Genomic DNA, 230686 nt, shown 5'->3' on the forward strand with positions numbered 1-230686 from the left:
GCGATCCAATTCAGCATTCTGCTCGCCCTGGCGAGACGATCGATCTGATCTCCGTTCACTCTGGCGACAGACCCGCTTTCACCACCGCCAGCAGCTCTTCCTTTCGCTCCGGGTGGCAACCGATCAAATAAGGCTCGGCAGACATTCCGACGAACGGCTCGCCAGCAAACGTGATCACCGCGCCGCCCGCCTCTTGGAGCAACAGCAGCCCCGCGTACAGATCATCGCCTTCCGAGTTGTACAGCACAACACCGTCGAGATCCCCGCGCGCCATCATGCACCAGACCAGCGTCGGCGCCCAGACGCGCAGCACCCGCTTGCTGACCAGATCGAGGTGGTGCTTCAGTCGCATCGCCCGCTGCTCCTTCTGAACGCCGTGGCCCTGAATCCAGCCCACCGTGAGCTTGCCCCGCTTCTGCGACTTGATGCGGAGCGGCTGGCCGTTGCAGGTCGCCCCCTTGCCGCGCTCCGCCACGTACAGCTTCTCTTGAACCGAATCGTAGATCACGCCGAGCACCGCTTCCTTTTTATAGAGGAGGGTGATCGCCACCGCATACAGCGGCAAGCCGATCGCATAGTTGTTGGTGCCATCCAGCGGATCGACCAGCCAGAGATAGTCGCCTTCGACACCCGACCACCCCGTCTCTTCACTCCGAATCTGATGGTCGGGAAACGATTCGCGTATCCGCGCTAAAATCACATCTTCTGCCAGTCGATCCACCTCGGTGACAAGATCACCATGCTCATCCTTCTCGGTGATCGAAAAAGCTCCATCAAATCGCTCCTTGGCCAATCTCCCTGCCGCAATCGCCGCCAGGGTCGCCACTTCCTTCGCCTGCGCAAGAATCGCTTGCATGCTCCCGCCTCCTCTCTCAGTCCTCCTCATTTTAGCGATCAACGTTCAAATCGTCCAATCGAATCTAGCTAATATTCATTCACCACTATGTTTAAATACGCGAAGATAATTTTTTATTATTCCAAAGAAGGGTTCCTGTAGCATTCTGTCGAATTTTGACAATGAACTATATCGAACATCTAGTCTTCGATTTAAAAAAGTCGTCCTGTTTCTGAGGTGAGGCGCGTTGAACGAAGTAAAAGATCTCCTGCTCAATCTGCTCATCATCATCGTGCCCTTGTTTTTGTACCAAACGTTTTGGATCGACAAACCGGGCGGCACGTTGATCGCATCCCGCAATCGTATCGCCATCAGCATCTTGGCCGCAATTTCGGCGCTTGGCTGCATGGCTTTTCCTGTTTTCTTTCTGCCTGGCTACGTCTATGATCTGCGGCTCGTCCCCCTGTTGATGGGCATCTTCTACGGGGGCGTTCGGGCGAGTCTGATCGTCATCGTCGTCGTCTACCTCTATCGCTGGTATCTGGGTGGCGTCGGCTTTTCGGTCGTCGCTCTGCTCTATCCGCTCGCCATCGGCATCGCCTATCTGTTCGAAGCGAAGTTCAGCAGATGGGATCGCCGCCGCAAGATGTACGCAGGCTCGGCGCTCGCCCTGTTTTCCTCCCTGCTGATCAACATCGTCGTGCTCTATCTGATCGACGGGCCGCCCTTGAGCAATCCGCACCTGCCGTTTATCGTTTCCTTCGTCATCCTGCACGGCATCGCGATGTGGATTGCGATCTACCTGATCGAAAACATGCGCGACAAAGCTGCCCTGCGCTTTGAGATTCAACAGTCGGAAAAACTGCGCATCATCGGTCAGCTCGCCGCCTCGATCGCCCACGAGGTGCGCAACCCGCTGACCGTCGTGCGCGGCTTTTTGCAGTTGTTGCAATCTGATCAGATCCCCGAGGAGAAGCGCCGCATGTTTCTCAAGCTCGGCATCGAAGAGCTGGATCGCTCCGAGACGATCATCTCCAACTATCTCGCCTTTGCCCGTCCGCAGTCGCAGCGCATCGAAGCGATCGACGCCGCCGAGCGGGTCGAGCACGCAGCTGGCATCATCTCCTCCTACGCCACCCTGCGCAATGTGGAGATCGCGCATCAAGCGCGGCCGGGGCTGTTGATCGAAGGTGATCCTGAACAGCTGTCACAAGTGCTGATGAACCTGCTGAAAAACGGGATCGAAGCGATGCAGTCTGGCGGCGTGCTGACCATCTCCGCCATCGACGAAGGCAACCTCGTCCTGATCGAGATCACCGACACTGGCATCGGCATGTCGCCCGAAGAGACTGCGCGGCTCGGCAACCCCTTTTTCTCGACCAAAGAGGGCGGCACTGGGCTGGGCATCATGGTCACCTATCAGCTGATCCAGAGCATGAACGGCAGCATCGACGTCCACAGCGAAAAAGGAAAAGGCACTCGATTCACAATCAAGCTTCCACGTAAATATGACTAATTTCAGGCAGGAGATGCGGTACATTTGTCGAAAGGTTGTTCCTCAGTAAGAGAGGTGAACAACTTTGGGCGGCATCCAAGAGCTCTTGCTAAACCTGCTTTTCATCTTGCTTCCGATCTTCGTCTACCAGACGTTCTGGGGGGACAAAGAGACGGAGATGCCCAAGCGCAACCTGATTGCGATCGGCTTTCTCGCCGTCTCCTCCACGCTGCTCTGCATGACATTTCCAGTCACGCTGGTCCCCGGCTTCTCGCTCGACCTGAGGCTTGTACCGCTCTTGCTCGGCACGCTGTACGGTGGATGGCGCGTCAGCTTGTTCGTCCTGTTGTCGCTGTTCAGCTATCGAATCTTTCAAGGATCGCTCGGCATCGGCTTTCTGCTGATGATGCTCTACTTGCCGCCGATCATCGCGGTGGCGGTCGCCAGCGAGCGTCGCTATTTTCAGCTCTCCCGATTGGGCAAAACGATGTTCGCCATGTCGCTCTGCATGCTGATGCTGATCCCGACAAGCTTGAGCATCCTCTATCGGGCGGACGTGACCGCCTGGCAAAACCCGATTCTGCCCTTTCTCGGCTTCTTCTCGCTGAGCAACCTGTTTGCCGTCTTGATCGGGATCTATCTGATCGAGAACATCCGCGAGAAGGCGCTGATGCGGCTTGAAGCGCAGCGCAATGAAAAGCTGTACGTGCTCGGCGAGCTCGCAGCGGCGATCGCCCACGAGATTCGCAACCCGATGACTGTGGTGCGCGGCTTTTTGCAGCTGTTGCAAGAGCAGCACATCTCGCCGGAGAAGCAGAAAAAATTTATGCAGTTGAGCATCGACGAGCTGGATCGTTCGGAGCTGATCATCTCCAACTATCTCGCCTTTGCCAAACCGCAGATCGACAAGCCGGAGCGGATCGACGTCGGTCAGCGCATCCATTCGGTGGCAGACATCATCTCCTCCTTTGCCATCCTGCGCAGCGTGACTGTCGAACATCAGAGCGAGCATGACCTGATCATCGCAGGCGATCCAGAAAAGCTATCGCAGGCGCTGATGAACCTGTTCAAAAATGGCATCGAGGCGATGACGCAAGGCGGCACGTTGCAGATCCATGCGCACAAGCGCGGTCACTCGGTACAGATCGAGGTGATCGATACGGGTGTCGGCATGTCGGCGGCAGAACTCACGCGGCTGGGCAACCCGTACTACTCGACCAAAGAGATGGGCACAGGGCTCGGGCTGATGGTCACCTATCGGCTGATCCATTCGATGAACGGACAAGTTGGCGTAAAAAGTGAAAAAGGAAAGGGCACGCGCTTCACGCTGACCTTTCCGCTCCTCGATAAAAACGCTCTTCCCGATTGAGGGAAGAGCGTTCGTTTTACATCGGCAGAATCTGTTTGCTTTAGAGCCAGGCGAGCACCGCGATGTTCGCGCCTAGCAGCACGACCAGATAGATCGCATCGCGCCGCCCGAGGGCGACCTGATGATAGAACGTGCGATTCCTCGACCCGTCAAATCCTCGCGCTTCTAGGGCGACCGCCACCCGTTCCGCCTTGCGAATCCCTTGTGCCAACAGCGGGATCGTGTAGCGGAGAAACCCTTGCACCTTCCCGCGCAACCCAGGCATGCGCACGACGCCGCGCACGCGGTGAGCCGCTTTGATCTGGGCAAACTCCTCTTTGAACAACGGCAAGAAGCGAAAGCCGGTCAGCAGTGCATAGGCGAGCTTCGGCGGAAGCTTGCACTGTTGCATCAGGCTGAGGATGAACTGCGTGATGTCGGTGGTCGCGGTGAAGAGAAACCCGTAGCAGACGAACACCATCATCCGCAGGCCGATGTTCAACCCGTTTTGCAACCCTTCTTCCGTAAAGCGAATCCAGCCCCACTCCCACCAGACGGTCTCGCCCGCCCCATAGGCGGCGAGCATCCAAGTGGTCGATAGGAAGATGATCAGGAAGGGGGAGACGCGGACGAGAAACGTCTTCAGCGACACTTTGGCGATCGTCAGCGTGATCAGCACCGGAATCGCCAACAGGTAGAGCGTGGTCAGCGGATCACGGGAGAAGACGATCAAGATCATGCAGATCAGGTGCAAGAACAGCTTGACCGAAGGATTGACGCGCCCGACGAAGCTATCGTTTTCAGACACAGACGATCTCCTCCTTCCGCTCCTTGCAGCGGCGTTGATACTCGTGTGCGAGCGGCTCGGTCAGCGAAGCGCGCTTGAGCAGATCGGGACGCGAGAACAGCTCGTGCGCCGTTCCATCGAAGAGCAGCCCCTGCTCTGCGAACACGAGCACCCGCGATGCGGTGCTCGCGACCAGTTCGACATCGTGTGTCGCCATCATCACCGTCGTGCCCGCCGCATTTCGCTCGCGGATGCGTTCGACCAGCTCGCGGGTCGTCGCCGCATCCTGACCGAATGTCGGCTCGTCGAGCAAGAGCAGCTCCTGATTCTTCAGCAGCATCCCCGCGACGCTCAAGCGACGCTTTTGCCCCTGGGACAGGGTGAACGGGTTCTTTTGCGCCACCGCTTGCAGGTGAAAGTCTGCCAGCAGTCGCTCCGTCTCCCGCTCGACCCGCTCCTTCGGCCAGCGCGCCAACCTGCCGCCGAACGCCACCTCGTCAAACACCGTGTCGGCGATAAACTGGTGCTCCGGATTTTGAAAGACAAACCCGATGCAGTCATACAGCGCGTCCGATTTGTACTTCCCAAGCTCGATGCCTTTTAGCAGCACCTGCCCGCTCTTCGCCGGCAACAGGCCGCCGACCATCTTCAAAAACGTGCTTTTTCCCGCTCCGTTCGGCCCCATGATCGCCACCCATTCGCCCGGCTGAACGCTCACGTTCACATCCGACCAGACCGCTTGCCCATTTCGATAGCACAGCTCTGCATCGCGCACCTGCAACAGCGGTTCCCGCCCGCTGTGCTGGCCCGCATCGGACGGGCTGACCGGAGCTTTCGTCGCAGGCTCCGCACCCAAGAGCTCAGCCTGTATCCTCGCCCCTTCCACATCGCCCGCCTCGCGATTCCCCGCTCGCCACTGTCGCTCCAAGCGCTGCGACAGCTCGTGCTGCGGGTCGTCGAGCAGCTCTCGCCACGTCACCGGCCACATCCGCGGCGTCCAGATGCCGTAGCGTTTGATCGCCTCCTGATGATCGCGCAGCACCTGCTCCGGCTTGCCCGACCCTTGCAAAGCGCCGTCGGGACCGAACAGAAACACCCGGTCGATCCACTCCATCACGCTCTCCAGCTTGTGTTCGATCATCACGAGCGTCTTCTCGCCCCGCAGGCGGGCGATGTCCTGCAACACCTGTCCCGTGTTTTCCGGGTCGAGCTGTGCGGTCGGCTCGTCAAAAAACAGCACATCAGGCTCAAGCGCCAACAGGCAGGCGAGCGCCAATCGCTGTTTCAGCCCGCCGGACAGCTCAGCGATCCGCTTGTCGAGCGGCAGATCCAACCTTACCTGTCGCATCAGCCGCTCGATCTGTTCGCGCATCTGCGCAGGCGGAACTTGCCGATTTTCCAGGGAGAAGGCGATCTCATCCTCGACGGTCAGCATGCAAAACTGCGCATCAGGGTCTTGAAACATCACGCCGACGCGGTCGGGGCGGTACACCTCCCCTTTCATCCACGCTTCGATCGAGCGGGGGATGATGCCGGAGAGCACCTGCGCGAGCGTGCTTTTGCCACAGCCGCTCGGCCCGAGCAGCAGCACCGACTCTTTTTCAGCAATCCGGATCGAAATATCTTGCAGCGCGGGGGTATCGCGGTCAAAAAATTGTACAGACACCCTCTCACAGCCGAGAAAGGGTGTCTTATCTGTCAGATTCAACATGTTAGAAGGGGTTCTCCATCTTTTGACGGATGATCGCGTAGTTGTTCAAAACCCCCGTTTTTGCCAGCAGATCGACGATGATCTTCGCCAAGAGACCGCCGAGGATCGCGCCGGAGATCGTGCGCATCGCAATCTTTGCGATCATCGGCCCGGTCGCAAGCTCCGCCAAGCCGCCGGTCAGCCCCTCGAACAGCAGGCTGGCAGCCGCAGCAGCCGCCCCGCCGAGCAGCATCGTGCTCACGTTAAACTTCTGGTAGCGGAACAGCGCGAAGATCAGCTCGGTCGCAACGCCCTGCGCCAAGCCATAGAGCAGGACTTGCAAGCCCCACGGGCTGCCCATAAACAGCTCGCCCGAAGCGGCAGCCATCTCGGCGATCAGCGCCACGCCCGGCTTTCGGACAATATAGGCGGCCAAAGGGCCTGCGATGAACCAGGTGCCGTAGATGATCTCACCACCGCCAGGGAATACCCCGTCCAGCAGGTAGTACAGGGGCGCCCAGGCGATGTAGATAAACCCGCAAAGCACAGCAAGGATGACCGTAATCATGATTTCTCTGAAATTGACGACATAACTATTCTTCATGTCCCATTTTCCTCCTCGAACAAAGCGACAATCGCATAAAAAAAACTTCTCCCGAAAACCGGCAGAAGATGCGTACACGATCGTTCAATGCCGTCACTTCCTCACGCCGGTATTACCCAGGATCGAGTGAAAGGGTTAGCACGTTCGTGCTTCTCAGCCATCATTGGCACCCCTAGCAACTGCGCTTCATTCAGTTTTGACTTCCTCACCCATTGTAGTGGAAGGACGAGCTTCTTGTAAAGCTGGATTCTCGTTCCTCCTCCTATTTTCTTTCTTCCAGATAGCGTCGCAACCAGTGCTCGGCGATCTTCGAGACGAACGCCTCCTCCCCGTCGACGTGCAGGACAGGGATTTTATCCCAATATTTTGCATACACCGCCTCATCGCAGGTGATGTCAAACTCCTCCACCTGCAGCGGGTAGGTCGCCCCCACTCGCGCGAGGATCGGCTTCACCTTATCGCACAGCGTGCAGCCTTCTTTTGTAAACAGCGTAATTCGAAACTGTCTCATTCGATCTTCCGACTCCTTCGATCTCTCTTAGGGATACTTTACCATTCATTTGCTCATGCTACCAATAGATCGTCCAGCTGTGATGATCAAAACTTTTTCCGCGATCATCAGCCCGCTGCTGAAGCCGATCTGCAAGCATGCTGTACATCTATCAAAGGAGCGTTCCGATGCGTCTATTGCTGATCGCGGGGATCATTCTGCTCCCGCTGGTGCTCTTTGCCCTGCGCAACGCGCGCATCGCCAGGCTGTTCGATCTGTTGGCTGCCGTCGCTGCGCTGCTCTTTTTGATCACCTCTGGACTTAGCGTTTTGGAGATCAAGCAGATGAACACCGAGTTCACCACGCACATCCATCAGATCTTCAACAATCTGATCTTCCTATCCGCCGCGGGCTACATCGGCATCTACAGCGTCTACCGCCTGCTGGGGTGCACCTTTCCCGCCCGACAAGAAAACGAGCCTTCCCGTTGATCGGGAAAGCTCGTTTTTCATACTTCTGCCCCTTTGGTCGCAGCGCTTGGGCTCTCCGCTTTGCGCAGGCGACGCATCGAGAGCAGCAAGGTGGCCAACGCGGTGGCCAACCCGCCATAGATGAAGATGTCCCGCACGGAGAACCACGTTTCCACCACGCCAGCCAGCGCCATCGATCCGACCGTTCCCGCCATGAAAACGGTGTTGTAAAACCCGAGCACGCGCCCCATGTACGCCTGCTCCGCCTCCGTCTGGATGATCGTCGCCGCCGAGATCATCGCCATGACGGAGAACATCCCGATCATCACCAGCGTCAACCATTCTGTGTAGAAGGAGTTGGTCGTGCCGAGCACGGCGATAAAAATCGCGTCGACCAGGATGCCCACGCGCACGATCAGCAGCAGATCCAGCTTTTTGCAGAGGTTGAGCGTGGCCGCTCCGGCTGCCAGCCCGACTCCGATGCCCGCCTCCAGCCAGCCGAACTGCAAATCGCTCACCTTGATGATGTCCTTCGAAAAGACGACGAGCAACACGTTGAACATGCCGCTGGTGATCATCGCGGTGAACATGATCGCCGTCGCATTCATCACGCGCGGCAGCCTCACCATGTAGCGCGCCCCTTCGCCTAGCTCTTTCCAGAATTGCCTGTCCTTTTTCGCCCCGGTGTTCTTCGATAGTTGCTTGGCCGAGACGGACAGCAGGGTCAGCGTTGTCGCCGAGTATAGGAAGGTTGCCGAATCGACGATAAATGCGGCGGTGTACGACCAGAGACCGATGACGATCCCTGCCAGCACCGGGCCTGCGATCGCCATCGCCTGCATCGCAGTCTGAATCTTTGCGTTATAGCCGAGCAGCTGGTCTTTCGGGAACAGCTGCGGCACCAGCCCGCTCTGCGAGGTCGAGGAGACAAAACCGACCATCGCCGTCACAAAAGTCAGCGTGTAGATCCAATACACGTGCGGCAAAAACGGGATGGAGAGCACCACGCCTGCTCGGATCAGCTCACAGGTGATCGCCAGCTTGCGCTTGTCCAAGCGGTCGATCCACACGCCCAGAAACGGGCCGAGCAGTATCATCGGTAAATAGGAGGCGACCATCACCTGTCCGACGCTGAGCGCCGATCCTGTCTTCGCATAGATCATCAAGGATAGCGCCAAGAAATGAAACGTATCGCCCAGTTTGGAGATGGAACGTCCCGTCATCATCAGCCAAAAGTTGCGTTGTAATTCTGTCATCAACCGTTGCCCCTATTGCATTTATTATCAGAACCTTATAGTAGTATGGGATATAATAACACACCTGTCAACCTTATCAAGAAATTCTTTCGCACAACTGCAAATTATTCTGTTGCACCAGAAAGATCTTCGTATTATAATTTTCGGTAAAGAAAAAAGTTTTCCCTCACGAAACTTTTTTGAGGGTATCTAAAAGTCTGATGTCACCAACCTATCTCCTCGGAAATAGAATGAAAGTGCCATCTTTTTTTCAGCCAAAATGTTTCCCTAAGGAAACATTTATCCTTCATAGATGATGAACGTCGGGAAAGGTAGGGTTTGAACATGGAGACAATTCCACTGACTCAGCTTGCGATCGGAGAGCGGGCAAGGGTGATCTCGCTGCTCGCCACCGGTCAGCAGAGACGGCGCATGCTCGACCTCGGGCTGGTTCCGCAAGCGATGATCGAGGCGCTTCGCAAGAGCCCTGCTGGCGACCCGGTCGCCTATCGCATTCGCGGCGCGGTGATCGCCTTGCGCCGGGAGGAAGCGTCGCTCGTCACGGTCGCGCGCATCTGAACAATCCGTTTGGCAAAAGGGGGTATGCAACATGTCATCAACCGGATCACCTCGTGAGGCGCACGTTGCCCACATCGAAAGGTTCGGCATTCAACTGCAGACGCCAGACGATCTGATCATCGGGCTGGCCGGCAATCCAAACACCGGAAAGAGCACCGTCTTTAACGCCTTGACCGGATTGAACCAGCACACCGGCAACTGGGCGGGCAAGACGGTCGGCAGCGCGATCGGCCATTTTCACCATCAGCAGCGCTCCTTCACCATCGTCGACCTGCCTGGCACCTACTCGCTGCTGTCCCAATCGGCAGACGAACAGGTCGCGCGCGACTTTGTCTGCTTCGGCAATCCGCACGTGACGCTCGTCGTCACCGATGCGACCAACTTGGAGCGCAACTTGAATCTCGCTCTGCAGGTGATGGAGGTGACCGATCGCGTTGTCGTGGCTGTCAACCTGATGGACGAAGCGAAGCGAAAAGGCATCCGCATCGACATCGACAAGCTTCAGGCGGAGCTCGGAGTGCCGGTGATGCCGATCGCAGCTCGCAGCGGAACTGGGCTTGCCGAACTGAAAGAGATGCTGTTGCAGGTGGCGATCGGAGCGGTCAACCCGACGCCCAAGCCGCTCACCTATTCGGAAGAGGTCGAGCGGACGGTCGCCGCGCTGCTCCCGCAAGTCGAACCGCTGGTGGCGGGCGTCCTCCGTCCGCGCTGGGTGGCGCTGCGCCTGATCGACGGCGATGATTCGGTGCTCGCCGCGCTTGTGCGGTATACGGAAGAGCGCCCAACTGTCATCCAAACTGGCAAGGTGGTGGTTCCCTCATGACCTCTGGACAAAATCAACAGCTCAAAAAGCTGATGGAAGACGTGCAGCAACAGGATACGGCGCACCTGCGCGATCAGATGGTCAGCGACATCTATTCGCGCACAGAATCGATCGTCGCAAGCGCGGTGCTTCTGCCGATGCACGAAGAGCAGATCGACTTCGACCGTCGGCTCGACAACGTGCTGACCTCAAGATGGCTCGGGTTCCCCCTGATGCTCCTGTTGCTCGGCACCGTCTTCTATATCACGATCGCAGGCGCCAATGTCCCATCCGGCCTGTTGGCCGACTTTTTCTTCTGGATCGAAGGCTATCTGACCTCTTTCTTTCTCTGGTTGGGCACACCTGCCTGGGTGCATGGCGTGCTGATCGAAGGGCTGTATCGCGGCACCGCCTGGGTGGTTTCGGTGATGTTGCCGCCGATGGCGATCTTCTTCCCCGTGTTCGCGATCCTCGAAGATTTCGGATATCTGCCGCGCGTGGCGTTCAACTTGGATCGCTTTTTCAAGAAGGCGGGCGCGCACGGCAAACAGGCGCTGACGATGAGCATGGGATTCGGATGTAACGCAGCGGGCGTGACCGCATGCCGCATCATCGAGTCGCCTCGCGAGCGGATGATCGCGATCATCACGAACAACTTCGTGCCCTGCAACGGGCGCTTCCCGACGCTGATCACGCTGGCCACCTTATTTATGGGCGGGGCGGTCGGGCTCGCCTACGGCAGTCTGGCGGCGACCGCCATCGTCGTCTGCTTGGTCTTGGTCGGCCTGGTGACCACCCTTTCTGTCTCCTGGCTGCTGTCCAAAACGATGTTGCGAGGGGTTCCATCCCATTTCACCCTGGAGTTGCCCCCCTATCGCAAGCCGCAATTTGGCCGCCTGCTGATCCGTTCGGTCTATGACCGCACCGCCTTTGTGCTCAAGCGAGCGGTGATCGTCGCAGCACCTGCTGGCGTGGTCACATGGATTCTCGCCAACATCCAGATCGGAGATGTGAGCATCTTGCAGCATGCCGCCCTGTTCCTCGATCCGTTCGCACGATCGATCGGGCTGGACGGCTACATCCTGATGGCGTTCATCCTCGGACTGCCGGCCAACGAGATCGTCTTGCCGATCTTGATCATGAGCTACCTGTCGACAGGCGCGATGACCGAGCTCGACTCGATGGTCGATCTGAAAAACCTGTTCCTCTCCTACGGCTGGACGTGGCTGACCGCACTTTGCATGATGCTCTTCTCACTGCTGCACTACCCGTGCGGCACGACGATGTGGACGATCGCCAAAGAGACGAAGAGCACCAAATGGACGCTGGTCGCCATCCTGCTGCCGACGTCGATCGCGCTCGGCGTCTGCTTCCTCGTCGCACAGACGGTGCGCTTCTTCGGCTGGGTGTGACCGCTCGCAAAGAGACCCTTCATCAGCAAGGGTCTTCTTTGCGTCGGTTCACCCTCTGTCAGCTCGACCACGCTTTTGCTGATGACCTCGCCGCATCGAGCGCGGGCGAGACACTGTGCTGAGCGCGGGCGATCAGATGCGCTCCCGCCGCTTGAGCAGCTTGTGGATGCGCTTGAGCTGGATCAGCTCGCGAACTTGTGATTTGATCACCTTCATGATCGTCTCCTCGCTCATCTGGGCGATCGTCGCTTCCCCGTGATGGCGAACGGTCGCGGCGAGCAGGTTGTTGAGGAAGTCGCAATAGTCCTCGACCGAGTGTTCAAACGCTAAGTGTTCGGACAGTTCCACCGCGTATTGTCGCAGTTCTTTTTGCAGGCGTTCCAAGATTTGACCCTCCCTTTTTTGCACGATCCGATGTAGAAATGGACATTATAGAGTACAATGTAGCTATGACAAAGGAGGTTTTGTCACAGTGAGAACTGTTCAACATACATCATCGGCAGACGTGTTGGCCAAGGCGGACGAGATCGCGGCGCTCCTGATCTCTTCGGAGGAGATGCAGCGCTTTCGGCAAGCGGAGGAGAAGATCACCCATCACGGCGATGCGCAAGCGCTGTTGTTTGTCGTCAAGGCGAAGCGCAACCAATACTCGCAGCTCTCCCTGCGCCACGGGTTTGAACACCCGGCGGTGATCAAGGCGAAGCAGGAATACGACAGCGTCCTGCAGCAGATCGCCCAGATCCCCTTGATCGATGAGCTGCAGACCGCGCAGGAAGACTTGAACGATGTGGTGCAGGGCATCCTGCACACGCTCGTGTCGTCTGTCGCCAACATGCTCCCGCTGGAAAAGGGAGAAGAGCCCGGCGGTGCGGCGAGCGGCGGTTGTGGCAACTGCTCCTCCGGCGGCTGTGGACGCCACTGATGATGTGCAAAGCGAAAGCCAGCAGAACCTGCTGGCTTTTTTCTTTGGCTACTGGGCTCGTCTGTACCAGGCGTCTCCGCCCCACTCCTCCGCCTTCCACGGCAGAGTCTCCGGGGTGGCCAAGTGCATGATCTCCTTCCAGAACTCCAGCCGCTCCAGCTCCGACATCGGCTGGAAGCTCTCGGCGATCGCGAGGTTCTTCTCCAACTGCTCCATCGTCTCCATGCCGACGATCGACGTCGAGATCGGAAGCGACAGCGTGTAGCGAAGCGCTTGCTCATACCAGGGGCCGAGCTTTCCGAGCGCGAACACTTTCATGCCGATGATCGCCATACCCTTTTCAAGCGCGAGCGGCACAAACTCGTGGGCGAACGAGTAGATGTGATGATCGAGCGCCGAGAGCGCGACCAACGCGCTGTCAAATTCGTAGCGGCGAATCGCTTCCACCAGCACCTGAGGGTTGGTGTGCCCAGAGATCGAAAGCTTTTTGACGATGCCCTGCTCCTGCGCCTCGCGCAGCGCCTGCAGCGCTCCCCCCTGGGCGAAGCAGGCGTCCAGCTCTTCGATCGTCCTGATGTTGTGCAGGCGCCACTCTTCCACATGATCGGTCTGCAACCGCTTTAAGCTGCCTTCTAGGAGGCGCCAAGAGCCGTCCCGTGTGCGATCGCTCGTCTTGGTGGCGATCATCACCTCGTCGCGACGCCCTTTTAGCGCGAGCCCGAGGCGGGTTTCGGACTGGCCGTCCGAATAGCTCGGCGCCGTGTCAAAATAGGTGATGCCGCGGTCGATCGCCCGGTTGACGATCTGGATCGCCTCCTGCTCGGAGCAATTGTGCTCATCGACGATGCGTTGTGCGCCGAAGCTGAGCAGCGGGACCTGCCAGCCAGTTCGTCCAAACGGTTGTTGTATCATGCGTCCTCACATCCTTTTCCGTCTATCATCCAGTAGTTAGCATTTCTCTCTCCTCAGCAGGATTCCCTTTTTTCCAAGAAAAAGAAGCCCTTTCGTGAGGAAAGAGCTCGATGTGCCTGCGCTATACTTCCGGAATCAATTCGGAGGAAAGCTTCGGCTCGCCTTTGGCTAGGCCGACAATATAGAGCGTATAGGTCACACCCGCATCGAAGCGCATCTTCGGCAGGCGAAGGACGACATCCTTCTTCCCGGCCAGCCGCAGCTGCAGGTCGCGCCGTCCAGGGGTCACCTGCAAGTAGGGTGATTTCTCTTTATAGATCAGGTGGCTGATCAGCACTTTGCCCGACGGCAAGGTGATATCGACCGCTGGGGTGTTCGGGGAGAGGTGCACGATCTTCAGGCGAGCGAAGCCCGGTTTCGTCTTGCTCGGTTCATCCTGGAAGACGAGCGGGCGGATCTCCCTTTGCATCCCGGCGATGGCGAGCGTATACGTTTGGCCCTGCCCGGCGGTCAGATTGGAGTCGATCAGCGCCCCCACCTGCTTGCCATACGGAAAGACCTGCACGCGATGCCGGCCTGGCGCGATGCGGATATAGTCGCTGATCCCTTGAAACCTGATATCTTCCGCCACCTTTTTCCGATCGATGTAAACGTCCACACCTGGCGTGTTTGGCGATGCGTGGAAAAAGCGGACGCGCGCACCTGTGGGCTGACCGACAGGCTTGACGACAGGGATCGCTTCTGGCGGAGCGAACTCGGCAGGAGGCGCATTCGGCCCTGTCGGCTGATCGAGCGGGATGGGAACCGCATCGGTGATCACACCGCTCTGGGGGATCTGCTGCTCGATCTCCCCCTTAAACTGAGCGTTCATCTGTTCCAACGCTTTATCGAGCATCTCCTGCATCTGCTCTTGCGTGGTGGGACGCGCGAGCAGCGAGCGGACATCTTCCTGTTGTGCCTGAAGCAGCTTGCACGCTTCCTGCATAAATTCATACTGATTCTGCTGGCTCTGCTGTACCAGATCGACCAGCTTCTCAATTTCCCGAGCCAACGGCTCATACGGAGCAAATTGCCGTTCCTCTCTGTTCAAAACCCCAAACCTCCTCGAAAGGGCGTTATCGGTACTTCCCGACTTCCCTTCCAAAGTATTAACCGATCTGGGCATTGGTTCATAAAATGGGCGAAAACTCCCCTACAACAGCGGAGAGAGCAACCGTGCTCCCGACTCTTTTAACCGCTCGGGAAGCGGCCTGTTCCGAAAGCTCGCCAGCTCCACCTGCAAGCTGTTCTGCAAATCCTGTTCAAAATCACCCTCCAACCGTCTGGCAAACTCCCGACTGTAAAAAAATGCGCCGATCTCGAAGTTCAGCAGGAAGCTCCGAATATCAAAATTTGCCGATCCGAGCACGGCGATCTCATCATCGACCAACAGCACTTTGGCGTGCATGATTCCCTTTTGGTATTGATAGATCTTCACGCCCGCATCCAACATTTCGGAGAAGTAGGATCGTGAAGCCCAATAGGTCAGCTTGTATTCGGGCACCCCTTGCACGATCAGCCGCACATCGACACCGCTGAGCGCAGCCGTCTTCAGCGCCATGATGATGCTGTCATCCGGAATAAAGTAGGCGGTCTCCAGAAAGATTCGCCGCTCCGCCGTCGCACAGGCGGCAAAAAACATCTGGCGAATCGACTCGAACTCCGCATCTGGGCCGCTGGGCACGATCTGCACCAACATGTTCCCCACCCGCTCCGCGCGCGGATAATATTTCGCCGCGGTGATCTTTTCTCGCGTCACAAAAAACCAGTCGTTCAAAAAAGTCCGCTGCATCACCTGCACGCTGTCTCCGCGCACCAAGAGATGCGTGTCCCGCCAGTATCCCAGCTTCGGATCGCGGGACAGATACTCATCCCCGATGTTCATGCCGCCGAGCAGTCCGACCTTCCCGTCGACCACCACGATCTTGCGGTGATTGCGAAAGTTTAACCGATTGGAGAGGAACGGAAACCGGACGGGGAAAAACACAGCTACCTTGATCCCCACATCCCGCATCTCTTGAAAAAAGGAACTTTTGGTTCCATGCGAACCGAGCCCGTCGACCATCACTCTGACCTCGACACCCTCCGCCCGTTTGCGCATCAACAGCTGCTGCGTATCTTTTCCGATCTGATCATCCTTGAAGATGTAGTACATCAGGTGAATGTGATCGGTCGCCTTTTCCAACTCCTTAAACAGCGCATCGAACTTCTGCTGTCCATCTGTGAGCACCTGAAAGTTGTTGTTGTTCGTCACCGGAGACTTCGCGTTGTTCAGCAGCAGGCGCACCAGCCGTTGTTTCTGCTCGACATCGTATCCGAACAGCACCTCGTCTGCGCTCAACTGCTGCAGTTGGCGTTGTACGATCGACTCCAGTCGATCCCCCTCCAGGTGTTTATGCTTAAACAATCTTCGCTTTCTCACGCTGCTTCCCAGCACGAGGTAGAGCAAAAAGCCGAGCAGAGGCAGCAGCATCAGCACGATCAACCAGGCGACCGTCTTGCTCGGATTGCGATTTTCTAAAAAGACGAGCGTCCCGAACAACCCTAACTGCACCAGCCCCAAACAGATAATCACGATGATCCAGATGACTGTCCTCACCACCCCTGTCGTTCCCGATCTTTCTAGTATGCACAAAAAAAGCACCTCCATGTTCGGAGGTGCAACAATTGCACAAAACGCTCAAAACGCTCGCTCACACGAAGACGTCGATCTTCTGACCCGCGACCGAGTGGCTCCGATCCTTTGCCACCGATGCGGTGACGATCGTCTCCTTGATCGCGTGAACCACCACTTTTGACCCGTTTGTCAGCGTCGAATGATAGGCATAATCATGTTGCACATACTTGACCGGATGCCGTTGCATCGCCGGTTGGTGGGAAGATCCCCCAATCCCCTCTACCATCAGCTCTCCCCCTGTTCCCTCATTCAGAATTTTATCAAAATTTTAACACATTCAAAAGGGAGTGTTCAACTCATTTTTACAGGTGAAGAGACTGCCCGCTCTGTGCGCTGGCGCTCTCGCCTTGCTCGCCACCAGCCGTTCCACCTCATTCCGAAATAGCACATCGCACTGGCGAGCAGAATGCCAGCGATCACATCGATCGCATAGTGGTAGCGCAGATAGACGGTCGAGATCAAGATCGAGACGACCAGCGGCGCATAGACCCACAGGAGCTTGCGGTAGAACTTCCCGACATAGAACAGCATCACGCAGGAAATCGCGGTGTGCAAGGAGGGAAACACATCCCGCGGGACGCTCAAGTCTTCCTGGATCACGACCGAGTTTTGCAACGACGTGAGCGCCCCACCGCCCAGATCGACCGTAAACACATGTTGCAGCGCATAGAGCGGCCCGACAGCCGGTACCAGCGTGTAACAGAAATAGCCGAGATAAAAACAGAACAGCACGCTGGTCACGTAGGAGGTGACCGCCGTTTTCGACTTGAGCATCATCAGCAACAGGGTGAGAAAGATCATCGGAAACCAGATCATGTAGACAAAGCTAAAGAAATCGGTCGCCAACGGATGGATCCACTGTTGCATCCACAGGACAGGTTGTTCGCCAAAAATCCAGCTGTCGATCGCCATCAGCCAGCCGTCTCGATCGACCGGGGAGAACAGCGGAATGTAAAAGTTGAGCGCCCGATAGATGATCAACAGCACGCAGAACGGCAAGAAGATCCGCACGCCATTCCACGTCTGCATCAGTCCCCAGCCGATGCTGCGATGCTTCCACCAGCCGAAGCTGACCAAGAACAGCAAAGCGGCCAAGATCGCCTTGGGAATGAAGTCCGAATAGATGTTCCAAATCCAGATCACCGGCTGATAGTGCCAGCCCGCCTGCCCTTGTAACGCGTCAACATCATCCCCATAGGCAAAAAACAGCGACAGGGCGATCAGGGAGACCACGATGCCCACCAACTCGTATAGTTCGAGCTTTTTCAGCCCGCGCACGATGCGTTTCAACCCGTTCCCCCTCTTCTATTGCAACACCGTCAGCTTCTGCTCGACACCGAGCTCGCGCAGGCGCATCTCGACGAGCGATTGCACCCGCGTGTCCAGCTCCTCATAATATTGATGCTTAGGCAAAGCTAACAGCTCAAGCGTTTCATCATATTTCGCCCAGATCATCCAGTCCAGATCGTGCAGCGACTTCTGACCTTCGATCAGTGAAAAGCGAAGGGTCGCATGCTCGACCGAGCGCTCCTCCTCCTCTTCGCGCTCGTGCAGCAGCTCGACCTCCACCGCGAGCCCTTCTGACAGCAGCTCTGTCGAATAGCTGGCCGCCACATCCTGTGCGATCAGCAACACCTCGCGCTCGATCGCTGCGAGCTCCTCGCTTGCGACCTCCTCGCACCCGATCACATCGTAAGCGTTCAGCTTCGGGATGCCGAGCGAGCTGAGCGCAGACTGGATCGACTGGCGGAACTGCCCGTATACTTGCTCAACATGTCCGATCGGTCGCAGCGCAAACATCACATGCCCGCGAAACACCGAGTAGCCGAAACAGTCTTTCCACTCGATGCGCATCTGGAAAGCTCCTTGTGACAGCAAGCCATAGCGCGGGGCTACCATCGTCACGCCGTGGCGGTCGAACAGCACGATCTCCACGTTTCGCGTCGCGCTTCGCTGATAGAGCGGCCAGAGCGCGGCGATCAGCAACAGCCCACCCAGCATGCCGATCACCAAGCGCTCGCCATCGCTAAAATTGTGCAAGCTCCCCGCTGCGATCAGGCGGACGACCGCCCAAATGCTGACGCCGATCGCAAGCGGCACCAGCCATCTTTTGACTTTGCCGCCCGACTCTTTCGGCTGGTGCCGCACATCGATGCGCATGAGCACCTCGTGCTCATGCTGATGGCGGCGCACCAAATAGGCCCGCAGCGGAACATTCAACCCGTACAAGCACATCCAGGTGAGGTAGACGATCAGAAATCCGGCTATCATGATACGACCACCTCTTTCGCCGCCTCCGCATCGCGGTGCGTCCTCTTCATCCACTCCTGCAAGCGATCGATCAGCTCCTGCCCGCTCAGACCGAGCAGATAGCCGACGCTCCCGGTCGAATGCCACAGCAAAAACGAGCTGGCAGCCACCCGCTCCGACGAGTCGGTATCGAGCAGGTTCAACTGGAGCCACGAACGCGCTTGCTCCTCGAACAAACGATCGCCCGGCATGTTGCGCATGACGCCAAACTCAGGGCGCAGGCTCATCCGCTCCAGCTCCTCGTGGAACAGGTCGAGCAGGTCCCAGCCGAGATCGTTGATCTCATCTTCCATCGCATAAAAGCGCTCCTCATCGACCTGCGCCACCCACAGCCTATCGGTCAGTTCCAGCCGCTCGACGCCAAGTTCGGACAAAGCGCTCTTGATGCGCTCATAGTCGGCCGCCAGATACTCCACCTGAACATACGAGCCGCCCTCCTGATAAAACTGCACAAAGCTGCCGTCGATCTTATAGCCGGTCACCTGCTGCCACGCAGTAAAGTGTCCTTTCGCCTGACGCCACAGCGGTCGCCCCAAGTTCTCGGGAAACAGCCAGACCCCTTTTTCGGTAAAAAAGAATCCTTGCTGCTTTTGAAACTGGCGACGTCGATGATACAGGCTGATCATTCCGCCGATATATCCAAAACATCCGATCACCGCGAGCACATCCGTTGCCGAAACTGCCAACAGGAACACAAAAGCGAGCGACAGCAGAACAAAGTTCCAATCGTTCTTGCCGACCTGATAGCCGGATAGCTCTGTGTTCACATCTCCAGCAAGCACCACGCGCTCCGCGATGAAGACTTTTTGCTTCTGACGACTGCGCAGGGTCGGCGACAGACCAAATGCCACCGTGCCTGCCAAATATCCAAGAACGCCCGCCGTGAGAAGCGCCTTCCAGATTGCCAAAATATCGGTCACCTGTCAGACCACCTCTTCTTTCAACCTTGCAAACTAACAAACTTAGACTATAAGTATAACAGAAGACAAATGCGAACCGACTACTAATTTCCTGCCAGCGATGGCAAAAGAAAAAGGTCGCCTCGACGGGCGACCTTTTTGCTAAACGACAAGATTTTCCCCGATGTCCGCCTCGCGCTTGAACAGGCGCGCATAGACACCGTCTTGCCCGAGCAGCTCTTCGTGCTTGCCCTGTTCGACCACGCGGCCGCTTTCTAAGACGATGATGCGATCTGCAGTCAGGACGGTGGACAGGCGATGGGCGATGACCAGCACCGTCTGCTCCCGTCGCCGTCTGGTGATCGCTTCGTTGATCAGCACTTCGGTGATCGGGTCGAGCGCCGAGCTCGCCTCATCGAGCACCAGAATCGGCGCATCGGCGACCAGCGCACGCGCCAAGGAAAGGCGCTGCTTTTGCCCGCCGGAGAGCAGATTGCCCCGCTCGCCGACCGGCGAGTTCAGCCCGTCGGGCAGGCTGTCGTAAAACTCTTGCAGGCCGCTGTCGTAGATCGCTTGCCGCAAAAGCTCATCGCTCGCATCCACTCGACCGAGCCGCAAGTTGTCTGCCAGCGTGCCATTGCGCAGTTGAACATCTTGCGACACCACTGCGATCTGTTTGCGCAACCAGCGCGCATCCAGCTCTGCAATCGGCTTGCCGTCGAGCAGGATCTGACCAGACTCCGGCTCATACAGGCGCAAGAGCAGATCGACCACCGTCGATTTTCCTGAGCCGCTCGCCCCGACCAGCGCCACCGCTTCCCCGCGCTTGAAGGTGAACGACACGTCGTGCAGAACGCGATCCGCTTTGCCCGGATAGCCAAACGCCACCCCTTCGACGACCACCTCACCCTCAACGTCAGCAAGCGTCTGCTTGCGCTCCGTTTCGGCAATCGACGTCTCCTCAGCAAGCAAGATCTCCGAGCGGTCGAGAGCCGGGCCGGTGCGCTTGACCGACAGCCAGTAGCGCAGCATGCGCTGCAGTTGGTTGGCCGCAGCCCCGACCAAAGTTGCTGCCGTCAACATCTCACCTTGCTTCAGCTGATCATCCCAGATCAACCACGCCGAGATCAGATAGACCACGCCGACCGCGACGCCGTTAAACGAGCCGATCACCACAAAGGACTGCATCCGCGCCTTGAGCTCGCGATGGCTCTCGCGGATAAACTCCTTGCGAATCTCCGCGACGGAGCGGATCTCCGATTCGGCGACGCCGAGCACGCGCGAGAGATGAATCCCGGTGACCGACTCGCGCAGTCGCTCCAGATAGCGAGACGCTTCCCGCCGCGCATTGGCAGACGCTGTCCTCGTTCTTTTTCCGACCAGGTTGGACGTGTAGTAGAAGATGACGCCGAGCACAAGGCTGGTGACCATCAGCAGGGGGTTGATCCACGCCAGCACGGCCGAATAGATCACCACCCCTTGAACGGAAGCCATCAGCGAAGACCCTTCCCACGCCAGGAAGTCGTGCAACGTCACCGGATCATCAGATACGCGAGCGAGCAGTTCACCCGTCCGATTGCGATGATAGAAGCTGAACGGCAGAAATTGCAGATGGCGAAACAGCTTCAGCTTCTGACGGATCGTCACCCCTTTGGCGACATAGTGACAGAAATACTCGTCGATGACCATGAACAGCAGGTCGAGCACCGCCGCCACCAGCAGAAGGATCGCTAAGCCCCAGAGCAGGTCGCTTCTGCCTTGATCTGGCAAGATCGTATCGACCAACCACGCCATCGCCAGCGCCGGAATCAGCTCACCGCAGACCTGGCTGATCGCGATCACAAACGAGTCGGCCGCCACCCACTTGCTATAGGGTCGCAAAAAGGATAGCACTCGCCTGCCATCGCCCTGCTTTCGAACAGCAGTCTGACTCATACGACCCCCTCCTTTTCCAATTCGCTGTACTGCGCCATGTACAGGCGATAATAATGCCCTTGCAGTTTCAACAGCTCTTCATGCGTGCCGCGCTCCGCCACCACGCCGTGGTCGAGCACGAGGATTTCATCCGCATCGCGCACGGTGACCAGCCGATGCGCGATCGTGATCGTCGTGCGCCCGGGCATCAGCTGCTCCAACGCCCCTTGCACGCGCTCTTCCGTCTCCCCGTCGAGTGAAGAGGTCGCCTCATCGAAGATCAGCACCGGCGGTCGGCGCAAGATCGCCCTTGCCAGCGCCACCCGTTGGCGCTGACCGCCCGACAGCTTGAGACCGCGCTCGCCGACAATCGTCTCGTATCCCTCTTCCAGCCCGTCGATCAGCTCGGTCAGGCCGGAAGCTTCCACCGCCGCATCGAGCTGTTCCTGTGTGGCATCAGGTCGCGAGTAGAGCAAGTTTTGCCGCAGCGTGCTGTTGAGCAAAAACGTCTCCTGCGACACCACGCCCACCTGCTGGCGGAACGAGTTGCGGTCATGCGTGTTCAGATCTTTCCCGTCCACTGCGACCTGCCCCTGATCGGCCGTATACAGCCCGAGCAACAGCTGAATCAGGGTGCTCTTTCCGCCGCCCGATGCGCCGACGATCCCGATGTGCTGACCGGCAGCCATCGAGAGCGACACCCCGCGCAGAACTGGCTCCTCCGTTCCCGGATAGGTGAACCAGATGTTTTCCATCGTCAGATCGCCCCGCACCTCGCCGACCGCAGGCAGCCCTTCCGCCTGTTCTTCGGGGAGATCAAAATATTCATAAATTCGATACAAAGCGGGGATCGCTTGCTGAATCATCAGCGCGTTTTCGGCAAGCGAGCGAATCGGCATAAACATCGCCGGAATGAATCCGATACAGGCGACGAGCGAGCCGACCGACAGCTCTCCGTTCCAAACCGCGTAGCCCCCGACCAGCATCACCACGCCCGGCGTGATGATCTGCATCATGTTCCCCAGCCGCCAGTTCACCTTGGAGATCAGCGCCGCATTGATCGCAAACTTTCGCCACGCCTCCGCTTTTTTCGCCTGCGTCTCATATTCGCGATCTTCTGTCACAAACGAGCGCACCAAGCGGAACGATTCGATGCTCTCCTGCAAGTGCGCATACATATCGGCCAGCATGTCGCGCTGGACAGCGCTCAGCTTCCGCACCTTGCGCCCGAGCAAGAAGGACGGTCCGAGATAGATCGCAAAGACGACAACCATCACCACCGCCGCCGGCCAGAAGATGGCGATGACCGCCACAAACGCTGCGATCGCGCCGAGCAGTTGCTGCAAAAAGCGCGGGATGACCGTCGAGTTCAAATTCTGAATCGCTTCCACATCATGGGTCAGCCGAAAGAGGATGTCCCCGCGCGATGTGGTGGCAAACATCGACATCGGCGCCCGATGCAGTTTGCGAAAGGCGAGCAATTGCATGTCGGTGATGATGTCGAGACCGATCTTCACCTGTACAAACTCTTGCAAAGATTCAAACAACACTTTGCCTAAAAAAGCGAAAAACACGGCGGCGACCAACCAGCCGATCATGTCGGTCAGCTGTAGCGGCAACACTTGGTCGACCAGCTTGCCAAGCAGGATCGGCGGCACCGTCGCGAATGCGCCTCCGAGGGCTGACAACAGCAGCACGATCAACAGCCGCCCCCAGTAAGGTCGAAACAGGCCAACGGTCTGCTTAAACAACCACATGAAGATCCCTCCAGTAAAAGATTTCCTTCCAATATACTTCCGTTTTTCACAGTTGGGAAGAGCTATAATAAAAATCCGATTATTCAGTTTCTTGTGAATGCTTATTCTTACATAAGAAATCGCTTACATCGATCACCATACACTCTTATTGAAATGACAGCTCTTTTACAACCCCTCTTGTCTCTTGTCTCTTGCCTCTTGCCTCTTGCCTCTTGCCTGCTCTCCCTTCTGCCGCCACTCGTGCGTGCGGATGCCCTCCGCTTCGACGCGCTCCGATGAAAAAAACGCCCCTCCCGAGATGCGGAAGAGGCGTTTTTGACGTTGCGCGATTTACTTCTTTTGCGTAAAGGAGGAAGTGTACTTGAAAAGCAAGCAGAGCAAGGCCACGAATATGAATGCACCCATCGCAAATCCGAGCAAACCCATTCTTCTTACCTCCTTTTGTTACTTGACCAGTTCCATGATCCGAGTACCGCACCACTCTGCGAACTCGCCCACGCTGATCATGTCGGTGATAACCAGCGTCAGAACGCCGGTGATGACAGTGTACAGGAAGACAGACATCGCAGCCGGAACCAGACGGTTCAGCGCTTTGATGTTGCGCTCACTGATGTATTTCCCGATGAACATCATAAATGTGATGCAGACGAGAGCCAAGCAAAGTTGCAAGAGGTAGATTCCCATATGGGTCGTCCATGCGTGCGCGCCTTGCTCGTGAACATACACCATCAGCCAGATTTGCATCACAGCGTATGCGGTGATCGCAAGGGTAGCAAGAATCATCATGACGTTGAACTTGCCCATTGCATTCGAGCGGAAGAAGTTACCTGCAAGCAAGAGGATAAAGCCTGCCACGAGCAGGATAATCGTCGTGATCGCTGGAAGATCCGCATTCGGACCGAAGTCTACCGTAAACTTATCGGGCGCCCAACCGCGCAGGTACACGTTTGCAGCTACGAAAGTTGCGAAAAAGAACGTGAAAGAGATCAGGCTCAGCCAAGTGGCGAAAACGCCGTTGTCTTTAATGCCTGTGCCTTCGCGATGCGGCACCCAATCCGGAGCGTGATGTGCAGACATCTTCGTTCCTCCTTTTCTTCAAGATAACACGTGCGGTTTGCGAATGACGAGACTCACCAATGCACGTACGGTTCTAAGATCAGCACGATGTTCAACACCGTGAGATAGATCAGCGAGAAAATAAATGAGATGCGCGCCCACTTGATCGTGTCTTTGGCCATGAAGCCGACGACCGACCAGATCAACCACCCGAAGCCGAGAACCAGCGAGGTGATCAGATAGAGGTAGCCGACATTCGGAACCAAGTACATCAAGAACGAGATCGGGAGCATGCCCGCTACGTAGCGGATCATGTGACGCTTGGTCACATCGAACCCTTTTACGACGGGAAGCAATGGAATGCCCGCTTTTCCATAATCATCCGCTCGGCGAATCGCCAGCGCCAAGAAGTGCGGCGGCTGCCAGAGGAACATCCACAGGAAGAGCATCCATGCGCCAAAATCCAAGCTGTTGCTAAACGCCGTCCAGCCCATCACGATCGGCACAGCACCGGAGATGCCGCCCCAGACGGTAGATGTGGTGGAAGTGCGCTTGAGCCACATCGTGTAGATCACGACATAATCGAAAAGTCCGATCAAACCGAGGAATGCTGTCAGCGGATTGACGAGAAACGTCAGAATCAGCGTGCCCGCTACCGCGAACCCCACGCCCAGCCAGAGAACGTGAGTTGCGTTCAGGCGGCCGCTCGGCAACGCGCGCTTCGCTGTGCGCTCCATGTTTTTGTCAAGATCGCGGTCGATGTAGTTGTTCAGGCAGGTACCGGCCATGATGACAAACGCGGTACCGATCAATGTGTAAAAGATCAGATCGCCAGCGGCGAGACCGTTCGATGCGATCCAAAGACCTGCGAAGACGGTCATCATGTTGGCAAAGGTGATCCCGATTTTCGTTACGGTGACAAAGTCACGCCAAGTGCCGGTCGGAGATTCCGACAAGGGACCTGGCTCCATGACCGGATTCGAAACCCGCGAAGCGGTCGTAGAAGATTCCACAGTCTGTTCCAAGAGTATACCCCTCCCTGCAGTGGTACTAATATCTCATCGAGTGAAGATGACCAGAAGGAGACGGAACGACCAAGACCCGCTTCCCGTCTCAAATGCCGAACAGGAATCAATTATGATTTGCAAGGCATAGGTCAGCAAGCGGGGAATGCGCTGGGTCGGCTCACCTCTGGAGTCATCATCGGGACATGTGCGACGACAAAGTCAAACGGACAGTTGATCACAGTGACTTCCCCTTCCGCGAGCTGCCAGTATTCCACCGCTTGCGAAGCCTGTTTGCGTTACGCGTTAGGCAGTGACGCCATCATCGTCGAGCGATTTGTCACCTTTTTTCTCACCGAATTGGTAAGGGTCGGAAGTGACGACCGGCATCGCTTCGAAGTTAAATTCGGTCGGCGGCGAAGAAGCGTGCGTCCACTCAAGCGTTTGAGCGCCAAACGGGTTTTGAACCGCTTTTTCGCCTTTGAACAGCGAGTACGCCAGGTTCGCGATCAGCAGCAGCGACGCGATCCCGATCACGAAGGAACCAGCGGTCGCCACTTGGTTCAGCAAGGTCAGGTCCGGCTGATAGAAGAACACGCGGCGCGGCATCCCTTGCATACCGATGATGTGCATCGGGAAGAAGGTCAGGTTGGTACCGATGAAGTAGAGCCAGAATGCAAACTGACCAAACTTCTCTTTGTACATGCGGCCGGTCACTTTCGGGAACCAGAAGAACATACCCGCCATGATCGCAGTCATAGAACCACCGAACAGCACGTAGTGGAAGTGAGCGACAACGAAGTAGGTGTCATGCAAGTGAAGGTCGACCGGAACAGCACCCAGCATGATCCCGCCGAGACCACCGATGGTGAACAGGCCGAGGAAGCCCAGGGACACGAACAGCATCGGGGTGGTGAACTTGATCTGACCGCCCCATAGCGTGGCCAGCCAGTTGAAGATCTTGATCGATGTCGGAACCGCGATGATCATCGAGGTGATCATGAACGGAATCCCTTCGGTCATCTGCATGCCTGCGACGAACATGTGGTGGGCCCAGACCAAGAAGCCGAGCAGACCGATCATGATCGAAGAGTAGGCGATCGCTTTGTAACCGAAGATCGGTTTACGTGCAAATACAGGCAGGATTTCGGATACGATACCCATTGCCGGGATGATCATAACGTATACGGCCGGGTGAGAGTAGAACCAGAACAGATGCTGGTACAGCATCGGGTCCCCGCCCGCAGCGACGTTGTAGTAGACCGTGCCAAAGTGACGGTCGAGGAGCAGTGTGGTCACTGCACCCGCCAGCGCCGGCGTACCGAACAGCTGGATGAACGAGGTGACCAAGTTCCCCCACACGAACAGCGGCAGACGGTTCCAAGTCATACCCTCAGTGCGCATGTTCCATGTGGTGACGATAAAGTTGATCGCAGCCAAGATCGAGGACAGACCCAAGATATGAACGGCCGTGACCCAGAAGTCGAGGCCCGCACCTTGAGATTCGATCGAATATGGCGGATACGCTGTCCAGCCTACATCCGGAACTGCGCCAACAAAGAAGCTGAGGAACAGCACGAGACCGCCCAGCAGGAACAGCCAGAAAGACAGAGCGTTCATTCGTGGGAACGCCATATCGTGCGCACCGATCATGATCGGCACGAGATAGTTACCGAATGCACCGGTAAGCATCGGAATGATCCACAGGAAGATCATGATGGTACCGTGCACGGTAAACGCTTGGTTAAATTGTTGCGGCTCAAGAATCTGCGTATCAGGCAGAGCGAGCTGCGTGCGAATCAAGATCGCCGCTAGACCGCCAAAGAAGAAGAAGACAATCGAGGTGAGGGCGTACATAATCCCGATCTTCTTGTGGTCAACGGTTAAGATCCAATCGCGGAAGAAAGACTTGCGTGCAACATCTCCCGTCGCTGCCAACGATTCCACCCCCATCTTGCATCAAAATAAATTACTGAAGCGTTTTGATATAATCGACTACATTTTTCAGCGCTTCCTGTTCCAGCTGGAACGGAGGCATCATACCCGATTGGAAACCTTCCGGCACTTTAGCGTCCGGCGTGGTGATCGCTTCTTCTAGGTATTTCTCGTCAACCTTGACTTCTTGTCCGTTGACGATCTGCGTTTTGCCAAAGAGGCCTTTCCAGGTCGGACCTGCCGACTTGCCGCCGTCGATCGTATGGCAAGAGGTACAGCCGTTCGACTGGATGACATATTGAGCGTCCGTCTTTGGACGGGTCAGCTCTGCGTCAACCCATGCCTTGAACTCGTTCGCCGGCATGATCTGCATGTCTGCCAGCATCAAGGAGTGCTGGTTGCCGCAATACTCGGCGCAGACGACGCGCTTCTCGTACATGCCATCTTTCTTCTCAAAGTCTTCCGCCTTGACCCAGTAGCGGGTCTCACGGCCCGGCACAGCATCCTGCTTGACGCGGAACTCCGGAATCCAGAATGAGTGGATGACATCCTTCGAGTAGATCTTGAACAGGACGTTCTCGCCTTGCGGAATGCGCAGGTCGTTAAAGGACTTCGCACCGTTCGGGTACTCGAACTCCCACGCCCACTTCATCCCGGTGACTTTGATTTCATACACATCTGTTGGCGTCTCTTGGAGTTGGTAAACCATACCGGTCGAGTAGATCCCGATACCCACCAAGATCAGCGCGGGAATCAACGTCCAGATGACTTCCGCCTTCGTACTTCCGTCAATCGCCAAACCTTGCTTATCCGGATGCTTTCTTCTGTACCGAATAAGGAAGATAATCAAGAGCGCTTCTACCACGACGAACACAACGAGGGAAATCCAGAAGATCAACCCAAACAGACCGTCGATATTCTTCGCCGTCTCTGTCAGAGCCTCTGGCAGAAAATAGTTACTTGCTCCCACTTGTCCTCCTCCTATCTGAGATATTTCGATAAGTGCTGCGGAAGAAGCTTTGCGCTCTCCCTGTTTTCACGCCACGAGAAATAGACCGTTCGACGTGTTCAGACAGCATTCTACTTCTCGATTATACTAGTTCTTCTCGCATTCATGTTCGCTTTTAATCCCCCATTTTGGTCATTTTCTTGACAAAACTGTGACCGACCGCACTGAATCTTCGTTTTTTGACCAAACAGCGCAAATCTCGGGGGAAAAGGCTAGATTCATACAGGAAAAACCGAGCGAAAATCTATGATTTTGCGAACGCCGTTTCCACAGACTCAACTCTCCTATTACACCAAAAAGACCCCTCGCAAACAAGGGGTCTTTTTGGCTTATTTATTTTCGTCGCGATTTCGCGGAGGCAGCTGGCCGAAATACTGGTAGAGGTCGCATTCGATCCGGCCGTTGTACAGCTTGCGCTTCTTGTCGGCGCGCTTGCCGTACAGCTTCTCAAACGATTTGTTCGAGGTGAGGATGAACGCCGACCACGTGTCAAGCCCTTGGCAGATCTTGCCGAGGTCTTGGTACATCTCCTCCACCTCGCGCCGCTCCCCGATCCGCTCTCCGTAGGGCGGGTTGCCGATCAGCACGCCATACTTCGACTCAATCTTCAGCTGCTTGACCGGGAGGTTTTTCAGGCGGATGCCGTCCGACACTTTCGCCTGGCGGATATGGTAGTTGGCGAGCGACAGCACTTCCGGGTCGATGTCGGAGCCGATGATCTCCAGCGGCAGATCGAACTTGGCGAGATCTTTCGCCTCTTCTCGCGCCTTGTCCCACAGCCGCTGCGGCACAGACGGCCACTGCATCGCCGAAAAGTCGCGGTAGAGGCCGGGCGCGATGTTTCTCCCGAGCAGCGCCGCTTCGATCGGGATCGTCCCCGAACCGCAGAACGGGTCGATCAGCGGGCGATCCGGCTTCCAGCGCGTCAGATCGAGCATCGCCGCTGCCAGCGTCTCCTTCAGCGGCGCCTGTGCGCTCAGCGTGCGGTAGCCGCGCTTGTGCAGACCGGCCCCTGACGTGTCCAGCGTGATCGTCGCAATATCTTTGAGCAGGGCGACCTGAATGCGAAAGAGCGGGCCATCCTCGGCAAACCATTCGATGCCGTACGCCTCTTTCATCTTCTCGACGACCGCCTTTTTCACGATGCTCTGACAGGCTGGCACCGAGGACAGCTGCGACTTCTGCGATTTTCCGTCCACCGGAAACTCCGCATTTTTGGGCATCCAGTTCTGCCACTCGATCGCCTTGACGCCCTGAAAGAGCTCCTCAAACGAGGTCGCCTTGTATTCGGCCAGCTTGACCTGCACGCGGTCGGCGCTTCTCAGCCAGAGGTTGGCGCGGGCGATCGCCAGCTCATCCCCTTGAAATTCGACACGACCGTTTTCGACCACCACATCCGAATAGCCGAGATTTTTTACCTCGCGAGCCACGATCGCTTCCAGCCCCATCGGAGCGGTGGCGATCAGCGTAAATTTTGCCATATGTATTCCTCTTCCATCTCAAAATGTGTTGCACGCCCTCGCTCCGACGAATACCCATATAGGGTGTAGATCGACAAAAGGAGGATGGACGGTGCACAAAAAGCTACAGCCAAAACCGTTGCCGCCAAAAACTCTGACGCTAAAGGGCATCTCCCCGCGCACGATCCAAGAGCATTACAAGCTGTATCAAGGCTATGTGAACAAGGCGAACGAAACGCGCGAAAAGCTCCGCGCGCTCGACGTTTCGAAAGGAAACGCCACCTACAGCGACGTTCGGGCGCTGAAGCGCGGCGAAAGCTATGCGCTCGACGGGGTCAAGCTGCATGAGCTCTATTTCGAACAGCTGACCGGCGCTGGCGGTGCGCCAAGCGGCGACTTGCAAAAGGACATTCTGAAGACCTGGGGAAGCTACGAGCGCTTCGCAGCGGAGTTGAAAGGTGCTGGACTTTCTGCGCGCGGCTGGGCGATCCTCGCCTACGATACCGACCAAAAGGAGCTGTTCATCTACATCACAGACGATCAGCACGATGGACATGTGGTTCAAGCGATCCCGCTCCTGCCGATGGACGTCTTTGAGCATGCGTATTATATCGACTATGGAACCAAGCGCGACGATTACATCCAGACCTTCCTGAACAACATCGACTGGTCGATCATCAACAAGCGCTTTGCGCGGGCGCGCCGTGAAACCTCTCGCTTTGCGATCTTCGGAACGAGGTGAGCGCCGCTCACTCCATCGAGAAGATCAGCTGGCCTTCCTTGTCATAAAACCCTTCGCCATCCACCTGCAGATGACCGTCTGTCGCTTCGAGCAGCGTTTCGAGCAACGACTCGACCAGCTCCCATCCCTGCTCCGTAATATCATCGGGAATCATGCAGGCCACGATCTGTTCGGTCTCTGCCAAAAGGGCTTCGATCGCCTCTTTGCCCGCTCCGGCAAGCCCTGCTAGATCCGCTTGAAACTCTGCGATCTCTTCGCTCAGCTCTCCGCCTTCGTCGCCTTTTACCGAGCGATCGATCATCAGCGACATCTTGTGCGCATCATAGGCGAGATGATACTGTCGCCAGTTCGGGTCGGAGAAGCGCTCATCCTCTTGGTCGGGAAAGGTTTGAAAATCGTATCCTGCCGCCTTGAGGCTCTTCGTCAGCTCGACCAGCGCAGGCGCCTCGCTCGTTTTGGTCATCACGCGTAAAAAATGGGCCATGGTGAAACTCCTTCAAGTATAGTCTCTTTGCTAGTATTGCCTAAACCTTGAAAAAAGACCAGCGCATCTCCTGAAAACTGCGCTGGTCTTTTTTCGTTTACCGATCGCCTGCGATCTCTGTGCTGCCCTCCGCTCGCCTATACAGCCAGCTTCAAACCGTTCTCGATCAGCTCTTGCATGCCTTCGCTCGTCTGCGCGAGCTTGTTCAGCTGCTCCTTGATGCGCTCCTGCAGATCGGAAGATACGCCCTGTGCGGCGAGCAGTTCGAGGACTTCCACGCGCAGCAACCAGTCGTTCAGGTAGGAAGCGTCAAGCGCATCGACGACGCTCTTGGCGACATCCTGCAGCTCTGCCGCCTCCGCATTCGATTCGCGCAGATTGCGAACCGTCTGGTAGAGGTCGAACAGCTTTTGCTCCTCGGCGGTCACCTCATGGCGCTTGGTGTTCAACTCCGACTTTTTAAAGGTGGAAGATGCCCAAGCTGCCCGGTCAGCAGCGCCCGCGTAGACGGAGCTGATCGCCGCGCCGACCGCCATGTCGAACGTGCCCCACTCCGCTTGGAACAGAACGCTCTCGCCATAGGTGACGGTGCAAGCGTCAAAGCCGATCAGAATGACTTTGCCGCCTTCGCGCAGGATGTACTTCACTTCGCCAGACACTTTGACACCCGATGCGAATTCGAGCTCGGTGGCCTGACCGATCTTGAGACCGGCGCTGTCCAGATCAGCATCGCTGAAGTCTTCCAGCGCAAGCGAGCTGCCTTTGATCGCCCCGATCGGCGAGCCAAACCCTTCGCCGTGGTATTCGAGGTCATGCCCTGGCAACATCTTGTTGTCGATCGCGAGCATGGTCGGGCCAGTCGTCTTCAGGTAGACCGCCTCACCTTGCCCGTCGTACTCCAGATGGGTGAACGTCCCGCTGACCTGCAGACCGGACGAGTAGACCGCGGTCGCCAAGTTGTCGGAGCGAAGCGCTTTTTTCAAGGAGACGGTGCCGCCCACCTGGTAAGCCATCGTCTTGGCGAACTGCTTGACCGCCTCTGTCAGCTGCTCAAAATTGTCGCAGACGAACAGCTGCGGCTGCGGCTCGGTGATGTTGTAATCGGTCGTGCAGCAAGCGGTGAGATCGAACGGAAGCTTCTGCACATGCGGACGGTACAGCGCACGGCTCTCCCCCATCGACGAGAGCAGCCCCGCTCCGTAGATCTTCGGATCGTCGACCGAGCCGATCAGCCCGTATTCGACCGTCCACCAGTACAGCTTGGAGATGTCGCCCGCCTCGGACGATTCGGTGACAGCCGCCTCCGCCCGCTTCAGGGTCTCCTCCGCTTCCAGCACTTGTTCCGCAGTCGCGCGGGGATCTTCCTTGACGATCGAGAGCAGGCGGATCGCCTCGTAGAGATCGTGATCCTCTTTGGAAGCGAGCGCTTTCGCTCCCACCTCGCCAAAGAACTGCAAAAACTCAGCATAGCCCGGATCGTGCAGCATCGGGGCATGGCCGGCCGACTCGTGGATGATGTCTGGTGCCGGCGTGTAGGCGATGTGATCCAGCGTGCGGATGTCGCCTGCGATCGGGAGCAGCCGGTGCGCCTGGAAGTCAAAGAAGGCGACCGGCGGAATAAAGCCGTCGATCGCAACAGCGCCCCACCCCATCTTCGACAGTTCTACATTCATCTCTTCGATGTTCGGCACGCATTCGGTCGACATGCCGGTCACGCGCAGACCGTCCTCATAAGAGCCGTACCCTTTTTCGGAGAGAAATGCGTTGTTTTGACGCAACACATAGCGCCAGACCGCATGGTCGATCGGCGTATATTTTTCGTAGCGTTGCTCCACGCAAAATTGCTTGAGGTGCGGCGGAGCAGATAGTAATTTATTGGTTGTTGTTGAGCTGTTCATCAGAGAAGACCCCCTTCGAGATCATGATTCCTATCTATTACTCTACCATACAGATGCAAATATTCGAAACATTATTCGCGATGATTTCAGCGTATATTGATATTACAAATTTCAAATATACACGAATTTGTCAAATATGTCGAGGCGAGCTGCTCGTTTGGATCATTCCGGCTTATGGTATACTAACTGAGAATGTTCGGTTCGCACGTACATATTGAAGGAGTTGTATTGGAGATGAGCCAAAACGAAGCATTGCTGACGCTCGAAGGTTGGTTTGCCCTGCATGATTTCCGCAAAATGGATTGGGACGCTTGGAAGGCGGCCAGCGAGGAAGATCGTCAAGCGGCAACTGACGAACTGCTCGCTCTGATCCAGAAGTGGAACGCGACAGAAGATGCGAAAGAAGGCAGCACTGCCCTCTATTCGATCCTCGGCCATAAAGCGGACATGGTGTTTATGTTCCTGCGTCCATCCCTGGAAGAGCTGAACGAGATCGAAAACGAATTTAACAAGACGAGCTTCGCCGACTTTACGTACCAAGACTATTCGTACGTCTCCGTCGTCGAGCTTTCCAACTATGTGAACAGCCCGGATGCTGATCCTTACCAAGATCCGCAAGTTCGCGCGCGCCTGTATCCGGCACTGCCGAAGTCGAAGCACATCTGCTTCTACCCGATGAACAAAAAGCGCTCTGGCGAAGACAACTGGTACATGCTGACCATGGAGCAACGCCGCGAGATGATGCGCTCCCACGGCATGATCGGCCGCAAATATGCGGGCAAGATCAAGCAGATCATCACAGGTTCTGCCGGCTTAGACGACTGGGAGTGGGGCGTGACCCTCTTCTCCGACGACGCCCTGCAGTTCAAACATATCGTCTACGAAATGCGCTTCGATGAAGTGTCCGCCCGCTTCGGCGAGTTTGGCAACTTCCTCGTCGGGAACATCTTGGATGGCGAAGGATTCCGCAAGTTGCTGAGCGTGTAGGTGGATTTTGGAAAGTGGAGATTTGAGCAAATCGTATTCAGCCTGAATACTGTCAATACTGTTTGACGAAGCTAGCGCTTCGATAGTAGTTAATGCCCCCCCCCCCTCAAAGGCACAATTACTTCGCCCTCTTTAAAGCAGATGCGGTGCATCTACTTTAAAGAGGGTTATTTTTATGAACATCTCCTTCCAGAAAAGCATGCACCCTCCTAAGGAGGAGACAGAACTATAGACGCGCTTGAAAAATCAAGCTTACTGTTGTGACAACGGCGAGTAGCTTGACAGTTTTCCGTTTCGAATTTCTACTTGTACATCACATTGAGCTGCTACCTCTGGATCATGCGTTGCAATCACGATGGTCAAACCTTCTTCGTTTTTTAATTCGCAAATCAATTCTAAGATCGAATCCCGAGTTTGAATATCAAGGTTACCAGTTGGTTCATCGCACAAGAGGATCTTTGGAGCATGAATGAGTGCACGGGCGATAGCAACCCTTTGTTGTTCTCCCCCCGATAGTTCAGATGGAAGATGATGTATCCGGTCTTCCAATCCAACACGGTCGAGTAGTTCCTTCGCAGTAGTTTCTAATTGTGATGCGCTTTTAACGGGAATTTGCGGTACGCACACATTGTATAAAGCACTAAATTGTGGTAAAAGGTAGAAATGTTGAAATACGTACCCAACCAGGTTTCGCCGCAGATTGTCCCTACTCGTGGAAGACAAATCATGACTGTTCAGACGAATCGTACCAGAAGTTGGAACATCTACTAGCCCTAATAGATGTAACAATGTCGTCTTGCCAGAACCTGATGGACCAAGCAATGCTACCATCTGGCCCTCCTCGATCGCTAGGGAAATATTATTTAGAACGGAAATTGTTCTCTGTCCGCTGGTATATGTTTTGGTGAGATTTTCAACCTCGATCATCATCCTTTTCATGTGGAAACCTCCTTCTATACAACTTTCGATGTGAATTTATTGATCAATCGTGAGGAGACATACATCAGCAAAACAATAACCAAAAGCAGTATGCCACCTTGCGTAAGCACTGGCACTGGAAATTGCTCATAAAAAAGCCTGAAGGATAGCCAACCGATTCCAACCGCAGTAACAACTCCAATTCCTAAAAGTAAAAACAACTCGCCTAGGATCAAGATTGAAACATGTTTCTTCTCCCAACCGATAATTCTTAAAATGTACACTTCTTGTCTTCGTTTCCATAGGAGCGAACGGGTCGCCTCCCATACCCCGTAACAGGTCATCGATAAAGCCGAAATGACGACCACCCATTGGTACACATTGGCCACCGCATTGACTTCCATTCCTAGGAAAGTCGTTCCGACGTGATTTTGCTGAGCAAGGGTCATATTGAGCGTGAAGATTGCTACAGTACCTGAACTAAGTATCAGGAAGACTGTCCACACATTGTATGGGAGTTGGCTCATCAAATTCCCTAAGATCATGGTAAACATAGATCGAGGTTTTATATTGCTGTGCTTTTGTCCCCCTTCTTGCCCCAAACGAAGTTTATGATTGAGCAATCTTGAGATCAAAACCCATGCTGTCAGTAGCTGTAACAGAACCATGAGAATTTGAATCAAGATCGTGAATCCCCAAAATTCACCTATTCCCGACCAATCCTTAAATAAGAACGATATTACCAATGCTGGTATTAAGGCAACCCCGACTTTTGTACACCATTCAAGAAAGACCAACTTCTGAATCTCCTGCTTCTTCCATCCAATCATTCTTAGGAGATTAAATTCCTTTTGCCGAACCAAAAATTGTGTTTGCGTATGCACCACTGTGTACACAATCACGATGATAAAGAGTGCTATTGTAATCCAAATTGAAAGTTGGTTTACAGCATTTACGATCAAGGTTGCAATTCCCAATGTCGTCCAAGTTTCTTCGACATCCCCTAATGCAGGATAGTTACTGACCTCAGGTATCTCAACCAATACATGTTGTTTTGATGCTCCCGCAACTATGTCGGTATGCAAACCTGTGATTCGCTGTATTTCTTTTGAAATTTGGAAAATTTTTGACTCTGCAACTGAGTCGTATATTTCAATATCACTTACTCGGACTCGAATCGCATCGATAGGTTTATCACCTTTAAGGAAGACTGCAGCTTCAAGATTAGTAAGCGCAGACGCAGGTACCGGCAAAAAAGTATTAGGAGAAGTACCCGAAGTGATAGCTTGATCGGACCAATTCACAGGTGAAAATGAATAAATTCCAAGCGGACTTGGATTCAAATTTTTCGCAGTTATTTGGGATGCTTGGTAAGTTCCTATGATGTTTGGCTTGAACATCAATTCACCAGGTAATTTAGCGTCATCCTTCCCCTTTTGAATAAGTTCACGGTAGTACGTTTTTCTATCTTTGACAAATGGATTCAACGTGTACTTATCCACTTGATCAGATTTAGTGTATTTCAGTCGATCTGTGATGAAGTATGAGGAGGTTTTGAGAAAAAAATTAACTCCATTTGTCTTCCTTGAAATTTCACCATTCTTCGAAACAGCAATAAATGCTGTTTGAAAGGGCTGAACCTTGCCTAGATTCCATTCCTGAGTTTGACTTGGCTTTTCAATCAGAACGTCAGGAAGTAATGATCCCATCATTTCTGTACTTTGTAATCCAGATAGTCTTTTGCTGAGTTCCTTTGGTGCGATTGAGGAGATACGAGTCTCAACATGAGCTTTTAACTCAGGTGAAAGACTCTCATTCACAAGCAAAGGAAGTTGGAGTAGATTCGAACCATCTGCCTCCTTACCATATGGGAGATTTTTTGGTAGAGGGGGTAACTTGTAGTTCTCGTATGCTAAGAGTGCCTTCTCTTCTTCAGGATCGACACCAACAAGAAGATTGTAGGTTTGCGGAAGAGAAAATCCTACTTTTTTGATCGTTTCGTTTGGTCCAACTTCCATCCCCATTGATCGACTCGCATAAAAGGAAGGTCGTTCATTCGGTAGCGTGAGGAGTTGAGTCGTATCGATATCGTTATTTGAGAGGGGTAACCCATTTTCCTTAAAAATTTTTATTGTTGTAAGAGCAGGTGAGTCCCACAATGAACTTGGAAGTTCCACCTCAACACTCCCGGTATCATTTGTAAAAAAGCCCAATACGGAAACAGGCGCTGCAATCTCAACTCCACTAATTTGTTTAATCTTTTCGTTATCTTCAAGCGATATTCCGCCCATTCCTCCTGTTAAATAATTCTCCTCCACCTTCGCATCCGATTTTTCCTCGATGTTTTGAGATTGGTCAGGACGAACCAAGATATCGTAGCTACCTCTTGCAAATGAAGCGATCGATTGATCAGTAGTCATCTTTGTTGTTTGCAAACTGCTCACTGAAACGGGGATAGATGCAAGCAACAAGGCAAGCAAAATGATCGATGTTAAAAAGGTCCGTGATGACTTTTTGGCTGACTTTAGAATATAGCTTAGCATTGTTCGTCTCTCCGTTCTTTGCTAGAAGCAGAGGGAGAAGCTGCGCCTCTCCCCCATGCCATCTATAGTTTACCAATTTTTAACATACACATTGCTTGAGTCCCAACTGGTCAGTCCGCCGCTTGATGTTTTCAACTGAACGTTGTAAGTACCGAAAGTGGCATATAACCAACGCCATGTATTGCTTTTGTTGTATCCACTATACCCACTTGAGCTGCCGTCACCCCAATAAATTGTACTTCCAAAAAAACCATTTCCCCCATCCCAATTGCCTGTACCATCCAAATACAATTGATTGAAATATGGTTGATTAGTTGTAAGACTGTTCGTTACGTAGTCACCACCTAACGGTTGGACGATTGAGTTCTCATTCCCATCCTTCAAAATTGCTGAGTTCTCCGCAAAAGCCATCTCACTACTTGTCAATGCGATTGCCATACCTAAAACAGAAGCTAGAACATTTGCTTTCTTCACTTGGTCATCACTCCTAAATTATGGATGTGATGGAAATGTACCATTTTTGAGAATATTTGTCAATTATTCCATTTTATATTTCTTCGCTTTTTATTCTACTACATTATATACAAAAATGGATAATTTGGTAACTGCTATTAATGAAATGAAAAAAATATCGGATGGATTATCTGACCACATCGTTAGCAAAGTTTTATTGTTGTGGATCGTTTCTCTGATTTTTGTCATGATAATCTCACAGTATATTAAATAGCACGGAGACGATGAATCGTAGGAAACTCCGGATCCAACATCCCATCGTCATCGACATAAGCTTTCTCACCGAAAAAAGGCTGCAAATAATAGACTGCTGTTTCTACTCGTTACGAGATCCATTTCCCTGTCAGATCTATTTCGGCGGGCATTGCCAACTTTCGGACAACATGGGACGATAGAAACATATCATTATGCTTAAAAGTCGACTGCAGATCATAGTTCGAAATCCTTCACGCTCTGTTCTCATCCTTTCGTTCGACTTACTCTTCGCGATCATCGAAGTCGCTAAATCGCAATTGATCTCTACTCTCAAGGAGGTTGCAAAATTGGACGCCCAACGCATCGCTTTTCATCAGTTCGGAGACCCGCAGCACGTTTTGCGACTGGAAACGAAAACGGTTCAGCCGCCGCTCGATGGAGAAGTTCTGGTTCGCATGAAAGCGCGACCGATCAACCCGTCTGACCTGCTCCCCATTCGCGGCGCCTATTCCCATCGCACTTCCTTGCCGGCAATCCCCGGTTTTGAAGGGGTCGGAATCGTCGAAGAAGTCGGCCCTTCCGTATCGCGCGATCTGATCGGCAAGCGCGTCCTCCCTCTGCGCGGGGAAGGCACTTGGCAAGACTATGTGAAAACATCTGCCAACCTTGCCGTTCCCATCCCTGACGAGCTCGACGATTACATCGCAGCCCAGCTCTACATCAACCCGATGACCGCATGGCTTGCTTGCACCGAAGTGCTGCGCTTGCGACCTGACGATGTTTTGTTTGTCAACGCTTGTGGCTCTTCGATCGGTCGCCTCTTCGCACAGCTCTCCAACATGATCGGCTTTCGACTGATTGCGGTCACTCGCAATCACGCGTATACGGAAGAACTGCTGCAACTCGGCGCTTCCCATGTGATCAACACGGCAGAGACAGACTTGCGGCAAACCGCTTTGGAGCTGACAAACGGACTTGGTGCACATGCTGCGATCGATTCGATCGGCGGGGCTGATGGCACAGATCTCGCTTTTTGCCTGCGCCCAGGTGGAACTTTTTTAACCATCGGTCTGCTCTCCGGCATCCCTGTCGATTGGGCGGCAGTAGCGAAAAAAGCAAAAGCACAAGCGCGGCTCTTTCATCTGCGACATTGGAATCAGCAAGTATCTGTCCAGAAGTGGCACGAGACTTTTGATCAATTGATCTTCTTGATTACCGAAGGAAAATTACGCCTGATGAAACCTGCCGCTCATTATGATCTGTCCGCCGTACATGAAGCGATTCGCATTGCTGAATCACCGACGAGAAACGGTGGAAAAGTTTTTCTGACCAGCTAGGAGAACCACTTTTATATAACTTTGCATCGAGGGGCGCTACGAGCTGTGCGTGGTGCCCTCGCTCTTCTGACAAAAAAGCGTTCCTCCCCCTCACCTCGTCCTTCATAACAAAAAGCGTTCCTCTCCCTCGCCTCGTCCTTACTAACAAATAGCATCCCTCCCACAGCTTCTCGAAAAAATCAGCGATGCACACTGATCGCCATACACAAACACCACAAACATCCCCCACGCCCCTTTTCCACACTCGACTCGCTGTGGACATTCTCAAAACGCGCGATCGAACGACGATCTGATTGGTTGAAGCAAAAGTGATCGGATAAATAACTTTATAATAATTTATAAATAATCAAACAGAGGATTTACTGATCATTTCACCGAATCTCTAACATCGAAACAATAAATGTAATGAGAGGAGGTGAATGTGTGAAACATCTAGGAAGTGGAAAACAACACGAATTTGATGCCTTTCTAAACTCGCAGGGGGCACAAAGTCAGAAACAGGATCTGCTGGAAGACTCGCTGCTGGAGAGCGGTGGCTCAGACTGGGAATGTTACGAGGTCGATCCTTCGTATGGCGATCCGCAAGGGGATTGTGTCGCATCGAACGGCCAGCAAGGCGTTTGGCGAGTGATGTATTGCACCTGGAGAATGCCGGATGGTTCGACCAAGGTCAAGCGCAGCGCTTGGTGCAGCAAGCTGTACGATGTGTAAAAGGGACTTGTTCCGTCCTTAAAAGTCTGAAAATTCAACCACAATAATCTAGGAGGTTTCTCATGTCTGCACCGTATGAAACGACGCTAACAGAAGCGATGAAGTTGGCGCGCGAAGAGTTGGCCGCGCTCTCCGAGCTCTCCCGTTGGATCACCAACGTTTTGACAGATCGCGAACAAGTTGCTGTCTATACACAAAACTTGCGCTCGCTTCCCGTGCGCGGAAAACTGCGCTTCAACGTCAGCGAAGTGGACGACGATGCGATCGTTCGCTTTGAAGGCATGTCGATGCGCGTCGGTCTCAACCAGCGGAAAACTCAAGAGTGTACGATCGGCTTCAGAGGAAATAACGCGATCGTCCTCGTGGTTGAAAACGGTGGGCGCTTCAATTGGCACGTCAAAATCAATGTTGACGCCTATGACCCAGAAGGTCGGCTGATTCAACAAGGGTTTATCAACTGGGAAGATGGCGGCAATGACAACCTTTGGCCGGACAGAAGGCGTGTCTACATCTTCAAGTTCCAGACGGTCTAAACGAGCGCATCACCCAGTTGCGCATCCACGGAGCGGAGTTCCAAACAGCAGAGCAATTCTCCAGCAATCGTCCCTTTTTTCCGATCATCAGCTCCGTTTCCTCGACCCCGCTTCTCTGCTGAAGCGGGGTTCTCTTTTTCTCAGCGTTCGCCCCTCTGTTGTTGCCGCTTCCCCGTTGTGCTATGGTGTGAGCAAGCTGTGCAGAATGAGCGATCTCCATCGTCAAAATTGAGATCAGCACATCGCCAACCGTGATCATGCGGAGGCAACACCTGTGAAAGGAAGGGCGCTCATGTATCGCAAACTATCTGCCCAAGAGCTCGTGCAAGCAAAGTCTGCGCTCGATCTCGAACAAGATTTTATCCTCTACAACAGCCTTCAGCTGCGGGAAGCGCGCAGCTTTTGCCTCGGAGACTACCGAGGAGAGGAACGACAAGCGTTCGCCTGTTATCTGAGCGGGCTTCCCTTTCACGCCTTTTCGATCCACTTGGAGCCAAGCAGGCAAGATCTGGAGCGGAAATACCAAGCGAGCGAGCTTCTGCAGAGCGTTTGCTCCAACTTGCGACTGCAGGAGAGCAGCGAATCGGTCGGCTATCTGACGCTCCCCGAGGAAAAGGCGGCACAGATCGAGCTGGACGGAGTGCAATCGGTGCGAACGATGCTGCTGATGAAGCTGACCGATCCCAGCAAGCTCCTGCCAGCTCAAGGTTCCCGCTTGCTGAAAGAGCACGATTGGGCGGCTGTCGATGAGTTCGTCAACCGTGTCGACATGATCTCCTTTCGCAAAGAGGAGCTGACCGAGTTCCCCCATCTCGGGCTGTTTTGGCAAGATCGGCTGGTCTCGATCGCCGGATTTCACATCTTCGAAGACGCTTATGCGGAGATTGGAAATATCGGAACACTCCCCGATCATCAGGGCAAGGGATTTGGCAAGCGCATCACCTCCGACATCTGCCGCTACGGTCTGGAAAAAACATCCGAACTCTATCTGTTCGTCTTTTCCGAAAACAGCCCCGCCTTGCGAATCTATCAATCGTTAGGATTTCAAACGGTAGGGCGGTATAGCTTTATCCAATTTTCCTTCTGAACGATCGGATCCCCCACCCCTTCGACAAACGAACAGCCACCTCGCGCCGAGGTGGCTGTTCTGTCGGTCAAGCGCAAACATCTGCAAGCTTGCGCCGACCGCTCATTATCGATTTCCGTTTATGCGCTACCCCCGCGAGCACCTGTGCAAAAAGCTCACTCGGTCAACTGCAGGAACTCTTCCAGATCGCCCGTCATGATCTGGAGCGCATCCAGCCAAAACGCCTCTTGGGTCAGATCGACCCCGAGATGTTTGGCCGCCAGATCTTCCACCTTCATCCGACCTGTGTCGCGCAACAGCGCGATATACTTCGCTTCGAACGCCGCTCCCTCGCGCAGAGCCATCGCATAGATGCCTGCGGAGAACAGCGCGCCGAACGCGTAGGGATAATTGTAGAACGAGTTGACCGTGTCATAATAGTGCCCGTGGAACGACCACTGGATCGGCACATAGCCGGTGAACGAGTTGGCAAACGCACGCTGTTGCGCTTGCAGCATCAGCTCGTTCAAGCGCTCCACGCTGACCAAGCCCTGTGCCCGCTCCTCGTAGAAGCTCTTTTCGAACAGAAAGCCCATGTAGGTGAACATGCAGTACAGCACCGCATTGTCCAGCTTGCTGCCGAGCAGGGCGATCCGCTCTTCACGGTCGTCCACCTTTTGGAGCAGCGCATCCATCACCAAGCGCTCCGCAAATGTTGAAGCTGTCTCCGCCGTCGACTTCGAATAGAGCTGGGCCAGCCGGGGCAGGTCTTTGATCGCAGAGAAATGGAAGGCATGACCGAGCTCGTGAGCAATCAGACAGGCCACATCGGACAGCCGACCGTGGAACGTCCCGAGAATGCGAGATTCCTTCGTCACCGGGAAGGAGGCGCAAAAACCGACCGGAGCTTTGACTGCAGACTGCTGCCAGTCGATCCAGCCCTCTTCGAAAGCGCGGCGGGCGAGCTCTGCCATCTTCGGCGAGACGGTGGCGAACTGCTCGACGATGATCTCCGCTCCCTCTTCCCACGACATGGTGCGCGCCCCTTTGCCGATCGGGGCGTACAGATCGACGAAATGCAAGGATTCCACGCCGATCACCTTTCCTCTGCGCTCCAGATAGGCAGCGAGCCGCCCGAAGATCTTTTCCACCGCCCCCCACATCGTGGTCAGCGTCGCTTCAGATAGACGATTTTGCAAAAGCGACTCGTGCAGGAACGAGTCCCACCCGCGCGCCTTATAGGTCTGCAGGCGATACCCGCCGAGCGCGTTCAACGCCTGGGCGCACAGTTCCGCCTCGCCTGCCATCACCTCTGTCGACTGCTGAAACGCCCGCCGGCGCACGTCCGCATCTGCCGAGATGAAAAACTGGCCGATCGTCGACAGCGAGTGCTCTTCGAGCTTGCCATCCTTTTCAAAGGGGATTCGCACGCGAGCGATCACCTTTTCGAAAAATCGCTCCCACGCCTTCAAACCGTCGACACCCAGCGAGGCGATCAGCGTTTCCTCCGATTCGGACAGCATCTCCTGCACGCGGTTGCGACGCTCCTCCAGCCCAAATTGAACCTCAGCGACCGACTTGAGCGCGACCAGCTTCTGCCACAGCTCATCGGAGAAGCTGGCGATCTGCGCATCGAAGCGGATCAGCGCCGATTCCAGCTGTGCGCCGAGCTGCGCCACGCGATCCTCGATGCTCGCCGCCCCCTCATCTTTCGTGTTCACCGAAGAGATGCAGATGCTGTACTCTGAGACCTCCTCCAGCCGCCCCGAAAGATCGTTCACCTGCTCGACGATCTTTTCCCAGCGGTGGAGGTCTGCCTCCGACTGCGGCACTTCGACCGCTCCTAGCTCCGATTGAAACGAGCTGATGTCAGCTTCCAAGCGATCTAGAAAAACGGCCAGCTCCTCCGATCGACTCCCACCTGCAAAGATGTTTTCCAAGTTCCACGATTTCGGCAATTCTTGTTGCAGTTTCATCATCTTCATCCCTCTTTCTCTGGTTAGAGTAACGAGTTGAGCTGCTGGAGCAGTTCGCCCGCTTTGCCGGAGAGAACCAAGTCGAACCGCTCATCCTGTTCGGTCCGCTCAAGGTTGAGCATCACCACTCGCCCTGGGGTCATCGAGGGGAGCTGCGCGACCGGATACACCTGCAAGCTCGTGCCGACCACCACGGTCAACTCCGCGCTTCGCAAGTCGGTCAGCGCTTGGCTCCATGCGCCCTCCGGCAGCGTTTCGCCAAAGAGCACAACGCCAGGCCGCAGTCGCCCCGCACAGGCCGGACAAGCCTGACCTGTCAGAAATGACTCGACATCCGCCTGCCGTTCACAGCTGTGACAGCGCACCTTGCGAATCGAGCCGTGCAGCTCATGCACCCTTTGTTGGTTCGCCTGCTGATGGAAACCGTCCACATTCTGTGTCGCCACCCCCTGCAGCAGCCCGCGGTGCGGCTTGCTGTCGGCAAGGGCGCGAATGCGCGCCGAGTAGAACTGATGGAACAGCGGATAATCTGCCTCCAACGCCTCGACACTCGCGACGGTGCGCGGGTCGATGTTGTGCCACCAGCCGCTCGGCGAGCGGAAATCTGGCAGGCCGCTCTCCGTCGACATCCCAGCGCCGGTCAGCGCTACTGTGTAGCGCGACTCCTTGATCCAGCGAGCTAACGTCAAGAGATCGCTCATCGTTTATCGATCCTTCCACTCGGACGCCAGCATCGAGTACATCTGGTGGTCGAGAAAGCGATCGTGCATCCACTCGCTCTGGCGAACCACACCTTCCTTCGTAAATCCGAGCCGCTCCGGGATCGCTTGGCTCTTCAGATTGCTCGTCGCCACGCGAATCTCGACGCGGTTCAAGCCGTATTCGTAAATCGCCTGATCGACCAGCGCTCGCGTCGCGGCGCTCATCAGGCCGAGCCCGGTAAACTCTTTGCCCAGCCAGTAGCCGATCGATGTCATGCGGTTGTTCCAATCGATCTTGTGATAGCCGATCGCGCCTGCGAACTCCCCGCGATAGAAGATTCCATAGTGGGTGCCCTGATTGCTCGCAAACTGATCGCGCGCGATCTGGATAAACGCCAGCGCATCATCTGCAGACTTGTACAGATCGACAAACATCAGCCATTCGCGAAGATGCTCGCGGTTGCGGTCGACCAGCTCGTAGATCGCCTCCGCATGTCGCACCTCCAGCATTCGCAACTCCGCACCTTCGAACAAAACGTGTTTTAACATCTTCCTGTCCTCGTCTTCCCCTAAATTTTTCAAATATTGTACCACAAAACTGCCCGTTCTGATCATCAATAGGTGCGTATCGGTTGCCGACCTGTCCATATTCGCATTTACTGTACTACAAAATGCATGGAGGGGGTGACGTTGCAATGTACGGTACCTTCGGTGCTTACACCCGTTGGGCGGTCGTCTTCCTGATCATCTTTGTGCTGTTCATCCTGCTCGTTCCTTATTGCTAGTTTCTCTGAGATGAATCGGTCGGCGCGACGCCAAAAAAGGATTGCTCGATCTGAGCAATCCCTTTTTGCATGTCCGCTTTGCATGTCTGCTTCCGCTTTGCATATCCGCTTTGCATATCCGCTTTGCATATCCGCTCGGGTGGACTTTTCAAGCGTAGCGCCAACTGCCCGTTTCGTTCGTCTGCAGCAGCCCTGTCGAACGCTCCGTCCGTCTGGCCAGCTGCAGTGCCGCTTCTGCCACCTCAAAGGCGGCGTAAGGCTGGCGAATCTCCTCAATCCGCTCGATCATCTGCGCTCGATCGCTCTCCGCAGTCAGCAGATGGCGCACCAGATCGGCGCCCTCTTCAGCTGAGCTCGCCCTGCGCGCCACCCCATATGCTGACATCAGCTCCCCATTGCGATGCTCTTGGCCGGGAATCGCCGAGCAGAGCACCATCGGCAGGCGCATCACCAGCGCCTCCGCCACGGTCATCCCGCCCGGCTTGGTCACCAGCAGGTCGCTTCTGGCCATCAGCGACTGCACCTGTTGCGAATATCCGCGAATCTTCACGTTGGGCAATCCGCCAAACCGCCCCTTCAGCTCACGGCGCAGCGTCTGGTTGAAGCCGCAGACCACCGTCAGATCGTCTGTCAACCCTCCGTCCACCAGCTCCTCCACCATGCGGAGGACGCCAAGCCCCAGCCCTCCGCCCATCAACAGCACCTGTCTGTTCCGCTCGCTCCCTCGCTCCACAGCCGTCAGCGCTTCCAAAAAGCGCTGGGAGACGGGGATTCCGGTCGCCCGCACCTGAGAGCGACCCAACAGCCGCGCGTTCATTCGCTCCTGAATCTCCGGCAGCGGCACACAGTAGAGATCGACAGCAGGATGAAGCCAATAGCCGTGCGGATCGTAATCGGTCAACACGGTGATCAGCGGCACTTGCATCCCCTGGCGCTTCAGCTCAGCGATCAGGCAGGCGGGAAGAGGATGCGTGCAGATGATCGCGTCAGGAGCCAAGCGGCGAATCCACGGGCCGACCTCCTTGCACAGCGCCTCGCGCACGATCAGCCTGCCCACCCGATTCCACTCCTTTTCCCGCTGCCACTCGTACCATTTCCCCCACAGCTTGGGCCCGCGAGCGAGCGTTTGCAGATAGAGGGTGCGCAGCGCTTTGGCCGTTCGCGGTCGAAACGTATCGAGCAGGTTGACCCTCGTCACGCCACGCTGTGGATCGAGCGTGCGCAGCGCCTCTTCCACCGCCTGCGCCGCTCGCTCGTGCCCCGCGCCGATCGATTCGGACAACAGCAGGATCTGTCCCATGAAGCTCCTCCTTTTCTGACTACCCGAGCAGCCAGGCGACGATCGTCCCAAGCGCTGCTCCGGTCAAAATGTCGGACGGATAGTGCAGGCCGAGATACACTCTGGACAGCGCCACCAGAGCTGCCAGCCCAAAGAACGGCAACAGCAAGCCGGGCAGCGCGATCGACAGCACGGTCGCCGTGCAGAAAGCGGCTGTCGAATGTCCGGAAGGAAACGAGGCGTCCTGCAGGAGGTGGCGACCTGTCGACACATGTTCTAACACCTGATAAGGCCGCGGGCGCGGCATCACTTTTTTACATAGCGCCACGATCAGATGACTGACAAGCAGAGAGATGGAAAGATGAATGCCTGTGTCCTGCCAAAACGGATCGGTGCTCACCAACAGCGCAAGCGACAGCACCACACACCAGATCACCCCGCCAAGATGGGTGATCGCCGGCATCACCCGATCGGTCACACCGTTTTTCCAAGCGCGATTGACCCAGAAGAACGTCACGATATCCCCACTGCGCATCCAGAGCGTCATTCTCTTCATGCCAAGTCTCCTTTCAACTCTTCTACCTTTAAAGTACAGGGCAATTGTTATCCCTTGATGAAGGAATGACGTGGGCTGGCGTAAAGCTTTTTTCTTTTTTCCACATGCGGTAAGATAGGTGAAACAAAATGGAAAAGGGATGATTTCTGATGGAACATCTGCTCAACCGGCGGGTGCAATCGATTCAAATGTCGGGAATTCGCAAGTTTGCGATGATCGCCGCTCAGTATCCTGACGCGATCTCGCTGACGCTCGGCCAACCCGACTTTGCGACGCCGGAGCACATCAAGCAAGCGGGGCAAACGGCCATCAGCAATGACCGCACCTCCTATACGCCAAACGCAGGGCTGATCGAGCTGCGCCAAGCTGCCTGTGCGTTTCTTTCACAAAAATACGGTCTGGACTATCGGGCGGACAGCGAGGTGATCGTCACCAACGGCGCCTCCGAAGCGCTCGACATCGCCCTGCGCACCCTGTTGGAAGAAGGCGCAGAAGTGCTGTTGCCCGGCCCGATCTACCCGGGCTATGAGCCGCTGATCCGCCTGTGCGGAGCGGAGCCGGTCTACCTGGACACCACCAAGACAGGCTTTCGCGTCTCCGGCGAGATGGTGCGCCAGGCGCTGACCGATAAGACCCGCTGTCTGATTCTGCCGACGCCGTCCAACCCGACGGGGGTCGTCCAGAGCGAACAGAGCTTGCGCGAGATCGCAGATGTGTTGGAGGAGCGCGAAGTTTTTGTGATCTCCGACGAAATCTACAGCGAGCTGCTCTATGCGGGGACGCACGCTTCGATCGCTTCGATCCGGTCGATGCGCGACCGGACGGTCGTCATCAACGGCCTGTCCAAATCGCACTCGATGACCGGCTGGCGCGTCGGCTTCACGTTTGCGCCCGCCTACATCACCGAGCAGATGGTAAAAGTGCATCAATACAACGCCGCCTGCGCCTCTTCGATCTCGCAATATGCGGCGATCGAAGCGCTGACAGCAGGCATCGACGATGCGGAAGCGATGCGAGCCGCCTACAAGCAGCGCCGCGACTATCTGATGGAACGGCTGCTCGGCATGGGGTTTGAGGTGATCCAGCCGGACGGGGCGTTTTACATCTTCCCATCGATCGAGAAGTTCGGTATGAACTCGTTCGATTTTGCCACCCGACTGCTGGAGGAGGCGCGCGTCGCCGTAGTGCCGGGCGTCGCCTTCTCCCCGCTCGGAGAAGGGTTTATTCGCATCTCCTACGCTTCTTCGATGGAGCAGTTGCGAGCGGCCATGGATCGGCTGGAAGCGTTTGTACAGACGCTCTGATCAAAAAAGCGAAGCGGCTACGTAGCGCTTCGCTTTTTTGATCGATCCGGCTGACCTTCCGCTTCCCCATCACCAAAGCGGCTCTGCCACAGCAAAAAGCCCCCTTTTGGCAAAGGGGGCAGATCTGTTCGCGCTTGTCGTTAAAACCCGAACATGCACATCGGCTTTTCTTCGGTGCGGAACAGACGTTGCAACTGAGCCGCATAGCTGTCATCAGACAGCTTGGCCAGTCCGGTCATGTGCAAACTGCGGAAGCTGGTCGCACCGGCGATCAACGAGGAGAAATTGTCGACGCGGATCGTCAGCTCCACATCGGCCGCGCCGCCCTCGATCACCTCCGGACGGCCTTCGACAAATTGGATCAGGGTCGATCTGTTGTTTTCCGACAGGAAGCTGTCTTCGAGCGTGACGCTCAGCTTGACGCTTTCGCCGTTAAAATTGTGGTGTTTCAGGTCGCCGAACAGCCCCGCGACATCCACCGCGCGAACCATCAGCCCGCATCCGGTGACGCTCGTCTCCAAGTACAGTCCCTCAAACGCGTCATACGTCTTGGTCGACGGGTTGTTCAGCAAGAAGAGGATGTTCTCATCCTGCGTGGAGAAGCTGACGCGGTGGAACTGATCCTCCTGCGTATGCAAGAAGGTGCAAAACTCCTGAATCGCTTCGTTCGTCTCGTAGACCAGATGGGAGATGACCAGCTGGTTGACCAGCGGCTGCTCTCGCTGAAAGCGCATCACCATATAGCCTTTCAACTCACCCGCTTGACGATACCCGACCACGCGGACAGCGTCCTGTCTGAAAAAGGGTTCCAGGTGATGTTTCGCCAGCGGGGTCAGCCCGTTTCGCGTCTTGCTATAGCGGTTGTAGCAGGCGAGCACCTCTTCGAGGTTCGCCTCGGTCAGCATCTCCAGATTGTCTTTGCTGCCAAAGTTGTTGATGCCAGACGTCTCCAAGTTGAAGCGACGATATTCGGCGCCGTAGCCGAATCCCATCTGTTTATAAAAGGACATGCGGAACGGGTACAGCGTGACATAGCTGATCCCCTTCTGACGAAAATGATCGAGCGAATAGATCAAGATCTCTTTGGCGATCTTTTCTTTTTTCCGCAAGAGATCGACCGCGACCAGCGCAATGCCCCCCACCGGGATCATCCCATCGCCGCGCAAGTTCATCTCAAAATCGAGCAGGCAGACGCCGCCCACCAGCGTATCCCCTTTAAAAGCGCCATAGAACTCACGCTCTGGAAAGCCGAAAAAGCGAGTCATGTTCGCCTTTTTCTGCTCCGGTGTGCCGGGAAACCCCGGATATGCATTGGAAAACAATTTCGTAAAGGACTCGATATCTTCTTCCTGCAGCTTCTTGATCTCAAGCATGGGTATGACTCCTTTATTTTTTAATTCTATTATATACGATAAACCATTCGTAGTGCAGACAATTCTATCCAGAGTGCAGAGGCTCCTCACACTCACCTGAGTCTTGCAGGTCGGCGCGCGTTGCGATCAGTCGATCGAGCGGAGATCGCGCAGGGCCCGCTCGCTCTGCAAAGCTTTTTCAGCAGCCGATGTTCTCCCGATCGGCGATTCGCGAGCGTCATGCATCACGCCAGATTTCGCCATCTGACCTTGACAACGAGAATCATTATCAATTATTCTGGAGGTACTTGAGTCAAATGACCCTCTTTCCTGAGAAGGGAGATCGAATAGAGCATGAAAACTGTCGAAACAAAAATCGAACTGCTCACCCGTTTGCGCACAGAAGGGATGCGTCTGCCGTTCCAATTTGCGCAGGAGCAAGACCGCCCGGAAGGCATCGCGATCGGCCAGCTCTTGCAGGATAGCGCACTGTTGCGGGCGACGATGGAGAACGTCGCCAAGCAGATGAATTCTGGCAATCTGGTCGCTGCCGCCTCGCTGTTTCAAAAGCGGTTGGCCAGCCTGTTGCTCGCCTCGGTCTTGACGCCGCTGTCCACCGTCGGGCTCGGTCTGCTCGCTGATGCGGACTCGACGGAGATCGTGCTGGTCGACAACTTGCCTGTCAGCGTGATCCTTTGCGATCGAGAATCGCTCTTGCTGGTCAACCGCCTGCCGCAAGACTGGCAGAACCTTGAGCCAGGCTTGGTGCGGGAAGATGTTGCGACCGTTCAGCGCGTGCTGAAAGCTGTCTTTGACCAAACGCTCGGACCTTTGATCTATCGAATCGCTGCGGAGTTCAACCTCTCCCCGAAAGTGATGTGGGGTAACGTCGGCAATTTTGTCGGCTACCTGTATGGAGAGCTGTGCGAACATCCGACCTACCAGCAAGCTGCGATCGTCGACCGCGAATATGTGTTTAACTCGGTCGGGTTTACCGCACCGAAGCTCGGCGATACGTTCCAAGAGGTGTGGCTAGAGGAGATCAGCCCAGCTCGCAAGGTGCGCGTTCGCAATTCCTGCTGTCTGTGGAATCAGTTTCCTGGCAACCGCTCTTGCACCACCTGCCCGTTGGTGTGCAATGCGGAGCGCGCCGAACTGCTTTCCGCCTACAAAGCGTAATCGGACAGACCTCCATGCGGCGGGCGCCGAACTTTTCTCCGCCTTGCCAGATCGAATCGGATCGCTCAAGCAGGCGATCCGGTCGGCAGCCGCTCGATCGAACGACAAACAGCCCCCAAGAACTTTGTGCTGCACAGTTCTTGGGGGCTGTTTTTTGTGGTCAAGCGCTGATCGCTGACCCGAAGTGCCGCACCTTTTGCGATTCCAGACGGCGGCGATCACCATCGCTTGCCAATCATTGAAAATAGACAAACTGCGGATGCTCAAGGTCGCTAAAATCATGAGCGGAGATCGCCCAGCCGTATGCGCCCGCATAGGGGAACAGGATCAGGTCGCCTGCGCGCAGCCGCCCGATCGGCGCGCTGTGTGCCAAAATGTCTTTCGGCATGTTCATCTTGCCGGCGATCGTCACCAGCTCGCCTTGCACCTCCGGCCGCGCGAACGGATACGGCCACTCTTCGATCGGAACGACCGTCATCGGATGCGCGTGTTTCCAAGCGCCGGGGAGCAGAAAATGGTGCAATCCCCCTTCGACGATCGCATACCAACCGCCATGATTTTGCCGCACGTCTAACACTTCGGTCACATAGTACCCGCAGGAGGCGACCGCATAGCGGCCGCATTCGAAGAGCACCGTAACATCATCGCCGGCAGCAGCCAAACTGTCTGCCAACCGCTCGGCAAACGGATCGAGATCGAACTGCGCCGCGATGTCCGCATAGTTGACCCCTATCCCGCCGCCAGCGTTGATGTACTCCAGCCGAAATCCAAACTCGTCCGCCCAGCCGCGGGCCTTTTTTGCGTAAAACGCCACCATCTTCAGATGTTGCTCCACATCGAGATTGTTGGAGAGCGAATGAAAATGAAACCCTTTCAGCCGGATGTGCGCACAGCGCATCGCCGCCCGAACCGCCTGCTCGATCACCGCTTCGTCGATGCCGAACTGCGTCGGAACGCCCGCCATCTGCAGCGTCGCGCTCGGCAGCGGCCCGCGCAGGTTGACGCGCAGCAGGATGTCGACCGCCACACCCTTGCGCGCGGCGATCTCTTCGAGCCGCGCCAACTCGTGCATGCTTTCCACATGCAGCAGGGTGACGCGCTGATCGATCGCCCCTTCCAGCTCTTCATCCGCCTTGCCTGGCCCGCCGAAGATGATCGGCGCGTCTTGGCTTACGGCGCGCACTTTCTGCACCTCTCCGATCGACGCCACCTCAAAGCCGTGGACGAGCGGCGCGAGCGCTTCGAGCATCTCCTGCTGCGAGTTCGCCTTGATCGCATAGAAATACCGGCACTGCGGTGGCAGCGCCTGCACAAAGCGCCGCACATGCTGCGCGAGATCGCGCAGGTCGTACAGGTACGCTTTGAGCGGCCTGTTGCCTTGCGTCCGTTTGAGCTCGGCGATCTGTTCGAGCACGCGCCTCATCGTCCTCCTCCTTTCCGATAGTTCCAGAGCGGATTGGGAACGGCGTGCACGCGCACACCACCTTCTGCGAACAAGCGTCGCTTGGTCAACTGCTCCACCTCGATCGTCGCGGAGAACAGATCGAACGTATCGAAGCGATCCTGAAGCGCTGGAAACTGCTGTTGATAGGCGTGGATCACATCGGCTGCCAGCTGCCAGAAACGCGCTTCGGTCAGGCCGTACTGCGCTTCGAGAAACAGGGCCAGCTCGCCCAGGTTGATGAAAAAGAACGCGTCGTGAAAAAAGTCTTTGATCTCCGCCGGGTCCTCTTTTTCGATAAACGAGTTGCGGTTGAGCCGCGGATGGTTGGCCGGCGGATACTGAATCTGCGGTCGAGCGCTCGGGTCGGCCTGATGGGCGCGCGAATAGCGCAGGCCATCATGGAAATCTTTGAGCGCCACCCGTGTCGGCAGGCCCTGCTCGTGCAGCAAGATCATGTTTTGCGCATGCGATTCCATCGCCACACCGTGCGCGTACAGCAGGTGGATCAGCGGTGTGATCGATACGGTCAACAGCTGCTCAAGCCATGCTTCCAACCCGTGGCGCTGCACCCACGGGTCGATCAGCGGACGGCCGTCTGTCAGCAGGTGGCACAGCGCATTGAACGGCACCGCCCCCTCGCCCGCTTCCAAATATCCGTGCAAGCTCTCCCGCCAGATCGCGCCGAGCACGCCGTACACTTTCGCCTCCATCAGCGGGTGCAGCCCCTGATGATGATAGGACACCCCCAGCACCTCTTTGAGCAGGATCACGCGCAACCGCTCGTGGAGATACGCATCTTTGCTGTGCAGTTCCCCCAACCAGTCGGACAGGGTGGCCGCGTTGAGGATCGTGTGCTGTGCGAGGATGCGCCCCGTCGAGGTGTTGGTCATCGACAGCGGGCATTTCACATAGGCGCGCTGAGGATTCGACGCGTTCGCGAGGGTGCGGATCGACATCTGCGGCCGATATTCGTCCTGCCCTTCTCCCAGCAGCACGATGCTCCGCTTGCGAAACTGGTCGAGGAACCCGCAGGCGACCACCTCTCGCCACTGCCACGGGTGCATAGGCACCAGCAGATAGTCGCGCGGGTTAAGCCCCTTTTCCCGCAGGACATCCTGAAAGCGATCGTACTGGTCGCCGAGCTCGTTTCGGAAAAAAGCAGGCTCCTCAAGCGAAGCGAGGTGCGACAGCTTCGCCTCCTCCCGCAAGATCGCCACCCAGATCAGCTTCAGTCGGGGCTTGAACTCGGGGCCGTGCGCAAGATGATCTTGCAGATCGAACCCGATGCGCGATTTGTAGCAGGGATGATAGGGATGCCCTTCCATCACGTCCGCTTCCAGCTCGTCATAAGGGGTCGCCTCTGTCACACCGTTCGACTCGCGATGGTACCGAGAAGCTTGCGCGACTGCATCTTTTAACCAAGTCTGATTGATCTCATCGATAAAGGCGGACAGCTTCTCCTCGTCCGCTCCGAGCAGCGGCGCGATCACCAGCAGGAATTCGGCGAGCGAGTTCGCCTCCCGCCCTTCCTGCTGCGCTTGGCGCAGCACCGGCTCCTCGGTCAGGCGGATGCGCCCAAAGGAAAGCGCGCGCCGTCCACGACAGCTGTAGACCACTTCGCCACCGTCCGCAGCAAAGCCCTGAAAGCGGTAGGTCTGACTCCCATCCGCATGATCGACTGTGCTCGGCTCGACGATTCCCTCATAGATCAGCGATTCGATCAGCTGGCGAAAAATTCGCCGGCGCACCTCTGTCCACTGCACGCTCTCCAGCGCTTCCTCAAACATGATAGCCTCCATCAACGTCACCCCATCCATTCTCATCGTTTAAACGTTGCCCCACCGCCGACTCGCACCTGCGCAGGTCGGGATGGAATACCTGCCATCCGAACTGCCACCGCGCCGAACACCAACACAGATCCGAGCGCGACAAACACAGCCGGCCCGCTGATGAAACCGCCGAGCGTCGAGCCGAACATCGCCCCACAGACCTGTCCGGCGACCAAGATCGAGGAGGCGCTGCCCATGCGCACGCCGCGATTGCAGGCGGTGGAGCTTTTGGAGATCTCCAAAAAGACGGTCTGCAGCAGCGCAGAAAAAGCGAAACCTTGCACCATCCGCAGGGCAAACAGCCATTCGACGCGCTCAGGCAGCGCCTGCAGCATGATCGCGATGCCGCACAGCAACGCCGCCCGCGAAAAATTGCGCTCCGACGCGATCCGGTCGTTGCGCTTGCCCCACCAGGGCGCGCCGAACAGCGCCGTCCCCCACATCACCGCTTGGAGCAGGCCGACCCAGGCGACCGCCTGCTCAGGGGATGCGGACAGCGTCTGCACATGTGGCGCAAAGACGGGAACCAGACCGTAGGCAGCCACGTTCGCGCAGATGCCGCCGACCAAAAAGAGAATCAGGCGACGCGATCGCAAAAAGGACTGCAAGGTGCGAAACACCCCGGTCGGCTGATCGCTCGTCTCACTCTCCGCCTGCGCTCTCTTTTCCTGCAGCAAGAAGATGGCGATCGTCGCCATCAGGGCGACCAGCACGGCCAGCCCTTGCAAAAGCGGGCGAAACCCGAAGAAGCTCACCATCAGCCCGCCGACCAGCGGCCCGAGCAGCGATCCGGCCGACGCGGCGCTCTCCAGCTTGCCGAACACGCGACCGCGCTGATCTTCCGGCGCTTGCGAGCCGGCAAACGCGGCGCCCGCATCGACCACACCGCCAAACGCCCCCTGCACCAGCCGATAGAGGAAAAATTCGAACGGGCTGCTGGCGATCGACATCAGCAGCAAGGTCAGCGCCAGGCCGAACAGCGCGCGGACGACCATCAGCTTTCGCCCGAACCGATCGCCGATCTTGCCCCAGAGCGGAGCGGTCAGCGAATAGGACACGGCGGGGGCGGCCAGCGCCAAGCCGCTCCACAAGAGCACCTCTTGCGGCGCCCCCGCCCCGATCTCGTGCAGGTAGAACGGCAAGAGCGGCGCGAGCACCGTCAAGCTGGCAACGGAGAAAAAGTGAGCGCTCCACAGCACGCGAAACGTTCGCGCCCAGCTCAAGCTGTTCATGAGGTGAGCTCCGCGCGACAGAGCGGGTTGATCGTCGTGCCGCTGCCCGCTGGCATGCTGGCACCTGCCGGGCCGCTCTGCTGCAAGAGCGGCGTGATCAAAAGTTTCGTCGGCCACACCTGCCGCTCAAACAGCTCGCGGTCGAGGATCGCCCGCTGTTCTGCCGCAAACGGCACTTCGTTCAGCCCCTCCGCCAACGTCTGGCGCACCACCTGCCACAGCTCCGCCTCGTCGATGCTGTACGCGCGGCTGAGCGCATCGAGGATGGCGTACAGGTTGACCGAGATGCAGAGCGTCTGCAGGTAGTAGATCAGCCCGTCTGGCCTGTCGTTGTACAGCGAATTCGGCCGATCGGGTTTGACGATATAGCCAGGATCGTCGAGCCCGCACGCCCGCATCCACGGCAGGTGCAGACGGACGGTGTCATGATCGCGCAGCAAAAGCCCGACCACCCGTCCCGCGCGCAGGCGCAGCACCACATTTTGACCGTGCATCTCCGGCAGCACGCCCAGTCGCAACAGGCGCAGCGCAGCGCTGAAAAAGGCGGTGCACACCTCTTGAAACAGGTCGCAGATCGCACGCTTGGTCACCGCTTCCCCTCGATGCTTGAGCCAGCGATCGAACAGATGTCCTTCCTGCGGCAAACTGTCGACGCAAAGCGCTGACATCGGAAGCAGCTGGTCGCCCGCTTCCAGATCTGGATAGCGCCTGATCAGCGCGGAGAGATGGCGCGGTCTGTCCTCGAACAGATCGCTTCCCGGCAGGTGGTAGGCCCACCAGATTCCCTCGTCACAGAGCGCAAGAGTGCTCGCCAGCACCTGATCGCGCTCGACCGCCTGAGCGAGCAGGCGTTGACCGCGCTCCCCGTTCAGCATGTACAGGGCGGGCAGAACGCGCCGCGCCCCGAGCGAGATGATCCCGATCGGCAGTTTGAGATGATCGTTCGTCTCCCTTTTGGGCACCAGCGAGCGCACCGAGGAGGTCGCTTGAAACGCACCGCCCACAAAGTCGAGCGGGATGAAATCTCGCGCTTCGATCTCCGGCACAAATTGTGTCAGGATCACCCGCTCAAGCTGCCAGGGATGCACCGGCAGCGCGAGATAGTCAGCTTCGGAGATGCCGGCGCGGACAAACGATTCGCGTAAGCGCGCCCGCTCTGCTCGATCCAGCACCAGATCGGCCGCCTCCCCCGCTGCTGTCCCCGCGCCAAACGTCAGGACGCTGCGCCGCACCGCCAACCAGCGCAGACAGATCTCCGCCCCATACTCGGCACAGTAGCTGCGGTAGTCGTCCGCTGAAAAACCGCCCTTGACCCGAGCGGTCGGATGAAAAGGGCGGTCGCGAAACGATGCGTACCGCTCCGCCGCCGCAAACGACTCAAACGGGTCAACCCCCGCCTCCGCCTGTTCGCAGATCGCCCGCATCGACAGTTCGGTGTGCAAGATCGCCGTGTGCAAATCCGCTTCGAACACAGCGAGCCCGGGCAACGATTCGTTGCGAGCTGCTGCCAACTCTTTGACCCGCCGCATCAGCTGCAAGGGGTTGAGGCGAGCGCTCACCGCTTCGCCATGCTCCCCGATCTGCACTTCCACCAGATCGGCAGAGCGGCAGCGATAGGCTGTCATGCTCGCGGCGCGAACTGGGATCAGCAGATATCGCATCGGTTCCATGTCGACGCGCAAAAAAAGTTCTCCCTCTCGCTGCACTTCGACCGCCCGTTCCGCGATGCCACATACATTTTCAGCCAACAGTGCACCGACCAGATCGAACAGCACCCGTTCCTCCGCCAAGCTGCGCACGGCGGTCGTTTCTCGTCTGGCACTCGGTTCGGTTGCTCCTGTTTTCATTCCGATTGCCCCTTTCCTGCGATGGGATAGCCGTTCCCAAAGAGAATAATTCTCAGTTGCATGATACTTGGTCACTCGCTTGATGTCAATGAGAATAATTATCACTGAAAATCATTGACATGATAAACGTTATCATTCAATATATGTGATGGTGAAAATGATTCTCATTCCCATCATGCAAAGGAAGGTGTCTTTTGTGACCACATCCTCCACGCTTTTGCCGAGTCATACCCGCTCGGCCCTCCGCTCGATCGCCGACTGTGTCGGCAACACACCGCTTGTGCAGATAAGCCGGCTTTTTCCAGGCCGGAATGTATATGCCAAGTTAGAGATGATGAACCCTGGCGGCAGCATGAAAGACCGCCCTGCCCGCTACATCATCGAAAAAGGCTTGGCCGATGGCATTTTCACGCAAGATACGCATCTGATCGAAAGCACGTCGGGCAACCTCGGCATCGCGCTGGCGATGGTCTCACGGCTGTACGGCCTGCGCTTCACCGCCGTCGTCGATCCGAAGATCACCAAGACCAACCTGAACATCATCAGGCAGTTTGGCGCGAACATCGACATGGTCAGCGTCCCCGATCAGGCTGGCGGTTACCTGCAGACGCGAATCAAGCGTGTGCAGGAGTTGCTGCAGAAGGTGCCTAGCGCGTACTGGATCAACCAGTACGCGAACGAGTTGAACTGGCAATCGCACTACCACGGTGCCGGTCAAGAGATCGCCGAGGCGATCGACGGAACGCTCGACTATCTGGTCGCACCTGTCTCGACGACGGGCAGCATCCTCGGCATCTCCCGCCGGCTGCGCGAAAAGTTTCCTCAGCTCCAAGTGATCGCCGTCGATGCGGTCGGATCGGTGATCTTCGGCACGAAGCCAGGGCCGCGCGAACTGCCGGGCATCGGAGCTTCCCGCGTTCCGGAGATCTTTACTCCCGCCGAGATCTCACAGGTGGTTCACGTGACCGACCGCGAATCGGTGGACGGCTGCAACCTGTTGCTCGAACAGGAGGGGATCTTTGCCGGCGGGTCCTCCGGCTCGGTGATCGCCGCGTTGCAGAAGCTGTTGCCGACCTTGCCGCCCGCTGCGCGCATCGCCATCATCCTGCCCGATCGTGGAGATCGCTATCTGGACACCGTGTACCATCCCGACTGGGTGCAACAGCTGCTTCATCCCTAGAGAGAAAGACGAACCCCAAACCTGAGAGGAGAACCAGAACATGAACAACCCGACCATTCTGTACTTGAGCAAAGAGGACATCATCAAGGTGGGCGGCGGCTCGTCCGACCTGTACGTCAAAGCGCTGTCCCGCGCACTCGAACTGCACAGCACAGGCGATATCGTCCAACCGCTAAAACCGTATCTGCGCGTCGATGAGCAAAACGGGCACATCGCCGACCGCATCATCGCCATGCCTGCGCACGTCGGCGGAGAACAGCCGATCTCCGGCATCAAGTGGATCGGCAGCAAGCACGACAACCCGCAAAAGCGTGGGATGGAACGCGCATCCGCGCTGATCGTGCTCAACGATCCGACGACCAACTACCCGATCGCGATCATGGAGGGCAGCCTGATCAGCGGCATGCGCACCGCAGCGGTCACCGTGCTCGCCGCAAAATATCTGGCGCGAGAAGGCTTTACCACCGTCGCCTGCATGGGTTCGGGCATCATCGCCAGCATGCAGTTGCAATCGCTGCTCGAACAGTTCCCGGCGATCGAGACGATCCATCTGTTCGACCTCAACCGCGAGGCGTCCGAACGCTTGGCCGCTCAGCTGACCGCCAAACATCCGCAGCTTGAGGTGATCGTCTCCCCCGATGCGGAGAGCGCGGTGCGCGCAGGCGATCTGGTCGTGACCTGCACCGTCACCGACAAGCCGTACATTCCGTTCGGCTGGCTGAAGCGCGGCGCGTTCGTCTCGAACATCTCGATCATGGATGTGCACAAAGAGGTGTTCCTCAAAGCGGATAAGGTGGTCGTCGATGATTGGGATCAGTGCAACCGCGAGAAAAAGGTGATCAACCAGCTCGTGCTCGAAGGCACCTTCTCGCGTGAAAAGCTGCATGCGGAGTTGGGGGAAATTTTGACCGGGCGGCGACCGGGCCGCGAATCGGAAGCGGAGATCATCCTGCTCAACCCGATGGGGCTGGCGATCGAAGATATCGCATCCGCACATGAGGTGTACAACCGTGCGGTGCAAGTTGGGGCAGGCACACGCCTGAGCCTGTACTAGAGGTGAGGGAGATGGCAGAAAACTATCGGACCGAAACAGCTTTCGCCGCCGCGACCGACGCTGCGGTCGAGCGATTGTTGAACACCTATCTGCGAGAGACGGGCCAGAGTGCGCAGACGCTGTTGTGCGACGATCTCCATCTGACGCCGCTTCCTGCGCATACGGTCGAGGCGTTGCAGGCGGAAGGCCATCCGTTCTGTCTCCACTTGCCAACGACAGATGCGCGGCTGTTCGGTGCGCTCACCTATGCCTCGCTGTTTGGCCATCACCGCTACGGAAAGCGCTTTTGGCTGGAACAGGACGGAGCGATGCGGGAGGCGGACGGCGGATGTCTGATCGAGCGGCTGCTTCATGAGGTCGGCCGACATGATGAGGACGAACGATCGCGCGACCGTCGTCTCCTCGCGCTGCAAGAGCAGGTGGGCAATTCGATCGACAAGACGAAGCGCTTTTTAGACCATCATCTCACCCACCCGTTCCACCTGTGGGAGCTGACCGGGGGCGAGCGGACAGCAAGCGCGGAGAGCCGACTGATGTTCGGGCATCCGTTCCACCCGACACCGAAAAGCTCAGAAGGCTTTTCGGCAGATGACTTGGTTCGCTATGCGCCAGAGCTCGGCGCGACGTTCGTCCTGCGCTATTTTGCGGCCGACCCTGCCATCGTGCAGGAGGCGTGGGTGAACGAAGCGGAGGGCGACCTGTTCCCACCCGCTCTGCTGGCAGAGGCGAGCGATCGCCTGCCAGCAGATCGCGCGCATTACAAGCTGCTCCCCTGCCATCCTTGGCAGGCTGACCATCTGCTAGGCTGGCCGGACGTGCAGGATCTGATCCAGAGCGGGCTCCTGGTCTACCTCGGGCCGCTCGGCGCTCCCGTTCATCCGACCTCCTCGGTGCGTACCGTCTGGTCGGCAGAGCTGCCCTGCTATCTCAAACTGCCGCTCAACGTGCGGATCACCAACTTCATTCGCGTCAACCCGCTGGATCAGCTGCAGCGCACGCTCGATGCGGCGACCTACACCGAGAGCTTGCGCCCGCTGCCCGAGCAGAGCTTCACCATCCTGGCCGAGCTGGGTTACCGGACGCTCGCCCCCGTGCACCTGCCGGAGGAACGCGCGCAAAAGCTGGTCGAAAGCTTCGCCACCATCTTTCGGGAGAATCCGGTGACGACCGCGCAGTCCGCTCAGCAGACGCCCGTCGTCGTCGCCTCGCTGCTGGAAACAAAGCCGGGTGATGAGACGACGCCGCTGTTTCGATTTGTCGAACTGGCCGCGCGGACAGGCGGAAAGGCGCTCGGTGCCGATTTTGTGCAGGCATGGGTTCGCCGCTATGTCCAGATCTCCTTGGTGCCGTTGCTCAACCTGTTCTTCGAGCACGGGTACAGCGCAGAAGCGCACGTGCAAAACTCGATGGTCACGCTCGATCACGGCTGGCCCGCCCACTTTTATGTCCGCGACTTAGAAGGCGTCTCCGTCTCCCGCGAGCAAGCGTCCGCCACAGGCAAGATCGGCACCGCTCTTCGCCAAGACAGCCCGGCGCTCTATGCGGATCAGCAAGCATGGCACCGATTCAAATATTACATTCTGGTCAACCATCTCGGACATCTTCTCCACACGTTAGCGCATGACACCGAGGTGTCGGAAGCGGAGCTGTGGAAGGTGGTCGCAGAGGCGATCCGCACTGAAGAAACGTTTCGGAGCGACCGAGCGAAGCGGGGCATCGACGACCTGCTCACCTGTGAGCACCTGCCCGCCAAAGCGAACCTGATCTCCCGCTTTCAAGAGCGCGGCGAGACGCCGCTCTATGTCAACATTCCCAATCCTTTGATGCAAACACGCGAGGTGAGAGCATGAGCCAGCAAGCGAGATCGACCCTAGAAGCGCTTCAATCTGAACGATACGTGCAGGTCAGACGCCGCATCTTCCGCCAATTGATCCAAGGCCTGATCTACGAGGGGCTGATCAGACCGGTCGAACATCCGGTAGCGAACGGCGTGCGTTTTGAGCTGTCCGGTCGCGATCGAGATCAGCGTCCGGTTCTCTACACCTGTCAGGGCAAGCGCACACATACGTTTCGCCGCGTACAGCTCACCGAAGTACCGGTGATGCGCCACGCCGATCGATCGGTGAGCGAAGCGGACTCGCTGACCCGCTTCCTGCTGGAAGTGCAAGATCACCTCGGCGCCGATCCTGACCGCCTCGCCGCCTTTTGCCGCGAACTGGAACAGACGCTGTTTAACGATACGCTGGCCCAGCACCACCGTCACACCAATCGGCTGGCCTTTGCCGGTCTCTCCTACGACCAGTTGGAATCGTATGTGATGGATGGGCACCCCTATCATCCGAGCTACAAGTCCCGCATTGGGTTTGATGCGGAGGATCAGCTCACCTACGGGCCGGAGACGCGGCCGAGCGTCCATCCGATCTGGCTGGCCGTGCAGGCGAGCGATGCGCGGCTGGTCGCATCGGAGTCGATCGACCTGCCCAGCTTCTGGCGCGAAGAGCTGGGAGATGAGCAGCTGGAGCGCTTTCGGGCCGCGATCATCGAGCAGGGCTATCAGCCGGACGACTACCATCTGCTGCCCGTCCACCCGTGGCAATGGCAGCACAAGATCCTGCCCGCCCTGCACGAAGAGCTCACCTGCGGCAAAATTCTGCTGCTCGACTTTGCTGTCGATGCCTACCATCCGCAGCAGTCGATCCGCACGCTCGCCAACGGCACATCGCCCGCCCGCGCTTCGCTCAAGCTGTCGATGAGCATCATCAACACGTCGACCGGACGGGTTTTAGCACCGCACACCGTCCAAAATGCGCCCAAGGTGACCGACTGGCTCAAGTCGATCCTCGCCCGAGATGCTTTTTTGCGCGACGAGTGCCGCCTGATCCTGCTCGGCGAAGTGCTGGGGATCACCTATGATCGCCCGCCGCTCTCCGATCTGGTACAGGGTGTGACCTACGGTGTGCTCGGCTGCATCTGGCGCGAGAGCATCCACCGCTTCCTCGAACCGGGCGAAGAGGCGGTGCCCTACAACGGTCTGACCGCCCTCGATCTGGACGGAAGCCCGCTGATCGCACCGTGGATCGAAGCGCATGGAGCAGAAGCTTGGCTGACCGACCTGTTTCGGACCAGCGTCCTGCCGGTGCTTCACCTGCTCTACGCGCACGGGTTGGCGCTGGAGACGCATGCGCAAAACATGGTCTTGGTACACCGCGCAGGCAAACCGATTCGCGTCGCCTTAAAAGACTTCCATGACGGCGTGCGCTTCGCTCCGTCCCATCTGGCCGAACCGGATCGACTGCCCGCGCTGCTCGCCACACCTGAGGCGCATGCGCGCATCAACCGCAACTCCTTCTTGGAGACGGATGATCTGATCGCCGTGCGCGACTTTATGCACGACGCCTTTTTCTTCATCAATCTAGGCGAGTTGGCGCTGCTGATGGAGGCGAAATTTTCCTTCTCCGAGCAGCGGTTCTGGACACTGTTGCACGATGTGATCCGCTCCTACCAACGCCGTTTCCCCGCGCTTGCAGAGCGCTTCCAACTGTTCGACCTGTTCGCGCCGACAACTTTTGTCGAACAGTTGACCAAGCGCCGCCTCTACCCGGATACGGAGATTCGCGTCCAAGAGGTGCCCAATCCGCTGTCGCTCCGCTTTGCAGAGGAGGAAGAGGGAGTGATGTTCGATGCTGCGTCAAAATGAGTTCAAGCAAAAGCTCAAGGCCGGGCAACCGACGTTCGGCCTTTTTTGCTCCGTTCCCCATCCGCTGATGGTCGAGCTGATCGCCTTGGCCGACTATGATTTTGTCATCCTCGACACGGAGCATGTGCTGGTCAACCCGGAGACGCTGGAAAACATGATCCGCGCTGCCGAAGCGCTCAGCATCACCCCATTGGTGCGCGTGGGCGATGGGAGCAAAGAGACGATTTTGCGCGCGCTGGACGCAGGTGCGCTCGGCGTGGTCGTCCCGCATGTGGAGAGCGGTGCACAGGCGGAGGCGATCGTGCGCGCCGCCCGCTACTATCCGGAGGGTATGCGCAGCTTAAACGGCGGACGCCCCGGCGCGTTTGGGAAGCGCTCGCTCGTCGAGTACATGAAGCGGGCAAACGAGGAGATCATGGTCATCCCGATGATCGAAAGCCGAGCGGGCCTCGAACATCTTGACGAGATCCTCGCCGTCCCCGGCATCGACCTGATCCTCGAAGGCTCGGCCGACCTGTCCCAATCGTTCGGCATCCCCTGGCAGACGGGCAGCCAGACGGTGCAGGATGCGCTCGCTCACCTCCACGCGCGGTGTCGAGCAAAAGGGGTGCCCTCCTGCGCGATCCCGCGGACGTCTGCCGAATTCGCCCCGCTCTGGCAGCTAGGGGTTCGCTCGTTTGTGCTCGGCGATGAGCGCGGCATTTCCTTTCGTGCACTGAACGCACACCGCACTTCCTACCATCAACTGATCCCAACGAAGGAGACCGTACCTGATGAATAAGATTCTCGACCTGATTCAAACTGCCAAGCAGGAAAGTCGAAAGCCGATCTGCGCCTTCCTCTACGATCTGGAACAGCTGCGCACGCACGTCAAATCGCGCGTCGCATCGCTGCCTGCCAACACTCGCTTTTTCTATGCGATCAAAGCCAACTCGGAGCTGCCGATCCTGCGCGCGCTCGCCCCGATCGTGCACGGCTTCGAAGTCGCTTCGATCGGCGAGATTCTGAAAGTGCGCTCCATCTCCTCCGAGATCCCGATCCTCTTTGGCGGGCCAGGCAAATCGGATGAGGAGCTCATCGGCGCTCTGGAGCACAACGTCACGCTGCTCCACTTGGAGAGCGCGCACGAACTGCGTCGCTTAAACGAGCTGTGCATCGAGCGCAACCGAGTGATGCCGATCCTCTTGCGCGTCAACCTGCGCGGCCCGCTGCCCAGCGCCACGCTCGCCATGGGCGGACGCCCGACCCAGTTCGGCATCGATGAGGCGCAGATCAAAGAGGTGATCGCCGAAGCTAAATCGATGCCGAACGTGCGGCTCGAAGGCTTCCATCTGCATTCGCTGTCGAACAACATGAACGCCAAGGAGCATGTCGCGCTGGTCCGCCATTATCTGGAGCGCGTCATCGAGTGGGCCAACGAGTTTGACCTCACCCTCTCCTACCTGAACGCAGGCGGCGGCATCGGGGTCAACTACGCCGATCTGAACCAGCAGTTCGATTGGGATCTGTTCGTCGCCGAGCTAAAGCCGATGCTGGAGCGCTGCTTGCCTGAGCGGATGACGGTGCTCTTCGAATGCGGGCGCTACCAGACTGCGTTTTGCGGCTACTATGCGGCAGAAGTGCTCGACATCAAGGAAAACCACGGCAAGACGTATGCGATCGTCCGCGGCGGCACGCAGCATTTTCGCCTGCCCGTCTCCTGGCAGCACAGCCATCCGTTCCTCGTGGTCGAATCGGAGCGCTGGGATTACTCCTTCCCGCGCAAGCAGATCGAAAACGTGCCGATCACCGTCGTCGGTCAGCTCTGCACGCCAAAAGATGTGCTGGCATCAGACATCACCGTCCCGCGCCTGCGCATCGGCGATGTGATCCTCTTCCTCTATGCAGGCGCATACGGCTGGTCGATCTCACACCATGATTTCTTGAGCCATCCGCATCCGGATCATCTGTTTGTCGATTGATTCCCAACTCTTCCATTCGGAGGTAAGCAACATGTATGATGTGGTTTCAGATCTGAAAGTGGTCGACATCGATCAAATCTGCCTGCATGAGACGCACGAATGCGTCAGACTTGAAAAAACTTGCCAGTCGATCTTGACGGAAGGCGTGCTTCGCAACCCTCCGCTCGCAGCGCAGATGCGAGACGGGCGCTACCTGATCCTCGACGGTGCGCATCGCACCTGCTCGCTGCAAAAGCTCGGCTGCCTGCGCAGCGTTGTTCAGCTGGTCAATGCCGATTTCTTTCAACTGGAAGCCTGGCATCATGTCGTGCCGGACGGCGCATGGCTTCAGGAACTGCTCACCGATCCTGATCTGCGCATCGAAGCGATCCCCCTCAGCGCACCAGCTGTCGCCTCGCTGGTGAACGGCGAAGGGAAAGAGCTATTTTTCTACGCGGCTAAAGAGGTGAACGATCCGAGCGCTCGCCTGCGCGCGTGGCACCGCGTGGTCACCTCCTACAGCCAGAATTATGCGGTCAAGCGCGTCGCTTGCGGCGAGGTGGAGCGACCGGAGGCGGGAAGCGTCCTGATGCGCTACCCGGCCACGACGCTCGAAGAGCTCGATGCGCTCGTCTCCTGCGGCCAGGTGATGCCCGCAGGCGTCACGCGCTGCATTGTGCAAGGCAGGATGTTAAACCTGCGCGTACCGCTCGATCTGCTCACCGCTCCCGTCTTTCAGGAAGAGGTTTGGGCAGAGCTGTGCGACCGTTGGAAGCGGTCGCTGCGCCTCTACTCAGAGGCGGTCTACCTCTGTGAAGTGTAGGCGAGCAGCGCGGCTGAACAGACTGCGCCTAACAGATTTTCGTCAGGCTGTCCCGCTCGATCTGACGTTTGACCTTCGCCGCCAGCTCGGACGTAGACCCGCAAGCGGAAGACTTATATAAAGTGGCCCGCATGCGGGTCACTTTTTTTGCGCCGCCCCACGATCGAGCTCGCTCTACAGAGCGTCAGCAAGCACAAAAAAACTCCCGAGCAGATGTCGGGAGTTTTGCGCTTCTTTCACTTACTTCAGGATGAAGCCTTTCAGTTCATCGACCATCAGGTTTGCCGCTTTGATACCGCCAGCGGTGTTCCAGACCGAGTCATCCACCTTGTGGACTTTGCCCGCTTTGACGACAGCCAAGTTTTTGAACAGCGAGTCGTCGAGCCACTCTTTTTCCGTCTTGTTCGCTTCGCCATTGCCGGTGTCGTAGGTGAAGTAGAACATGATGTCACCTTCCATCTCCGGAATGCGCTCTTTGGTGATCTCCGCTACGAAGTCATCCTTATCCTGAGCAGCCGGACGCTTCAGGCCGATCTCGTCGAAGATCATGCCGCTGAACGTGTTTTTCATGTAGAGACGGGTCTTGCCGGCCATGAAACGGACGACCGAAACTTGCGTGTTCAGCTTGTCGCCAGCTTCTGCTTTAAAGTCGGCGATCTTCTTATCCCAGTCGGCGAGCAGTTTGTCGCCCTCCGCCTTTTTGTTCAGCGCTTCTGCGTACAGCTTGAAGTTGATCTTCCAGTTGCCGCGCAGGTCTTCGGAGAAGACGGTCGGCGCGATCGCCGACAGCTGTTGGTACACTTTCTCTTGGCGCATCTTGTTGCCGAGGATCAGGTCGGGCTTCAGCGCAGCGATCTTCTCGATGTTCGGCTGCGATTCCTCGCCGAGCACCTCGACGCCTTCCATGTCCGCCTTGATGTGATCATACCACGGGTCGCCATTCCAAGAGCGAACGGCCCCGACCGGCTTGATGCCCATCGCCAGCGCCGCTTCTGTCCCTTCGTTGGTCAGCACGACGACGCGCTTCGGCGTGCCTTCGATCGGCGTCTCGCCCATCGCGTGTTTCACCGTATATTTTGCTTCTTGTTTTGCTGGCTCTTGTGCACCTTTATCTTCGGTCTTGTTGCCGCAACCGGACAGGATCAGCATCGATGATAGCAGGACTGTGAACATTGTGAAGCCGGATTTTTTTAACCGGTTCATCTTTGAAAACATGGTGGTTCCTCCTCATTGAAAACGATTCTCATTTACAGCCATATCCTACTCCTTCTCAGCACCCGTGTCAACACTTGATTTTTTCAAATGATAATGAGTCTCAAATTCATTGACAGGAACTCTCCTGTTTTCTACACTAAGGACGTATCCTTTCTATATATCCACTTTTCAACCTACTCAGCTTAGAGATATTCATCAAACATTTTTAGGAAGAAGGATTTATCATGTTCGTACTTTTACCGAAAGCTTCGGGGAAGGTGATCGGCCTCCTCGCGATGGTAGCGGGAATCATCTGCCTGATGTTCGTCTCGATCGTCTATGGTGTCATGGATACGACATGGCAGACAGCCATTGACGCCTATACAAACTTTACAGGTACCAACGAGCAGATCGTCATCAAAGAAGCGCGGGTGCCGCGCGCGCTGATCGCAGTTGCGGTCGGAGCGTCGCTCGGGATGGTCGGTGTGCTGATGCAGACATTGACGCGCAACCCGCTCGCCGACCCGGGGATCTTTGGGATCAACGCCGGCGCCTCCTTTTTTATCGTGGTATCGATCGCGTTCTTCTCGGTCAACTCCCTGTCCCAGTTCGCCTGGATCGCCTTCTTGGGCGCGGCGGTGAGCGGAGCGATCGTCTATCTGCTCGGATCGCTCGGCCGCGACGGTCTGACACCGCTCAAACTGACGCTGGCAGGCGCCGCGATGACCGCCCTGTTCTCCTCGATGATGCACGGTCTGCTGGTCGTCAACGAGCGAACGCTGGAAGAAGTGCTGTTCTGGTTGGCCGGGTCTGTCGCCGGCCGCAAGCTCGATGTGCTGTTCTCCGTCCTGCCTTATCTGGCTGTCGGCTGGGTGGGAAGCCTGCTGATCGCAGGCCAGCTCAACGTCCTGCTGATGGGGGATGATGTGGCGAAAGGGCTCGGTCAGCGCACGATGATGATCAAGATGGTCACCGGACTGCTGATCATCCTGCTCGCCGGCGCATCGGTTGCGATCGCCGGGCCGATCGCCTTTGTCGGTCTGGTCATCCCGCACATCGCCCGCTTTATGGTCGGGATCGACCTGCGCTGGATGATCGTCTACAGCGCGGCGCTCGGCGCGATGCTGCTCTTGGGCGCTGACATCTTGGCGCGGATGATCGCCATGCCTGACGAATTGCCGCTCGGCGTGGTGACTGCGCTGATCGGCGTGCCGATCTTCGTCTTTGTCGCACGAAAGGGGATTAGCCGACAATGAAAAACTACCTGACGTATCGCAGTCGCAAGCTCCCCCTTTCGTTTTTGATCGATAAAAAAGCGCTGTGGCTCACGCTGTTCCTGCTGCTGCTCACCTTTGCTGTCGTCGTCATCTCCACTGGGCTCGGCTCGATGTTCATCCACCCGCTCGACGTGCTCAGCGTCCTGTTTGGCGGTGGCTCAGAGATCAATCAGGTGGTCGTGCTCAACCTGCGGCTGCCGCGCATCATCGTCGCCCTCTTGGTCGGCATTGCGCTCGGCGTTGCCGGCTCGATCATGCAAAGCTTGATGCGCAACCCGCTCGCCTCCCCCGACATCGTCGGAGTCACCGGGGGCGCGTCGGCAGCTGCTGTCGCGTTTCTGACGCTGTTTGAAGGGATCAGCATCCACTACCTGCCGTTCGCCGCCTTTGTCGGCGCGGCTGTCGTCACGCTGCTGATCTATCTGCTCGCTTGGAAAAAAGGGGTCACCCCGCTGCGGCTCGTCTTGGTCGGCGTGGGGATCGGCGCGGCGATGCAAGCGCTGACCACCTTGCTGATCGTCACCTCGCCGATCCATCTGACCAGCAAAGCGATGATCTGGCTGTCGGGGACGGTCTACGGCTCGAACTGGAACAACGTGCTGACCCTGCTCCCGTGGGTGGTGGTCTTCATTCCGCTGACGTTCATCTTCGCCCGCAGCATCAACGCGCAACAGCTGGGCGATGAGGTGGCGACCAGCATCGGCGAACCGGTGCACCGCCATCGCTTCTTGCTGATGCTGTTCTGTGTGGCGCTGGCAGGCTCTGCAGTCGCAGTCGGCGGCGCGATCGGCTTCGTCGGGCTGTTGGCACCGCACATCGCCCGCAAGCTGGTCGGCCCGTCGCTCGGAGCGTTGATCCCGACCTCTGCGGTCATCGGCGGTTTGATCGTGCTGCTCGCCGATCTGATCGGACGGCTCGCTTTCGATCCGCTCGATGTGCCAGTCGGCATTTTTACCGCCGCGATCGGCGCACCATTTTTCATCTTCTTGCTGTATAAACATCGCAATCACTAGATTGTGGACGATAGATAGGGGAGATTACAGATGAAGGCGTTGGAAACGAAAAACCTCACCTTGTCCTACGGTGAGGCGACGATCATCGACAGTTTGAACCTGGCGATTCCAAAGGGAAAGATCACCGTGTTCATCGGCAGCAACGGATGTGGGAAGTCCACGCTGCTCCGCTCGATGGCGCGGCTGATGAAGCCCGCTGCGGGCGCGATTCTGCTCGACGGTGAGCAGGTGGCGAAGCTGCCGACCAAAGAGGTGGCTAAGCGGATGGCGATCCTGCCGCAAGGGCCGATCGCACCAGAAGGACTGACCGTCTTGCAACTGGTCAAACAAGGTCGCTACCCGTATCAAAACTGGTTGCAGCAGTGGTCGGAAGAGGATGAGAAGATGGTGCGCAACGCGCTTGAAGTGACCGGCATGGCGCCGTTTGCTGAAAAGGCGGTCGACTCCCTCTCCGGCGGTCAGCGCCAGCGCGCCTGGATCGCGATGACGCTGGCGCAGGGCACGCGGACGATCTTGCTCGATGAGCCGACCACCTACCTCGACCTGACGCATCAGATCGAAGTGCTGGACATTTTGTTTGAGCTCAACCGGCTCAAGCAGAGCACGATCGTCATGGTGCTCCACGATCTCAACCTTGCCTGCCGCTATGCGGATCACATCGTAGCGCTGGAAAACCGCACCGTCTACGCACAGGGCAAGCCGGAGGAGATCGTGACCGCCGAGCTGGTGAAGCAGGTGTTTCACATGGACTGCCAGATCATCGCCGACCCGGTCTTCGGCACGCCGATGTGCATCCCGTTTGGCAAGGGCAGACAGATCATGGCGGAGCAAGCGGTGGCTGGATTGTAGGGGATTGAGGGATGGAGAAAGGAGCCGAGAGTGGCTCCTCAGATGGAAAAGGGTGTCGACTTTCTAGTGAAGTAGTCAAGTCGATATTTCAGATGAACATGTGCAAAAGATCGCTCGCTCCCCTGTAGGTCTTATCGGGGCGAGCGATCTTTTTATTTATCTAGGAGTAGTTCAGGCGAAATACTATCTCCGGATGGATTTCCTGTGTTTCACGAACAACTCTTGAGTTGTTTTTCAACTCACAAGCTCCGACCGCTGGATTACTTTTCATTTTGCCTAACGCCCTACCGTCTTTTGAAGGACGTTTTTCTCATACACTCGTCTGTTATTTTGCGATTCGTGGAAAGTTATCACTTTCTGATCGCTTGTCAGATAGGTTCATTGATTATGATAGACTTTGACGTCAGACCAACATATAAGGATAGATGCTAATTTCCTCGTGTATTGATTGTAAAAATTTCTCATTTCATGTAATATATACACAAAATCCTCAACAAGATTTTTTCAGAATACTCTATCTTCATCATCTTTTTTCGGATCTTCGTCCAGCAAACAAAGTAGAACTACACATGACTAGCTGATCATCCTACTTCAGATAGCCTTACGAAAGTCTAGTGGCGTTTTCGCCCTACCCTCACGAAACCCCAAATTGAGAGGAGCCCTTAGAATGGGAGCAGCTTTACGGTTTGGTCTCACGCTCACTGGTCTATTTATCCTCGGTGCGATTTTGATACTGCTCGTCGTGAAGGAAACTGGGATCATTCTGTTCTGGAACTACGTTGTTTTCGGCGTTCCAGCACTGATTGGATACTTTCTTTTAGTATTCTTGTACTTCTCGACCAAAAGAGCAGTCTTTTGGACTTGCGTTGGAATTCTGTTGCTCTCACTCTGTGGATATTTCATATTTGATCTGCTTGATAGCAATCCACGTTTTCCAGCTTAGGTGATGGAAAAGAGCAAGTAGTAGATGTTTCATGACGATTTGATTTGTCTTTTCCATTTTTCGATCAGGGTTCCCTTTTGTGTGAAATTCGCGTGCGTAACTCGAATGGTTGATTGGGGGGTCTAAAAATGAAAAGCAAACGCTGGTTGCTGATCTCCTTGCTTCTACTTCCATTGATCACCACCGGATGTCAAACGACCGATCAGGAGTTACAACATCAAGATATTGCTGGAACTGTCCTCCCCTCAGCCGAAGAAGCTCGTCACTACGTAGTCGATTCGAAACTTTTGACCATAGTCGAACAAACAGAGATCGTTCCAATCCGCTTCTTAGAGTATGGCCCAAAATACCTCATGGTTCAGGGGCGGGATGCAGAGGATCGGAAACGTATCATCTGGCTAGTTGGCAACGCATCTAGCGGTGGCATACGTGTGGTAAGCGAGGCATTGTCAGATGCCTTCCTTCCAGAATCGCACATTCGAGAACTGCTCAATGAGCAAGGCGAGATTGAGCAGTTGTTCCTCGCCCCAAATGATCGCGCAGGAGATACTGACAAGAACAAGCCGATCTGGTTCGTGCTGTTAAAGGACAAAAAGGTAGTATATCTTGATCCTGTCACAGGTCAAAAGTTGCCAAAAGGAAATTGAATATCGGAGCAGGTTTACCAGTCTTTTTTCTCCTTGTCGATCGTGGAGAAACTCGTAAAGTTGGTGCGACAGTCCGACTCCACTTCCAGTACCTTGATCGACCTGCACTTGCTGAACTTTATCCAAGCCGTTCCATGTCCGCTTACTCAGTTGGAGCTTGAAAATGGTGGTCTCAGTTGTTCGATGAAACGAACACTGTATGTTCAGAGCCAGATTGATCTCGACCTCTGACTACGTAGTAGACAGGGGTTTTATCTTTTGCTTCTGTCGGCGCTTGCTGAAATTCATCGTGGCTCAGATGTCAGAGGTCTACCTGCTCGATCGCAAATAGGTGGTACTGTTCCTTTGCAACTTGCGCAGCTTCTTCATGGCTTAAAGCTAGCCCTTTGATGGCATTTTGTTCGGTATTGATCGACTTGTGATTAAGGGCAGTTCCGACGATCGCCCCTGCGCCAAACAGCGCACAGACGAGAAAAACGAGGCTTTTTCTCTTCACGGCTGCCCCCATCTCTCGTTAGACAATGTGTACCTAGATAGATCTTCTACACGGTCATTTCTTTATCGTTAACATGGATCTCTGAGAAGAATTGTCACAGCCAGCAAGATAGTACGCGATTTCGTCTGCCTTCTCTTGCTGCTCGATCGACAGGCATTGAAAGGTTCGCTTGCCTCCTCCGAACTTATCCTTTGAGGAATCTTCGAAAACTTCGATCTTCTCCCCATCAAATTTCAAATTGGAGAAAATAGGATCCCCTTCTTTGGTATAACGTGTAATCTTCACGTCCGAAGGCTGATGGGATTCAATATCTGCTAGGAACTTATAAAATTTGTCCAAATTGCCAGTCGTTGTTCCTTCCGAAACGATATCTCCATTTTGAATGGCCGTTTCATAGGTATAATTTTGTGAAGTGGATGAGCAGCCTGTCGCAAGCAAAAGGAAAGTCGAGATCACCAATAATCCCCGCCTCATCATTTGAATCCCTCCACGCAATGGAAATGTGATCCAGAATAGGTGTACGCAGTATATCAAATGTACCGAATCGGGTCAAAAATGCGATTCAGCGCCCTTATCAGAATTTTTCAATACACCTCTACAGTTTGATGTAAAATTAAGCTATTCACATGATTGGATCATTTCTCGAAATCATAAATTCATACAAGATAATAGCCTCTCGATCTAACCCCCCTAATATGGAGCTTCCTATGATCTTAAAATCCACTGCCTTCGTAACATTTACACTCGCCATCCTGTTCTCGGTCGGATGTTCGAACAGCATTGATGAGAAAAAAATAAACAGCATCCGCGTTTCAACAACGTTCGAAGCGAGCCCTGAAACAGAGGATCAACGACAACTTTCATACAGCATTCAATTGATCAACCAGAACGAGTTGCCGCTCAACCTTGAGTGGGTAGAACCTGTCCTTTCAAAACCTTTGGCAAATCGAACCACCCCACACGAAGTAACAATACCGATCCAAGCGGTTGTACCCGCAGGCGATCAGTTGACGATCGAAGGGGTGATCCAGATCGAGACTTCTGCAATAACCGATCTGGAGAGCCAGCGCGAAGAAGCGATCAAAGGCGTAACGCTAAAGCTCACCTCCGGTGAAGAGATCTACGTCGAAATCTAAACGCGAGACCCACTCATCGTAATCTGTGCTTTGTACATCGCATTCGCTCACAATGCTCGCACAACTCCACCATACCCCGCACCAATCAAAAGGAGACGTCCGATCATACTCGTCTCCCCACGAAAAAAGGAGCGCCGCTGCTCAGGGCAGGCGCTCCTCCACGCTGCTACAAATACAAATAAGACCATCATCGCTTGCTTCTCTACTTCAACCTTCTGCTCGTTGCCCATTTGAGTCTGTCACTCTTGAGCCTTCCGCTTCCGAGCCTCTTCATCGTCCCACCGCTTCATTCCTCACCAGGTTGAGCAACACCGCTGACGACTCGATCACGAACGCGCGCGGGAAAAACTACTCTCTTCCCTCACTCGCCCACTTCCTGCTCGCTGAGCAGTTGTTCGTCCGCTTGAAACCAGTCGATCTGCCCGTGCAGTTTGACCACTTCGCCGACCAGGATGATCGAGGGATTCTGCACGTTTTTCGCTCTGGCGATCTCGGTGATCGTCTCAAGCGTCCCCTCGACGACCAGCTGTTCCGGCATCGTGCCCCAGTGGATGATCGCCACCGGCGTGACCGGATCGCGCCCGTGGGTGATCAGCTGCTCGCAGATCAGCGGGAGGTTTTTCACCCCGAGGTAAAAGGCGAGCGTGTCGACCCCTGTCGCGATCTTGTCCCAGCGAATGCTCGACTGCTGTTTGTTCGGGCACTCATGTCCAGTGACGATCGCGAAGGAGGAGGCGATATGTCGCTGGGTGACCGGAATCCCCGCATAAGCGGGTGCGGCGATGCCCGCTGTGATGCCGGGCACCACTTCGAAGGGGATGTTGTTCGCGCGCAGGACGAGCGCCTCCTCCCCGCCGCGGCCGAAGACGAACGGGTCTCCACCCTTCAAGCGGGTGACGATCTTGCCCGCCAGCGCTTTTTCGACGAGCAAGTCGTTGATCTCCTCTTGCGGAAAATGGCGGTCGGGCAGTTTGCCCACGTTGATCAGCTCAGTGCCCTCTTTGGCGTACTGGAGCAGTTTCGGGTTGGCCAAGCGGTCATAGAGGATGACATCCGCCTCGCGAATGCACTCCACGCCCCGCACGGTGATCAGCTTCGGGTCGCCCGGACCCGCTCCCACCAGATAGACTTTCATGTTGTGATCTCCCTTCTTAACCGATCAGCCAATCGACCGCCAGTAAAAACATCAGATAAAGGAATGTGGAGCGATAGAGCAGCCAGATCGTCTGCACGATATGTTTCGCTTCGATCTCGACCAGCGGGTCGCCCAAGTGCGCGCGGAACGACCGGACTCCCTGATAGCTGTTCTCCCCGCCCAAGCGGATCTGCAGCGCACCTGCCACCACCGCTTCCGAATAGCCGCTGTTCGGGCTCGGATGTTTGCGAGCGTCGCGCAGGCCGATCCGCCAGGCTCTGCCTCCACCCTTTCCGGCGGCGAGGACGAGGAACGGCAACGTCAGCCTTGCCGGAATGAAGTTGGCGAGATCGTCGAGGCGAGCGGACGCCCACCCGAGGTGCAAATATTTCTCGTTCTTATAGCCGACCATCGAGTCGAGCGTGTTGATCGCGCGATAGGCGAGCGCGAGCGGTGCACCGCCGAGCAGTGCGAAAAAGAGGGGCGCCGTCACCGCATCGACGATGTTTTCGGCCACCGTCTCGATGCCGCCGCGCGCGATCTCCCGCTCGTCAAGATGTTCCGTATCGCGGCCGACGATCCACGAGAGGCGCTGCCTGGCGAGCGCCAGATCCCCCTGGCGCAGCGCTTGATACACGCCCCTGCCCGCCTCGGCGAGCCCCTTGACGGCGATCGTCGTCGAGATCAGCCACACTTCCAGCCCGACGCCCAGCCACGGATGGATGCTGTAGAGCAGTTGGAGCAGATAGAAGCTGACCGCAAAGACGCCGCCTGCGATCAGCAGCGGGAAGAGCATCCCTTTGGCTCGCTCCTCCCATTTGCTCCCCCTGCGCTTGGCGAGCAAGCGATCGAGCTTGGAGATCGCTTTGCCCATCCAGACCACCGGATGGGGCAGCCAGCGCGGGTCGCCGACCAGCAGATCGATCAGGTAGGCGAGCGCGAGCGTCATCCGGCTCCCTCCTCGGAGGTCGAGCTGCGGACAACCTGATTCTTTCCTGCGTTGAATCGCTCCGTCTTCATGATGCGTCCCCTCTTTGCAAGGATGTCAAAAGCGACCGGTAGACCGTCTCCCCGATCGAGGCGCCAAGCTCTGTCGCAAGCCCTGCATACTGGTGAACTCCCGCGTAGGCAGGACTTTGCGTCGCCGCCACGATCACCGCGTCGGTGGTCGTTCCGGTGGCAAAGCGACCGCTGCCATCGTGAATGACCACCCCGCTGTCCTGCAGGGCTGCCGTCTTCGCTTCGGTGATGGTGATCACCGCGTTGATCAAGGCTGCTGCGGTCAGCCTCCCGTCGATCGCGACGATGATGTTGATCGTGCCCGCCCGATATCCGGGGTAGGTCTTCCGGCGGACGCCCGCCCGCGCCGCATTGCCAACGCCCGCTGTGACAAACGTCTGTAGCTGAAACTGATCGCCCGTCGCCTCCGCCTGCACCACCTGATCGACATCGGCAGCTGTCATCATGCCGGTCGTCTCCGCGGTGGGCAAGCCGAGCTGAGCGACGCGCGCTTCCAAGTCGCGCCACGGATCGTCCGACATGTAGCCATGCGGCACCTGCGCGTTGACCAGATAGCGCTTCTCCTGCACGCCCCCGCCGAACAAGGAGGAGCTGACGGTGAGCAGCGGGCGCTCTGCCGAAAGGATCAGAGCTCCTGCCATTCGCTGACACTCAATCCAGCTCACGCCCGCTTCACCCCGCTCCAGTCGGCCAGGATCTGATAGACGAGATCCATGTCCAGGTGTTGGCGCAGATGGGCGGCCAGTCTTCGATAGCTCTCCTCTCGCCGCGCCGCTTCCGGCATGACCTCGTCGCCACAGGGCGGCAACCCTTTTGCGCTCCGCAGGCGGTTGAGGAAGTCGCGCGTGAAGCCGCGGTTTTGGAACAGGCCGTGCAGATAGGTGCCAAACGCGCGACCATCTGCCGATATCGCACCGTCACACTCGCCCGACTCGAACTGCAAAAACGGTTCAGAACCGCCCCGCTCCGTGCGGCCGAGGTGGATTTCGTACCCCTCCACCTCATGCCCAGCATAGGCGCCGAGCAGTTGCCCGCGGTTGCGGATCGTGCGCTTTTGCGCATAAAAGGTGGTCGAGGTGGCGAGCAGTCCGATGCCGTCCAACTCCTCATATCCAGACTCGACCCGCTCCGGATCGAACAAGCGTTCCCCGAGCATTTGAAACCCGCCGCAGATGCCAGCCACCCAGCTTCCTGACGCATAAGCGGCTGCGATCGCGTCTGCCAACCCCTGCTCTTTTAGCCACATCAAGTCTTCCACCGTGTTCTTGCTGCCGGGGATGACGATCAGGTCCGGCTTGCCGAACCCGCGCAGCGAGCTGATGTAGCGGACGCTTGCGCCCGGCTCTTCCTGCAAGGGCGAGATGTCGGTGAAGTTGGAGATGCGCGGCAGCTTGATCACCGCGATGTCCAAATCGCTCGAAGTGCGATCGCGCTTCTTCAGCTTTAGCGCATCCAGCGCGAGCGAATCCTCCGGGTCGATATCATGTTCAAAATGCGGGATCACGCCGAGCACCGGAATCCCTGTGCGCTCCTCCAGCCAGAGCAGGCCGGAGTCGAGCAGCTCTTTTTTGCCGCGAAACTTGTTGATGATAAACCCTTTCACGCGCGCTCGCTCGTGCGGTTCGAGCAGTTCGAGCGTGCCGACGATCGAAGCGAACACGCCGCCGCGCTCGATGTCGGCGGCGAGAAACACCGGGCAGTCGAGCAGATCGGCCATCCGCATGTTGGCGATGTCGCGATCTTTCAGGTTGATCTCCGCCGGACTGCCAGCGCCTTCGACGACGAGCAGTTCATGCTCGGCGTAGAGCCGCTCGATCGACTCCTCGATCTTCGGGATCACCTTGGGCACAAACTCGCTGCGGTAGGAGAACGCCTCCATGTCGGCAAAATGCTTGCCGTGGACAATCACTTCGGAGACCATGTGCGCCTTTGGCTTGAGCAGGATCGGGTTCATGTCGACCGTCGCCTCCAGTCCGCACGCTTCCGCCTGCACGCCTTGTGCGCGCCCGATCTCGCCGCCGTCCTGGGTGATGTAGGAGTTGAGCGCCATGTTTTGCGACTTGAACGGCGCCACGCGGTGACCGTCTTCGTAAAAAATGCGGCACAGTCCGGTGCAGAGCAGGCTTTTGCCCGCATCGGAGGAGGTGCCTTGGATCATGATCGCTTTCATCTCAAGTCTCCTTCACATAACGTAAGGATTGCAAAGCCGCCCGGCGGGAGGCGCAAGCTGTGAAACTGGGCGGTGTCGCGATGCTCATATTTGGCGAGCAACCAGCGCAGCGGACCTCCGTGCGAGACGACAGCGATCGTCTGGCCGTCGTGTCGCGCGATGATGTCGGTGAGCCACGCGGTCAGGCGCTCATCGAGCTGACAGAGCGTCTCGCCGTTGGGCGGGGCGATGTTCCACGGATCGTCATACCAGGCGAACAGCAGGTCTCGCTCCGCAATCTCCTCGTAGGTGTGCGCTTCCCAGTCGCCAAAGTGCAGTTCGGACAGGCGCGGGTCCGCCTGCAAAACAGCTCCGAGCTGGGCGGCCGTGTCGCGGGTGCGCTGGAAGGGGCTGTGGTAGATCGCGCAGATCGCATGCTCGGCGAGCGCCGCTTTCAGCTCTTTTGCCTGCCGGTGACCGTTCGCATTGAGCGGTGCATCGGTGTGACCGATGTAGCGGCGTTCAACGTTCGCATCCGTCTCGCCGTGGCGGATGAGCAGCAGGGTGATCATGCGACCAAAAACCCGAGCAGCACGGTCACTTCCACAACCTCGCAGAGCGCCCCGTACACATCGCCAGTCAGACCGCCGATCTTGCGCTTCGAGGCGCTGATCAGCATTAGGCAGGCGAGCAACGGGAAGATCACCGTCCACTGCAGCCAGATCAGCCCAGGCACGGCGAGCAACAGCGGCCAAAGTCGAATCCACGGCTGTCTCCTGTTCAGCGTCTGGGCGAGCCCTTCCGCCCGCGCATATGGAAAGGCGTAGAGCGCGATCAGCATCGTCGAACGCCCCCAGATCACCGCCATCAGGATGCCGAGCCACAGCTCCCCCCCTTGCAGGTGCGCCAGGATCATCAGCTTGTTGCCGAGCAGCAGCACCGCCGCCAGCACGCCCATCGCGCCGACTCGCGAGTCTTTCATGATTTCGAGGATGCGCTCTCTCGGCCGCTGGCTGCCGAAGCCGTCCGCCGTGTCCATCAGACCGTCCAAGTGCAGACCACCCGTCATGTACACCCAGCAGGTGATCAGCAGCATGGCGAGCACCAGCGGCGGCAAATGCCCTTCCAGCAGGAAGGCGACCAGCGCCAACGCGCCGCCGAGCAACGCGCCGGCCAAGGGATAGAGCGGCGGGCTGAGCGGCCAAGCATCCGCCTGCAGCCGTTTCGGCACAGGGAAGCGGGTCAGAAAGGCAACCGCATGCCAAAACGCGTGCAGCTGGAGCGCGAAACCGCTTTTTTTCTCATCGCGCACGCGGTCGTCCGCCTGCTGTCCCGCTTCTGTGTGTGGCTCTGTCGTCCGGCTCATAGCTTCAGCGCCCTTCCGGCGATGATCAGATAGACATCTTCCGCCCGCTTCGCCACGATCTGGTTCACTTCGCCGAGCAGATCTTGGAAGGCGCGGCCGAGCGGCGAGAGGGCAACGCCACCGAGGCCCGTCTCGGTGGTGACGATCACCGCCGAGCGGTCGGGGTGAGCAAAATGATCGGCCAGCCGCTCCGCTTCTGCGTGCACGCTTCGCCTCGTGCTCTCCGCACGCCACTCCGGCTCCGGCAGTTCCAGCAGAATGCAGGACAGCCAGGTGGACAGGCAGTCGATCAGGATGCAGTCCCAACCGTCCTGATCGGCCAGCGTCTCGGTGAGCGGAGCGCCCGATTCCAGCACGCCCCACTCGGCAGGGCGACGCTCCTGATGGAGCTTGATGCGCTGCTCCATCTCCTCGTCCCACGCGCGGCCAGTCGCCACATAGAGCACGCGTCGATCATATCCGGCCCGCTGCTCCGCGAAGCCGCTTTTTCCAGAGCGAACTCCGCCCGTTATCAGCGCGTATGGCATGCCCACTCCTCCTTCAAGCTCTTGATCAGCAATCGATTTTCCTCGCGCGTTCGCACAGCGACGCGGTAGTAGCCCGCACCGAGCCCCGGATAGTCGGCACAGCTGCGGATCAAGATCCCCCGCTTGCCGAGACGCTCGACCAGATCGAGGAGCGGGGCGCGAAAGAGGATGAAGTTGGCCTCCCCCCGATAGACGGTGGCGCCAAGCTCGCGCAGCTGCCGTTCCAGCTCGGGACGCTCTGCTGCCAGCCACGCCAGCGTGCGCTCAGCAAACCCCCGATCCTGCAGGCCGGCGATCCCCGCTCGCTGCGCCAACACGTTGACCGACCACGGCGGCATTTCGCTTTGAATGCGACCGAGCAGTTCGGGCGCGGCGATCAGATAGCCGAGGCGCAACCCCGGAATCGAATAAAATTTGGTCAGCGAGCGCAACAGGATCACATTGGGGCTGCAAAAGCTGTTCTGCTCCGGCAGAAAATCGAGGAACGCTTCGTCGACCACCAAAAAAGCGCCCCGCTCTGCCAGTTTGTCGGCCATCCGCTCCAACCACGCCTGTGGCACCACTCGACCGTTCGGGTTGTTCGGCGAGGCGATCACGAAGAGATCCACCCGCCCGCACGCATCGAGCAGTTCGGAAAGCTCCGGTTGGAAATCATTTTCTTCGCGGGCGATGACCGTCACCAGCTCCGCCTTCGCCGCTTCCTCGTATTCGGAAAAGCAGGGTTGCAAGAGCCCGACTCGCTGCGGTTTGAGGGCGTGGAAGATGGCGAACAGCAGCTCGGCCGCTCCGTTCCCCGCCAACAGTTGTTCAACCGGATATCCGGTCGCCTCCGCCAGCGCGCGATGCAGCTCTTTCGCTTGCGGATCAGGATAGTGCACGATCGAGGAGACGCCCGCTGCGATCGCTTCCAAGATGGACGCAGGCGGCCCGAGCGGGTTGATGTTGGCGCTAAAATCGAGCAGTTCCGCTTGCGGGAGACCATAGGTTGCGGCCGCCTCCCGCAGATTACCGCCGTGCTTCGCCATATCGTCTCGCTGCCTCGACAAACCGCTCCGCCAGCGTCGGATGAGAGGGGAAGTACAGGTGCGTATAGCCGGCGACCAGATGGCCTAGGCAGTATCCTTCCGCTTTTTCCCCGCGCAGCCCCTTGATGTGGTAGGCGGCGGGGAGTTCATCCGCTGCTTTCAGCACAGAATAGTGAAATTCATGCCCTCTCGCCTGTTCGCCCTCGGCAAAGAGGAAGTTGTCTTGCAGCGCCGTCACCTCGCGATAGCCGAGCGCCGCCAGCTTGTTCTGCATGCTCACCTCGCCGGGCACGAGGCCGACCATCTCGTGCGTCGCTCCTGCGCGGTCGGTGATCGTCTTGCACAGGTACATGTAGCCGCCACACTCGGCGAGCGTCGGCAGCCCCGCCTCGATGCGCGCCAGCAGATCGGTGCGAGCCGCTCGATGCGCCGAAAGCTCTGCTGCATACTCTTCTGGAAACCCGCCGCCGATGTAGAGGCCGCTCGCCTCAGCAGGGATCGACTCGCCTGCCAGCGGCGAGAAAAACAGCAGCTCCGCTCCCTGTTCCTCCAGCAGTTCCAGGTTCTCCTGATAGTAGAAGTTGAACGCCGCATCCCGCGCGACGGCGATCTTCGTCACCGCCGCTTTCGCTTGGCCGAAGAGAGTGGGTGGCACCGGTGGCAGATCGGAAGCGGAGCGCGCGATCTCAAGGATCGCATCTACATCGAGCGCCGCTTCGACCAGATCGGCCAGCTTGTCGAACAGCGGGCTCAACTCCCCCCGCTCGATCGCTGGAACCAGTCCGAGATGACGCTCGGGGATCTCAATGCCCTCTTGGCGCAAAAAGCCGCCGATCATCGGCAGCTCGCACTCTTGCTCGATCGCCGTCTGCACGAGCTTCAGATGTCCGACGCTCCCCGCCCGATTGGCGACGATGCCGGCAATTTTTACTCCTTCTGTCAGCGTGGCAAACCCTTTGACGATCGCCGCCGCCGACCGCGCCATGCTGGCGATGTTGACCAGGAGCAGCGCCGGCGCTTCGAGCAGCATCGCGATCTCCGCCGTGCTGCCCTGGTTGGTCTTCGGGTCTTTGCCATCGTAAAACCCCATCACGCCCTCGATGATCGAGATGTCCGCACCTTCGCTGCCACGCCAGAACACTTCACGCATCACGTCGGGCGACACCATCCACGTATCGAGGTTGCGCGACGTCCGCCCGGTGACGGCGGTGTGGTAGGTCGGATCGATATAGTCTGGGCCCGCTTTGAAGCCCTGCACGTTCAGGCCGCGGCGCTTCAGCGCCGCCATCAGGCCGAGCGTCAGCGTCGTCTTGCCGACGCCGCTGCCCGTGCCGCCAATGACGAGCCGCGGCCGGTTGCTGATCTTTTTACTCATCTGCTCCACCTCCCGGCACGAGCGCGATCGAGAGGGTGACATTGCCCGACTTTTTCTTTTCCAGCAGCAGTTCGGACGCCCCCGCCGAGCGCATCGAAGCAGGTTCGCTCACCCCGTAGGCGCCCGTGTATTTGAACACCGTCTCCGAGGGGCTCGGAATCTCGATCTCGTTCAGTTCTGTTGGCGTGTAGGTCACCAGCTCCCACCCGTATTTGGCGCAGAGCGCGAGCAAACCTTGCTCATCTTTCTTCAGGTCGATCGTCGCCACGTTGCGCACGCTCTTGATCGACAGGTTGAGCTCGGCGAGCGTCTGCACGACCACCGCTTCGATCTCCTCCTGCGGCGTCCCTCTGTTGCAGCCGATGCCGAGCACGATCGTCTGCGGGCGATAGAGCACCCCGTTCGCAAGCAGCGTCCGCTCCTCCTCCGCCGTCAACAGGCGATGGGTGATCACCAGCGCCGCATTCCACGAGCCTGCTGTCGCCATCGCTTCCTCCGTCGTGACGCGACGGATGTGATCGGGCAGCGGCTTGTCATACTGCCACCAGTTGCGCTCCCCAGACTCCTGCACGACGACGACCGGCTCTTCGTTGACCACCGCCGCGCTGACCGGAGTCGCGCGGTCGAAGCTTTCGATCTCCCAGCCGAACTGCCGTCCGAACAGGTCGACCGGAATCGTCTTCTGCACGTCGGAGGCGGTGGTGATGACCGGAGTCGCTCCGATCAGTTCGGCGATATGGCGGGTCAGCTCGTTCGCGCCGCCCAAGTGACCGGACAGGACGGAGATCGCATGCTGCCCTCTGTCGTCGATCACCACCACGCCCGGGTCTGTCTTTTTATCCTGCAGGATCGGGGCGATCATCCGAACGACCGCCCCGAGCGAGATGATCAAGATGATGCCGGTGTAGCGGGCGAACAGATCGGGCAGGATCAGCCGTACCGATCCTTCGAACAGCTCGATGCCCTTGTCTGCCTCGTCACCGCGAGCGAACTTGCTCATGTAGTACAGATCGGAGCCGTGCAGCTTGCCGTGCAGGTCGCGCGCCAGCTCCACCCCATGCTTGGTGATCGCGACGAGGGCATACGGGTTACTCATGAGCGGGCACCCCTTTGCGGAAGCGGTGCGTGAACGATTTGTCATACAGCTTGGAGCGATGCTCATCCTTGTCGATCAAGGTCGGGTCGAGCGCCCATCCGGCGAGGATCATCGCATGGGAGCGGATGCCGTTTTCCTTCATCGCCTCATCGAGCTGTCCGACCGTCGTGCGGACGATCAGCTGGTCGGGCCACGAGGCGCGCTGCACCACCGCGACCGGAGTGTCTGGACTCCAGCCTGCGTCGATCAGCTCGCGCATCACCTTTTTGGTCAAGGTCGCGCTCAGGTAGAGGGCGATCGTGCTGTGATGGGAGGCGAGGCTTTGCAGCTCTTCCCGCTCCGGAACGGGCGTGCGGCCCGAGGCGCGGGTGAGGATCAGCGTCTGGGTGAGCTCCGGCACGGTCAGCTCCGCCTGCAGTGCGGCAGCCGCCGCGAAGACGGAGGAGACGCCGGGGATGATCTCAAAGGAGACGTTCGCCTTTTTCAGCAGGCTCATCTGCTCCAAGATCGCGCCGTAGACGGCAGGATCGCCCGTGTGCACGCGGGCGACGCTCTTGCCTTCCTGCGTGCGCTCAATCATCAGCTCGACCATCTGCTCCAAGTCCATGCCAGCGCTCTTGTGCACTTCGGCGGTCGGCTTGGCGCGGGCGATCAGCTCTTCGCTGACCAGCGAATCGGTATAGAGCACCACGTCTGCTTCCTGCAGGATGCGCAGGCCTTTGACGGTGATCAGATCGGGATCTCCAGGGCCTGCTCCGACGATGTATACTTTCGGTTCCACTTTCATTTGCGCACCACCATCAGCGTGAGATAGTTCAGTTCAATTCCTTTTAGCTCTTTCACGTTTTGCCAAACCTGCTCGTCGCCCGACGTGACTTTGGTGACCACCGACGCGTTTTCGATCAGGCCGAGCTCTTGCAAGAGGTCGATCATCATGTCGATCACTTTTGCCACCTTGAGGAAGACGAGGCAGTCGTGCGTCTCGATCACCCGCTTCATCTCTTCGCGATCCTCTGTCGCCGGAATGATCGCAAACTGATCATCTCCGTCAGCGAGGAAGATGCCCAGCCGCGCTGCTGCGCCGAGTGCGGAGGAGATGCCGGGCACCGAGTGGATCTCCACCTCCGGATGGGCAGCCTGCATCGTGCGCGCCATGTGAATCCATGTCGAGTAGAGGTTCGGATCGCCTTCGGTGACGAACGCGACATCCTTGCCCTGTGCCAGCAACTCCCACAGCTGTTCTGTCGTCTGTGCCCAGTGCGAGCGGAGCGTCTCCTGATCTTTGGTCATCGGGAAGACGAGCCCGAGCATCTCTTTCTCTCCTGGGTTCAGATAAGTATCGGCGATCGCGTGCGCATAGCTTTTGCTGCCTTTGCGCTTTTTCGGATAGGCGATGACGTCTGCTTCTTTGAGCAGGCGAAACGCTTTGACGGTGATCAGCTCCGGGTCGCCGGGGCCGACGCCCAGCCCGTACAGCCGGCCGAGTTTGGTCGTGATTTCTGTCGTCATGTTGCGCTCTCCTCCTTGTAGGCGGTGATGATGTAGATCGGGTTGAGCCCTTCGAAGCGGGTCATGTGCAGGATCGGTTTGCTGCGCGATGTTTGCAGCAGGGTGACGCGAGTGGTCAGGCCGACTTTGGCAAACGTCTGGGTCGCTTCATACAGCGTTTCGATCGTCGCCGCGTTGAGCACGATCCGCCCGTGCGGACGCAGGCGCTCGGCGCAGAGCTTCAGCAGTTCGGCCATCTCCCCGCCGCTGCCGCCGATAAACACCGCATCCGGATCGGGCCATGCGTCCAGCCCGGTCGGCGCTTTGCCGTGCACGAACGCGATGTCGGTGCGAAACTTGCGCGCGTTCTCCACCGCGTTTTCCAGATCGGGCTCGTTCTTTTCGATCGCATAGACCGCTCCCTCGCGTGCGATGCGCGCCGCTTCGATCGCCAGCGACGCGGTGCAGGTGCCGATGTCCCAGACGATGCTGTCGCGGCGCAGGTTGAGCTCCGACAGGCTGAGGACGCGAACTTCCTTTTTGGTGATCAGCCCTTTGTCCGGCTTGCGCTGGGCGAACTGGTCATCGTCGATGCCAAGCCCGTAGTGCGGTGCGGTATGGCCTTGCTTTTTCAGCAGGATCACCACGTTGAGCGGCGAAAACGTCCGCCCGGCAAGCTCTTCGAGCTGATACGAACCGCAGCGCTCCGTCTCGCCGCCCAAGTTTTCGGCGACGAACATCGTGTATTCGGTCATGCCAAAGGACAGCAGATAGTCGGCGATCGCAGACGGCGTGTTGCGCTCATCGGTCAGCAGCGCCACCTTGTCCAGCCCGTCGATCTTCTGAGCGAGACCTGAGATCGGCTTGCCGTGCAACGAGGTGATCAGCGCGTCCTGCCAGGCGACGCCGAGCCGGGCGAACGCCAGCTGAATCGAGGACAGGTGCGGGTGGATGATCACGCCGGGCAGTTTTTTCGCTAAAAAGCTGCCGATGCCGTAAAAGAGCGGGTCGCCGGAGGCGAGCACCGTGACGGTGCCCTCCGCCGCCTTCATCGTCGCGACCAGGTCGCTGAGCCCGCCTTTGATCACCTCGCGCCGCCCTTGAAAATCGGGGAAAAAGTTGAGATGGCGCTCACCGCCAAACAGGATGTCGGAGCGATCGATCAGCTTCCGTTGCTCCGGCGAGACCGCTCCGTCATCGCCGATGCCGATCACATGAATGTTACCGTTCATCGATGTGTGCCCTCCCTAACAGTTCGCCTTTCATCGTCGTAAGCACCGTCTCCACCCACAGCCCGCCGCCCATCTCATCGAGCGAATGGCGGCTGGCGTGGTGGCCCAGCTTTTCAAAAAAAGTGTCGAGGCCCGCCTGGTGCATGATGTCTCCGACCTGAGCGGCCGTGTTGGCGCCGCGAATCTCCTCCAGCATCTCCGGCGTAGCGCCGCACTCTTCCGCGATGTCGGCAAGAAAATGAAAATCGACCGGGGCCGATTTGGAATGAACCATCATCACGCCCTGGGCGACTTTGGAAAATTTACCCATCATGCCGACCAACGAAACCTGCCGAGCTCCCTGCCGCTTGCAGTGGCGCAGCGAGAACCCGACAAAATCGCCCATCTGGATAAACGCTTCCTCGGGCAGCTCCGAATAGATCTTCATCGCATATTTTTCGCTGGAGCCGCCTGTGGTCAACACCAGATGCTCACAGCCGTTCGCCCGGGCGACCTTGATCGCCTGCACCACCGACGCTTGGTAGGCGGCGGTGGAGAAGGGAACGACGATGCCCTTCGTTCCGAGGATCGAGATGCCGCCGACGATGCCGAGCCTGCCGTTCAGCGTCTTCTTGGCGATCTCTTCTCCATCGGGGACGGAGATGACGACGCGCACGCCGCGGTTGACACCGTACTCGGTCTGCAAGGCACTGACCACCTGGCGGATCATCCGGCGCGGCACCGGGTTGATCGCCGCTTGTCCGACTTCGACCGGAAGGCCGGGCTTGGTCACGCGGCCGACGCCGACGCCGCCATCGATCTCGACGCTCACTTCGCTGTCCGGCTCAAGCCAGCAGACTGCGGCGCAGATCAGCGCTTGGTGCGTGGCATCAGGGTCATCGCCCGCATCTTTGATCACGCCGCAGCTGGCGCGCTCCCCGACCACTTTCAGATCTTCAATCTTGAAGCTCGCCGTCTCGCCGATCGGAAGGAGCAGTTCGACCTGCTCCACCTCCTGTCCGGTGATCAGGGCGATCAGCGCCGCTTTGGTGGCTGCGGTCGCACACGCCCCGGTGGTGTACCCGTGGCGCATCGGCTTCGCTTCCGCCTCGCTCATCGCTCCGCCATCAGCGACAGCGCGTTCACCGCAGCGACCGAGACGGGACTGCCGCCTTTGCGACCGATGTTGGTGATGAACGGCACGTCGCCGTCGATCAGTTTGGCCAGCTCTTCTTTCGACTCGGCGGCCGAGACGAAGCCGACCGGCATGCCGATGATCAGCGAGGGCTTCGCTTCTCCCGTCTTGATCAGTCGGATCAGCTCAAGCAGCGCGGTCGGCGCGTTGCCGATGACGAAGATGCCGTCCGGCTGTTCGCGAACCGCTTTGCGGGTGGCCATGATCGCGCGGGTGAGGTTGGCCGCCTTCGCCTCGGCCGCCACATCAGGATCGGAGATGTACACTTTGACGTCGCCGCCATACTTGGCGAGGCGCGGTTTGGAGATGCCGACCTGCACCATCTGCACATCGGCGTAGATCGTCTTGCCGGCGCGGATCGCTTCGATTCCGGCGCGAACGGCATCGCGGTGGAAGACGAGGCTTCTGCCGAGATCAAAGTCGGCCGACGCGTGGATCACGCGCTGCACGACCGGGTACTGCTCCTCCGCAAAATTGTGCTCGCCAAGCTCCTCCGTGATGATGTCAAAGCTCATGCTTTCGATCTCTTGCGGTTGAACGGTCATCGGAACAAATTCGGTCTTAAAGTCCATCTGTCTTCTCCTCCTTGAGTGCATCCACATGTGCGATGATCTGGTCAAAATCGCGGAACATCATGCCGTATTCGAGCTTCGGACGGCCGATCAGGATCACCTGCAAGCCCAGTTCGAGCGCAGCCTCCACCTTCTCATCGACCGAACCCTGCTGTCCGCTCTCCTTGGTGATCACCACATCCGTTTTATATTGACGATAGAGCGCAACGTTGAGCTCCTTGGAAAAAGGGCCTTGCATCGCGATGATCTGCTTTTGCTCGACGCCGAGCTCCGCGCATTTCTCCATGTTGTCAAGGCGCGGGAGCATCCGTGCGGTCAAGGTGACGCCTTCCTCCCCGAGCAGCCTTTTGGTGAAGATCTGCAGCGTTTTGCTGCCGGTGGTCAGCATGACATTGCCTTTCAGCTCGGCCGCCTTCTCTGCTGCCGCCGCATAGTCGTCGACCAGATGCAGGCGCGGGTTCTGTTCGAAGGCGAGCGATTCGCGCTCGAAGCGGACGTAGGGAACGCCGCATTCTCGGCTCGCGGCGATCGCGTTTTTATGCGCTTCCTCCGCGAAAGGGTGCGCCGCATCGACGACCAGCGAGATGCTGTTTTCCCGAATGTAGGCGACCATCTCGTCCGCTGTCATCCGCCCGATGCGAACGGGGACGCCCGCCTCGCGCAGCGAGTTGGCAGCCGAGTCGGTGACGACCGATGCGGTCAGCGAGTGGCCCGCCGCCACCAGTTGCACGGCGAGCGCCCGCGCATCGCCGGTGCCTGCGAGGTGAAGGATCATTTGCCCACCCCCTTGTGATCGTGCTGGTGCTCATGATCATGCTTATGCTCGTCTGTGCCATGCTCATGAGCATGATGGTGGTGATCGTGATCATGATGACCTTGCTCGTGACTATGATGGTCATGCTCATGATCATGATGGTGATGATCGTGGTCATGGTGGTCGTGACCATGATGGTGGTGATGGTCATCGTCGTGATGGTGGTGGTGATGATGATCTGCCATCGCATCGAGGCGGTATTTGCAGAGATCGCAGTTCATCTTGCTCTCTCCTCGGGCCGCTTCGACCGCGCGATCGTGCAGGATCGTCACCAGATTGTCGTGGAAGCCGAAATAGTCGGCCAGCACCAGCGGAATCTCCGGATATTGTTTGGAAAACTCCTCCGTCATCGCCTCCATCCGCTTGATCAAAATTCCGGTGAAGAGGAAATAGGGCAGGATGAAAATCCGTTTGGCGCCAAGCTTCACACAGCGCTCGACACCTTTGGCAAAATCGGGCTCCGTCACGCCGATGTAGCAGGTCTCCACGATGCCAGCCGGAATTTTTTCAAACAGCAGGCGGGTGATCTTGCACAGGTCGCTGTTCGCATCCGGATCGGAGCTGCCCCGTCCGACGATCAGCACCGCATCCTCATTGCGCTCCGTCGCTGCAAGGTCGAAACCGGCCTCTTCCAGACGGGAGCTCAGGATGTCCAGCGTCTTCTGATGCACGCCGATCGGCTTGCCGTAGGAAAAGTGCACGCTCGGATGACGCTCTTTCGCTTCGTCGATCTCATGCGGGATGTGCAGCTTGGAATGTCCCGCACCGAACAGAATCACCGGGACCAGCGTCACCGCTTCCGCCCCGCGCGCCACACAGGTGTCGATGCCTTGGGGAATCGTCGGGCGGGCAAATTCGAGAAAACAGGTCTCGATGATCGGGAACTCTCCGCCGAGCTTCGCTTCGACCCGTTTGGCAAACGCGAGCAACTGCTCGTTGCCCTCCGGATCGCGGCTTCCGTGTCCAACCAGCAAAATCGCATGTTTCATCAGCATGTTCCTCCTAGTCTCCGCAAACCGTATCGACAGTTACAGCGGGTACATGTTCATTGTGTTGATAGCCTGCGACGGTGCCCACGCGCTTGAAAAACTTGTGGAAGCGCTCGTCCGGATACCCCTGTTCTTTGTAGATCGAAAGGACGCGGGCGACCTCTTCGACCAACTCCTCCGCTGGGATGCCCTCTGCGACCGGCTGGGCCGCATGCGCGTTGCGCCCGATCGTCTTGCCGCCGAGGAAGAGGTCAAATTTGCCGCGGCGATAGATGACTGCAATGTCTTCGTGCACCGAGCCGTAACAGGCCATCGCACAGCCGGCAAACCCGATCTTGAGCTCTTTCGGCATCGCAAGGCCGGCGAAGCGCTCCGCGATCTCATCCGCCTGCGGAATCGACTGCGATTTCTCCCCATTGCAAAAATCGCACGCTTTGACTTGCACCACATCGCCGATCGGCTGTACGAGCAGCCCTGCCCGTTCCAGCTGGGCGGCGATCGCCTGCGGCTCCTTGGTCATCACGCGCAAAAGGACGTAATGGTTGGGCGTGTACTCGATCTCGCCTTCCGCTCCGGCCACCTCGATCATCGCCGCCAGCTGCTGCGGCGTCAGCTTCTTGTTGCCGACGCCGGGAGATACGGCGATCTCCAGGATGGCAGGCATCGCATCATACGGGTTGATCACCTGCTGCTGCATCGGCTCCCCCTCGACAACGCCTCGCGCTGCCAGCATGCTGACCGCCTGCATCGCGTAGTCCAAGGCGCGCGAAGTATCCGGCTGCACCATCGCCCCTTGCCCGATCGTGCGCTCCGCCTCCACATTCCGCTCGGCGGCTGGCGACTGCGGCACTTCGGCTACCGCTTGCGCCGCTGCCATCTGGCGCTCGGAGAGGCCGCCGTGCAGCGCCCACGGCTCATGCTCCTCTTTCAGGCGCTCGTTAGCGCGGATCGGCTGTTCCGCTTTGTCCAGCGTGTATTTGCGCTGGTAGCCGCGGGGAGTGATCATCTTGCCATCGTAGACGAAGGTGGACGAATTGCCGATGATCACCGTCGTCAGCATGCCGATATCATGATCGAGCATCTCGCCGAGCGTGGTCAGCACCACCGACTGGCGATCTCGGTACGCGCTCTTCACCAACCCGACCGGAGTGTCGGGCGAGCGGTATTTGAGCAGGATCTGTTGCGTCTCGACGATCTGGCGCGTGCGCTTGCCGGAGCGCGGGTTGTAGAGGGCGACGATAAAGTCTCCCATCCCCGCCGCCTCGACGCGGCGCGCGATCAGCTCCCAAGGAGTCAGATGGTCGCTCAGCGAGATCGTGCAGGCATCGTGCATCACCGGCGCCCCGAGCAAGGACGCGCAGGAGTTGATCGCCGAGATTCCGGGGATCACTTCCACCTCCACGCCATCCGCTTCCCGCCAGCCCTTTTGCACCAGCACTTCGTAGACCAGACCGGCCATGCCGTACACGCCCGCATCGCCGGAGGAGATCACCGCCACCTTTTTGCCCATCTCCGCTTGGCGCACCGCTTCGATCGCCCGGCTCACCTCTTCGGTCATCCCGGTGCGCACGATCTCCTGATCGGTCAGCAGGCCGCGAATCAGATCCACATAGGTGTTGTACCCGATGATCACATCCGCTTCCTGAATCGCTGCTCGCGCACGATCTGTAATGTGCTGAAAACTACCTGGCCCGAAGCCAACGATCAACAGCTTCCCACGCATCGCACTCATCTCCCATCATTTGCACATAGAAAAAGACGCCTTCCCGAAGGAAGGCGTCATATGTTTTCATGGTGTAAAACCTCAATAATGCAGTCCATGACACACCTGAAACCATCCTTCTTATATCCCCGTAAGAAGGTATGGAAAACATAGCAGGCAGGTCTCCTGACTCATGGATCATCACTTCCTCTGCCTTCCCATCTAAAAAAACAGTGGCGTGTTAGAGGAAATTACCCATTCACAGTGGCGGGACCGTACCGGACTTGCACCGGATTCCCTATTAAGCTCTTGCGAGCACCTGAACGTTACCCTATTCACTTTTCGTCGAACGATTCAAAGTATAGGGGAAAACTCAGGTATTGTCGAGTCCCAAATCGGCAAAGGTCGCCATCTCCGCCACCAGGCGGCAGGATGCTTCCAAGATCGGCAAGGCCAGCACCGCGCCCGTCCCTTCGCCCAGTCGCATGTCGAGCATCAGGATCGGCTCCAATCCCATCTCCTGCAACAGCACTCGATGCGCCGGCTCTTGGGACAGATGCGAGGCGAACAGCACCTCCTGCGCGCCGCTCTCCATCCGACAGGCGACCAGCGCCGCCGCTGCGGCGATCACGCCATCGACAACGACCACCATCTTGCGCTGATAGGCGCCGAGCACCACGCCGACCAAACCTGCGATCTCTAAGCCCCCCACCTTGGCCAGCACGTCGAGCGGATCGAGCGCATTCGGCCGATTGACCGCCAGCGCCTGCTCGATGACCCGCGTCTTGTGCAACACCTTCTCATCATCGATCCCGGTGCCGCGACCGACCAGCTCCGCCAGCGGTCGTCCGGTCAGCACCGCCGCCAGCGCCGCGCTCGGCGTCGTGTTGCCGATTCCCATCTCGCCGAGCGCCACCGCCTGCACGCCCTGCTGATGCAGTTCTTCGACCATCTCGATCCCGACGGCGATCGCCCGCTGCGCCTCCTCGGGCGTCATCGCAGGCCCTTGAGCAAAATTGGCGGTGCCGGCGCGCACCTTCTTCGAGCGCACGCCGGGGAGCTCTCCCTCGACGCGGCTGCCCACATCGACCACATGCACCGCACAGCCCACCTGGCGCGCCAAGACGTTGACCGCCGCTTTTCCGTTTACGAAATTTTGGATCATCAGTCCGGTCACCTCTTGCGGAAAGGCGCTGACCCCCTCTGCTGTCACACCGTGGTCGCCGCACATCACCACGACGGCGCGCTGTTCAAGCTTGGGGAACACCGTCCCTTGAATCCCGGCGAGCCTGATACCGATCTCCTCCAGCTTGCCGAGGCTCCCCGGCGGTTTGGTCAAAAAGTCCCAACGCTCTCTCGCTGCTTGCATCATCTGCGCTCATCCCTTCAGAAAAAAAATAAAAGCCCAAGCCTAAAGAGGCTTGGACTTTCCAAATCCAAACGAAACATGTCACCTCGACAGGCAGGTCTTCTGGCTCCCGGATCATCCCCATCTTCCCCGCCCTTCCCAGACAGATCGTCCAGTGGTCGCAGAGGGTCCCCGGATACAGCGGTGGGCCCGCGCATTTGCTTCCCTATTCTCCCGCGAGGCGGGCACCTGTCGCGTTGCATGAAATTCTACAAAACAGCGTACGGCAAGCGACGCAGAAAATCAATACTCAATTCCGAAGACGGCCGGAATCCCCTCGTCGTAATAATGTTTGAGCGGGTTCATCTCCGTGACGAGGTCGGCCAGCTCAATCACTTCCTGCTTGGCGTTGCGACCGGTGATCAGCAGGTGCAGATGGCGTGGGCGGTTGCGAATGACCTCCAGCACATCGGCGAGCGGCAGCACGTCGGCGACCGGAAAGCGCTCGATCGACAAGGCGTTGTTCAGCTCATCCAAAATGACCAGATCATAGTCGCCCTCCAGCACACAGCGCTTCGCTTCCGCCCATGCGTTGGCGAGCGCCGCCCGATGCTCCTCCGGCGTCTTCGTCCAGGTGAAGCCGATGCCGAGCTGGCGGATCTCAACGCCCAGCTTTTCCAAGGCGATCTGCTCGCCATAGGTGCGCTCCGGCGATTTGATAAACTGCAGGATCAACACTTTATAGCCGCGGCCCACCGCGCGCACGCACAGCCCCATCGCCGCCGTCGTCTTGCCTTTTCCGTCTCCCGTGTAGACCAGCATCATGCCCTGACGTTTGCTTCTTTCCATCTTTCAGCCTCCCTCTCCACGCGCAAAACGCTTCCCCTATTGGAACAGGTTGCCACCGCAGTTGTCAAGGACACACCCCTGCACGCCCGCAACAAAACATGGACGAACCGCGCGAAACCGAGCAAGTTCTTCCCCGACCCGAACGATCAGAGATCTTAGAACGCTACGAAGGAACCTTTTCCAAACAGCTCATCACCTTGTCGCCAAACTCGCGCAGGTAATGCAGATAATCGCCATCCGGCCCGCTGTAGTTATAGCGCTTGTTGCACATGCGGACGACGACCAGCTCCGCCTCGGGCACGACCAGCACCAGCGGGCCGGTGACGCCGAGGATCTGAAACGCACCTTTTGGCACGCTGCTGCCGATCTCGCTTCGCTTCGCCGGATGATCCTGCACATACCAGAGAAAGCCCATCGGCGGCAGATCTGGATCGGTCATCGGCGGGCTTTGCACCTGCGACACCAGCTGAAAAATCTCCGCCGGAACCACCTGTCTGCCATCCACCTTGCCCTGCGTCAGATGCAAAGATCCCCATCTGGCAAACTCGCGAGCGGAGACGAACAGGTTGCGCTGGTCGCCATCTCCGTCCCCGTTTTCGCCAAGGATCAGCTCCGTCCGCTCCGGCGCATCCAAGATCACCGACACCATCCGCTCCGAAGCTTCGGTGCGCCACCCGGTCTCGGTGAATCCGAGCGGACGAAACACTTGCTCCGCCAAGATGCTCGCCACCGACTTGCCGGTCGTGCGCCGCACGATCTGGGTGAGCATGACGATGTTCACGCCGCGGTAGGCCCATCCGCTGCCCGCTGGAAACTCGCGATACAGGCGTCCGCTCGCATCTTCGTGCAAACCGTGCGTGTGGGTCAGCAGGTGGCGGATCGTCGTCCCGTCGAGCAGCGCTCGGTCGAGCTCAGGCAGATAGCGGCTGACCGGATCGTCGAGGCTTGCGATCTTCCCCGCATCCAGAGCCCAGGCGACAGCAAAACCGATATAGCTCTTGCGCGCAGAGGCGATATTAAATTGCGAATCGGCTCCAACCGCCCGCGCCCCCGCTGCATGCGAATGAAACCCAGCGTATCGCTCCACCGCGATCCGCCCCTGATGAACGACGAGCAGCGCCGACCCGCTTCCGCCGTTTTTCCTGTTGATCTCCTCCACATAGCGGATCAGTTCGCCAAACGGCTCTCCAACTGCTGACTGTACCAAAACGCATCGCTCCTTTGCTCTCTCTTCGCGCTACTCCTTCCCCGTTTCGCGCCACTTCCCCTCCTTGACAAAAGGATCAAAAAAGAAGCCAAAGCGACATCGCCCAGGCTTCTCCCCATTTGCTATGAAAGATCTTTGATCCGCTTGACCCTGCCCTTCCCTTCGCCGCGCGACAAGACCAGCACACCGAAAGCGATCAGCAACCCTGCCAGCGCATAGCGCCCAAGCGATCCGATCTGACCCAGTCCGAAGATGGCAAAAAAGATCACCGACAGCCCGCCGAGAATGCCGACAGGGATCAGCAAAGCCGGCTGGCGAATCCCAAACAGGTAGAGTTCGAACAGGCCGAGCGCCACCGAGGCCAAGTACCCTGGCCACATGTAGCTCCAGCCGTCAAACAAGGTCGCAAACTGGCTGACAACCCCTGTGCCGAGCAGGATGCCGCCGGGCACCAACAGCCCTGCAAGATGTCGTCCGCCAAAAAAGAATCCCAGATGAAAGGCGATGCCGAGCGGTATCACGAACAGCGTCGGCCAAAACAGAGCGATCATCTCGCCTGGTGTGATCCAATTGTCGAGCAGCCCAGCCTGACCGATTAAAAACAGCAAGCCGAGCGCGATCAGAGTACCGCCTATCCACTTTCTCTCCATCCTGCCCCACCTCGCACTACATCAAGATACAGTAAGAATACCATAATATTCTGGTGAAATGGGAAAATTCATCCAATAGGACAAGCAGGCAGCGCTTGCTCGGGAAACTCCCCGATCAGCTGCAGCTGCTTACGCTTCCTTTGCCGCTTCGTTTAATGTTTCGGCCGATGCGGCCACCTTCGAGGACGCAGAGCCGATGTCTTCAATCACCGCGACCAGGTCGCGAATCTGCGACTCGATGCGTTGCACTTCCAGCAAAGAGCCTTCCATCGAATGAACGATGCTGTCGAAGGATGCGCTGGTGTGCGCAAACTCCTCCTGCCCACAGTCGACCATCGATTTGACCTGTTTGAGCGAATCGAACACTTCGGAAGTATACTCGTTGGAGCGAGTGGCCAGCTCGGCGATCTGCTGAGCGGACGACTTCGTCTGGTCGGACAGCTTCTGCACCTCTTGGGCAACCACTTGAAACCCTCTGCCATGAACGCCGGCCCGCGCCGCTTCGATCGATGAGTTCAGTGCCAGCAAAGAGGTCTGATTCGCAATATCTTGCACCAGCTTCACGACATTCTGGATCTGTTTGGCCGAAACGCTCAAGTTCTGTACCGTCTGCTCCATCTCTGCGATCGAGCTCTCGATCGTCTGCATCCGCGTGATCAAGGCGTGCAACTTCTCTTGACCGTCAGTCGCCAGCTGCTGTGTCGCGCGGGACTGCGTGGACGTCTGTTGAACGGACGCTTTCACCTGTTGGGAAGACACGACGAGCGAGTCGACCGACGAGTTCGTCTCAAGCGTCAAGGAGGCAAGCTCTTCGGAGATCGTGATGATCTTGCCCTTCAGATCATTTTTCGCCTCTTCATAGCGGCGTTCTTGTTGCAACAGATTTTCCTTCTCATACGCTTCCAAGACCAACTGTTGCTCAAACGTCAACAGCTTCGTGATCGTGGCGACCGCCTTCCGCTGATCGCGAACGTCTGGCAGCTGTTCACAGACCACGTCGATCAACACATCTTGCAGATTCTGAAAGGCGCCGATATACCATTTCGGCTCCACGCCCAGCCGCACATGAACTTCGGCGACACGAGTGCGCTTCAACAGGAACTTGCTGTCGATGCGACCGCTGAACATTTCGAGCAGGTGCCCTTGCAGCGTTCGCTTCAAGCGCTCCACCGTCGAGTTGGTCTCGATGATCTTCCGCAACTGCTCCACATCGAGAACGGTCTGGTAGAAGGTGGAGACGATCAGATCGATATTCTGTTCCACGACCTTTCGCACCGCTTTCGCAAAGCGGATCTCCTCTTCTGTCAGCGAGATCATCTTCATCTGTTTTATCAAGTTGCTGTCATGTCCAACATCAACTACAACTTTCTCTTGTCCTGCCATCTCCATCCATGTTGGATGCTTGGCTGGCTTTTTTCCCATCAACTTCATGATCGAACCAAACGGACAAATGCCCACAAATGCCCCTCCCCATAAATCCCTATCTGACTAATCGTACTAAATCCCCCCTTTCCATGTCTACAAGTGAAAATTGAAAATAATGTGTCGAATTACTTTAAGGAGCTTAAAATTAACGTTTATTATAAAATAGCTATAAAAAACACACAAAAAAACAGACGGTCGCCGAAGCGGCACCCGCCTGTTCTCCTTAGTCGATCCTACCTTCCAGATCTTTCGTTTGACTTTTAAACTATCAATCGCTTACCTTTTAATCCTGCAACCGATCGGATGCGATCGAGAGCAGATTATCGATCAAATACTTCGAAGCGAATCGCGAGAGATTCCAGAGATCAATACTTATAAAAGCCTTGTCCCGACTTCCGCCCGTGCAGGCCAGCTTCCACCATCTTGCGCAGCAGCGGGCAGACGCGGAACTTCGGATCTTGATAGCTCTCGTAGAGGATGTCGAGCGATTGGACGACCGTGTCCAGACCGATCAGGTCTGCCGTCTCCAGCGGGCCCATCTTGTGGCCGAAACATTCCTTGAAAATATCATCGACCGACTTCGGGTCTGCCACCTGATCTTGCACCACATAGGCAGCTTCGTTCATCAGCAAGTGGGAGAGGCGGTTGGAGACGAAGCCTGGCAGGTCGTTGACCATGATCGCCTTCTTCTCCATCGAGCCGAGGAAATCGTTGGTGAACTGAATGGTTTCCTCCGACGTATGCCAGCCCTTGATCGACTCGACGGTCGGCTTCATCGGCACCGGGTTCATAAAGTGCACGCCGATCACCTTGTCCGGTCGCTTCATCAGGCTGGCGATCTTGGTGATCGAGATGCAGGACGTGTTGACGAGAAACACGCAGTTCTCATCGCATACTTCGTTCATCTTCAGATACACATCGCGCTTGATCTCCCAAACTTCTGGGACGTTCTCCACCACGATCTCCACATCGGCAAGCTGCGCGTAGTCGGAGGTGAACGTGATGCGCGGCATCACCACATCGACCGAGTCCAACTGCTTATCCTTTTGGTAAAAGCCTGCAAAGCGTACGTTCTGATAGATCGTCGCCTTCGCCTGCTCCAAAACTTCCTCTTTCACATCGACCAGGATCACCTGATGTCCCGCCTGTGCTGCGCTTTGCGCCACGCCAGAACCCATCACGCCAGCGCCGATAACTCCAACCTTCATTGAATTGAACACCCCTCTGCTTGAATCCATAGATTTTATAAGTTTAATTCGCATCCACCCCCATAACCTCCTCCACAGGCGGGAAAAAATCGTACAACAACATCTTGTTGTAAACTATGAATTTTGTAATAAAATAGTAATTGATATGTAAGAATATTTCTATATAATGAACTGCAAATAACAAGAGAGGGGTGTGATTTCACGAAACGTGTTGCTTACGTGTCCATTCTAGCCGGTTGTCTGCTTGCAACCGCGTCGCTCGTTCAAGCGGGTGCTGGTTTTACCGAGAAAGAGCCCAACAACTCATGATCTTGACACAACGTTCAGAGTGCTCAGTTCGCAAGGACAACCGATCATCACCAGTTTTTCCGATTGAATTGGAGTTTGTTCTCAGATGTAAAAATATAATCAAATGGAGATGACCACACATGAAAAAATCGCTGAAAACATTCTCGACCCTGCTGGTCGCGACCGCCCTTTGCTTCGGCATAGCTGTGCACGACACACCTGTCGCTGAAGCTGCTACCAACACAAAAATGATCATGCTCTATGTGGGAAAACATAACTCTGGCAGTTACTATGCCAACTACAGCACGAGCGATCTGAATGCGATGACAGGTGTCAGCCAGTTTCTGATCGTTCCGGCCGGGGAGTGGCCGGTCTATACGACAGGCGGTACCAACAACTATGACGAGATCATCAACGGCACGTCGACCAACGACGGCATTGTCGATCTGGTCGCTAAAATCAAAGCCTCCAACAAAGCAAACACGCCAATCTGGGTCAGCACGCCTGGCATGAACTCCTATTCGGTACCGTGGACGAGCATGTATCTGACCAACAAGAACTACCTGACAAAACTCCAAACCGCACTTGGAACGAACTGGAACAGCGTAAACGGTATTTACTACCATTGTGAGTACATGTACACCGCCACAAGCAGCACCAACTTCGACTTTACCAACTTGATGAACAACCCGTCGTTGAAGCTGGCGAACGACCTGTCCTACTATGTGCACACGACGCTTGATAAGAAGTTCATCTGGGCACCTTTCTACTCCAACGTGGAGAACCAATCCACAGAAACGGTAAAACGCCTTGCCTACACGACCAACAAGACGAACATCTTCGACACGGTGCTGGTTCAACCCGGATGGTATTTTAACCCTGTCTCTAGTGGAGCTCCGCAAGACAATCTGAACGGCGTGAAGTACAGCGTGCAAAAGCAGACGATCACCTACCGTGCGGGTGCAGAAGTCGTGCCGCGGACGCACTTCTTAGCGACGATCGGGGTGCAGATGGAGATCGACGAAGGGATTTCCTACTCGGGAGACCCACGCCTTAGCCACTACAACGATTATGTGACCTGGTTCTCACCCTTGCGCAACACGGTCGCTTCCGGAAAGTCGGAAAACGTGCCATTCGGCTACTACGCAGGCGCTCGCACCGGTCTGTTCTCCTACAGCAACGCGGTGATCAACAAGATCAACTCGTTCTATAATTTCTAGCTCGCTTGCCGGACTGCGACGTTTGTCGCTGTCCGGTTTTTCATATTATCGCCTGCAGTCAATCCCCATCCAACTACCACAATTCAATCAATCTGAACACAAAAAGACCTTACGCCTGTAATCGGCATAAGGTCTTTTTGGGAGAGCGAGATTCGAAGCCTGTTATCGGCTCACAACTTTATACGCACCAGCTGCGTACCAGATACCATTGTTTGCTTGCGCAGTTCCGTAGAGGGTGTCACCCACAAAGACGGCCGGATTATAGTTTGTCGTCATTGCTTGATTGACCGTCGTCCCTGCAACCGCTGAAATTTGTGCTACTTGTTGAGTTGGAGCAGCTGCCGAGTTGTCAACATAGTCTCTCGACCAAGCCACTTTGATATAGTTGGTAGGATTGAACGCGGCTTGCATGTTGTAAATACGGTAGGTGATTCTACCGTTGCTTTCTTTATAAACTTCCGTCTCTGCAAAAATCCCAGGACGTACCGTTTCCAAGTAAGTGAACGGTTTGTTGTTGGTGTCTTGGATCGGTTTGAGCACCACATTTGCTGCAGAAGCTGAGCTTGCGAGAACTGCTGCGGAGACCGAGACTGCTACCATTGCAAAAGCGATTTTTTTCATCATTTCGATTACTCCTCCTTATTTTTGGTGTAGAGTGTGAGCCACCCTTCTCTTTTACTATATCATTATATATTAAATATTTATTCACTAATTACAAGTGATGTAAACTAACGAACCCTCTCACACTTCCACAACCAGCCGATATGATAGTTCGATATTCTTTTATGAATATTTATTCAACAAAATATAATAATCTTCCAAAAATTCTAAAATCGTTGCACCCGTTAGCGACTCCTCCCTGAGAACTGTTGAAACCACAAGGCACCTTCATTCGTATTGACCAGATGGAGGTGTGCTTATTGTGGAGAATCAATTCTTCGTCGGCTGGGGCACTTTGGCTCTGATCAATGCGGGGCTCGCACAGACAAAAAACAGAAGCGGGCTTGCTTGGTTTTTTCTCTCACTGTTCTTAGGGCCCCTTGCAACCTTTCTGATCGTGATCTTTGAGAAAGTGGAATCGTAGACAGTCTACTTGCTATGTGGGGGCAGCGCTTGCCCCTTTTTTAAAATTGACTTCAATAGAAAACTGCCCTCAACAGGTGTCAAGGACAGTTCGGCTTCGCACATCGATTGAAAAACAAAAGAAAAGGAAAGCCATCCGGCTCTCCTTTGATCATCGTTAACTCACCCTGGCAGTATCGTCTTTCAACAGGAAGAACAACTGCTCAAACCGCTCCAACTTCTGCACCGCTTGCAAACGGTCGTCAGAACTGTACAGGACAGCCATCGGAACAGATCGGACCCGAAACTGCTCAGACATCTTTGCCGACAACTTCTGCAAAATCGCCTTGCATGTCCCAGAAGTGTTGTTCACAAACAGCAACAGCGTAGGGCGAACTTGCTCATCCGTCTGATTGTGCCAAACGCCCGCTTGGTCTTTCTCGCGAAAAAAAGGAACCGCTTCCCCAGGTTGCATTTCGACCGCTTCCATCTTCCCCCCCCCACAAATATCCACAAAAGAAATATACGATGATCAAAACCGTTTCCCAATTTTTTTCGAATACTAGAATAGGATCGGAGGTGGCGCGAGAGCGATTGGACATGGATGAGGCACAAACTTGGATTCGACAGATCAATGCAGGATCGAAAGCAGCAGCAAACGACTTGGTCGCCACCTATTATCGAGAGGTGTACGCCTTCGTGTACAAGCAGACGCTGAGCCAGGAATTATCGCTAGACATGACACAGGAAATCTTGATCAGCATGCTGCGATCGATTCGACATTATGACAGCGAGAAGGGAGCTTTTCGCACATGGCTGTACAAAATTGCGACTGCTCGCCTCGTCGACTATTACCGATCAAAATATTACGGTTACCATCGGGTCGTCGTTCCGATCGAAGAGCACGAGCTTGTCAGCACAGATGATTTTACGGTGACGGCCGAACATCGGGAGGACGTGGAGCGAATCCTCGCGATCATCAACCGGCTGGACGCGGCTACCCAACAGATCTTCAGACTTCGCTTCTTTGCCGAGGAGTCGTTTCGTGAGATCGCCAAAGCGCTGCAGATGCCAGAAGGAACTGTGAAGACAAAATATTATGCGATGATTCGAACGATTCAAAAGCAATTTGAGGAGGAGAGACATGGCTGACGAGAAAGTGAAGACCCCTTTGCTCATTCCCTATCCGGACGAGCAGATCATCGAAGCGCAAATCCGCACCATCGTCGATCGCGGTGTCCTGCCAAAAGCCTCATTCTGGAGCGAACTGATGACGATGCGTCGGCAGATCGGGCTTCGCTATCTGTTTCATGACTGGACGGAGATCCTCTTTACACTGCTGTTGACGCTCTCCGCGATGCTTTTTCTTTTCCACCAAACAAGCGGCTATCTGGAAGCGGGTCAAGAGGATGTCTACCCTTTTGTATTCATCATTTCGCCTGTGCTCTATCTGATCATCGCCCTGCTGTTTTTTGTGGCAAAGCGACAAAGCAGTACGCATGAAGTGGAGATGACGTGCAAGTACAACACATTCCAGTTAGCCGCCTTCCGCATGTTGGCATTCAGTCTGTTCTGCCTGGCCGCAAACGCTGTCCTGATCTCCTTCCTCATGCTGATCTACGGGCAGTTCGATTTTGTGCGTGCGTATCTGATGTCAGCCTCGTCGCTGTTTCTGTTTTCGTCAGCTTTTCTCTATGTACTACGAACCTTTCGCTCAACTGCATTTCAACTATCTTGCCTGCTCGTCTGGATTGTGCTCAACCTGGCAGCCTGCACCTACGGCGGCGAATGGTATCGCGCATGGCTCGACCGCATCCCCCTCTTTGTGTATGCGGTGTTGACGATCGTCGGGCTGCTCATCTATCTGCGCAACATTCGGCTGATCCCCTCAATGACAGATTGGAAGGAGTAATAGTTCATGCTAACCATTCATCAGGTCAGTAAATATTATGGAAACTTTTGCGCACTTCGCGACATCGAGCTTGAGTTCGAGAATGGCGTCTACGGCTTGTTGGCACCGAATGGTGCAGGCAAAACGACGCTTCTGCGCATGTTGGTGACCCTGTTGCACCCGACATCTGGCGAAATCAGATACGACGGTGTCGACATTTATGAGATGGACGAGCAGTACCGGGAGTTGCTCGGTTATCTGCCCCAAGACTTCGGCTATTATCGAAACAATACACCGCGTCAGTATCTGATGTATCTCTCCGCGCTGAAAGGGATGGAGCGCAAAGCGGCCAAGGAAAAGATCGATCAACTGATGGAGCTGGTCGGGTTGCAGGAAGCGTCCGACAAGAAGATGAAAAAGTTTTCGGGCGGCATGATTCAACGCGTCGGCATCGCCCAAGCGATGTTGAACGACCCTAAAATTCTGATCCTCGATGAGCCGACAGCTGGACTTGATCCAAAAGAGCGAGTGCGCTTTCGCAACGTGCTGACCGATTTGGCGCGGGACCGGATCGTCCTGTTGTCGACGCACATCGTCTCAGATGTGGAGTCGATCGCCAATGAAATCATCATGATCAAAGATCGCCAAGTCCTGTACAAAGATCGGATCGAAAACATCTGCAGGACGATCGATGGAATCGTCTATGAGACGGAGATCGATTTTGAACGCGCTCACGACTTTCGCCAGCGCCACTTTTCCCTGTCTGAAAAACAGGAGGGCGGAAAGCTGAAAATTCGCTTCCTGAGCACAGAGGGGACGCTTGAAGGGTGGCGTGCTGTAAAACCGGGACTGGAAGACGTGTTTCTTCACATTTATCAGGACGAGAAAGTCGGACGCTGAGATGAAAAGGATCGTCGCACACGAACTTCGCAAAGTGATGATGTCCCCCCTCGTGCTTGCGCTGCTCGTCCTCTTCCTCCTCTACAATGCGGCGATGCTGATCACCGGATATGGGTCGATGCGAGAGGACATGGCAGAATCTAACCGGTTGGTCAGCCAGTATGGCCATCAGATCGATGAGGAGATGCTCACTCGCCTTCGCAACGATTATCAGGACGAGCTCCAATGGATGAATCGGCTAACCATGCGCACCGAAGGGCGAACTTTCGAAAACGTATCCTCCTTGTACGAAAGCGGAAATCACCATGTAGAGGGATCGTATGATGCGTCAGAGCGGGAGCGGCTCGCAAAATTGCTCGTGATGGAAACGTACCTCCGCTACATCGCCAACATCGATCCTACCTATGAGCGACTGGACCCGATGAAGCGAGCAGAAAGCGAGATTCTCAAATACGGCTTGCACGGCGAGCTGGCCGAAACGGTGCGAGGACATTATCGCGAGTTGGCGGTGCGCATCGACCAACTGATCACAAACGGTGAGCACAAGCACCTGTTTTTTATCGGCCACATTTTCAAGACGCACAGCCTGCTGTTCAAAACGGTATTTCGTACCGTCTTGTTCGAGGCGACCATTCTGACCGTCCTTTTGACCGGACATCTGCTCAGCTACGAGTTTGAACGACGCACTCAGTCGCTCATGTACTCGACGAAGCGGGGACGTTCGCTCATGTTCGATAAAACGGTTGCCGCACTGCTCGCCTCGCTCGTTGTCACGACCGTGCTGCTCGGTGGCACGTTGGCGATCTACTTTGCCCTCTTCGACTACACCGGCTTTTGGAGCGTGCCGATCAGCAACGCTTTACAGGCAGAATATTCGTGGCCGTTCATCTCCTTTTGGGAAATGACGTTTGGGCAGTATTTGCTCGCCAGCATGGCGCTTGTCTATGCGCTGGCGCTGTGCTTCTTCGGCATCGCCTCTGTCCTCTCTTTCCTCTTTCGCAATAGTTATGCTGTATTTTGCGGGTTCGCAGTTCTGTTTGGAATCTGCCTGCTGCTGACTGGCATCATGCCACACGACTCCAACTTGCTGCTCGTGGCTGGCTATACTCCGTCTTTGCTGATGATGAATTCGGACTTTTGGTGGATGGAAGGTGGAGCGTTTAAGTCTTACCGCTACTATGAATTGATCACGATCGCCGCTTGGACGGTGCTGCTGCTCGCCTCGTACGCGCTGGTTCAAAGACGATTTCGCAAACAGGACATCTAGCAGGTTGCTAAAGGAGGACACGCAAGGATGCGCATCTTTTTCTATGAATTTCGCAAAATTTTCACGGTCGGCATGATCGCTCTGCTCGCCGTTGCAAGCGTCATCTTCTATTTCCTTTTTCTATCGTTTGAGTTCGATCACTTTCCGAACGGACGACCAGATCGAGACATTTTCAAAATAACGGTCGAAGAGATCGCCAAGCACGGGCCGACGATGGATGAGCAACAGTTAGCCAACTTTCGCGAACGATATGACAAACAGGTCGAAGAAGCCAATCGCTTTTTGCATACTCGTCCCGAATTTGTGTCGGCAGGTATTACAACCTATCAAGCGTTTCAGAAGATCGATCTGGAACGAGAGGACATGCAAAAACTGCGCAACCAGGTGATCTTCGATGAACAGGTGGACATCTTTTGGGAATTGCAAGCGCGAGAATTTATCATCGATCGCTATTTGAACAAGGAAAGCTGGTTGGAAGGGCGTGGAGAGAACGAAGAGCAACGAGCGCGGGGGCATGAAATCTATCTAAGCGGTGAAGCGGATTCGATATTGCCTTGGTTTGTGTGGAGAAACTACAACCAGCTGATCGTGTTCGAGTCGATTCTGATCACGCTGAGCGTGCTGTTGATGCTCACCCCCTATTACTTGAAAGAGCGGCGCAATCGGATGTTCGATCTCCAATACTCGACCCGGACAGGTCGGACGCTGTTTCGCACGAAATGGCTGGCGGGGTGTACTGCCGCCTTGATGTTCACCACCTTGCATCTCGGTTGTTTTTTTGCCCTGTATTCCATGAACGAAACGGCTCCCTTTTGGCAGGCGGGGATCAGTTCGGTATTGAATGACTACGCATCCTGGTTCGATCTGACGTTTGGTGCGTACATCGGCATCACGATCGTTGCGATCTTTGTGCTTGCGCTCTTTACATCTGTCATCGCGCTGTTCGTATCCCGCCTTGCGCCCAGCTACTTCGCAGCGGTTGGCATCCAGGTTCCCTTTGCTTTTGTTCTCTGGAGCCTTCTCCTTGAGTACCTGCTCCATGACATCAGTTCCATTCGGCAGTCTACCTATTTGCTGATCATCGCTTACGCCTTGCTGGTGACATCTGCGATCGTCATCACCGCTCTGCGCTGGCGGCGTGAAAGGGTAACAGATATTCATGCTGCTTAATCGGTCAGGAAAAAGGAAGGTCGGCCAATTGTTGGCCGACCTTCTGTTGTAACTTGATGATGATCGCCCCAAGACGATCTTGCAAATTCAGAATCGCTCGTCGAGAGAACCCGTTCCTACCTCCTGACTAGCTCCTCTTGAATGACTGCCAAGAGTCTCAAGCAAACACTCCGGTACAAGTGTAACAACCACCCTTTTTCACATCCGCATGTCGAATTATTCTTTCGACAGATCATCACGCATTCATTTGATGTTCCCCCGCCCACAGCAGCTTCATCTCTTCGCATGTTTCCAACAGTTCTTCCAGCCTGCCCTCCCCTGCCACCGCACCGTCTTTCAGGACGATGATGTGATCCGCTCGGCGCAAGACGGCAGGGCGGTGCGAGGCGACCAGACAGGTCGCTTCCGCCTGTTCTTCGAGCAGGCGATCCCAGAATCTTTGCTCCGTTTCCACATCGAGCGCGCTGGAGAGATCGTCCATCACATACAGCTCTGGCGTGCGCACAAACATTCTCGCCGCCGCCGTCCGCTGACGCTGACCGCCAGAGAGCGTCGCCCCTCGCACGCCGATCACCGTGTCCGACCCGTCTGCCAACTGATCAAGATCCTGTTCCATCACCGCCTGCTTGAACGCCAGCTCGACGTCAACTTTGTCTTCCGGCAACCCCATCAGCACATTTTGGCGAATCGATTCGCTGAACAGACGCGGCACCTGTGGGGTATAGGCGCATCGTGGCGGCGTCATGAAGGAAGCGGGGTCTTCCACCTTTTGACCGTTCCAATACAGCTCCCCATCCTGTGCTGGAAGCAGTCCGAGCACCGCCCGCAACAGGGTCGTCTTCCCTGAACCGATGCGCCCGGTGACGACGGTGAGCGTTCCCCGCTTCAACTGAAGGTGAATCCCCTCCACCCCTCGATTCGTCTCCGCGTAGCGGTAAGTCAGGTCGATCGCTTTCAACTCCTCCAAGCGATGCTCTGCTGTCTTCTGCATATGAGCCACCGCCGGAAGTTCTCCTTTCAAATAGACTGGGCCATGCTCGACGATCTTTTCAGCTTTCTCGCCTTGGAGCAGTTCGCTCATCCGCTGAAACGACACGGTGACTTGCTTATATTTTGCTGTCAGCATACCGAAGTGGCGGGTCAGCTGAGAGATCCAAGCCAGGTAATAGATGAAGGCGGCAAATTCGCCCACTGTAAACGCCCCTTGTAGCATCGAGGTAGCGGCGAGGAGCAGGATGACGCCGGTGCCGATATCGGTGATGTTGAGGAACACAGAGTTTAGCATCGCGCTGAACGTGCTCTCTTTGACCATCGCCTCGCCGCGCGCTTTGTTGATCTCCCGGAAGCGACGAAGCACAGACGGTTCTGCGCCTGCGACTTGAACAGCTTGGATCGCACCAAACGTCTCTCCGATCATCCCGGTCATGTTTCCTGTCTTTTCACGGCTGTCCTGACGGTAGCTGTCGATGCGCTTGCTCGCACGCTGGGCAACGACCGCAACGATCGTCAGCGGTAAAAACACCACGCAGGTGATCAGCGGGTCGATCTGCAACATCAGCACCAGTGCGATCACCGAGAAGAGAAACGCCCCGACCAGATCGAGGAACACTCCCCAGCCGAGGAACAGCGTGGCCTCTTCCACATCTTCACGAAACCGTGAGATCGCCTCACCTGCCGAGTTCGGCAATGCGCGCGCCGCCGGCTTGTTCAAAACTTGGCGCAGCAGGTTTTTGCGCATCAACAAACCGACTGTGTTTCGAAACGTTACGTCAACCCCATAATTGCAGAGATTGATCAGTGCACGGGCGATGACCGACATGACAAACAAGGCGACGACGCCCCAGACCACGTCTGTAGAAGCTCCTGTGGCGAGCGAATCGAAAAACTTTTTCCCCACGTAGGCTGGCACCAAAAACAGCAGCCAGCCGGAGATCGCAAACGTCGCATACAGCAGATACAGCCCAGGGCGGAATCTGATCAGCTTGAACAGCAGTTGATAGGTGCTCATGCGAACGATACCTCCATCCCCGTCTGTAAAAGTTGAGCGAATCGAGAGTCCGGCTGCTGGCAGAGCTCCTCTCTCGTCCCTTGTTCCAAGATGCCGCCCTGTTCGAGGATCAGAATCTGATCGACCGTTTGGATCGTTTGCAGGCGATGGGCGATGATGATTCCGGTGCGGTTTTCCAACAGTTTGCCGACCGCAGATGACAACAATTGCTCCGTCGCTGGATCGAGACGAGATGAGGCCTCATCAAAGATGACCAGCCCCGGATCGCGCAGATAGATCCGCGTAAATGCCAGCAATTGCGCTTGTCCTGCAGAAAAACCTGCTCCCCCGGCGCCAAGCTCCGTATCCAGCCCGCTGGGCAGCCCTTGAAACCATTCGGTGAGACCCAGTGATTCGAATGCATGCAGGATCTGCTGATCGGTGATCGACCGATCAAAAAACGTGAGGTTGTCGCGAACGGTGCCGCTAAACAGCTGCACATCCTGCGTGACCATCGCGACTTTGGAACGAAGTTGATGCAGGCTCATCTGCTTCAGCTCGACACCCCCGAGCCGAATCGACCCGCTGCTCGGATCGTAAAAACGAAGCAGCATCTGGGCAATCGTCGATTTTCCACTGCCTGTTCGTCCGAGCAATCCAAGCGACTTGCCAGCCTCAAGGCGGAAAGACAAGCCTTTGAACACCGCTTGATCTTCTGCATAGGAAAAATCCACGTTGGCAAACTCGACTTCCAACGCACCAGCTGGCAACGAGGCTACCGCACCATCAGCGATTTTGCTTTCCGTATGCAGCAGCTCCTGCGTGCGCTTGATGCAAGCTTGTGCGCGCTGCAAATCCTGAATTTGCTGGCTGATCTGTTCAACCGGAGTCCGCAGCATGTTCACATACATATACATCAAAAACACGGTGCCCAGCGTCGCGCTGCCCTGCCAGTACAAATAGGCGCCAAATGCCAGCGCCATCGCCGTCGCAACGGCGAACAGAACGATCGTGACATTCCAGGAGGTCACCCAGGCGAGATGCGCTTTGTAATCCGATCTCATCTTGACGCGGCTCAACTCAAACAGGCGGCGCATGACAAACTGTGCCGCACCGTTGGAACGAACATCTTCTGTGCCTGCTAAACGCTCTTCCAGAAACCCGAACAGGTTGGCGCTGTTCTGCCGTGTTTCCCCCCAACGGGAGACTGCATAGTGGCGCATCTTGTTTAGGACATAGTAGGAGACCAGGCTAAACAGGGTAAAGGAGAGGCCGACCACCCAGTTCACTTGGAACAGGATCACCAGCATCCCGATCAGCAGCAACAGATTGCTGATCATGCGAACCCCAAATTGGGAGAAGAAGTTGGCCAACACGGTCACATCGCCATCGATTCGCTCGATCATCGTGCCCGGAGTTGTCTGATGATGAAAGGACAGATCGAGCTTCATTGCGTGTTCCATCAGATCGCCGCGCAATTCATTGGTGGCACGCCAGGCGATCTTCTCTCCTAAATAGGTCGCTGCCACTGAAGACAGCTGCGCCAACAGCGCAACCCCGATAAACCAGAGAGCGGTTGTCATCAGCTCTCCATCTTGCTGTGCTCCTGACGCTATATCGATAAAATTCCGCACGATTTGCGGGTTGATCAATTGCAGGCTGGTGCTCACCAACACGAAGAGCCATAAGATGGTCATTCTGCCGGCCTGTGGCTTTAAGTATTTGCTCCACAATCGAAAGACTGCCGACCGCTCGCTCAATTCGAACACACCTCCGCATTTCTCCTCTTCAAATCATCCGATTGTCAATATGAATAACCATTTGAGTATAATAAAAACAGTATATCGTTGCAATGATATTTCCAATTTTATCTTAATTGCAGCTATACATCTCTCGTGAAAGTAGTATGTTGAGTGGCGGAGCTATCTCGTTTTCTTGAGTACAAAAAACCTAGCTTTCTCTATCGAAGAGAAAGCTAGGTTTTTTACAATGTTCAGCCAAGACGAGGTGCATCGAACTCCTGCCTGAAAACCTTGCTGTATGGACTTCTACGAGTGGCGTGAGAACTTCGAAGTCATCCCGTCATTTTTGTTGTTCAAGTATCAATCTTCATTATTCTTTTCACGGGCCCACTCCATCATCGGAATAGCTGCTTGTAATACTGAAGCTGCCCAGAATAATTCCCCAGTATTCAACAGCCATTGAGCAAGAGGTAGCTTGCCTAGTGTTCGATCCCTTGCAATCGCTGTTTCCACGAAGCTTGCTCCAACAGTTTCTCTTAGTTCTGGTACCTGTCTAATCACACTGATTAACAGCATATTATGAATTCGTTCTCGTTCCCCTTTAGCATCTTCAAGAGTTAGATGAACTTCTTGCCACCCTATGTCTAGCCCCGAAATGTGAAGCATATCTGCCTCTCTTTTGGCAACCCACTGTTCACCATGTTCATTCTCATGGTACCAGTAATGGTAATTCTGTTTTCCCAGCGCCCATTCTGGGGCATTATCTCCTTGCAGTTTTATTGTTATTTCTGTGTTCATGTGTATCTCTCCTTTCGTATAGCAAGATCATAATTTCAAACAATAATTTTTTGATATTTCTAATAATATACCCTTCTGCATGCGAAGTTAATTTTCCTTTAATCGCATTCGTACGAAACCACCAGAGAATATCTAATAGGGCGAAGACCTCCAAAGCTCATAGGAAGTATTTGTAGGAAATATGTGTTCCCCTCCGTGAGATTGTGAGAGAACTCAATCTTGTCTTTCGGAGGATATTGATTTGCTCCAAGATTCAAATTGGTGCATCCGTCTGAAGCATTAAGAAAAATCATCACAAATTGCTCAAGAGATAGATTTTTTAGCTCAAACTTTACCTTCCCACTTCTCACGGGTGTAAATGTATACCAATCCCTTTGGAAAATGCTCGAAATAGTCCCTTGTACAGCTGAGTCTCCAATTTCAAGGCTCTTCGCTACTTCAAAAGGATCGTCTTCCTTTCGTCGTAGGGTATGACGCCCGTCATATTGGATACCCCGTCTTTCCAGCTCTTTGAGAAGTTTCCCGTAACCTGTTTGTATTTCCTCCTCTACTTTCTCGTCGCTAATGCCTTCGACTCCTAGAATGATTTCCAACTGATTTATTTGAATGCGAATGGCTTCAGCAAGAGCATCTATGTACGTCATACTTTCATGATCCATATAGCGTCCGATGTCTCTCTCAATTTTCTCAAAATTAAACACAGCACATCCACCTCCTGATTATTAATATGATTTCGCTTTGAATAGGAGGATGTCCTATATTTTGGTTAGCCCAAGTGTGTGGAGCGACCAAGACGAGCAGACCCCGCCGATCTTGCAACAAAAAAAGGACACGCTCTTCTCGGATGACGATACCGAGAAAAGACAAGTCCTTTAGAGTTTGTTGATAAAGTGGTTATCACCCCGTCGGGCGAGGACGACGATCATTACATCATCGACCTCACGGTTAGGGGTATCAGTGGTGGAGGCGAGGGGAATCGAACCCCTGTCCGAAGACCTCGCTGCATGAGCTTCTACGAGTGTAGTCGTCTCATTTGTAGTTCACCGTCTGGACGCGGAGCGACACGCTGCCAGCAGGCTAGCTCGCTTACGTTTCGCCGGAGGACCACGAGCAAGTCCTTCGACTATCCCGCTAAAGTGACGTTCTAAGAGCTACGCAGGAGTAAGCGCAAAGAACGGATTCACAGACTAAGCTGCGAACGCGAAGTTGTTGTTAAAGCTAGGTTTCTTAGCGTTTATCGCTTTCCGCGTTTTTTACGTGGCCTCGCAGCCCCACGACCCGCAACATCATGCTCGAACAATCCCCGTCGAATCCAAAAACGCCCCCATGTAGAAAGGGTGGCACAGGTGTTGCTCACCTAGTATACCACAGCTGCCTCCGCCTTCGCGAAGGTACTTCTTAGAACTTCTGCCGTTCTCTGAGCGCGCGCTCCATCTCGCGCTTCGCATCGCGGTTGGCGATGTCGCGGCGCTTGTCGTAGTTCTTCTTGCCCTTCGCAAGCCCAATCAACACTTTGCAATAGCCGTTGCGGATGTACAGCTTGAGCGGGACGAGCGCGTAGCCCTGCTCCCTCGTCTGGCCGAACAGCTTGTTGATCTGATGCTTGTGCAACAGCAACCTCCGCGTGCGCGTCGGGTCTACGTTGTGACGATTCCCCTGCTCGAACGGCGAGATGTGCATGTTCATAAGGGTCGCTTCCCCGTTGGCGATGCGGGCAAAGCTGTCCTTGAGGTTGGCTCGGCCCTGACGGATCGACTTGATCTCCGTTCCGGTCAGCACGATACCCGCTTCGATCGTCTCTTCGATGAAATAGTCATGAGATGCTTTCTTGTTCTGAGCGAGCACTTTCGACTCGGCTGACATGGCGCGCCACCTCCTCCTTATGTTCCATACAATTTAGCACATGAGAAAACGGCAGTCAAGGGGAAAACCCGCTGCATCGATGGTCAGCGGGCTTTTCTGCTCTTGTTTTTGCGACGCGCTTTTTTCACCGCTTGCTTGAGCTCCGCAAGCTCAGACGTGGTGCGCCCCGTCTTCTTTTTCGCCGGAGGTTTTTTCGCTCCGTTCGCTTTCTCTGTCGCCTTCTTGCCTTTGATCTGCTTCGTCTTCTTGCTGGCAAACGACTCTCGGCGCTGCTCGTTGGTCTTGACATCTTTGAGCAGTTGGAAGTCGATCGTGCGATCCGTCTTGTTCGCCCCCATCACCTTGACGCGAACCGAATCGCCGATGCGGTAGATGCGACCCGTGCGCTCGCCGATCAGACAGTATTGCTTCTCGTTAAAGTTGTAGTAGTCGTCGACCATGTAGGAGATGTGAATCATCCCTTCGATCGAGTTTTCCAACTCGACGAACATGCCGAACGACGTCACGCCGCTGACGATCCCGTCGAACACTTCGCCCACCTTATCCAGCATGTATTCGACCTTTTTCACATCGTCCGTCTCGCGCTCCGCCTCGACTGCCACGCGCTCGCGCTCCGAGGTGTGCTTGCCCACTTCGTCCATCATCGCCTTGAGCTGTTCGATGCGCTCTTCGCTCAGCTTCCCACCGTTGTTGAACACGTCGCGGATGATCCGGTGAATTTGCAAGTCTGGATAGCGGCGGATCGGCGAGGTGAAGTGGCTGTAGTATTTGGCTGCCAGCCCGAAGTGCCCGAGCGGTTCCGGCGAGTAGCGCGCCTGCTTCATCGAGCGCAGCATCACCGTGTTGATGATCCGCTCTTCCTGCGACCCTTTGACCTTTTCCAACAGCTCTTGCAAAGCGTGCGGGTGAATCTTGTTGTTACCGCCCGCCCCTTTGATGTGGTAGCCGAAGTTGTGGATAAACTCGTTAAAGTTCTGCAAGCGCTCCGCATCTGGCTCTTCATGGATCCGATAGAGGAACGGGATGCCCATCCAATAAAAATGCTCGGAGACAGTCTCGTTGGCGGCGAGCATGCACTCTTCGATGATCATCTCAGCGATCGTCCGCTCCCGCTTCTTGATGTCTGCCACCTTGCCGTCCTCACCGATGATGATCTTCGTCTCTTCAAAATCGAAGTCGATCGCACCGCGGTTCATCCGCCGCGCGCGAAGCTTCATCGCCAGCTCCTCCATCGTCTGGAACATCGGCACCAGAGCGGCGTAGCGCTCCATCAGCTCAGGATGCTCGTTCGGCTCGGTCAGGATCTTCCGCACGTTGGTGTAGGTCATGCGCTCCTTCGTCTTGATCACAGACGGATAGATATCATGGCGCACCAGCTCCATGCTCGGGGAGAACTCCATCTCACAGGTCAACGTCAGACGGTCCACCTGCGGGTTCAACGAGCAGATGCCGTTTGACAGGCGGTGCGGGATCATCGGGATCACGCGATCGACCAGGTAGACAGACGTGCCGCGCGCATACGCTTCCTTGTCCAGCGGCTCCCCTTCGCGCACATAGTAGGACACGTCCGCAATATGTACGCCCAACAGGTAGTTGCCATTTTCCAACCGCTCCGCGTTGACCGCATCGTCGAGGTCTTTCGCATCTTCACCATCGATGGTGACACAGACCCAGTCGCGCAGGTCTTTGCGGCCTTGCAGATCGCTCTCACCGATCAGGTCGGGCACATCGTTTGCCGCGAGCAACACCTCTTCGGGAAACTCTTCAGGCAATCCGAATTTGCGGATGACCGAAAGAATGTCCACACCCGGATCGTCCGGGTTGCCGAGCACCTCTAAGACGCGGCCTTGCGGATTGCGCCAGCCCTCCGGATAGGCGGTGATCTCAATGACCACCTTCTGCCCCTCTTTCGCGCCGCCATAATCCTCTTCCGCTAAGAAGATGTCCTGGCCGAGCCGCTTGTCATCAGGCGTGACGAACGCATAGCGGCCGGTCATCGTCACGATCGTTCCGACGACCGTCTTCGTCGCCCGCGTCAGGATGCGGATGATCTCCCCCTCTTGACGTGGGCCGTTCGCCTTCTTGTTGATTCGGGCGATGACGCGGTCGCCATGCATCGCTCCGTTCATATCGCCCGCTGCGACATAGACATCCTTTGTCCATTTCACCGGGTCTTCCGGAATGACAAAGCCAAATCCTTTCGACTTGCCTTGCAGTTTCCCGACGACCAGATTCATCTTCTCCGGAACGCCGTAGGCATCGCTCCGCGTGCGGACGATCTGGCCGGTATCTTCCATCACCCGCAGAATCTGAACCAGCTCTTCCAAGCCGTTCGTCTCTTCGATGTCAAAATGGTCTTCCAACTCGGCGATCGTCATCGGCTTGTATTCAAGCCCTCGCATCAGTTCTAACAATCGTTCTTCGGTTAGCACAGATCTCGGTGCCCCCCTTCTTCTTTCCTAAAGTATGCGCAGACTGTCGCAGGGCTAAACCAAGAAGGGCGTTTTAGACCTTCCCCTCCGACTCCCCGCTGTTGCGCTCGATAAAATCTGCCACCCGCCTGCAGACGACCTCCGCCTCACAATCGTGACAGATCATGTGCCCCGATTGGGAAAAGAAGTGCAGGTCTTTGTGCGGGGAGGCTGCCGAATCAAAAATGTGTGCTGCGCTCCTCGGCTCGACCAGATCATCGAGCTCACCTTGAATGACAAACAGCGGCACTTCAAGCTGTTCGAGCTTCGGTTTGACCTCTTGGATCAGGCGGCGGAAATGGACGAGCGAGCGCAGTGGAGTTCCCTTCACCTTGGCGATGTAGCGGGTCACATCCTCATGGCGATCGCGAGCCCGCATCGACTTTTGGATCGCTTCTGCGATCGTGCGAAACAGCTGTTTCGGATTGATCGTGAAGACCGGGGCGGCCAGCATCGTCAGCGACGCGATCCGCTCGCGATGTTCGATCGACAGGTAGGCTGCGATCAGCCCCCCCATCGAAAAACCGACCAGATGGATCTTCTCCTCAGGATGCTGCTTCAGCAGATCGCGCAACGTGCCCTCCGCGCTGCGGATCCAGTCCCGCCAAGTCACGCGGCCCATCTCATGCCGCGAGTTCCCATGGCCTGCCAAAGTCGGCATGATGACCTGATGGCCGCGATGAATCAGCTCTTTCGCCAGCGGTTCCACTTCAAACGGAGTGCCTGTAAATCCGTGTATCAGCAGACAAACTCCCATCCATTCGTCGCCTCCCCACCCCTGTTTATGAAAAAAGTACCGCCCTCCAAGCGAGAGAACGGTACTCGATGTGCCAGTCGATGTTACACGTTTGCAACCATCCAAGCCACCCACAAGGTGAGGGCAATGAACGCAATTGCCAGACCTGCCGTAATTTTAGCCAAAACTGCATCGAAACCGCGCGCTTTGCGGCCGATGAGCTGTTCAGCACCGCCAGTAATCGCGCCGGATAGACCTGCGCTCTTACCCGATTGCAGAAGAACGACTAAAATCAAACCGATCGAAACGATTACAAGCAGAATCTTTGCAAATGTCAACATCCAACTCACCTCCAGGGTGTGGTACCAGTCACCACACACAGTTACATCCTCTATAATAGCACGATCGCTACTCTATGACAAGAAATGACGGTTTAGCGCTTGATGTTATAAAAAGCGCCGATACCGCCGTATTGAGCGGTGTAATCGAGCATATCTTCGATGCGGAGCAGTTGGTTGTACTTGGCCACGCGATCGGTGCGCGACGGTGCGCCCGTCTTGATCTGTCCTGCGTTGGTCGCCACCGCGATGTCGGCGATGGTCACATCTTCCGTCTCGCCGGAGCGGTGCGAGATCACAGCGGTGTAGCCTGCGCGCTTCGCCATCTCGATCGCGTCAAACGTCTCGGTCAGCGTGCCGATCTGGTTGACTTTGACCAGAATCGAGTTGCCCACGCCCTTCTCGATGCCGTCTGCCAGGCGCTCCGTGTTGGTGACGAACAGGTCGTCGCCGACCAGCTGCACGTTCGCACCGATGCGGTCGGTGAGCAGTTTCCAGCCTTCCCAGTCGTCTTCGGAAAGACCGTCTTCGATCGAGATGATCGGATATTTTTCCACCAGCTCTGCGTACATCTCCACCATCTCGGCAGACGTTTTGACGATGCCTTCCCCTTCGAGGTGGTAGTTGCCATCTTTGAACATCTCGGTCGCCGCTACGTCGAGCGCGAGCATGATGTCTTCGCCCGGCTTGTAGCCCGCTTTTTCGATCGCCGCCATGATCAGGGTGATCGCCTCTTCGTTCGTCTTCAGGTTCGGCGCAAAGCCGCCCTCATCGCCGACCGCCGTGTTCAGGCCTTGCTCCTTCAGCACGTTCTTCAGGGAGTGGAACACTTCTGCGCCCATGCGCAGCCCTTCGCGGAACGTTTCCGCTCCGACCGGCATGACCATAAACTCTTGGAAGTCGACCGTGTTGTCCGCATGCTGGCCGCCGTTTAGGATGTTCATCATCGGCACCGGGAGGGTTTTCGCGTTAAAGCCGCCGAGGTAGGTGTACAGCGGCAGGCCGAGCTCGCTTGCTGCCGCGTGTGCAACAGCCATCGAAATGCCGAGGATCGCGTTGGCACCAAATTTCGATTTGTTCGGCGTGCCATCCAGCTCGATCATCAGGTTGTCGATGCCCACTTGATCGTACACATCTTGGCCGATCAGCTCTGGCCCGATCTCTTCGTTGACGTTTTCCACCGCCTGCAGCACGCCTTTGCCGAGGTAGCGAGACTTGTCGCCATCGCGCAGCTCGACCGCCTCATGGGCGCCAGTCGATGCGCCGGAGGGAACGATCGCGCGTCCGATGACACCAGATTCGGTTTCTACTTCGACCTCGACGGTCGGATTGCCACGGGAATCGAGCACCTCACGGGCGCGCACATCATAGATAATGCTCACAGAAAACACTCCTTTTTATGAAGTCAGATTAGAGGATGAGGCTCTTGCCCGTCATCTCTTCAGGTTGTTCCAATCGCAACAGCTTTAACACGGTCGGCGCGATGTCGGCCAGGATGCCGCCTTCGCGCAGCTTCACCCCTTCGCGGGTGACGATGAAGGGCACCGGCTCGGTGGTGTGCGTCGTGCACGCTTCACCGCTCGGGAGCACCATCATGTCCGCATTGCCGTGGTCGGCGGTGATCAGGCAGACGCCGCCTGCAGCCAACACTTTCTCCATCACTTTGCCGAGGCATTCATCGACCGTCTCCACCGCTTTGATCGCCGCCTCCAAGGAGCCGGTGTGCCCGACCATGTCCGCGTTGGCAAAGTTCAAGCAGATGAAGTCGAATCCTTCGTCAATCTTCTGGACGCAAGCGTCTGCCACCTGATAGGCGCTCATCTCCGGCTGCAGATCATAGGTCGCCACTTTCGGCGAGGGGATCAGCACGCGCTCCTCCCCTTCGAACTGATCCTCGCGCCCGCCGGAGAAAAAGCTGGTGACATGCGGGAACTTCTCCGTCTCGGCGATGCGCAGCTGCTTCATCCCGTTCTGGGTGAGCACTTCGCCCAGCGTGTTGTCAAGATCGGTCTGCCTGTAGGCGACGAAGCCGCCGACCGTCTCCGAAAACTTGGTCAGCGTGACGTAATAGAGGTCTTGCGGGCATTTCTCCCCGCGGTCAAACCCGCGAAAATCCTTGTTGGTAAACACTTGCGAGATCTGGATCGCCCGGTCGGGACGGAAGTTGAACATGATGATCGCATCACGATCTTGGATCAGCCCGACCGGCGAGCCGTCCGGCTTGGTGATCACCGTCGGCAGGACGAACTCGTCTGTCACCGAAGCGCGATACGAATCTTCGAGCGCTTGCAGCGGGTCGGGGGAGCTTGGGCCCTCCCCGTAGACCATCGCCCGATAGGCCTTTTCGGTGCGCTCCCAGCGCTTGTCGCGATCCATCGCATAATAGCGGCCTTGCACCGTCGCGATATGACCGACCCCGTTTTCCTTCATCTTCTTCTGCAGGTCGGCGATGTACTGCCGGGCCGAGCCCGGGATCACATCGCGGCCGTCGAGGAAAGCGTGGACGAACACTTGGTCGCGCCCGAGCCCCTGCTCTTTGCAGAGGTCGAGCAACTCCATCAGGTGGGAGATGTGACTATGTACGCCGCCATCGGAGACCAGCCCGTACAGATGAAGCGATGTGCCCTGCTCTTTGCAGTGCGCGATCGCGTTGAGAAAAGCTGGGTTGCTTTTGAATTCGCCTTCGCGAATCGACTTGGAAACGCGGGTCAGATCCTGATAGACGACCCGTCCGGCTCCGATGTTTAAGTGCCCGACCTCCGAATTGCCCATCTGCCCTTCCGGCAGGCCGACCGCTTCGCCCGACGCGGTGAGCGTCGTGTGCGGATAGGTGCTCCAACAGCGGTCAAACACAGGCTTTTTCGCCAGATGAACCGCATTGCCCTTCGTCTCTTTTCGCCAGCCGAAACCGTCGAGGATGATCAGGGCGACAGGTGCCTTTGATGCCATCTCGCTTCCCCCCTCTTACTTCGCTGCCCCGCGCAGCAGGCTGGCAAACGAGCCCGGATTTAAGCTCGCTCCGCCGACCAGCGCACCGTCGATGTCCGGCTGGGCCATCAGCTCCTCGATGTTCTCCGGCTTGACCGAACCTCCGTATTGGATGCGCACTCGCTTCGCCTGCTCCGCTCCGCACAGATCGCCGACCACCTGGCGGATGTGCGCACACACTTCGTTCGCATCCTGTGCGGTCGCCGTCTGACCAGTTCCGATCGCCCAGATCGGCTCATAGGCGATGACCAGGCGGCTCACATCATCAGGCTTTACCCCGGCGAGCGCGGCGCGCACCTGCGATTCTACCAGTTGTTTCGTGATTCCCTGGTTGCGCTGATCGAGATCTTCTCCGACGCAGATGATCGGCAACAGACCGTGCGCAAGCGCGGCCTGCACCTTTTGGTTGACGCTCTCGTCCGTCTCGCCAAAATACTGTCTGCGCTCCGAATGGCCGATGATCACATAGGAGCAACCGACATCTTTGAGCATCAGGGCGGACACTTCGCCGGTGAAGGCACCCTCTTCCGCCTGGTGCACATTTTGCGCGGCCAGTCGAATCGGGCTGTCCTTCAGCGCGAGGTGCAGCGCGAGGAGCGAGGTGAACGGCGCGCAGATCACCGCTTCGACCTCGGCGGGCACCTCGTTCAGCTCTTGCAGGTGCTCGACGAAAGACTGCGCTTGGGTCACCGTCTTAAACATTTTCCAGTTGCCAGCGAGAATTGGCTTGCGCATCGCGCTTCCCCCCTTATTTGTTGTCCAAAAGCGCTACGACGCCCGGGAGCGCCTTGCCTTCGAGAAATTCGAGCGATGCGCCGCCGCCAGTCGAGATGTGGGACATCCGATCTGCCACACCAGACTTCTCGACCGCTGCGACCGAGTCACCACCGCCGACGATCGTCGTGCCCGTGCACTTGGCGACCGAGTTGGCCACCGAGATCGTCCCTTTGGAAAACGCGTCCATTTCGAAGACGCCCATCGGGCCGTTCCAGACGATCGTGTTGGAGCGCTGGACGACCAGTTCGAACGTGCGCATCGTCTTCGGTCCGATGTCGAGCGCCATCCAGCCGCTCGGAACGCCTTCCGTTTCAGCATCGACCACTTTATGCTCCGCATCCGCTTTAAATTCGGATGCGACGACCAGGTCTTCCGGCAGGAACACCATCACGCCGAGCGACTCCGCTTTGGCGAGCAGGGCGGCTGCGAGCTCCACTCTGTCAGCTTCCAGCAGCGAGTCGCCCAGCTGATAGCCGAGCGCCTTCAAGAAGGTGTTCGCCATCCCGCCGCCGATGATCATCTGATCGACCTTGTGGAGCAGATTTTCCAGCACGGTGATCTTGTCCGACACTTTGGCGCCGCCGATGATCGCCGTGAACGGGCGGTTCGGATCTTCCAGCGCCTTGCCCATGAAGTTGATCTCCTTCTCCATCAGGAAGCCCGCGACAGCCGGGAGATGGTCGGCGATGCCCGCCGTGGACGCATGGGCGCGGTGCGCGGTGCCAAACGCATCGTTTACATAGAGATCTGCCAAGGCGGCAAACTGTTTGGCAAGCTCCGGGTCGTTCTTCTCTTCCCCTTTGTGGAAGCGAACGTTTTCCAGCAGCAGGACATCTCCGTCAGCCAGCAGGTTGACGCGCTCCTGAACTTCCGGCCCGATCGAGTCTTGCGTCTTCTCTACCTGCTTGCCGAGCAGCTCGGACAAGCGCTTGGCGACAGGGTTCAAGGAGTATTTTGGGTTGACCTCCCCTTTCGGTCGGCCGAGGTGCGAGGCGAGGATGACGCGAGCGCCCGCTTCGATCAGGTAGCGCACCGTCGGCAGCGCTGCCACGATGCGGGTATCATCGGTGATCTGCTCACCGTCGAGCGGTACGTTAAAGTCACAGCGGACAAATACTTTTTTCCCTTTTACATCAAGATCGCGAACGGTCTTTTTATTCATCAGGAGTTCCTCCGATCATAGGAAATGAGGAGGTGTGTCAAGCGCAGCCTCCTCATGTGTCTTTTCCCTATTGATTTTACCAAAAGTTCCTGCTGAGTGGAAATAACATTTCTTCAATCTGTCATACTTTTTTCCGAAAGTTTCCCGAAATATGTTATACCAATTCTCTGCTAGAGACCTTGCTTCGCCATGAAGGCGATCAGGTCGATCACGCGGCAGGAGTAGCCCCACTCGTTGTCATACCAGGAGACCACCTTGACCATCGTGCCGTCGATCACCATCGTCGACAGCGCGTCGATCGTCGACGAGTAAGGGCTGCCGTTGTAATCGATCGAGACGAGCGGAAGTTCGGAGTAGCCGAGAATGCCCTTCAGCTCACCTTCTGCCGCCGCTTTGAGCATCGCGTTGACCTCTTCGACGGTGGTCGGCTTCTCCACCTCGATGTTCAGGTCGACGACCGAGACGTTTGGCGTCGGCACGCGCATCGCAAAGCCGTTCAGCTTGCCTTTCAGCTCTGGCAGCACCAGCGCGACCGCTTTGGCAGCGCCGGTGGTGGTCGGAATGATCGACATCGCAGCTGCGCGTGCGCGCCGCATATCTTTGTGCGGCAGATCGAGAATGTTCTGGTCGTTCGTATAGGAGTGCACGGTGGTCATCAGGCCGTGTTTGATGCCGAGGTTGTCGCTCAGCACTTTGGCGAACGGCGCCAAGCAGTTGGTCGTGCACGACGCGTTGGAGATCACGTGGTGAGCGCTCGGCTCGTACCGCTCCTCGTTGACGCCCATGACGATCGTGATGTCCTCATTTTTAGCAGGCGCGGAGATGATCACCTTTTTCGCTCCGCCGCCTTCGATGTGCGCCACCGCCGCATTCGCATCGGTAAACCGCCCGGTCGACTCGATGACGACCTCGACGCCGAGCTCGCGCCACGGCAGCTTGGCCGGATCTCGCTCGGCGAGGACGTGCACCTCCTTGCCATCTACGAGCAGCAGGTTGTTCTCCGCGCGCACGTCTGCAGAAAATTGACCGTGTACAGAATCGTATTTGAGCAGCATCGCCAGCGTGCTCGCATCGGTCAGATCGTTGACCGCCACAATCTCGATATCCTCGCGGGCAAACGCTGCCCGAAACACGTTTCGTCCAATTCGTCCAAACCCGTTGATTCCCACTTTGATCGCCATGATCATTCTCCTCCTTATCGTTCCCTTGCTTCTTGTTCTTCTATCTGTAAGATCGCATCTGCCACCGCCTCGTCGGTGATCAACACCTGCAGAGGACACCCGTAAGCGACAGCGGAGATCGCCTTCGCTTTGCTGCTTCCGCCTGCGACCGCAACCACTCGCTCGATTCGCTTCAGATCGCTCAGGCGCAATCCGACCGTGTTCATCGCATAGATGATGTTTCCGAGCTCGTCAAAATAGTAGCCGAACGCTTCGGCGATCCCCCCGTGCGATTCGATCTGCTCGATGCTCTTCGCCGTAAGCCGCCTGCGCTTGGCCATGGGGATAGCTTGCCCGATGCCATGAAGGACAATCCGAGCGGAGCGCAGTCGGGAAAGCGTATCCTGAATCGGCGGATCGTATGTCAGCGATTGCAGCGCTTCATCGCTCAACACGTCGGGCGCATGCAACAGGCGATAGGTGCCGCCGAGCTGACCGGCGATTCTCGCGGCGATCGCGTTCGCCTGAAACTCCATGTGCTCGCCTACCCCGCCGCGAGCGGGAAGCACTTCGACGCTGAGCTTGGTGCGCGCGATCGAGTCGGCGACGGTCGCGATCGTCGTCCCGCCGGTCACCGCCAAGATGTCGCCCGGCTGAAGCGTTCGCGTCAGCCAGTCTGCCGCCGCATGTCCGATCGCCTTTTTGACGAACGGGTCTGCATCCGCATCGCCGGCGACGATCCGCACTTCCTTCAGCCCCAGCCGTTCAGCCAGGCGGCGCTCCTTCTCCGCCAACCCTTCCGCCTCGCGGATCACGTCTGCCAGCTGTGCAAGCAGGTTGAAGCCGCGTTCGGTCAGGTGCATCCCCACCGTCTCGGCGACGATCAGTCCGCCGTCTTTCAGCAGATCGACCTCGGCGCGGAGAATGCGCTCTGTCGTCTGCAACTGCTGCGCCAACGCCCTTCGTCCGATCGGCTGGGTCAGCGAGAGATGATAGAGGATGCGATAGCGCTTTTTCATCGTTTCGATCAGATCGGGGACCAGCTGTTGCTGCAGTTCCAGCAGATGGTTTGGCACTGCGTTCATCCTTCCTGCATCTTCCTTTAAGGGACAAAAAATGTCCCGTGTATACTTTTTACGTCCCACAAGCTTGGAAAAAAATGCAGACGCGAAGTCTGCTCACTTTTATTTTATCCAAAGACTGGTCATTTCGCAACTACTCTGCATACCGCTTTCGCTGTGACGAGGACGGGATGTGCTCTTCCTCCCGATATTTGGCGACCGTTCGTCTGGCGATCTCGATCCCTTTTTCCTGCAACAGTTCGGCCAGCTTCTGGTCGCTGAGCGGCTTCTGCTGATTCTCTTCCTGCACCAGCCGTTTGATCTCCGACTTGATGCTCTCCGCCGAAGCGCTTTCCCCAGACGATGTCTGCACGCCCGATCCGAAAAAATATTTCAGTTCAAACACGCCGCGCGGGGTCTGCGCATATTTGCCCGTGGTGGCGCGGGAGACGGTCGATTCGTGCAACCCGACCTTTTCTGCCACATGGCGGAGCGTCATCGGTTTCAACCTGCGCACCCCCTCCTCGAAAAAGGAGCGCTGCAGTTCGACGATCGCCGTCGTGACATTGAAGATCGTCTGCCGGCGCTGCTCGATCGATTTGAGCAGCCAGAGCGCACCGCTCAGCTTGCTTGCGATATAGTCTTTCGTCTCCTTGTGCAAATCGCCTTTGGCAAGCAGCAGGTTGCGATAGAACTCGTTGATCGTAAGCCTCGGCATCGACCTTTCGTTCACGATGACCACATAGTCGCGACCGACTCGCTCCACCGTCACATCGGGGATGATGTAAGCGGGCGTTTCGATCGAGTGCATGCGGCCTGGCTTCGGGTCGAGCGTTTTCAGCAGATCGACCATTCGCTGCACATCTGATGGCGAAACGCCGAGCCGAGTGGCCACCCGCGTGATCTTGCCCTGGGCGACATCTTCGAGATAGTGATCGATCAGCAGGTAGATCGCTTGGGGCACCTCGCGCTTCTCCGCCAGCTGCAGGCGGAGGCATTCTGCAAGGTTGCGCGCGCCGACGCCGGTCGGCTCCAAGCTCTGCACGTGCTGAAGCGCCTGCAGCACGCGCTCCGCACTCACGGAGAGCGCCTGTGCACACTCTTCGAGCGACAGGGTGAGGTAGCCGTTGCTGTCGAGGTTGCCGATCAGATAGCGGCCGATGCGCAGCACCTCCTGATGCAGCGGCAACAGCCGAAACTGCTTTTCCAGATGCTCGTGGAGGGTCACCCCTTGGCGAATCCCTTCCTGCGTCTCATCGGTCGCAGTTCCTGCATACCCTGACGAGGCGTGCGGGAGCTCCTTGTTCCGCAGCTCCTTGGCAAGCTCGGCCCAATCGAAGGTGGGCTCCACCTCCAACACCGGATTCTGCTGCGTTTCGCTTTCCAGATAGTCGAGCAATTCCAGCGATGAGAACTGCAAGACGGTGATCGCTTGGCGAAGTTCAGGTGTCATGACCAACTTCTGCGTCTGCTCCTGCCACAGGCCAAATCCCATCTGCATCTCTCTCGCCCCCTTCGCTGTTTTCCTGTTTACCAGTGTAGCAAAACAGAAAAGGAAAAGCGATTCCTCGATTTTGTCATTCTGCGCCCGTCACTCATACTTGATAGCCATACCTGACAGCCGCACCCGACGGCCAGATCTGTCAATCGTAGAGCACATGGACGCGCCCGATCGGGTCGAGCAATGCATATCGGACATCCCTGACATCATAGATTTGCAATTGGGAGAGCATTTCGCGCACCCACGGTTCAGACTTGCCGAGCCGCATCAAGTTCTCATACACCAGTTTTCCGTGCCGGACGAGATGCATGGGCTTTGCGAGTTCTTCCTCCATCGCTCATCATCCTTTCGCTGTTCGGTACTTTTTTCTAGCTTGCCACGAACCTGCGAAAAAATTCATCGGAATCAGCCGATGATGGGTTCGAATATGCTCAAGTATAGACATTTTGAAGGAGGAGACCGCCTTGCGGATTGGATTTATCGGTACAGGAAGTATGGGAAGCATGTTGATCCGCTCGTTTCTCCAATCAACGCCCTCTTCGGATCTGCAGATCGTCGCCTGCAACCGAAGTCCTGAAAAATTGGCCCACCTCACCGCTCGCTATCCGCAGGTGGAGACGGCCGCAACCCCCGAAGAGACCGTTTCCCGCTCTTCGATCGTCTTCTTGTGCGTGAAGCCAAACGATGCGATGGGTGTCATACAGCAAGTGCTGCCCTACTTGCAGGAACAGCATTATTTTATTTCGATCAACAGCGCGGTGATGCTCGACGAGATGGAGGCGCTCCTGCCCTGTCGCGTGTCAAAGGTGATCCCCTCGCTCACGCAGGTCGCGCTCTCCGGCGTCAGCTTGGTGATGCACGGCAGCCGCATGTCACACGAGGAGCGCCGCTTTGTCGATAGCTGGCTGGAGCGGATCTCCAAGCCGATCATCGTCGAAGAGGGGGACCTGCGCGTCTGCTCCGACCTCTCCTCCTGCGGGCCTGCCTTTCTGGCGGTGATGTTGCGCGAGTTTGCGATGGCGGCGGTGCGCCAAGGGGGGATCTCCCGCGATCTGGCCGATGAGTTGGTCAAAGAGATGGCGCGAGGTACGGGGAAGTTGCTGACGGAGGAAGGGTTTGAGTTTGAGGACATCATCCGCCGCGTGGCGGTGCCTGGGGGAATCACAGCCGAAGGGATCAAGGTGCTGCACCCTTCGCTGCACGGGGTGTTCGATCAGCTGCTGGTGACCACCCGCTCCAAAGCGAAGCATCACGGGGTGCCGCCCACCGAGCGTCCACAGGATTGCGAACGATAAAAAAGCGGGGTCCGGTCAGACCCCGCATCGCGTATGCTCATTTTTGTAGCGCGCGCTGCCCGTACGCCCAGTGATTGGTCGGCCCGTGGCCGTTTCCGATCCCCAGCGTCTCGCGGATCGCGCAGGTGATAAACTCTTTCGCCGTCTCCACCGCCGCTTGCACGGAGCGACCTTTGGCCAGCTCAGCGGTGATCGCAGCGGAGAAGGTGCAGCCGGTGCCGTGCGTATGCTTGGTCTGATGGCGCAGAGAGACGAACTGCACAAACGTCTCGCCATCGTACAGAACGTCGAGCGCATCGCCTTCGAGGTGACCGCCTTTGACCACCACATAGCGGACGCCAAAACTGTGGATGCGCTTGGCCGCCTCTCGCATCTCTTCGACGGTGCGAATGTCGCGGCCGGTCAGCACTTCCGCTTCCGGCAGGTTCGGCGTGATCACCGTAGCCAGCGGCAGCAGCTGCCGGATCAGCGCTTGCTGCGAATCCTGTTCGAGCAGGCGGGCGCCGCCTTTGGCGACCATCACCGGGTCGACGACAAGGTTGGGAATGTTGTTTTCTTTGATCTTGCGCGCGACCGTCTCGATGATCGGCACTTGGGACAGCATGCCCGTCTTGACCGCGTCGATCCCGATGTCCTGCGCCACCGCATCGATCTGCTTTTCGATCGCTTCCAGCGGCAGGTTGTAAATGCCGTGGACGCCGAGCGTGTTTTGCGCGGTGATGGCGGTGAGTGCGCTCATGCCGTAGACGCCGAGCACAGTGAACGTTTTCAAGTCTGCCTGGATTCCGGCACCGCCGCCAGAATCGCTTCCTGCTATTGTAAGAGCACGAGATACAGTCATTCTCTGATCCCCTCCATTCGGTGCTCCATCCATTTTACCAGCAGCTGCGGAAAGTTCCCAGTTGCTTTTTACTGGGTGATGATGTATCATAGCAATTGTTCCTCTGCGGAACATTTTGTCTCGCAGACTTGTTGATGCACCCGTGGTCCAATGGATAGGACGTAGGTCTCCGGAACCTGAGGTCGGGGTTCGATCCCCTGCGGGTGCGCCAGATTATAAAGAGCAAGCCTCCACATCTGTGGAGGCTTTTTTTGTGCGATTCAATCGATTATTTTTCATAGGAGATCATCTACGTTTTCATCAGATATCGTTGCTCACATGATCGTTTCACCGCCGCCCGCAGCGGTTCGCCAAGCATCGCGGGCGGCGCTGTTCCCCTCATTCACACCCCGACCTGCTCCGCGCGCAACAGCTGCTCGATCTCCCCTTCCGGCAATGGGCGGGAGAAGAGATAGCCTTGCGCATCATCACAGCCGTGCGATTTCAGGTACTCCTTTTGCGCTTCTGTCTCCACCCCTTCGGCGGTGACCTTCAGGTGCAAGCTGTGCGCCATCAGCAGGATGGTGTTGACGATCGCCGAATCGTTCTCATCCGCCCCGATGTCGCTGACGAACGAACGGTCGATCTTCAGCCGATCGATCGGGAATTTTTTCAAATAGCTCAGCGAGCTGTAGCCGGTGCCAAAATCGTCGATCCCGATCTGAATGCCCAAGCCCTTCAGCTTTTGCAGCGTGAGCAGCGACTGCTCCAGATCCATCGTCATGCTCTCGGTGATCTCAAGCTCCAAGTCGGCCGGATCGAGACCGGTCTCCGCCAGGACGCTGGCGACCGTATCGGACAGATCGTCCCGTCGAAACTGGCGCATCGACAGGTTGACGCCCATGCGCAGCTTTTGCAGTCCTCGCTCCTGCCAGCGCTTGTTGGTCTGGCAGGCGGTTCGCAACACCCATTCGCCGAGCGGAACGATCAGCCCGGTCTCCTCGGCGAGCGGGATGAATTTGTTCGGCGGCACCAATCCCAGCTCCGGATGGTTCCAGCGCACCAGCGCTTCCACCCCTTTGATCCGCATCGTCGCCAGGTTGATCTGCGGCTGGTACCACAGCACAAATTCCTCCCGCTCCAGCGCCTTGCGCAGGTCTGTCTCCAACACCATGCGCTCATACGCTTTGGTGTCCATCGACGGGTCGTACAGGCGGAACGTGTTGCCATGCTCTTTGGCGCGGTACATCGCCGTGTCTGCGTTGCGAATCAGTCCGACCGCGTCGTTCGCCTCACCCGGATAGAGCGCGACGCCGACCGATGCGGTCAGATGCACCTCATGGCCGGCCAACACGAGCGGCTGGTCGATCAGATCGCACACCTCCTGCGCCCGCGCTTTCACCTCGTCGATCGAGCTGAGCTTCGGAAACAGCAGGGTGAACTCATCGCCGCCAAAGCGCGCGACCAGCACGCTGTCGCCATATGCGGTGGTCAGCCGCCTGCCGATCGCGCGGATCAGTCGATCGCCAAACGTATGGCTGAGCGAATCGTTAAAATTTTTGAAGCGGTCGATGTCGAGCAGCATGATCGCAACATGATGGTGCTCCCCGCCCACCTCTTCGAGCGCCTTGTTCAGCAGGTCGAACGACAGGCGGCGGTTCGGCAGCCCGGTCAGATCGTCATGGTAGGCCATGTGCGACATCGCGCGCTCCGCCTTCTTCTTCTCCGAGATGTCCTGCGCGATCGCAAAGACGCCGTTCACTTCCTCTTCGACGAGGTTCGGCACCAGCGTGACCAAGATTTCCGCGCGATGTCCCGCTTTGTGCATGATCGAGATCTCCGCATTTTGCGACTCCCCGTTCAACACGCGGTGGTACAGCTCTCTGGTCTTCTCCACATCTTCCGGCACGACAAACGTCATCACGTTGATTCGCATCAGCTGCGCTTCCGTATAGCCGAGCATCTGCTCCGCCTGCGGATTGGCCTCGACAAAAAAGCCCCGTCGATCGACCGTAAAGATCGCGTCCGGATTGTTTTCGAACAAAGACTGGTACCGGCGCTCGCTCTCATTCAGTCGCGCCCGCTGCTTGACCAGACGCTTGTCCACCATCGTGGTGATCACCACCACCCCGAGCAAAAACAGCGTAACTCCGCCGAGCAGGTAGGCGAGGACCATGTTGTTCATCATGCTGTCAGGGTGCTCCATCATCTGATCGCTGTGCGAAAAGATGGCAGCCGCCATCCCCGTGTAATGCATGCCGGAGATCGCACCGCCCATCACCAGCGAGCTGACGATCTTGCGCCCACCCACTCGTCCGCCGTTCTGATCGTTTCGCAGGCGGAAGATGATCGCCAAGGCAGCAAAAGAAGCGCCGATCGCGATCAGCACCGACGCTGCCAGCAGCAGTGGATCATACTGCAGATGCGCTTCCATCTGCATCGCAAACATCCCGGTGTAATGCATCGTCGAGATCCCCGCACCCATCAGCAGACTGCCGCCGAGCAGTTGCCTGAAGACGAGCGTCGGTCGGCTGACCAGATACAGCGCGAGAAAGGATGCGATGATCGCCGGCAAGACGGACAGGATGACCACCCACAGGTTGTAGGTCACCTCCACCTGCAGACGAAAGGCGAGCATCGCGACGAAGTGCATCGACCAGATGCCCAGCCCGAGCGCAGTCGCCCCTCCGACCAACCAATACTTGCGCGCCGTCCCGCGGGCTACGGTGACGCGGCCTCCCAAGCTCAGCGCCATGTGTGAAGCGAACACCGCGATCAAAATGGATAAGACCACGATCGCCGGATCGTAACTCCCTACCAATTCATACATACGATTGTCTCTCCCCTGTCTCCCCCGAGACCACTCATGCCCTCCGTTTTAATCGGTTTTTGCATTTGTTGCAACACCCCGTTTAAACAAAGAACAAACTGACTAACTGTCAAAACCAATGTAGCATGAATTGTCCGCTTTTTAAATGAGTAAGTTGTCGCGTTTTGCTCGTTCTTTTGTTGAAGCGCAGAACTGTGATTATTCTCCGGCGATTTGGGGCAACGCATCGCTGCGCAAGATCAGGTCGGACATCTGGAACTCCCATTTGGCTCGCTTCCAGCCGGGCTGACAGGTTTGCACAGGCAGGAGTGCGCCGCCGGCGCTTCGATCATGACAAGCGCCGTGCTCAAAAATACCGTCCTGGCTGGCGATGTAGAACAGCCGGTCGGTGACATACGTGCCCGCTTGCGTGTAAAAGCGAAAGGCGGAGAACCCGTCGCCTGCGCCGACGTTGAGCAGGTCTTGACCGAAATAGAACATCTTCTCCTTCTCCAACCCGAGCAGATTGGCCAAGGTCGGCAGCAGGTCCATCTGACCGCCGCTGACATGTCTGACCCCAGCGGGCGATCCGCTCGGCAGTCGCAGCCAGAGCGGTACGCGCTTCTGTTCGTGGTAGAGATAGTTGTCGATCTCTCGGTCGGTGCCCATAAATCGACCGATCTCCTTTTTGTCGAGCCCGTTGGCAAAATGGTCTCCATAGACGACAAACAAAGAGTTGTTCATGATCCCGAGCTCTTTGAGCTTGGCGATCAGCTCGCCGAGCGCGCGATCCGCATAATGCTGTGCGTGCAGATAGTCGGTAAACAGCTCGCTGTAGGCGTGCGGAGGGATGACCAACTCTTTTTTTGCATCTGGCAGCTTGTAGGTGTGGTGACCGGACAGCGTGATGAAAAAGGAAAGGAACGGCTGTGACGACCGTTTGATCACATCGAGCGCCTGCCGATAGACAACCTGATCGGAGGGCCCCCAGCCGATGATATCCTCCTGGGAAAAGTAGTTTTGGGAGAAAAACTTATCGAACCCCTCCGCTTTGTACATGTTGGCGCGGTTGTAAAAATCTTGCTTGTAGCTGTGAAACACATAGGAAGAGTACCCTTGCTCTTTGAGCAGGGTCGGCAAAGAGCGGTAGTGGTTGTCCGCTTTTAGCGAATACACCGCACTTCCCTCCAGCGGATAGAGCGAATTGAACGTCATAAATTCGGCGTCTGACGTGTTGCCCACCCCGACTTGGGCGAAGTAGTTGTCAAAATACAGCGATTCGTTGACCAATCGGTTGAGGTTGGGCGTCACCTCTTGGCCGTTGACGGTGCGGCCGATCAGAAACCCTTGCAACGCCTCCATCTGCACGATGATCAGATTCTTCCCCTTCGCCGCGGCGAACAGCTCCTGCTGCTGTTGCTTTCTGTGCAAGTCCATCCAAGTTTTCAGCAGGTTGACTTCCGCTTCTGTCACCTTCTCCGTGTTCGGATCGCGCAGGTAGTTGAACAGATCGACCGCATGATAGTTTAAGATGCCCATGTTCCGCAGCAGAGCCTCGTTCGTGTACAGCTCCTGAAACGCCCCTTTGCCAAAGCGCAGGGCGAGCACCGTTCCTTGCACCAGCAGCAGCGCCGCACTGCCGACGAGGATCGCCCGCGAGAGCCGCCGGCGCTCCCACGGCCAGCGCGCACTGACGACGAGCCGCTCTTTGCCCGCCATCAGCAAAAAGGGGATCAAAAACAAAAAGTCGCCAAACAACAGCAGATCGCGAAGCGAAAAGATGCTGAGCAGCGAGTCGAGCACATCGCCCAGCTGTCCAGCCTCGTGGAGCATCGAGATCGGCAGAATGCGATCATAATTGCGGTAGAAGAACAGGTCGGCCAGCAAGAGCACCGTGAGCAGCAGATCGAGGAGGAGCAGCGAGACAAACCGTCCCGCTCGCGGCAACAGCACCACAAGCCCGGACAGCACAAACAGCAGCGCAAGCGACGCCAACCAGCGCAGCGGAGACCCGATGCCGACGCCGATCTCCAGATGGACCACAGTGATCTTGAACAGCAAAAACCCGTTAAAAAAGAGCAGATCGCGGTTGGCGTACGCCAGTTTTTTGACCTGCCGCCACGTCGGCCTGTACAGCTTGCCCATCGCCAGCCCCCCTTCTGCCAAGCCCCTCTCTCATCCTTATGTGCAGATCTCCCAGCTCATGCGAGCGCAAGAAAACCGTCCCGACGCGGAACGGCTCCTTTGGTCATGATTTGATTGTCTCCCGTTTTTCTCCAATCAATTCTCTCGCCGTCTGGAAGACCGCATCCCACATCTCCTGGGTCAGCTTTCCGGTAAACGTGTTCTGCTGGCTCGGATGATAGGAGGCGAGCAATGCGGCTCTCCCATCTGCGAACGTGTAGACAGCGCCGTGTGCAAAGTGCAGGCCAGAGACGTCATACCCCTCTTCGCGCAGAAACTTTTTGTACCCGTCAAAAGCGATCTTGCCGAGCGCCAACACGACCCGTCGCTCGGTCAACAGCCGGAGCTCCTCGACAAAATAGGGCCGGCAAGTTGCGATCTCCCCTGCGGTCGGCTTGTTTTGCGGCGGTGCGCAGCGCACGAGATTGTTGATGTAGGCGTCGTTCAGCACCAGCCCATCGGTCGCCCCGGTCGCATCCGGTCGATCAGCAAAGCCGAAGCGATGCAGTGCGCCATAGAGCCATCTGCCCGATTCATCGCCTGTGAACACCCGCCCGGTGCGGTTGGCCCCGTGGGCACCGGGAGCGAGCCCCAAGATGATCAGGCGGGCGTTCGGATCGCCGAAGCCTGGCACGGGGCGACCCCAGTAGGTATCCTCCTTGTATTTCGCCTTCTTCACCTGCGCGACTTCCTGACACCAAGCTCGCAGGCGCGGACAGGCCTCGCAGGAGATGATACGCGCCTGCAACTCGTCCAAACTTTTCAAAATCCCTCACTCCTTTTGCTTGCGAATCGAGCATCTCCCCGGTACAGGATCGCGCTGGTAACAAACTGCCAGCGTAGGACAGCACCCTCCCGCATAGACTACAGAAACGACTCGATGTGGGGGTGATCTGCTGTGGAAGAACGCCTGCCCAGCCTCAACGAGCAGCGCAAAGACCCGAAGATCTTCGTCATCTTAGGCTGGGTATTTACGGTGATCGCACTGTTTACCTTGCCCTTTCTGTTCGGCCCGGCAGCGATCATCATGGGAGCTTTCGCGATCAAGCGCGGTGCCAAGGCGAACGGCATTTGGATCATCGTGCTCTCCGCCCTGCTGCTGCTGCTCTATGTGGTCGTCACCGTCCTCGCGATCTCCTTTTTCATGAACTTGCCGACAGCGCCCTGACCCGAACGGCTGCAAGCGATCTCCTTGCAGCCGTTTTGTTCGTAAAAATAGTTTTTTGAGTTTTAAAACCAAATCGCTTCCAAGAATTAGCTCTATTTGATATACTTGTGAGCGGAATCTATCCATTCGATAACTGGTACATCATGAAAAGGAGGTGCTTCCTTTGGAAGTACAACTGCAAAAGGAAGGTCAACAACCGCAACATCAGCAACAGCCGAAAAAAGACGCGACCGTCTTTCTCGTCCTCGGCTGGGTCTTCACAGTGCTGACGCTGTTCTTCCTGCCCTTCATCTTCGCACCGCTGGCGATCGTCTTCGGCGCGCTGTCGATCGCGCGCGGAGCAAAAGTACAAGGGATCATCATCATCGTGCTCGCTGCGCTGTTCTTCTTGCTGGCGATCTTGATCGGTGCGATCGTCGCCGCCATCCTGTATGGCAGTGCAAACCTGTAAGCAAAAGTGTGATCATCACCTTCCGCTCGTCTCACGCATAGGCTGATAGCAGCCCAACGCTAGACGGGAGGTGACAGATCGTTGAGCACGATCACATGGCAAGAGGGCTGGGCGGATCATCGCCCAGTCCGTTTTGTTTCGATCGGCCCTGCGCCGATGATGCTGGCCGGCATGTATGTGCTGATTCGCGGCTACGACCCGAAGGGAGGGCCCCTGCTGCTCGCCCGGCACAAGCAGATTCTCGATTCGGTGCCAGGCATGCACGAGTACAGCCCGCTGCGCCTGGTGCATTTTGTTGAAGTTTCCCCCGACCTTTCGCCCGACTCGGTCAGAAGCGTGCAGGATGTGATCAGGCGCGCCGTGCGAATTCGCACGCCCGGCATGGTCGTCGATGCGCCCATCGTACCGCTCGATGCTTCCAGCCCCGCCTTTCCGATCGTGCCCGCCTGGCATCAGGGGGTGCTGACCGGCTACCTCGACATCGGCCCGATGCCCGTTCGCACCGGGAATGTCTATCAGTGCATCCGCGGTTTCGACAAGGCGAGCGGCAACGTCTTGCCGCAGTTCGGACAGAAGCTGATCTTCGACTCGCTGCCAACGCATCCCGCCTACAGCCCGGTTCGTCGCTTGCACTATGTGCGCGTCCCCGATCAGCTGGAGGAGGATTCCCTGCGCAGCGTCGAGCAGATCGTCGAGCAGCGCTTGCCGATTCGGCCGACGACGCACTTGCTCAATCTGCCGATGACCGATCTGAGCGGTTAAACTGTGCGAAAAAACCACGCTCGCATGCGCGAACGTGGTTTTTGGTTAACTGGCTGCCGAGACGAGCATTGCCAGCTTCTCCACAGCAGATTCCGCGTCGGGCCCGTCGGCGCGGATGACGACGGTGGTGCCTTTGGCGATCGCAAGCGACATGACGCCCATGATGCTCTTTGCGTTTACCGCTTTCCCCTCTTTTTCTACAAAAATCTCGCTGGTGAAGCGGTTCGCTTCCTGGACGAACAGCGCAGCCGGACGGGCGTGCAATCCCGCAGGCAGTCCCACGGTCACAGTCTTTTCTGCCACCTTCAGACCCTCCTCACGATTCTCATTTTTGGTTAGTATACCCTGTTTTCGCCTTTTCCGCCAACTCATCCAGCTTGCGCAACCGATGGTTGACGCCCGACTTCGACACTTTGCTCGGCAGCATTTCTCCGAGCTCCTTCAGGTTGATGTCAGGATATTGCAATCGCAGTTCGGCCACTTCGCGCAGGCGCGGCGGCAGGTTGTGCAGCCCGACCACCCGCTCCAGCAGCTTGATGTTTTCGATCTGGCGAACAGAAGCTTCGATCGTCTTGTTCAAGTTGGCCGTCTCACAGTTGACCAAGCGGTTGACCTGATTGCGCATCCCTTTGACGATCCGGATGTCCTCAAACTTTAACAGCGCCTGATGAGCGCCGATGATGTTGAGAAATTCGATGATCTTCTCGACCTCTTTCAGATAGACCACATATGATTTTTTGCGGTCGATCAGCTTGGCGTTCAGATCGTATTCGTTGATCAGCTGAAGCAACGCCTCCGAGTGATCATAGTCGCTGGAGGCGATCTCCAGGTGGTAGGACGAGCCTTCCGGATCATTCACGCTCCCGCCGGCGAGGAACACGCCTCGCAGGTAGGAGCGCTTGCAACAGCTCTTCTTGATCAGTGTAGGATTGATCCCCGCAATAAATGTCAAATTATCTGCCGCGATGCACAGTTCCTGTAAAATCTCTTTCACCTGAAACGGCACGCGCATCATGTAGACGTTGTTTTTCTTCAAGCGCATCTTTTTCCGCACCAAGATTTCAGCATGCACACCGAACAGCTCTTTGAGCAGCGTGTACATGCGCCTGGCGATCGCGGCGTTTTCGGTGGTCACATCGAGCGAAAAGCGTTTGCCGGAGATGACGATCGTTCCGTTCATCCGAATCAGGGCGGCCAGCTCCGCTTTTTTGCAACAGGGCTTTGCCTCCAGTTGCGTGAGCTCTTTCTTAGTACGTGCAGCAAACGACATTTGCGTCCACCTCCTTACCTGTGATCGTCGTGCTAGCGGCGCAGTTTGTTCGGATCGCGACCGATCAGCGCTAAGATTTGTTCGGAGATCATGCGGGCATCATGACGAGCATAGATGGAGTAGTGCAGAAAATTGCGCGCGATGACGTTCAAGCCCATGTTTTGCAGATTCCAAAGGTCGGCGACGACAGGCGCTGCTCGCTTCTCGCGATACTGCTCGATGACAGCCGGCGGAATCGGCGCCGAGTTGACCAGGATATAATCGAACAGCGGTAGACCGATATGGTCGTAAAGCGCTTTCACATGATCGGACGCGGTGTAGTGATCGGTCTCTCCCGACTGGGTCATCACGTTGCAGATGTACACCTTTTTCCCCTCTGCGGCGGCGATCGCCTCCGTCAAGCGGGTGACGAGCAGGTTGGGCAGGATGCTCGTATAGAGCGACCCTGGGCCGATGACGATCACATCTGCCTGCTCGATCGCTTCCAGCGCTTCCGGCAGCGGTTCGAGGTCGTTCGGCTCCACCTCGACGCGATCGATCTTCTTGCCGGAGAGCGGAATCTGCGATTCTCCCTCCACAAACGAGCCATCCTCCATATAGGCGCGCAGGATGACCGCCTCCCGCACGGCTGGCAACACGCGGCCGCCGACTGCGAGCACGCGCGACGCCTCTTTGATCGCCGTCTCAAAATCGCCGGTCACATCGGTCAGCGCTGCGATCAGCAGGTTGCCAAACGAATGTCCGGCCAATCCCTCGCCGCTTTTGAAGCGGTGGGACCAAAGCTTTTCCAGCAGCGGCTCCGTGTCGGACAGGGCGACGAGACAGCTGCGGATGTCGCCAGGCGGCGGCATGTCAAAATCGGAGCGCAATCGACCGGAAGAGCCGCCATCATCAGCCACGGTGACGATCGCGGTGATGTCGATATCAAACTCCTTCAGACCGCGCAAGAGCACCGAGAGCCCGGTGCCCCCGCCGACGACGACGACGCGCGGCTTGCGCTTTTCCAAGAGCATCTGCGTGCGGGTGATCTGCTCATCGCGCCACCAGCCGAACGCGAGCAGCCCCGACCCCATCAACAGACAGACCAGCCCGATCAGCGACGTTTGACCCGGCAGGCTGTGAATCCCGATGCCCGCCGCGATCAGCCCGAGGCCGAACGAGCAGACCGTCCAAGCGAGGAGCAACCAATAGCGCACCATCGCGGGCTATTCCTTTGCAGAATCGCGATGGACGACGCTCGACCACTCGCGATCTTTCAGATGTTGGTGCAGCGTTTCTGCCAGCGCGACCGAGCGGTGTTTGCCGCCTGTGCAGCCGATCCCGATCACCACTTGTGTCTTGCCTTCTTTGCGAAATTGCGGAATAAGAAAATCGATCATATCGAGAAGTTTTTGCGAGAAGGCTTGCGTGATCGGCCATTTCATCACATAGTCGTACACCTCTGGGTGCTTGCCAGTCAGCGGTCGCAAGGAATCGACATAGTGCGGGTTGGGCAAGAAGCGAACGTCAAACACCATGTCCGCTTCGATCGGCACTCCGTATTTAAAGCCGAACGACATGATGTCCACCTTCATGTGCTGGTCGTCGATCTGCGAAAATTGGTTGAGGATCTTCTGCCTGAGCTCGCTCGCCTTCAGCGCAGACGTGTTGAGGATCAGGTCTGCATTGCCGCGAATCTCCTCCAGCATCTTGCGCTCCTCGGCGATGCCTTCGACGATGCGACCGTCCTTCGCCAGCGGATGACGGCGTCTCGTCTCCTTAAAGCGGCGGACGATCGTCGCATCATCCGCTTCGAGAAAGACGATCTGGTAGTTGATGTGCGGAGCTTTTAGCTCCAGCGCCCCCAGCGCCTCCATCAGGTCGCTGAAAAATGCGCCGCCGCGCAGGTCGCAGACCAGCGCCACCTTGGTCACCTTCCCCAACGATTGGATGATCAGATCACCAAACTTGGGAATCAATGCGGGTGGCAGATTGTCTACGCAAAAGAAACCGATATCCTCCAGCGCTTGCATCGTCACCGATTTTCCGGCGCCCGACAGCCCTGTGATCAACAAGAGGTTAATACCCGCTTGCATCTCCCTCACCTCCTGCTAGTTCATGCCAATTTGTTTCCTTTTAGTGTAGCAGATGACGGGGCGGAAAGAAAGAAACGTGCTGATAAGAAAAAGAGCCGGGCGTATCCCCCGGCTCGCTTCCTAGTTATCCGTATCCCGTTTCGTCAGCTCGTCTGCAGTGGCTTCCGATTCGCTTTCGGTCGACTCGACAGCCGCTTCGGCAGTCTCTGCCCCAACAAAACGATCTTCCGTCTCGAATTCTTCTGAAGAAGCTTCCTCTTCGTGCGCCGCTTGCAGCTCCGCAGCTGGCAGTTCCGCATCTTCCCGTGCGGCTGCCAGCTCAGCATGACCGTTCGGACCTTCCGCATGCGACTCTTCATCGACGACAAAGCGCGAGACGCTCAGCTTCAGCGCGTCAGCAAGCTGCGAGAGCGAGACGGCAGATGCTGCCACCTCTTGCATCGAGGCGAGCTGTTCCTGCGTCGCCGCCGACACCTCTTCCACCCCTGCTGCCGACTCTTCGGTGATCGACGCGACATCCTCGATGTTGGCGAACACCTGCTGAGCGGAGTCGGAGATCATCTCGGTGGTGTCAGCGACAACCCGGATGCGCCCGAGCATGCCCTCGACCGAGGTGACGATGTTTTCGAAAGACTGGTTGGTCTTTTCCATCGCCTTCACGCCCGAATCGACGCGTTGGTTGGAACCACCCAGCGCCGCTTTCATCTGCTCCATGCTCTCATGAGCGGTGGAGACGATCGAGCGCACCTCGCCGGCAGCCTGTGAAGACTGGTCGGCCAGCTTTTTCACTTCGTCGGCGACCACCGCAAACCCGCGGCCATGTTCGCCTGCGCGCGCCGCTTCGATCGCAGCGTTCAGCGAGAGCAGGTTGGTCTGCGAGGCGATCTCGGTGATCACATTGACAAACTCGATGATGCGACCCAATTGCTTGTAGAGATGTTCGAACGCTTGAACCGTCTCGGCGTTGGCGGAGCGAATGCCTTCGATCTGACCGGATGTCGTCTCCAGCACAGAGCGCCCGTCCAGCGCCGTATCGGTCGTCTGCTGCGCCGCATCGACGATATGATCCATCGTCTTCTTGATCTCGGCGACCGACTCGGCGAGCTGCTGCATCAGATCGGCGCTCTCCTGCGTGCGCTCCACCTGACGCGACGTGCCTTCCGCCACCTCTTGAATGGTGATCGCGACCGATTCGGCCGCCCGATTGCTCTCCTCCGAGGAGACTGCCATCCGCTCCGAAGCGGAGGCGACGCTCATCGATGCGGTGTTCAACTGGCTGATGATCTGGCGCAGGTTGGCGATGACCGCCGAGGTCGAGCGCGCCAGCTGACCCAGCTCGTCTGTCGAGTTGACTTTCACCTCGACGCGCAGATCGCCTTTGGCCAACACCTCGTTCACCTCGACCATCTGGTTGATCCGGTGCTGGAGATAGCGGTTGGTCGCAAGTCCGAGCGCCCCGGCGAACAGCGCGATCACCGCGATCACGATCCCGGTGACGATCCAAGAGGTGCGATAGATCGAATCGAGCAAGTTTTTCGCGTCGGAGATCACCGTCTGGTTGTCGCTGTTGATCTCTGTCAGGATTTTCGATAGGTTTTTATAACCGGTAGATAGATTGCCCTCCCAAAGCTGGAAGGCGATGACTTCGCTTTTATCCGTTTCCTCGATCAGCTTCTTCTGCGCATCTTTGAAAGCCTGCCAGTTCTTCTTCAGCTCGGTGAGCAGATGCTCATCTGTGCCAGCCACCTGCGCAAGCTCCTCGTACTCGCTGATGCTGTCTTCGATCGATTTGTTCAAATTGTCAAGCTTTTTAAGATATACGCCTCGTCCATCCTTGTTCTTGCTGTTGCGGATGTAATTGACCATCTCGCGGTCATACTGTGCTGCTGTGACTTTCATTTCCTCGGCGACTTGCATCGCGCGGAGGTTGACGGTCAACGCCTCATCCATGCTGCTCTGAAGCGTTTTTAACTGCCAGATCGACGTCGCGCCAACTGCTAGGATTCCGACAAACGTGACGATGATGATGAGGCCCAATTTCTGACTGAGTTTCATTTTGATCTTGCTGTCGATGCCTTCATAGACACGGTCCAGCAAGCGAAGCATCGAGGACTGGTCAAATTTCTTATTCCGTCCCGTAGGCATCACTCACCCTACCTCCTTCTTCCTGCATACATAGGAATTCTTCTTCTCTACGAAACCACAACATTCCTGCAACAAATCCGCTTAATTCACAATAACATTTAATGAAACTAAACTAACTACTCCTATTCGTACATTCATAAATCATCATTTGACCTCTTTCTCCCCACCTTCCCCTCGCTGAGCGCAAAAAAAAGGTGAGACATCCCATCATCTGGTCGGCCTCACTGGAAAGAGATATTTGAAAAGGGGGGTCAAATATGCTTGCTTTTACTATACCGACTTACTGTTGCGGGACGGTTACACCGGAGTGAACACCGTGTGACAATTTGTTTCGTCTGTTACGGCACCGCTAATAGCTTCCAGCGACCGGTTTACATTTGACGCCCGCCGCTCCGCCCTTCCCGCTCAGATGACCGCGTAGACGATCAAGCCCCACACGGCCACCACGCCAAGCTGAAGGAGCAGGGAGGTTCGCGGTGGGAGCTTGCGCTTCATCTGAATGAACAGCGAAATCTGCAAGAGCGGGATCAGCAGCAGGTAGATTCCGATCGAGAAGCTTCCCAGCACGGTCACCACCGCGCTGAACAGAATGGCGAACAGAATGACAGTCGCGCTCTTTCCCTTCACGCCCCAGATCGTCAGCACAAACGTGGCGATCAGGCAGATGTTAAAAACGGTGGAGAGATCTAGCATCGACACCGCACCCCCTTGTGTGAATCGTTTGCATGCACATGCTTTTCTGCCGCTGTTTCCATTTCCAAGTATAGCACGCCCTGGCAAAATAAAATGCCGCCGACAAGCTTGTCGGCGGCATTAACCTTCATCAATCTTTGACAAAAATATATGTCCAGTTGCATTATGTTCTGGAGTTTAATTTTCTAGGTTTCCTTATATCGAGGAAGCTTATGATTAATGAAGTATTTACTACGTATTGTAGTATACCCAGCAGGAGGTGTCAAGATTCGGTCGCCATCCGGCTAGGGAATCAACCATTCCATGTCGGGACGCGCGATCAGCCGTGCATTGTTATAGGCCATATCTAAGGTCAGACAGGTCGTCGCCATATAGAACTTGCCGTCGTGCTTATAGACGGCCAGCGCTAGATCGGGGCTATCATAGGAAGTCAAATAGAGAGGAAGCAAAAGTTGGATGCGATTTTGATAAAACTGCGGGATCGCCGTTTTGTAATTTCGCTTGTTGCGATTGATCGCGTCGGTGATCGCACCGTGCAGGGTGATCCGCAACTGATGATGATATTTCTCTTCGTTTAATGGGGCGGGAAAGCGGTCGCGATTGTCCTGAATGATATGATCGACATTGGTTCGCAATTCGAGTCGAGCATCGTAGAGCAATTCGGAAGGATCGTCAAAATAGTGCGCCGTATCGGGCAGCGTGGTGATCACCCGCAAAGACGGATCGCTATACTTGCAGAATTTGATAAAAAACCAATCCTGTTTCGCATCCAGCTTTTTATTCTCTTGAAACAGCGCAAAAATGTCCTCTTGGTTTTTCGTGACCAACCCGGTGTTAAAACAGGCATAGTCACCTTCGATCGCGATCTTGTCTTCATATTGGAGGCGCTCAAACGTGTAGTGCAAATAATTGTACAATATCGGGAACTTCCGCTCGATCGTGGAAAAGCGGTACTCCCAGTTTTCCGGCATCGCCAGCTCCTTCAGCTCGGCCAGCCGCGAATCAAAATCGGGGAAAAATGCAAAATCAAACAATTTACGCATCCAATAACACCATCCTTCGCATCTATCCCTTCTATCCTACCTGATTGCCGACCGGATGAAATAGGCGAATTGAACTGTTTTTAGAGCAGTTCTCGCTTGTCTCCCACCCGTCGGCACACTTTTACCTCGTCAAAATACTCCAAGATCAGCACCGCAAACTTGCGCGAAGTTCCCACCCAATCGCGGAAGTCGGCCACGCCGAACGGACCGCTCTGGCGGAAGTGGACTTCGATCAGCTCTTTCGCTCGCAGAAGCGTCGCCGCAAGCAGGTGGACGCCTTCGCCGATCTCGATCAGCACGCCCGTCTCTCGCAGGTAGTGATACAGCCCGGCGAGCGTCTTCTCAAACGCTCCCGTCTCCTGCTTTACCTCGTCAAACGATGGCGGATAATATTCTTTTTGCGCATAGAGCGCTTCGATCTTGCTGAGCAGCTCCTGTTCGCGCAGCGTGAAGGGCACCTGATAGCCGGTGATCGACAGCTTGTCGCGGCGAAGCGCAAAGCGGTCTTGGGCGATCTCAGCGGAGAGTAGCGCATCGAACAGCTTCGGCTTCAACTTCTGTTCGAGCTGTGACAGCACCTGCGCTTTCGGTACGCTGATCTGATACTTCTCTTTGGCAAAATGCGCTCTGATCTTCGCTTCGACCGCGTCGAACAGCTGGTGCGCCCAGTCGGTTCCCACATAGCCGTCCGCCACCGCGGTCACCTGCCGATCGGCGAGCAGCGGAGTCAGCCAATCGCTCACCACCGCCTCCGTCGCGTTCACCCGCTCGGCCAGCTCGCGCAGCGAGAGGCCAGGCTCCGCTGTCAGCGCGTCCAGCACCAAGCGCTCCGGCCCGCCCAGCTCCCGCTGCGTCAGCTCTTCGAGCACATAGTCTCGACGGCGGCGATGCTCGCGCACAGGGTGCGGGTCGATCACGCTGCCGCCGCCGATCGTCAGCATCGGCGAGAAGGTGCGGATGATGAAGCGGTCGTTCGGCGCGCAGACGATCGGGCTTTCCAACTGCAGTTGCACCAGCGCATCCGCTCCGGGCAACAGCTCATCGCGATCGAGGATCGACACGCGCCCGATCGCTTCGCTCGACCCGATGTAAAAGCGCACCCGCATCCGGTTGGTCAGCGCGCGCGGCGAGCTTTCCAGCAGGCGCAACCTCACGTCGATCCGCTCCGTCTGCCGATAGAGCCCTTTTTGCGCGATCACCATCCCGCGCTCCAGATCGGCGCGCTCGACACCGGCGAGGTTGAGCGCCGCACGCTGACCAGCCTGCGCGCGCTCAGCCGACTCGCCGTGCACCTGAATGTGCCGCACGCGCGCTTGCACCCCTTTGGGCAACACCTCGACGATGTCCCCCACCTCCACCTGTCCGGCATATACGGTGCCGGTCGCCACCGTGCCGAAGCCCGCGACCGAAAACACCCGATCGACCGGCAGGCGCAGCGGAGCGGACACTTCGCGCGGCAAGACCTCGCTTGCCAAGCGCCCGATCTCCGCCCGCAGCGACTCGATCCCGACTCCTTTCGCAGCGGAGACGGCGAGCAGCGGCGCATCGGCCAAGAACGTCTCCCGCAATCGCTCTCGCACTTCCTCCTCGACCATCGCCAGCCAATCTTCCTCGACCGTGTCCCGCTTGGTCAAGACGATGATGCCCTTTTGCACGTGCAGCATCTCCAAGATGTGCAGGTGCTCCTCCGTCTGCGGCATGATCCCTTCGTTTGCGTCGATCACCAGCAGGATCAGATCGATGCCCCCCGCTCCGGCCAGCATGTTGCGGACAAACCGCTCGTGCCCTGGAACGTCAATCACCCCGACGCGTCTGCCGTCGGGGAGAGTGAAGGGGGCAAATCCGATGTCGATCGTGATGCCCCGCTCTTTTTCTTCTTTGTGCACATCCGTATCTTTGCCGGTCAGCGCTTTGACCAAAGTCGTCTTGCCGTGGTCGATATGGCCGGCCGTGCCCAGGATCAGAAACTGATCATTCATTCGCGATCAATCCTCTATTCTTGATCCGCTTCCCACATCTCCACATAGTGGCCCGCGTAGAAGGCGGCTACCGCGCCGTCTGCCGTCGCCGTCACCACTTGGCGCAGCACCGTCTCGCGCCCATCGCCAGCGGCGAAGATGCCGGGGATCTTCGTCTCCATCTTGGAGTTGGTCAGCACATAGCCAGCTTCGTTCAAGATCGGCAGGTCGGAGAAGAACTTCGTGTTCGGCACCATGCCGACATAGATGAACACGCCGTCAGCCGCATACTCACCAGTCTCGCCCGTCTTCGTGTTTTTAATCTTCAACTTCTGCACTTTGCCTTCGCCCTCGATCGACTCGACCACCGTGTCCCAGATGAAAGAGATCTTCTCGTTCTTAAACGCGCGGTCCTGCAAGATCTTTTGCGCCCGCAGCGAATCGCGACGGTGGATGATCGTCACTTTGGAAGCGTGGCGGGTCAGGTAGATGCCCTCTTCCACCGCCGAGTCGCCGCCGCCGACCACGACCAGCTCCTTCTCGCGGAAAAACGCGCCATCGCAAGTCGCGCAGTAGGAGACGCCACGGCCGCGCAGCTCCTCTTCACCAGGTGCGCCAAGCTTGCGCGGCTCGGCACCGGTCGCCAAGATGATCGTCTTGGTCAGAAACTCGCCGCGGCTGGTGAGCACCTTCTTGATCTTCTTGTCCGCATCTTCGATGCGCTCCACTTCGGCGGTGATCATCTCCGTGCCGAAATCTTCCGCCTGCTTGTGCATGGTCATCGACAGCGATGGTCCGTCCACCGATTCGACGCCCGGGTAGTTTTCGATCAGATGGGTGGTCGCCGCCTGCCCGCCGGGCATTCCGCGCTCGATCATCGCAACTTTCAGGTTGGCGCGGCCCGCATACAGACCTGCTGCCATGCCGGCTGGCCCGCCGCCAATTATGATCACATCATAGAGAGTATGGTTATCGCTCATCATAAAAGCCCCCTTTATTCAAAAGACGAACCGCACATTGCTCTTCGTTAGTATGAGATAGCAAAAGGACGAGGATTCCTCTTTCCTGTCCTCGTCCTTTAGTATATCTAAGCAAGTGCGGTGGGAACTGTAAGTCTGCCTACAAATCCTCACCCTCGTTTTTCGTCTGCGCGAGGAGGCGGAAGATTTTGGAGACCGCACCCGTCGGCACGCCGTATCGTCCTGCCACATCTGCCTGCGTCGCCTTCACCCCGAGCTTGCGCAGCACCGCATATTCGAGGGCGGCCGCCCAGTTCGCCGTCTTGACGATTCGCGGCGGCGCATGAAACACGCGGTTGAGGTAGGCGATCCAGATGTCCCTCGCCAGATGGCGCGCCACCTCGCCGTGCGCGCGCTCAAGCTTGGAGATCGTCATGTCGAGCACATTCTGCCATTCGGGTCGACAGGTCAGCAGATCGTCCTGCGGCATCGACTGCACCCGCAGGATCACATCCTCCTTGTCCAGATGCGCTTGAAACGGGCCTTCCGCCCCGATGTGGCGCAGCACGTAGATCGCCAGCCGCTTCAGCTGATCGATCTCGTCCGGATTTTTGATAAACTCGCGCAGCGCATGCTCAACCTCTTTGTCCGCCAACAGGGCAAACGTCTGGATCACCTGCGTCTTCGTCTCCAGATCGCCATGCTTGAGCGCCCAAAACAGGGAGGAGCGAATCAGCGGGTCATGTCGCCACGCCCCCAGCTGACCGGTCTGCAGCTGCTCCTTCATGATCCGAAACTGCTCTTGAAACGGAATGTGGTACTGGTAGGAGACAGACTCCATCTTCCGGCCGGCGCTGATCGCTTCGTTCACTTTGCTCAAAAAGAACCGCGGCGTCTCCGATTCGGGATCGAGCGCCTGCACTTCCTCCCACACCCGCTTCGCCTTCTCCAAAAAGCCGAGGTTGGCAGCCGATGCTGCCACGCAGTGCAACAGCGCCGTATCGGTCCGATCCCCCCAGCGCAACAGCTGGCGAAACAGGCGATAGGCGGTCGTATGCTCACCCAAGATCCCCATCGTCGTCGCCAGCTTATACGTATGATCAAAATAGAGCGGATAGAGCTTGCGCAGCCCTTCCAAAATCTCCTGCAGCTGTTCGCGATTGCCCAGATGCTGATGAAACACCGCCAGATTGCACAGCGCGTGCACATTGGACGGATCGCGTTCCAACACTTCCAAGGCGATCTCGATCGCCTTGTCGATATCGCCTTGATAGTAGTAGGCGAGCGATAGGTTGTTGCGAGGAGCGGTCGAATCAGGCTGGCGCTCGACCGCCTTTTCCAGATATTCGGACGCTTCGAGGAACTTGCCTTCCTCCAGCAGCTTTCTTGCCGTATCATGACCTTGCGCATCTTCGTCTGGTTGCTTCTTGCGCTCTTGAAACACTTTGCCGCCACCAAACTCCTGCACCAGGATCTGCAACATCTCATCCGCATCTTCTGCAAACTCGCCGCGCGGGTCGAGTTCCAGATAGCGTGCCACACAATCTTCCGCCTTTTCATAATCGCCCAAGTTGGCCCAGTTGTTCGCCATGTAAAAATGGCATTCGACCATGTCCGGGTCGATTTCCCGCAAGATCTTTTGCAAGATCAGATTCGACTCTTCAAACTCGCCCAACTCGGAGAGGACGCCTGCCAGGTTGCAGTGGTTCACCGGATTGTCCGGCTCAAGCTCTGCTGCCTTCCGAAAATTTTTCAAGGCGTTCTTCAGGTCATGACGATCCAGATAATGTACGGCCCGCTCAAAGAAGAAGGCGGCATCGACATGGAATTGAATGATGTTGTTTTTGTGTTTGCGTGATTCCCCTTGGCTTTTCGGCTTATCCACAGAGCGTCACCTCCCGAGCCCTTCTAATGTTTTCCTAGTATATCACAACTGGGAAAGCACTGTCACAAGAAGCGTCCGGTCACTGTTTGCTCGACTCCGGCGTAAGCGATGAGATCGAGCGGTTGTGATGAATCCGGTCGATCGCTTCGGCGAACAGGGGAGCTGCGGAGAGCACGATCAGGTTCGCAAGCTCCCCTTGCCTTTGAATCGGCAAGGTGTCGGTCACCACCACTTCCCGGATCGCCGGATGGGAAAGCCGCTCGCGGGCTGGGCCTGAGAACACCGCATGCGTCGCGCAGAGGATGCCTTCCGGACGCGCTCCGTTTTGCACCAGCCCTTCGATCACCTTGACCAGCGTCCCCCCGGTGTCGATCATATCTTCGATGATGATCGGAATCTTGTGTTTCACATCGCCGATCACATGGGTGATCTCCGCCTCGTTGTGCTTCGGTCGGCGCTTGTTCATCAGGGCGACCGGCAGATCGAGATAGGTCGCCAAGCGCTCGGCCGTCTTCGCGCGCCCCGCATCGGGCGAGACGATGATCGCATTGCTCAAATCTTTGGTGCGCAGATGATCGGCGATCAGGTCGAGCGCCGTCATGTGATCGACCGGGATGTCAAAAAAGCCTTGGATCGCCGGCGCATGCAGATCCATCGTCAGCACGCGCTCCGCCCCGGCTGTGGTCAGCAGATCTGCCAGCAGTTTGGCAGTGATCGGCTCCCTTGGCTGATCTTGCTTCTCCTGACGTGCATAACCGTAGTAAGGCAAAATCACATTAATCATGCCGGCAGAAGATCGCTTGAGCGCATCGATCATCACCAGCAGTTCCACAAAGTGGTCGTTGACCGGATGGGAAAAGGATTGAAACACATAGACATCCGATCCCCGCACGCTCTCGTCGATGCTGACATACGTCTCCCCGCTGGAGAAGCGCGACAGGCGCGCCTCGCCAAGCGGCACACCGAGCAGGCGGCAGACCTCAGCTGCCAACTTCGGATTGGACGAGCCGGCAAAGATCTTCAGGTCATCAAGCGGCCGCTTCACCCTGCATCACTCCTATCGCTCAAAATGTGATCTATCTTACAGAAAGTGTCCCAGTTTAGAGTTAGTCTAATAACAGAATCATTACAAGTCACCCACACGGATGACAATTGACGAGGAGGAGATTTCATCATGGCATACGAGATCAAAGGCACAAAAACTGCAGACAATTTGAAAACCGCATTCGCAGGCGAATCCCAAGCGAACCGTCGCTACCTGTTCTTCGCAGAAAAAGCGGACGCAGAGGGCGCTGTCGAAGTTGCTGAGCTGTTCCGTGCGATCGCAAACGGCGAGACCAAGCACGCGTTCGGCCACTTCGATGCGCTGCGCAACAACGGTGAAGGCGACCCGGTGACCGGGCTTCCTGTCTCCAACGCGAAAGAGATGCTCGCATCGGCGATCGCAGGCGAGACGTACGAATATACCGAGATGTACCCGGGCTTTGCTAAGACCGCTCGCGATGAAGGCTTTGACGAGATCGGCGAGTGGATGGAAGTGATGGCAAAAGCGGAGCGCGTACATGCGCAGCGCTTCCAAAAACTGCTCGACTCGATGGAGTAATTCTGCTCGATCCGATCGGTCCGCCCTGTACATCATACGTGCGGGGCGGGCGCTTCATCATCACGACTCAGGAACCGGAGGTGGATTTTTATGACGACGATTACGAAAAGCGACATCGTGGCACTCCCAACCTATCGCCAAGGGCGCGACGAGTATGTCAAAAAGATGATCCAGTACAAGAAGGCGCGCCGCGTGCGCTTCAATCAAGACATCTCGCTGTTGTTTGAAAACAAAAGCACCGTCATGTTTCAAATCCAGGAGCTGCTGAACAACGAAGACCTGACCGACCCGAAAGAGATCGACGAATATATTGAGATCTATTCTGGCATGCTGCCCGGGGAGAATGAGCTGTCGGCCACCCTGTTCATCGAGACGGACGAGCAGACGGCGCTCACCGAACTGCTGATGAAGCTCAAAGGCATCGAACATCACCTCTCCCTCGTCGTGAACGGTGAGACGATCAAAGCGGTGTTCGAAGAAGAGCATGACGACCGCGAGTTCACAACGTCTGTCCATTACCTCAAATTCCCGCTGACGGGCACGGCGATCGCCTACATCGCCAACGGCTCTTACGAACATGAGAGCGTGCAGCTCGTGCTGGATCATCCGCACATGAGCGTCACCGTTCAGCTCTCCGATGAGACGATCTCCTCGCTGGCCAAAGATTTAGCCTAAGAGATCATGATCGGCGTGCGCAGCGGTCCTGCCGATCTGCTCGCGCACCTTTTCCTCAATTTCATGACCTGCTATCACTCACTTTATGCGAACGCCCATCGCGCTCTTCTGACGCGATGGGCGTTTTTGCTACACATGCAAGTTGAGCTCCCGTCCCAAACTAAGAGCGGGAGGTGGTCAGGTATGTTGACAATACCCGGCTTTCTGTTGATCAGCCTCATTCTCTTCGGCCTCTTTTTCCTCTGGTATTGGGCGGTGCATCGCAACGGGGTGTACAACGCGGCCAGAGCGAACGATGAGGATGCTCTCGCGCAGATGAGCGGCACCGACCGATTGCGCCCGACAGCTTCCAACAGGTTTGCGACCGCGGAGATCGGAACGATCGGCGAGCGCGAAGACGGTCTGGAAAGCGGACAGCGCCCGATCACCGATCCGCACCGACTGCTGCCCGCCCCTGCTGGGCGAGCGCGCACACGCCGCCTCGTCACGCCGATCAACGACACAGAGTTTGCGGCGATGCCGACAGCCGAGTTCGAAGCGCTGCCCGATCAACTGCCCGATCAACTGCCCGTGCTCGGCGACGACGCGGCCGCATCCGCTCAACAGCGCGACAGCAGATGATCCGCTACAGTCGGTCAAGTCACCCCCTTCAGCCTGTTTGGCGAAGGGGGTGTCTTTTTTCTGCAATCTTTTGAAATATTCTTGAAACAATTTTGCCAAAAATCAGACTAATATTGTATGGCTAATCTTTCTTATCTGAATCGATTAAGTTCTTTCATATGGAATGTAAGGGGGAGATTGCAATCATTCGCATGCTCAAAGGCTTGCTGATCGGGCTCGCCGTGTTGCTCGGCATCTTGATGATCGGGAATCTGGATAAGATCTTCATCCAGTCAGCTCCTGATCGCGTGATCGTGACCACGAAAAAAGTCGGCGCGGTCAGCTTGGAGAAAATTATGGAGAAATATGAGGGGACCGAGGTGTACGAAGAACGGTTCGGGTTGGTCAAAGTACCGTATGGACAGGTCAATCGATACGTGCAACTTCTCAAAGAGGACAAAGATATTCGCATGGTCAGCAAGATACAGATCGAGCCGAAGCTCGACTTCAAAAACTTTGTCGTCGAAGTTCGCGACCAGCTCGTCGGGTACACGGAGGGAGAGTTCGGCACGATCACCTACCGCAACCGGATTGACCGAGAGCTGCCGATCGATCTGCAGTTGGGCAAGATGGTCAAGCGCTCCTTCTCCTACCTGATCCCGGGAATCTTGACGGCGATCGTCGGCGGATTTGCGCTGGCGCTGCTGGCGATCTGGCTGCCGAAGGTCGGGTCGGTGCTCGACAAGTTCAACCGGCTGTTGCTCGCCATGCCAGACTTTTTGATCATCGCTCTGATGCAGACGATCGCTATCCTACTTGCGATCGCCTCGGGAAAAAAGGTGCTGACGATCATGCAGTTTGCGGATAACACGCCTTTCCTGATCCCCTTTCTGGCGATCTCGCTCTTGCCGACCGCGCTGATGTACGGTGCGTTTCGCATCGCCGTCACCCGCGAATGGGATGAAGGATACATCAAGACCGCCTATGCGAAAGGGGTGAGCCGCAGCCGCGTGATCCTCGTCCATATCCTGCGCAATGTGACAGAAGACCTGCTGGCTGTGCTGCCGCGCGTCGTGTCGGTCGCGATCACCTCGCTCGTCGTCGCCGAGGTGATGTGCGGCGTGTTCGGGCTGGGCGGCTATGCGATCAACCCCGACCTGTTCAAGGTGACCTCCCTGCCGGCGACCTGCGCCATCCTCGCCTGCTTCGGTCTGCTCACCCACGTGCTCGTCGCCATCCTGCGCAAATACCTCGTGGTCAAGACGAAGGAGGTGGCGTAGATGGTCAACCTGCAAAAGGCGGCTCAGCGCGACCGCTTTCAATACAAGCTCTCCTGGTTTCTGCTGCTGTTGCTCGTGTTTGTCACCGCGTTCGGCTCGGTGCTCGCACCGCATGGCACCACGGTCAAATACAAGATGACCTACGATTATCAGATCATCGACGGCGAGCGGAAGATGGTGTCCGCTCCCTTCCCGCCGACCGAAAAGTTTTGGCTCGGCACAGACCATCGCGGGTATGATCTGGTCTCCCTGCTGCTAAACGGTGCGAAGTTTACGATCGGGTTTGCGCTGTTGATCACCATCTTGCGCTTCTGTATCGCCCTGCCGCTCGGGATGTACGCCGGGACGAGCGGCAGGGGCAAGTCGATGATTCACACGATGCAGATGGTGTTGACCGCGGTGCCCGCACTGCTGATCATCTTTCCGATGATGTACAGCCTCTATCAGGTGATGTCCAAAGATGATGCGGCGCTGTTGCTGTTCGTGATGATGGTGCTGATCGGCGTGTTTCCGATCGCCAGACAGTTTGCCGACCGCTCCGAGTTTTTTAGCAGCAAGCTGTTCGTCTCCGCCTCGCGCTCGATGGGCGCTTCCACCCCGCGGATCATCGGCAAGCATCTGTTTCCGCATCTGCGGCCGGAGATTCTGTTTGCCTTTCTGACCGACTTCGTCCAGGTGCTGTTCCTGATCGGTCAGCTGGCTGTCGTCAACATCTTCCTCGGCGGCGGTGAAGAGGTGCCGATCGACCCGGATGCCAATCCACCGATCTACTATCTGTTGACGACGAGCGGCGAGTGGGGCGCGATGATCGCCTACGGGTCGAAAATGTTGCGCAACTACCCGTGGATTTTGCTCAGCTCCGCCTGTTTCATGGGCGCTGCGATCCTGATCATCTCCAACTTCTCCGATCAGTTGCAAAAGCGCCTCCAGCGGCCCTATCTCTACACGTCGCAAAAGGTGCGCAAGCCGCTGATGGAAAACAACAAGCGGTTGGCCGCCATCGCGATCGGCTGTCTGGTCGGCTTGTCGCTGATCGTCTGGAACAAATATGACCCGCCGCAGATGGCGGGTGAAAAGATCACCTCTGACGATATCAGGCGCTTTAAGGAGATGAAACAGCAAGAGTCCTACCTGAACTATTACACACCGAAGTTCAAAGAGACTGCTGCGCTGTTCATGACCAACTTGACACATGATAGATGGCAGAGCAACGAAGTGTTGATCTTCAAAGAAAAAGGTCATGAAAACGCGTTCACAACACCGCCTCCCGCCTACCAAGCTTGGTTGGACGCGCTGGTGAGCAAAAAGTATTTCTTCGTCGATACTGGCGATGTGAAGCCTGCTGGCGACGGACAGTTCTCCGTGAAGATCAAGATCAAGCGGGCGGACGGAGCGGAAGAAGAGTGGACCGTGATGATGAAAGTTCCCAACTACATCGTCGACATCAAAGGCGGGCCCGGCCAGTAGCAGGACAGCTTGTGGTATAATGTGCCAAGAACAATTGAGAGGAGCTCTTGATGATGACCACTTTTTATGACTTGTCCGCACAGACGGCAGGCGGAGAGACTCGTTCCTTTTCCAGCTACCGCGGCGATGTGCTCTTGATCGTCAACGTCGCTTCCAAGTGCGGCTTCACCCCTCAATACGAAGGTTTGGAAAAACTGTACCAGACGTATCGCGAACAAGGGCTTCACATCCTCGCCTTCCCGTCGAACGACTATGGCGCGCAGGAGCCGGGCACGATCGAAGAGGTGCAGCAGTTCTGCTCGCTCAACTACGGCGTGACCTTTGAGCTGTTCGATAAAGTGCATGCCAAAGGGGCGGATCAGCATCCGGTCTATCAATACCTGACCGCGCACGCTGCGGAGTCGGGCGATGTGCAGTGGAATTTTGAGAAGTTCCTGATCGGTCGCGACGGCGCGATCGTCGGTCGCTTCAACTCCCGCGTCGCACCGCAGGATGCGGAGCTGATCAGCGCGGTGGAACAAGCGCTGGCCAACAAGTAGTACGGACGCTAAAGACCCCCTCGCCACAGCTGGCAGAGGGGGTCTTTCCCATTTTCTTGCTATCTCGTTGTCGTTAGAGCGGCAAGCGATAGTACCCATATGCGGTGCGCACTTCAAAGCCGCAAGAGCGATACAGCCCGAGCGCGTTGCTGTTGTCTGTCGCCACTTCCAACCCGATGCGCGTGCGCCCACTGCGCCGCATCTGCTCGGTCAGCGACCAGAGGATGAAGCGGCCATAGCCGCGACCTTGACAGTCTGGATGCACGACAAAGCCGTAGAAAAACGCGCTCGACTCGTCGCTCTTGAAGATCGAGATCGCGGCGATCGTCTTTCCTCCCGCGCGCGCGATGTAGATCTCGCGGCTCGGATTGCTGAGGTCGGTGGTCAGGCTTTTGCTCATCTCCTGCTCCGGCAGCCCGAAGCCGACCGCCATCAGGTGCCCGACCGCCTTTGCGTCCGCCTCCGACGAGGCGCGCACCAGCTCCAAGTCTGCCGGTTGCGGCGTTTTGCCTTCCCCCGTCAAATCCATATAGTGCTCCGAATGATCGTAGGTCGTCGCGATTCGCTCGACAAACGATAAGCCCGCGTTCGACTTCTCCTCGACGATGAAGAGCATCGAGGGGATGTTGCGGGCGATGCACTCGCTTTTTGCCGCCGCAAGCAGTTGGCTGAACACGCCGCGTCGGCGATGCTCTGGATGCACCATGCCGCTGATCTCGATCTCGCTGTCGAGAAACCCGTACATGCCCAAAAATCCGATCAGCTCTCCCTCATGATAGAAGAGAAAGTCGTTGCTGACATCCCCTTTGCGGCTCTTGAGCATGTCGAGGTTCAGCTTGAGCGTCAAGCTGTCCTGTTCGTTTACGCGGTTGGCAAGCGCGACGATCGCTTCGATCTCCGCCGCTGATAACGTCTTTCTCGCCTCTACGGTCATCTCTGTCCCCTTTTCCTTCCTGATCGCTCGCAGTCCCTCCGCCCACAACTTCATTCGCGGGTAGAATCGAGCGAGCGGCGCCTCCCGCCATGTGCAAGGAAACGCAAGAAACTTTTCTATCTTGAACAATTGTGCAAATCTTCGCATCGATATGATTATCTTACAAGCAACCTTCCGTTTTTTCAAACTGCTCGACTCTGTTTGCTCAAACCAGTTGACAGAAATTTTCAAACTGTCATATACTGAATATAGCCGATCAAGAAAACCTGATCGAACAGAAAAAATAGATCGTAAGTTTCCCGATCGAGATTTGAGGTGGGCCATGAACCAGGAACCTGTCTATGATGTCACTTCGCTAGACCAGATGAAGGCGCTGTCGAACAAAGTCCGCGTGCAGATCCTCAAGCAGTTTGAGGAGGAGCCGCGCACGTCCAAGCAGTTAGCCGACCTGTTGGGTCTTCCCGCTTCCAAAGTTCATTACCACGTGCGGGAATTGCACAAGGTCGGACTGCTCGTGCTGGTGGAGACGAGAGAAAAGGGCGGCGTTGTGGAGAAATACTACCTGCCGATCGCGAAACATATTCGCGTCTCCTTGCAGGAGACCGACCCCAGCCAGGAGCGGAGCACCGAGCGGGAAGCGATGGTGATGGGCAGAGCGTTTATCGAGGAGTACTTGAGCGCCTTGGAGAAATCGCTCAACCTGACGGAGCAAGCGATCGCCCGCGGCGAACAATCGCCCGGGTCAGGCCCGGTGATCGCGATGGAGTATTTGCATCTGTTGCCTGAGCAGCAGTTGGAGTTGCGCCAGGAGATCAAAGAGGTATTGAATCGTTGGCAACAGCGTTACAGTCATCAGGAGAAGTCTGAGCACACGCGCCCGTGGCGGGCGTTTCTGTCGCTGTTTCCCGATTAGTAGGCAGCACAGCTTGCAGACAAAAGGAGAGAGTTGAACATGCTTTCGTTTCTGAGGGGCAACCCGCGATATTTTCGCTATTGGATGGCCACATGGCTGTCCGAGTTTGGCGATTGGATGCGCAACATGGCTTTGATCTACATGGTGATGGAGCTGTCGGGCGAGTCCCCGTTCGCCATCTCCTCCATCTTTTTTGCCGAATTCGCACCGATCTTCCTGTTCGGCTTTTTCATCGGCGTGTTTGCCGATCGCTGGGATCGGCGCAAGACGATGCTCGGCGCCATCCTCTTCCGCGTGCTGGTCATGCTGATGATTGTCGTGGCGATCTCGATCGAGTCGCTCTGGATGATCTATGTCGGCGCGTTCATCTCCACCATCGGCACCCTGTTCTTCCGCTCGCCGGCCGGAGCGTTCGTGATGCAGTTCGTGCCGCGGCCGGAGCTGAAGACGGCGATGAGCTTGCGGCAGATCACCAACTCGACGATGATGCTGATCGGCCCTGCTGTCGGCACCGCGGTGTTTCTCACCTATGGTGGGGCGGTAGCGCTCGCGCTGACCGCGCTGCTGATGGTCGGCTCCTCCCTCCTGATCTTCAGCATCAAAGTGCCGCCGTCCGCTCGGGAGGCGGATGATTCGGCCGGCAAGTTTAAAGGTGTCCTGCTCGACATGATGGAGGGGTTCCGCTACTCCTGGTCGAATGCGGCCGTTCGTCCCCTGCTGCTCACCCAGGTGTTTTTAGGCCTCGGCTCCGGGCTGATCAACGTGGTGGAGATCTTTATCGTCACCGAGTTTCTCGGCCTGCCCAAAGAGATGCTCACCTGGCTGGTCACGACGCAGGGCGGCGCGATGCTGATCGGAGCGCTGATCGTCCAGCGGATGAAGACAGCCTCCTATCGCCTGCTGTCCTACGGGCTGCTGCTGATGGGGCTCGGCTTTGCCGGCCTCGTCGCCTACCCCTCGATCTGGGTGACGCTGCTCTTCATGGTCTTGTTCGCCTTTGGCAACTCGATGCTGACCATCGGCATCGGCACGACGATGCAAACGTATGTAGCGTTCGAATACCAAGGGCGCACCGGCACGACGGTGATGACGCTGTTCAACGGGTTTATGGTCATCGCCATGCTCACCGCCGGCTGGTTGCAAGCAGCTCTGACGACCGTGCCGCTGGTGCTCGCCTCTGGCGTGCTGACCGCGTTCGGCGGGCTCGTCTGCTACTACATGTACCACCTCGCGCACAAGTCGGGCCTGACCGCCGCCGCTCCCTCAAAAGCGACAGAGCAAGCGTGAGCAAAAAAGCGACTCCCCCGCATCTGCGATAGCTTTCTGCCCACTCTGACTTTCCGCCGCTACAAAGACACCCCCGAGCCCCGCAGATTGCGCGGTGCTCGGGGGTGTTCGTTTCTGCTGGCACTCTGTGAAAACGCGACCCGACTGCAAACTGCCCGCCGTCAGAGAGCGATCGGATAACGCTCCCTCGCCCGGAAGCCGCAGACCTGTCGATAGCCGACGCTCTTCAGCAGCGCGTACACTTCGTCAAGCCCTGCCCCGACCGCGCTCGGCTGGTGCGCATCGGAGCCGACGGTGAGCGGAACGCCGTGGCTGTAGAGCATCTCCAGCAGTCTGCGGCTGGGGAACTGCTCCGCACAGGGATAGCGAAGACCGGATGCGTTGACCTCCACCGCCACGCCCGCCTCGCGCACTGCGACGACCGTCTCTTCGAACAGATGCTCATACTGAGCAGCGCTCACCTGTCCAAATCGTTTGATCACATCGAGGTGGCCGAGCGTATCGAACAGGCCGCTCTGTGCTGCCAAGCGCACCTGGCGAAAATATTCGGTGCAGACAGCGGCAGGTTCGCATGCTGCCCACCGCCAGAGCTCCGCGCTGTTGGTGATATCCCAGTCGCCGAGAAAGTGTACCGAGCCGATCGCATAGTCGAACGGATAGGCGGCGAGCAGGCGGCCGATCGCCTCCTCCTGCCCTTCGATCCAATCGGCTTCCAACCCGACTCTGAGCTCGATCTGGCCTGCATATTTCGCCTGAAGCGACAGCGCTTCCTCCACATAGTCGGGCAGCTGATCCCACCGCATCGCCGAATCCGGTGCCACTCGATCTGGCGGCAGGTGCAAGATCGGCTGATGATCGCTCAAGCCAAGCTCGACCACCCCTTTTGCCAGCGCTGCCTGCACATACTCTTCGAGCTCCCCGACCGCATGCCCACAGCGGACATGGTGCGTATGATAATCGACCAGCATCTGCCCTCCTCCATTTCCACTCCATCCTAAATCAAAACGGCAAGGCTCAAATCATCATTCACCACGGCCAGGTTGAGTTTTTTCAAGACGGACATAATTTATCTCATAATTCCGTAAATTATAAAATGCTTCATCATTCCAGCTTGGGAAGCGAGGTGGTTGCCTGTGGCGCACATGATCAAACATGAAAGTTATGAAGCGACCAGGTCCCGCTATGTGACCTTGGTCACCGAGAACTCACAATATGATCTGGTCATCAACTACACATCCCATTTCTTGGGGAAAGTGCTGATCTTGCACATTCAGACCAATCGGTTTGGCATCCTCGACATCCACGACATTCGCGACCCTGCCGTCTTCTCCGATACGCTCGGCCTGACTCATCCTGAAGATGTGATCGAGCTGAGCCACTATCTCGAAGAAGTGATGCCGATGAACTTCACCCCGACGCAATATTGACCTGACAGCCCCGCCGATCGGAAGAAGAGGAGTGCGCTCCTCTTCTTTTGTCGTCAGCGTGGTTCCTCGTTTCACCGATGGGCGCAAGCAGAAGTTCAGCGCGAGGATGCGGTTTGCTCCGCCTGCTTCCCTCGCCTGGTCTCCAGCAGTCGCAACACCTCGTCAAAGGGGAGCTTCTGCTCCTGCAACAGCACGAACAGGTGATAGATCAGGTCGGACACCTCAGCGGTCAGCTCGGCGCGATCCCCTTTCATCGCCGCGATCACCACCTCGGTCGACTCCTCGCCGATCTTCTTGAGAATTTTTTCACGACCCTGCTCAAACAGATAGGTGGTGTACGCACCTGCCGGACGAGTTTCATCGCGCTCCGCAATCAGAGCGGCCAGTTCTTCCAGCAGCGCATAGCGCAGCTTCCCCTCGCTTTGGCAGCAGTCCGCCCCTTCGAAGCGCTGCGCCGCAAAAAAGCAGGAGTGCGCCCCTGTGTGGCAGGCGACCCCGGTCTGCTCCACCAGACAGAGCAGCGCATCCTTGTCACAATCGAAGCGCAGGGAGACCACCCGCTGTCGGTGACCGGATGTCGCCCCTTTGTTCCACAGCTCCTGCCTGGAACGGGACCAAAACCACATCTCCCCGGTCAGCACCGTCTGGCGGAGCGATTCCTCGTTCATATAGGCGAGCATCAGCACCTCCAGACTCTGCGCATCCTGCACGATGCAGGGAATCAGGCCGCTCTGCTCATCATACTTCAACTCCTCGATCCACCGATCGTTCATCGCACCGCCACTCCTCGCTCTCTGAGATATGCTTTCACATCGCCGACCGTGCGCTCTTGAAAATGGAAGATCGAAGCGGCGAGCGCCGCATCGGCCAGCCCTTTTTCAAACACATCGCCGAAGTGGGACAGCTCTCCCGCCCCGCCCGAGGCGATCACCGGAATCTGCACCGCCCGCGCGACGCGACGGGTCAGCTCCAGATCGAAGCCGCTCTTCTGCCCGTCCTGATCGAACGATGTCAGCAGGATCTCTCCCGCCCCTCTTCGCTCCATCTCCTTCGCCCATTCGATCGCCGACAAGCCGGTCGCCCGCTTGCCAGCATGGATCATCACTTCCCAATCCTCGCGATCTCGGTCATATCGCCCGTCGATCGACACGACGATGCACTGCGAGCCGTAGCGCTTCGCCGCCTCGTTGATCAGTTCGGGCCGCTTCACCGCCGCCGTGTTGATGCCCACCTTGTCCGCACCTGCGCGCAGCAGATCGCGAATCTGGGCCAGCTCCGACACCCCGCCGCCGACGGTGAGCGGGATGAACACCTGATCGGCGGTGCGGCGCACGATGTCGAGCAGGGTGGCGCGCCCTTCGTCAGTCGCGGTGATGTCGAGCAGCACCAGCTCGTCCGCCCCTTCCGCCTCATAGCGTTTCGCCAGCTCCACCGGATCGCCCGCATCTCGCTCGTCGCGCAGAAACGACACATTTTTGACCACCCGTCCCGCCTTGATGTCAAAGCAGGGGATGATCCGCTTGGTCAACATCGCACATCCCCCCGCTCGCTCGAACGCTCCACCGCAGCCAGCGCCTGCGCCAGATCGATCTGCCCTTCGTAGAGCGCGCGGCCGACGATCGAGCCGACGACGCCCGCACGGCGAAAGCGCGCCAGCTGCAGCAGATCGCCCACCTCCTTGATGCCGCCCGAGGCGATCACCTCAAGCCCGGTCTGCTCAGCAAGCTCGACGATCCCTTGCACGTTCGGCCCGGCGAGCGTTCCGTCGCGCGAGATGTCCGTATAGATCACGCGGGTCGTGCCTGCTGCCCGCAGTTCCCGCGCCAGTTCGACCGCCGTCAGCTCAGACGTCTCCAGCCAGCCGTCGACAGCGACCTTGCCCGCCTTCGCATCGATCCCGATCAGGATCTGCTCCCCGTATTCCTGCAAAGCGGCTCGCACCAGCTCGGGCCGTTTCACCGCAGCCGTCCCCAAGATCGCCCGCTTCACGCCGAGCGAAAACAGCCGCTCCAGCGTTTCAGTTGAGCGAATCCCGCCGCCGACCTGCACCGCAAGATCGGTCGCCTTGACGATCGCCTCGATGACCGCCCCATTTTGCTGCGCTCCCGCTTTCGCCCCGTCCAGATCGACGAGGTGCAGCTCGCGCGCCCCAGCCGCCTGAAAGCGGTGCGCTACCGCAACCGGGTCGCGATCATAGACGGTCATCTGCTGATAGTCGCCTTTGAGCAAGCGCACCGCTTGCCCGCCGTGCAGATCGATCGCCGGATAGATGGTAAAATCGTTCATGCCTTTGCCCCCTCCTCCGCCACGCGCAGAAAATTATCCAGCAGCTGAAGCCCGACACGACTCGATTTCTCCGGATGAAACTGCATGCCGAACACATTGCGATCGGCGACGATGCCGGGCACTTCGCCATGATAGTCGGTCGTCGCCAGAATCACGTCTCGCCGCTCTGGCTCCACATAGAGCGAATGCACCCAATAGACGTAATCGCCGCTCTCCACAGCGGTGAGCAACCTGTCCGCTCGCTGCAAAGCCAGCCGATTCCAGCCGATGTGCGGGATCTTGAACGATCCTTGAAATCTCTTCACAGACCCAGGGATCAGGTCGAGACCTGCGTGGAGCCCATGCTCCTCGCTCGACGTGAACAGCAGCTGCATCCCCAGGCAGATGCCCAGCAGCGGTTTCCCCGCCCGAACCAGCTCGTGAATCGCTGGCACCATCCCTTGTGCGGTCAGGTTGGTCATCGCATCACCAAACGCGCCCACCCCGGGCAGAACAGCAGCATCTGCTGTTCGCACCAGCTCGGGGTCGCCCGTCACCACGATGTCGCTGGTGAACGTTCGCAGCGCTTTTTCGACGGAGCGCAAGTTGCCCATGCCATAATCGATCACCGCGATCATCGCTCACAGCACCCCCTTGGTCGAAGGGATGCCCGGCCGCTTCAGGTCGCTGGCCACCGCATCTGCCAGCGCGCCGCCAAACGCCTTGAAGATCGCTTCGATCATGTGGTGCGTGTTCGTGCCGTAGAGAACGCGGATGTGCAGCGTCACGCCCGCATTGCCGGCAAAGGCGCGGAAAAACTCTTCGACCAGCTCCGTCTGAAACGTGCCGACATCGGCGCGGGGAAAGGCTGCCTGAAAGACGAGGTACGATCGCCCCGAGATGTCGAGCGCGACATGCGCCAGCGATTCGTCCATCGGCGTGAAGCGGCTGCCATAACGGCGAATCCCCGCCTTGTCGCCGACCGCTTGGCGAAACGCTTGACCGAGCGCGATGCCGAGATCTTCGACCGTGTGATGATCGTCGATGTCGACATCCCCCTGCGCCAAGATCTTCAGATCAAAGTTGCCATGCGCGGCGAACAGGTCGAGCATGTGCCGCAGAAAGGGCACGGGGAGCTGCAGATCGCGCCGCCCCGAACCGTCGAGATTGAGGGCGAGCTCGATCTGCGTTTCGGTCGTGTTTCTGCAGATCGCAGCGTGACGGTCAGCCATCGTTTCGCTCCCTCCCCTCTTTGGCGAGGCGAACGCGAATCGCTTGCGCATGCGCGGTCAGCCCTTCCGCTTCGGCGAGCGCGATCACATGGTGCCCATTCCGCAGCAGCGACTCTTTGCCATAGCAGATCAGCGATGATTTTTTGATGAAATCATCGACAGACAGCGGCGAGGAAAAGCGAGCGGTGCCCGCTGTCGGCAGCGTGTGGTTCGGCCCGGCGAAATAGTCCCCGACCGGCTCTGGGGAGTAAGGTCCGACGAAGATCGCACCCGCATTTTCGACGCGGCCCGCCCAGCTGAGCGCATCTTCCACCAACAGTTCCAAATGCTCTGGCGCCATGCGATCGACCAGCGCGAACGCCTGCTCCAGATCGTCCGTCAAAACGATCGCGCCTCGTGCGGCGAGCGATTCGGCAGCGATCTCCTTGCGGGGCAGCCGCTCGATCTGCACGGCGAGCGCGCGCGCGACCCGGTCTGCCAGCGCCGGCGACGGGGTGACGCAGATCGCCGCAGCGCGGGGGTCATGCTCCGCCTGTGCCAGCATGTCGGCCGCCACATAGTCGGGATCGGCGCTGTCATCCGCCACGATCATCACTTCGGAAGGGCCGGCGATCATATCGATCGCCACCTTGCCGAACACCTCCTGCTTGGCCAGCGCCACATAGAGGTTGCCCGGTCCGGTGATCTTGTCGACCGGGCGAATCGTCTCCGTGCCGTATGCGAGCGCCCCGATCGCCTGAGCGCCACCGACGCGGTACGCCTCGGCGATGCCGAGCTCGCGGATCGTCACCAGCACGTGCGGGTCGACCTCTCCTGCTCGATCGGGCGGCGTGACCAAGACGATCTCTCGCACTCCGGCCACCTGAGCGGGGACGGCGTTCATCAGCACAGAGGACGGATAGGCGGCACGACCGCCCGGCACATAGATGCCAACCCGTCGCAACGGCCGGACGATCTGCCCGAGCAGATTGCCCTCGCGGTCGGGCAGCAACAGCGAAGTGCGCGTCTGCGCCTGATGAAAGCGCCTGATGTTGTCGTGCGCCTGGCGCAAGGCGGTCAAAAACTCGGCTGTTACCTGCCGATACGCCCGTTCATAGGCGTGATCCGGGATGCGCAGATCGTCCAGCGCAACGCCATCATATTGAAGCGTACAGCGCTTGAGCGCCCGATCCCCTGCCGCCTGAACGTCTGCGAGGATGGCGCGCACCGCTTCGCGCTCCGCCGCCTGCTCCTCCTCCTGCCGGTCTTTGCACAGATAGTCTGCGAGCTGCAGCACTTCGATCATCACACCGCAGCCCCTTTCACCACGACAGCCTGCAGGTTGCGCACCAGCAGATCGATCGCTTTGTATTTCAGGCGGAAACTCATCCGATTGGCCACGAGGCGCGTGGAGATCTCCATGACCTCCGCCTGCACGACCAGACCGTTTTCGCGCAGGGTGCGCCCCGTCTCCACCACATCGACGATGCACTCGGCAAGCCCGATCAGCGGGGCGAGCTCCACCGAGCCGTTCATGCAGATCACTTCCGCCTGCTGACCGCGACCGCGGAAAAACTCGGCGGCGATCCGCGGGTATTTGGATGCGACCTTTTGCATCGGTTCGCCCGCCATTCGCTCTGGCAGCCCCGCCACCGCCATCTTGCAGCGACCGATGCCCAGATCGAGCAGTTCGTACAGATCGCGGCCCGCCTCGACCAACACATCTTTGCCCGCGATGCCGATGTCTGCCACCCCGTGCTCCACATAGGTGGGCACATCGACCGGCTTGGCCAACACGTATCGAATCGTGCCGCAGGAGCTCTGCAAGATCAGCTTTCGCGACTGCAGACCTTCTGGCTGCGGCAGTCCGGCTGCGGCCAGCAGCCGGAGCGTCTCGTCTAAAATCCTTCCTTTGGACAGCGCGATGGTCAGCGCTTGTTCGCTCATCTCTCTCAACTTCCTTTCTCGATCACTGCCTCACTGTGAAAACAGGTGGCAAAAATCGCTGTACATCGCCCGCAGCAGCTTGGTCGACGTCAACAGCTTGCCCTTGCGAAACGGCACTAAGGTCACATGTTCATCCACCCGCTCCTGCATCGCCCGCTCCACATCCTCCACCCGCTGGGCGGTGATGATAAAGTGCTTGGCGCGCAGAAAGGAGGCAAACCCGATCACCGGATAGCGATCCTCTTCCGCATAGAGCAGCAGATAGCGCTCTTTCGGATCTTTGGGCAACGCTTTCTCCAACATCTCCAGCACCCGCTCGATGCCGATCACAAATCCGGTCGCCGGCACCGACCGCCCAAACTTCGCGACCAGCTGATCGTAGCGTCCGCCCGAGCAGATCGGAAACCCGACCTGCGGCGCGTATCCTTCGAAAATCGCCCCGGTGTAGTAGCGCTTGGTCAACAGCAAGCTCAGGTCGAGCTGCAAGCACGACTCCACGTTGTGCAGGACGAGGACATCCCAGATCGTGCGCAAATTGTCCAGCGCGGCAAGCGCTTCGGCCGACGCGGTCAGCTTCGCCGCTCGCGCCAACACCTCGATGCCGCCCCGCAGCTGGGGCACTTCGCGCAAGATCGCCTGCGATGCTTCCGCCTCCACCTCCGCTGCCACCAGCTGGTCATACGCGACAAAATCTTTTGCCAGCAGGGCGCAGGCCAGCTTCTCGCGCACGCTCTCCTGCTCGATGTGCTCCTTGAGCAAAGCGTGCAAAAACTGCACCTGCCCGATCGCCAAGCAATAGCCCTGCACGCCTGCCGCCTCTAGCGCAGTGATCAGCAGCGCGATCACCTCCGCATCCGCATCGGGGGTCTGATCCCCCATCAGCTCCACGCCCGACTGGGTGAACTCCACGGCGCGCCCCGCTTCCAGCCCGTGCTGGCGAAAGATGCTCGCATTGTAGGACAGGCGGACCGGCATGCGCCTGTCCTGCAGAGAGGAGGCGAGAACGCGCGCGATCGGCGCTGTCATGTCCGGTCGCAACACGACCGCCCGACCTGATCTTTCAATAAATGTGAACAGATTGTCTTCCTCTTCGCGATAGGCACCGTTGGCAAACGTCTCCGCATATTCGAACGTCGGGGTCACGATCTCCTCATAACCCCAATCTCTGAGCACGACTGCGATCTTCTTTTCAATCTCGCGCTTTCTGGCTGCCAGCGGCGGCAAGATGTCGCGCACACCGCGCGGCTTTTCAAACAGAATTGGCTGGTCCATCCATTTCACACCCTTTTCACTTTAGTCTGCTAATATGCTAAAGTATTTGGCTACGGCTATCCTATCACGGCAGATTGGGGCTGTCAATGAAACTTGCCGATCTGATCAGCAGATCATTCCCAGTTGTAATTTTTAAAAAATAATAGTAGAAAAACAATATTGATTGAGTTAATATATTTGTACATGTAAAAACCACATAGGGAGGCGCATCAAGCCATGTCAATCATTTCGAAAGAGCCGAGCAAACGGAAGCTATCTGAACGTGAACGACAAATGCAACAAGAGGTTCTGAAACGCTTTCGTTCAAAGGTCAGCCCTTCTTTGGGCAAGTTGGTCAAGGAGTCTGAAGCGGTCGCCAAACAGTTTATCCCGAGCCCCTATGAGGCGCTTGAGTTTGGGACGGAGGCTCCGTTTGAAGAGGGCAAGAACAATCACGGCATCTATGGCTTGGAGCGCATCTACGAAGACAGAGCAGTGTTGACTCCGTATTTTGAATGTTCCGCCTACTGTCGCTACTGCTTTAAAAAGACCCGCACCTTGGGTGGCGAAGCGAAGCGGATGTCAGATGAGAACATCGACGCTGCGATGCGATACATTGCCAGCGACTCGCGGATCAAGACGGTGCTGATCACCGGCGGTGACCCGTTTATCGACGCTGAGCTGCTGGAGCGCGTGTTGACTCAGGTGGTCGAGATTCCCCACGTGCGCAACATCCGCGTCGGCACGCGCAACATCCTGTTCCAACCGGAAGCGATCACCGACGAGCTCGCCGAGATGATCGCCCGCTTCAACCACATCGACTATGAAAATCCGAAAAACTCCCGCAACATCTCGGTCGGCCTGTCGCTCAACCACCCGGATGAGCTGACGCCAGACGTGATTCGCGCCGCTCAGCGCTTCATCAGCCGCGGGGTGATCATCCGCGGTCAGACCGTGTTGATGAAAGGCATCAACGACGATGCCAAGACGATCCATGAGCTGATCTCGATGTTCCTCGCCGTCGGCATCGTTCCTTACTACCTGTTCCACTGCATGCCGGTCGTCGGCGCCAAACACTTCCGCACCTCTGTGCAAAAGGGAATCGATATCCTGCGCGAACTGTCGCCGTTCTCCGGCTCGACCGCGCCTCACTACGTATACGTCACGCCGATCGGCAAGCACCGCGTCGGCCCCGGCCACCATCTCGACTATGTGGAGATCGACGGGCTCCGCTACATCAAAGCGAAGACGCCCTACAAGGCGACAGATTTCCTCGAATTCTCCGACAATACCAAGCTGCCACCTCTGCACGAGATCGACGAGGACGGGTATGTGATCTCCTACTATCTCGACGGTGATGACAACGAACTGGAGGTTCTTGCATGACTCAGCAAAAAGCGTACATCTTCTGTGAAAATCTATACCCGCTCGTACTCGCCCGCCGCGCCGTCTACGCGAAGGATGCGGGCTATCGCACCATCCTGATCTCCACGGAGCTCTCAGCGCCGGAGATCAAGTCGCTCCGCGACTTTGAAGAGTCCAAGCTTGAGGGCAAGACCGTCTTCGACGTCATGATCCCCACCGACTTGTTCGACCTCGACACGCTGCGCCAACACGTGGCGGAGATCGAAAAGGAAACGCCGATCGGCGGCTTTATGTGCGGCATCGGCACGTTCCACAACGGGTCGCTGGTCGGCTCCAACGTCTCGATCTTGGCGGAAGAGCGCGGGCTGGTCTCCCAAAATTCGGATGCGGTCTTCCGCTGCAACAACAAGTTCCTCACCCGCGATGCCCTGCGCGCAGCCGGTGTGCCCACCGTCGATTTTGGCATGGCGACAGACGAGGAGACCGCTCGCGTTCATGCGAGCCGCATCGGCTATCCTGTCATCCTCAAGCCGGTCAACGGCGCCGCTTCGCACATGATCGTCAAATGTTCGAACGAGGAGGAGCTGGTCAGCAAGTTCCGCGATGCGATGGAGCGGCTTCCGAACTCGACGAACAAAGGCTCCTACGAGTCGGCGCACAGCTACCCAGATCGCAGTGGCACGGTCGTCCATTTCGATCCGATGACCTCGATGCTGGTGGAAAAATACATCCCCGGCCGCGAAGCGAGCGTCGAGATGATGATCACCGAAGATGAGTACATCCCGTTGCTCGTCCATGACAAAGTGACGATGTCTGAGCGCGAGCGGTGCTTCTATGAGCATCTGCTGGTCGTGCCTCCACAGCGCTTCACCCAAGAGGAAGAGCAGGAGATGAAAGACTACGCGGTGGCGGTCGCCAAAGCGGTCGGACTGAAAAACTCGTTCTCCCATGTCGAGCTTCGCTACGGCGACGACGGGATGGGGCCGCAGCTCTTGGAGATCAACCCGCGCATCGGCGGCATGTGGGTGCAAGAGAGCATCAAGGCGCTGGTCGGCATCGACCCGCAGCCCATTCATGTCAAGATGATGGACGGCACCTTTACGGCAGAGTCCGAATACAAGTCGAGCGACGAGATCCACGCGATGTTCACCATCTATCCACCCCATTCCGGCCTGCTGGAAAAGGTGGACGGCCTGGAGGAACTGAAGCAGATTCCCGAGATGATCCACTCCAAACAGGCAGTCCCGAACGGTTCGGTCATCTACGCAGAGGATGAAGAGTGCTTCTTGGTGATGTGCTTCATCAAGACAGACTCGTACGAGCGCGTTTACGAAATCTACGAAGACGCCTGCAAGATGGTCTCCTTTACGATCAACCAGAATGTTACATCACAGGAGGAAGTGGCTAACGCATGACAACAGCAGTTCCAGCTCCAGAGAACAAAAAAGCGTTCCGACATCTCTATCAACTGACTGCGGGCAAGACGATCTCCGACATCGGCAACAATTTCGATATGGTCGCCCTGAACATGTTCGTCTACCTGTTGACCGAGAGCGCAGTCTACATGGGGCTGTTCATGGCCGTTCGGCTGGCAGGCGCGTTTATCACCGGTTTTTATGCGGGCATCCTCGCCGACCGAATGAACCGCAAGCATCTGATGATCCTCTCTGATGTCGGGAGGTCGCTCGCGCTGGTCACCTTGGTGCTCACCCCTGCTGAGTATCAGACGATCGTGCTCTTCCCCGTCACCTTTTTGATGGGATGCTTTTCCACGCTGTTTGGCGTGTCCTTGCAGTCGAGCATCCCGGTGATCGTCGGCAAAGAAAATGTCGTCAAGGCCAATGCGGTGCTGACAGCATGGGGCTCAGTCGCGATGGTGATCGGTCTGTTCGGCGCCGGGATCTTGCTCGGCAAAGTCTCCTACCAGACCGTCTTCGTGATCGATGCGATGACCTACCTGATCTCGGCGCTCAACCTGATCTCGCTGCCGATCAAGACCAGTGAGCAGCGCGCAGGTGCAGCTCAGGAGAAAGTTTCGTTTTTCAGCGAGTTTCGCCTCATCTATTCCTACATCCGCACCTTGCCGATCCTGCTCTCCCTGATGGCGATCCGGCTGATCGACACGTTCGGTTCGGCCGCTCACAACGTCGGGATGCCGATCTTCTCGGCACAGTTGAACCCAGCGCAACCTTCCCTGTACATGGGGATGATCTGGGGGGTCTGGGGCATCGGCAACCTGATCGGTTCGCGGGTGATGGCGAAGAAGTTTACCGGAAACGATGTCGCAGGCAACGAGCGCGCCTTTGGCATCGCGACATTCTTCATGTCGCTGTTCTTCATCCTGATCTTCTTCGAAAGTCCGATCTGGCTGATCCTGATCTTCGCCGTGTTTGCTGGAGTCGCGGACGGCGTGTCGATGATCTGCTACAGCACCCGCCTGCAGCAGACGCCGGATGAGAAGCGCGGTCGAATGTTCGGCGTCTCCTCCACCTTGCAGACGGTCGGGTTCGCAGTCGGCATGGTGATCTGCTCGCCGCTGTTCGAACTGCTCAAGCCGGTGGCGGTCGTCGGCATTCTGCACGGCCTGCCGATGATCATGGCGCTTCTGTTCACCCTCTACTATTTTGGCAAATGGAAAGCCAATCGCTCCTCCGCAAACAAAAGCCACGATGTCGCTTAGACATCGTGGCTTTTTCTCGATTGCAGCCCCGCTCCGCCCACCAGCGGGCACTTCCCTTTTCCCACTCATTTCAATTGAAAAAAAGCCTTGCACTCCAATTTTAGTCGACGTATGATTGAGTGTAGTAGTTTAAAAGATGATGTAATTTATAAATATAAAACAGAATATCTAAACTGGAGGTCTTAAACAGCATGAGCCGACCACAAGCTATCGTCTTTATCGACACCGTATTAGCCTTGATGCTGACCCGTCGGGCAGCGTACGCAACCGATCAAGGATATCTGACCTATCTGATCGCACCGCCTTTTCCGGAAGCTCAGCTCGAAGCGCTCAGACGCTTCGAGACGGACAACCGCGAAGGCCGCTCGATCTATACGAAAATCTATCATCCAGAAAACTTTGACCTTCAATCGCTTGGCGACCTGTTGGCGGAGATCGAGCAGGAGGCCGACCTGAAAGGTCTGATCGTCGGCAACGGCCCGTTTTCCAAAGACGGTCTGATCGGCGCACATGTGGCAACGCTGGCAGAACAGCGCGGGCTCCCTTCCCAGAATGCGGACGCGCTCTACCGGTCGAACAACAAATACTTGATGCGCGACGCACTGCGCGCAACAGGGATGAACACGATCGACTTCGGGCTGGCTGTCGATGCTGAATCAGCCCGTGCGCATGCGGAGCGCATCGGCTATCCGCTGCTGATGAAGCCGATCAACGGCGTCGCCTCGCACCTGATCTTAAAGTGCAACGATGAGCGCGAACTGTTGGAGAACTTCCAGCTGGCGATGGAAAAAATGCCGAGCTCTTCCTTTCAAGACTTTTACTCGGGCGCGCACAGCTATCCGAACCGCGCAGGGGAGCTCCTCCATTTCGACCCGATGCGCTCGCTGTTGATCGAGCAGTACATCCCCGGTCGCGAGGTGTCGGTCGAAGTGCTGATCACCGAAGACCGCTACATTCCGCTCCTGATTCATGACAAGATCGACCTGATCGAAGAGAGCCGCTGCGTCTACGAGAACATGGCGATCGTGCCGCCTGTGCGCTTTAGCGAAGAGGAGCGCCGCGCCCTCGAAGCTTGCGCCGCGCAGGCGGCACAGGCGGTCGGCTTGAAAAACTCGATCGCGCACATCGAGCTTCGGTACGGGGAAAACGGCCTCGGCCCGCAGGTGATCGAGATCAACCCGCGGATGGGCGGCGGCTTTATCAGCGAAAGTTTGAAGCAGATGGTCGGGATCGACTACAACCAAACGTATGTGGAGCTGATGACCGGCACCTATCAGGCAAAAGAGACTTACGAAGTGCTGCAAGACCATCATGGAATGTTTCTGCTCTTCGCTCCACACGCCGGACTGCTGCAAGCGATCGAAGGCATCGACGAGCTGAAAGAGCTGCCGGGCATCATCCACGTCATGCAACCGGTCCCACCGGGCACCCAGATTCAAGGGGATGACGAAGAAGTGATGTTGCTGGTCGTCTGGATGAAGTGCGACTCTGCTGATCACCTGATCGACACCTACAACAAAGCGCAGGAGATCGTCCAATTCAAGATTGACAGGACAGAAAATTCCGACCATACACTCGCCCAAAATTAAACCACTTGGAGGGATTGCGAACATGAGTCGTTCAAAAGCGATCGTTTTTATCGAAAACTTTCTCCCCCTCGCGCTGACCCGCCGCGCCATGTATGCGCAGGACACCGGATATAGCACCTATCTGATCACATCGGTCTTAAGCGAGCAGAACTGGACCAGCCTGCGCAACTTTGAGGAGAACGTGCGCGAAGGAAAGCCGAGCTTCACCCGCATCTGCGAAGTGGAGCACTTCGATCTGGACACGCTGCGCTCGCTTCTGCGCGAGATCGAGCAGGAGGCGGACATCGCCGGTCTGATCACAGGCAACGGGCCGTTTTGCAAAGATGGTCTGGTCAGCGCGCATACTGCGCTCTTGGCAGAAGAGCGCAACTTGCCGTCGCAAGGCTCAGACGCGCTCTTCCGCTCGCACAACAAATTCCTGATGCGGGATGCGTTTCGGGCGAAAGGGATGAACACGATCGACTTCGGCCTCGCCGTCGATGTGCAGTCGGCGAAGGAGCATGCGGATCGCATCGGCTATCCGGTGCTGATGAAACCGATCAACGGCGTCGCTTCCCACCTGATCTTAAAATGCAGCGATGAGACAGAGCTGATCGAGCACTTCAACCTGGCGATGGAGAAGTTGCCGCACTCCTCGTTCCAAACGCTCTATGAGGGTACGCACACCTACCCGCTGGCCAACGGTGAAGAGGTGTTTTTCGATCCGATGCGCTGCCTGCTGATCGAGCAGTACATCCCCGGACGAGAAGTGTCAGTCGAAGTGCTGATCACCGAAGATCGCTACATCGCGCTGTTGACCCAGGACAAAGCGGTGCTCACCGAAGAGAACAACTGCGTCTACGAAGACCTGTTGATCACCCCGCCAGTCCGCTTCACCGCCGAGGAGTGCCAAGAGCTGGAAGAGTATGCGCTTGCGGCTGCCCGTGCGATCGGGCTGAAAAATTCGATCGCACACATCGAGCTTCGCTATGGGGAAAACGGCCTCGGCCCGCAGGTGTTGGAGATCAACCCGCGCCTCGGTGGCGGCTTCACGCACGAAAGTTTAAGAACGATGGTCGGCCTCGACTTTGTTCCCACCTATGTCGAGCTGATGTCTGGCACGTTCGAACCAAAAGAGACATATGAACGCCTCTCCGAGCCGCACGGGATGTTCCTGCTCTATGCTCCACATGCCGGGCTGTACGAGGCGGTGGAAGGTCTCGAAGAGTTGAAGCAGATGCCAGGCATCCTCAACACGATGCACCCGTTCCCCGTTGGACAGCTGATCCACGGTGACGAGGAAGAGGTTATGCTGTTGCTCGTCTGGATGAAAGGCGAATCGTACGAGCAGATCCTCGACTCCTATCAAAAGGTGAAACAGCTAGTCAAATTTAAGATCGATCCTTCTCAAAAGCCGACCGGGTCGAACATCGTTCGCTAGGGACACAAGTCAGCTTGCACAGAAGATGACTGCCAATATCGGACTGCGCGGACGCTTCTGTTGGCACGCTCAGTTTCGCTTCGGCAGATTTCCCTGCTTGGCTTGTCGACCAACGATTTCCTTCACAAACAAAAACCAAGTCCCTGTTGCTACGGGGCTTGGTTTTTTAGGTGGTGCAGCACTTGCCTGATGTCATTCACGCTGTTTTCGAGTGGCTCACATTCGCTCACCTAGCGATTCGCCCTCATTCAATCGAAGCTACTTCTAGCCTCAGAATGTATTCTTCAATTTCCTCGCCGCGTGCGTTCGCATAGCCTTTGTCCTCTCCGCAGATCAGAAATCCGCACTTCTCCAACACGCGAAATGAGCCGATGTTGTCCTTGGCAACACGAGCGTACAGCGGGCGCGTCCCCACCTGATGGATAAACTCTGACAGCGCGCGAGTCGCTATCCCCTTGCCCCAGTATTGCTTGCCCAACCAGTATGCGACCGTCTGATGACCAAAGAATTCAAATTGCAGGACGTTGCCCGCCACCTGCCCTTCGAAGAGCACCGTCTTTTTGATGTTCGCCTCGTTGCCCATCACCTTGTTCCAATGCTGCATAAATGCTTCGCGATCCTCCGGGTCTTTCGCCGTGAAAGCGGCCATGCGGTTCGCCTCCCGATCCAGTTGATACTCAAAGAAGATCGGGAGATCATCTACTGTCATGTCCCGCAACTGTACTTCGTCTGTCAGCAATGGTTTCATATCTATCACACGCTCCTTTAGATGAATGGCATGGCGGAATCTTCGGACAATCTCGTTTCCCCTCTAGTATACCAAAACCATCCATTCTCGTGATCATCATCGCTGCACACCTGTCAGATCGCCGCTCGAAAGAAGTCTCCTAGCAGGCTGGGGAATACGATTCATCAACTTCTGACCAGAGCCGCTCAGCCTTTCATCGAGGCGGGAGGCGGGGGACATGCCAGCAGCTGTACATCGTCAGACAGGCATCAGACATCCCGAAAACAAAGCCACCCCGCTCCAACGGTGGAAGCGGGGTGGCCATCATCTGCAATCGACCTGCTCAGTGCAAGATCGTATTGCTGTCATCTTGAATTTCTTCTTCTGCATCCTCCGAGCTGCCGACTTGACTGCGCACCTGATCGGAAGGCTCCCCACTGCGGATCAGACGAATCGGGTTGCCCCCTACAAACGCACCGGCCGGCACGTCTCGATTGACCAAAGAGCCCGCTGCGACCACAGCGTCATCACCGATGGTGATGCCGGGCAACAGCGTGCAGTTCGCGCCGATCATCACGTTGTCCCCGATGCTGACGCGACCAAGGCGGTATTCTTTCGTCAGGTACTCATGCGCGAGGATCGTCGTGTTGTAGCCGATGATCGTGTTGCGCCCGATCGAGATCAACTCGGGGTACATCACATCCATCATCACCATCATCGCAACGGCAGTCTGATCGCCAATCTTCATGCCCAAAAAGGTGCGATAGAGCCAATTTTTCATCTTGAGAAATGGCGTGTAGCGGGAGATCTGGATCACCACAAAATTTTTCACGACTTTCCAAAAGCTGACCGTTTGATAGAGCTGCCAGAGAGCATTTGCTCCCTCGACAGGATAACGAACCGTCTTGCGCATAAGTCACCTCGTTTTGAGCAGTATCGCTTGCAGTTCGTTCATGTCTTGCACGATATAATCTGGGTTGTAGGTGCGCAAGCCCGCTTCTCCGCGCAGGCTCCACGCCACCGCAACCGTCTTCACGTTCGCCGCCTGTCCCCCGAGAATATCGTAAGGCGAATCGCCGACCATCAGCGTCTGCTCAGGATCGGCGCCGAGCTGTTCCATCGCGAGCAAGAGCGGATCGGGATGCGGCTTGTGCTTCTCCGTATCATCCGCTGTGACAAACGAATCGAAGTACGGGCCGATCTTCGCCAACTCCCACCCCATCTGCGCGGTCAAGCGCCGCTTGGAGGTGACGATCGCCATCTTGATCCCGTTTCGATGCAAGTTAACCAAGACGTCGCGCACCTGTGGAAACTCTTTGACCAACAGGTCATGTTGCTCCACGTTGTACTTGCGATAGGTGGCGGCCAACTCCTCGGAGCGTCCGGGCGCAAACCGCTCCATCTGAGCGAACAACGGCTCGCCCAAGTGGGGCAAAACGTCCGCACGGGTATACTTGCCCGGCAGGTGATGTTCCAACGTATGCTCAAAGGAGCGCAAAATCAGCTCGTTCGTATCGAGCAGCGTTCCGTCCAGATCAAACAGGACATAACGGTAATTCATGTTCAGTACCCTCCCACAGGATCGGCTAGGAGGAGAGGCGATTTTGTGCAACGACAGGCCGCGGTCGCTTCGCACGCCAGATGCGGGCGAGGATCACCGTCAGCACGAGCGCAGCGATCAAGCGTATCGCGAGCAGATACCACCCGTTCACCCCGAGCGGCAAAAAGATCAGCGTGTCTTCCACCACCGCGTGACAAAGCACCAAAAAGACCATCAGCAGGTACAATTCACGCTTTTCGATCGGATTCTCTCGCGTCGCTTCCAAGATCACGCCCGCCCCGTAAGCCAGGCCAAACCAAATGCCTGCCAACAGGGGGATGGCCGCCTTTTCAGACATGCCGAGCATGCGCATCACAGGCGTCATCTTTTGCGCCAGCCGATCGAGCACCTTCCGCTCTTTCAGCACCTGAATCAGCATCATCAAGGGGATGACGATCAGCGCCAGTTGCCAGATCGCCCTCCAGATCGTGCTCGCCACCTCTCCGAGCAGCGCTCCGAACGGCATCTCCCACAGATAGGCGAGATGGCTGTACTGTCCGGCCACGCCGCCCACCTGATTGCCGAGGACGAGATGGAGCGCGATCCCCCCGGCGAACGCCATGCCCAAGCGCACGATCACGATCACCAGGCTGTTCAAGCCGAGGCGCTTCGCCACAGCCGTCTCCACAAACAGGTTGTGACAAAATGACAGCATGACGCAGAGGATGAGCACCTCAGGCGGTGCCAGCGCCAGCGAAAACATCGCACCGATCGCCGCATACAAATTCAAGATAAAGCCTAACGCCAATGCGATCGACGCTTCGCCCGGCAATCCGACGATTCCCATCAGCGGTGCAAACAGCTGCACGATCCATTCGATGACAGGCGTGTGCTTGAGCAGCGAGACGATCAGCGTGATCGGCACGATCACTTTCCCCAAAACCCACGTGGTCCTCAACCCCGACTGCCATCCACGATACAGGACGCCTTGCACGCCTCTCACCTACCAATCCGATCTCGTACAATCATTCATCGCTCCATTATAGCATAAAGAGGCCCGCAACTTGCACGGACCTCAAGAAACACATTTCAGATCTTACATGTAAGAGCTTGGGTTGACCGGCATGCCGTTGATGCGCACCTCATAGTGCAGATGCGAACCTGTCGACCAGCCTGTAGAACCGACGCCGCCAATATACTGACCTTTGCTGACCGACTGACCTGGCGAGACGCCCACCGAGCTCAGATGACCGTACAGCGAGACGATGCCATTGCCGTGCGAAATGCGGATGCAGTTGCCATACCCGTCGTTCGCGTTGCCGGCAAAGATGACAGTTCCCGAGTTGGACGAGTAGACAGCAGTGCCGGTCGCCGCCGCGATGTCGATCGCCAAGTGCGGTCGACCACCGCGATTCTCCCCGTAGTAAGAGGAGATGTAGCCGCCGCCGATCGGATAGGCCCAGCTGCCGCCGCCGACCGTCTTCACCGCTCCGTTGTAGGAGCCGTACGTCTGACGCTTTTTGGTGCCTTTGGCGATGATCTCTTTGACCGGCTGGGACAGCTCTTCCTCGCTCAGCACCTCTTCCTTGCTGATGAGGCCGTTTTTGCGGGTGACCTTGACCACCTGCTTCACTTTGCCAGTCTCGCCCTCTTGGACGACTTCCTCTTCGCCAACGTACAGCGAGTCGCTCTCTTTGTACTCGATCTCGTAATTCTTGATGATCTCACGAGTCTCTTCGGTGACAGCCTGCACGCTGATCAGCGGCTCTTTCGCCACCAGGTTGATCTGCTGCCCTTCACCGATCGCATCGATGTTGGCGATGTTCGGGTTGGCCTCTTGCAACTGCTCGACCGTCATCGCATGCTTCGTCGCGATGTCCCACATCGAGTCACCACGAGATACCACGTAAGCTCGCTGCTCGTTCACACCTTCGGCGATCAGCTTGAAAGCTGCCTCAAACGGCGCAACTTTCTGCACTTCGTCCTTGACTTTGATGAAGTCGACCTGTTCAGCGAGCGATACTTGCGCATGATCTTCCGGCTTGACGTACTGCGCTTTCAGCTTATCGATCAGCATCTGCGCAGTCTCTTCATCCTGAACGGTGACCAGATCGCGACCATCGACGCGAATCACGACCAGCTCAGCATATTCTTTTGTCGATTCGACGATCGCGTTTGCAACGACGATCTCGTTGGTCGCCCGCACATGCTGATGCACCGGCTGGAAGGTGACCTCCACCTTCATCTCGCTTCCGAGCGACTTGATCGTCTCATCGATCGAAGCTTTGTCGGCGACCACACCTTGATAGTCGCCATCTATGTACACCCGATAAACATGGTTCGTAGCTGTAACTTTTTCTGCGAATGTATATACACCGACCGAAGTCAGCACCAATACTGCCATAGCTGCTGCCGAATTGCGAAGACGGAACGTGCCTTTGAGCTCCGCAACCCAATATTCTTTGATCTGCCGCCAATTGATGTTCAAAAGATAGTCTCTTACCCTTGTAACGCTGCCAGCTACAAGCCTACGACCGCGGTCGTTTCGTACTTCTGTCAGCTTACCCATGATATACCTCCCCCGTAACGCACCATCACCCAACCATGCGAACTTTAGTTCGCATTTACCCATTGTGTTAGACGGACATTAACTATAATAAAATCCGATATTCTGTATTCGACAAAATACTACACGTTCCTGCCCAAAATAAGAAAAAAGAAAAATTTGTTACCAGCCCATAAAAAAGGGAAAGCTCTCTCAATCGAGAAAGCTTTCCGGCTTCATGCTGCTCAACATCTTTTCTGACAAGTCTCGCGCCGCATTATGACCCATTCGTTTCAGCCGCTGATTCATCGCAGCGACTTCTAAAATAACCGCTAAATTACGACCAGGTCTTACGGGCAGAGTTAAGAGCGGAACGTCCACATCGAGGATTTTTGTCGTCTCCTCGTCCAACCCCAGACGATCATAGGCGACATTGTCCTCCCACATCGTCAGCTTGATCACCAGCTCCAAATCTTTCTGCGTTCGAATCGCGCCCGCGCCGAACAGCGTCATCACGTTCAGCACGCCCAAGCCGCGGATTTCGATCAGATGGCGCAACATCTCAGGCGATGTCCCCTCCAGTTGCGTTTCGCCGATGCGTCTGATCTCCACCGCATCATCGGCGACCAGCCGGTGCCCACGCTTGACCAGTTCCAGCGCCGTCTCGCTCTTCCCGATGCCGCTTACGCCGGTGATCAGGATGCCGATGCCGTACACATCGACCAGCACGCCATGAAGCAGCGTTTCCTTGGCCAGCTTTTTGTCGAGGTAGGATTGCAGGCGACCGCTCAGCTTCGCGGTCGAATAGGAGGCGCGCAAGATCGGCAGCGAGTTCTGTCGCGCCGCGACGAGCAGCTGGGCGGGAACCTCCATATCGCGGCTGACGATCAGGCAGGGCGTCTGCTCATAGGAGCAGATCAGCTCGGCGCGCTCTCGCTGCAGCAGATCATCCATCCCTTCGAAAAAGGTGACTTCCGTTCGCCCCATCACCTGCACGCGCTCCGCCGGGTGATAGGTAAAAAACCCGGCCAGTGCAAGTCCGGGTCGATTGATCTCCGAAACGGCGATCAGACGGCTCATGTCTGCCGCTTCGTTGACCAGCTCCAGTTCGAGGTCGCGGCGAAGCTCCTCAACTGTGAACGTCTTGATCATCAAGTCTGATCACCGTACACGGAGCGGCCCCAGGCGATCGTCTTCGCCAGCCCCTCCGCAAGCGATGTCTTCGGCTTCCACTCAAGCTCTGCCGCCGCCTTTTGATTGCACATCGAACTGTGGTAGATGTCGCCGATGCGGGCCGGCCCATGCACCGCCTCTTGGGCATAGCCGGTCAAGCGCTTCATCTCGCGGTACAGTTCATTGACGGAGACTTGGGTCGCCGTCGAAATGTTGACGGTCATGCTCCGGTCGGACGTCAAGGCGATCAGGTTGGCGTCCGCCACATCTTCTATATAGATATAATCGCGCGTCGCGCCACCGTCGCCCTCGATCATCAGCTCTTCCCCTTTGATCATCTGTTCGAGGAAGATCGAGACGACGCCGCCTTCGCCATAGCGCCCCTGACGCGGACCGTAGATGTTCGCATAGCGCAGGATCGCATAGGAGAGCCCGTACTGCTCCCCATACATGCGAATGTATTCTTCGTCCACTTTTTTACTCAAACCGTAAAAGGACAAGGGCTTCATCGGATGCTCCTCGTCGATCGGTAGATACTCTGGCGTTCCGTACATGGCAGCAGATGCGGCGAAAACAAACCGCAAGCCGAACTTGCGCGATGCCTCCAGCAAGTTGATCGTGCCCATGATGTTGATCTGCGCGTCGAGCCTCGGTTCTTTGATCGAGAGCGGCACTTTGATCTGCGCCGCATGGTGCGAGATCGCTTCGATCCGCTCCGCTTCAATAAGATCGTGGAGCGACGGATCGTTGATGTCCATTTGGAAAAATTTCGCTTGTGGGTTGAGATTGTCCTTCGACCCGGTGAACAGGTTGTCGATCACCACGACCTCATGTCCGGCCTCAATCAATCTGTCCACGATGTGCGACCCGGCAAATCCGGCACCGCCCGTCACGAGAATTTTCATCGTCTGTATTCCCTCCATCGTCCGCTTGAATTCACTTTTACTGGTATCATATCTTGTTTTGTAGAAAAACAAAAGGAGCGGTTTCCTCTCCGCCCCTCTCTCTTTCCGCGAACCTGCCGCAGCACAGCCTAGTTCTTCTTCATCGAAAGCAGACTTGCGACCTTGCTCTCACAAACTAGCATCTTTCACCTGCTCCGGTCATAACCATAGGGACAAGAGCAAAAAAGGAGCTAATGCTCCGTGCCGCACGCGCCGCCTCTCGTGCTTTTCGCCGATGCGGTGATCAGCGTTTGCGAGCGCTCGACAAACTCCTGCACAGTCTCCGCAGCGAGCGAAGCGTGGTCGGCAACCTGTTCGAGCGCGCCGAGCATCAGGTTGATCAGCCGAACCATCGACTCCGTATCATCTTCGAGAACGAGCGAGGTGTCATCGTTGCGCATCACTTTCAAATTGAGGTACGGCCCGCCAAACTCCGGCTTGGTCACCGCATACGTGCACTTGTGCCAGCCGAGCGGATAGTGGACGCGGCGGCGGAACGACTTGAACACCGGCCCATAACGCGCCACCAGATAGCGCAGGAAATGAACGGCTCGCTCCTCATACCCTTCGTCGAGCAACTCCTCGATCTCTTCGTGCGAATCGAGGATTCGCAGGCAGGCCACCACCGCCTGAGCGATCTGCGGGCCGGTCAAGATTGAAAGTCCCTGCTCGATGTCGATCGCTTCCATCTGCGAGCGGGAGAGCAGCTCCTGAATCACCGCTTCCACCTGTCCGCCCAATGCTGGCTCCGCTTTGAGTCGCCTTGCCAACTCCACGACACCTTGATCAATATAGCACACAAACTCATGTGATAAATGTTCTCTGTTCCGATTTCCCATCTACAAACTCCTTATCCGATCGTCTCTCCACAACATCCTACTAAAGCAGAAGGCAAAACGCAAGTTACATTTTACATCATGAATTCCACTTTCAAAATAACGAGGGGAGTGATAATTCCTGGAAACGAAACTTTTTGTTCTGCTGATGATGGCTTTGAGCGCCACAGCGGTGGCCACTTTCCTCTATGGGATCGCGAAGCGAGGACGCAACTTAAAACGCTTTGGCGACCGTCAACAGCTCTATCTCGATCTGCACCGCTTCTCCGTCACGATCGTCACCGCGTTCGCCTTTTACCTGCTCAGCACTCGCGCTTCCTTTTGGGAGCTGGTTCCGCTGCCAGACACCCTGCTGCTCTTTGCCACCACCGCCCTGCCGACGCTTCTGCTCTGCCTGCTTTCCGCCCGCTGGTTTTTGGGATACCCCGCATCGCTGCTCGTGCAGTGGTCGGTGCTCGCCTACGATGGTCAGACCTATTTTTTCCTGCCCGCCGCCCTGCTCTCCCTCGCCGGGCTTGCGCTCTACCTGTTGATTCAACTGATCCACCGAAGGAACGTGCAGACCCGATCTGATCAACGAGCGCTCGCTCAGTATCAGGCACGTCATGATCGATCCTCCTAACACTTGCTGAGGAGGCTACACTGGACAAATGCGATGCGGTCGATCGCCCGACCTGGAGGATAGCACCAATCGAGATCGTCACCGCGAACTGCTTTCCACGAAAACACCCCCCGATTTCCCTCGGGGGGTGTGAGTATGACAAGCGCAACTGCAGTCGATTGCCAATTTATGAAATCTGACAAGGGCTGCTTCAGCCGAGTGCCAATTTATACAATCTGGCAAGGGCTGCTTCAGCCGAGTGCCAATTGATGCAAAGCGATCCGGTTCTGATCCATGCGAGCCTGTCGAAGAGCGCTCATCGGTCGATCGAGCACCAACTATTGGCTAGCGCTTGTACTTCAACCGCGACATCTGCTGAACAGGTCACCTGGCGATTCGTCGGCGAGCAATCTTATTGCTTGCCACGCACCATTTCGAAACCACACCACCACAGGTCGCCACACCTGACGACCAACCGCCTTTGCTTTCTTTAAACCGCTCTGAAGCCGCTTCCACCACTGACCACAATGTGCTGCGACTGCGCCGCAGCCTACGACTTGACCAGCGACTGCGCCCGTTCTTGCGCGCGCAGTTTGTCACGCTCCAAGATCGGGCCGAGGAATTTCCCTGTCCACGATTCGGGAATTTTGGCGATCTGCTCCGGCGTGCCGACCCCGACGATCGTACCGCCCTTGTCCCCGCCTTCTGGGCCGAGATCGACCAGATAGTCGGCCGTCTTGATCACATCGAGGTTGTGCTCGATCACGACCACAGTCTCCCCCGACTCGACCAAGCGCTGCAGGACGACCAGCAAGCGGTCGATGTCTGCCGTGTGCAGCCCGGTCGTCGGCTCATCCAAGATGTATAATGTGCGCCCTGTGCTGCGGCGATGTAATTCGGACGCCAGTTTCACCCGCTGTGCTTCACCGCCTGACAGGGTGGTTGCCGGCTGGCCCAGCCGGACATAGCCCAACCCCACATCGAGCAGCGTCTGCATCTTGCGGGAGATCTTTGGCACGTTTTTGAAAAACTCGACAGCATCTTCTACCGTCATGTCCAGAATCTCCGCGATGCTCTTGCCCTTATATTTCACTTCGAGCGTCTCGCGATTGTAGCGCTTGCCCTTGCAGATCTCACAGGGGACGTACACGTCTGGCAAAAAGTGCATCTCGATCTTGATGATGCCATCGCCTTTGCACGCCTCACAACGCCCGCCCTTGACGTTAAACGAGAAGCGCCCCTTTTTGTAGCCGCGCATCTTCGCTTCGTTCGTCGCGGAGAACACATCGCGGATGTCGTCAAACACGCCGGTGTAGGTCGCCGGATTGGAGCGCGGCGTCCGTCCGATCGGCGATTGGTCGATGTCGATGATCTTATCGAGATGGTCGAGGCCTTCGATCGCCTTGTGGGCGCCAGGCTTCGTCTTCGCTCCGTTCAGCTGCATCGCCAGCGACTTTTTCAAGATCTCGTTGACCAGGGTCGATTTGCCCGAGCCGGATACTCCGGTGACACAGGTGAACAGACCGATCGGAAACTTGGCGGAGATGTTTTTCAGGTTGTTCTCCTTCGCACCGACGACCTTGATCCACTTGTCGCTCGCCTTGCGCCGCTCTTCCGGTATCGGGATGAACTTGCGACCGCTCAGATACGATCCGGTCAGCGACCCTTCATCTGCCATCACCTCTTGCGGCGTCCCTTGCGAGATGATCATGCCGCCGTGCACGCCCGCTCCCGGTCCGATGTCGATAATGTGATCACAGGCGAGCATCGTATCCTCATCATGCTCGACGACGATCAGCGTGTTGCCCAAGTCGCGCATGTGCAACAGCGTGTTGATCAGCCGATCGTTGTCCCGCTGATGCAGGCCGATCGACGGCTCATCCAAGATGTACAACACGCCCATCAGCGACGAGCCGATCTGCGTCGCCAGGCGAATCCGCTGCGCTTCGCCGCCCGACAGCGTTCCGGCGGAGCGGGAAAGGTTGAGATAGTCCAATCCCACATCTCGCAGAAAGCCGAGCCGCGCCTCGATCTCCTTCAAGATCAGCTTGGCGATCGTAAGCTCTTTCTCGCTCAAATTCAAGCCGCCAAAATAGTGGAGCGCATCGAGAACCGACAGGCTGGTCACATGGGCGATGTTCTCCTCGCCGACCGTCACCGCGAGGCTCTCCGGGCGCAACCGCTTGCCTTTACAAGCGGGGCATGGCTTGGCGCTCATATATTCCTCGATGAACTCGCGCACATAGTCGGAAGCTGTCTCCCGATAGCGGCGCTCCAAGTTCGGAATGACCCCTTCATACTCCATCTCCGCCATCTTCGAGTGTCCAAGATCGTTCTCATATTGAAACTTGATCTTGTCCCCTTTGCTGCCGAAGAGAATCCGCTTCAGCTTCTCCTCTGGAACCTCGCCGAGCGGCATGTTCATATCGATCCCATAATAGTTGGCAGCTGCTGCCAGCAGCTGCGGGTAATAGTTCGAAGTGCGTCCCTGCCACGGTTCGATCGCATCTTCCATCAGCGACTTCGACCAGTCGGGAACCACAAGATCCTGGTCGATCTCCATGTTCGTGCCCAGCCCTGCGCACGTCTCGCAGGCGCCGAATGGCGAGTTGAACGAAAACATGCGCGGGGCGAGCTCGGGCACCGAGAAGCCGCATTCCGGGCAGGAGAGGTTGGAGGAGAACAGCATCTCTTCTCCGTCGACGATCCCGACGATCACCGTGCCCTCTGCCAGCTTGAGCGCCGTCTCCAGCGAATCGGCGAGGCGGGTCTGCACATCATCCTTGACCACGATGCGGTCAACGACCACCTCGATCGTGTGCTTCTTGTTCTTTTCAAGCTTGATCTCTTCGGTCACTTCCCGCATTTCGCCATCGACGCGAACGCGGACGAAGCCCTGCTTCCCGATGTCTTCGAACAGCTTGGTGTGCTCGCCCTTGCGCCCTTTGATGATCGGTGCGTAGATCTGGATGCGCGTGCGCTCCGGCAGCTCCATGATCCGGTCGACCATCTGCTCGACCGTCTGCGAGGTGATCTCGATGTTCGGGTGGTTCGGACAATGCGGTCGTCCGATGCGGGCAAAGAGCAGGCGAAGGTAGTCGTAGATCTCCGTCACGGTGCCGACTGTGGAGCGCGGGTTGCGCGATGTGGTCTTCTGGTCGATGGAGATCGCAGGCGAAAGGCCGTCGATCGAGTCGACGTCAGGCTTATCCATCTGCCCCAAGAACTGGCGTGCATAGGCGGACAGCGATTCCACATAGCGGCGCTGCCCTTCCGCATAGATGGTGTCAAACGCAAGCGATGATTTCCCAGAGCCGGACAGACCGGTCAACACGACAAACTTATCGCGCGGAATCGTCACATCAATATTCTTCAAATTGTGCGCGCGCGCACCTTTGACTACAATGTGTTCCTGTGCCATTTCCTTCCCCTTTTCCCTTCTGGATACGAACAAACATTCTCTAACCCCTATATTGAACCAGTTTAGGCAAAAATGCAACGCATTACACAAAAATTCAAAAACCCCAGCATGTGACATGCTGGGGTCTCGAAAAGCTGCCATTCATCAAAAGCTACTAACCACAGACAGAGCCGCCACGGATGATCACTTTTGTCATAAAAGTCACCTCGGTTAGTTTTCTTACTTCAAGATTAATTATAGATTATCCTCGGCGTTTTGACTAGTAGAATCGCTAAATATAAGCGAAATATACAGGTAACAATGAATTTTAATATATACTTACATACAAAATATACCCTTTGAACAACACCGCGATCCTTTCAGCCGATCGCGACTTGTCATCCTGTCATTCGATCGCCTTGTTCCATTGTCAAAACGGTGTCTCTGCTCGTTTTTGATCAAGATACTTTACTTGTTCTGTAGAATAAAATTTATCAACTACAAAATTGCGACATGCATTCGCTCCTTGCCCCGCGCACAAAAAGACTGCACCCTTCACAGGATGCAGTCTTCTTCCATTGCGGCACCCGCCGCGCCGATGAGCTTTCGTCCGTCACGAAGCTCTCAATTCTAAAATGATGTCGCGCAATTCTGCCGCACGCTCAAATTGCAGCGCTTTGGCGGCGTCTTTCATCTCTTGCTCCAAGCGAGCGATCAGCTGCTCTTTTTCTTTTTTCGACATCTTGGCGACGTTCTGTTCGACCTTGAGCTGCTCTTTCTCGTCTGTCGCCTTGACCGCTTCGATCACATCGCGAACCTTCTTGTTGATCGTCTGCGGCGTGATCCCGTGGCGCTCGTTAGACTCGATCTGCAGCTTGCGGCGCCGCTCCGTCTCTTTGATCGCGATGTCCATCGATTTGGTGATCTTGTCCGCATACATGATCACCTCGCCGCTGGCATTGCGGGCGGCGCGACCGATCGTCTGGATCAGCGAGCGCTCCGCGCGGAGGAAGCCCTCCTTGTCCGCATCGAGGATCGCCACCAGCGACACTTCCGGCAGATCGAGCCCTTCCCGCAGCAGGTTGATCCCGACCAGCACGTCGAACGCGCCGAGTCGCAGGTCGCGCAGGATCATCATCCGCTCCAGCGTCTTGATGTCAGAATGCAAATACCGCACCTTGATCCCCAAGTCCTTAAAATAGTCGGTCAGATCTTCTGCCATCTTCTTGGTCAGCGTGGTGACCAGCACGCGCTCATCTTTTTTGATCCGCCCGTTGATCTCGCCGACCAGATCGTCGATCTGCCCTTTGATCGGGCGCACGTGGATCACCGGATCGAGCAAGCCGGTCGGGCGGATGATCTGCTCGACCACGCTGGTGCTGTGCTCCTGCTCATAGGGCCCCGGCGTGGCAGACACGTAGACCGCCTGCGAAACGCTCTGTTCGAACTCCGCAAACTTCATCGGGCGATTGTCCTTGGCGGAGGGCAAGCGGAAGCCGTGCTCGACCAGCACGTTCTTCCGCGCCTGGTCGCCGTTGAACATCCCGTTGATCTGCGGGATCGTCACATGCGACTCGTCGATGATCAGCAGGAAGTCGTCTGGGAAGTAGTCGAACAGCGTGCTCGGCTTGCTGCCCGCCGGACGCCCCTCCATGTGCCGCGAGTAGTTTTCGATCCCAGAGCAAAACCCGATCTCCTGCATCATCTCCAGATCGTAGTTGGTCCGCTGCTCCAGTCGCTGCGCTTCTAACAGCTTGCCGTTGTCGTGCAGCTCCTTCAGCCGCACTTCCAGCTCGGCGCGAATGCTCGTGATCGCATCCTTCATCTTGTCACCCGATGTGACAAAGTGAGACGCCGGGTAGATCGCCACATGGTTGCGCGTGCCATTGATCTCTCCGGTCACGACGTCCACCTCGGTGATGCGGTCGATCTCGTCGCCAAAAAACTCCACCCGCACCGCATGTTCTGACAGCTGGACGGGGAAGATCTCCAGCACGTCTCCGCGCACGCGGAACGTTCCGCGGATGAAGTTGATATCGTTTCGCTCATACTGCATGTCGATCAGGCGGCGCAACACCTCATCGCGACCGCGCTCCATGCCGACGCGCAGAGAGAGGACAAACTTGCCGTATTCGGTCGGCGAACCCAACCCATAGATCGAGGAGACGGACGCCACCACGACCACATCGGTGCGCTCAAACAGCGAAGAGGTCGCCGAGTGGCGCAGCTTTTCGATCTCGTCGTTGATCTGCGCATCTTTTTCAATAAATGTATCGGATGACGGAATGTACGCTTCCGGCTGGTAGTAGTCGTAGTAGGAGACAAAGTATTCCACCGCATTGTTCGGAAAGAACTCTTTGAACTCGGCGGCGAGCTGAGCCGCGAGCGTCTTGTTGTGGGCGATGATCAGCGTCGGCTTGTTCACTTTGGCGATCACGTTCGCCATCGTGAACGTCTTGCCGGAGCCGGTCACGCCGAGCAACGTCTGATGCCGCGCTCCTGCTGAGAGCCCCTGCACCAGCTTTTCGATCGCCTGCGGTTGATCGCCTTGCGGTCGATAGTCAGAAACCAATTCGAAGTCCCGTTGTACTCGCAAATCCATCTCCATCTCATCCACACCCTTTCCAACTTATATTATACACACTTCGCGCATGAAAAAGGCAAGATCTGGTTGATCTTGCCCTTACCCTTGCACTATGGTTGAATCACTTTGTCTTTATCAAACGGTGCGATCGACTCCGCCTTGTACTGACGCAGCACGATCAGGTTGACCCGACGGTTGGCCGCCCGGTTCTCAACCGTATCGTTCGACTTGAGCGGCATCGTGTCCGCATACCCTGTCGCAAACATGCGCGCTGCCGGAACGCCTTCCCTCTCCAAGTCGTGCAGGACGTTGATCGCGCGCACAGCAGACAATTCCCAGTTCGAAGGGAAGCGAGAATTGTTGATCGGCACGTTGTCAGTATGTCCTTCCACCGAGACGCGGTTGGGCACGATCCGCAAAAAGGGTGCCATCCCGCCCAAGATGCGTTGCGCTTCCACCTTCAGATCGGCGCTGCCCGATGCGAACAGCGCCGCATCGTTCAAGGTGATCTGAACGCCGCGCTCCGTATCGAGCACGTTGATCTGTCCACCGAGGTTGTTCTCTCGGATGAAGTTCTCAACCTTTTTCTTCAGATCTTCCAGGCGCTGTTGCTCCTGTTCCTGCTTCAGCTCCCCGGCTGTCTTGTTCTCCTCTTTTGACTCTTTTTCGCCTTCCTTCGTCTTCTTCGAGATGATGCCCGAATTCCCCATGCTGTCGATCTGAATCTGGTTGCTCGGATGGAGCGCTTTGTTCAGCGAGATGGACAGCGAGTCGAACTTCGACTGGTCGACAGCAGACATCGCATACATGACGACGAAGAAGATCATCAACAGGGTGATCAAATCCGCATAGGTGATCAGCCATCGTTCATGGTTCTCATGACCGCCGCCCTTTTTACGCCGTCTCGACATTAGCTTCCCCTGCCTCCGCTTTCGCCTCGCGCAAGTTTGGCGCCAAGAACGCCTTCAACTTCTGTCCGAGGATATTCGGATTCTCACCCGCCTGAATCGACAAGATGCCTTCGATCATCAGCTCGCGGATCAGCACCTCTTGCTTGGTGCGGTTTTTCAGCTTGGTGGCCAACGGCAAGTAGATGACGTTCGCAGATGCGACACCGTACAGCGTCGCGATAAACGCGGTTGCGATCTGCGGCCCCAAGTTGTCAACATCGGAGAGGCTGCCGAGCACGTGCACCAAGCCCATAACCGTCCCGATGATCCCCATCGTCGGCGCAAAACCGCCCGCCTGATCGAACGGCTGCACCCCTTTTTCGTGACGGGCTTCGATAAAGGCGAGCTCCGTCTCCAAGATGCTGCGCACAAGATCGGGGTCCACGCCGTCCACGACGAGGCGGATGCCGTTCTTGAAAAACTCATCATCATACGTTTCGATCTTTTCTTCCAGCGCCAAGATCCCTTCGCGACGCGCAGTGGTCGCCAGCGCTACCAGCTCTTCGATCGTCTCCATCGGGTCTTTCGCTTTGTGCGTAAAGGCGATCTTGAGGATTTTCGGGATTTTCTTCAATTGCTCCATCGGGGTTGCCAAAATGACCGCACCAAACGTACCGCCAAAGACGATGATCGCCGCAGTCAGCGAGAGGAGCGCCGTCGCGTGTCCACCTTCCAAAAGGAAGCCGCCAACGAGCGCCACTAAACCCAGCAGTAAGCCAACGACTGTTGTGATATCCATGTTTCGTGTCCTCCCAGAACTGTTCTACAAATTAGTGGTATGAAGATGGTGTTTGCTTCCCCCCGCCAACCAGGCGTCCCCACAGCCAGCGCCACGGACTGATCGAGCCCAGCCGCACATATTGGCGAGCTCCATCGTCCGGGACGAGGATGATTCCCAGTTGGTGATGATCCCCCATATAGATCGGCGTAGACGCAAATCTCGGCTCTCCATCAGGAGTGAGAAGTTCGAGTTTGGCATACGCCGGATTCTGATTGATTGCAAAATGCAGCTCGTAAGGTGAGCTTACCGTCATGCCGTTTACCTTGACGATCGTCTCCCCCGACAGCAGGCCGATCTCCTCTGCCGGCGAATTGGGCAGGACGGAGAGAATCTTCAGCCCCTGCAGCGGACGCACATAGAGCGGCTGTCCGATCTGCTCCTCGCGCATCTCCCAGAGGATCAACAGCTCGTGAGCGATCGTGCAAAACAGAGCTGCCAACCACATCAGCGGCGACCAAAAGGAGCTGCCGATCGCAAGCCCGAGCAACACCACGCTGTAGGCGAGCAAGCTGTTCGACGTCCGAAGCGCCGTCTGCTGCGGCGTCTTCGTCAGCGCCGCACCCGAAAAGCCGAGGATGGCCGGCACCGGCACGATCTGCAGGCCTGCTCCGATCACCCCGAGCGACATCAGCGGCCACCAGCTCGGCACGTCGACCGATGCGCCCGCTCCGGTCACGATAAAAGCGCCCATCGGGATCACCCAAAACTTCTGGAGTATAAATCCGCCGATCAGTCGCCCGCGCTTGCCTTCGACAAAAACGGGCAGCGGCGCCCGCGCACCCTGAAAGCGGACGAGCAACGCCTCGACCAGATGCAGGACGGCGACCAGCACCATCAGCTCCGGGATGTGCAACCCGCGCAGGTCGTGGTAGATCCCCATCAACCACAGCGGTCCGCCCGACAGCTCCGGCAGCGCATGCAAGATCAGGCTGACCACAGAGAGCAGTCCGCCCGCATAGGCAAAACAGACATATCGCACGTTGATCAGCGCCAAGGCGAGCGCGACGATCCAAACGTAGATCATGTCGACTGGTGAAAGCACCGCGCCTAGCCCTGTCAACAACAGCGTCGCCACCAGACCGCCCGCAACCCCAAACACAAGCGAGCGAAGAAACTGATCGACAACCGAAGTGCACCTGACACCGAACATCCGGCGCTCCATGTTGTTTTGACGCACATACTGAAACAGGACGAGCAGGAGCGCTACATAGAATAGAGGATGAGTCACAACTTGGATCAGACCAGAGAAAACGGAGAACAAAAAGGATAGCTCAGTCACACATGCACGCCTCCCTTTTCACTTGTCAAAACAAAAATATCTGATTAAAAAAGACCCGAAGAGCCTTATGCTCCTCGGGTACAATACTTCGACATAAATCGCCTTCAATCCTGCTCCAATTTTTTACGGAATCATTTTTCGGAGCACGCTCTTCGCCATCTCCAATTGCGTGTCATCCTTCTCCAGCTTCGCTCGCAGCAATTCCATCATCTTGAGCGTCGTCTTGCCGCCGACCACGCCCGTCTTCTCGATGCCGTTCGCCTGCTGGAAGGACATGACCGCCTGCTCCGTCTTCTCATCAAAAAATCCGTCCAAGCGCCCCGGCGTAAATCCGAGCGCTTCCAGCATCGTCTGCGCCGATTTGATCTCGTTGGAAAACTGCTCTTTCTTCATCTCTTTGTCCGGATCGAGCGCGTGCAGGCTCGCATAGGCGGGCAGCTCCACCTTGTGGTCAGGCTCGATACCGCTCTTGTGAACCCAGTTGCCGTTTGGCGTCAACCATTTGGCGATCGTATATTTGATGTCCGAACCGTCTTTGAACGACTTGGTGGTCTGCACCGTGCCCTTGCCAAACGTCTTCGTGCCGACCAGCGGAACATCGCCCGACTCTTTCAGCGCGGCAGCAAGAATTTCTGCGGCCGACGCAGATCCGCCATCGACCAAGACGACGATCGGCAGACCGAGCTGTTCCTTATCCGACTTATAGGTATCTTTCGAACCGTCCTTGTACTCGACTTGCATGATCATCTTGCCCTCTGGGAGCAGCATGTCTGCCATCTTGACCGTGATGTTGAGCAAGCCGCCCGGATTGCTGCGCAGGTCGATGATCAAGCCTTTCATGCCTTGCTCCTTCAAGCTTTGAATCGCTTTGGAAAACTCGGTAAACGTCGTCTCCGACACTTTCGTCACCTGGACCTTGCCCATCTTGTCGGGAAGCATCTCCGAGTAGACCGTCTCGATCGGGATCGTATCTCTGACCAAGGAGATGTTGAGCACGCCTTGCTCACCGGGTCGTTCGATCACCAACTCCGCCTTGGTCCCCTTCTTGCCGCGGATGTGCGTGACCGCTTCAGATGCGGTCATCCCATCGAGCGACTTGCCATCCACCGAGCGGATGCGGTCGTTCGGCTTGATCCCCGCCGATTCGGACGGCGAGCCTTTGATCGGCGAGACGACGACGATCTTGCCGTCCTCGGCGCGAATCTCCGCACCGATCCCCTCGAACGATGACTCGATATTTTCGTGAAACTGGGTCGCCTCATCTGGGGGCATGTAGGTGGAGTACGGGTCGTCGAGCGACTTGACCATTCCATCGATCGCACCGTTCAGCAGCTGATCGCTCTTCGCACCTTGATAGAAATCTTTTTGCAACGTGCTGTACGTATCCAACAACTTTTGAAATTCGGGAGTGGATGCCGCATTTTCTACCGATGAACCCGTTTGGCCATCCTTCATCACGAAGGCGGTCAGACCGCTGCTGAGCGCGATGACGAGGATCAGGGACAGGATCAGGTAGCGGCCTCGAATGTACATCTTCTTTTGCACCACCTTATCTCATTTCGTATCTCCAAGCAAAGGTTCTTTCTATTATACTCGATTCTGTCGCCAATCGCACAACACCCTTCCTGCGATCAGGAAGGGTGTTGGTAACAGAACTTCGATTAGAGATAGGTGTAGGGATCGATATCCTTACCGTTTTGATAGACGCCAAAATGCAGATGCGGGCCTGTGGAGCGTCCGGTGTTCCCCATCTTGCCGATGATCTGACCTTGGGTGACCTGCTGCCCGATGGAGACGAGCACGCCGCCGGTCATCAAATGCCCGTACAGCGTCCAGAGGTTGCCGCCATGATCGACGATGATGCAGTTGCCAAAACCGCTGACCCAGCCGGCGGTGATCACAGTGCCCGTCTGCGCGACTGCGATCGGCGTTCCTTCGGCAGAGGCGATGTCCACCCCGTTGTGGCCAGCGCGCTCGCCGGTGAACGGGTCGATGCGGTTGCCCCAGTTGGAGGTGACCACACCGCCGCTGGGAACAGGCCAGGAGAACGGGCCGTTGTGCGTCTGCCCGCCTCCGTTGCCGTTGCCTGGGTTTTGCGTGTTCTGCTGGCGACGCTCTTCGCTGATCTGCTGTTGCAGCGCGTAGATCGCGTTGATCGACTGCTCCTGGATCGAGCGCTGCTCCGACTCGATGCGCTCCTGCTCGCTTTTGCTCGCTTGCAGTTTTTGGTGGATGTCCTCTTTTTGCGCTTTCAGTCCGTCCAGCTGCGCCTTTTGCTCCTGCTCTGACGATTCCATGCCGACGAGGGTCGACTTCTCATCTTCCAGCTTGACTTTCGTCTGGGCGACCAGATCGCGGTCTTCCTTGTTTTGGCGCAGGATGTCCGTATCCTGCTCGAAGATCAGCTGCAAAGCATCGAAGCGATCGAGGAAATCGGAGAAGCTGGTCGCGCCGAGCAACACTTCCAGATACTGCACCTCGCCCTTTTCGTACATCAGGCGCAAGCGCTGTTTGAGCAGCTTGTCCCGCTCCTTCACACGCTCTTCTGCCTCTTCGAGCTCTCGCTGTGTCTTCTCGATCTGTTGACCCTTTTTGAGGATCTCCGTCTTCAGGCGAGCGAGTTCGCTCTCCTTTTCGTCGATTTGGGAAGTGATCTTTTCGATCTCCGCCGCGTTCACATTGATCTGCTTCTGATATTCTTCCTTTTTCTCCTTCGCCGCTTTCTCTTTCTCGCGTGCGTTATCGAGCTTGCCCTGCTCTGTCTGTTGTTGCTTTTGCAGGTCTTCAATATCGGCCATAGCCGCTTGCGGCATGATAAGTGCGATCGCAAGCGCAGAAGTGATCCCCAAAGTTACGCTTTTTCGTGACTTGAGTTGCATGAACATGATCTCCTTCCCAAAGCGACAGATGTTTAGCGCGCATCGGCTGCGGGCAAACTGGAAACTTGAGACAGTCTGATGTTAGATGCGCAGGAAACGGCTGATCGACAGCACGGAGCCGAGCATGCCGATCAGCGCCCCGATGCCGATCAAGATCCCGGAGACCGAGTAGATCAGCGGATCGAACGGAGCAAAGCTGAACAGCATGACGCCCGACACATTTTTCAGCAGGTAATCATAGCCGATCCCGAGCGCCAAGATCGGCAGAATCGAACCGAACAGCCCGATCAGCAGCCCCTCGATCAAGAACGGCCAGCGGATAAACCAGTTGGTCGCCCCGCACAGCTTCATGATCTCGATCTCTTTGCGGCGGGCGAAGATCGTCACCTTGATCGTGTTGTTGATCAGGAACAGCGCCGTGAAGCACAGCCCGATCACGAAGATCGCCCCGGCGTTGCGCACCATGTCGGTGACCTTGAACAGCTGATCGACCCAATCCTCGCCATACTTCACCTTGTCGACCAGCGGCGATTGCTCGATCTTTTGCGAGACGATCTTCGTCTCCTGCGGATTGCTCGCTTTGACGACAAATTTATCTGGAAGCGGATTGTTCGACTCCATCACGTCGAGCAGCTCCCCGTTTTCCTTGAACTTATCCTTTAAGTCTTTGAGCCCTGTCTCCTTCGGAACGAACTTCATCTCGACCACGCCTGGCGTGTTCTTGATCTGCCGCTCCAGCTCGATCACTTCATTTTTCTGCAGCCCTTCTTTGACGAAGACGTTGATCACGACCTGATCTTCTAACTGGTAGGAGAACTGCTGCACGTTGTAGGCGAGCAGCAGGAACACGCCGAGCAGAAGCAGGGTGACGGTGACGGCAGAAAAGGAAGCGAACGTCATCCAACCGTTGCGGGTCAGATTTTTTAACCCTTCGCGACCGTGGCGTCTGAACGTGCTAATTTTCATAGCCGTACACCCCCCGCTTCTGGTCGCGGACGATCTGACCGTTCTCGATGGCCAGCACTCGCTTTTTCATCGTGTTGACGATCTCTTTGTTATGCGTCGCCATGACGATCGTCGTGCCGCGCCGGTTGATCTCTTCGAAGAGATCCATGATCTCCCAAGATGTTTCCGGGTCCAAGTTGCCTGTCGGTTCGTCGGCGATGATCACCGCGGGTGAGTTGACAAGGGCGCGCGCGATCGAAACGCGCTGCTGTTGACCGCCCGACAGCTGGCCGGGAAGCGCGTCCGACTTCTCGGTCAGGCTGACCAGATTCAAGACTTCGGCCACGCGGTTCTTGATCTTGCGCTTCGGCGCCTCGATCACTTCGAGCGCGAACGCCACATTCTCGTAGACGGTCAGGTTCGGCAAGAGCTTAAAGTCTTGGAAGACGACCCCGATCTGCCGGCGCATCAGCGGAATCTTGCGCTCTTTCAGCCGCTCGATGTTAAAACCGTTGACGAAGATCGATCCTTTGGTCGGACGCTCTTCTCGGTACATCAATTTAATAAACGTGGATTTCCCGGCGCCGCTCGGGCCGACCACGTAAACGAACTCTCCCTTGTCAATGCGTACGCTCACACCTTGTAAGGCAGCAGAACCGTTCGGATATTGCTTCCAAACGTCGTGCATCTCGATCATCGTTTCACACCACTTTCTAGTCTGATTTGTCGGCTCGTGCCGCTAAGACGATGTCGAAAACAGAGACAATGGCCATACGCCATCAACTACTATTCGACGCTTGCGTGTCATTTCCTGTAATAAAATGATGGTTTATCAGGATTTTCTGAGCAATCCCGTAAAAACATGCTGTGCGCTTACATTGTTTTTCCCGCAGAGGATATGATTGGAAAAGCCCCTGTTCCGCAAGGTCGGATCAGGGGCTTTGTCGTCTCAAACTTGTCGGGCATCGTGCGCCGCTTCCTTTGAGCCAAAGCGCGTTTGGAAAAAGAGCACCAGGCGCTTGACGCCGAGGACGGCGACGAGCAGGAAGAGCAGGACGAGAACGATGGTTCCCCCCGGCGGGATATCATTGTAGAACGACAGCGTAAGCCCGGATAGAACGCCGAGCAACCCGATCAGGACGGCGACGATCACCGCGAGGGTGAACCCTTTGCTCACGCGCAGGGCGATCGCCGCGGGCAACACCATCAGCGAGGAGACGAGCAGAACGCCGACGATCGGCATCGAGACGGCCACCACGAGCCCGGTCAGCAGGGAGAAGGCGAGCGAGAGCCACTTGGTCGGAATGCCGCTCGCCTGCGCCGTCTCCTCGTCAAACGTCAGCACGTACATCGGCCGCCAGAGGAAGAAGAAGAACAGCGCGCACAGGGCGAGCACGCCGGCCATCACCCACAGATCGTCTGCGCTGACCGCGATGATCGAGCCGAACAGATAGGAGGTGAAGCTTCTGCTCACCCCTTGATTTAAGCTCATCAGCACCAGCGCCGTCGCCAAGCCGCCAGACATCAGGATCGCGATCGACAGCTCGCTGTAGGAACGAAACGAGCGGCGCAGATTGTCCACCAAGATCGCCCCGATCAGCGCTGCCGCCATGCCGGTCAGCATCGGGTAAAAGCCGAGCAGAGCGCCGAGCGCCACCCCGGCCAGCGAGACGTGGGACAGCGTCTCTGCCACCAGCGACTGGCGGCGCAACACGATGTAGACGCCGATCACCGGAGCGACCAGGGCGATCATGCTGCCCGCCAAAAACGCATTTTTCAAAAAGCCGTATTGCAGCATCTCCAGCACTTAGAGCACCCCTTCCTCTTGCTTCACGCCCGCGTTCGGCTGCTGATCATCATAGCAGCAGTAGAGCGGCAGGGTCTCCGGACGGCCGCGCAGGTCCATCCGCTCGCGAAACTGCTCCGGCGTGCCGTCAAAGCGAATCCATCTGTCGAGCACAAGCAGGCGCGACAGGCGGGGCAGCGTCTCCTCCAAGTCGTGCGTCACCATCAGGACGGTGCGCCCGTGCGCTTCCACCTGATGTTGAAGCAGGTCGTAAAACATCGTCCGCGCCGTGATGTCCATCCCGGTCGTCGGCTCGTCGAGCACGAGCAGGTCCGGTTCGAGCACCAGCGTCCGCGCGAGGCAGACCCGCTGCTTCTGCCCGCCAGACAGCTCGCCGATCTTGCGCGAGCGGTGCTCCCACATGCCGACTTGGCGCAGGACGTGCTCGACGCGCGCATTCTCCGCTTTCGGAATCAGGCCGAACCACCGTTTGCGCGTGAACAGGCCGGAGCGCACCAGCTCATAGACGGTGCTCGGAAAACCGACGTTGAACGAGGCGATCTGCTGTGGCACGTATCCGACGACGATCTGTTTCCCCGCCTCGCTCTGCTTGTAGATGTTCACCGTGCCCCGCTGCGGGTGCAACAGCCCGAGCAAAAGCTTTAATGTCGTGGTTTTTGCAGAGCCGTTCGGCCCGGTCAGCCCGATAAATTCGGATGTGCCGATCGTCAAGTTCAACCCTTCGAGGACTGGCACATGTCCGTATCCGAACACCACGTCCTGCATCTCTGCCAACTTCATGGACTATCCTTCCTTTCCTCTGCTTGCGACCCGCGCTCAGTTGGACAGCGCCTTGGTCAGCGCCGCCAAGTTCTGCTTCATCACGCCGACATAGTCGAGCCCGCTCCGCTTCTCCTCTTCGGTCAGACCCTCCAGCGGATTGAGCACCGCCGTGGTCGCGCCGACCTCCTTCGCCACCGCTTCTGCCACCTTCGGAGAGGCGAGCGTTTCGAAGAAGATCGTCTTCACCCGATGCTCTTTGGCAAACGAGATGATCTCCTTCATCGCGGCTGCGCTCGGCTCTTGTTCCGGCGAGATGCCGGAGATCGGCACCTGTTTCAACCCGTAGCGCTTGGCCATGTAGGCGAAGGCGGTGTGCGAGGTGACGATGTCTTTCGTCTGCACATCTTTTAGCCCCTCGCGAAACGATTGATCGAGCGCGTTCAGCTCGCTCAGATAGGCGTCCGCGTTCTTCTGATACTCCGCCTTGCGCGCCGGGTCGACCGCTTGGAGCGCCTCGGAGATCGCGCGCACCTCATGCTGTGCGAGCACCGGATCGAGCCAGATGTGCGGATCGTACTTGCCGTGCTCATGCTCCTCGTGCGACTCTTCGTCGCTGTGGCCATCCGCTTCCTCTTCGCCATCGATCAGCCCGGCGCCATGAGACGCCTCGACCACCTTCAGCTGCTTGTTGTTGACCGAGTTCAGCATCGAATCCACCCACGTCTCAAACCCAGCGCCGTTGTAGACGAAAACGTCCGCCTCGGTGATCTTGGCAACATCTTTCGCCGTCGGCTCCCAATCGTGTGGCTCGGTGCCAGCCGGAACCAGCACGGTGACGTCCGCGTTTTCGCCCGCCACCTTTTTGGCAAACTCGTACATCGGATAGAAGGTGGTGACCACCTTCATCTTATTAGAAGCTGTTCCCTCGCCCGCAGAATCGGATGTTCCACCGCATCCGGTAAGAAGCAGCGATGCGGCGATCAGAGTGAACGCCGTTTTATTCCACCATTTTTTCATGGACAAATCCTCCACTAAACCGTAATCGTTACGAAAGTACGTTAACACTATACTCCTTTCGGATTCGTTTGTAAATCGTAACACTTACGATGATTCCCATAAAAAAAGACACCCAATCCCCTGAGCGGAGATTGAGTGCCATTCTTGCCTCCATTTGCTGTTATTGGTTGAGCCCCGCTTGGAGCACGACCAAGTTTTCTTCCATCACCTGCAGATAGCTCTTGTAGCCCTCTTGGCTGAGCTTGCCCTCATACGTGTTGAGTTCCTTCGTCTGGTAGCCGATGCTTTCGAGAAACTCCTGCACGCGCGGTGCAGCCTCGCCCTCAAAGAAGATCACCGACGCATCATGCTTGGCAAAATCGTCCTTGAGCGCTTGGATCTGATCGGGCTTATCCTGCGGAAACTCGTTGATGGCGATCGTGGTCGGCACATAGTAGTTCAGGCCGTACCGCTTGGCCAAATATTGAAAAGCCGGATAGGGAGAGACGATCTCCTTGCGCTTCGCTTTGGAAAAGGTGTCCGCATATTTTTGATCGAGCTGATCGAGCTTCTGCTTGTAGGCTTCTGCGTTTTTTTGAAACAGCTCCGCCTGGGCGGGCGCTTTCTTGGCGAGCGCCGCAGCGATCGTCTCCACCTCTTGCTTCGCCAGTTGCGGGTCGAGATAGAACCACGGGTCGTTCCGCTTCTTCACCTTGTCATCTTCGCTCGCATCCCGATTGTTGTAGTGCAGCAGGCCAAGCGGCTCGATGCCCTGCGAGGCGTCCAGCACGAGCAGCTCTTTGTTTTTGATCTTGACGGTGGCGTACGTCTGGCTCCACCAGCGATCTTCCATCCCCCCGCCGTTTAAGACCATCACGTGCGCTCGCTCGATGTCGCGCATCTCTTTGACGGTCGGCGCCCACTGCCAGACGTTTGGCCCGAGCGGCATCAGCGTCTCCACCTCCACCTGGTCGCCGCCGATCGCTCGCACAAAATCGGCCTGCGCCTGCAGTGTGGTGTAGACGATCAATTTTTCACCCTCAGGTACCGTCTTGCCCACTTCCAGCTTCTCCTGATCCGAACAGCCGACCGCAAGCAACAAGCTCAGGCCAAGCCCGATCCCAGCCAGCTTCCTCATCCATCGCTTCATAATAAGTGACCTCCCCAATCTTTCATCTCTCTTCTGCTATCTCTGCGAAAAATTTAATCTCTATGCGAGTAGTATAATATAAATCAGTTCCAATGCGCAGATCGTTTTCATTTTGAATTTGAACAAAAAAAACACCGCTTCGAGAGCGGTGTTTTTCTATAGATCGACCGAAGATCGACCGAATCGATCACTCGTAGCGAAGCGATTCGATCGGCTGCATCCGCGCCGCCTTGTTGGCCGGATACAGGCCGAAGAAGATGCCGACTGCAGCGGAGAACCCGAACGCCAGCAGGATCGTCCACCCGGAGATGAGGAACGGCCAACTGGTGACCAGCGAGAAGATGCCCGCGCAGAGAATCCCGAGCAGCGTTCCGAGCAGCCCGCCGAAGAAGCAGAGGATGACCGCTTCGACCAAAAACTGCCGCATGATCATGCCTGGCGTCGCCCCGATCGCTTTGCGGATGCCGATCTCCCGCGTGCGCTCCGTCACCGAGACGAGCATGATGTTCATCACGCCGATCCCGCCGACGAGCAGCGAGATGCCGGCGATCGAGCCGATGATCGTCTGCACGACATTGAACGCCGACTTGACCGCCTCTTGCGTCTCTTCCCCCGTCTGGGCGATATAGTTCGACGCCGCGGTGCTGTGCCGTTTGGCGAGCATCTTTTTGATCTCTTTGATCCGCTCGCCCACCGCCTCGTTCGCCGTCTCCGTCGCCTTGGCTTGGATGTATTGCACATCGCGGACATCGCCTGCTCCCGGCAGTGCGCCGAGCGGCACATACGCGTTGTATACTTTGCCGCCAAGCCCGGAGAGCACCGACTCTTCCTGCTTGAAGACCCCGACGATGCGGTACACTTTGCCGTTTAACGTCACCTTTTTGTTCAGGGCGCTCTCCGGCGAGCCGTACTGCTCGTTCGCATATTTCGCATCGACGACGAGCGCCTTCTGCCGGGAGCGCTCCTCACCGATCGAGAAAAAGCGTCCGGCGGCCAGCTTGAGGTTGTTGATCTTCGGGAAGTCTGCGTTGGTGCCGGTCAGCGCAAAGTTTAACGTCTCTTTGCCCTTTTTCGACTCGGCTGGCAGCGAGTGCACGCCGACCGCTGCGTCGATGCCCTTCATCCGCGAGATCTGCTCCACATCGTCGACCGTCAGGCCGCCGATCTCGCCTTGGCTCTGCGGGATGACGATGAACGAGCCGTCCGCCACCTGCCCCAGCTCGCTGACCAGCGAGTATTTGCCCGCCTGCCCGATCGAGACGACGGCGATGACAGCGGCGACGCCGACGACGATCCCGATGATGGTCAGAAAGGAGCGCATCTTGTTGAGGCGGACATTTTCCAGCGCTAAGAGCACGCTTTCCCACAGGTTCATGTCAGCACCTCCCCCTGCGCCAGATCCTTGCGCAGATCATCGCGGATCACGCCATCGCCGAAGCGGAGGATGCGCCGCGCATGTTCGGCGATGTCCGCCTCATGCGTGACGAGGATCACCGTCGCCCCTTCGCCGTTGATCTGCTCAAACAGGCGCATGATGTCGAGCGATGATTTGGAGTCCAAGTTCCCCGTCGGCTCGTCAGCGAGCAGGATCGGCGGGTTCATCGCCAGCGCGCGGGCGATCGCGACGCGCTGTTTTTGACCGCCAGACAGCTCGTTCGGACGATGGTCGAGCCGATCGCCGAGGCCGACTTTGCTCAGCAGTTCGGTCGCGCGCGCTTTGCGTTCCGCTTTTGCCACACCGCCGTAGAGCATCGGAAGCTCCACGTTCTTCAGGATCGTCTGGCGGGGCAATAGATTGAAGCTCTGGAAGACGAAGCCGATCTTCTCGTTGCGCACGAGCGCCAACTCGTCCTCGGTCAGGCTCTGCACCTGCTTGCCATCGAGCTCATAGGTGCCTGTCGTCGGGATGTCGAGGCAGCCGAGGATGTTCATCAGCGTCGATTTTCCCGAGCCGGACGGCCCCATGATCGCCACAAATTCCCCTTTGCCGATCATCAGGTCGGTCGGATGGAGCGCCTGCACTTCCAGCCCGCCTTGGGCGTAGGTTTTGGAAATGCCGTGTAGGGTAATCATTGTACGCTCACCTTTTTGCCCGCTTTGAGGTCTTTGGACACCGAAGCGATGATCTCATCGCCCGCGCCGATCCCTTCGAGGATCTCCACATGCTCTTCATCCTCTTTGCCCGTCTTGACCTCGACTTCGACCGCCTTGCCCTTCTCGACGCGGAAGAGATAGGACTTCTCGCCCTCCCGCTTGACCGCGCTGAGCGGCGCGAGCGGGTGCGTCTCCGCTTCGGTCAGCTCGATCTCCACCGTCGCGTTGTAGCCCGGTCGCAGATCGGCTGCCGATTCATCGAGCGCTACGATCATCTCGACGACCGGATCTTTGGCTGTCGGATTGGGCAGCCCTGCTGTCGGCGCCAGCGCGATCACCTTGCCGCGATACGCCTTGTCAAACGCGTCGCCTGTGATGTTGACGGCGAGGTCCTGCTTGACTTTGTTCGCATCGAGCTCTCCGAGGTTGGCGCGCACTTGCAACTTGGCCAGATCGGCGATGACAAGGCTTGGTGCGCCTTCCATCAGCATTTGACCTTGCTCGATCTCAAGCTTTGTCACCACGCCGTCCTGCTGCGCGGTGACGCTCGCCGCAGCGATCTTCTTCTCCAGCGCTTCCACCGTCAGCTTCGCATTTTCCAGCTTCAGATCGGCGAGGGTCAGATCGATCCCCTGCTTGCTCGCCGCGTCGCGCTCCGACTGGGCGATCTTCAGGTTGTTGCGCTCCATCCGCAGCTGCTGCTCAAGCTCCTCGACGCGCAGGGAGTACAGCGCTTGACCCTTTTTCACTTTGTCGCCCAGCTTGACTTCCAGCTTGGCGACAATGCCGCTGCCCGGGGCAAAATAGCTCTGCACAGCGGACGGCTCAAGCTGTCCGCTGGCAAAGACCGTCTCGGTGATCGCCCCTTGCGCCGCCTTGGCGAGCGTCACGTCGACGCTCTTGTTCAGGCGATAGATGTTCGCACCGGCTAGGGCGACGACCGACAGCGCGATCACCGTCCCCCAGATGATCTTTTTTTTCTTCATGGCTCTCTCCCCCTATCAGGCAGTACAGGTTATGCGGCTGCGCGCGAGCTGAGCAAGGTGAGGAACGTGATGAGCAGCCAGCCGATCACGATCCATGTCGCCACCGAACCGCGCCCTTTGCGCGTCATCACAGCTGTGCCGATGATCATGACCACCAATCCCCAGATGCGGAACGGATCGAGCATCTGTGCCAGCACGAAGAGCATCGACGTTTTATCTTCTATAAAGGCGCCTGCGTTCAGCATGACGTCGAACATGGTGGTCGCGCCTGTCGAGTAGGCGATGATGCCGGTCACCAGCATGGAGAGCAGCGACGGTATGTACGAGTAGAGCGCAACTTTCGACAGCTGCATGTAGGTCGCTTCACCGCGGACAAACAGGTTGACCAAAAGCAGGAGCAAACCCCCGATAAACATGGTCAGCACGACAGACACGACGGCGGTGAAATAGCTGAAGATCGTTGCAGAAGCGATCGCGATATCCCGAATGTTCTGGTCGATCTCCACCCCTTTCGCTTCCTGTCTGACAAACTCATCTTCGATCGTTCCTACGATCGCATCTTGCTGCACCCACAGTGCGAGGACGGACAGCAACACCATGACGATCAAGGCTAGCACCCATCCCTTGCCGTTTGCGCGAATCCGTTCAAAAGTTGCTGTTGGTGAGGTCAATACTCCAAAGAAATTGCTCATTAAGTACACCCTTTCCATCAGATGATAGATTGACAAGATCGATACAGAATTCTGTGATGATTCACATCCTTCCGATCGGTAATACGTTTCAAACCGGGAAAAGGTTCACTTTTTTTGAAAATGATAATAAAATCGTACGAACAGCAGAGGGCGCTCGATTGTCGGCCGCAGAGTTGCGGAAAACTTGCGATGCATCCTGCTCCGACGATCATTGCTTCGTTGCGGATAAATTTGTATGATGAGAGCAGAGGAGTTGGTATGATTTGGATTACTTCAATTTTCTGATCATTCCTGGCTTTTATCTGTTGTTGTTCGTCTGTCTCTACTTCGGGGTGATGGGTGCGATCAGAAAGTCGATCCCCCAACTGCTGATCAGCTCCATCATCGGCCTCGTCTGCGCCTATCTATCGACCTGGTCGATCGGACGCTATGTTGTCGTCATCCCGATACTGGCAGTCTTCCTCGCCGTGTTCTTTTTCTTGAAGAACGGAAGAAAAAATGGTGGGTAGATGGTCGGCAAAAGGTGTTCTTGTATTGATAGCAGTGGGAAGTTCTTACCTCTTACTTGCCGGAAAGCATCAAAGTGTCCCCATTGATCAAGTCCAGCATGTGAGATTGTGGCAAGAGCTGGTCGGCGAGAAGGAGCTGGTCGGCAGTGAGCGAGATCAACTGCTGGTTGCCGTCAACAATGCCACTTATAACCGAGCGAACGATGAGTTTTTCGGAACTACCCCACAGTGTGGTGGTGTCATTGAGCTAAAGAATGGGAAGAGCATTGGGATCATCGGTTGCGGCGAAGGATTCGAAGTCCAGCGCAACGACATGGAGGAGTCGGATCACATGATCGCCTACTATGTCGATGCGATTGGATTTCGATCGCTGTTTCAACAGCTTTTGACGGAAACGGATCACTAAAAATAAGAAGCCTCTCTCTTTTCACCAAGAGAGAGGCTTCGTGCATCTTATCATGACCACTTCTTATGCAATGGTTCATGCAATCGTCCATGCGATGGTTGAGCGACAGAACCACCCGTTCAGTACAGATAACCTAAAAAGTCTAACACGCCGTCCTCCCAGTCGGTCGAGCCGATCTGTTTGATCATCAAGCCCTCGACCACCTGCTCGCCAACGCCGACCGATGTCAGATGATGATCATCGATCTTCAACCACCTGCACACGTTCGTTGCGCTGCGGTACCCATTGTTCCGATAAACGCTTTCAACATCTGCAAAGAGCAGCAAAAAATCCAACCGATGCTCGATCGCATATTCTTCCACCTTGGTTAGCAACAAGGTAGCAATGCCTTTTCCTCTGCACTCTTCCCACACACACAGGTCGATCACGCCGAGAACTTTGATCGGTTTGCCATTCAAATTCATGATGCGATAATCGATGCCCACCTGTCCGACCAACCGCTCTCCGTCATAAGCCAAAAAGCGCTGATGTGGAACCTGTTTAAAATAGATCCGATCTTCCGGATATAGCGAACCGAATGATCGAATGAGCAAAGACTGAATCTCCTTTTCGATTGGAGCGGAAATCTCGCACTCGTACATCTTGATCGTCTTCAATCGAATTTGCCCTCCAAGAATCTTGAATTTTACCCAAACTATCATGCGGCGCAGGAAAAAACAACCATGCAGAAACACGCTCCGGCAGCTGCCGATCCACAGGGAGATGCCGAAAGAAAAAGATCGTCACCACCTTGCCGATTTCGCGAGGTGTGACGACCTTTTTACCTTACCATCTTTTCTTGTTGCGGTTTCCTCTTTTTGTTGCGGTTGCTTACTGACCCTTCAGCCACTCGTGCATCAATGCAAGTTGGTGCTTGACGCTCTCGGTGCCCGTCCCACCGCGCGAGTTGCGCGCTTCGACGACGTTTTTCACGTCGATCGCCACATAGAGGTCAGCCTCGAACAGCTCGGAGAAGCTCTTGTACTCGTCGAGCGTGAGATCGGCGAGGAACTTCCCTTGCTCGATGCAGAAGAGGACGAGCTTGCCGATCACTTCATGCGCTTGGCGGAACGGCAGCTGTTTGCGGACGAGGTAGTCTGCGAGGTCGGTGGCGACCGAAAAGTCTTGGCGCACGGCGCGCTCCGTGTTCTCGCGGCGCACCTGCATCGTCTCGATCATGCCTGCGAAGAGGATCAGCGAGGTTTTCAGCGTATCGACCGCGTCGAACATCGGCTCTTTATCCTCTTGCAGATCTTTGTTGTAGGCGAGCGGCAACCCTTTTAACACGGTCAGCATCGAGAACAGATGCCCGTAGACGCGCCCGGTCTTGCCGCGCACCAGCTCCGCCACATCCGGATTCTTTTTCTGCGGCATGATCGAGGAGCCTGTGCAGTACGCATCGTCCAGCTCGACAAAGCCGAACTCGGTCGAGGACCACAGGACCAGCTCTTCGCAGAAGCGGGACAGGTGCATCATCACGATTGACGCGGCGGACAGAAACTCAAGAATAAAGTCGCGGTCGCTCACCGCGTCGAGCGAGTTTTCATACAGGCGCGAGAATCCGAGCTCCGCTGCCACCAGCTCCCGGTCGATCGGGAAGGTGGTTCCCGCCAGCGCTCCGGCGCCGAGCGGCATCATGTCGATCCGCTTCAGCGCATCTTCCAAGCGCTCCACATCGCGGCGAAACATCCCTGCATAGGCGAGAAAATGTTGCGCGAGCAGGATCGGCTGAGCGCGCTGCAGATGGGTGTAGCCCGGGATGATCACATCGAGGTTGGACTCCGCCCGCTCGACGAGCACTTGTACCAGACGGTTGAGCAGCAGGATCAGCTCGCTCGTCTCCTCTTTCAGATAGAGGTGCATGTCGAGCGCCACCTGATCGTTGCGCGAGCGCCCAGTGTGCAGCTTGCCACCGACCGGACCGATCTGTTCGATCAGGTGCTTTTCGAGGTTCATGTGCACATCTTCATCGCTGACCGAAAAGGCGAGCTCCCCTTTTTCAAAGCGCTCTTTCAACTGCAACAGACCGGCTGCGATCTTCTCCGCGTCCTCCTGCGGGATGATCCCGCAGGCGCCAAGCATTTTCACATGGGCGAGCGAGCCGCGGATGTCCTGCTCCGCCAGACGCTGGTCGAAGGAGATCGAAGCGGTGAACTCCTCGACGAGCTGATGGGTCGGCTTGGTGAAGCGTCCACCCCAAAGTTTCATCATCGCTTCCCCCTTACTTGTCCTGGTTGACTTTCGCGTAGACTTTGGTCGGCAGCCCCCACAGCTTGATGAACCCTTTTGCCGCATGATGGTCGAACGCATCGTCAGGCGAGTAGGTCGCAAGGTCGAGGTCGTAGAGCGACTGCTCCGATTTTCTGCCCACCGGCTGGTAGGTTCCTTTGTGCAGTTTCACGCGCACAGTTCCGGTGACGGTCGCTTGCGTCTGCTCGATAAACGCGTCGATCGCTTGTTTCAGCGGCGAGAACCACAGGCCGTTGTAGACGAGCTCCGTGTACTTCAGTTCGAGCGTCGGTTTGAAGTGGGCCACTTCGCGCGGCAGGGTGATCGTCTCCAGCTCGCGGTGCGCGGCGATCAGCACCAGCGCAGCCGGCGCTTCGTATACCTCGCGCGATTTGATGCCGATCAAGCGGTTTTCCACATGGTCGATGCGGCCGACGCCATGCGCGCCTGCCAGCTTGTTCAGCTTTTCGATCAGCTCGACCAGCCCGAGGCTCTCCCCGTTCAGCGAGACGGGCACCCCTTTTTCAAAACCGATCTCCACATACTCCGGCTCGTTCGGCGCATCGACCGGATTGACCGTCCACTCGAACGCCGCCTCTGGTGCTTCCGCCCACGGGTCTTCGAGCACGCCGCATTCGCAGGAGCGTCCCCAGAGGTTCGCATCGACGGAGAACGGGTTCTCTTTAGTGATCGGAATCGGGATGTTGTGCTGTTTCGCGTACTCGATCTCCTCGTCGCGCGACCAACCCCATTCGCGAACAGGTGCGACGATCTCCAGGTTCGGGTTGAGCGCCGTCACCGAGACGTCGAAGCGCACTTGGTCGTTCCCTTTGCCTGTGCAGCCGTGTGCGACGGCGACCGCATCTTCCTGCTCCGCGTACTGAACCAGCAGCTGGGAGATCAGCGGGCGGGAGAGCGCAGCAGACAGCGGGTATTTGTGTTCGTACAGCGCGTTCGCCTTCAGCGAAGGCAGGATGAACTCTTTCGCGTACAGCTCGCGCGCGTCGATCATGTAGGACTTGCTCGCGCCGACTTGCAGCGCTTTTTCCTTGACGAACTCCAGGTCTTTCCCTTCGCCGACATCTGCCGAGACAGCGATCACCTCATAGCCTTGCTCTTTGAGCCACGTGATCGCAACCGATGTATCGAGACCGCCCGAATAGGCGAGAACCAGCTTTTTGTTCATGAATGATTTCCCCTTTTTATGGATTTTTATGCATCAACGACAATGAAAAGGTCAGACCATTGTTGCGACGATGATCGCTTTTTGCACATGCAGGCGATTTTCCGCCTCGTCGAACACCACCGAGTTGGGCCCGTCGATCACGTCTGCTGTCACCTCTTCGCCGCGATGGGCGGGCAGGCAGTGCATGAACAGATGATCAGGTTTGGCGTGCGCAGCCAGCTCTTTGTTGACCTGATAGGCGGCAAAATGCTCTTCGCGCAGCCTCTGCTCTTCCTCTTGCCCCATCGATGCCCAGACGTCCGTGTAGATCATGTCGGTGCCTTTCACCGCCTCGATCGGGTCGTAGGTCAGCAGCAGCTCGGTGCCGTGGTAGGCGGCGAGCCGCTGCGCCTGCTCGACGACCTGCGGGTCGCATTCATAGCCGGCAGGAGTCGCGATGCGCAGGTTGATCCCGAGCTTCGGAGCTGCGACCAGCCAGGAGTTGGCCATGTTGTTGCCGTCGCCGACATAGGTGACGTGAAGCCCTTGCAGCTTGCCTTTCTTCTCCCAGAGGGTGAGCAGGTCGGCCAGCACTTGGCAGGGATGGTGCAGGTCGGTCAGGCCATTGATCACCGGCACGGTCGCATAGCGAGCAAACTCGCTCACGATCTCATGGCCAAACGTGCGGATCATGATGCCGTCCAAGTAGCGGGACAGCACGCGCGCGGTGTCTGGAATCGGCTCGCCGCGCCCGATTTGCGTGTCGCGGCCGGACAGGAACATCGCCTGCCCGCCGAGCTGGTTCATCGCCACCTCAAAGGAAACGCGGGTGCGCGTCGACGCTTTTTCAAAGATCATGCCCAGCGTCTTGCCCTCCAGCGGACGGTAGGGGATACCTTTATTGTGTTTCTCTTTCAGCTCGACCGACAGGGCGAGCAGCTTTTTCAAATCTTCTGTCGTAAAGTCGGCCAGGTCGAGAAAATCTCGCCCTTTCAGCTCAGACGCACGCTGCTTGGGAAGCGGAATGGTCGCCATCAGAAATCCCTCCTTGAGAATTGATCGAATAGGGTTGGCAGGCCTGACTGGCCGCCAGCGATTGCAACCAAGCGGTCGCCGTGTCAAGCGATGTCAGACATGGTATTTTCATCTCGACGGTGAAGCGGCGGATCAGGCAGCCGAGGCGAGTCGGATCGCCCCCTAAGGTCGGCAGGTTGAGCGCCAGGTTGATCTGGCCCGACTTGAGCAAGGTCAAGACCGCCTCTTCGTCGCGCAGAACTTCGGTGCTCGCCACGCCGTTTTCGGCGAGGTAGCGCGCTGTGTTTTGCGTGGCATACAGATTCATGCCCAACGCGGACAGCTGGCGCAGCAGCGGCAGCGCCTCCGCTTTCAGCCGATCGGTGATCGAGACGAGCACGCCGCCTCCCTGCGGCAAGGTCAGCCCCGCGCCGAGAAACGCTTTTGCCAGCGCTTCTGATGCGGTGCGCCCGATGCCGAGCGCTTCCCCGGTCGACTTCATCTCCGGGCCGAGCTGGATGTCCAGCCCGGTCAGCTTGCCGAAGGAGAAGACCGGCGCTTTGACGACCAGGTGCTCTTTTGCCGGATACAGCCCGGTGCCGTATCCGCAATCGGACAGCTTCTCCTCGCATTGGACGCGCACCGCCAGCTCAACCATCGGCACTCCGGTCACTTTGGAGAGGATCGGCACCGTTCGCGACGCGCGCGGGTTGGCTTCCAGCACGTAGACGGTGTTGTCGGCCAGCACGAACTGGATGTTCAGCAGGCCGATGATGCCCAGCCCGCTTGCGATCCGCTCCGTGTAGGAGACCAGAGTGGCGATCACCTCTTCGCTCAAGCTTTGCGGCGGGTAGATCGCCATCGAGTCGCCCGAGTGAACGCCCGCCCGCTCGATGTGTTCGAAGATGCCGGGGATCAGCACGTCCTGTCCGTCGCAGATCGCGTCGACCTCCATCTCTTTCCCTTCGAGATACTGGTCGATCAGGATCGGGTGTCCGAGCGCGACGTCTGTCGCCTGCTTCATATAGCGGATCAGCTCGCTTTCGCTGTGCACGATCGCCATCGCGCGCCCGCCGATCACGTAGGAGGGGCGCACCATCACCGGATAGCCGATCGCCTCCGCTGTGCGAACCGCCTCTTCAATGTTGTGGGCAGAACCGCCTTTTGTCTGCGGAATCTCCAGCCGATCCAACAGCTGGCGGAACTGTTCCCGATCCTCCGCCAGATCGATCGCAGCCGGAGTCGTCCCCGCCAAAATCAACCCTTTGCGCTGCAGGTTGGCGGCGAGGTTGATCGCCGTCTGACCGCCAAACTGGACGAAGACGCGGTCGACGCGCTCGCGCTTCGCCACCGCCATCACATCTTCGACCGTCAGCGGCTCGAAGTACAGGCGATGGGCGGTATCAAAATCGGTCGAGACCGTCTCCGGGTTGTTGTTGACGATCACCGTTTCATAGCCGAGCTTTTTCAGCGCTTTCACCGCATGAACCGAACAGTAGTCAAACTCGATGCCCTGCCCGATGCGGATCGGACCGGAGCCTAAGACCAGCGCTTTCAACCCTGGCGATTCGGGCAGGATCTCATCCTCCCCTTGATAGGTCGAGTAAAAATAGGGCGTGGTCGATTCGAACTCTGCCGCACACGTGTCGACCAGCGGGTAGGACGGCGCGAGCGCATAGTCCTGACGAAGCGCCTCCACCTCATCGGCACTGGTGCCGAGCAGATGGGCGATGCGCGCGTCAGAAAACCCTTTTCGCTTATACAGCGACAGCAGCTCAGCCGTCAGCGCCTCGCCTGCGCCCCGCATCCCTTTTTCCAGCTCGACCAAGCTGTGCAGCTTGTGCAGGAACCACGCGTCCACACCGGTCCATTCATGCAGATCTTGCCAGCCGGCTCCGCGAGCGAACGCTTCGGTCAGCGCGAACAGGCGGCGGTCGTCCGGCTCGCGCTGCAGCAGTTGGAAGATCTCTTCGTCCGACCATGCGTCGAGCTCCGGCAGGTGCAGTCCATCGACGCCGATCTCCAGCGACCGCACCGCTTTTTGCAGCGCTTCCTCAAACGTGCGCCCCAGCGACATCACTTCGCCGGTCGCTTTCATCTGCGTGCCGAGGGCGCGGTTGGCCTGCGGGAATTTGTCGAACGGCCAGCGCGGAATCTTCACGACCACATAGTCGAGCGCCGGCTCAAAGCTGGCGAACGTCTTGCCTGTGACCGGATTCACAATCTGGTGCAGCGGTTGACCGATCGCGATCTTGGCGGCGATCTTGGCGATCGGATAGCCGGTCGCCTTCGACGCTAAGGCGGAAGAGCGGGAGACGCGCGGGTTGACCTCGATCACACAGTAGCGCTCCGAATGCGGATCGAGCGCAAACTGGACATTGCAACCCCCTTCGATCTTCAGGCTGCGAATGATCGAAAGCGAGGCGGTGCGCAACATCTGATACTCCCGGTCGGTCAGCGTCTGGGACGGAGCGACCACGATCGAGTCGCCCGTGTGGACGCCGACCGGATCGAAGTTCTCCATGTTGCAGATCGTGATGCACGTATCGTTGCTGTCGCGCATCACCTCATACTCGATCTCTTTCCAGCCTTTGATGCTGCGCTCGACGAGCACCTGCGAGATCGGCGACTGCTTCAGCCCGCGCAGCAGGATCTCATGAAACTCTTCCATCGTCTCGGCGATGCCGCCGCCCGTTCCCCCCAGCGTGTAGGCGGGACGCAGGATGACCGGCAGGCCGATCTGCTGCAAAAAGTCGAGACCCTCTTCCAGCGTGTGCACGATGCTGCTCTCCGGGATCGGCTGGTTGAGCTCCTCCATCAGATCTTTGAACAGCTGGCGATCTTCCGCTCGCTTGATCGAGTAGAGCGGCGTGCCGAGCAGCTGCACATCGTACTCGGCCAGCACGCCCGCCTCGGCCAGCTCGACCGCTAGGTTGAGCGCCGTCTGGCCGCCGAGGGTCGCCAGCAGCCCGTCGGGGCGCTCTTTGGCGATGATCGCGGTGAGCATCGGCACGGTCAGCGGCTCCATGTAGATGCGGTCGGCGACCTCATGATCGGTCATGATCGTCGCCGGGTTGGAGTTGACGAGGATGACCTCGCACCCCTCTTCGCGCAGCGCTTTGCAAGCTTGCGTTCCTGCATAGTCGAACTCGGCCGCCTGGCCGATCACGATCGGGCCGGAGCCGATGACGAGGATTTTGGCAGGGTTAGATGGTTGTGACAAGTTGCGATCCCTTCCTTTCGTTCATCAGGGCGAGGAAGCGGTGAAACAGCGCCTCCGCATCCTGCGGCCCCGGGCATGCTTCCGGGTGGAACTGCACCGAGAAGGCGGGCAGGACGCTGTGCGCCACGCCTTCGATTGAATCGTCGTTCACATGTTTGTGCGTGACGACCAGCTCGGCGGGAAACCCTTCCCGTCGCACGCTGTAGCTATGGTTTTGCGACGTGATCCACACCTTGCCGCTGCGCAGATCCTGCACCGGGTGGTTGGAGCCGCGATGGCCGAAGCGCATCTTCTCAGTCGTCGCGCCAAACGACATCGCCAACAGCTGATGCCCGAGGCAGATGCCGAAGAGCGGATAGGCGGTCGCCAAGCGCTTGATCAGCGGCAACAGATCGGCGCAGTCTGCCGGGTCGCCCGGCCCGTTGGAGAGCATGATACCGTCCGGCTGCAGGCGAGCGATCTGCTCAAACTCGGTGTCTGCTGGCACCACCGTCACGCGACAGCCGAGGCGTGTCAGCGCGCCCGCGATGTTCTCCTTGGCGCCGAAGTCGACCAAGACCACATGCGACTCTCCCTGCACCGAATGCTGGTACGTCTGTTTCGTGCTGACCCGGCGGACGAGGTCGCGCGGCAGGGCGGGAAAATCGAACTTCTCACCGTCTGCCAACAGGTTGGCAGGCAGAATATATCCTTTCAAACTGCCCTCTTCGCGGATCATCTTGACCAGCGACCGCGTGTTCACTCCGGTCAGCCCGACGATCCCCTGTTCGGACAGATATTGATCGAGCGTCTGCTCTTGGCGAAAGTGGCTGGGAAAATCGCACGTCTCGCCGGTGACAAAACCGGTGAGCCAAGGCCGCTTCGCTTCAAAATCATCCCCGTTGATCCCGTAGTTGCCGATCAGCGGGTAGGTCATCACCACGATCTGTTCCGCATAGGAAGGATCGGTCAAAATCTCCTGATAACCGGTCATCCCCGTATGAAACACCACTTCTCCGTAGCCTTTGCGAACACAACCGATCAGCTCCCCTGAGAAGCGGCTTCCGTTTTCGAGCACCAGTACACCTTTCATCTCGTCTTCCACTCCCCTTCCGTACGACGTTTCTTTGTCTTGTGTTATTATACATACTACTGTATATCTATTCAAGAACAGATTTTGCCTTCGGGATATGCACCCATTTTGACGCGAGGTCATATCGTATCAATACATAACGCTCGCCAAGCAAAAGAGAGAGAAAGCGAGAGCCGCGCACTGTGTCGTACAGAGAGAAAAGTGAGGTGGCAACGGCACACGACGACAGAGTCGCGATGACATAGATCGTCCTGGCTGCAGACAGGACGCCCTCCCTTTTCCTATAAAAAGGGACGGATGAAGGAATTTTCCCTCACCCGTCCCTTTTTTGTTACCAAAAGAGCCCACCCCCAACAAGTGGTCCGACCGTTCCCCAAACTCGCCAAAACACAAAGCCGATGAAAAAGAGCACTAAGAAGACCACCGCCCAGCCGATATAGCCAAGCCCGCCAGTCACCCCAGGCCAAAACCCTCCCGCTGCGCCGAACGGAAATGATTGTGCGGTTCCTCCGGCGACGCCAAAGGGAAAGGAGACTTTTCTGGCCATCCCATCTCCCCCTCTCTCCCTGCTGTTCTCTTCAGTCTATGTGCAAGGGCAAAGATGCGCATGCACATCCGCCCATTTCTGCGCTATTTCAATAGATCCACCCACACATTCAGTAAAAATAATCCAGACTTGAGGGAGGATTCAATTATACGATCGAAGAATAAAAGATTATACAAAAGGATAATCAATGCTCGGCGGAGGTGATCAGCGATGGACAGAAATGTGGTGCATCCGCTCCTGGAACGGTTGGATGGCGACCCGGACTTGCGAAAGATCCAAAAACAACTTTCTGCAATCGAAGAAAAGATGAGAGCGGGAATCTCAGAAGAAGCTTGGAATCTGGTGTTAGAATGGGAGGCGCTCTGGGCGCTCTACGCCAACCTCTGCATCGAAAAATTATATCGGGCGACCAATGAGGCACCCACGTGATCGCGGCTCTGATCAACGGTAAAGGAAAGCAGGACGCTGGGAAGCATCTAAACACTTTCCTCTTCCAATTTAGATCGGCAAGATGATCGACACAAAAATTGGTCTTATCTTTCAATAGAGACAGCGATTATCGCTGTCTTTTTTGACTCCTTGCTGCACCGTCCACCGTTCTAGCCTTGCCATTTCAGATTCAGATCGGCTCTTATCGTTCAGCCACGCCTAAACCTGCATCACGAACATCAAAAAGAGACATTCAGGCGGACCACAGTCTGAATGTCTCTTTTTTCCTCAGTTCGGTGCTTGGCACCTCAAGGGAATCTGTTCGAAGCATCCCCGCTGACTTTCTATCCCTGCTAGAGATTCGCCGATCGAAACCGCATGGTTCGGCCTTTACGCGATCGCTTATCGAGCCAGCTGTTCCCGCACGCCATCCCACAGTTTGATCCTGCTCTCCAAACAGCGCTCCGCCGTCTCCAACGCCTCTTGCTCGCGCCGCAGGTCGCCTGCGCAGAGATAGGCCAACAGCCGCTCCGCCAGCGGACCGTGCTCATCTCCGTCCAGCTCGATATGGCGCTTCAAATAGTACAGCAGGCGATCTGTCGGCTTGCCCCCCTCTTCCAGCTCGCGCACCAGATGCGTGAACATGTCGGGGATGATGTCCTCCCGCCCGAAGAAAAAGGCGGCCGCCACCTGATGCGGTTTTCCGTCGATCGCGATCTCAAGCGTCGTCTCGACAAACTGACGCACGCTCGCCGGAATCTCAGGAGCTTCGAGCGCCTGCGCGATCGAGCCTCCCTGTTCGAGCCGATTCAAAAAGCTGCGGATCGGGCCGGTGTCAGCACCCGCCTCCTCCATCGCTTGCATGTACAGATCAAAATGAGAGATATATCCGCCCTGACCGTCTTCGTCCGTCTCTTCGCCGAGCACGATCTCATTGATGAAACGAGCGTACTGCGCCTCATTCCCTGGCATCCACGGAACGGTGGTGACGGTCAGTTCGCGCTGCAGTCGCTTGAGCAAGCTCATAAAATCCCACACCGCGAACACGTGGTGCTCCATAAAGGCTCGCACCCGCTCTGCCGATGTCAGCTCTTGATAGACAGGGTGCTGCAACAAGCGGTCGCGAACACGTTCAAACGTTTGCGTATTTTGCATGATCAAAGCCATCTCCTTAGCTATGAAGTACGACCTGTTGCATTATACCATTTGTTCGCTCCGCTGTGGATCATCTCAGGTGGCGCAACGGGATCGAGCGCTTCGGCGTCTCCCCTCGCCCCCGCTCCGCTTCTAACCAGATCAGCAGAGTCGGGAACAGGGCGAACAGCGACATCATCGCCAAGACGACGATGCCAGAATCGTTGGTGAACAGGCCGATCATCGCACCGCAGAGCATGCCTCCGACCGCCGTCCGGTAGGGACGATCCCGCTCTTGCCACACTCGCTTCGGCAAGAGCGCCGGCGTGAACAGCGCGTAGGCGAACAGGCTGAGCACGAGCAGAAACAGCGGCGGCCAGACGGATGAGAAGAGCAGTCGTACGAACATATCCGATTTGCGAGCGAGGATGTGCACCATCTCCAGCGCACCACCGGTGAGCACCTGCCCCGCCGCCGCCCCGATGTGCGAAGGAGGAGCGCTCGGCAGGTTGAGCAGCAGCAAGAGCCCGCCCGCGCCGAGCAAGGAGGCGAGCAGAACGCCTGCGGTCGGGAGCGGCCGCAACCTTTTTTGCAAGGCGTAGCAGAGGCCGGTCGTAGCTGCAGCTGTCAGCGCCCCGCCCGTGTTGGTGCCGAGGGCGGGGGAAGCGAAAAAGGCGGTCAGAAACAGCCCGCCGATCAGCGCGCCCGCCTCCAGCCATCCTCGCTTGATGCGCGAAGTGCGCGAAGTGCGCAACAGGGCGGCATACAGCAGCACAGCCGCGCCGATGACGACACCCATGTACTCATTGCCCACACCGTAGTAGCGTGCGCCGACGATCGGATCATAGGAGAGCAGACCCCGTTTAGCCAGCATCCCCCCCTGCCAAGCATCGATTACGACCGCACAGACCGTCCACGCGGAGAGCCAGACCATTCGCCCGCTCAGCGTCTGACAAAAAGGCATGATGCGAAAGGGGATCGCCACAAGCAGCAGGCTGAGGACGACCAATCCCCCCGCCACCTCCCACAAGCTCGTCGGGTGAAGCAACGGCAACAAAAACAGGCACAGTGGCAACGCCAAGCCTGCCCAGAGCAGCGCACGAATCCAGATGAGGCGGAAGTGGACGCGCACTCCCAAGAAGAGGCGAAGCGCCCCGAACACGAGCCCGAGCCCGACCAGCGCCCCTAAGGCACCGAGCACCGTACTGCGGTGGTTGTATGTCCGAACGCTCGCCTCTTTCAGCGCGGCGAGCTGCTCCTGCTTCAACCCGGTCACCCCTTGAAGCGGGTAGCCGATCATCCCAGCCGGCCGTTCGATTCTGAGAAACTGCAACAGCGTCGGGGCGATGTCGAGGTTGGAGACGATCCCTTCGCGCCGCGTCGTCGCCGAGGTGAGCACGCTGCCCGCCTGCACCGACCCGCCTGCGACCACCACCGGGCTCAACCATTCCCGTTTTGCAGCCGCGGCGGCAGATACCTGTGGCGAGGCGATCAGCAACTGTCTGTTCGGTCCGATCTCCGCAGCCAGTTTGCCGACAAAGCGGTCGATCTCCGCCAGCACTTCGCGGCGCAGATCGGTCAATCGTTTCGAATCGAGCAGCGAGCTGTACTCTGCCACGCGATACAGATCGGCGAGGTCGAACACGAGCAGCGCCGCCCGCTGCTTCAGCCGAACGTACTCGCTCCACAGCTTCTCGTAGTCGGTGCGCACCCCGTAGGGACGAGCCGGATCGCGCTTGAAGAGCGCACCGCCCACCTCGCCGTACGGCGTGCGCCCGTCTCCGTCGGAGGTGAACAGCGCAGCCGGGCGCCACAGCTCGCCCCCCTTGTCGCTGGCGCCGAGCACAGCCGTCTTCATTCCCCGGCTGTGCAGAGCATCGCCGAGCGACACGGCGGAGGCGGAGTAGTTCCACCGCTCCTGGCTGCGCAAGATGCGCGGCAGAGACAAGAGCAGCACCTCATCGTCAACCTTCTGGTCGTGCAATCCGGTGTGGATCGCTGTCACCGGCACATCGTGCACCTGCTCGTCCGCGTTGTAGACCAGCACATCTTTCGCATCCAATCTCGCGGGAACTCCTGCCGCCATCGTCACATAGGCGTTCGCATCGGTGCGCTTGCCACCTGTGTTCACGTTCATCAGGGCGACCGCTCCACGGGCGGACAGCTTTTGCACCTCAGGCATCAGGGCGAGGTCATCATAGCTCAGCTTGTTGATGAGCAAAAGCAGCGCTTGGCGGTCTGGCGCTTGAGCGGATGCTCTGGATGAAGCATCGGCTGTGGACAAGGGAGAGAGCAGAGAGATCAGCAGACAAGCTAACAACAAACGGATCAACAGCAACGATCATCGCTCCTTTGCAGAAAAAGATCATTGCTACTAGCATTGCCCAGAACGGATCGATCAATTTCCAACAAAGCGCCAATTTGCTCGCTGCGCAGATCATTTTCAAAGCATAAAAATTGTTCACATCCCCTTCAAGAAACGACCATCGACATGATCAATAATGACTGTAAGCGTAACTTCATCCACATTATCCACACAGATATCCACAACCGCATGCTCCGATTTTTCGACATTTTGTCCAAATCGACCACACTTATCCCCAAAATCAGCATTTTGTTTACATAATTTTTTGAGATTCGATGTTCGTTTTGAAAAGCGATCAATTCAATACTCTCGTCCCATGTCCACAACGAGTTGTGGATAACCATGCTATTTTGTGCACAAAGCTGTTGATAACCAACGAGTAACTCCTATATATTGTAAATATTATGTAAAATATAAATTTTTCTATTTGAATTTTTAGTCACACGCATGTATGATAGTATTATTGTTCAGTAGTTAAGAAGTAGACCTACAATTTAAGCGGGTGATCGTGTGAAAAAACTAGTGTGGTTGCGCGTGGGAGGTCTTCTCCTCTTTATCGGAAGCGCGGTGTTGCTCTATGCAGCTCTGTTCTATAACCCTCTGCTGTTCTCGGTCGAGAAGATGACGCTGCGCAAGACAGAATGGGAGCAACTGCGCCCCTCCCTGTTTGCAGGGGCGAGCTATGACCTCTCCGATGAGCGCGACCTGCTCGAACGGCGAAGTCTGGAAGAGCTGGTGCTCCACAAAGGGCGTGAACTCGGGATCACCGCCGATGAGACGGCGATCGAACAACAGCTCAAACAGCTTGGCGATACTTCGGCGGAACGCAACCAGACGCTTCAGGAGATGCAGATGACCGAGGAAGACGCGAAGAACAACTACCGTCGCGCACTGATCGGCTTTGAAGTCAAAAAGCGCATCACCTCCGACTTGGCGATCCAAGAAGGGGAGATGGAGCAATATTACCGCGAGAACAAGGAGCAATTTTTCGTTCCTGAATTTCGTACTATTCGCTATATTCGCGCAAAAGTTGACGATCTTGCAACTCGCTCCCAGCTGCAAGCGGTCACCGCCGATTCGTTTCAACGCGTGCTCGAACAGCTCTCCTCCGATCCAAACGATCGAATGCACAGCTGGGAAGAGCTGATCTCGCAAGGTGCGTTTGCCCAGAACACATCGGACGCAGTGGCCGAAAAAGCGTTCCACCTTCAGCTGAACAAATTGACCGGGCCGATTCAGGATGGCGAGTGGAACTATTGGTTCTTGATCGAAAAGATCACCACCCCCTACCAGCAGCCCTACCTTGACGTGCGTCAAAAGATCCATGACCAACTGTACCAAAGCAAGCAGTCGGCACAGTTCAGAGCTTGGCTGGAGTCGCAGAAAGAACCTGTCGACTATGTGCTGAACACAGACAATCTGACTGCCAGCAGGTGGAGCGCCTTTTGGCATGACCTGCCGATCAACATTCGAAAGCTTTGGTAGCAGTAAGAACGCCGTCTATACGGAGCGCTCTGCGCTTTGCTATAGAAGATTCAACACATTCCACAAAGGGAGAGATTATCTATGAAATGGACCAAAACTTTGGTGGCTGCGCTCGTCTGCACCACCGCTCTGTCCGCGCCAGCTCTCGCAGCGAAGGACGACTCCGCGAACGTGATCGCACCTGAGGCACACTACACCGAAGAAAAAGCGCCGGCCAACTACAATCCGGCTGCCAAATCTTCCACTCGCGTCAACTCGATCGTGCCGGATGCGGCGAACCCGATCATCGTGCTCGACCCAGGTCACGGCGGTACCGACCCTGGTGCGGTCGGCAACGGAATCCGTGAGTCTGACGTCGTGCTCGACATCGCGACCCGTTCCAAAAACTACATGGCGGCCAACTATCCGGCTACCCTCTACATGACGCGGACGGCAGACACGACCGTGTCGCTGGAGAGCCGCGCATCGTTTGCAAACAGCAAAGGGGCAAATATCTTCGTCTCCTACCATATCAACTCCTACACCTCGTCGACCGCAAACGGCTTGGAAGTCTACCAATATCCGGGCTCGACCAGCAGCAATCAGCTGTCGACCAACATCTACAACAAGCTCAAGCCGTACTACTCCACCCTGCGCGGTGTGAAGTCGGCTGAGTTCTACGTGCTGAAATACACCAACATGCCTGCATCGCTCGGTGAGACAGGCTTCATCTCCAACGCCACCGATGCGACCAACCTCAAGTCTGCCACCTTCAAGCAAAACCTGGCAGTCGGATACGCACAAGGTATGCACGTCTACTGGTGGGGCTTCTAATCGAAGACAGCATGTAAAATAGAAAAACAGCACTCGGCGGCGAGTGCTGTTTTTCTATTTTACAAGGAGGGAAGTTGCTACTTCCACCCAAGTCCTAGAGGTCGGAGATGTTCCGAACCGCCGAGCTATGTGACGTCACGAACTGCTTGTGTGCGTGCGCTGCGTTTTTGTCACGACCGCCACATGATGCAGGCGATCAAAAAAAGAGAGAGCCGTTTCTGCCCTCTCTTTTCTTTATAGATACAGCGCCATCAAGTCCTCATCATAGGACTGCCCGCCTGTGATCAGCGCGTCCTTTTCCAGACCGTACGCGACAAAGCCATGTTTCTGATACAGCCGCTTGGCCGGTTCGTTGCTGGTGACGACGGCGAGTTGGATCTGGATGAGGCCTGGAATCTGGCGCGCCTGTTCGATCACATGCTGCAACAGTTTTGACCCCGCACCCGCACCGTGGAGACCTGGAATGACATACATGCCCCAGATCATGCCCTTGTGCTGTAGCTTTCGTTTTGACTGCTGGAAAAAACCGATCGTGCCGACCAGCGTGCCGTCTTCTTGAAAAGCGCCCGCCACAAAGTTTTGCGGTGCTTGGCGAGCAGCAAAAACGTTGATCGTCTGTTCGAGCGTGACTGTCTGTTCCTCTTCAAAGGAAGAACCGAATGCCTCCGGATATTCCTGCAAGGCGCGCAGGCGCAGTTCGCGGAATTGTGCCGCATCTTGCGTGGTGAGATTGCGAATGTGCAATTGTGTCATTTACGTCATTCCTTTCTTCATCTATTCTAGCCTACCTTTTTCCTGCGGTATATGCTAGCGATGAGAAAGGTGAAGTTTATGTATGAACAAAAGGCGTCCACAGAAGATTACGGAGTTTGATCGGGAATTGATTCTTGAAAATGGAAAAAAACAAGACTCGTAAGCGGCCTTGTCTTCTCCGCATATTCTCCTACCTAGGCACCGTCAAAAGGTCATATCCAACAATCCCTGCCCCCGTCAGAACCAGAAGACCAAAGACCGTCCAAAACACCTTTCGATTGGTTTTGAAATAGAGCACCACCAGCAACAAGCAAGAAATCAAGATCGGTATGCCAATCATCAAATACAGCCAGAGAAGCATTACCATTTCATCTCTCAGGGTCATCCCCAGAAATACTGCGATGACCGCATAGACCGCTGAGATCACCAACCAAAGCAACAGAGAATGTTTCATCTGCCCCTCAATGGATGGAACGTCAAATCGTCGGCGTCGCCGCCCACTTGGTCAGGCTGAGGCTGGCGATCGCGTTCAGATCGAGGTCGTGAAACTTGCCCTGCTCGTACAGCGGAAACGCAGCCGCCGCGATCATCGCTGCATTGTCTGTGCACAGGTCGAGGCTCGGGAAATGCACCGAGAAGCCCACCTCTTCGGCACGCTCGGTCAAACGTTTGCGCAGCCCTTTGTTGGCGGCGACACCGCCTGCGACCACCACGTTCTTCACGCCCGTCTTGCGGACGGCACGCACCGTCTTCTCCACCAGCACCTCGACGACAGCCGCCTGAAAGGAAGCTGCCACATCCTGCTTCGACACGGTCTCTCCTCGCTGCTCCGCATTGTGCAACGTGTTGATCACCGCCGACTTCAGCCCGGAAAAGGAGAAGTCGATCGACTCCTCATCGATCCATGCGCGCGGAAACGGGTAGGCCTCTGGATTGCCTTCCTGCGCCAGTCGATCGATCACCGGGCCGCCAGGATAGTCGAGCCCCATCGAGCGCGCCACCTTGTCGTACGCCTCGCCCGCTGCATCGTCGCGCGTGCGCCCGAGAAAGGCGAACTCCCCGTGGCTCGGCATGTGCACGACCTCCGTGTGCCCGCCCGACACCACCAGCGCGAGCAGCGGCGGCTCCATCCCGCCCGACAGAAAGTTGGCGTAGATGTGACCTGCGATGTGCTGAACGCCGATCAGCGGAATGCCCTTCGCAAAGCTGAGCGCTTTGGCGAACGATACGCCGGTCAGCAGCGCCCCGACCAGACCTGGCCCGTACGTCACCGCCACCGCCGACAGATCGTCGAACGTCACGCCCGCCCGCTCCATCGCCTCTGCGACCACGCCATTGATGCTCTCGACATGCTTTCGCGATGCCACCTCCGGCACCACGCCGCCAAATCGCTTGTGAATCTCGATCTGCGAGGCGATCACGTTGGACAAGATCTCGTTGCCATCCCGAATCACCGCCGCCGCCGTCTCATCACAGCTCGTCTCGATGCCCAAGATCACAACCGGCTTGTCCGCCGCCCGATCGCTCTGATATCTGCTGCGGATTCTCTCCACAAAGCTCATCGAATCTACTCCCTTCCCGAAACCGCGCCCTGCGGCGACAACTCCGCCCACATGATCATCGCGTCCTCGTTGTTGTCCGTATAATAGCCTTTGCGAACGCCGTGGCTGACAAAGCCCAGCTTCTCATAGAGCCGCTGTGCCGGCAGGTTGGAGACGCGCACTTCCAGCGTCATCCGCTCCGCTCCCCTCGCCATGCTCTGCACCATCATCTCCTGCATCAGCCGCTCGCCCAACCGGCGGCCGCGAAATGCTGGATCGATCGCGATGTTGGTGATGTGCGCCTCATCTAAGATCACCCACATCCCCGCATAGCCGACCACCTGCTCCTCATAGCACGCGACCAGATAGCAGGCAAAATGGTTGGTGCTCAACTCGTTCTCATACGCCTCGCGCGACCAGGGCAGCGTAAACGATCGGTGCTCGATCTCCATCACGCGGTCGAGGTCGCCGAGCACCATCTTTCGATATTCGAGCTCGGTCGTCACTGGGAGTTCCCTCCCGCTTGCTGTTCCAGCCACTTTTTCTCCGCTTCGACCAGCTGCAAATACTCGGGGGCAAACGTTGCCGCATCCTGCCCTTCCCCCGCTTCGAGCAGTGGAATTCCCACATCGAGCAGATGGGCAGCTCGCACAAAATCGTGGCTCGCTGCAGCGGCAAACTGCGCTTTCTCCCCCAACCGCTCGATCAGCTCCGCGCGGTGAACCTGCGCGCCGTCGCCGAGCAGAAGCACCGCCACCTTGCGCTTGTCCAGACGCCGCACCACCATCCGCGAGTTGATCGCCTTGATCAGGTCGTCGAGGACGAGCAGCTGATCTTCGACGATCTTGATGAACGATCCGTTCTGTTGCTCATAAAAGGCGGTGTACGCCTGCTTGCGTCTGGCGTCGAACATCGGCACCACCAGCGCGTCTGTCAGCTCCCCATGTCGAGCTAACCCATCGAGCGACGAGACGCCGACCAGCGGGATGTTCAATGCCATCGCAAACGCCTTCGCCGCCGTCACCGCGATCCGCACGCCGGTGTACGAGCCTGGCCCGCGGCCGACGATGATGCCTTTCAGGTCATCTGGCGAGAGGTCGAGGTTGGCCATCAGCCCTTCGAGCAGTGGCATCATCTTGACCGAATGGTTGCGCGACAGCTGAGTGGTCGCCTCGCCCAGCAGTTTTCCTTTTTCGCCGAGCGCGACGGTCAACGTCGCAGTCGCAGTATCTATCGCGAGGTAGGGCACGCTTCGTTCAACTCCTTTAGCCTTGCTTCCGAGCGGGGCCCTGTCGCTGTGAAGGTGATCTTGCGCCCCTCTGCAGAGAGGTTTTGCAGCATCACCTGCACGCGGTCGGCAGGCAGAACTTCTTCCAGCCATTCTGCCCACTCCACCACCGACACGCCCGCGCCAAAAAAGTAATCATCCAGTCCAAGCTCTTCTTCAGCCGCTCGCTCTCCCAAGCGGTAGATGTCCATATGGTAGAGAGGGATTCGCCCCTCGTCATACTCTTTGATGATCGTAAACGTCGGCGAAGAGACCGGCTCTTCCACGCCGAGCCCGCAGGCAAGGCCTTGCGTAAAGGTCGTCTTGCCTGCGCCCAAGTCGCCCGACAGGCAGATCAGATCGCCCGGCTGCACCATGCTGCCGAGCGCTTTCGCCACCCGTTGCGTCTGTTCAACAGACTCCGTTTGATAGATCAGCATCCGATCAACTCCCAAAATGGTTAAATCCTCGCGGTCGCAGTTCGTGACGAGCCCCGTCCCGCAACAGCACCACGCCCTGCCCCGCCTCTGCGCGCCCGATCACCACCAGCGGAAGCCCCGCCTTGGCGAAGGAGGCTTCGACTTCGGCCAGCCGGCTCGGATCGAGCGTGCCGATCAGCCGATAATCCTCCCCGCCGAACAGCGCCCACTGCAGCGGATCTTTTCCGCTTGCAGCCGCATAGTGGCGGACGCTCGCATGCAGCGGAATCGCATCCGCTTCGATCACCAGCCGCACCCCGCTCATCTTGGCGATCTCGTGCAGTTCGCTCGCCACGCCGTCAGACACATCGTTGGCAGACGTGCAGCCACCTGTCGCGACCAGGATTCTGCCCGCCTCCACCTGCGGCGCTGGGCGCTGATGAAAGCGCAGCAGATCGGCCACCGCTTCGGGAGCGAGCGATCTGCTGTTGCCGCTCTCGATCAGATCGAGCCCAGCAGCCGATCCGCCCACCGTTCCGGTCAGATAGACCAGATCGCCCGGTCGAGCCCCGGAGCGAAGCAACGCCCGGCCAGTTTCCACCTCGCCGACAGCAGTCACGGAGATCACAAACGGGCCCGGCGTTTTGACCACATCGCCGCCGACCACAGCCGTTCCGTATTGCGAACAGATCTCCTGCACCCCGCTGTACAACTCCTCCAGCCGCTCCACCTCAAGGTCGATCGGCAGCGCGAGCGATAGCACCGCATGTTTCGGACGCCCGCCCATCGCCGCGATGTCGGAGATCGAGACGGCGAGCGATTTGTAGCCGAGCGAGCGGTCGTCGATCGTGTCGCGACGAAAATGCACGCCTTCGACCAGCATGTCGGTCGTCATCACCACTTGCCGCTCCGCTTCATATTGTACAACAGCCGCGTCATCGCCGATTCCGACGACGACGCTCTCATCTGGCCGCCCGAGCCGCTGCACCAATCGGTCGATCAACCCAAACTCACCCAGTTCTTCGATTCGCATACGTCACCCGCCCTTTTTCTGCCTTTTCCTATTATACCTATCTCGCGAGCAGAAACAAACCACGGCCGCTCGGCACACCAACAGGCACAAAATACCCATTTTAATTTGCTCCGTTTTCGCGTATCTTTAAGATAGAGGAAAAATACAACGATGAGGTGAAGTTGCTTGGGCAGTATATGGATGTTTCTTGCGGAAGCTTTTTTCATGGGGAGTATTTTTGTAGGCGTTTGGCTCCTGGTCCGCTTCGTCTTTAAACAAACGGTCGATGTGGATAGAAGCCGTACGCAGCCCTCCATCGAATTCAATCCGCGTTTGGAGAGACACCAAGACAGTCGCACATCTTCGTAATCGTTACCAGAGCAGGAGCCCGACAGCGGGCTCCTGCTCTTTTTGGTCGCATTCACCCATCTTGAACAAGCAGATCGAAATATATAAATTATATTTTACAAGAAAACTGACTAAGTAGTATAATAAAGCAAAAGAAAGATAGTCAGGGAGGTGGGAGCAATGGCGGAAAGCGGCTGGATGGGACACCCGCGATCCTATTGGACGGAGCGCTTGCAGCAGGAGGAGTACGATGTGATCATCATCGGCGGCGGGATCACCGGAGCTGGCATCGCCCGGGAAGCGTCGCTCGCCGGGCTGAAGGTGGCGGTGCTGGAGGGCAGCGATTTTGCGGCGGGCACCTCCTCGCGCTCGACCAAGCTGATCCACGGCGGGTTGCGCTATCTGGCACAGGGCCATCTGCGCTTGGTGCGCGAGGCAGGTTCGGAGCGAGCTGTCCTGCGGCGACTCGCCCCGCACTTGGTCAGGCCGGTGCCGTTTGTGCTCCCGATCTACAAAGGCATGCAGCATGGAAGGATGGCGATGTCTGCCGCGATCTGGCTGTACGACCGTCTGGCCGGCGTGGCCAAAGAGGAGCGCCGCCAAACGCTCTCCGTGCACGAATTGCTCCAGCTTCACCCGGCGCTTGAGCAAAAGGAGTTGCTCGGCGGCGTGCTCTATCACGAATATGTGACAGATGACGCCCGACTGACCCTGGCGACGCTTCAGAGCGCCAGCGCCCTAGGGGCCGTGGTGCTCAACGACTGCCCCGTGCGAAAGCTGCTGGTCGCTGACGGCACGCTGTGCGGTGTCATCGCGCATGACCTGATCGATGATCGACAGCTGGTCATCACCGGGCGGCTGGTGGTCAACGCAGCCGGGCCGTGGATCGAACAGGTCTTAGCTCTGGAGCAGACCGCTCGACCTGATCGCGCGGATCAAAGCGAGGCGCCCACCAGCGCCATGCCGCCAGCTCCGCCCACCGTGCAGGCGGAAGTCGCCACCGCCCAAGACGAGGTGCGCGGCGCTGCTTCGCGGGTGACGCACAGCAGGGGGATTCACCTGTCCTTTCCTGCCGAGCGCCTGCCATTGCCACACGCGCTGGCGGTGCAGACGGCAGATCGGCGGCTGGTCTTCCTGATCCCCAAAGGGGAGGTCACCTATGTCGGGACGACCGACAAGCGCTACGCCGGCGACCTGCACCATCCGGAGGTGCCTGCGGAGGAGATCGACTATCTGCTGCGCATCGTCAACCGCCTGCGCCCCGATGCGCAGCTGACCGAAGCGGATGTGATCGGCATCTGGTCGGGCGTGCGCCCGCTGGTGACCGCCGCTGGGTCCAGCGCCGCTCAAGACACGAAAGACGTTTCTCGCGAAGATGAGATCTGGGTCTCGCCGGGCGGGCTGATCACCATCGCCGGCGGCAAGCTGACCGCCTATCGCAAGATGGCGGAGCGCGTGCTGTCACACCTGCGCCAAACGCTAGAGTCGAGCGGAGATTGGAACAGGTGGCAGACCCTCTCCGCTCGCCTGCCCCTCTACGGCGCTGAGCAGCTCCCCGCGGTGAACCAGTCCCAATGGTGGCAGAGCGAGATCACACGCCTGAGCGAACAGCACAACATCGGCTGTGCGGACGCCTCCGCTCTGCTCGATCGCTTTGGCGACCGAGCGGAAGCGGTGCTCGCCTATGGCTCTTCCGCTCGGATCGACCCTCACTTCCCGCTTCTTTGCGCGGAGATCCACTACATGGTGCGCCACGAATCGGCCAACCATCTGCAAGACCTGATCGCGCGCCGGACCGAGTTGGGCCGTTTTCGCGGCCGAGAGCTCGCATCGCTGATCGATGCTGTTTCCCGAGAGATGGCGCTGTTGCTCGATTGGACGGAAGAGCAGCGCGAGCGCGAAGTTCACAGCTGCCAGCGCGAATGTCATCTCGTTTGATCGATCTAAAAAAACAGCAGGTGCGCGAGTCAACGCGCCTGCTGTTTTTTACAACCGCTCACGGCGGCTCTCATCTGCGCTCAATTGCTCAGATGCTCGTGCACGATCTTCCAGCGTCCGTCTCGCTTGGCAAGCACGTTGGCCCCGCGCCCGCCTCCCTCCCGAAACTCACCGTTCACATAGCCCTGCCAGTGATACTCGTAGGTGCAGGTCGAGACCGAATCGCTCTGTGCGATCCAGCGCACGCCGCGAATGCTGTACACCTCTTCGCGAATCGTTTCCCACCCCTGACGAAAATAGGCTCCGATCTCTGCAACGCCCTCGCAGGTGTTGTCGGTGAACCAATAGACCGCGTCTGCTGCGATCAGCTCTGCCACCTGTTCAAAATCATGCGAGTTGGTCGCCTCTTCGTATCGTTGCATAAACTCGTTCAATTCGGAAGTCAGTCGTTTGTCCATCAGAATCACTCCTCAGACGTTCGATCTGCCGCATTTCGCTCCATCAGCGCGGCCACCCGATGCGCTTCCTCCTGCTCCTGCGAGCGCAGCGCTTCGATCACATGCTGCTGCAGCTGCGCAGGCTTGTTTTGATTGAGCTTCTTTTTGCCCTCGACCTTGTTCAACACGATCTTAAACCCGACGATCCCGCTCAGCATGCGCTCCGCATACTCTTGGCTCTCCTCGATCTTCCACGGCTTCGGCATGCCCGCTTCGAAAAAGTTGACCGATCGCTCTAACAGCTCCATCAGCGCGGCAGGCTCTTCGAATATCTCGATCTCCCCATAGGCGTGTACCGCCACATAGTTCCAGGTCGGCACATTGTTCGGCTGCTGATACCAGGTTGGCGAGATGTAGTGGTGCGGGCCGGAGAAGACGACCAGCACATCGCGCGCCGTTTCTTTCCAATGCGGATTGGCCTTCGCCATGTGACCGTAGAGGACGCCTTGCTCTCCCTCGTCTTCGGCCAGAAAAAACGGCAGATGCGTGCCCCGCGGGCCATCCTCCGTCTGCGAGAACAGGATGCCAAACGAGTTCTCCTTCATAAATTGGTCGATTTCCGCCCGGTCTTCCATCGCGAACGATCGCGGAATGTACATCGGCCTCACCCCTTTTCCTCAGTTTATCGCTTTCCCCTGTTGGCGAGAAGAGCTCCTGTGTTATAGTAGGAGACTCAAAGTTGCTATTTTTCCCAAAAAGGAGCGTGTGTGAGAATGGAGATTCTGTTGATTCGGCATGGAGAGTCGGAGGCTGACATTTTGAATGTGCACGAAGGTCGAGCAGATTTTCTGCTGACGGAGCGCGGGCGACAACAGGTGCGGCTGATGGCTGAGCGAGTGCAGAGCGAGTTCCCGCCGCAGATCATCTTCGGCAGCACGCTGAAGCGAGCGCAGGAGACGGCAGCCGTCTTGGCGGAGACAGTCCGGTGCCCCGTCGAGTATCTGCCCGAACTGCAGGAGCGCGACAACGGCAAGCAGGCAGGCCTGCCCTATGCAGAGGGCAATCTAAAATATCCGATGCCCGACCTTCCCCACCTGGCGATCGAGGATGGCGAGACCTGGTTTCAATTTCGGATGCGGGCAGAGAGCGTGCTGTCCCACCTTTTCCACCGCTGCGAAGGTCACTATGATCGCATCGCCATCGTCTCACACGGCGGGATGATCTCCGCGCTGCTGCAATCCTTTTTGCGCATGCCTGCGACGAATGTGGTCTGGTTTGAATCGAGCGACACGGCGATCCACCTGCTGGAGAAAGTCGAGCCCCAGCGAGTAGTAAAGGCACTCAACGATACGACGCATCTGCGCGACCTCGACTGAGCAGATTCTTTTTGCCGGGGTGAGGTCATCATCTTTTTGACTTCCCCCGCACTGCTGCTTTTCCCCTGCCAGATGCTTTCCCACTGCCTGATGACGAACTGCTCGCAGCAGAAGCGGTCGTCTTCTTGGATGAGCCTGTCGCTTTTGCCGAAGATGCCGCCTTGAGCGTGTAATACTCGTCGTCTGGATCACCGATCCAATACTCTTCGGTCAGCTTGAGCAACTTGCTCTCGATCTGTGCTTTCAACTCTTCATCTGTCATGCGCTTTAGCTCATCTTTCGTAAACTGTTCCTCAAGCCAAGAGCGCGCCAGCAGCACTTCGCGGAGCCACACTTCGAGCATCGCGTAGCTGGCGAGATCCTTCACCACCTCTTGGCCCTCGATCTCAAAGATCTTCTGATCAAACTTTCCAGCCTTCTCCTGGTAGAGTTTGGCCAAATTCTCCGAACTGAGCGTCTTCGCCTTCTGATCCAAATCGTGCCCGTTGTCCTGAGCAGACTTGGGAGCCATCGGGTTGTAGGCGGAGAGGTACTCATCGCGGAAATCACCTCGTGGGTCATGTTCGGCAAGCACCTCCCCGCCTTCCGGAGTCATCCCCCACGCCAAGATCGGATCGAGCACAAACATGCCATCGTTCCGAATGACCTCGTTGACATGGACGAGCGAAGCGGGAGACGCCATCTGATCGAGCGCCGATCGCTCTACCTCATCGGTCGTCTGGTCCATCCGATCTGACGTTTTCGGCGCTGTAGACGGAGTTGGCTTTTGCAGAGTGCCCGCTTGCCGGAACGAGCGGGAGCGGCTGCGCCGCCGAGAGCGATCGCGAGCTTGTTTTTTCTCCTCAACTTCCCCCTCCGAATCGCTGCTGCTCGATTTCAAATCTTCACGCGAAGGCGACATCGGCCAATCGTCCGTGAAGATTCCCTTTTCTTCCGCCGTGTAGGTGCTTTGGGTAGAGGAGTAGATGCTGTGCCGTTTCTTCTTGTCTTTGTTGTTCAGAAACGCCTCATTGCGAATCGGTCCGAAATCGAGGCGAATCGCATCATACTTCTTCCAATCCTGCTTAGGATCATCCAGCGCATCTTTGATCCCAGTCACCGTGTGTGCCACCTTGCCTTCTTTCGGCTTGATCAGATCGCTGTCGTCCGCTGCGTACGCTTTAAACTTTTTGCGGCGGTCTTTCGTCTCCGAATGCTTGAAGAACAGCGCTTGTGCCTTTTGGGCGACGCTTAGCGACTCCCACTGTTTCGATGTCGTTTTTCCGGCGATCTTTTTTAAGGTTGCCTCATCGATCGCCCGATCGCCTACCTTGTCATAAAATTCAATCTCGCTGTCCACCCCATATTCAAGACAGAGATCCGCATAGAGAGCCTCCAATATTTTGTACTCATCTTTCGGATCGAGCTTCGTCTCCTTGTAGTCATCGTACAGCTTCTTCCTTTTTTTGTTGAACTCCGGCTTGTATGTTTCTGCTTTCTCCTCCTCTTCGGTGCTCATCCATCGTTTGCGAAGCGGGTCGTCCAGTCGAGCGGCCGCTTGTGCCCCTTCCAAAGTCATCGGAAAGTCATCGAAGCTATCGGTTGACCCGACCTTCCGCTTCAACATCCAATCAACCGCACCTCCCCTGCCGCTCTCCGAATAGTTGGTCAGCAGCTCTAGCATCTCAACATCTGTGTCCTTCCCCGAGCCTTTCAACGCATGTTGCAGCGGCGTTTCGGTATCCTCATTCTTCGATTTGTAGGCACCAGCATCGCGAATGAACTGGTTGCTGTGGTGTTTTCCTTTCTGCACGATTGCGTACGCTTTTGCTGACTTGTGGTTGAGAAAACGATGAAGATGCTTCGGACGAGGATGCTGATGTTTGGCATCTTCGCTTTGCTCCGCATGCAAGTTGTAACTGGCCGCCGCGACAAGGTCGAGCTTATTCTCATAGGAAAAGCTGATCCCCTTCTTCCTGATCACTTCGTCGCGCATCGATTTCGCCTCTGTCGTCTTCGATACACCCTCGCGAAACTGATGTGCCACCTGATGGACGATCTGCAGCAGCTCCACATCGGAGATCGCGCTTGTGCTCCACTCCTCGTCAAAAACACCTTCCGATGTATAAAGTTTATTCTTTTCTTTCTTCGGTTTGGAAAGACGGTTGATCGTTCCATCTTCATCGCGGATGACATACATCCGGTTGCGCACCTTTTTGTTCAGGCTCTTGATCCGCTTTTGTTTTTTGCTGAGTTCTTCCGCGTCCTCTTCCGATGCGGACTCTTCCGACTCCGACTCCTCCGAATCGGATCGCTGTATGACCGCTCGCGAAAGCTGTGCCGCCTGCTGAGCGAGAAAGCGTTGAGTCGCCCGATTGCCCACTTTGCGCTGCAGGGTCATGATCTGTGCGGAAGTGAAAGGATGCGTTGAACACGGTTCTAATTCGGGCGCCCGTTGGACGCTATTCGCAGCCGATTGCTTCGGCAGACTTTTTTGCATTTTCCCTTGAGAAAAAGTAGATCCCACACTTTCACTCCTCAAATTCAGCTTCAAGCAATAGAAAGTTTCGACCATAAAATTGGAGCTCCTGCTAAAATTTGAGATTCACACGCCCACATCTAAAAAATGGAGCACGACAAAAAAGCGGAAGCCCGCGATGGCGTTAACCATCGCGGGCTTCCGGCGAAAACGATGCGATTACTTCGTTTGAACCAGCGGATCTGGCCAGAAGATTTCCGGCGTCGCCGCAGATGCGGTTGCAGTTTGAACGGTAAAGGCAGCCGCGACCAGCAGTACGAGAAGACCAGCTTTTTTCATAGGGCAATTCCCCTTTCTTCTAATATCTGCCGGCTATACCTCCGAATTTCCTCTAAGATGCCAATTGCCTGCTCATGATCCTCAGCTTCGAGATACAGCTCGGCAAGCTCATACATCGTGTCATCCCAATCCTTTACTTCTTCCATGCGCTTGAAGCATTCGGCAGCCGTCTTCAGCCGACGAATCGCTTCCTCGCGCTGATCCCGGTCTTTGGCGATGCGACCGTGGATGCGATTGATCCAAGCTTGATACAGGTGCAATTCAGGCAAGAGAGATCGGGCTTCGTGGCACAGCTCTTCCGCCTGCCGGAACTTCTGCTGACGCAGGCGCAGCTTCGCAAGCTCGACCTTGGTCATCCCCATCTCTTCGAACTGACCAAGCTCTCGAAACCTGGCGATCGCCGCAAGCAGCATCTGCTCCGCTTCCAGATCGTGCCCTTTCTCTCCCAGCAACACAGCGCTCGTCACCTTTGTCTTGATCGTCATCAGGACGTTGTTCAGACCTTCAAAAATGGCGGTGGCTCGCTCCGAATAATCGACCGCCCGCTCCAGATCGTTCAGGCGCTTGTACGACATGCCGAGGCCCATGTAGACATGGCCGATCTCGTACATGCTGTTCGTCCCCTCATACAATGCAGACGACCCGTTGAAATAATCGAGCGCATCTTCGAGGTTCCCGAGCTTCGAATGCACCAGCCCCAGATTGAACAGGATGCTCGCCTTTAAAAACACGTCCTGCTCTTCCATCTTGTCCGCCTCTTCCAAGCTCCTGTGCCACTGGTAGGCGGCCAGTTGATAGCGCTTGCGGCGAAACTCGATCAGGCCGATGTTCTTGAGGGTGAGCGCCTGCTGGTGGTGATCTTGGCGCAGGATCGCCAGCTCGTAGACCTGGTTGAACAGCTTTTCAGACTCGGGCAGCTGATCGGTGTGGAAGTAGCAGTCTGCCAATTCGAACATGATGTCCATCGTCGAGATCTGCGAGCGCGGGGTATCCAACAGCTCCTTCAACAACGGAATCGCCGAGTTGTACTCCTTCCCCGCGACCATCGCGCGCGCCATCTTGTAGGTGCTCACATACTCCAGATTGAGATCCACATCTGACAAAAGCTTCTCAAGGGGTACCTCCAACCTTTCCGCAACTGCGAAAAGTATCTTGTAAGAAGGGCGTGCTCGATCCGATTCAATCTGTGAGATCATGCTCGGTGTGCAAAGCCCTCTTGCCAAGTCAATCTGAGTGATACCCTTCTTCAAGCGCAATTCTCGAATACGCTGCCCCAAGGAAAACATGAGCCGTATTCCACCTGCCCTTCCAATTTTATCTCACTTTCGTCGATTATACAATAGGAGAATTAACTTGTCTATAAAGACTTTACTATCACTTTATGTATAAAGTCACAGTGTCGAATCACACAACTTTTTTGAATGCCATTTATTGGGAATCAATCCCGTTTTGCAAGGTTTGACGAACATTTTGCCCGCAAAAACAAAAAAACCGCCTCCTGCACAAAGGCAGGGGGCGGGGCAATCGACTCCGATTTGACAATCGAGAGCCATCGCTATAGGAAAGTAGTGGTGTGATTCCGTCTCATCCATCGTATTACGAAACAATATTGAAGTCAACCATTATCAGAAAATTTCCGATCATTACACATCGTTTACGAATTGATTTCACCTGAGTTGCAAAGGGATTCAAATCGGCGCTCGTCTGCCCTATGCTTCCACCTCTGACTTGATCCCTTTGCAGGTCAGCCCGATGCGCCCTTTTTTCAGATCGACAGACAGCACTTTCACCTGCAGCACATCGCCGATCGCCACCACATCCATCGGGTGTTTCACGAACCGATCGGCGAGCGCCGAAATGTGTACCAAACCGTCCTGCTTGACGCCGATGTCCACAAACGCGCCAAAGTCGACCACGTTGCGCACCGTCCCTTTTAAGATCATGCCCGGCTCCAGGTCCTCCATCTTCAGCACATCGGTGCGGAACACGGGCGGCGGCAGCTCGTCGCGCGGATCGCGCCCCGGCTTTTGCAGCGCTTCCGCAATGTCGCGCAGCGTTGGAACACCCGCCCCGAGCTGTTCGGCCATCGCTGGCAAGTCGAACTGGGTGAGCTTTTCTTTCAGCGCTTCCCGCCTGCGCGGATCGGTCACATCTTCGACTTGGAAGCTGAGCGACCGCAGCAGCTTGACCGCCAGATCGTACGACTCTGGATGGATCGGCGTGTTGTCCAGCGGGTTCTCCCCGCCGGAAATGCGGAGGAAGCCGACCGCCTGCTGGTACGTCTTCGGACCGAGGCGGGGCACTTTGCCCAGCTGTTTGCGATTTTTAAACTTGCCGATTTCCTCGCGGTAGAGCACCACATTTTTGGCCACGTTTGCGGACAGGCCGGAGATGTAGGACAGGAGCGACGGCGAGGCGGTGTTCAGGTCGACGCCGACCGAGTTGACCGCCGATTCGACGACCGCCCCCAGCTGCTCCTCCAGCCGCTTTTGCGACACGTCATGCTGATATTGCCCGACCCCGATCGACTTCGGGTCGATCTTGACCAGCTCGGCCAGCGGGTCTTGCAGGCGGCGACCGATCGAGATCGCCGAGCGCTCCGCCACATCGAGCTCTGGGAACTCTTCGCCTGCCAGCTTGGAGGCCGAGTAGACGGAAGCGCCCGCTTCGCTGACGATCAGATAGGCGAGGTC

General features: G+C 57.0%; 214 protein-coding genes, 1 tRNA gene, 1 other RNA gene, 1 pseudogene and 3 riboswitches (1 of these 220 only partly in view). Of the genes and pseudogenes, 61 read left to right on the forward strand and 156 right to left on the reverse strand.

Going from position 1 to position 230686, the window contains the following annotated elements; all coding sequences use genetic code 11:
- Nucleotides 1-55: 55 nt before the first annotated feature.
- Nucleotides 56-856, reverse strand: coding sequence for an inositol monophosphatase family protein (locus ACFSOY_RS17780; RefSeq protein ID WP_386048941.1), 801 nt, complete (start codon nucleotides 854-856; stop codon nucleotides 56-58).
- A gap of 226 nt (nucleotides 857-1082) precedes the next feature.
- On the opposite strand from ACFSOY_RS17780, the gene ACFSOY_RS17785 reads away from it, so the two are divergent.
- Both ACFSOY_RS17785 and ACFSOY_RS17790 read left to right on the forward strand, forming a co-directional pair.
- Nucleotides 1083-2351: an ATP-binding protein gene (locus ACFSOY_RS17785; protein ID WP_386048943.1), complete on the forward strand. Its 1269-nt coding sequence runs from the start codon at nucleotides 1083-1085 to the stop codon at nucleotides 2349-2351.
- A 64-nt stretch (nucleotides 2352-2415) separates the two neighbouring features.
- Nucleotides 2416-3699: an ATP-binding protein gene (locus tag ACFSOY_RS17790; protein ID WP_386048945.1), complete on the forward strand. Its 1284-nt coding sequence runs from the start codon at nucleotides 2416-2418 to the stop codon at nucleotides 3697-3699.
- 40 nt (nucleotides 3700-3739) lie between these two features.
- Here ACFSOY_RS17790 and ACFSOY_RS17795 read toward each other — a convergent pair whose 3' ends face one another.
- The 4 genes from ACFSOY_RS17795 to ACFSOY_RS17810 all read right to left on the reverse strand — a co-directional run bounded on the left by ACFSOY_RS17795 (nucleotide 3740) and on the right by ACFSOY_RS17810 (nucleotide 7270).
- Entirely contained in the window at nucleotides 3740-4486 is a 747-nt protein-coding gene (locus ACFSOY_RS17795; RefSeq protein WP_386048947.1) for an energy-coupling factor transporter transmembrane component T family protein, read from the reverse strand.
- A complete protein-coding gene (locus ACFSOY_RS17800) occupies nucleotides 4479-6176 on the reverse strand; it encodes an ABC transporter ATP-binding protein (RefSeq protein ID WP_386048949.1) in 1698 nt (565 codons plus the stop codon). The genes ACFSOY_RS17795 and ACFSOY_RS17800 overlap by 8 nt, the downstream gene beginning before the upstream one ends.
- Before the next feature lies 1 nt (nucleotide 6177).
- Nucleotides 6178-6759, reverse strand: a complete 582-nt coding sequence (locus ACFSOY_RS17805; RefSeq protein WP_386048951.1) for an ECF transporter S component — start codon at nucleotides 6757-6759, stop codon at nucleotides 6178-6180.
- Between the two features lie 81 nt (nucleotides 6760-6840).
- A riboswitch (TPP riboswitch) is annotated at nucleotides 6841-6943 on the reverse strand.
- Nucleotides 6944-7021: 78 nt separating this feature from the next.
- Nucleotides 7022-7270, reverse strand: a complete 249-nt coding sequence (locus tag ACFSOY_RS17810) for a glutaredoxin family protein (RefSeq protein WP_386048953.1) — start codon at nucleotides 7268-7270, stop codon at nucleotides 7022-7024.
- Between the two features lie 167 nt (nucleotides 7271-7437).
- On the opposite strand from ACFSOY_RS17810, the gene ACFSOY_RS17815 reads away from it, so the two are divergent.
- On the forward strand, nucleotides 7438-7740 hold the full coding sequence (locus ACFSOY_RS17815) for a hypothetical protein (RefSeq protein WP_386048955.1): 303 nt from the start codon (nucleotides 7438-7440) through the stop codon (nucleotides 7738-7740).
- Between the two features lie 17 nt (nucleotides 7741-7757).
- On the opposite strand, the gene ACFSOY_RS17820 is transcribed toward ACFSOY_RS17815, so the two are convergent.
- Nucleotides 7758-8975 carry an MFS transporter gene (locus tag ACFSOY_RS17820; protein ID WP_386048957.1) on the reverse strand — a complete coding sequence of 406 codons (1218 nt, stop codon included), beginning with the start codon at nucleotides 8973-8975 and terminating at the stop codon, nucleotides 7758-7760.
- 324 nt (nucleotides 8976-9299) lie between these two features.
- On the opposite strand from ACFSOY_RS17820, the gene ACFSOY_RS17825 reads away from it, so the two are divergent.
- The 3 genes from ACFSOY_RS17825 to ACFSOY_RS17835 are packed head-to-tail and all read left to right on the forward strand — an operon-like array spanning nucleotide 9300 to nucleotide 11747.
- Nucleotides 9300-9533 (forward strand): FeoA family protein, encoded by a 234-nt coding sequence (locus tag ACFSOY_RS17825; RefSeq protein WP_386048959.1) that lies wholly within the window; start codon nucleotides 9300-9302, stop codon nucleotides 9531-9533.
- 31 nt (nucleotides 9534-9564) lie between these two features.
- A complete protein-coding gene (locus ACFSOY_RS17830; protein WP_386048961.1) occupies nucleotides 9565-10356 on the forward strand; it encodes a FeoB small GTPase domain-containing protein in 792 nt (263 codons plus the stop codon).
- Nucleotides 10357-10388: 32 nt separating this feature from the next.
- Nucleotides 10389-11747 carry a nucleoside recognition domain-containing protein gene (locus ACFSOY_RS17835; protein WP_386049511.1) on the forward strand — a complete coding sequence of 453 codons (1359 nt, stop codon included), beginning with the start codon at nucleotides 10389-10391 and terminating at the stop codon, nucleotides 11745-11747.
- A 132-nt stretch (nucleotides 11748-11879) separates the two neighbouring features.
- Here the strand turns inward: ACFSOY_RS17835 and ACFSOY_RS17840 are convergent, their stop codons facing one another.
- The gene (locus tag ACFSOY_RS17840; protein ID WP_386048963.1) at nucleotides 11880-12131 is read right to left on the reverse strand and encodes a hypothetical protein; all 252 of its coding nucleotides are present in this window, start codon (nucleotides 12129-12131) and stop codon (nucleotides 11880-11882) included.
- An 88-nt stretch (nucleotides 12132-12219) separates the two neighbouring features.
- On the opposite strand from ACFSOY_RS17840, the gene ACFSOY_RS17845 reads away from it, so the two are divergent.
- The gene (locus ACFSOY_RS17845) at nucleotides 12220-12669 is read left to right on the forward strand and encodes a YlbF family regulator (RefSeq protein ID WP_386048965.1); all 450 of its coding nucleotides are present in this window, start codon (nucleotides 12220-12222) and stop codon (nucleotides 12667-12669) included.
- A 48-nt stretch (nucleotides 12670-12717) separates the two neighbouring features.
- Here ACFSOY_RS17845 and ACFSOY_RS17850 read toward each other — a convergent pair whose 3' ends face one another.
- The 15 genes from ACFSOY_RS17850 to ACFSOY_RS17920 all read right to left on the reverse strand — a co-directional run bounded on the left by ACFSOY_RS17850 (nucleotide 12718) and on the right by ACFSOY_RS17920 (nucleotide 29662).
- Nucleotides 12718-13581, reverse strand: coding sequence for an aldo/keto reductase (locus ACFSOY_RS17850; RefSeq protein ID WP_386048967.1), 864 nt, complete (start codon nucleotides 13579-13581; stop codon nucleotides 12718-12720).
- Between the two features lie 121 nt (nucleotides 13582-13702).
- Nucleotides 13703-14671, reverse strand: coding sequence for a DUF4397 domain-containing protein (locus tag ACFSOY_RS17855; RefSeq protein ID WP_386048969.1), 969 nt, complete (start codon nucleotides 14669-14671; stop codon nucleotides 13703-13705).
- Nucleotides 14672-14773: 102 nt separating this feature from the next.
- Nucleotides 14774-16255: a cardiolipin synthase gene (cls, locus tag ACFSOY_RS17860; RefSeq protein WP_386048971.1), complete on the reverse strand. Its 1482-nt coding sequence runs from the start codon at nucleotides 16253-16255 to the stop codon at nucleotides 14774-14776.
- Between the two features lie 58 nt (nucleotides 16256-16313).
- Nucleotides 16314-16523, reverse strand: a complete 210-nt coding sequence (locus ACFSOY_RS17865) for a hypothetical protein (RefSeq protein WP_386048972.1) — start codon at nucleotides 16521-16523, stop codon at nucleotides 16314-16316.
- 65 nt (nucleotides 16524-16588) lie between these two features.
- A complete protein-coding gene (locus ACFSOY_RS17870; protein WP_386048974.1) occupies nucleotides 16589-17587 on the reverse strand; it encodes a phosphatase PAP2 family protein in 999 nt (332 codons plus the stop codon).
- A gap of 15 nt (nucleotides 17588-17602) precedes the next feature.
- Entirely contained in the window at nucleotides 17603-18568 is a 966-nt protein-coding gene (locus tag ACFSOY_RS17875; protein WP_386048975.1) for a hypothetical protein, read from the reverse strand.
- Nucleotides 18565-19527 carry a hypothetical protein gene (locus ACFSOY_RS17880; protein ID WP_386048977.1) on the reverse strand — a complete coding sequence of 321 codons (963 nt, stop codon included), beginning with the start codon at nucleotides 19525-19527 and terminating at the stop codon, nucleotides 18565-18567. Before ACFSOY_RS17880 ends, ACFSOY_RS17875 begins: the two co-directional genes overlap by 4 nt.
- A 141-nt stretch (nucleotides 19528-19668) precedes the next feature.
- Nucleotides 19669-21441, reverse strand: a complete 1773-nt coding sequence (locus ACFSOY_RS17885; protein ID WP_386048978.1) for an ABC transporter ATP-binding protein — start codon at nucleotides 21439-21441, stop codon at nucleotides 19669-19671.
- Nucleotides 21438-23177, reverse strand: a complete 1740-nt coding sequence (locus ACFSOY_RS17890; RefSeq protein ID WP_386048980.1) for an ABC transporter ATP-binding protein — start codon at nucleotides 23175-23177, stop codon at nucleotides 21438-21440. Before ACFSOY_RS17890 ends, ACFSOY_RS17885 begins: the two co-directional genes overlap by 4 nt.
- 444 nt (nucleotides 23178-23621) lie before the next feature.
- Nucleotides 23622-24254, reverse strand: coding sequence for a hypothetical protein (locus tag ACFSOY_RS17895; protein ID WP_386048982.1), 633 nt, complete (start codon nucleotides 24252-24254; stop codon nucleotides 23622-23624).
- Between the two features lie 53 nt (nucleotides 24255-24307).
- Nucleotides 24308-25258, reverse strand: coding sequence for a heme o synthase (gene cyoE / locus ACFSOY_RS17900; protein ID WP_386048984.1), 951 nt, complete (start codon nucleotides 25256-25258; stop codon nucleotides 24308-24310).
- A 131-nt stretch (nucleotides 25259-25389) separates the two neighbouring features.
- Nucleotides 25390-25515, reverse strand: a complete 126-nt coding sequence (locus tag ACFSOY_RS17905; RefSeq protein WP_386048986.1) for a hypothetical protein — start codon at nucleotides 25513-25515, stop codon at nucleotides 25390-25392.
- A gap of 28 nt (nucleotides 25516-25543) precedes the next feature.
- The gene (ctaD, locus tag ACFSOY_RS17910; protein WP_386048988.1) at nucleotides 25544-27175 is read right to left on the reverse strand and encodes a cytochrome c oxidase subunit I; all 1632 of its coding nucleotides are present in this window, start codon (nucleotides 27173-27175) and stop codon (nucleotides 25544-25546) included.
- Between the two features lie 31 nt (nucleotides 27176-27206).
- Nucleotides 27207-28142, reverse strand: coding sequence for a cytochrome c oxidase subunit II (gene coxB / locus ACFSOY_RS17915; RefSeq protein WP_386048990.1), 936 nt, complete (start codon nucleotides 28140-28142; stop codon nucleotides 27207-27209).
- 368 nt (nucleotides 28143-28510) lie between these two features.
- On the reverse strand, nucleotides 28511-29662 hold the full coding sequence (locus tag ACFSOY_RS17920; protein WP_386048992.1) for a THUMP domain-containing class I SAM-dependent RNA methyltransferase: 1152 nt from the start codon (nucleotides 29660-29662) through the stop codon (nucleotides 28511-28513).
- Between the two features lie 91 nt (nucleotides 29663-29753).
- On the opposite strand from ACFSOY_RS17920, the gene ACFSOY_RS17925 reads away from it, so the two are divergent.
- Nucleotides 29754-30383 carry a superoxide dismutase gene (locus tag ACFSOY_RS17925; RefSeq protein WP_386048994.1) on the forward strand — a complete coding sequence of 210 codons (630 nt, stop codon included), beginning with the start codon at nucleotides 29754-29756 and terminating at the stop codon, nucleotides 30381-30383.
- 7 nt (nucleotides 30384-30390) lie between these two features.
- On the opposite strand, the gene ACFSOY_RS17930 is transcribed toward ACFSOY_RS17925, so the two are convergent.
- Both ACFSOY_RS17930 and ACFSOY_RS17935 read right to left on the reverse strand, forming a co-directional pair.
- The gene (locus ACFSOY_RS17930) at nucleotides 30391-30867 is read right to left on the reverse strand and encodes a hypothetical protein (RefSeq protein ID WP_386048996.1); all 477 of its coding nucleotides are present in this window, start codon (nucleotides 30865-30867) and stop codon (nucleotides 30391-30393) included.
- A gap of 137 nt (nucleotides 30868-31004) precedes the next feature.
- A complete protein-coding gene (locus ACFSOY_RS17935) occupies nucleotides 31005-32765 on the reverse strand; it encodes an aromatic amino acid hydroxylase (protein WP_386048998.1) in 1761 nt (586 codons plus the stop codon).
- Nucleotides 32766-32999: 234 nt separating this feature from the next.
- On the opposite strand from ACFSOY_RS17935, the gene hemQ reads away from it, so the two are divergent.
- Nucleotides 33000-33752 carry a hydrogen peroxide-dependent heme synthase gene (gene hemQ, locus ACFSOY_RS17940; protein WP_386049000.1) on the forward strand — a complete coding sequence of 251 codons (753 nt, stop codon included), beginning with the start codon at nucleotides 33000-33002 and terminating at the stop codon, nucleotides 33750-33752.
- Nucleotides 33753-34004: 252 nt separating this feature from the next.
- Here hemQ and ACFSOY_RS17945 read toward each other — a convergent pair whose 3' ends face one another.
- From ACFSOY_RS17945 to ACFSOY_RS17955, 3 genes are all read right to left on the reverse strand, one after another.
- Entirely contained in the window at nucleotides 34005-34691 is a 687-nt protein-coding gene (locus tag ACFSOY_RS17945; RefSeq protein WP_386049002.1) for an ABC transporter ATP-binding protein, read from the reverse strand.
- 14 nt (nucleotides 34692-34705) lie between these two features.
- Nucleotides 34706-37213, reverse strand: coding sequence for an ABC transporter permease (locus tag ACFSOY_RS17950; protein ID WP_386049004.1), 2508 nt, complete (start codon nucleotides 37211-37213; stop codon nucleotides 34706-34708).
- 69 nt (nucleotides 37214-37282) lie between these two features.
- Nucleotides 37283-37687, reverse strand: a complete 405-nt coding sequence (locus ACFSOY_RS17955) for a hypothetical protein (protein WP_386049006.1) — start codon at nucleotides 37685-37687, stop codon at nucleotides 37283-37285.
- Nucleotides 37688-38268: 581 nt separating this feature from the next.
- Here ACFSOY_RS17955 and ACFSOY_RS17960 point away from each other — a divergent pair.
- From ACFSOY_RS17960 to ACFSOY_RS17970, 3 genes are all read left to right on the forward strand, one after another.
- On the forward strand, nucleotides 38269-39258 hold the full coding sequence (locus tag ACFSOY_RS17960; protein ID WP_386049008.1) for a zinc-dependent alcohol dehydrogenase family protein: 990 nt from the start codon (nucleotides 38269-38271) through the stop codon (nucleotides 39256-39258).
- 423 nt (nucleotides 39259-39681) lie between these two features.
- Nucleotides 39682-39969: a hypothetical protein gene (locus ACFSOY_RS17965; protein ID WP_386049010.1), complete on the forward strand. Its 288-nt coding sequence runs from the start codon at nucleotides 39682-39684 to the stop codon at nucleotides 39967-39969.
- A gap of 62 nt (nucleotides 39970-40031) precedes the next feature.
- Nucleotides 40032-40502, forward strand: a complete 471-nt coding sequence (locus ACFSOY_RS17970) for a hypothetical protein (protein WP_386049012.1) — start codon at nucleotides 40032-40034, stop codon at nucleotides 40500-40502.
- Here ACFSOY_RS17970 and ACFSOY_RS17975 read toward each other — a convergent pair.
- Nucleotides 40483-40761 carry a hypothetical protein gene (locus ACFSOY_RS17975; protein WP_386049014.1) on the reverse strand — a complete coding sequence of 93 codons (279 nt, stop codon included), beginning with the start codon at nucleotides 40759-40761 and terminating at the stop codon, nucleotides 40483-40485. The genes ACFSOY_RS17970 and ACFSOY_RS17975 overlap by 20 nt on opposite strands.
- Before the next feature lie 33 nt (nucleotides 40762-40794).
- On the opposite strand from ACFSOY_RS17975, the gene ACFSOY_RS17980 reads away from it, so the two are divergent.
- Nucleotides 40795-41589, forward strand: coding sequence for a GNAT family N-acetyltransferase (locus tag ACFSOY_RS17980; protein WP_386049016.1), 795 nt, complete (start codon nucleotides 40795-40797; stop codon nucleotides 41587-41589).
- Nucleotides 41590-41744: 155 nt separating this feature from the next.
- Here ACFSOY_RS17980 and ACFSOY_RS17985 read toward each other — a convergent pair whose 3' ends face one another.
- The 5 genes from ACFSOY_RS17985 to ACFSOY_RS18005 all read right to left on the reverse strand — a co-directional run bounded on the left by ACFSOY_RS17985 (nucleotide 41745) and on the right by ACFSOY_RS18005 (nucleotide 46865).
- On the reverse strand, nucleotides 41745-43547 hold the full coding sequence (locus tag ACFSOY_RS17985) for a M3 family oligoendopeptidase (RefSeq protein WP_386049019.1): 1803 nt from the start codon (nucleotides 43545-43547) through the stop codon (nucleotides 41745-41747).
- 20 nt (nucleotides 43548-43567) lie between these two features.
- Nucleotides 43568-44245, reverse strand: coding sequence for an SIR2 family NAD-dependent protein deacylase (locus tag ACFSOY_RS17990; protein WP_386049021.1), 678 nt, complete (start codon nucleotides 44243-44245; stop codon nucleotides 43568-43570).
- Nucleotides 44246-44248: 3 nt separating this feature from the next.
- The gene (locus tag ACFSOY_RS17995; RefSeq protein WP_386049023.1) at nucleotides 44249-44794 is read right to left on the reverse strand and encodes a GNAT family N-acetyltransferase; all 546 of its coding nucleotides are present in this window, start codon (nucleotides 44792-44794) and stop codon (nucleotides 44249-44251) included.
- A 384-nt stretch (nucleotides 44795-45178) separates the two neighbouring features.
- On the reverse strand, nucleotides 45179-46330 hold the full coding sequence (locus ACFSOY_RS18000) for an MGDG synthase family glycosyltransferase (protein ID WP_386049025.1): 1152 nt from the start codon (nucleotides 46328-46330) through the stop codon (nucleotides 45179-45181).
- Nucleotides 46331-46349: 19 nt separating this feature from the next.
- The gene (locus ACFSOY_RS18005; RefSeq protein WP_386049027.1) at nucleotides 46350-46865 is read right to left on the reverse strand and encodes a phosphatase PAP2 family protein; all 516 of its coding nucleotides are present in this window, start codon (nucleotides 46863-46865) and stop codon (nucleotides 46350-46352) included.
- A gap of 149 nt (nucleotides 46866-47014) precedes the next feature.
- On the opposite strand from ACFSOY_RS18005, the gene ACFSOY_RS18010 reads away from it, so the two are divergent.
- A complete protein-coding gene (locus ACFSOY_RS18010; RefSeq protein WP_386049029.1) occupies nucleotides 47015-48169 on the forward strand; it encodes an aminotransferase A in 1155 nt (384 codons plus the stop codon).
- A gap of 140 nt (nucleotides 48170-48309) precedes the next feature.
- Here ACFSOY_RS18010 and ACFSOY_RS18015 read toward each other — a convergent pair whose 3' ends face one another.
- Nucleotides 48310-49542, reverse strand: coding sequence for a GNAT family N-acetyltransferase (locus ACFSOY_RS18015; protein ID WP_386049030.1), 1233 nt, complete (start codon nucleotides 49540-49542; stop codon nucleotides 48310-48312).
- Nucleotides 49543-49875: 333 nt separating this feature from the next.
- On the opposite strand from ACFSOY_RS18015, the gene ACFSOY_RS18020 reads away from it, so the two are divergent.
- Complete coding sequence (locus ACFSOY_RS18020) at nucleotides 49876-50700, forward strand: IucA/IucC family C-terminal-domain containing protein (RefSeq protein WP_386049032.1); 825 nt, start codon at nucleotides 49876-49878, stop codon at nucleotides 50698-50700.
- A gap of 235 nt (nucleotides 50701-50935) precedes the next feature.
- Here the strand turns inward: ACFSOY_RS18020 and ACFSOY_RS18025 are convergent, their stop codons facing one another.
- Genes ACFSOY_RS18025 through ACFSOY_RS18040 form a run of 4 tightly spaced genes read right to left on the reverse strand, consistent with a single transcriptional unit; the run spans nucleotide 50936 to nucleotide 57052 of the window.
- Nucleotides 50936-52123 carry a type III PLP-dependent enzyme gene (locus ACFSOY_RS18025; protein ID WP_386049034.1) on the reverse strand — a complete coding sequence of 396 codons (1188 nt, stop codon included), beginning with the start codon at nucleotides 52121-52123 and terminating at the stop codon, nucleotides 50936-50938.
- Entirely contained in the window at nucleotides 52120-53943 is a 1824-nt protein-coding gene (locus ACFSOY_RS18030) for an IucA/IucC family protein (protein WP_386049036.1), read from the reverse strand. The genes ACFSOY_RS18025 and ACFSOY_RS18030 overlap by 4 nt, the downstream gene beginning before the upstream one ends.
- Nucleotides 53944-53963: 20 nt before the next feature.
- Nucleotides 53964-55205 (reverse strand): MFS transporter, encoded by a 1242-nt coding sequence (locus tag ACFSOY_RS18035; RefSeq protein ID WP_386049037.1) that lies wholly within the window; start codon nucleotides 55203-55205, stop codon nucleotides 53964-53966.
- Complete coding sequence (locus tag ACFSOY_RS18040) at nucleotides 55202-57052, reverse strand: IucA/IucC family protein (protein WP_386049039.1); 1851 nt, start codon at nucleotides 57050-57052, stop codon at nucleotides 55202-55204. The genes ACFSOY_RS18035 and ACFSOY_RS18040 overlap by 4 nt, the downstream gene beginning before the upstream one ends.
- 196 nt (nucleotides 57053-57248) lie before the next feature.
- Here ACFSOY_RS18040 and sbnA point away from each other — a divergent pair, with 196 nt between their 5' ends.
- Genes sbnA through ACFSOY_RS18075 form a run of 7 tightly spaced genes read left to right on the forward strand, consistent with a single transcriptional unit; the run spans nucleotide 57249 to nucleotide 65746 of the window.
- Nucleotides 57249-58232: a 2,3-diaminopropionate biosynthesis protein SbnA gene (gene sbnA / locus ACFSOY_RS18045; RefSeq protein ID WP_386049041.1), complete on the forward strand. Its 984-nt coding sequence runs from the start codon at nucleotides 57249-57251 to the stop codon at nucleotides 58230-58232.
- Between the two features lie 40 nt (nucleotides 58233-58272).
- Nucleotides 58273-59286, forward strand: coding sequence for a 2,3-diaminopropionate biosynthesis protein SbnB (gene sbnB / locus ACFSOY_RS18050; protein ID WP_386049044.1), 1014 nt, complete (start codon nucleotides 58273-58275; stop codon nucleotides 59284-59286).
- An 11-nt stretch (nucleotides 59287-59297) separates the two neighbouring features.
- A complete protein-coding gene (locus ACFSOY_RS18055; RefSeq protein ID WP_386049046.1) occupies nucleotides 59298-61136 on the forward strand; it encodes an IucA/IucC family protein in 1839 nt (612 codons plus the stop codon).
- Entirely contained in the window at nucleotides 61133-62983 is a 1851-nt protein-coding gene (locus tag ACFSOY_RS18060) for an IucA/IucC family protein (protein WP_386049048.1), read from the forward strand. The genes ACFSOY_RS18055 and ACFSOY_RS18060 overlap by 4 nt, the downstream gene beginning before the upstream one ends.
- Nucleotides 62967-63764, forward strand: a complete 798-nt coding sequence (locus ACFSOY_RS18065; protein WP_386049050.1) for an HpcH/HpaI aldolase family protein — start codon at nucleotides 62967-62969, stop codon at nucleotides 63762-63764. The genes ACFSOY_RS18060 and ACFSOY_RS18065 overlap by 17 nt, the downstream gene beginning before the upstream one ends.
- Entirely contained in the window at nucleotides 63757-64944 is a 1188-nt protein-coding gene (locus tag ACFSOY_RS18070) for a type III PLP-dependent enzyme (RefSeq protein ID WP_386049053.1), read from the forward strand. The genes ACFSOY_RS18065 and ACFSOY_RS18070 overlap by 8 nt, the downstream gene beginning before the upstream one ends.
- Before the next feature lie 31 nt (nucleotides 64945-64975).
- The gene (locus ACFSOY_RS18075) at nucleotides 64976-65746 is read left to right on the forward strand and encodes a ParB N-terminal domain-containing protein (RefSeq protein ID WP_386049055.1); all 771 of its coding nucleotides are present in this window, start codon (nucleotides 64976-64978) and stop codon (nucleotides 65744-65746) included.
- 240 nt (nucleotides 65747-65986) lie between these two features.
- Here the strand turns inward: ACFSOY_RS18075 and ACFSOY_RS18080 are convergent, their stop codons facing one another.
- On the reverse strand, nucleotides 65987-66961 hold the full coding sequence (locus ACFSOY_RS18080) for an ABC transporter substrate-binding protein (RefSeq protein ID WP_386049057.1): 975 nt from the start codon (nucleotides 66959-66961) through the stop codon (nucleotides 65987-65989).
- Nucleotides 66962-67185: 224 nt separating this feature from the next.
- On the opposite strand from ACFSOY_RS18080, the gene ACFSOY_RS18085 reads away from it, so the two are divergent.
- The 4 genes from ACFSOY_RS18085 (at nucleotide 67186) to ACFSOY_RS18100 (ending at nucleotide 71669) form a co-directional block, all read left to right on the forward strand.
- Nucleotides 67186-68196, forward strand: a complete 1011-nt coding sequence (locus tag ACFSOY_RS18085; protein ID WP_386049059.1) for a FecCD family ABC transporter permease — start codon at nucleotides 67186-67188, stop codon at nucleotides 68194-68196.
- A complete protein-coding gene (locus tag ACFSOY_RS18090) occupies nucleotides 68193-69230 on the forward strand; it encodes a FecCD family ABC transporter permease (RefSeq protein WP_386049061.1) in 1038 nt (345 codons plus the stop codon). Before ACFSOY_RS18085 ends, ACFSOY_RS18090 begins: the two co-directional genes overlap by 4 nt.
- Nucleotides 69231-69260: 30 nt before the next feature.
- Nucleotides 69261-70079: an ABC transporter ATP-binding protein gene (locus ACFSOY_RS18095; RefSeq protein WP_386049063.1), complete on the forward strand. Its 819-nt coding sequence runs from the start codon at nucleotides 69261-69263 to the stop codon at nucleotides 70077-70079.
- 1071 nt (nucleotides 70080-71150) lie between these two features.
- Nucleotides 71151-71669: a hypothetical protein gene (locus tag ACFSOY_RS18100; RefSeq protein ID WP_386049065.1), complete on the forward strand. Its 519-nt coding sequence runs from the start codon at nucleotides 71151-71153 to the stop codon at nucleotides 71667-71669.
- 301 nt (nucleotides 71670-71970) lie between these two features.
- Here the strand turns inward: ACFSOY_RS18100 and ACFSOY_RS18105 are convergent, their stop codons facing one another.
- Nucleotides 71971-72165 (reverse strand): hypothetical protein, encoded by a 195-nt coding sequence (locus tag ACFSOY_RS18105; protein ID WP_386049067.1) that lies wholly within the window; start codon nucleotides 72163-72165, stop codon nucleotides 71971-71973.
- Nucleotides 72166-72219: 54 nt separating this feature from the next.
- Nucleotides 72220-72642 carry a DUF4362 domain-containing protein gene (locus ACFSOY_RS18110; RefSeq protein ID WP_386049068.1) on the reverse strand — a complete coding sequence of 141 codons (423 nt, stop codon included), beginning with the start codon at nucleotides 72640-72642 and terminating at the stop codon, nucleotides 72220-72222.
- A 230-nt stretch (nucleotides 72643-72872) separates the two neighbouring features.
- Between ACFSOY_RS18110 and ACFSOY_RS18115 the strand changes: the two genes are divergently transcribed.
- Nucleotides 72873-73301, forward strand: coding sequence for a hypothetical protein (locus ACFSOY_RS18115; RefSeq protein ID WP_386049070.1), 429 nt, complete (start codon nucleotides 72873-72875; stop codon nucleotides 73299-73301).
- 361 nt (nucleotides 73302-73662) lie between these two features.
- On the opposite strand, the gene cobA is transcribed toward ACFSOY_RS18115, so the two are convergent.
- From cobA to ACFSOY_RS18235, 24 genes are all read right to left on the reverse strand, one after another.
- Nucleotides 73663-74436, reverse strand: coding sequence for a uroporphyrinogen-III C-methyltransferase (cobA, locus tag ACFSOY_RS18120; RefSeq protein ID WP_386049072.1), 774 nt, complete (start codon nucleotides 74434-74436; stop codon nucleotides 73663-73665).
- Between the two features lie 16 nt (nucleotides 74437-74452).
- Nucleotides 74453-75385, reverse strand: a complete 933-nt coding sequence (gene cbiB / locus ACFSOY_RS18125) for an adenosylcobinamide-phosphate synthase CbiB (RefSeq protein WP_386049073.1) — start codon at nucleotides 75383-75385, stop codon at nucleotides 74453-74455.
- A 67-nt stretch (nucleotides 75386-75452) separates the two neighbouring features.
- Nucleotides 75453-76121, reverse strand: coding sequence for an adenosylcobinamide amidohydrolase (locus ACFSOY_RS18130; protein ID WP_386049075.1), 669 nt, complete (start codon nucleotides 76119-76121; stop codon nucleotides 75453-75455).
- On the reverse strand, nucleotides 76118-77626 hold the full coding sequence (locus tag ACFSOY_RS18135) for a cobyric acid synthase (RefSeq protein ID WP_386049077.1): 1509 nt from the start codon (nucleotides 77624-77626) through the stop codon (nucleotides 76118-76120). Before ACFSOY_RS18135 ends, ACFSOY_RS18130 begins: the two co-directional genes overlap by 4 nt.
- Nucleotides 77623-78177, reverse strand: a complete 555-nt coding sequence (locus ACFSOY_RS18140; RefSeq protein ID WP_386049079.1) for a histidine phosphatase family protein — start codon at nucleotides 78175-78177, stop codon at nucleotides 77623-77625. Before ACFSOY_RS18140 ends, ACFSOY_RS18135 begins: the two co-directional genes overlap by 4 nt.
- Nucleotides 78174-78971, reverse strand: a complete 798-nt coding sequence (cobS, locus tag ACFSOY_RS18145; RefSeq protein WP_386049080.1) for an adenosylcobinamide-GDP ribazoletransferase — start codon at nucleotides 78969-78971, stop codon at nucleotides 78174-78176. Before cobS ends, ACFSOY_RS18140 begins: the two co-directional genes overlap by 4 nt.
- Nucleotides 78968-79498: a bifunctional adenosylcobinamide kinase/adenosylcobinamide-phosphate guanylyltransferase gene (gene cobU / locus ACFSOY_RS18150; RefSeq protein WP_386049082.1), complete on the reverse strand. Its 531-nt coding sequence runs from the start codon at nucleotides 79496-79498 to the stop codon at nucleotides 78968-78970. The genes cobS and cobU overlap by 4 nt, the downstream gene beginning before the upstream one ends.
- Nucleotides 79483-80523, reverse strand: a complete 1041-nt coding sequence (cobD, locus tag ACFSOY_RS18155; RefSeq protein WP_386049084.1) for a threonine-phosphate decarboxylase CobD — start codon at nucleotides 80521-80523, stop codon at nucleotides 79483-79485. Before cobD ends, cobU begins: the two co-directional genes overlap by 16 nt.
- Nucleotides 80504-81898, reverse strand: coding sequence for a cobyrinate a,c-diamide synthase (locus tag ACFSOY_RS18160; RefSeq protein ID WP_386049086.1), 1395 nt, complete (start codon nucleotides 81896-81898; stop codon nucleotides 80504-80506). Before ACFSOY_RS18160 ends, cobD begins: the two co-directional genes overlap by 20 nt.
- On the reverse strand, nucleotides 81891-82994 hold the full coding sequence (locus ACFSOY_RS18165; RefSeq protein ID WP_386049088.1) for a cobalt-precorrin 5A hydrolase: 1104 nt from the start codon (nucleotides 82992-82994) through the stop codon (nucleotides 81891-81893). The genes ACFSOY_RS18160 and ACFSOY_RS18165 overlap by 8 nt, the downstream gene beginning before the upstream one ends.
- Entirely contained in the window at nucleotides 82987-83781 is a 795-nt protein-coding gene (gene cobM, locus ACFSOY_RS18170) for a precorrin-4 C(11)-methyltransferase (RefSeq protein ID WP_386049090.1), read from the reverse strand. Before cobM ends, ACFSOY_RS18165 begins: the two co-directional genes overlap by 8 nt.
- Nucleotides 83778-84503, reverse strand: coding sequence for a precorrin-2 C(20)-methyltransferase (gene cobI, locus ACFSOY_RS18175; protein ID WP_386049092.1), 726 nt, complete (start codon nucleotides 84501-84503; stop codon nucleotides 83778-83780). The genes cobM and cobI overlap by 4 nt, the downstream gene beginning before the upstream one ends.
- Nucleotides 84500-85714 (reverse strand): precorrin-6y C5,15-methyltransferase (decarboxylating) subunit CbiE, encoded by a 1215-nt coding sequence (cbiE, locus tag ACFSOY_RS18180; RefSeq protein ID WP_386049094.1) that lies wholly within the window; start codon nucleotides 85712-85714, stop codon nucleotides 84500-84502. Before cbiE ends, cobI begins: the two co-directional genes overlap by 4 nt.
- A complete protein-coding gene (locus ACFSOY_RS18185; RefSeq protein WP_386049096.1) occupies nucleotides 85704-86810 on the reverse strand; it encodes a cobalt-precorrin-5B (C(1))-methyltransferase in 1107 nt (368 codons plus the stop codon). The genes cbiE and ACFSOY_RS18185 overlap by 11 nt, the downstream gene beginning before the upstream one ends.
- Nucleotides 86807-87460 (reverse strand): precorrin-8X methylmutase, encoded by a 654-nt coding sequence (locus tag ACFSOY_RS18190; RefSeq protein ID WP_386049098.1) that lies wholly within the window; start codon nucleotides 87458-87460, stop codon nucleotides 86807-86809. Before ACFSOY_RS18190 ends, ACFSOY_RS18185 begins: the two co-directional genes overlap by 4 nt.
- Nucleotides 87450-88235, reverse strand: coding sequence for a precorrin-6A reductase (cobK, locus tag ACFSOY_RS18195; RefSeq protein ID WP_386049099.1), 786 nt, complete (start codon nucleotides 88233-88235; stop codon nucleotides 87450-87452). The genes ACFSOY_RS18190 and cobK overlap by 11 nt, the downstream gene beginning before the upstream one ends.
- Nucleotides 88232-89263 (reverse strand): sirohydrochlorin chelatase, encoded by a 1032-nt coding sequence (locus tag ACFSOY_RS18200; protein ID WP_386049101.1) that lies wholly within the window; start codon nucleotides 89261-89263, stop codon nucleotides 88232-88234. Before ACFSOY_RS18200 ends, cobK begins: the two co-directional genes overlap by 4 nt.
- Before the next feature lie 13 nt (nucleotides 89264-89276).
- Entirely contained in the window at nucleotides 89277-90986 is a 1710-nt protein-coding gene (gene cobJ, locus ACFSOY_RS18205; RefSeq protein ID WP_386049103.1) for a precorrin-3B C(17)-methyltransferase, read from the reverse strand.
- A gap of 138 nt (nucleotides 90987-91124) precedes the next feature.
- A riboswitch (cobalamin riboswitch) is annotated at nucleotides 91125-91303 on the reverse strand.
- Nucleotides 91304-91338: 35 nt separating this feature from the next.
- Nucleotides 91339-92337: a nicotinate-nucleotide--dimethylbenzimidazole phosphoribosyltransferase gene (cobT, locus tag ACFSOY_RS18210; protein ID WP_386049105.1), complete on the reverse strand. Its 999-nt coding sequence runs from the start codon at nucleotides 92335-92337 to the stop codon at nucleotides 91339-91341.
- 72 nt (nucleotides 92338-92409) lie between these two features.
- A riboswitch (cobalamin riboswitch) is annotated at nucleotides 92410-92581 on the reverse strand.
- 35 nt (nucleotides 92582-92616) lie between these two features.
- On the reverse strand, nucleotides 92617-93162 hold the full coding sequence (gene cobO / locus ACFSOY_RS18215) for a cob(I)yrinic acid a,c-diamide adenosyltransferase (protein WP_386049107.1): 546 nt from the start codon (nucleotides 93160-93162) through the stop codon (nucleotides 92617-92619).
- Between the two features lie 163 nt (nucleotides 93163-93325).
- The gene (locus ACFSOY_RS18220; protein ID WP_386049109.1) at nucleotides 93326-94369 is read right to left on the reverse strand and encodes a serine hydrolase domain-containing protein; all 1044 of its coding nucleotides are present in this window, start codon (nucleotides 94367-94369) and stop codon (nucleotides 93326-93328) included.
- A 122-nt stretch (nucleotides 94370-94491) separates the two neighbouring features.
- Nucleotides 94492-95019: a hypothetical protein gene (locus ACFSOY_RS18225; RefSeq protein WP_386049111.1), complete on the reverse strand. Its 528-nt coding sequence runs from the start codon at nucleotides 95017-95019 to the stop codon at nucleotides 94492-94494.
- 129 nt (nucleotides 95020-95148) lie between these two features.
- Nucleotides 95149-96477 carry a protoglobin domain-containing protein gene (locus ACFSOY_RS18230; RefSeq protein ID WP_386049113.1) on the reverse strand — a complete coding sequence of 443 codons (1329 nt, stop codon included), beginning with the start codon at nucleotides 96475-96477 and terminating at the stop codon, nucleotides 95149-95151.
- Nucleotides 96478-96809: 332 nt separating this feature from the next.
- Nucleotides 96810-97652 carry a 3-hydroxyacyl-CoA dehydrogenase family protein gene (locus tag ACFSOY_RS18235; RefSeq protein WP_386049114.1) on the reverse strand — a complete coding sequence of 281 codons (843 nt, stop codon included), beginning with the start codon at nucleotides 97650-97652 and terminating at the stop codon, nucleotides 96810-96812.
- A 428-nt stretch (nucleotides 97653-98080) separates the two neighbouring features.
- Between ACFSOY_RS18235 and ACFSOY_RS18240 the strand changes: the two genes are divergently transcribed.
- Nucleotides 98081-99160 (forward strand): hypothetical protein, encoded by a 1080-nt coding sequence (locus ACFSOY_RS18240; RefSeq protein ID WP_386049116.1) that lies wholly within the window; start codon nucleotides 98081-98083, stop codon nucleotides 99158-99160.
- 162 nt (nucleotides 99161-99322) lie between these two features.
- On the opposite strand, the gene ACFSOY_RS18245 is transcribed toward ACFSOY_RS18240, so the two are convergent.
- Complete coding sequence (locus ACFSOY_RS18245) at nucleotides 99323-99784, reverse strand: hypothetical protein (protein WP_386049117.1); 462 nt, start codon at nucleotides 99782-99784, stop codon at nucleotides 99323-99325.
- 298 nt (nucleotides 99785-100082) lie between these two features.
- Between ACFSOY_RS18245 and ACFSOY_RS18250 the strand changes: the two genes are divergently transcribed.
- Nucleotides 100083-100244 carry a hypothetical protein gene (locus ACFSOY_RS18250; protein WP_386049119.1) on the forward strand — a complete coding sequence of 54 codons (162 nt, stop codon included), beginning with the start codon at nucleotides 100083-100085 and terminating at the stop codon, nucleotides 100242-100244.
- A 156-nt stretch (nucleotides 100245-100400) separates the two neighbouring features.
- Here ACFSOY_RS18250 and ACFSOY_RS18255 read toward each other — a convergent pair whose 3' ends face one another.
- A complete protein-coding gene (locus tag ACFSOY_RS18255) occupies nucleotides 100401-100712 on the reverse strand; it encodes a hypothetical protein (RefSeq protein WP_386049121.1) in 312 nt (103 codons plus the stop codon).
- Between the two features lie 110 nt (nucleotides 100713-100822).
- Here ACFSOY_RS18255 and ACFSOY_RS18260 point away from each other — a divergent pair, with 110 nt between their 5' ends.
- Genes ACFSOY_RS18260 through ACFSOY_RS18280 form a run of 5 tightly spaced genes read left to right on the forward strand, consistent with a single transcriptional unit; the run spans nucleotide 100823 to nucleotide 105450 of the window.
- Nucleotides 100823-101374 (forward strand): RNA polymerase sigma factor, encoded by a 552-nt coding sequence (locus ACFSOY_RS18260; RefSeq protein ID WP_386049122.1) that lies wholly within the window; start codon nucleotides 100823-100825, stop codon nucleotides 101372-101374.
- Complete coding sequence (locus ACFSOY_RS18265) at nucleotides 101367-102134, forward strand: hypothetical protein (protein WP_386049124.1); 768 nt, start codon at nucleotides 101367-101369, stop codon at nucleotides 102132-102134. The genes ACFSOY_RS18260 and ACFSOY_RS18265 overlap by 8 nt, the downstream gene beginning before the upstream one ends.
- Nucleotides 102135-102140: 6 nt before the next feature.
- A complete protein-coding gene (locus ACFSOY_RS18270) occupies nucleotides 102141-103013 on the forward strand; it encodes an ABC transporter ATP-binding protein (protein WP_386049126.1) in 873 nt (290 codons plus the stop codon).
- Nucleotide 103014: 1 nt separating this feature from the next.
- Nucleotides 103015-104280 carry an ABC transporter permease subunit gene (locus ACFSOY_RS18275; protein WP_386049128.1) on the forward strand — a complete coding sequence of 422 codons (1266 nt, stop codon included), beginning with the start codon at nucleotides 103015-103017 and terminating at the stop codon, nucleotides 104278-104280.
- Between the two features lie 27 nt (nucleotides 104281-104307).
- Nucleotides 104308-105450, forward strand: coding sequence for a hypothetical protein (locus ACFSOY_RS18280; protein ID WP_386049130.1), 1143 nt, complete (start codon nucleotides 104308-104310; stop codon nucleotides 105448-105450).
- A 235-nt stretch (nucleotides 105451-105685) separates the two neighbouring features.
- Here ACFSOY_RS18280 and ACFSOY_RS18285 read toward each other — a convergent pair whose 3' ends face one another.
- The 17 genes from ACFSOY_RS18285 to ACFSOY_RS18365 form a co-directional block, all read right to left on the reverse strand.
- Nucleotides 105686-107458, reverse strand: a complete 1773-nt coding sequence (locus ACFSOY_RS18285) for an ABC transporter ATP-binding protein (RefSeq protein ID WP_386049131.1) — start codon at nucleotides 107456-107458, stop codon at nucleotides 105686-105688.
- Nucleotides 107455-109206 carry an ABC transporter ATP-binding protein gene (locus ACFSOY_RS18290; protein ID WP_386049133.1) on the reverse strand — a complete coding sequence of 584 codons (1752 nt, stop codon included), beginning with the start codon at nucleotides 109204-109206 and terminating at the stop codon, nucleotides 107455-107457. The genes ACFSOY_RS18285 and ACFSOY_RS18290 overlap by 4 nt, the downstream gene beginning before the upstream one ends.
- Nucleotides 109207-109539: 333 nt before the next feature.
- The gene (locus tag ACFSOY_RS18295; protein WP_386049135.1) at nucleotides 109540-109977 is read right to left on the reverse strand and encodes a hypothetical protein; all 438 of its coding nucleotides are present in this window, start codon (nucleotides 109975-109977) and stop codon (nucleotides 109540-109542) included.
- A 98-nt stretch (nucleotides 109978-110075) separates the two neighbouring features.
- On the reverse strand, nucleotides 110076-110678 hold the full coding sequence (locus tag ACFSOY_RS18300) for a hypothetical protein (RefSeq protein ID WP_386049136.1): 603 nt from the start codon (nucleotides 110676-110678) through the stop codon (nucleotides 110076-110078).
- 257 nt (nucleotides 110679-110935) lie between these two features.
- Nucleotides 110936-111303, reverse strand: a transfer-messenger RNA (tmRNA) gene (gene ssrA, locus ACFSOY_RS18305).
- 72 nt (nucleotides 111304-111375) lie between these two features.
- Entirely contained in the window at nucleotides 111376-111840 is a 465-nt protein-coding gene (gene smpB, locus ACFSOY_RS18310) for an SsrA-binding protein SmpB (protein ID WP_386049137.1), read from the reverse strand.
- An 83-nt stretch (nucleotides 111841-111923) separates the two neighbouring features.
- On the reverse strand, nucleotides 111924-114272 hold the full coding sequence (rnr, locus tag ACFSOY_RS18315; RefSeq protein WP_386049139.1) for a ribonuclease R: 2349 nt from the start codon (nucleotides 114270-114272) through the stop codon (nucleotides 111924-111926).
- Between the two features lie 73 nt (nucleotides 114273-114345).
- On the reverse strand, nucleotides 114346-115068 hold the full coding sequence (locus ACFSOY_RS18320; RefSeq protein WP_386049140.1) for an alpha/beta hydrolase: 723 nt from the start codon (nucleotides 115066-115068) through the stop codon (nucleotides 114346-114348).
- An 83-nt stretch (nucleotides 115069-115151) separates the two neighbouring features.
- On the reverse strand, nucleotides 115152-115388 hold the full coding sequence (secG, locus tag ACFSOY_RS18325; protein WP_386049142.1) for a preprotein translocase subunit SecG: 237 nt from the start codon (nucleotides 115386-115388) through the stop codon (nucleotides 115152-115154).
- Nucleotides 115389-115480: 92 nt separating this feature from the next.
- Entirely contained in the window at nucleotides 115481-116767 is a 1287-nt protein-coding gene (gene eno, locus ACFSOY_RS18330; RefSeq protein ID WP_386049145.1) for a phosphopyruvate hydratase, read from the reverse strand.
- Between the two features lie 28 nt (nucleotides 116768-116795).
- Nucleotides 116796-118334, reverse strand: a complete 1539-nt coding sequence (gene gpmI / locus ACFSOY_RS18335) for a 2,3-bisphosphoglycerate-independent phosphoglycerate mutase (RefSeq protein ID WP_386049147.1) — start codon at nucleotides 118332-118334, stop codon at nucleotides 116796-116798.
- A gap of 15 nt (nucleotides 118335-118349) precedes the next feature.
- The gene (gene tpiA / locus ACFSOY_RS18340) at nucleotides 118350-119108 is read right to left on the reverse strand and encodes a triose-phosphate isomerase (RefSeq protein ID WP_386049149.1); all 759 of its coding nucleotides are present in this window, start codon (nucleotides 119106-119108) and stop codon (nucleotides 118350-118352) included.
- A gap of 13 nt (nucleotides 119109-119121) precedes the next feature.
- Nucleotides 119122-120312 (reverse strand): phosphoglycerate kinase, encoded by a 1191-nt coding sequence (locus ACFSOY_RS18345; RefSeq protein WP_386049151.1) that lies wholly within the window; start codon nucleotides 120310-120312, stop codon nucleotides 119122-119124.
- 170 nt (nucleotides 120313-120482) lie between these two features.
- Nucleotides 120483-121493, reverse strand: a complete 1011-nt coding sequence (gene gap / locus ACFSOY_RS18350; protein WP_386049153.1) for a type I glyceraldehyde-3-phosphate dehydrogenase — start codon at nucleotides 121491-121493, stop codon at nucleotides 120483-120485.
- Between the two features lie 14 nt (nucleotides 121494-121507).
- Nucleotides 121508-122557: a sugar-binding transcriptional regulator gene (locus tag ACFSOY_RS18355; protein WP_386049155.1), complete on the reverse strand. Its 1050-nt coding sequence runs from the start codon at nucleotides 122555-122557 to the stop codon at nucleotides 121508-121510.
- Between the two features lie 130 nt (nucleotides 122558-122687).
- The gene (gene rpoN / locus ACFSOY_RS18360) at nucleotides 122688-124034 is read right to left on the reverse strand and encodes an RNA polymerase factor sigma-54 (protein ID WP_386049157.1); all 1347 of its coding nucleotides are present in this window, start codon (nucleotides 124032-124034) and stop codon (nucleotides 122688-122690) included.
- A gap of 142 nt (nucleotides 124035-124176) precedes the next feature.
- Nucleotides 124177-124368 carry a YetF domain-containing protein gene (locus ACFSOY_RS18365; protein ID WP_386049159.1) on the reverse strand — a complete coding sequence of 64 codons (192 nt, stop codon included), beginning with the start codon at nucleotides 124366-124368 and terminating at the stop codon, nucleotides 124177-124179.
- 130 nt (nucleotides 124369-124498) lie between these two features.
- Between ACFSOY_RS18365 and comER the strand changes: the two genes are divergently transcribed.
- Nucleotides 124499-125329, forward strand: a complete 831-nt coding sequence (comER, locus tag ACFSOY_RS18370; RefSeq protein ID WP_386049161.1) for a late competence protein ComER — start codon at nucleotides 124499-124501, stop codon at nucleotides 125327-125329.
- A gap of 37 nt (nucleotides 125330-125366) precedes the next feature.
- On the opposite strand, the gene thiD is transcribed toward comER, so the two are convergent.
- The gene (gene thiD, locus ACFSOY_RS18375) at nucleotides 125367-126170 is read right to left on the reverse strand and encodes a bifunctional hydroxymethylpyrimidine kinase/phosphomethylpyrimidine kinase (protein ID WP_386049163.1); all 804 of its coding nucleotides are present in this window, start codon (nucleotides 126168-126170) and stop codon (nucleotides 125367-125369) included.
- A gap of 136 nt (nucleotides 126171-126306) precedes the next feature.
- Between thiD and ACFSOY_RS18380 the strand changes: the two genes are divergently transcribed.
- A tRNA-Arg gene (locus ACFSOY_RS18380) sits at nucleotides 126307-126381 on the forward strand.
- A gap of 171 nt (nucleotides 126382-126552) precedes the next feature.
- On the opposite strand, the gene ACFSOY_RS18385 is transcribed toward ACFSOY_RS18380, so the two are convergent.
- The 3 genes from ACFSOY_RS18385 to ACFSOY_RS18395 form a co-directional block, all read right to left on the reverse strand.
- Complete coding sequence (locus ACFSOY_RS18385) at nucleotides 126553-128979, reverse strand: EAL domain-containing protein (RefSeq protein WP_386049165.1); 2427 nt, start codon at nucleotides 128977-128979, stop codon at nucleotides 126553-126555.
- 198 nt (nucleotides 128980-129177) lie between these two features.
- The gene (locus ACFSOY_RS18390; protein ID WP_386049167.1) at nucleotides 129178-131124 is read right to left on the reverse strand and encodes an LTA synthase family protein; all 1947 of its coding nucleotides are present in this window, start codon (nucleotides 131122-131124) and stop codon (nucleotides 129178-129180) included.
- A gap of 82 nt (nucleotides 131125-131206) precedes the next feature.
- Nucleotides 131207-131908, reverse strand: coding sequence for a uracil-DNA glycosylase (locus ACFSOY_RS18395; RefSeq protein ID WP_386049169.1), 702 nt, complete (start codon nucleotides 131906-131908; stop codon nucleotides 131207-131209).
- Between the two features lie 132 nt (nucleotides 131909-132040).
- Here ACFSOY_RS18395 and ACFSOY_RS18400 point away from each other — a divergent pair, with 132 nt between their 5' ends.
- The 3 genes from ACFSOY_RS18400 (at nucleotide 132041) to ACFSOY_RS18410 (ending at nucleotide 133523) form a co-directional block, all read left to right on the forward strand.
- Entirely contained in the window at nucleotides 132041-132310 is a 270-nt protein-coding gene (locus tag ACFSOY_RS18400) for a hypothetical protein (protein WP_386049171.1), read from the forward strand.
- Nucleotides 132311-132473: 163 nt separating this feature from the next.
- Nucleotides 132474-132761, forward strand: a complete 288-nt coding sequence (locus ACFSOY_RS18405; protein WP_386049172.1) for a hypothetical protein — start codon at nucleotides 132474-132476, stop codon at nucleotides 132759-132761.
- A gap of 81 nt (nucleotides 132762-132842) precedes the next feature.
- A complete protein-coding gene (locus tag ACFSOY_RS18410; protein WP_386049174.1) occupies nucleotides 132843-133523 on the forward strand; it encodes a hypothetical protein in 681 nt (226 codons plus the stop codon).
- A 45-nt stretch (nucleotides 133524-133568) separates the two neighbouring features.
- Here ACFSOY_RS18410 and ACFSOY_RS18415 read toward each other — a convergent pair whose 3' ends face one another.
- The 11 genes from ACFSOY_RS18415 to ACFSOY_RS18465 form a co-directional block, all read right to left on the reverse strand.
- Nucleotides 133569-133826, reverse strand: a complete 258-nt coding sequence (locus ACFSOY_RS18415) for an HPr family phosphocarrier protein (protein WP_386049175.1) — start codon at nucleotides 133824-133826, stop codon at nucleotides 133569-133571.
- 22 nt (nucleotides 133827-133848) lie between these two features.
- Nucleotides 133849-134793 carry a DNA-binding protein WhiA gene (gene whiA / locus ACFSOY_RS18420; protein WP_386049177.1) on the reverse strand — a complete coding sequence of 315 codons (945 nt, stop codon included), beginning with the start codon at nucleotides 134791-134793 and terminating at the stop codon, nucleotides 133849-133851.
- 32 nt (nucleotides 134794-134825) lie between these two features.
- Complete coding sequence (locus ACFSOY_RS18425; protein ID WP_386049179.1) at nucleotides 134826-135992, reverse strand: gluconeogenesis factor YvcK family protein; 1167 nt, start codon at nucleotides 135990-135992, stop codon at nucleotides 134826-134828.
- A gap of 6 nt (nucleotides 135993-135998) precedes the next feature.
- Nucleotides 135999-136868, reverse strand: coding sequence for an RNase adapter RapZ (gene rapZ, locus ACFSOY_RS18430; RefSeq protein WP_386049181.1), 870 nt, complete (start codon nucleotides 136866-136868; stop codon nucleotides 135999-136001).
- A gap of 120 nt (nucleotides 136869-136988) precedes the next feature.
- On the reverse strand, nucleotides 136989-139013 hold the full coding sequence (locus ACFSOY_RS18435; protein ID WP_386049183.1) for a methyl-accepting chemotaxis protein: 2025 nt from the start codon (nucleotides 139011-139013) through the stop codon (nucleotides 136989-136991).
- Between the two features lie 405 nt (nucleotides 139014-139418).
- Nucleotides 139419-139706, reverse strand: a complete 288-nt coding sequence (locus ACFSOY_RS18440; RefSeq protein WP_386049185.1) for a hypothetical protein — start codon at nucleotides 139704-139706, stop codon at nucleotides 139419-139421.
- 284 nt (nucleotides 139707-139990) lie between these two features.
- Nucleotides 139991-140749, reverse strand: coding sequence for a DUF3825 domain-containing protein (locus ACFSOY_RS18445; RefSeq protein WP_386049187.1), 759 nt, complete (start codon nucleotides 140747-140749; stop codon nucleotides 139991-139993).
- A gap of 80 nt (nucleotides 140750-140829) precedes the next feature.
- A complete protein-coding gene (gene selB / locus ACFSOY_RS18450; protein ID WP_386049189.1) occupies nucleotides 140830-142728 on the reverse strand; it encodes a selenocysteine-specific translation elongation factor in 1899 nt (632 codons plus the stop codon).
- 14 nt (nucleotides 142729-142742) lie between these two features.
- A complete protein-coding gene (gene trxB / locus ACFSOY_RS18455; protein WP_386049191.1) occupies nucleotides 142743-143690 on the reverse strand; it encodes a thioredoxin-disulfide reductase in 948 nt (315 codons plus the stop codon).
- 136 nt (nucleotides 143691-143826) lie between these two features.
- Nucleotides 143827-145551: a tetratricopeptide repeat protein gene (locus ACFSOY_RS18460; protein WP_386049193.1), complete on the reverse strand. Its 1725-nt coding sequence runs from the start codon at nucleotides 145549-145551 to the stop codon at nucleotides 143827-143829.
- A gap of 79 nt (nucleotides 145552-145630) precedes the next feature.
- Nucleotides 145631-146596, reverse strand: coding sequence for a ribose-phosphate diphosphokinase (locus tag ACFSOY_RS18465; protein ID WP_386049195.1), 966 nt, complete (start codon nucleotides 146594-146596; stop codon nucleotides 145631-145633).
- A 129-nt stretch (nucleotides 146597-146725) separates the two neighbouring features.
- Between ACFSOY_RS18465 and ACFSOY_RS18470 the strand changes: the two genes are divergently transcribed.
- From ACFSOY_RS18470 to ACFSOY_RS18495, 6 genes are all read left to right on the forward strand, one after another.
- Nucleotides 146726-147154, forward strand: coding sequence for a rubrerythrin family protein (locus tag ACFSOY_RS18470; RefSeq protein ID WP_386049196.1), 429 nt, complete (start codon nucleotides 146726-146728; stop codon nucleotides 147152-147154).
- 90 nt (nucleotides 147155-147244) lie between these two features.
- Nucleotides 147245-147829 (forward strand): DUF3501 family protein, encoded by a 585-nt coding sequence (locus tag ACFSOY_RS18475; protein ID WP_386049198.1) that lies wholly within the window; start codon nucleotides 147245-147247, stop codon nucleotides 147827-147829.
- Between the two features lie 183 nt (nucleotides 147830-148012).
- Nucleotides 148013-148450, forward strand: a complete 438-nt coding sequence (locus ACFSOY_RS18480; protein WP_386049200.1) for a hypothetical protein — start codon at nucleotides 148013-148015, stop codon at nucleotides 148448-148450.
- 191 nt (nucleotides 148451-148641) lie between these two features.
- Nucleotides 148642-149709, forward strand: a complete 1068-nt coding sequence (locus tag ACFSOY_RS18485; RefSeq protein ID WP_386049202.1) for an ABC transporter permease subunit — start codon at nucleotides 148642-148644, stop codon at nucleotides 149707-149709.
- Nucleotides 149710-151176: an ABC transporter permease gene (locus tag ACFSOY_RS18490; protein ID WP_386049204.1), complete on the forward strand. Its 1467-nt coding sequence runs from the start codon at nucleotides 149710-149712 to the stop codon at nucleotides 151174-151176.
- A 53-nt stretch (nucleotides 151177-151229) separates the two neighbouring features.
- Nucleotides 151230-151715 (forward strand): glutathione peroxidase, encoded by a 486-nt coding sequence (locus ACFSOY_RS18495; protein WP_386049513.1) that lies wholly within the window; start codon nucleotides 151230-151232, stop codon nucleotides 151713-151715.
- 73 nt (nucleotides 151716-151788) lie between these two features.
- Here ACFSOY_RS18495 and ACFSOY_RS18500 read toward each other — a convergent pair whose 3' ends face one another.
- On the reverse strand, nucleotides 151789-152649 hold the full coding sequence (locus tag ACFSOY_RS18500) for a GNAT family N-acetyltransferase (protein WP_386049205.1): 861 nt from the start codon (nucleotides 152647-152649) through the stop codon (nucleotides 151789-151791).
- A gap of 322 nt (nucleotides 152650-152971) precedes the next feature.
- Here ACFSOY_RS18500 and ACFSOY_RS18505 point away from each other — a divergent pair, with 322 nt between their 5' ends.
- Nucleotides 152972-153562: an ArsR/SmtB family transcription factor gene (locus ACFSOY_RS18505; RefSeq protein WP_386049207.1), complete on the forward strand. Its 591-nt coding sequence runs from the start codon at nucleotides 152972-152974 to the stop codon at nucleotides 153560-153562.
- 39 nt (nucleotides 153563-153601) lie between these two features.
- The gene (locus ACFSOY_RS18510; protein ID WP_386049209.1) at nucleotides 153602-154849 is read left to right on the forward strand and encodes an MFS transporter; all 1248 of its coding nucleotides are present in this window, start codon (nucleotides 153602-153604) and stop codon (nucleotides 154847-154849) included.
- Nucleotides 154850-155010: 161 nt separating this feature from the next.
- Here ACFSOY_RS18510 and ACFSOY_RS18515 read toward each other — a convergent pair whose 3' ends face one another.
- A complete protein-coding gene (locus ACFSOY_RS18515; protein WP_386049211.1) occupies nucleotides 155011-155817 on the reverse strand; it encodes a histidinol-phosphatase HisJ family protein in 807 nt (268 codons plus the stop codon).
- 174 nt (nucleotides 155818-155991) lie between these two features.
- Between ACFSOY_RS18515 and ACFSOY_RS18520 the strand changes: the two genes are divergently transcribed.
- Entirely contained in the window at nucleotides 155992-156276 is a 285-nt protein-coding gene (locus ACFSOY_RS18520; RefSeq protein WP_386049514.1) for an SAV0927 family protein, read from the forward strand.
- A gap of 95 nt (nucleotides 156277-156371) precedes the next feature.
- Here the strand turns inward: ACFSOY_RS18520 and hisIE are convergent, their stop codons facing one another.
- From hisIE to hisZ, 8 genes are read right to left on the reverse strand one after another with little or no spacing between them, the layout of a single operon-like run.
- Nucleotides 156372-157049 (reverse strand): bifunctional phosphoribosyl-AMP cyclohydrolase/phosphoribosyl-ATP diphosphatase HisIE, encoded by a 678-nt coding sequence (gene hisIE / locus ACFSOY_RS18525; RefSeq protein WP_386049213.1) that lies wholly within the window; start codon nucleotides 157047-157049, stop codon nucleotides 156372-156374.
- A complete protein-coding gene (gene hisF, locus ACFSOY_RS18530; RefSeq protein WP_386049215.1) occupies nucleotides 157046-157807 on the reverse strand; it encodes an imidazole glycerol phosphate synthase subunit HisF in 762 nt (253 codons plus the stop codon). The genes hisIE and hisF overlap by 4 nt, the downstream gene beginning before the upstream one ends.
- A complete protein-coding gene (gene hisA, locus ACFSOY_RS18535; RefSeq protein ID WP_386049217.1) occupies nucleotides 157801-158562 on the reverse strand; it encodes a 1-(5-phosphoribosyl)-5-[(5-phosphoribosylamino)methylideneamino]imidazole-4-carboxamide isomerase in 762 nt (253 codons plus the stop codon). Before hisA ends, hisF begins: the two co-directional genes overlap by 7 nt.
- A complete protein-coding gene (gene hisH, locus ACFSOY_RS18540) occupies nucleotides 158559-159179 on the reverse strand; it encodes an imidazole glycerol phosphate synthase subunit HisH (RefSeq protein ID WP_386049219.1) in 621 nt (206 codons plus the stop codon). The genes hisA and hisH overlap by 4 nt, the downstream gene beginning before the upstream one ends.
- A gap of 3 nt (nucleotides 159180-159182) precedes the next feature.
- Nucleotides 159183-159773, reverse strand: coding sequence for an imidazoleglycerol-phosphate dehydratase HisB (gene hisB, locus ACFSOY_RS18545; protein ID WP_386049221.1), 591 nt, complete (start codon nucleotides 159771-159773; stop codon nucleotides 159183-159185).
- Entirely contained in the window at nucleotides 159766-161058 is a 1293-nt protein-coding gene (gene hisD / locus ACFSOY_RS18550; RefSeq protein WP_386049223.1) for a histidinol dehydrogenase, read from the reverse strand. Before hisD ends, hisB begins: the two co-directional genes overlap by 8 nt.
- On the reverse strand, nucleotides 161058-161699 hold the full coding sequence (hisG, locus tag ACFSOY_RS18555; RefSeq protein WP_386049224.1) for an ATP phosphoribosyltransferase: 642 nt from the start codon (nucleotides 161697-161699) through the stop codon (nucleotides 161058-161060). The genes hisD and hisG overlap by 1 nt, the downstream gene beginning before the upstream one ends.
- A 30-nt stretch (nucleotides 161700-161729) precedes the next feature.
- Nucleotides 161730-162971: an ATP phosphoribosyltransferase regulatory subunit gene (gene hisZ / locus ACFSOY_RS18560; protein WP_386049226.1), complete on the reverse strand. Its 1242-nt coding sequence runs from the start codon at nucleotides 162969-162971 to the stop codon at nucleotides 161730-161732.
- Nucleotides 162972-163187: 216 nt separating this feature from the next.
- Here hisZ and ACFSOY_RS18565 point away from each other — a divergent pair, with 216 nt between their 5' ends.
- The 5 genes from ACFSOY_RS18565 to ACFSOY_RS18585 all read left to right on the forward strand — a co-directional run bounded on the left by ACFSOY_RS18565 (nucleotide 163188) and on the right by ACFSOY_RS18585 (nucleotide 170004).
- Nucleotides 163188-164336 (forward strand): KamA family radical SAM protein, encoded by a 1149-nt coding sequence (locus ACFSOY_RS18565; protein WP_386049228.1) that lies wholly within the window; start codon nucleotides 163188-163190, stop codon nucleotides 164334-164336.
- Nucleotides 164333-165730, forward strand: a complete 1398-nt coding sequence (locus tag ACFSOY_RS18570) for an ATP-grasp domain-containing protein (protein WP_386049229.1) — start codon at nucleotides 164333-164335, stop codon at nucleotides 165728-165730. The genes ACFSOY_RS18565 and ACFSOY_RS18570 overlap by 4 nt, the downstream gene beginning before the upstream one ends.
- Nucleotides 165727-166995: an MFS transporter gene (locus tag ACFSOY_RS18575; protein WP_386049231.1), complete on the forward strand. Its 1269-nt coding sequence runs from the start codon at nucleotides 165727-165729 to the stop codon at nucleotides 166993-166995. Before ACFSOY_RS18570 ends, ACFSOY_RS18575 begins: the two co-directional genes overlap by 4 nt.
- 191 nt (nucleotides 166996-167186) lie before the next feature.
- On the forward strand, nucleotides 167187-168584 hold the full coding sequence (locus ACFSOY_RS18580) for an ATP-grasp domain-containing protein (RefSeq protein WP_386049233.1): 1398 nt from the start codon (nucleotides 167187-167189) through the stop codon (nucleotides 168582-168584).
- A gap of 22 nt (nucleotides 168585-168606) precedes the next feature.
- Nucleotides 168607-170004: an ATP-grasp domain-containing protein gene (locus ACFSOY_RS18585; protein ID WP_386049235.1), complete on the forward strand. Its 1398-nt coding sequence runs from the start codon at nucleotides 168607-168609 to the stop codon at nucleotides 170002-170004.
- Between the two features lie 244 nt (nucleotides 170005-170248).
- Here the strand turns inward: ACFSOY_RS18585 and ACFSOY_RS18590 are convergent, their stop codons facing one another.
- The 8 genes from ACFSOY_RS18590 to ACFSOY_RS18625 all read right to left on the reverse strand — a co-directional run bounded on the left by ACFSOY_RS18590 (nucleotide 170249) and on the right by ACFSOY_RS18625 (nucleotide 177703).
- On the reverse strand, nucleotides 170249-170752 hold the full coding sequence (locus ACFSOY_RS18590) for a GNAT family N-acetyltransferase (RefSeq protein ID WP_386049237.1): 504 nt from the start codon (nucleotides 170750-170752) through the stop codon (nucleotides 170249-170251).
- A gap of 322 nt (nucleotides 170753-171074) precedes the next feature.
- The gene (locus tag ACFSOY_RS18595) at nucleotides 171075-171644 is read right to left on the reverse strand and encodes an acyltransferase (RefSeq protein WP_386049239.1); all 570 of its coding nucleotides are present in this window, start codon (nucleotides 171642-171644) and stop codon (nucleotides 171075-171077) included.
- A 3-nt stretch (nucleotides 171645-171647) separates the two neighbouring features.
- Nucleotides 171648-172292: a pyrophosphatase PpaX gene (ppaX, locus tag ACFSOY_RS18600; RefSeq protein WP_386049240.1), complete on the reverse strand. Its 645-nt coding sequence runs from the start codon at nucleotides 172290-172292 to the stop codon at nucleotides 171648-171650.
- A 25-nt stretch (nucleotides 172293-172317) separates the two neighbouring features.
- Nucleotides 172318-173229: a nucleoside recognition domain-containing protein gene (locus tag ACFSOY_RS18605; RefSeq protein WP_386049242.1), complete on the reverse strand. Its 912-nt coding sequence runs from the start codon at nucleotides 173227-173229 to the stop codon at nucleotides 172318-172320.
- 138 nt (nucleotides 173230-173367) lie between these two features.
- On the reverse strand, nucleotides 173368-174759 hold the full coding sequence (locus tag ACFSOY_RS18610) for a peptidoglycan DD-metalloendopeptidase family protein (RefSeq protein ID WP_386049244.1): 1392 nt from the start codon (nucleotides 174757-174759) through the stop codon (nucleotides 173368-173370).
- Nucleotides 174760-175029: 270 nt separating this feature from the next.
- Entirely contained in the window at nucleotides 175030-175968 is a 939-nt protein-coding gene (hprK, locus tag ACFSOY_RS18615) for an HPr(Ser) kinase/phosphatase (RefSeq protein ID WP_386049246.1), read from the reverse strand.
- Nucleotides 175968-176894, reverse strand: a complete 927-nt coding sequence (locus tag ACFSOY_RS18620) for an NAD-dependent epimerase/dehydratase family protein (RefSeq protein WP_386049249.1) — start codon at nucleotides 176892-176894, stop codon at nucleotides 175968-175970. Before ACFSOY_RS18620 ends, hprK begins: the two co-directional genes overlap by 1 nt.
- A 230-nt stretch (nucleotides 176895-177124) precedes the next feature.
- The gene (locus ACFSOY_RS18625) at nucleotides 177125-177703 is read right to left on the reverse strand and encodes a hypothetical protein (RefSeq protein WP_386049251.1); all 579 of its coding nucleotides are present in this window, start codon (nucleotides 177701-177703) and stop codon (nucleotides 177125-177127) included.
- 238 nt (nucleotides 177704-177941) lie between these two features.
- Here ACFSOY_RS18625 and ACFSOY_RS18630 point away from each other — a divergent pair, with 238 nt between their 5' ends.
- Nucleotides 177942-178391: a hypothetical protein gene (locus tag ACFSOY_RS18630; RefSeq protein WP_386049252.1), complete on the forward strand. Its 450-nt coding sequence runs from the start codon at nucleotides 177942-177944 to the stop codon at nucleotides 178389-178391.
- A 529-nt stretch (nucleotides 178392-178920) separates the two neighbouring features.
- Here ACFSOY_RS18630 and uvrA read toward each other — a convergent pair.
- The 17 genes from uvrA to yknW form a co-directional block, all read right to left on the reverse strand.
- Nucleotides 178921-181791, reverse strand: coding sequence for an excinuclease ABC subunit UvrA (gene uvrA, locus ACFSOY_RS18635; RefSeq protein WP_386049254.1), 2871 nt, complete (start codon nucleotides 181789-181791; stop codon nucleotides 178921-178923).
- A 592-nt stretch (nucleotides 181792-182383) separates the two neighbouring features.
- Nucleotides 182384-184372 (reverse strand): excinuclease ABC subunit UvrB, encoded by a 1989-nt coding sequence (gene uvrB, locus ACFSOY_RS18640; protein ID WP_386049256.1) that lies wholly within the window; start codon nucleotides 184370-184372, stop codon nucleotides 182384-182386.
- Between the two features lie 92 nt (nucleotides 184373-184464).
- Nucleotides 184465-185265, reverse strand: coding sequence for a flagellar motor protein MotB (locus tag ACFSOY_RS18645; RefSeq protein ID WP_386049258.1), 801 nt, complete (start codon nucleotides 185263-185265; stop codon nucleotides 184465-184467).
- Nucleotides 185249-186043: a flagellar motor protein gene (locus ACFSOY_RS18650; protein ID WP_386049260.1), complete on the reverse strand. Its 795-nt coding sequence runs from the start codon at nucleotides 186041-186043 to the stop codon at nucleotides 185249-185251. Before ACFSOY_RS18650 ends, ACFSOY_RS18645 begins: the two co-directional genes overlap by 17 nt.
- 31 nt (nucleotides 186044-186074) lie before the next feature.
- The gene (locus tag ACFSOY_RS18655) at nucleotides 186075-187364 is read right to left on the reverse strand and encodes a PDZ domain-containing protein (RefSeq protein ID WP_386049262.1); all 1290 of its coding nucleotides are present in this window, start codon (nucleotides 187362-187364) and stop codon (nucleotides 186075-186077) included.
- 123 nt (nucleotides 187365-187487) lie between these two features.
- Nucleotides 187488-188897, reverse strand: a complete 1410-nt coding sequence (locus ACFSOY_RS18660) for a S41 family peptidase (protein ID WP_386049264.1) — start codon at nucleotides 188895-188897, stop codon at nucleotides 187488-187490.
- A 128-nt stretch (nucleotides 188898-189025) separates the two neighbouring features.
- Nucleotides 189026-190243: a murein hydrolase activator EnvC family protein gene (locus tag ACFSOY_RS18665; protein WP_386049266.1), complete on the reverse strand. Its 1218-nt coding sequence runs from the start codon at nucleotides 190241-190243 to the stop codon at nucleotides 189026-189028.
- Between the two features lie 81 nt (nucleotides 190244-190324).
- A complete protein-coding gene (gene ftsX / locus ACFSOY_RS18670; protein ID WP_386049268.1) occupies nucleotides 190325-191209 on the reverse strand; it encodes a permease-like cell division protein FtsX in 885 nt (294 codons plus the stop codon).
- Nucleotides 191199-191885 (reverse strand): cell division ATP-binding protein FtsE, encoded by a 687-nt coding sequence (gene ftsE / locus ACFSOY_RS18675; RefSeq protein WP_386049270.1) that lies wholly within the window; start codon nucleotides 191883-191885, stop codon nucleotides 191199-191201. The genes ftsX and ftsE overlap by 11 nt, the downstream gene beginning before the upstream one ends.
- A gap of 252 nt (nucleotides 191886-192137) precedes the next feature.
- Nucleotides 192138-192986 (reverse strand): metal ABC transporter permease, encoded by an 849-nt coding sequence (locus tag ACFSOY_RS18680; RefSeq protein ID WP_386049515.1) that lies wholly within the window; start codon nucleotides 192984-192986, stop codon nucleotides 192138-192140.
- A gap of 9 nt (nucleotides 192987-192995) precedes the next feature.
- Nucleotides 192996-193775 (reverse strand): metal ABC transporter ATP-binding protein, encoded by a 780-nt coding sequence (locus tag ACFSOY_RS18685; RefSeq protein WP_386049272.1) that lies wholly within the window; start codon nucleotides 193773-193775, stop codon nucleotides 192996-192998.
- Nucleotides 193776-193811: 36 nt separating this feature from the next.
- Entirely contained in the window at nucleotides 193812-194774 is a 963-nt protein-coding gene (locus ACFSOY_RS18690; protein WP_386049274.1) for a metal ABC transporter substrate-binding protein, read from the reverse strand.
- 160 nt (nucleotides 194775-194934) lie between these two features.
- The gene (locus ACFSOY_RS18695) at nucleotides 194935-195903 is read right to left on the reverse strand and encodes a metal ABC transporter solute-binding protein, Zn/Mn family (protein ID WP_386049275.1); all 969 of its coding nucleotides are present in this window, start codon (nucleotides 195901-195903) and stop codon (nucleotides 194935-194937) included.
- Between the two features lie 187 nt (nucleotides 195904-196090).
- Nucleotides 196091-197278 carry an ABC transporter permease gene (locus tag ACFSOY_RS18700; protein ID WP_386049278.1) on the reverse strand — a complete coding sequence of 396 codons (1188 nt, stop codon included), beginning with the start codon at nucleotides 197276-197278 and terminating at the stop codon, nucleotides 196091-196093.
- Nucleotides 197275-197976 carry an ABC transporter ATP-binding protein gene (locus ACFSOY_RS18705; RefSeq protein WP_386049279.1) on the reverse strand — a complete coding sequence of 234 codons (702 nt, stop codon included), beginning with the start codon at nucleotides 197974-197976 and terminating at the stop codon, nucleotides 197275-197277. Before ACFSOY_RS18705 ends, ACFSOY_RS18700 begins: the two co-directional genes overlap by 4 nt.
- Complete coding sequence (locus ACFSOY_RS18710) at nucleotides 197973-198983, reverse strand: efflux RND transporter periplasmic adaptor subunit (RefSeq protein ID WP_386049281.1); 1011 nt, start codon at nucleotides 198981-198983, stop codon at nucleotides 197973-197975. Before ACFSOY_RS18710 ends, ACFSOY_RS18705 begins: the two co-directional genes overlap by 4 nt.
- A 29-nt stretch (nucleotides 198984-199012) precedes the next feature.
- Nucleotides 199013-199675 (reverse strand): YknW family membrane protein, encoded by a 663-nt coding sequence (yknW, locus tag ACFSOY_RS18715; RefSeq protein WP_386049283.1) that lies wholly within the window; start codon nucleotides 199673-199675, stop codon nucleotides 199013-199015.
- Between the two features lie 263 nt (nucleotides 199676-199938).
- Here yknW and ACFSOY_RS18720 point away from each other — a divergent pair, with 263 nt between their 5' ends.
- Both ACFSOY_RS18720 and ACFSOY_RS18725 read left to right on the forward strand, forming a co-directional pair.
- Entirely contained in the window at nucleotides 199939-200184 is a 246-nt protein-coding gene (locus tag ACFSOY_RS18720; RefSeq protein WP_386049285.1) for a hypothetical protein, read from the forward strand.
- Nucleotides 200185-200284: 100 nt separating this feature from the next.
- The gene (locus ACFSOY_RS18725) at nucleotides 200285-200590 is read left to right on the forward strand and encodes a hypothetical protein (RefSeq protein ID WP_386049287.1); all 306 of its coding nucleotides are present in this window, start codon (nucleotides 200285-200287) and stop codon (nucleotides 200588-200590) included.
- 119 nt (nucleotides 200591-200709) lie between these two features.
- On the opposite strand, the gene ACFSOY_RS18730 is transcribed toward ACFSOY_RS18725, so the two are convergent.
- The 7 genes from ACFSOY_RS18730 to ACFSOY_RS18760 all read right to left on the reverse strand — a co-directional run bounded on the left by ACFSOY_RS18730 (nucleotide 200710) and on the right by ACFSOY_RS18760 (nucleotide 209879).
- Nucleotides 200710-201246 carry a GNAT family N-acetyltransferase gene (locus ACFSOY_RS18730; protein ID WP_386049288.1) on the reverse strand — a complete coding sequence of 179 codons (537 nt, stop codon included), beginning with the start codon at nucleotides 201244-201246 and terminating at the stop codon, nucleotides 200710-200712.
- Between the two features lie 214 nt (nucleotides 201247-201460).
- On the reverse strand, nucleotides 201461-202840 hold the full coding sequence (gene argH / locus ACFSOY_RS18735) for an argininosuccinate lyase (protein ID WP_386049290.1): 1380 nt from the start codon (nucleotides 202838-202840) through the stop codon (nucleotides 201461-201463).
- Between the two features lie 10 nt (nucleotides 202841-202850).
- Nucleotides 202851-204044 carry an argininosuccinate synthase gene (locus tag ACFSOY_RS18740; RefSeq protein ID WP_386049292.1) on the reverse strand — a complete coding sequence of 398 codons (1194 nt, stop codon included), beginning with the start codon at nucleotides 204042-204044 and terminating at the stop codon, nucleotides 202851-202853.
- Nucleotides 204045-204095: 51 nt separating this feature from the next.
- Nucleotides 204096-205058, reverse strand: coding sequence for an ornithine carbamoyltransferase (gene argF / locus ACFSOY_RS18745; RefSeq protein WP_386049294.1), 963 nt, complete (start codon nucleotides 205056-205058; stop codon nucleotides 204096-204098).
- Nucleotides 205021-208260, reverse strand: a complete 3240-nt coding sequence (gene carB / locus ACFSOY_RS18750; protein ID WP_386049296.1) for a carbamoyl-phosphate synthase (glutamine-hydrolyzing) large subunit — start codon at nucleotides 208258-208260, stop codon at nucleotides 205021-205023. The genes argF and carB overlap by 38 nt, the downstream gene beginning before the upstream one ends.
- The gene (locus tag ACFSOY_RS18755) at nucleotides 208244-209332 is read right to left on the reverse strand and encodes a carbamoyl phosphate synthase small subunit (RefSeq protein WP_386049298.1); all 1089 of its coding nucleotides are present in this window, start codon (nucleotides 209330-209332) and stop codon (nucleotides 208244-208246) included. Before ACFSOY_RS18755 ends, carB begins: the two co-directional genes overlap by 17 nt.
- 331 nt (nucleotides 209333-209663) lie before the next feature.
- A complete protein-coding gene (locus tag ACFSOY_RS18760) occupies nucleotides 209664-209879 on the reverse strand; it encodes a hypothetical protein (protein ID WP_386049300.1) in 216 nt (71 codons plus the stop codon).
- A gap of 210 nt (nucleotides 209880-210089) precedes the next feature.
- On the opposite strand from ACFSOY_RS18760, the gene ACFSOY_RS18765 reads away from it, so the two are divergent.
- On the forward strand, nucleotides 210090-210308 hold the full coding sequence (locus ACFSOY_RS18765; RefSeq protein WP_386049302.1) for a hypothetical protein: 219 nt from the start codon (nucleotides 210090-210092) through the stop codon (nucleotides 210306-210308).
- A gap of 402 nt (nucleotides 210309-210710) precedes the next feature.
- On the opposite strand, the gene ACFSOY_RS18770 is transcribed toward ACFSOY_RS18765, so the two are convergent.
- A complete protein-coding gene (locus tag ACFSOY_RS18770) occupies nucleotides 210711-211463 on the reverse strand; it encodes a DUF3050 domain-containing protein (protein ID WP_386049304.1) in 753 nt (250 codons plus the stop codon).
- 70 nt (nucleotides 211464-211533) lie between these two features.
- Nucleotides 211534-213780, reverse strand: coding sequence for a hypothetical protein (locus ACFSOY_RS18775; RefSeq protein ID WP_386049306.1), 2247 nt, complete (start codon nucleotides 213778-213780; stop codon nucleotides 211534-211536).
- Between the two features lie 537 nt (nucleotides 213781-214317).
- Between ACFSOY_RS18775 and ACFSOY_RS18780 the strand changes: the two genes are divergently transcribed.
- The gene (locus tag ACFSOY_RS18780) at nucleotides 214318-215292 is read left to right on the forward strand and encodes a peptidyl-prolyl cis-trans isomerase (RefSeq protein WP_386049308.1); all 975 of its coding nucleotides are present in this window, start codon (nucleotides 214318-214320) and stop codon (nucleotides 215290-215292) included.
- An 81-nt stretch (nucleotides 215293-215373) separates the two neighbouring features.
- The gene (locus ACFSOY_RS18785; RefSeq protein ID WP_386049310.1) at nucleotides 215374-216105 is read left to right on the forward strand and encodes an N-acetylmuramoyl-L-alanine amidase family protein; all 732 of its coding nucleotides are present in this window, start codon (nucleotides 215374-215376) and stop codon (nucleotides 216103-216105) included.
- A gap of 234 nt (nucleotides 216106-216339) precedes the next feature.
- Here the strand turns inward: ACFSOY_RS18785 and ACFSOY_RS18790 are convergent, their stop codons facing one another.
- From ACFSOY_RS18790 to thiL, 7 genes are all read right to left on the reverse strand, one after another.
- Entirely contained in the window at nucleotides 216340-216858 is a 519-nt protein-coding gene (locus tag ACFSOY_RS18790) for a GNAT family N-acetyltransferase (RefSeq protein WP_386049312.1), read from the reverse strand.
- A 190-nt stretch (nucleotides 216859-217048) separates the two neighbouring features.
- Nucleotides 217049-217312 (reverse strand): hypothetical protein, encoded by a 264-nt coding sequence (locus ACFSOY_RS18795; protein ID WP_386049314.1) that lies wholly within the window; start codon nucleotides 217310-217312, stop codon nucleotides 217049-217051.
- Nucleotides 217313-217334: 22 nt separating this feature from the next.
- Nucleotides 217335-218420 (reverse strand): tRNA (adenosine(37)-N6)-threonylcarbamoyltransferase complex transferase subunit TsaD, encoded by a 1086-nt coding sequence (gene tsaD / locus ACFSOY_RS18800; protein ID WP_386049316.1) that lies wholly within the window; start codon nucleotides 218418-218420, stop codon nucleotides 217335-217337.
- Between the two features lie 5 nt (nucleotides 218421-218425).
- Complete coding sequence (rimI, locus tag ACFSOY_RS18805) at nucleotides 218426-218878, reverse strand: ribosomal protein S18-alanine N-acetyltransferase (protein WP_386049516.1); 453 nt, start codon at nucleotides 218876-218878, stop codon at nucleotides 218426-218428.
- Between the two features lie 23 nt (nucleotides 218879-218901).
- Entirely contained in the window at nucleotides 218902-219648 is a 747-nt protein-coding gene (gene tsaB / locus ACFSOY_RS18810; RefSeq protein ID WP_386049317.1) for a tRNA (adenosine(37)-N6)-threonylcarbamoyltransferase complex dimerization subunit type 1 TsaB, read from the reverse strand.
- The gene (gene tsaE, locus ACFSOY_RS18815; RefSeq protein ID WP_386049319.1) at nucleotides 219630-220106 is read right to left on the reverse strand and encodes a tRNA (adenosine(37)-N6)-threonylcarbamoyltransferase complex ATPase subunit type 1 TsaE; all 477 of its coding nucleotides are present in this window, start codon (nucleotides 220104-220106) and stop codon (nucleotides 219630-219632) included. The genes tsaB and tsaE overlap by 19 nt, the downstream gene beginning before the upstream one ends.
- Before the next feature lie 4 nt (nucleotides 220107-220110).
- Entirely contained in the window at nucleotides 220111-221118 is a 1008-nt protein-coding gene (thiL, locus tag ACFSOY_RS18820) for a thiamine-phosphate kinase (RefSeq protein WP_386049321.1), read from the reverse strand.
- Nucleotides 221119-221625: 507 nt separating this feature from the next.
- Here thiL and ACFSOY_RS18825 point away from each other — a divergent pair.
- Complete coding sequence (locus ACFSOY_RS18825; protein ID WP_386049323.1) at nucleotides 221626-223383, forward strand: glycerol-3-phosphate dehydrogenase/oxidase; 1758 nt, start codon at nucleotides 221626-221628, stop codon at nucleotides 223381-223383.
- Between the two features lie 80 nt (nucleotides 223384-223463).
- On the opposite strand, the gene ACFSOY_RS18830 is transcribed toward ACFSOY_RS18825, so the two are convergent.
- A complete protein-coding gene (locus ACFSOY_RS18830; protein WP_386049324.1) occupies nucleotides 223464-223841 on the reverse strand; it encodes a YybH family protein in 378 nt (125 codons plus the stop codon).
- Between the two features lie 5 nt (nucleotides 223842-223846).
- Nucleotides 223847-224479: an FMN-binding negative transcriptional regulator gene (locus ACFSOY_RS18835; protein WP_386049326.1), complete on the reverse strand. Its 633-nt coding sequence runs from the start codon at nucleotides 224477-224479 to the stop codon at nucleotides 223847-223849.
- 114 nt (nucleotides 224480-224593) lie between these two features.
- Between ACFSOY_RS18835 and ACFSOY_RS18840 the strand changes: the two genes are divergently transcribed.
- The gene (locus tag ACFSOY_RS18840; RefSeq protein ID WP_386049328.1) at nucleotides 224594-225196 is read left to right on the forward strand and encodes a histidine phosphatase family protein; all 603 of its coding nucleotides are present in this window, start codon (nucleotides 224594-224596) and stop codon (nucleotides 225194-225196) included.
- A gap of 28 nt (nucleotides 225197-225224) precedes the next feature.
- On the opposite strand, the gene ACFSOY_RS18845 is transcribed toward ACFSOY_RS18840, so the two are convergent.
- The 4 genes and pseudogenes from ACFSOY_RS18845 to ACFSOY_RS18860 all read right to left on the reverse strand — a co-directional run.
- Nucleotides 225225-227702, reverse strand: a complete 2478-nt coding sequence (locus ACFSOY_RS18845; protein ID WP_386049330.1) for a hypothetical protein — start codon at nucleotides 227700-227702, stop codon at nucleotides 225225-225227.
- A gap of 287 nt (nucleotides 227703-227989) precedes the next feature.
- A complete protein-coding gene (locus tag ACFSOY_RS18850) occupies nucleotides 227990-229087 on the reverse strand; it encodes a tetratricopeptide repeat protein (protein ID WP_386049517.1) in 1098 nt (365 codons plus the stop codon).
- Between the two features lie 6 nt (nucleotides 229088-229093).
- Nucleotides 229094-229279: pseudogene (locus tag ACFSOY_RS18855) on the reverse strand (helix-turn-helix domain-containing protein); the annotation flags it as partial.
- 423 nt (nucleotides 229280-229702) lie between these two features.
- On the reverse strand, nucleotides 229703-230686 hold the 3' portion of the coding sequence (locus tag ACFSOY_RS18860; protein ID WP_386049331.1) for a Tex family protein. It continues 1203 nt past the right edge of the window; the window shows 984 of its 2187 coding nt (coding positions 1204-2187); its start codon lies beyond the right edge, outside the window; its stop codon occupies nucleotides 229703-229705.

The organism is Tumebacillus lipolyticus (genome assembly GCF_042682745.1).
GTDB classification, from domain to species: domain Bacteria; phylum Bacillota; class Bacilli; order Tumebacillales; family Tumebacillaceae; genus Tumebacillus_A; species Tumebacillus_A lipolyticus.

Bases quoted from the DNA above. Each gene is read 5' to 3' on its own strand.
- ACFSOY_RS17780 (WP_386048941.1), bottom strand. From the start codon at position 856: ATGCAAGCGATTCTTGCGCAGGCGAAGGAAGTGGCGACCCTGGCGGCG.
- ACFSOY_RS17800 (WP_386048949.1), bottom strand. From the start codon at position 6,176: ATGTTGAATCTGACAGATAAGACACCCTTTCTCGGCTGTGAGAGGGTG.
- ACFSOY_RS17805 (WP_386048951.1), bottom strand. From the start codon at position 6,759: ATGAAGAATAGTTATGTCGTCAATTTCAGAGAAATCATGATTACGGTC.
- ACFSOY_RS17810 (WP_386048953.1), bottom strand. From the start codon at position 7,270: ATGAGACAGTTTCGAATTACGCTGTTTACAAAAGAAGGCTGCACGCTG.
- ACFSOY_RS17815 (WP_386048955.1), top strand. From the start codon at position 7,438: ATGCGTCTATTGCTGATCGCGGGGATCATTCTGCTCCCGCTGGTGCTC.
- ACFSOY_RS17820 (WP_386048957.1), bottom strand. From the start codon at position 8,975: ATGACAGAATTACAACGCAACTTTTGGCTGATGATGACGGGACGTTCC.
- ACFSOY_RS17825 (WP_386048959.1), top strand. From the start codon at position 9,300: ATGGAGACAATTCCACTGACTCAGCTTGCGATCGGAGAGCGGGCAAGG.
- ACFSOY_RS17830 (WP_386048961.1), top strand. From the start codon at position 9,565: ATGTCATCAACCGGATCACCTCGTGAGGCGCACGTTGCCCACATCGAA.
- ACFSOY_RS17835 (WP_386049511.1), top strand. From the start codon at position 10,389: ATGGAAGACGTGCAGCAACAGGATACGGCGCACCTGCGCGATCAGATG.
- ACFSOY_RS17850 (WP_386048967.1), bottom strand. From the start codon at position 13,581: ATGATACAACAACCGTTTGGACGAACTGGCTGGCAGGTCCCGCTGCTC.
- ACFSOY_RS17865 (WP_386048972.1), bottom strand. From the start codon at position 16,523: ATGGTAGAGGGGATTGGGGGATCTTCCCACCAACCGGCGATGCAACGG.
- ACFSOY_RS17875 (WP_386048975.1), bottom strand. From the start codon at position 18,568: ATGATAGCCGGATTTCTGATCGTCTACCTCACCTGGATGTGCTTGTAC.
- ACFSOY_RS17885 (WP_386048978.1), bottom strand. From the start codon at position 21,441: ATGAGTCAGACTGCTGTTCGAAAGCAGGGCGATGGCAGGCGAGTGCTA.
- ACFSOY_RS17890 (WP_386048980.1), bottom strand. From the start codon at position 23,177: ATGTGGTTGTTTAAGCAGACCGTTGGCCTGTTTCGACCTTACTGGGGG.
- ACFSOY_RS17895 (WP_386048982.1), bottom strand. From the start codon at position 24,254: ATGTCTGCACATCACGCTCCGGATTGGGTGCCGCATCGCGAAGGCACA.
- ACFSOY_RS17920 (WP_386048992.1), bottom strand. From the start codon at position 29,662: ATGGCAAAATTTACGCTGATCGCCACCGCTCCGATGGGGCTGGAAGCG.
- ACFSOY_RS17930 (WP_386048996.1), bottom strand. From the start codon at position 30,867: ATGGCCCATTTTTTACGCGTGATGACCAAAACGAGCGAGGCGCCTGCG.
- ACFSOY_RS17935 (WP_386048998.1), bottom strand. From the start codon at position 32,765: ATGAACAGCTCAACAACAACCAATAAATTACTATCTGCTCCGCCGCAC.
- hemQ (WP_386049000.1), top strand. From the start codon at position 33,000: ATGAGCCAAAACGAAGCATTGCTGACGCTCGAAGGTTGGTTTGCCCTG.
- ACFSOY_RS17945 (WP_386049002.1), bottom strand. From the start codon at position 34,691: ATGAAAAGGATGATGATCGAGGTTGAAAATCTCACCAAAACATATACC.
- ACFSOY_RS17950 (WP_386049004.1), bottom strand. From the start codon at position 37,213: ATGCTAAGCTATATTCTAAAGTCAGCCAAAAAGTCATCACGGACCTTT.
- ACFSOY_RS17970 (WP_386049012.1), top strand. From the start codon at position 40,032: ATGTCTGCACCGTATGAAACGACGCTAACAGAAGCGATGAAGTTGGCG.
- ACFSOY_RS17975 (WP_386049014.1), bottom strand. From the start codon at position 40,761: ATGATCACGGTTGGCGATGTGCTGATCTCAATTTTGACGATGGAGATC.
- ACFSOY_RS17980 (WP_386049016.1), top strand. From the start codon at position 40,795: ATGTATCGCAAACTATCTGCCCAAGAGCTCGTGCAAGCAAAGTCTGCG.
- ACFSOY_RS17985 (WP_386049019.1), bottom strand. From the start codon at position 43,547: ATGATGAAACTGCAACAAGAATTGCCGAAATCGTGGAACTTGGAAAAC.
- ACFSOY_RS17990 (WP_386049021.1), bottom strand. From the start codon at position 44,245: ATGAGCGATCTCTTGACGTTAGCTCGCTGGATCAAGGAGTCGCGCTAC.
- ACFSOY_RS17995 (WP_386049023.1), bottom strand. From the start codon at position 44,794: ATGTTAAAACACGTTTTGTTCGAAGGTGCGGAGTTGCGAATGCTGGAG.
- ACFSOY_RS18000 (WP_386049025.1), bottom strand. From the start codon at position 46,330: ATGGGACAGATCCTGCTGTTGTCCGAATCGATCGGCGCGGGGCACGAG.
- ACFSOY_RS18005 (WP_386049027.1), bottom strand. From the start codon at position 46,865: ATGAAGAGAATGACGCTCTGGATGCGCAGTGGGGATATCGTGACGTTC.
- ACFSOY_RS18010 (WP_386049029.1), top strand. From the start codon at position 47,015: ATGGAACATCTGCTCAACCGGCGGGTGCAATCGATTCAAATGTCGGGA.
- ACFSOY_RS18015 (WP_386049030.1), bottom strand. From the start codon at position 49,542: ATGCTTGAGATCAAGAAGCTGCAGGAAGAAGATATCGAGTCCTTTACG.
- ACFSOY_RS18020 (WP_386049032.1), top strand. From the start codon at position 49,876: ATGAAAACTGTCGAAACAAAAATCGAACTGCTCACCCGTTTGCGCACA.
- ACFSOY_RS18025 (WP_386049034.1), bottom strand. From the start codon at position 52,123: ATGAGGCGCGTGCTCGAACAGATCGCCGAGCTCAAACGGACGCAAGGC.
- ACFSOY_RS18030 (WP_386049036.1), bottom strand. From the start codon at position 53,943: ATGGAGGCTATCATGTTTGAGGAAGCGCTGGAGAGCGTGCAGTGGACA.
- ACFSOY_RS18035 (WP_386049037.1), bottom strand. From the start codon at position 55,205: ATGAACAGCTTGAGCTGGGCGCGAACGTTTCGCGTGCTGTGGAGCGCT.
- ACFSOY_RS18040 (WP_386049039.1), bottom strand. From the start codon at position 57,052: ATGAAAACAGGAGCAACCGAACCGAGTGCCAGACGAGAAACGACCGCC.
- sbnB (WP_386049044.1), top strand. From the start codon at position 58,273: ATGAACAACCCGACCATTCTGTACTTGAGCAAAGAGGACATCATCAAG.
- ACFSOY_RS18055 (WP_386049046.1), top strand. From the start codon at position 59,298: ATGGCAGAAAACTATCGGACCGAAACAGCTTTCGCCGCCGCGACCGAC.
- ACFSOY_RS18060 (WP_386049048.1), top strand. From the start codon at position 61,133: ATGAGCCAGCAAGCGAGATCGACCCTAGAAGCGCTTCAATCTGAACGA.
- ACFSOY_RS18065 (WP_386049050.1), top strand. From the start codon at position 62,967: ATGCTGCGTCAAAATGAGTTCAAGCAAAAGCTCAAGGCCGGGCAACCG.
- ACFSOY_RS18070 (WP_386049053.1), top strand. From the start codon at position 63,757: ATGAATAAGATTCTCGACCTGATTCAAACTGCCAAGCAGGAAAGTCGA.
- ACFSOY_RS18075 (WP_386049055.1), top strand. From the start codon at position 64,976: ATGTATGATGTGGTTTCAGATCTGAAAGTGGTCGACATCGATCAAATC.
- ACFSOY_RS18080 (WP_386049057.1), bottom strand. From the start codon at position 66,961: ATGTTTTCAAAGATGAACCGGTTAAAAAAATCCGGCTTCACAATGTTC.
- ACFSOY_RS18085 (WP_386049059.1), top strand. From the start codon at position 67,186: ATGTTCGTACTTTTACCGAAAGCTTCGGGGAAGGTGATCGGCCTCCTC.
- ACFSOY_RS18090 (WP_386049061.1), top strand. From the start codon at position 68,193: ATGAAAAACTACCTGACGTATCGCAGTCGCAAGCTCCCCCTTTCGTTT.
- ACFSOY_RS18095 (WP_386049063.1), top strand. From the start codon at position 69,261: ATGAAGGCGTTGGAAACGAAAAACCTCACCTTGTCCTACGGTGAGGCG.
- ACFSOY_RS18100 (WP_386049065.1), top strand. From the start codon at position 71,151: ATGAAAAGCAAACGCTGGTTGCTGATCTCCTTGCTTCTACTTCCATTG.
- ACFSOY_RS18110 (WP_386049068.1), bottom strand. From the start codon at position 72,642: ATGATGAGGCGGGGATTATTGGTGATCTCGACTTTCCTTTTGCTTGCG.
- ACFSOY_RS18115 (WP_386049070.1), top strand. From the start codon at position 72,873: ATGATCTTAAAATCCACTGCCTTCGTAACATTTACACTCGCCATCCTG.
- cobA (WP_386049072.1), bottom strand. From the start codon at position 74,436: ATGAAAGTCTATCTGGTGGGAGCGGGTCCGGGCGACCCGAAGCTGATC.
- cbiB (WP_386049073.1), bottom strand. From the start codon at position 75,385: ATGACGCTCGCGCTCGCCTACCTGATCGATCTGCTGGTCGGCGACCCG.
- ACFSOY_RS18135 (WP_386049077.1), bottom strand. From the start codon at position 77,626: ATGAAAGCGATCATGATCCAAGGCACCTCCTCCGATGCGGGCAAAAGC.
- ACFSOY_RS18140 (WP_386049079.1), bottom strand. From the start codon at position 78,177: ATGATCACCCTGCTGCTCATCCGCCACGGCGAGACGGATGCGAACGTT.
- cobS (WP_386049080.1), bottom strand. From the start codon at position 78,971: ATGAGCCGGACGACAGAGCCACACACAGAAGCGGGACAGCAGGCGGAC.
- cobU (WP_386049082.1), bottom strand. From the start codon at position 79,498: ATGCCATACGCGCTGATAACGGGCGGAGTTCGCTCTGGAAAAAGCGGC.
- cobD (WP_386049084.1), bottom strand. From the start codon at position 80,523: ATGGCGAAGCACGGCGGTAATCTGCGGGAGGCGGCCGCAACCTATGGT.
- ACFSOY_RS18160 (WP_386049086.1), bottom strand. From the start codon at position 81,898: ATGAGTAAAAAGATCAGCAACCGGCCGCGGCTCGTCATTGGCGGCACG.
- ACFSOY_RS18165 (WP_386049088.1), bottom strand. From the start codon at position 82,994: ATGAGTAACCCGTATGCCCTCGTCGCGATCACCAAGCATGGGGTGGAG.
- cobM (WP_386049090.1), bottom strand. From the start codon at position 83,781: ATGAAAGTGGAACCGAAAGTATACATCGTCGGAGCAGGCCCTGGAGAT.
- cobI (WP_386049092.1), bottom strand. From the start codon at position 84,503: ATGACGACAGAAATCACGACCAAACTCGGCCGGCTGTACGGGCTGGGC.
- cbiE (WP_386049094.1), bottom strand. From the start codon at position 85,714: ATGAACGGTAACATTCATGTGATCGGCATCGGCGATGACGGAGCGGTC.
- ACFSOY_RS18185 (WP_386049096.1), bottom strand. From the start codon at position 86,810: ATGAGCGAGGCGGAAGCGAAGCCGATGCGCCACGGGTACACCACCGGG.
- ACFSOY_RS18190 (WP_386049098.1), bottom strand. From the start codon at position 87,460: ATGGACTTTAAGACCGAATTTGTTCCGATGACCGTTCAACCGCAAGAG.
- cobK (WP_386049099.1), bottom strand. From the start codon at position 88,235: ATGATCCTTCACCTCGCAGGCACCGGCGATGCGCGGGCGCTCGCCGTG.
- ACFSOY_RS18200 (WP_386049101.1), bottom strand. From the start codon at position 89,263: ATGAAACATGCGATTTTGCTGGTTGGACACGGAAGCCGCGATCCGGAG.
- cobJ (WP_386049103.1), bottom strand. From the start codon at position 90,986: ATGCGTGGGAAGCTGTTGATCGTTGGCTTCGGGCCAGGTAGTTTTCAG.
- cobT (WP_386049105.1), bottom strand. From the start codon at position 92,337: ATGATGCAAGCAGCGAGAGAGCGTTGGGACTTTTTGACCAAACCGCCG.
- cobO (WP_386049107.1), bottom strand. From the start codon at position 93,162: ATGGAAAGAAGCAAACGTCAGGGCATGATGCTGGTCTACACGGGAGAC.
- ACFSOY_RS18225 (WP_386049111.1), bottom strand. From the start codon at position 95,019: ATGGAGAGAAAGTGGATAGGCGGTACTCTGATCGCGCTCGGCTTGCTG.
- ACFSOY_RS18235 (WP_386049114.1), bottom strand. From the start codon at position 97,652: ATGAAGGTTGGAGTTATCGGCGCTGGCGTGATGGGTTCTGGCGTGGCG.
- ACFSOY_RS18240 (WP_386049116.1), top strand. From the start codon at position 98,081: ATGAAAAAATCGCTGAAAACATTCTCGACCCTGCTGGTCGCGACCGCC.
- ACFSOY_RS18245 (WP_386049117.1), bottom strand. From the start codon at position 99,784: ATGATGAAAAAAATCGCTTTTGCAATGGTAGCAGTCTCGGTCTCCGCA.
- ACFSOY_RS18255 (WP_386049121.1), bottom strand. From the start codon at position 100,712: ATGGAAGCGGTCGAAATGCAACCTGGGGAAGCGGTTCCTTTTTTTCGC.
- ACFSOY_RS18260 (WP_386049122.1), top strand. From the start codon at position 100,823: ATGGATGAGGCACAAACTTGGATTCGACAGATCAATGCAGGATCGAAA.
- ACFSOY_RS18265 (WP_386049124.1), top strand. From the start codon at position 101,367: ATGGCTGACGAGAAAGTGAAGACCCCTTTGCTCATTCCCTATCCGGAC.
- ACFSOY_RS18270 (WP_386049126.1), top strand. From the start codon at position 102,141: ATGCTAACCATTCATCAGGTCAGTAAATATTATGGAAACTTTTGCGCA.
- ACFSOY_RS18275 (WP_386049128.1), top strand. From the start codon at position 103,015: ATGAAAAGGATCGTCGCACACGAACTTCGCAAAGTGATGATGTCCCCC.
- ACFSOY_RS18280 (WP_386049130.1), top strand. From the start codon at position 104,308: ATGCGCATCTTTTTCTATGAATTTCGCAAAATTTTCACGGTCGGCATG.
- ACFSOY_RS18285 (WP_386049131.1), bottom strand. From the start codon at position 107,458: ATGAGCACCTATCAACTGCTGTTCAAGCTGATCAGATTCCGCCCTGGG.
- ACFSOY_RS18295 (WP_386049135.1), bottom strand. From the start codon at position 109,977: ATGAACACAGAAATAACAATAAAACTGCAAGGAGATAATGCCCCAGAA.
- smpB (WP_386049137.1), bottom strand. From the start codon at position 111,840: ATGTCAGCCGAGTCGAAAGTGCTCGCTCAGAACAAGAAAGCATCTCAT.
- ACFSOY_RS18320 (WP_386049140.1), bottom strand. From the start codon at position 115,068: ATGGGAGTTTGTCTGCTGATACACGGATTTACAGGCACTCCGTTTGAA.
- secG (WP_386049142.1), bottom strand. From the start codon at position 115,388: ATGTTGACATTTGCAAAGATTCTGCTTGTAATCGTTTCGATCGGTTTG.
- gpmI (WP_386049147.1), bottom strand. From the start codon at position 118,334: ATGGCATCAAAGGCACCTGTCGCCCTGATCATCCTCGACGGTTTCGGC.
- tpiA (WP_386049149.1), bottom strand. From the start codon at position 119,108: ATGCGCAAGCCAATTCTCGCTGGCAACTGGAAAATGTTTAAGACGGTG.
- ACFSOY_RS18345 (WP_386049151.1), bottom strand. From the start codon at position 120,312: ATGAATAAAAAGACCGTTCGCGATCTTGATGTAAAAGGGAAAAAAGTA.
- gap (WP_386049153.1), bottom strand. From the start codon at position 121,493: ATGGCGATCAAAGTGGGAATCAACGGGTTTGGACGAATTGGACGAAAC.
- ACFSOY_RS18355 (WP_386049155.1), bottom strand. From the start codon at position 122,557: ATGAACGCAGTGCCAAACCATCTGCTGGAACTGCAGCAACAGCTGGTC.
- rpoN (WP_386049157.1), bottom strand. From the start codon at position 124,034: ATGCAGATGGGATTTGGCCTGTGGCAGGAGCAGACGCAGAAGTTGGTC.
- ACFSOY_RS18365 (WP_386049159.1), bottom strand. From the start codon at position 124,368: ATGGAGGAAGAACTCGCAAAGCCCATGCATCTCGTCCGGCACGGAAAA.
- thiD (WP_386049163.1), bottom strand. From the start codon at position 126,170: ATGACTGTATCTCGTGCTCTTACAATAGCAGGAAGCGATTCTGGCGGC.
- ACFSOY_RS18385 (WP_386049165.1), bottom strand. From the start codon at position 128,979: ATGTATGAATTGGTAGGGAGTTACGATCCGGCGATCGTGGTCTTATCC.
- whiA (WP_386049177.1), bottom strand. From the start codon at position 134,793: ATGTCGTTTGCTGCACGTACTAAGAAAGAGCTCACGCAACTGGAGGCA.
- ACFSOY_RS18425 (WP_386049179.1), bottom strand. From the start codon at position 135,992: ATGGTGCGCTATTGGTTGCTCCTCGCTTGGACGGTCTGCTCGTTCGGC.
- rapZ (WP_386049181.1), bottom strand. From the start codon at position 136,868: ATGCAAGCGGGTATTAACCTCTTGTTGATCACAGGGCTGTCGGGCGCC.
- ACFSOY_RS18435 (WP_386049183.1), bottom strand. From the start codon at position 139,013: ATGCCTACGGGACGGAATAAGAAATTTGACCAGTCCTCGATGCTTCGC.
- ACFSOY_RS18440 (WP_386049185.1), bottom strand. From the start codon at position 139,706: ATGCTAGATCTCTCCACCGTTTTTAACATCTGCCTGATCGCCACGTTT.
- ACFSOY_RS18445 (WP_386049187.1), bottom strand. From the start codon at position 140,749: ATGCGTAAATTGTTTGATTTTGCATTTTTCCCCGATTTTGATTCGCGG.
- selB (WP_386049189.1), bottom strand. From the start codon at position 142,728: ATGAATGATCAGTTTCTGATCCTGGGCACGGCCGGCCATATCGACCAC.
- trxB (WP_386049191.1), bottom strand. From the start codon at position 143,690: ATGATGAGCGATAACCATACTCTCTATGATGTGATCATAATTGGCGGC.
- ACFSOY_RS18470 (WP_386049196.1), top strand. From the start codon at position 146,726: ATGGCATACGAGATCAAAGGCACAAAAACTGCAGACAATTTGAAAACC.
- ACFSOY_RS18475 (WP_386049198.1), top strand. From the start codon at position 147,245: ATGACGACGATTACGAAAAGCGACATCGTGGCACTCCCAACCTATCGC.
- ACFSOY_RS18480 (WP_386049200.1), top strand. From the start codon at position 148,013: ATGTTGACAATACCCGGCTTTCTGTTGATCAGCCTCATTCTCTTCGGC.
- ACFSOY_RS18485 (WP_386049202.1), top strand. From the start codon at position 148,642: ATGCTCAAAGGCTTGCTGATCGGGCTCGCCGTGTTGCTCGGCATCTTG.
- ACFSOY_RS18490 (WP_386049204.1), top strand. From the start codon at position 149,710: ATGGTCAACCTGCAAAAGGCGGCTCAGCGCGACCGCTTTCAATACAAG.
- ACFSOY_RS18495 (WP_386049513.1), top strand. From the start codon at position 151,230: ATGACCACTTTTTATGACTTGTCCGCACAGACGGCAGGCGGAGAGACT.
- ACFSOY_RS18500 (WP_386049205.1), bottom strand. From the start codon at position 152,649: ATGACCGTAGAGGCGAGAAAGACGTTATCAGCGGCGGAGATCGAAGCG.
- ACFSOY_RS18505 (WP_386049207.1), top strand. From the start codon at position 152,972: ATGAACCAGGAACCTGTCTATGATGTCACTTCGCTAGACCAGATGAAG.
- ACFSOY_RS18510 (WP_386049209.1), top strand. From the start codon at position 153,602: ATGCTTTCGTTTCTGAGGGGCAACCCGCGATATTTTCGCTATTGGATG.
- ACFSOY_RS18515 (WP_386049211.1), bottom strand. From the start codon at position 155,817: ATGCTGGTCGATTATCATACGCACCATGTCCGCTGTGGGCATGCGGTC.
- ACFSOY_RS18520 (WP_386049514.1), top strand. From the start codon at position 155,992: ATGATCAAACATGAAAGTTATGAAGCGACCAGGTCCCGCTATGTGACC.
- hisIE (WP_386049213.1), bottom strand. From the start codon at position 157,049: ATGAACGATCGGTGGATCGAGGAGTTGAAGTATGATGAGCAGAGCGGC.
- hisF (WP_386049215.1), bottom strand. From the start codon at position 157,807: ATGTTGACCAAGCGGATCATCCCCTGCTTTGACATCAAGGCGGGACGG.
- hisA (WP_386049217.1), bottom strand. From the start codon at position 158,562: ATGAACGATTTTACCATCTATCCGGCGATCGATCTGCACGGCGGGCAA.
- hisH (WP_386049219.1), bottom strand. From the start codon at position 159,179: ATGATCGCGGTGATCGATTATGGCATGGGCAACTTGCGCTCCGTCGAA.
- hisB (WP_386049221.1), bottom strand. From the start codon at position 159,773: ATGGCTGACCGTCACGCTGCGATCTGCAGAAACACGACCGAAACGCAG.
- hisD (WP_386049223.1), bottom strand. From the start codon at position 161,058: ATGATCGAAGTGCTGCAGCTCGCAGACTATCTGTGCAAAGACCGGCAG.
- hisG (WP_386049224.1), bottom strand. From the start codon at position 161,699: ATGAGCGAACAAGCGCTGACCATCGCGCTGTCCAAAGGAAGGATTTTA.
- hisZ (WP_386049226.1), bottom strand. From the start codon at position 162,971: ATGGACCAGCCAATTCTGTTTGAAAAGCCGCGCGGTGTGCGCGACATC.
- ACFSOY_RS18565 (WP_386049228.1), top strand. From the start codon at position 163,188: ATGTCAATCATTTCGAAAGAGCCGAGCAAACGGAAGCTATCTGAACGT.
- ACFSOY_RS18570 (WP_386049229.1), top strand. From the start codon at position 164,333: ATGACTCAGCAAAAAGCGTACATCTTCTGTGAAAATCTATACCCGCTC.
- ACFSOY_RS18575 (WP_386049231.1), top strand. From the start codon at position 165,727: ATGACAACAGCAGTTCCAGCTCCAGAGAACAAAAAAGCGTTCCGACAT.
- ACFSOY_RS18580 (WP_386049233.1), top strand. From the start codon at position 167,187: ATGAGCCGACCACAAGCTATCGTCTTTATCGACACCGTATTAGCCTTG.
- ACFSOY_RS18585 (WP_386049235.1), top strand. From the start codon at position 168,607: ATGAGTCGTTCAAAAGCGATCGTTTTTATCGAAAACTTTCTCCCCCTC.
- ACFSOY_RS18590 (WP_386049237.1), bottom strand. From the start codon at position 170,752: ATGAAACCATTGCTGACAGACGAAGTACAGTTGCGGGACATGACAGTA.
- ACFSOY_RS18595 (WP_386049239.1), bottom strand. From the start codon at position 171,644: ATGCGCAAGACGGTTCGTTATCCTGTCGAGGGAGCAAATGCTCTCTGG.
- ppaX (WP_386049240.1), bottom strand. From the start codon at position 172,292: ATGAATTACCGTTATGTCCTGTTTGATCTGGACGGAACGCTGCTCGAT.
- hprK (WP_386049246.1), bottom strand. From the start codon at position 175,968: ATGATCAAGACGTTCACAGTTGAGGAGCTTCGCCGCGACCTCGAACTG.
- ACFSOY_RS18620 (WP_386049249.1), bottom strand. From the start codon at position 176,894: ATGAAAATTCTCGTGACGGGCGGTGCCGGATTTGCCGGGTCGCACATC.
- uvrA (WP_386049254.1), bottom strand. From the start codon at position 181,791: ATGGCACAGGAACACATTGTAGTCAAAGGTGCGCGCGCGCACAATTTG.
- uvrB (WP_386049256.1), bottom strand. From the start codon at position 184,372: ATGGATTTGCGAGTACAACGGGACTTCGAATTGGTTTCTGACTATCGA.
- ACFSOY_RS18645 (WP_386049258.1), bottom strand. From the start codon at position 185,265: ATGTCGAGACGGCGTAAAAAGGGCGGCGGTCATGAGAACCATGAACGA.
- ACFSOY_RS18650 (WP_386049260.1), bottom strand. From the start codon at position 186,043: ATGGATATCACAACAGTCGTTGGCTTACTGCTGGGTTTAGTGGCGCTC.
- ACFSOY_RS18660 (WP_386049264.1), bottom strand. From the start codon at position 188,897: ATGTACATTCGAGGCCGCTACCTGATCCTGTCCCTGATCCTCGTCATC.
- ACFSOY_RS18665 (WP_386049266.1), bottom strand. From the start codon at position 190,243: ATGCAACTCAAGTCACGAAAAAGCGTAACTTTGGGGATCACTTCTGCG.
- ftsX (WP_386049268.1), bottom strand. From the start codon at position 191,209: ATGAAAATTAGCACGTTCAGACGCCACGGTCGCGAAGGGTTAAAAAAT.
- ftsE (WP_386049270.1), bottom strand. From the start codon at position 191,885: ATGATCGAGATGCACGACGTTTGGAAGCAATATCCGAACGGTTCTGCT.
- ACFSOY_RS18680 (WP_386049515.1), bottom strand. From the start codon at position 192,986: ATGCTGCAATACGGCTTTTTGAAAAATGCGTTTTTGGCGGGCAGCATG.
- ACFSOY_RS18685 (WP_386049272.1), bottom strand. From the start codon at position 193,775: ATGAAGTTGGCAGAGATGCAGGACGTGGTGTTCGGATACGGACATGTG.
- ACFSOY_RS18690 (WP_386049274.1), bottom strand. From the start codon at position 194,774: ATGAAAAAATGGTGGAATAAAACGGCGTTCACTCTGATCGCCGCATCG.
- ACFSOY_RS18695 (WP_386049275.1), bottom strand. From the start codon at position 195,903: ATGAAGCGATGGATGAGGAAGCTGGCTGGGATCGGGCTTGGCCTGAGC.
- ACFSOY_RS18700 (WP_386049278.1), bottom strand. From the start codon at position 197,278: ATGAACCTGTGGGAAAGCGTGCTCTTAGCGCTGGAAAATGTCCGCCTC.
- ACFSOY_RS18705 (WP_386049279.1), bottom strand. From the start codon at position 197,976: ATGATTACCCTACACGGCATTTCCAAAACCTACGCCCAAGGCGGGCTG.
- ACFSOY_RS18710 (WP_386049281.1), bottom strand. From the start codon at position 198,983: ATGAAGAAAAAAAAGATCATCTGGGGGACGGTGATCGCGCTGTCGGTC.
- yknW (WP_386049283.1), bottom strand. From the start codon at position 199,675: ATGAGCAATTTCTTTGGAGTATTGACCTCACCAACAGCAACTTTTGAA.
- argH (WP_386049290.1), bottom strand. From the start codon at position 202,840: ATGATGAAACTTTGGGGTGGACGCTTCACCAAGCCGACCCATCAGCTC.
- ACFSOY_RS18740 (WP_386049292.1), bottom strand. From the start codon at position 204,044: ATGAACAAAAAGCTGGTTCTCGCCTATTCGGGCGGTCTCGATACATCG.
- argF (WP_386049294.1), bottom strand. From the start codon at position 205,058: ATGGCGACCATTCCGCTTCCCAAGCAGCGTGCGTCTGAGCTGAAAGGG.
- ACFSOY_RS18755 (WP_386049298.1), bottom strand. From the start codon at position 209,332: ATGAAAGGTGTACTGGTGCTCGAAAACGGAAGCCGCTTCTCAGGGGAG.
- ACFSOY_RS18760 (WP_386049300.1), bottom strand. From the start codon at position 209,879: ATGGCCAGAAAAGTCTCCTTTCCCTTTGGCGTCGCCGGAGGAACCGCA.
- ACFSOY_RS18765 (WP_386049302.1), top strand. From the start codon at position 210,090: ATGGACAGAAATGTGGTGCATCCGCTCCTGGAACGGTTGGATGGCGAC.
- ACFSOY_RS18770 (WP_386049304.1), bottom strand. From the start codon at position 211,463: ATGCAAAATACGCAAACGTTTGAACGTGTTCGCGACCGCTTGTTGCAG.
- ACFSOY_RS18785 (WP_386049310.1), top strand. From the start codon at position 215,374: ATGAAATGGACCAAAACTTTGGTGGCTGCGCTCGTCTGCACCACCGCT.
- ACFSOY_RS18790 (WP_386049312.1), bottom strand. From the start codon at position 216,858: ATGACACAATTGCACATTCGCAATCTCACCACGCAAGATGCGGCACAA.
- ACFSOY_RS18795 (WP_386049314.1), bottom strand. From the start codon at position 217,312: ATGAAACATTCTCTGTTGCTTTGGTTGGTGATCTCAGCGGTCTATGCG.
- tsaD (WP_386049316.1), bottom strand. From the start codon at position 218,420: ATGAGCTTTGTGGAGAGAATCCGCAGCAGATATCAGAGCGATCGGGCG.
- rimI (WP_386049516.1), bottom strand. From the start codon at position 218,878: ATGGTGCTCGGCGACCTCGACCGCGTGATGGAGATCGAGCACCGATCG.
- tsaE (WP_386049319.1), bottom strand. From the start codon at position 220,106: ATGCTGATCTATCAAACGGAGTCTGTTGAACAGACGCAACGGGTGGCG.
- thiL (WP_386049321.1), bottom strand. From the start codon at position 221,118: ATGCGAATCGAAGAACTGGGTGAGTTTGGGTTGATCGACCGATTGGTG.
- ACFSOY_RS18825 (WP_386049323.1), top strand. From the start codon at position 221,626: ATGGCGGAAAGCGGCTGGATGGGACACCCGCGATCCTATTGGACGGAG.
- ACFSOY_RS18830 (WP_386049324.1), bottom strand. From the start codon at position 223,841: ATGGACAAACGACTGACTTCCGAATTGAACGAGTTTATGCAACGATAC.
- ACFSOY_RS18835 (WP_386049326.1), bottom strand. From the start codon at position 224,479: ATGTACATTCCGCGATCGTTCGCGATGGAAGACCGGGCGGAAATCGAC.
- ACFSOY_RS18840 (WP_386049328.1), top strand. From the start codon at position 224,594: ATGGAGATTCTGTTGATTCGGCATGGAGAGTCGGAGGCTGACATTTTG.